The 228,139-nt window shown below is 63.2% G+C and carries 209 protein-coding genes, 2 rRNA genes and 2 riboswitches (2 of these 213 running past the window's edge); of the genes, 100 read left to right on the top strand and 111 right to left on the bottom strand.

Going from position 1 to position 228,139, the window contains the following annotated elements:
• On the top strand, positions 1-258 hold the 3' end of the coding sequence (locus ACO07D_RS09130) for an electron transfer flavoprotein subunit alpha/FixB family protein (RefSeq protein WP_421702635.1). Its footprint begins 669 nt before the window's first position; the window shows 258 of its 927 coding nt (coding positions 670-927); its start codon lies off the left edge, out of view; it ends in the stop codon at positions 256-258.
• A gap of 141 nt (positions 259-399) precedes the next feature.
• Here the strand turns inward: ACO07D_RS09130 and ACO07D_RS09125 are convergent, their stop codons facing one another.
• On the bottom strand, positions 400-1,227 hold the full coding sequence (locus ACO07D_RS09125) for a DUF6473 family protein (protein ID WP_421702634.1): 828 nt from the start codon (positions 1,225-1,227) through the stop codon (positions 400-402).
• A 161-nt stretch (positions 1,228-1,388) separates the two neighbouring features.
• Here ACO07D_RS09125 and ACO07D_RS09120 point away from each other — a divergent pair, with 161 nt between their 5' ends.
• On the top strand, positions 1,389-2,264 hold the full coding sequence (locus ACO07D_RS09120; RefSeq protein ID WP_421705017.1) for a 3-hydroxybutyryl-CoA dehydrogenase: 876 nt from the start codon (positions 1,389-1,391) through the stop codon (positions 2,262-2,264).
• Positions 2,265-2,279: 15 nt separating this feature from the next.
• On the opposite strand, the gene ACO07D_RS09115 is transcribed toward ACO07D_RS09120, so the two are convergent.
• The 8 genes from ACO07D_RS09115 to ACO07D_RS09080 all read right to left on the bottom strand — a co-directional run bounded on the left by ACO07D_RS09115 (position 2,280) and on the right by ACO07D_RS09080 (position 10,199).
• Positions 2,280-4,673 (bottom strand): methyl-accepting chemotaxis protein, encoded by a 2,394-nt coding sequence (locus tag ACO07D_RS09115; RefSeq protein WP_421702633.1) that lies wholly within the window; start codon positions 4,671-4,673, stop codon positions 2,280-2,282.
• Positions 4,674-4,764: 91 nt separating this feature from the next.
• The gene (locus ACO07D_RS09110) at positions 4,765-5,646 is read right to left on the bottom strand and encodes a lysophospholipid acyltransferase family protein (RefSeq protein WP_421705016.1); all 882 of its coding nucleotides are present in this window, start codon (positions 5,644-5,646) and stop codon (positions 4,765-4,767) included.
• A gap of 23 nt (positions 5,647-5,669) precedes the next feature.
• On the bottom strand, positions 5,670-5,936 hold the full coding sequence (locus tag ACO07D_RS09105) for an HPr family phosphocarrier protein (protein ID WP_421702632.1): 267 nt from the start codon (positions 5,934-5,936) through the stop codon (positions 5,670-5,672).
• Between the two features lie 15 nt (positions 5,937-5,951).
• Positions 5,952-6,344: a PTS sugar transporter subunit IIA gene (locus ACO07D_RS09100; protein ID WP_421702631.1), complete on the bottom strand. Its 393-nt coding sequence runs from the start codon at positions 6,342-6,344 to the stop codon at positions 5,952-5,954.
• 16 nt (positions 6,345-6,360) lie between these two features.
• Positions 6,361-7,275: an RNase adapter RapZ gene (gene rapZ, locus ACO07D_RS09095; protein ID WP_421702630.1), complete on the bottom strand. Its 915-nt coding sequence runs from the start codon at positions 7,273-7,275 to the stop codon at positions 6,361-6,363.
• A complete protein-coding gene (locus ACO07D_RS09090; protein ID WP_421702629.1) occupies positions 7,272-7,712 on the bottom strand; it encodes an HPr kinase/phosphorylase in 441 nt (146 codons plus the stop codon). Before ACO07D_RS09090 ends, rapZ begins: the two co-directional genes overlap by 4 nt.
• Positions 7,709-9,460 (bottom strand): sensor N-terminal transmembrane domain-containing protein, encoded by a 1,752-nt coding sequence (locus ACO07D_RS09085; protein ID WP_421702628.1) that lies wholly within the window; start codon positions 9,458-9,460, stop codon positions 7,709-7,711. Before ACO07D_RS09085 ends, ACO07D_RS09090 begins: the two co-directional genes overlap by 4 nt.
• A 34-nt stretch (positions 9,461-9,494) precedes the next feature.
• Positions 9,495-10,199, bottom strand: coding sequence for a response regulator transcription factor (locus tag ACO07D_RS09080; protein ID WP_421702627.1), 705 nt, complete (start codon positions 10,197-10,199; stop codon positions 9,495-9,497).
• Positions 10,200-10,554: 355 nt separating this feature from the next.
• Between ACO07D_RS09080 and ACO07D_RS09075 the strand changes: the two genes are divergently transcribed.
• Together ACO07D_RS09075 and ACO07D_RS09070 are read left to right on the top strand one after the other, a co-directional pair.
• Positions 10,555-12,153 (top strand): phosphoenolpyruvate carboxykinase, encoded by a 1,599-nt coding sequence (locus ACO07D_RS09075; RefSeq protein ID WP_421702626.1) that lies wholly within the window; start codon positions 10,555-10,557, stop codon positions 12,151-12,153.
• 372 nt (positions 12,154-12,525) lie between these two features.
• On the top strand, positions 12,526-13,044 hold the full coding sequence (locus ACO07D_RS09070; protein WP_421702625.1) for a DUF3859 domain-containing protein: 519 nt from the start codon (positions 12,526-12,528) through the stop codon (positions 13,042-13,044).
• A gap of 3 nt (positions 13,045-13,047) precedes the next feature.
• Here the strand turns inward: ACO07D_RS09070 and ACO07D_RS09065 are convergent, their stop codons facing one another.
• Entirely contained in the window at positions 13,048-13,398 is a 351-nt protein-coding gene (locus ACO07D_RS09065) for a hypothetical protein (RefSeq protein ID WP_421702624.1), read from the bottom strand.
• A 46-nt stretch (positions 13,399-13,444) separates the two neighbouring features.
• Positions 13,445-14,215, bottom strand: coding sequence for a sulfite exporter TauE/SafE family protein (locus tag ACO07D_RS09060; protein ID WP_421702623.1), 771 nt, complete (start codon positions 14,213-14,215; stop codon positions 13,445-13,447).
• Between the two features lie 173 nt (positions 14,216-14,388).
• Here ACO07D_RS09060 and ACO07D_RS09055 point away from each other — a divergent pair, with 173 nt between their 5' ends.
• The 6 genes from ACO07D_RS09055 (at position 14,389) to ACO07D_RS09030 (ending at position 18,471) form a co-directional block, all read left to right on the top strand.
• Positions 14,389-16,065 (top strand): acyl-CoA dehydrogenase family protein, encoded by a 1,677-nt coding sequence (locus ACO07D_RS09055; protein ID WP_421702622.1) that lies wholly within the window; start codon positions 14,389-14,391, stop codon positions 16,063-16,065.
• A 137-nt stretch (positions 16,066-16,202) separates the two neighbouring features.
• Positions 16,203-16,499: a hypothetical protein gene (locus ACO07D_RS09050; RefSeq protein ID WP_421702621.1), complete on the top strand. Its 297-nt coding sequence runs from the start codon at positions 16,203-16,205 to the stop codon at positions 16,497-16,499.
• A gap of 123 nt (positions 16,500-16,622) precedes the next feature.
• Positions 16,623-17,021: an META domain-containing protein gene (locus ACO07D_RS09045; protein WP_421702620.1), complete on the top strand. Its 399-nt coding sequence runs from the start codon at positions 16,623-16,625 to the stop codon at positions 17,019-17,021.
• Positions 17,022-17,156: 135 nt separating this feature from the next.
• Positions 17,157-17,696 carry a TetR/AcrR family transcriptional regulator gene (locus ACO07D_RS09040; RefSeq protein ID WP_421702619.1) on the top strand — a complete coding sequence of 180 codons (540 nt, stop codon included), beginning with the start codon at positions 17,157-17,159 and terminating at the stop codon, positions 17,694-17,696.
• A gap of 55 nt (positions 17,697-17,751) precedes the next feature.
• Positions 17,752-18,057: a hypothetical protein gene (locus ACO07D_RS09035; RefSeq protein ID WP_421702618.1), complete on the top strand. Its 306-nt coding sequence runs from the start codon at positions 17,752-17,754 to the stop codon at positions 18,055-18,057.
• A 9-nt stretch (positions 18,058-18,066) separates the two neighbouring features.
• Complete coding sequence (locus ACO07D_RS09030) at positions 18,067-18,471, top strand: META domain-containing protein (protein ID WP_421702617.1); 405 nt, start codon at positions 18,067-18,069, stop codon at positions 18,469-18,471.
• A 3-nt stretch (positions 18,472-18,474) separates the two neighbouring features.
• On the opposite strand, the gene ACO07D_RS09025 is transcribed toward ACO07D_RS09030, so the two are convergent.
• The 4 genes from ACO07D_RS09025 to iolD are packed head-to-tail and all read right to left on the bottom strand — an operon-like array spanning position 18,475 to position 22,998.
• Positions 18,475-19,305, bottom strand: coding sequence for a class II fructose-bisphosphate aldolase (locus ACO07D_RS09025; protein ID WP_421702616.1), 831 nt, complete (start codon positions 19,303-19,305; stop codon positions 18,475-18,477).
• Entirely contained in the window at positions 19,302-20,144 is an 843-nt protein-coding gene (locus tag ACO07D_RS09020) for a 5-deoxy-glucuronate isomerase (protein WP_421702615.1), read from the bottom strand. Before ACO07D_RS09020 ends, ACO07D_RS09025 begins: the two co-directional genes overlap by 4 nt.
• A gap of 11 nt (positions 20,145-20,155) precedes the next feature.
• A complete protein-coding gene (gene iolC / locus ACO07D_RS09015; RefSeq protein ID WP_421702614.1) occupies positions 20,156-21,130 on the bottom strand; it encodes a 5-dehydro-2-deoxygluconokinase in 975 nt (324 codons plus the stop codon).
• Positions 21,130-22,998, bottom strand: coding sequence for a 3D-(3,5/4)-trihydroxycyclohexane-1,2-dione acylhydrolase (decyclizing) (gene iolD / locus ACO07D_RS09010; RefSeq protein ID WP_421702613.1), 1,869 nt, complete (start codon positions 22,996-22,998; stop codon positions 21,130-21,132). The genes iolC and iolD overlap by 1 nt, the downstream gene beginning before the upstream one ends.
• A gap of 120 nt (positions 22,999-23,118) precedes the next feature.
• On the opposite strand from iolD, the gene ACO07D_RS09005 reads away from it, so the two are divergent.
• The 3 genes from ACO07D_RS09005 to ACO07D_RS08995 are packed head-to-tail and all read left to right on the top strand — an operon-like array spanning position 23,119 to position 26,280.
• The gene (locus ACO07D_RS09005; RefSeq protein ID WP_421702612.1) at positions 23,119-24,222 is read left to right on the top strand and encodes a Gfo/Idh/MocA family protein; all 1,104 of its coding nucleotides are present in this window, start codon (positions 23,119-23,121) and stop codon (positions 24,220-24,222) included.
• Positions 24,223-24,240: 18 nt separating this feature from the next.
• A complete protein-coding gene (locus ACO07D_RS09000) occupies positions 24,241-25,134 on the top strand; it encodes a TIM barrel protein (RefSeq protein WP_421702611.1) in 894 nt (297 codons plus the stop codon).
• Positions 25,135-25,146: 12 nt separating this feature from the next.
• A complete protein-coding gene (locus tag ACO07D_RS08995) occupies positions 25,147-26,280 on the top strand; it encodes a Gfo/Idh/MocA family protein (protein WP_421702610.1) in 1,134 nt (377 codons plus the stop codon).
• 92 nt (positions 26,281-26,372) lie between these two features.
• On the opposite strand, the gene ACO07D_RS08990 is transcribed toward ACO07D_RS08995, so the two are convergent.
• Positions 26,373-27,380: a LacI family DNA-binding transcriptional regulator gene (locus tag ACO07D_RS08990; RefSeq protein ID WP_421702609.1), complete on the bottom strand. Its 1,008-nt coding sequence runs from the start codon at positions 27,378-27,380 to the stop codon at positions 26,373-26,375.
• Positions 27,381-27,566: 186 nt separating this feature from the next.
• Here ACO07D_RS08990 and ACO07D_RS08985 point away from each other — a divergent pair, with 186 nt between their 5' ends.
• The 5 genes from ACO07D_RS08985 to ACO07D_RS08965 all read left to right on the top strand — a co-directional run bounded on the left by ACO07D_RS08985 (position 27,567) and on the right by ACO07D_RS08965 (position 35,300).
• On the top strand, positions 27,567-28,517 hold the full coding sequence (locus ACO07D_RS08985; RefSeq protein ID WP_421702608.1) for a sugar ABC transporter substrate-binding protein: 951 nt from the start codon (positions 27,567-27,569) through the stop codon (positions 28,515-28,517).
• Positions 28,518-28,601: 84 nt separating this feature from the next.
• Positions 28,602-29,723, top strand: coding sequence for an ABC transporter permease (locus tag ACO07D_RS08980; protein WP_421702607.1), 1,122 nt, complete (start codon positions 28,602-28,604; stop codon positions 29,721-29,723).
• A 1-nt stretch (position 29,724) separates the two neighbouring features.
• On the top strand, positions 29,725-30,513 hold the full coding sequence (locus ACO07D_RS08975) for an ATP-binding cassette domain-containing protein (protein WP_421702606.1): 789 nt from the start codon (positions 29,725-29,727) through the stop codon (positions 30,511-30,513).
• Between the two features lie 116 nt (positions 30,514-30,629).
• A complete protein-coding gene (locus tag ACO07D_RS08970; protein ID WP_421702605.1) occupies positions 30,630-31,862 on the top strand; it encodes a metallophosphoesterase in 1,233 nt (410 codons plus the stop codon).
• A gap of 3 nt (positions 31,863-31,865) precedes the next feature.
• Positions 31,866-35,300 (top strand): AAA family ATPase, encoded by a 3,435-nt coding sequence (locus ACO07D_RS08965; protein WP_421702604.1) that lies wholly within the window; start codon positions 31,866-31,868, stop codon positions 35,298-35,300.
• 18 nt (positions 35,301-35,318) lie between these two features.
• On the opposite strand, the gene ACO07D_RS08960 is transcribed toward ACO07D_RS08965, so the two are convergent.
• Together ACO07D_RS08960 and ACO07D_RS08955 are read right to left on the bottom strand one after the other, a co-directional pair.
• The gene (locus ACO07D_RS08960; protein WP_421702603.1) at positions 35,319-36,038 is read right to left on the bottom strand and encodes an NAD(P)-binding domain-containing protein; all 720 of its coding nucleotides are present in this window, start codon (positions 36,036-36,038) and stop codon (positions 35,319-35,321) included.
• Between the two features lies 1 nt (position 36,039).
• Complete coding sequence (locus tag ACO07D_RS08955) at positions 36,040-38,082, bottom strand: FAD-dependent oxidoreductase (protein ID WP_421702602.1); 2,043 nt, start codon at positions 38,080-38,082, stop codon at positions 36,040-36,042.
• 90 nt (positions 38,083-38,172) lie between these two features.
• On the opposite strand from ACO07D_RS08955, the gene ACO07D_RS08950 reads away from it, so the two are divergent.
• Entirely contained in the window at positions 38,173-38,790 is a 618-nt protein-coding gene (locus ACO07D_RS08950) for a TetR/AcrR family transcriptional regulator (RefSeq protein WP_421702601.1), read from the top strand.
• A 50-nt stretch (positions 38,791-38,840) separates the two neighbouring features.
• Here the strand turns inward: ACO07D_RS08950 and nhaA are convergent, their stop codons facing one another.
• The 8 genes from nhaA to ACO07D_RS08910 form a co-directional block, all read right to left on the bottom strand.
• A complete protein-coding gene (gene nhaA / locus ACO07D_RS08945; RefSeq protein ID WP_421702600.1) occupies positions 38,841-40,640 on the bottom strand; it encodes a Na+/H+ antiporter NhaA in 1,800 nt (599 codons plus the stop codon).
• A gap of 351 nt (positions 40,641-40,991) precedes the next feature.
• A complete protein-coding gene (locus ACO07D_RS08940; protein ID WP_421702599.1) occupies positions 40,992-41,837 on the bottom strand; it encodes a DUF4394 domain-containing protein in 846 nt (281 codons plus the stop codon).
• 96 nt (positions 41,838-41,933) lie between these two features.
• Complete coding sequence (locus ACO07D_RS08935; RefSeq protein ID WP_421702598.1) at positions 41,934-42,194, bottom strand: hypothetical protein; 261 nt, start codon at positions 42,192-42,194, stop codon at positions 41,934-41,936.
• A gap of 43 nt (positions 42,195-42,237) precedes the next feature.
• Positions 42,238-42,696 (bottom strand): peptide-methionine (R)-S-oxide reductase MsrB, encoded by a 459-nt coding sequence (gene msrB / locus ACO07D_RS08930; protein ID WP_421702597.1) that lies wholly within the window; start codon positions 42,694-42,696, stop codon positions 42,238-42,240.
• A gap of 70 nt (positions 42,697-42,766) precedes the next feature.
• Entirely contained in the window at positions 42,767-43,318 is a 552-nt protein-coding gene (locus ACO07D_RS08925) for a fasciclin domain-containing protein (RefSeq protein WP_421702596.1), read from the bottom strand.
• A gap of 122 nt (positions 43,319-43,440) precedes the next feature.
• Positions 43,441-44,127 carry an anti-sigma factor gene (locus tag ACO07D_RS08920; protein WP_421702595.1) on the bottom strand — a complete coding sequence of 229 codons (687 nt, stop codon included), beginning with the start codon at positions 44,125-44,127 and terminating at the stop codon, positions 43,441-43,443.
• Entirely contained in the window at positions 44,124-44,633 is a 510-nt protein-coding gene (locus tag ACO07D_RS08915; protein ID WP_421705015.1) for a sigma-70 family RNA polymerase sigma factor, read from the bottom strand. The genes ACO07D_RS08920 and ACO07D_RS08915 overlap by 4 nt, the downstream gene beginning before the upstream one ends.
• Positions 44,634-45,030: 397 nt before the next feature.
• On the bottom strand, positions 45,031-45,663 hold the full coding sequence (locus ACO07D_RS08910) for a tyrosine-type recombinase/integrase (protein WP_421702585.1): 633 nt from the start codon (positions 45,661-45,663) through the stop codon (positions 45,031-45,033).
• 349 nt (positions 45,664-46,012) lie between these two features.
• Here ACO07D_RS08910 and ACO07D_RS08905 point away from each other — a divergent pair, with 349 nt between their 5' ends.
• Both ACO07D_RS08905 and ACO07D_RS08900 read left to right on the top strand, forming a co-directional pair.
• Entirely contained in the window at positions 46,013-47,512 is a 1,500-nt protein-coding gene (locus ACO07D_RS08905; protein WP_421702594.1) for a phage minor head protein, read from the top strand.
• Positions 47,509-48,078 carry a contact-dependent growth inhibition system immunity protein gene (locus ACO07D_RS08900; protein ID WP_421702593.1) on the top strand — a complete coding sequence of 190 codons (570 nt, stop codon included), beginning with the start codon at positions 47,509-47,511 and terminating at the stop codon, positions 48,076-48,078. The genes ACO07D_RS08905 and ACO07D_RS08900 overlap by 4 nt, the downstream gene beginning before the upstream one ends.
• On the opposite strand, the gene ACO07D_RS08895 is transcribed toward ACO07D_RS08900, so the two are convergent.
• The 7 genes from ACO07D_RS08895 to ACO07D_RS08865 all read right to left on the bottom strand — a co-directional run bounded on the left by ACO07D_RS08895 (position 48,070) and on the right by ACO07D_RS08865 (position 54,856).
• Complete coding sequence (locus tag ACO07D_RS08895; protein ID WP_421702592.1) at positions 48,070-48,270, bottom strand: hypothetical protein; 201 nt, start codon at positions 48,268-48,270, stop codon at positions 48,070-48,072. The two genes, ACO07D_RS08900 and ACO07D_RS08895, sit on opposite strands and share 9 nt — an antisense overlap.
• Before the next feature lie 487 nt (positions 48,271-48,757).
• Positions 48,758-49,837, bottom strand: coding sequence for a 2Fe-2S iron-sulfur cluster-binding protein (locus tag ACO07D_RS08890; protein ID WP_421702591.1), 1,080 nt, complete (start codon positions 49,835-49,837; stop codon positions 48,758-48,760).
• 5 nt (positions 49,838-49,842) lie between these two features.
• Positions 49,843-51,096 (bottom strand): aromatic ring-hydroxylating oxygenase subunit alpha, encoded by a 1,254-nt coding sequence (locus ACO07D_RS08885; RefSeq protein WP_421702590.1) that lies wholly within the window; start codon positions 51,094-51,096, stop codon positions 49,843-49,845.
• Between the two features lie 82 nt (positions 51,097-51,178).
• Positions 51,179-51,382: riboswitch (cobalamin riboswitch) on the bottom strand.
• An 82-nt stretch (positions 51,383-51,464) separates the two neighbouring features.
• Positions 51,465-52,220, bottom strand: coding sequence for an ABC transporter ATP-binding protein (locus tag ACO07D_RS08880; RefSeq protein ID WP_421702589.1), 756 nt, complete (start codon positions 52,218-52,220; stop codon positions 51,465-51,467).
• Complete coding sequence (locus ACO07D_RS08875; protein ID WP_421702588.1) at positions 52,210-53,181, bottom strand: FecCD family ABC transporter permease; 972 nt, start codon at positions 53,179-53,181, stop codon at positions 52,210-52,212. The genes ACO07D_RS08880 and ACO07D_RS08875 overlap by 11 nt, the downstream gene beginning before the upstream one ends.
• A gap of 36 nt (positions 53,182-53,217) precedes the next feature.
• Complete coding sequence (locus ACO07D_RS08870; protein ID WP_421702587.1) at positions 53,218-54,150, bottom strand: ABC transporter substrate-binding protein; 933 nt, start codon at positions 54,148-54,150, stop codon at positions 53,218-53,220.
• Positions 54,137-54,856 carry a (2Fe-2S) ferredoxin domain-containing protein gene (locus tag ACO07D_RS08865; protein ID WP_421702586.1) on the bottom strand — a complete coding sequence of 240 codons (720 nt, stop codon included), beginning with the start codon at positions 54,854-54,856 and terminating at the stop codon, positions 54,137-54,139. The genes ACO07D_RS08870 and ACO07D_RS08865 overlap by 14 nt, the downstream gene beginning before the upstream one ends.
• A gap of 88 nt (positions 54,857-54,944) precedes the next feature.
• A riboswitch (cobalamin riboswitch) is annotated at positions 54,945-55,152 on the bottom strand.
• Positions 55,153-55,399: 247 nt separating this feature from the next.
• Here ACO07D_RS08865 and ACO07D_RS08860 point away from each other — a divergent pair.
• The gene (locus tag ACO07D_RS08860) at positions 55,400-56,032 is read left to right on the top strand and encodes a tyrosine-type recombinase/integrase (RefSeq protein ID WP_421702585.1); all 633 of its coding nucleotides are present in this window, start codon (positions 55,400-55,402) and stop codon (positions 56,030-56,032) included.
• A 596-nt stretch (positions 56,033-56,628) separates the two neighbouring features.
• Here the strand turns inward: ACO07D_RS08860 and ACO07D_RS08855 are convergent.
• Positions 56,629-57,930, bottom strand: a complete 1,302-nt coding sequence (locus ACO07D_RS08855) for an NAD(P)/FAD-dependent oxidoreductase (RefSeq protein ID WP_421702584.1) — start codon at positions 57,928-57,930, stop codon at positions 56,629-56,631.
• On the bottom strand, positions 57,927-59,063 hold the full coding sequence (locus ACO07D_RS08850; RefSeq protein WP_421702583.1) for an aromatic ring-hydroxylating oxygenase subunit alpha: 1,137 nt from the start codon (positions 59,061-59,063) through the stop codon (positions 57,927-57,929). Before ACO07D_RS08850 ends, ACO07D_RS08855 begins: the two co-directional genes overlap by 4 nt.
• Before the next feature lie 123 nt (positions 59,064-59,186).
• On the opposite strand from ACO07D_RS08850, the gene ACO07D_RS08845 reads away from it, so the two are divergent.
• From ACO07D_RS08845 to ACO07D_RS08835, 3 genes are all read left to right on the top strand, one after another.
• Positions 59,187-60,098, top strand: coding sequence for a LysR substrate-binding domain-containing protein (locus tag ACO07D_RS08845; protein ID WP_421702582.1), 912 nt, complete (start codon positions 59,187-59,189; stop codon positions 60,096-60,098).
• Between the two features lie 129 nt (positions 60,099-60,227).
• Complete coding sequence (locus tag ACO07D_RS08840) at positions 60,228-61,145, top strand: DMT family transporter (protein WP_421705014.1); 918 nt, start codon at positions 60,228-60,230, stop codon at positions 61,143-61,145.
• A 133-nt stretch (positions 61,146-61,278) separates the two neighbouring features.
• On the top strand, positions 61,279-61,899 hold the full coding sequence (locus ACO07D_RS08835) for a helix-turn-helix domain-containing protein (RefSeq protein WP_421705013.1): 621 nt from the start codon (positions 61,279-61,281) through the stop codon (positions 61,897-61,899).
• Here the strand turns inward: ACO07D_RS08835 and ACO07D_RS08830 are convergent.
• Complete coding sequence (locus ACO07D_RS08830; RefSeq protein WP_421702581.1) at positions 61,896-63,092, bottom strand: aromatic ring-hydroxylating oxygenase subunit alpha; 1,197 nt, start codon at positions 63,090-63,092, stop codon at positions 61,896-61,898. The two genes, ACO07D_RS08835 and ACO07D_RS08830, sit on opposite strands and share 4 nt — an antisense overlap.
• A gap of 108 nt (positions 63,093-63,200) precedes the next feature.
• Here ACO07D_RS08830 and ACO07D_RS08825 point away from each other — a divergent pair, with 108 nt between their 5' ends.
• Genes ACO07D_RS08825 through ACO07D_RS08810 form a run of 4 tightly spaced genes read left to right on the top strand, consistent with a single transcriptional unit; the run spans position 63,201 to position 69,384 of the window.
• Positions 63,201-65,612 (top strand): FAD-dependent oxidoreductase, encoded by a 2,412-nt coding sequence (locus ACO07D_RS08825; protein ID WP_421702580.1) that lies wholly within the window; start codon positions 63,201-63,203, stop codon positions 65,610-65,612.
• The gene (locus ACO07D_RS08820) at positions 65,609-66,688 is read left to right on the top strand and encodes a mandelate racemase/muconate lactonizing enzyme family protein (protein WP_421702579.1); all 1,080 of its coding nucleotides are present in this window, start codon (positions 65,609-65,611) and stop codon (positions 66,686-66,688) included. Before ACO07D_RS08825 ends, ACO07D_RS08820 begins: the two co-directional genes overlap by 4 nt.
• Positions 66,685-68,490 carry a class II aldolase/adducin family protein gene (locus tag ACO07D_RS08815; protein ID WP_421702578.1) on the top strand — a complete coding sequence of 602 codons (1,806 nt, stop codon included), beginning with the start codon at positions 66,685-66,687 and terminating at the stop codon, positions 68,488-68,490. Before ACO07D_RS08820 ends, ACO07D_RS08815 begins: the two co-directional genes overlap by 4 nt.
• Positions 68,491-68,514: 24 nt before the next feature.
• Positions 68,515-69,384 carry a TauD/TfdA dioxygenase family protein gene (locus ACO07D_RS08810; RefSeq protein WP_421702577.1) on the top strand — a complete coding sequence of 290 codons (870 nt, stop codon included), beginning with the start codon at positions 68,515-68,517 and terminating at the stop codon, positions 69,382-69,384.
• A gap of 986 nt (positions 69,385-70,370) precedes the next feature.
• Here the strand turns inward: ACO07D_RS08810 and ACO07D_RS08805 are convergent.
• The 8 genes from ACO07D_RS08805 to ACO07D_RS08770 form a co-directional block, all read right to left on the bottom strand.
• Complete coding sequence (locus tag ACO07D_RS08805; protein WP_421701032.1) at positions 70,371-71,363, bottom strand: IS30 family transposase; 993 nt, start codon at positions 71,361-71,363, stop codon at positions 70,371-70,373.
• Between the two features lie 74 nt (positions 71,364-71,437).
• Positions 71,438-72,178 carry an amino acid ABC transporter ATP-binding protein gene (locus tag ACO07D_RS08800; protein ID WP_421702576.1) on the bottom strand — a complete coding sequence of 247 codons (741 nt, stop codon included), beginning with the start codon at positions 72,176-72,178 and terminating at the stop codon, positions 71,438-71,440.
• An 8-nt stretch (positions 72,179-72,186) separates the two neighbouring features.
• Positions 72,187-72,876, bottom strand: a complete 690-nt coding sequence (locus ACO07D_RS08795) for an ABC transporter permease (protein WP_421702575.1) — start codon at positions 72,874-72,876, stop codon at positions 72,187-72,189.
• Entirely contained in the window at positions 72,873-73,568 is a 696-nt protein-coding gene (locus ACO07D_RS08790) for an ABC transporter permease (protein WP_421702574.1), read from the bottom strand. Before ACO07D_RS08790 ends, ACO07D_RS08795 begins: the two co-directional genes overlap by 4 nt.
• A 91-nt stretch (positions 73,569-73,659) precedes the next feature.
• Positions 73,660-74,460: a transporter substrate-binding domain-containing protein gene (locus tag ACO07D_RS08785; protein WP_421702573.1), complete on the bottom strand. Its 801-nt coding sequence runs from the start codon at positions 74,458-74,460 to the stop codon at positions 73,660-73,662.
• Between the two features lie 74 nt (positions 74,461-74,534).
• Complete coding sequence (thrC, locus tag ACO07D_RS08780; protein WP_421702572.1) at positions 74,535-76,013, bottom strand: threonine synthase; 1,479 nt, start codon at positions 76,011-76,013, stop codon at positions 74,535-74,537.
• A gap of 102 nt (positions 76,014-76,115) precedes the next feature.
• Positions 76,116-77,066, bottom strand: a complete 951-nt coding sequence (locus ACO07D_RS08775; protein ID WP_421702571.1) for an ornithine cyclodeaminase family protein — start codon at positions 77,064-77,066, stop codon at positions 76,116-76,118.
• On the bottom strand, positions 77,063-77,704 hold the full coding sequence (locus ACO07D_RS08770; RefSeq protein WP_421702570.1) for a helix-turn-helix transcriptional regulator: 642 nt from the start codon (positions 77,702-77,704) through the stop codon (positions 77,063-77,065). The genes ACO07D_RS08775 and ACO07D_RS08770 overlap by 4 nt, the downstream gene beginning before the upstream one ends.
• A 292-nt stretch (positions 77,705-77,996) precedes the next feature.
• Here ACO07D_RS08770 and ACO07D_RS08765 point away from each other — a divergent pair, with 292 nt between their 5' ends.
• Positions 77,997-78,533: a recombinase family protein gene (locus tag ACO07D_RS08765; protein WP_421702569.1), complete on the top strand. Its 537-nt coding sequence runs from the start codon at positions 77,997-77,999 to the stop codon at positions 78,531-78,533.
• A 242-nt stretch (positions 78,534-78,775) separates the two neighbouring features.
• Here ACO07D_RS08765 and ACO07D_RS08760 read toward each other — a convergent pair whose 3' ends face one another.
• On the bottom strand, positions 78,776-79,594 hold the full coding sequence (locus ACO07D_RS08760; protein WP_421702568.1) for a LysR substrate-binding domain-containing protein: 819 nt from the start codon (positions 79,592-79,594) through the stop codon (positions 78,776-78,778).
• Positions 79,545-79,730, bottom strand: coding sequence for a helix-turn-helix domain-containing protein (locus ACO07D_RS08755; RefSeq protein WP_421702567.1), 186 nt, complete (start codon positions 79,728-79,730; stop codon positions 79,545-79,547). Before ACO07D_RS08755 ends, ACO07D_RS08760 begins: the two co-directional genes overlap by 50 nt.
• 108 nt (positions 79,731-79,838) lie before the next feature.
• Between ACO07D_RS08755 and ACO07D_RS08750 the strand changes: the two genes are divergently transcribed.
• The 8 genes from ACO07D_RS08750 (at position 79,839) to rlmH (ending at position 86,837) form a co-directional block, all read left to right on the top strand.
• Positions 79,839-80,768 carry a DMT family transporter gene (locus ACO07D_RS08750; protein ID WP_421702566.1) on the top strand — a complete coding sequence of 310 codons (930 nt, stop codon included), beginning with the start codon at positions 79,839-79,841 and terminating at the stop codon, positions 80,766-80,768.
• A gap of 364 nt (positions 80,769-81,132) precedes the next feature.
• Positions 81,133-81,948 carry a phosphonate ABC transporter ATP-binding protein gene (gene phnC, locus ACO07D_RS08745; protein ID WP_421702565.1) on the top strand — a complete coding sequence of 272 codons (816 nt, stop codon included), beginning with the start codon at positions 81,133-81,135 and terminating at the stop codon, positions 81,946-81,948.
• A gap of 56 nt (positions 81,949-82,004) precedes the next feature.
• Complete coding sequence (gene phnD / locus ACO07D_RS08740; protein ID WP_421702564.1) at positions 82,005-82,910, top strand: phosphonate ABC transporter substrate-binding protein; 906 nt, start codon at positions 82,005-82,007, stop codon at positions 82,908-82,910.
• Between the two features lie 66 nt (positions 82,911-82,976).
• Positions 82,977-83,837 (top strand): phosphonate ABC transporter, permease protein PhnE, encoded by an 861-nt coding sequence (gene phnE / locus ACO07D_RS08735; protein ID WP_421702563.1) that lies wholly within the window; start codon positions 82,977-82,979, stop codon positions 83,835-83,837.
• Positions 83,834-85,156 carry a phosphonate ABC transporter, permease protein PhnE gene (gene phnE, locus ACO07D_RS08730; protein ID WP_421702562.1) on the top strand — a complete coding sequence of 441 codons (1,323 nt, stop codon included), beginning with the start codon at positions 83,834-83,836 and terminating at the stop codon, positions 85,154-85,156. The genes phnE (ACO07D_RS08735) and phnE (ACO07D_RS08730) overlap by 4 nt, the downstream gene beginning before the upstream one ends.
• Positions 85,156-85,773 (top strand): chloramphenicol acetyltransferase, encoded by a 618-nt coding sequence (locus ACO07D_RS08725; protein ID WP_421702561.1) that lies wholly within the window; start codon positions 85,156-85,158, stop codon positions 85,771-85,773. The genes phnE (ACO07D_RS08730) and ACO07D_RS08725 overlap by 1 nt, the downstream gene beginning before the upstream one ends.
• Before the next feature lie 115 nt (positions 85,774-85,888).
• A complete protein-coding gene (gene rsfS / locus ACO07D_RS08720; protein ID WP_421702560.1) occupies positions 85,889-86,353 on the top strand; it encodes a ribosome silencing factor in 465 nt (154 codons plus the stop codon).
• A gap of 13 nt (positions 86,354-86,366) precedes the next feature.
• Positions 86,367-86,837: a 23S rRNA (pseudouridine(1915)-N(3))-methyltransferase RlmH gene (gene rlmH / locus ACO07D_RS08715; protein ID WP_421702559.1), complete on the top strand. Its 471-nt coding sequence runs from the start codon at positions 86,367-86,369 to the stop codon at positions 86,835-86,837.
• Positions 86,838-86,968: 131 nt separating this feature from the next.
• Here the strand turns inward: rlmH and ACO07D_RS08710 are convergent, their stop codons facing one another.
• Genes ACO07D_RS08710 through ACO07D_RS08700 form a run of 3 tightly spaced genes read right to left on the bottom strand, consistent with a single transcriptional unit; the run spans position 86,969 to position 89,133 of the window.
• Positions 86,969-87,463: a HugZ family protein gene (locus ACO07D_RS08710; protein ID WP_421702558.1), complete on the bottom strand. Its 495-nt coding sequence runs from the start codon at positions 87,461-87,463 to the stop codon at positions 86,969-86,971.
• Between the two features lie 3 nt (positions 87,464-87,466).
• Positions 87,467-88,450: an NAD(P)H-quinone oxidoreductase gene (locus tag ACO07D_RS08705; protein WP_421705012.1), complete on the bottom strand. Its 984-nt coding sequence runs from the start codon at positions 88,448-88,450 to the stop codon at positions 87,467-87,469.
• Between the two features lie 2 nt (positions 88,451-88,452).
• Entirely contained in the window at positions 88,453-89,133 is a 681-nt protein-coding gene (locus tag ACO07D_RS08700; RefSeq protein ID WP_421702557.1) for a COQ9 family protein, read from the bottom strand.
• A gap of 110 nt (positions 89,134-89,243) precedes the next feature.
• On the opposite strand from ACO07D_RS08700, the gene rpsU reads away from it, so the two are divergent.
• The 3 genes from rpsU to ACO07D_RS08685 all read left to right on the top strand — a co-directional run bounded on the left by rpsU (position 89,244) and on the right by ACO07D_RS08685 (position 90,569).
• The gene (gene rpsU, locus ACO07D_RS08695; protein ID WP_007255353.1) at positions 89,244-89,450 is read left to right on the top strand and encodes a 30S ribosomal protein S21; all 207 of its coding nucleotides are present in this window, start codon (positions 89,244-89,246) and stop codon (positions 89,448-89,450) included.
• A gap of 260 nt (positions 89,451-89,710) precedes the next feature.
• Positions 89,711-90,181 (top strand): aminoacyl-tRNA deacylase, encoded by a 471-nt coding sequence (locus tag ACO07D_RS08690; RefSeq protein ID WP_421702556.1) that lies wholly within the window; start codon positions 89,711-89,713, stop codon positions 90,179-90,181.
• Between the two features lie 61 nt (positions 90,182-90,242).
• The gene (locus ACO07D_RS08685) at positions 90,243-90,569 is read left to right on the top strand and encodes a hypothetical protein (RefSeq protein ID WP_421702555.1); all 327 of its coding nucleotides are present in this window, start codon (positions 90,243-90,245) and stop codon (positions 90,567-90,569) included.
• A gap of 418 nt (positions 90,570-90,987) precedes the next feature.
• Here the strand turns inward: ACO07D_RS08685 and ACO07D_RS08680 are convergent, their stop codons facing one another.
• The 5 genes from ACO07D_RS08680 to ACO07D_RS08660 all read right to left on the bottom strand — a co-directional run bounded on the left by ACO07D_RS08680 (position 90,988) and on the right by ACO07D_RS08660 (position 94,710).
• Complete coding sequence (locus ACO07D_RS08680; RefSeq protein ID WP_421702554.1) at positions 90,988-91,920, bottom strand: alpha/beta fold hydrolase; 933 nt, start codon at positions 91,918-91,920, stop codon at positions 90,988-90,990.
• Positions 91,917-92,717: a phytanoyl-CoA dioxygenase family protein gene (locus tag ACO07D_RS08675; RefSeq protein WP_421702553.1), complete on the bottom strand. Its 801-nt coding sequence runs from the start codon at positions 92,715-92,717 to the stop codon at positions 91,917-91,919. The genes ACO07D_RS08680 and ACO07D_RS08675 overlap by 4 nt, the downstream gene beginning before the upstream one ends.
• Positions 92,714-93,628 (bottom strand): ornithine cyclodeaminase family protein, encoded by a 915-nt coding sequence (locus ACO07D_RS08670; protein WP_421702552.1) that lies wholly within the window; start codon positions 93,626-93,628, stop codon positions 92,714-92,716. Before ACO07D_RS08670 ends, ACO07D_RS08675 begins: the two co-directional genes overlap by 4 nt.
• Positions 93,625-94,257: an HAD family hydrolase gene (locus ACO07D_RS08665; protein ID WP_421702551.1), complete on the bottom strand. Its 633-nt coding sequence runs from the start codon at positions 94,255-94,257 to the stop codon at positions 93,625-93,627. The genes ACO07D_RS08670 and ACO07D_RS08665 overlap by 4 nt, the downstream gene beginning before the upstream one ends.
• A 75-nt stretch (positions 94,258-94,332) precedes the next feature.
• Positions 94,333-94,710, bottom strand: coding sequence for a response regulator (locus ACO07D_RS08660; protein ID WP_421702550.1), 378 nt, complete (start codon positions 94,708-94,710; stop codon positions 94,333-94,335).
• Positions 94,711-95,091: 381 nt separating this feature from the next.
• Here ACO07D_RS08660 and ACO07D_RS08655 point away from each other — a divergent pair, with 381 nt between their 5' ends.
• From ACO07D_RS08655 to ACO07D_RS08645, 3 genes are read left to right on the top strand one after another with little or no spacing between them, the layout of a single operon-like run.
• Entirely contained in the window at positions 95,092-96,018 is a 927-nt protein-coding gene (locus tag ACO07D_RS08655; protein ID WP_421702549.1) for a threonine-phosphate decarboxylase, read from the top strand.
• Positions 96,015-96,917 (top strand): adenosylcobinamide-phosphate synthase CbiB, encoded by a 903-nt coding sequence (gene cbiB, locus ACO07D_RS08650; protein WP_421702548.1) that lies wholly within the window; start codon positions 96,015-96,017, stop codon positions 96,915-96,917. Before ACO07D_RS08655 ends, cbiB begins: the two co-directional genes overlap by 4 nt.
• Before the next feature lie 48 nt (positions 96,918-96,965).
• Positions 96,966-98,147, top strand: coding sequence for a lytic murein transglycosylase (locus tag ACO07D_RS08645; RefSeq protein WP_421702547.1), 1,182 nt, complete (start codon positions 96,966-96,968; stop codon positions 98,145-98,147).
• Positions 98,148-98,232: 85 nt separating this feature from the next.
• Here ACO07D_RS08645 and ACO07D_RS08640 read toward each other — a convergent pair whose 3' ends face one another.
• Both ACO07D_RS08640 and smc read right to left on the bottom strand, forming a co-directional pair.
• Entirely contained in the window at positions 98,233-98,700 is a 468-nt protein-coding gene (locus ACO07D_RS08640; RefSeq protein WP_421702546.1) for a YbjN domain-containing protein, read from the bottom strand.
• 125 nt (positions 98,701-98,825) lie between these two features.
• Positions 98,826-102,281, bottom strand: a complete 3,456-nt coding sequence (smc, locus tag ACO07D_RS08635) for a chromosome segregation protein SMC (protein ID WP_421702545.1) — start codon at positions 102,279-102,281, stop codon at positions 98,826-98,828.
• 185 nt (positions 102,282-102,466) lie between these two features.
• On the opposite strand from smc, the gene ACO07D_RS08630 reads away from it, so the two are divergent.
• From ACO07D_RS08630 to ACO07D_RS08620, 3 genes are all read left to right on the top strand, one after another.
• Positions 102,467-102,919, top strand: coding sequence for a GNAT family N-acetyltransferase (locus tag ACO07D_RS08630; protein ID WP_421702544.1), 453 nt, complete (start codon positions 102,467-102,469; stop codon positions 102,917-102,919).
• On the top strand, positions 102,916-103,344 hold the full coding sequence (locus tag ACO07D_RS08625) for a barstar family protein (RefSeq protein WP_421702543.1): 429 nt from the start codon (positions 102,916-102,918) through the stop codon (positions 103,342-103,344). The genes ACO07D_RS08630 and ACO07D_RS08625 overlap by 4 nt, the downstream gene beginning before the upstream one ends.
• A 71-nt stretch (positions 103,345-103,415) precedes the next feature.
• Entirely contained in the window at positions 103,416-103,787 is a 372-nt protein-coding gene (locus ACO07D_RS08620) for a GNAT family N-acetyltransferase (RefSeq protein ID WP_421705011.1), read from the top strand.
• Here ACO07D_RS08620 and ACO07D_RS08615 read toward each other — a convergent pair.
• Entirely contained in the window at positions 103,784-104,200 is a 417-nt protein-coding gene (locus ACO07D_RS08615) for a hypothetical protein (protein ID WP_421702542.1), read from the bottom strand. The genes ACO07D_RS08620 and ACO07D_RS08615 overlap by 4 nt on opposite strands.
• 146 nt (positions 104,201-104,346) lie before the next feature.
• Between ACO07D_RS08615 and ACO07D_RS08610 the strand changes: the two genes are divergently transcribed.
• From ACO07D_RS08610 to ACO07D_RS08600, 3 genes are all read left to right on the top strand, one after another.
• Positions 104,347-105,552: a TsoY family (seleno)protein gene (locus ACO07D_RS08610; protein ID WP_421702541.1), complete on the top strand. Its 1,206-nt coding sequence runs from the start codon at positions 104,347-104,349 to the stop codon at positions 105,550-105,552.
• Between the two features lie 309 nt (positions 105,553-105,861).
• Complete coding sequence (locus ACO07D_RS08605) at positions 105,862-106,251, top strand: GFA family protein (protein ID WP_421702540.1); 390 nt, start codon at positions 105,862-105,864, stop codon at positions 106,249-106,251.
• Positions 106,252-106,258: 7 nt separating this feature from the next.
• Positions 106,259-106,792 carry an NADPH-dependent FMN reductase gene (locus ACO07D_RS08600; protein WP_421702539.1) on the top strand — a complete coding sequence of 178 codons (534 nt, stop codon included), beginning with the start codon at positions 106,259-106,261 and terminating at the stop codon, positions 106,790-106,792.
• Here the strand turns inward: ACO07D_RS08600 and ACO07D_RS08595 are convergent.
• Positions 106,776-107,171: a VOC family protein gene (locus ACO07D_RS08595; protein WP_421702538.1), complete on the bottom strand. Its 396-nt coding sequence runs from the start codon at positions 107,169-107,171 to the stop codon at positions 106,776-106,778. The genes ACO07D_RS08600 and ACO07D_RS08595 overlap by 17 nt on opposite strands.
• Positions 107,172-107,209: 38 nt before the next feature.
• On the opposite strand from ACO07D_RS08595, the gene ACO07D_RS08590 reads away from it, so the two are divergent.
• Positions 107,210-108,007, top strand: coding sequence for an FAS1-like dehydratase domain-containing protein (locus ACO07D_RS08590; RefSeq protein ID WP_421702537.1), 798 nt, complete (start codon positions 107,210-107,212; stop codon positions 108,005-108,007).
• Positions 108,008-108,040: 33 nt separating this feature from the next.
• On the opposite strand, the gene ACO07D_RS08585 is transcribed toward ACO07D_RS08590, so the two are convergent.
• From ACO07D_RS08585 to ACO07D_RS08575, 3 genes are read right to left on the bottom strand one after another with little or no spacing between them, the layout of a single operon-like run.
• Positions 108,041-108,352, bottom strand: a complete 312-nt coding sequence (locus ACO07D_RS08585; protein WP_421702536.1) for a YciI family protein — start codon at positions 108,350-108,352, stop codon at positions 108,041-108,043.
• A 22-nt stretch (positions 108,353-108,374) separates the two neighbouring features.
• Positions 108,375-108,806: an SRPBCC family protein gene (locus ACO07D_RS08580; RefSeq protein ID WP_421702535.1), complete on the bottom strand. Its 432-nt coding sequence runs from the start codon at positions 108,804-108,806 to the stop codon at positions 108,375-108,377.
• A complete protein-coding gene (locus tag ACO07D_RS08575) occupies positions 108,799-109,128 on the bottom strand; it encodes an ArsR/SmtB family transcription factor (protein ID WP_421702534.1) in 330 nt (109 codons plus the stop codon). The genes ACO07D_RS08580 and ACO07D_RS08575 overlap by 8 nt, the downstream gene beginning before the upstream one ends.
• 156 nt (positions 109,129-109,284) lie before the next feature.
• Here ACO07D_RS08575 and ACO07D_RS08570 point away from each other — a divergent pair, with 156 nt between their 5' ends.
• Positions 109,285-110,166: a homocysteine S-methyltransferase family protein gene (locus ACO07D_RS08570; RefSeq protein ID WP_421702533.1), complete on the top strand. Its 882-nt coding sequence runs from the start codon at positions 109,285-109,287 to the stop codon at positions 110,164-110,166.
• 213 nt (positions 110,167-110,379) lie between these two features.
• Here ACO07D_RS08570 and serB read toward each other — a convergent pair whose 3' ends face one another.
• On the bottom strand, positions 110,380-111,258 hold the full coding sequence (gene serB / locus ACO07D_RS08565; protein ID WP_421702532.1) for a phosphoserine phosphatase SerB: 879 nt from the start codon (positions 111,256-111,258) through the stop codon (positions 110,380-110,382).
• Positions 111,259-111,366: 108 nt separating this feature from the next.
• Between serB and ACO07D_RS08560 the strand changes: the two genes are divergently transcribed.
• The 3 genes from ACO07D_RS08560 (at position 111,367) to ACO07D_RS08550 (ending at position 113,622) form a co-directional block, all read left to right on the top strand.
• On the top strand, positions 111,367-112,299 hold the full coding sequence (locus ACO07D_RS08560) for an L-lactate dehydrogenase (RefSeq protein WP_421702531.1): 933 nt from the start codon (positions 111,367-111,369) through the stop codon (positions 112,297-112,299).
• A gap of 63 nt (positions 112,300-112,362) precedes the next feature.
• Positions 112,363-113,187: a hypothetical protein gene (locus tag ACO07D_RS08555; RefSeq protein ID WP_421702530.1), complete on the top strand. Its 825-nt coding sequence runs from the start codon at positions 112,363-112,365 to the stop codon at positions 113,185-113,187.
• A gap of 207 nt (positions 113,188-113,394) precedes the next feature.
• Entirely contained in the window at positions 113,395-113,622 is a 228-nt protein-coding gene (locus ACO07D_RS08550; protein ID WP_421702529.1) for a hexameric tyrosine-coordinated heme protein, read from the top strand.
• Between the two features lie 53 nt (positions 113,623-113,675).
• On the opposite strand, the gene ACO07D_RS08545 is transcribed toward ACO07D_RS08550, so the two are convergent.
• On the bottom strand, positions 113,676-114,746 hold the full coding sequence (locus ACO07D_RS08545; RefSeq protein WP_421702528.1) for a serine hydrolase domain-containing protein: 1,071 nt from the start codon (positions 114,744-114,746) through the stop codon (positions 113,676-113,678).
• 271 nt (positions 114,747-115,017) lie between these two features.
• Between ACO07D_RS08545 and ACO07D_RS08540 the strand changes: the two genes are divergently transcribed.
• From ACO07D_RS08540 to ACO07D_RS08530, 3 genes are all read left to right on the top strand, one after another.
• Positions 115,018-116,193 (top strand): phosphoserine transaminase, encoded by a 1,176-nt coding sequence (locus ACO07D_RS08540; protein ID WP_421702527.1) that lies wholly within the window; start codon positions 115,018-115,020, stop codon positions 116,191-116,193.
• Positions 116,194-116,292: 99 nt separating this feature from the next.
• Positions 116,293-117,885 (top strand): phosphoglycerate dehydrogenase, encoded by a 1,593-nt coding sequence (gene serA, locus ACO07D_RS08535; protein ID WP_421702526.1) that lies wholly within the window; start codon positions 116,293-116,295, stop codon positions 117,883-117,885.
• Between the two features lie 141 nt (positions 117,886-118,026).
• Positions 118,027-118,776: a metallophosphoesterase gene (locus ACO07D_RS08530; protein ID WP_421702525.1), complete on the top strand. Its 750-nt coding sequence runs from the start codon at positions 118,027-118,029 to the stop codon at positions 118,774-118,776.
• On the opposite strand, the gene ACO07D_RS08525 is transcribed toward ACO07D_RS08530, so the two are convergent.
• A complete protein-coding gene (locus ACO07D_RS08525; protein WP_421702524.1) occupies positions 118,761-119,129 on the bottom strand; it encodes a winged helix-turn-helix transcriptional regulator in 369 nt (122 codons plus the stop codon). The two genes, ACO07D_RS08530 and ACO07D_RS08525, sit on opposite strands and share 16 nt — an antisense overlap.
• 91 nt (positions 119,130-119,220) lie before the next feature.
• Here ACO07D_RS08525 and ACO07D_RS08520 point away from each other — a divergent pair, with 91 nt between their 5' ends.
• Positions 119,221-119,997, top strand: a complete 777-nt coding sequence (locus tag ACO07D_RS08520; protein WP_421702523.1) for a nuclear transport factor 2 family protein — start codon at positions 119,221-119,223, stop codon at positions 119,995-119,997.
• Positions 119,998-120,102: 105 nt separating this feature from the next.
• Here the strand turns inward: ACO07D_RS08520 and pnp are convergent, their stop codons facing one another.
• Positions 120,103-122,250, bottom strand: coding sequence for a polyribonucleotide nucleotidyltransferase (gene pnp / locus ACO07D_RS08515; protein ID WP_421702522.1), 2,148 nt, complete (start codon positions 122,248-122,250; stop codon positions 120,103-120,105).
• Positions 122,251-122,506: 256 nt separating this feature from the next.
• On the opposite strand from pnp, the gene ACO07D_RS08510 reads away from it, so the two are divergent.
• The gene (locus tag ACO07D_RS08510; protein ID WP_421702521.1) at positions 122,507-123,082 is read left to right on the top strand and encodes a YceI family protein; all 576 of its coding nucleotides are present in this window, start codon (positions 122,507-122,509) and stop codon (positions 123,080-123,082) included.
• Between the two features lie 80 nt (positions 123,083-123,162).
• Here ACO07D_RS08510 and rpsO read toward each other — a convergent pair whose 3' ends face one another.
• Positions 123,163-123,432, bottom strand: a complete 270-nt coding sequence (gene rpsO, locus ACO07D_RS08505) for a 30S ribosomal protein S15 (RefSeq protein ID WP_421702520.1) — start codon at positions 123,430-123,432, stop codon at positions 123,163-123,165.
• Between the two features lie 333 nt (positions 123,433-123,765).
• On the opposite strand from rpsO, the gene ACO07D_RS08500 reads away from it, so the two are divergent.
• Positions 123,766-124,770, top strand: coding sequence for a calcium-binding protein (locus ACO07D_RS08500; protein ID WP_421702519.1), 1,005 nt, complete (start codon positions 123,766-123,768; stop codon positions 124,768-124,770).
• Positions 124,771-124,788: 18 nt separating this feature from the next.
• On the opposite strand, the gene ACO07D_RS08495 is transcribed toward ACO07D_RS08500, so the two are convergent.
• The gene (locus tag ACO07D_RS08495) at positions 124,789-125,088 is read right to left on the bottom strand and encodes a DUF5665 domain-containing protein (RefSeq protein ID WP_421702518.1); all 300 of its coding nucleotides are present in this window, start codon (positions 125,086-125,088) and stop codon (positions 124,789-124,791) included.
• Between the two features lie 126 nt (positions 125,089-125,214).
• On the opposite strand from ACO07D_RS08495, the gene ACO07D_RS08490 reads away from it, so the two are divergent.
• A complete protein-coding gene (locus ACO07D_RS08490; protein WP_421702517.1) occupies positions 125,215-126,657 on the top strand; it encodes a calcium-binding protein in 1,443 nt (480 codons plus the stop codon).
• An 86-nt stretch (positions 126,658-126,743) separates the two neighbouring features.
• On the opposite strand, the gene ACO07D_RS08485 is transcribed toward ACO07D_RS08490, so the two are convergent.
• Positions 126,744-127,250, bottom strand: coding sequence for a DUF1643 domain-containing protein (locus ACO07D_RS08485; protein ID WP_421702516.1), 507 nt, complete (start codon positions 127,248-127,250; stop codon positions 126,744-126,746).
• A gap of 92 nt (positions 127,251-127,342) precedes the next feature.
• Here ACO07D_RS08485 and deoA point away from each other — a divergent pair, with 92 nt between their 5' ends.
• Complete coding sequence (deoA, locus tag ACO07D_RS08480; protein ID WP_421702515.1) at positions 127,343-128,650, top strand: thymidine phosphorylase; 1,308 nt, start codon at positions 127,343-127,345, stop codon at positions 128,648-128,650.
• 42 nt (positions 128,651-128,692) lie between these two features.
• Here the strand turns inward: deoA and ACO07D_RS08475 are convergent, their stop codons facing one another.
• From ACO07D_RS08475 to rbfA, 4 genes are all read right to left on the bottom strand, one after another.
• The gene (locus tag ACO07D_RS08475) at positions 128,693-129,682 is read right to left on the bottom strand and encodes a formylglycine-generating enzyme family protein (RefSeq protein ID WP_421702514.1); all 990 of its coding nucleotides are present in this window, start codon (positions 129,680-129,682) and stop codon (positions 128,693-128,695) included.
• A 200-nt stretch (positions 129,683-129,882) separates the two neighbouring features.
• A complete protein-coding gene (gene truB, locus ACO07D_RS08470; RefSeq protein ID WP_421702513.1) occupies positions 129,883-130,788 on the bottom strand; it encodes a tRNA pseudouridine(55) synthase TruB in 906 nt (301 codons plus the stop codon).
• 53 nt (positions 130,789-130,841) lie between these two features.
• Positions 130,842-131,555 (bottom strand): phosphodiester glycosidase family protein, encoded by a 714-nt coding sequence (locus tag ACO07D_RS08465; RefSeq protein ID WP_421702512.1) that lies wholly within the window; start codon positions 131,553-131,555, stop codon positions 130,842-130,844.
• Positions 131,552-131,965 carry a 30S ribosome-binding factor RbfA gene (gene rbfA, locus ACO07D_RS08460; protein ID WP_421702511.1) on the bottom strand — a complete coding sequence of 138 codons (414 nt, stop codon included), beginning with the start codon at positions 131,963-131,965 and terminating at the stop codon, positions 131,552-131,554. Before rbfA ends, ACO07D_RS08465 begins: the two co-directional genes overlap by 4 nt.
• Before the next feature lie 99 nt (positions 131,966-132,064).
• On the opposite strand from rbfA, the gene dapB reads away from it, so the two are divergent.
• The 4 genes from dapB to ACO07D_RS08440 all read left to right on the top strand — a co-directional run bounded on the left by dapB (position 132,065) and on the right by ACO07D_RS08440 (position 134,914).
• On the top strand, positions 132,065-132,874 hold the full coding sequence (gene dapB / locus ACO07D_RS08455) for a 4-hydroxy-tetrahydrodipicolinate reductase (RefSeq protein ID WP_421702510.1): 810 nt from the start codon (positions 132,065-132,067) through the stop codon (positions 132,872-132,874).
• 259 nt (positions 132,875-133,133) lie between these two features.
• Positions 133,134-133,886, top strand: a complete 753-nt coding sequence (locus ACO07D_RS08450) for a YHYH protein (RefSeq protein WP_421702509.1) — start codon at positions 133,134-133,136, stop codon at positions 133,884-133,886.
• A 54-nt stretch (positions 133,887-133,940) separates the two neighbouring features.
• Positions 133,941-134,285: a hypothetical protein gene (locus ACO07D_RS08445; RefSeq protein ID WP_421702508.1), complete on the top strand. Its 345-nt coding sequence runs from the start codon at positions 133,941-133,943 to the stop codon at positions 134,283-134,285.
• Positions 134,282-134,914, top strand: coding sequence for an HAD hydrolase-like protein (locus tag ACO07D_RS08440; protein ID WP_421702507.1), 633 nt, complete (start codon positions 134,282-134,284; stop codon positions 134,912-134,914). Before ACO07D_RS08445 ends, ACO07D_RS08440 begins: the two co-directional genes overlap by 4 nt.
• Before the next feature lie 3 nt (positions 134,915-134,917).
• Here ACO07D_RS08440 and ACO07D_RS08435 read toward each other — a convergent pair whose 3' ends face one another.
• The 4 genes from ACO07D_RS08435 to ACO07D_RS08420 all read right to left on the bottom strand — a co-directional run bounded on the left by ACO07D_RS08435 (position 134,918) and on the right by ACO07D_RS08420 (position 139,486).
• A complete protein-coding gene (locus ACO07D_RS08435; RefSeq protein WP_421702506.1) occupies positions 134,918-135,520 on the bottom strand; it encodes a hypothetical protein in 603 nt (200 codons plus the stop codon).
• Positions 135,521-135,609: 89 nt separating this feature from the next.
• Positions 135,610-136,701: a transporter substrate-binding domain-containing protein gene (locus tag ACO07D_RS08430; RefSeq protein ID WP_421702505.1), complete on the bottom strand. Its 1,092-nt coding sequence runs from the start codon at positions 136,699-136,701 to the stop codon at positions 135,610-135,612.
• Between the two features lie 94 nt (positions 136,702-136,795).
• The gene (locus tag ACO07D_RS08425; protein ID WP_421702504.1) at positions 136,796-137,893 is read right to left on the bottom strand and encodes a Hint domain-containing protein; all 1,098 of its coding nucleotides are present in this window, start codon (positions 137,891-137,893) and stop codon (positions 136,796-136,798) included.
• Positions 137,894-137,917: 24 nt separating this feature from the next.
• The gene (locus tag ACO07D_RS08420) at positions 137,918-139,486 is read right to left on the bottom strand and encodes a Hint domain-containing protein (protein ID WP_421702503.1); all 1,569 of its coding nucleotides are present in this window, start codon (positions 139,484-139,486) and stop codon (positions 137,918-137,920) included.
• A 285-nt stretch (positions 139,487-139,771) separates the two neighbouring features.
• Between ACO07D_RS08420 and dapE the strand changes: the two genes are divergently transcribed.
• The 4 genes from dapE to ACO07D_RS08400 are packed head-to-tail and all read left to right on the top strand — an operon-like array spanning position 139,772 to position 144,994.
• Positions 139,772-140,920 carry a succinyl-diaminopimelate desuccinylase gene (gene dapE, locus ACO07D_RS08415; RefSeq protein WP_421702502.1) on the top strand — a complete coding sequence of 383 codons (1,149 nt, stop codon included), beginning with the start codon at positions 139,772-139,774 and terminating at the stop codon, positions 140,918-140,920.
• Positions 140,913-141,494, top strand: coding sequence for a TIGR04282 family arsenosugar biosynthesis glycosyltransferase (locus tag ACO07D_RS08410; protein WP_421702501.1), 582 nt, complete (start codon positions 140,913-140,915; stop codon positions 141,492-141,494). Before dapE ends, ACO07D_RS08410 begins: the two co-directional genes overlap by 8 nt.
• A gap of 60 nt (positions 141,495-141,554) precedes the next feature.
• On the top strand, positions 141,555-143,810 hold the full coding sequence (gene rnr / locus ACO07D_RS08405; RefSeq protein WP_421702500.1) for a ribonuclease R: 2,256 nt from the start codon (positions 141,555-141,557) through the stop codon (positions 143,808-143,810).
• A gap of 44 nt (positions 143,811-143,854) precedes the next feature.
• Complete coding sequence (locus tag ACO07D_RS08400; protein WP_421702499.1) at positions 143,855-144,994, top strand: lytic murein transglycosylase; 1,140 nt, start codon at positions 143,855-143,857, stop codon at positions 144,992-144,994.
• A gap of 154 nt (positions 144,995-145,148) precedes the next feature.
• Here ACO07D_RS08400 and ACO07D_RS08395 read toward each other — a convergent pair whose 3' ends face one another.
• On the bottom strand, positions 145,149-145,556 hold the full coding sequence (locus ACO07D_RS08395) for a rhodanese-like domain-containing protein (protein ID WP_421702498.1): 408 nt from the start codon (positions 145,554-145,556) through the stop codon (positions 145,149-145,151).
• A 29-nt stretch (positions 145,557-145,585) separates the two neighbouring features.
• Positions 145,586-146,791, bottom strand: coding sequence for an MFS transporter (locus ACO07D_RS08390; RefSeq protein ID WP_421702497.1), 1,206 nt, complete (start codon positions 146,789-146,791; stop codon positions 145,586-145,588).
• Positions 146,792-146,806: 15 nt separating this feature from the next.
• On the opposite strand from ACO07D_RS08390, the gene ACO07D_RS08385 reads away from it, so the two are divergent.
• From ACO07D_RS08385 to gph, 9 genes are all read left to right on the top strand, one after another.
• Positions 146,807-147,340: an Lrp/AsnC family transcriptional regulator gene (locus tag ACO07D_RS08385; protein ID WP_421702496.1), complete on the top strand. Its 534-nt coding sequence runs from the start codon at positions 146,807-146,809 to the stop codon at positions 147,338-147,340.
• A gap of 24 nt (positions 147,341-147,364) precedes the next feature.
• On the top strand, positions 147,365-147,859 hold the full coding sequence (locus ACO07D_RS08380) for an RNA pyrophosphohydrolase (RefSeq protein ID WP_421702495.1): 495 nt from the start codon (positions 147,365-147,367) through the stop codon (positions 147,857-147,859).
• 78 nt (positions 147,860-147,937) lie between these two features.
• Positions 147,938-148,420, top strand: coding sequence for a hypothetical protein (locus ACO07D_RS08375; protein WP_421702494.1), 483 nt, complete (start codon positions 147,938-147,940; stop codon positions 148,418-148,420).
• Positions 148,421-148,527: 107 nt separating this feature from the next.
• Positions 148,528-151,443 (top strand): error-prone DNA polymerase, encoded by a 2,916-nt coding sequence (locus tag ACO07D_RS08370; protein ID WP_421702493.1) that lies wholly within the window; start codon positions 148,528-148,530, stop codon positions 151,441-151,443.
• An 8-nt stretch (positions 151,444-151,451) separates the two neighbouring features.
• Positions 151,452-151,952 carry a GNAT family N-acetyltransferase gene (locus ACO07D_RS08365; RefSeq protein WP_421702492.1) on the top strand — a complete coding sequence of 167 codons (501 nt, stop codon included), beginning with the start codon at positions 151,452-151,454 and terminating at the stop codon, positions 151,950-151,952.
• 155 nt (positions 151,953-152,107) lie between these two features.
• A complete protein-coding gene (rpe, locus tag ACO07D_RS08360) occupies positions 152,108-152,800 on the top strand; it encodes a ribulose-phosphate 3-epimerase (protein ID WP_421702491.1) in 693 nt (230 codons plus the stop codon).
• 277 nt (positions 152,801-153,077) lie between these two features.
• Entirely contained in the window at positions 153,078-154,037 is a 960-nt protein-coding gene (locus tag ACO07D_RS08355; RefSeq protein ID WP_421702490.1) for an MBL fold metallo-hydrolase, read from the top strand.
• Positions 154,037-154,591 (top strand): thioredoxin family protein, encoded by a 555-nt coding sequence (locus tag ACO07D_RS08350; protein ID WP_421702489.1) that lies wholly within the window; start codon positions 154,037-154,039, stop codon positions 154,589-154,591. Before ACO07D_RS08355 ends, ACO07D_RS08350 begins: the two co-directional genes overlap by 1 nt.
• Positions 154,591-155,226 carry a phosphoglycolate phosphatase gene (gph, locus tag ACO07D_RS08345; protein ID WP_421702488.1) on the top strand — a complete coding sequence of 212 codons (636 nt, stop codon included), beginning with the start codon at positions 154,591-154,593 and terminating at the stop codon, positions 155,224-155,226. Before ACO07D_RS08350 ends, gph begins: the two co-directional genes overlap by 1 nt.
• On the opposite strand, the gene ACO07D_RS08340 is transcribed toward gph, so the two are convergent.
• The 5 genes from ACO07D_RS08340 to ACO07D_RS08320 form a co-directional block, all read right to left on the bottom strand.
• Entirely contained in the window at positions 155,223-156,005 is a 783-nt protein-coding gene (locus tag ACO07D_RS08340; protein WP_421702487.1) for an AAA family ATPase, read from the bottom strand. The genes gph and ACO07D_RS08340 overlap by 4 nt on opposite strands.
• 152 nt (positions 156,006-156,157) lie before the next feature.
• Entirely contained in the window at positions 156,158-157,492 is a 1,335-nt protein-coding gene (locus tag ACO07D_RS08335) for a S41 family peptidase (RefSeq protein WP_421702486.1), read from the bottom strand.
• Positions 157,493-157,499: 7 nt separating this feature from the next.
• Entirely contained in the window at positions 157,500-158,642 is a 1,143-nt protein-coding gene (locus ACO07D_RS08330; protein WP_421702485.1) for a murein hydrolase activator EnvC family protein, read from the bottom strand.
• Positions 158,643-158,644: 2 nt separating this feature from the next.
• Positions 158,645-160,165 (bottom strand): 2,3-bisphosphoglycerate-independent phosphoglycerate mutase, encoded by a 1,521-nt coding sequence (gpmI, locus tag ACO07D_RS08325; RefSeq protein WP_421702484.1) that lies wholly within the window; start codon positions 160,163-160,165, stop codon positions 158,645-158,647.
• A gap of 74 nt (positions 160,166-160,239) precedes the next feature.
• Entirely contained in the window at positions 160,240-160,614 is a 375-nt protein-coding gene (locus ACO07D_RS08320; RefSeq protein WP_421702483.1) for a winged helix-turn-helix transcriptional regulator, read from the bottom strand.
• 85 nt (positions 160,615-160,699) lie between these two features.
• On the opposite strand from ACO07D_RS08320, the gene ACO07D_RS08315 reads away from it, so the two are divergent.
• Entirely contained in the window at positions 160,700-161,614 is a 915-nt protein-coding gene (locus tag ACO07D_RS08315) for a PLP-dependent cysteine synthase family protein (protein ID WP_421702482.1), read from the top strand.
• A gap of 9 nt (positions 161,615-161,623) precedes the next feature.
• On the opposite strand, the gene ACO07D_RS08310 is transcribed toward ACO07D_RS08315, so the two are convergent.
• Entirely contained in the window at positions 161,624-162,253 is a 630-nt protein-coding gene (locus tag ACO07D_RS08310) for a ribonuclease T2 family protein (RefSeq protein ID WP_421702481.1), read from the bottom strand.
• A 138-nt stretch (positions 162,254-162,391) separates the two neighbouring features.
• On the opposite strand from ACO07D_RS08310, the gene ACO07D_RS08305 reads away from it, so the two are divergent.
• Positions 162,392-163,144: a DUF1013 domain-containing protein gene (locus ACO07D_RS08305; RefSeq protein ID WP_421702480.1), complete on the top strand. Its 753-nt coding sequence runs from the start codon at positions 162,392-162,394 to the stop codon at positions 163,142-163,144.
• An 88-nt stretch (positions 163,145-163,232) separates the two neighbouring features.
• Here the strand turns inward: ACO07D_RS08305 and ACO07D_RS08300 are convergent, their stop codons facing one another.
• Genes ACO07D_RS08300 through ACO07D_RS08290 form a run of 3 tightly spaced genes read right to left on the bottom strand, consistent with a single transcriptional unit; the run spans position 163,233 to position 171,659 of the window.
• Complete coding sequence (locus ACO07D_RS08300) at positions 163,233-164,180, bottom strand: formylglycine-generating enzyme family protein (RefSeq protein ID WP_421702479.1); 948 nt, start codon at positions 164,178-164,180, stop codon at positions 163,233-163,235.
• A gap of 25 nt (positions 164,181-164,205) precedes the next feature.
• On the bottom strand, positions 164,206-166,248 hold the full coding sequence (pbpC, locus tag ACO07D_RS08295) for a penicillin-binding protein 1C (protein WP_421702478.1): 2,043 nt from the start codon (positions 166,246-166,248) through the stop codon (positions 164,206-164,208).
• On the bottom strand, positions 166,245-171,659 hold the full coding sequence (locus tag ACO07D_RS08290) for an alpha-2-macroglobulin family protein (RefSeq protein WP_421702477.1): 5,415 nt from the start codon (positions 171,657-171,659) through the stop codon (positions 166,245-166,247). The genes pbpC and ACO07D_RS08290 overlap by 4 nt, the downstream gene beginning before the upstream one ends.
• 171 nt (positions 171,660-171,830) lie before the next feature.
• Here ACO07D_RS08290 and ACO07D_RS08285 point away from each other — a divergent pair, with 171 nt between their 5' ends.
• Positions 171,831-174,032: an ATP-binding protein gene (locus ACO07D_RS08285; RefSeq protein ID WP_421702476.1), complete on the top strand. Its 2,202-nt coding sequence runs from the start codon at positions 171,831-171,833 to the stop codon at positions 174,030-174,032.
• Position 174,033: 1 nt separating this feature from the next.
• On the opposite strand, the gene yaaA is transcribed toward ACO07D_RS08285, so the two are convergent.
• The 3 genes from yaaA to ACO07D_RS08270 all read right to left on the bottom strand — a co-directional run bounded on the left by yaaA (position 174,034) and on the right by ACO07D_RS08270 (position 177,200).
• Positions 174,034-174,798 (bottom strand): peroxide stress protein YaaA, encoded by a 765-nt coding sequence (yaaA, locus tag ACO07D_RS08280; RefSeq protein ID WP_421702475.1) that lies wholly within the window; start codon positions 174,796-174,798, stop codon positions 174,034-174,036.
• Between the two features lie 2 nt (positions 174,799-174,800).
• A complete protein-coding gene (recQ, locus tag ACO07D_RS08275) occupies positions 174,801-176,846 on the bottom strand; it encodes a DNA helicase RecQ (protein ID WP_421702474.1) in 2,046 nt (681 codons plus the stop codon).
• Between the two features lie 66 nt (positions 176,847-176,912).
• The gene (locus tag ACO07D_RS08270) at positions 176,913-177,200 is read right to left on the bottom strand and encodes a YggT family protein (protein ID WP_421702473.1); all 288 of its coding nucleotides are present in this window, start codon (positions 177,198-177,200) and stop codon (positions 176,913-176,915) included.
• A 127-nt stretch (positions 177,201-177,327) separates the two neighbouring features.
• On the opposite strand from ACO07D_RS08270, the gene ACO07D_RS08265 reads away from it, so the two are divergent.
• From ACO07D_RS08265 to ACO07D_RS08230, 8 genes are all read left to right on the top strand, one after another.
• Positions 177,328-177,858, top strand: coding sequence for an acyl-CoA thioesterase (locus ACO07D_RS08265; RefSeq protein WP_421702472.1), 531 nt, complete (start codon positions 177,328-177,330; stop codon positions 177,856-177,858).
• Between the two features lie 57 nt (positions 177,859-177,915).
• Positions 177,916-179,253, top strand: coding sequence for an MFS transporter (locus tag ACO07D_RS08260; RefSeq protein ID WP_421702471.1), 1,338 nt, complete (start codon positions 177,916-177,918; stop codon positions 179,251-179,253).
• Entirely contained in the window at positions 179,250-180,122 is an 873-nt protein-coding gene (mepA, locus tag ACO07D_RS08255; protein WP_421702470.1) for a penicillin-insensitive murein endopeptidase, read from the top strand. Before ACO07D_RS08260 ends, mepA begins: the two co-directional genes overlap by 4 nt.
• Positions 180,095-180,988 (top strand): esterase-like activity of phytase family protein, encoded by an 894-nt coding sequence (locus ACO07D_RS08250; protein WP_421702469.1) that lies wholly within the window; start codon positions 180,095-180,097, stop codon positions 180,986-180,988. The genes mepA and ACO07D_RS08250 overlap by 28 nt, the downstream gene beginning before the upstream one ends.
• Before the next feature lie 94 nt (positions 180,989-181,082).
• The gene (locus ACO07D_RS08245) at positions 181,083-181,724 is read left to right on the top strand and encodes a queuosine precursor transporter (RefSeq protein ID WP_421702468.1); all 642 of its coding nucleotides are present in this window, start codon (positions 181,083-181,085) and stop codon (positions 181,722-181,724) included.
• Positions 181,725-182,026: 302 nt separating this feature from the next.
• Entirely contained in the window at positions 182,027-182,446 is a 420-nt protein-coding gene (gene arfB, locus ACO07D_RS08240; protein WP_421702467.1) for an alternative ribosome rescue aminoacyl-tRNA hydrolase ArfB, read from the top strand.
• Positions 182,447-183,724: an aspartate aminotransferase family protein gene (locus ACO07D_RS08235; protein ID WP_421702466.1), complete on the top strand. Its 1,278-nt coding sequence runs from the start codon at positions 182,447-182,449 to the stop codon at positions 183,722-183,724.
• Positions 183,721-184,662: a phosphotransferase enzyme family protein gene (locus ACO07D_RS08230; protein WP_421702465.1), complete on the top strand. Its 942-nt coding sequence runs from the start codon at positions 183,721-183,723 to the stop codon at positions 184,660-184,662. Before ACO07D_RS08235 ends, ACO07D_RS08230 begins: the two co-directional genes overlap by 4 nt.
• Positions 184,663-184,757: 95 nt before the next feature.
• On the opposite strand, the gene pncB is transcribed toward ACO07D_RS08230, so the two are convergent.
• Both pncB and pncA read right to left on the bottom strand, forming a co-directional pair.
• Entirely contained in the window at positions 184,758-186,050 is a 1,293-nt protein-coding gene (gene pncB, locus ACO07D_RS08225; RefSeq protein ID WP_421702464.1) for a nicotinate phosphoribosyltransferase, read from the bottom strand.
• A 74-nt stretch (positions 186,051-186,124) separates the two neighbouring features.
• Complete coding sequence (gene pncA, locus ACO07D_RS08220; RefSeq protein WP_421702463.1) at positions 186,125-186,730, bottom strand: bifunctional nicotinamidase/pyrazinamidase; 606 nt, start codon at positions 186,728-186,730, stop codon at positions 186,125-186,127.
• Between the two features lie 94 nt (positions 186,731-186,824).
• Here pncA and ACO07D_RS08215 point away from each other — a divergent pair, with 94 nt between their 5' ends.
• Complete coding sequence (locus tag ACO07D_RS08215) at positions 186,825-187,253, top strand: hypothetical protein (protein ID WP_421702462.1); 429 nt, start codon at positions 186,825-186,827, stop codon at positions 187,251-187,253.
• A gap of 9 nt (positions 187,254-187,262) precedes the next feature.
• On the top strand, positions 187,263-188,171 hold the full coding sequence (locus tag ACO07D_RS08210) for a rhodanese-related sulfurtransferase (RefSeq protein WP_421702461.1): 909 nt from the start codon (positions 187,263-187,265) through the stop codon (positions 188,169-188,171).
• A gap of 3 nt (positions 188,172-188,174) precedes the next feature.
• Here the strand turns inward: ACO07D_RS08210 and ACO07D_RS08205 are convergent, their stop codons facing one another.
• The 3 genes from ACO07D_RS08205 to ACO07D_RS08195 form a co-directional block, all read right to left on the bottom strand.
• On the bottom strand, positions 188,175-189,290 hold the full coding sequence (locus ACO07D_RS08205; RefSeq protein WP_421702460.1) for a polysaccharide biosynthesis/export family protein: 1,116 nt from the start codon (positions 189,288-189,290) through the stop codon (positions 188,175-188,177).
• 78 nt (positions 189,291-189,368) lie between these two features.
• Complete coding sequence (locus ACO07D_RS08200) at positions 189,369-190,022, bottom strand: ABC transporter ATP-binding protein (protein ID WP_421702459.1); 654 nt, start codon at positions 190,020-190,022, stop codon at positions 189,369-189,371.
• A 15-nt stretch (positions 190,023-190,037) separates the two neighbouring features.
• Positions 190,038-191,231, bottom strand: coding sequence for a sugar transporter (locus ACO07D_RS08195; protein WP_421702458.1), 1,194 nt, complete (start codon positions 191,229-191,231; stop codon positions 190,038-190,040).
• Positions 191,232-191,320: 89 nt separating this feature from the next.
• Between ACO07D_RS08195 and ACO07D_RS08190 the strand changes: the two genes are divergently transcribed.
• Together ACO07D_RS08190 and ACO07D_RS08185 are read left to right on the top strand one after the other, a co-directional pair.
• Entirely contained in the window at positions 191,321-192,115 is a 795-nt protein-coding gene (locus tag ACO07D_RS08190; RefSeq protein WP_421702457.1) for an ABC transporter permease, read from the top strand.
• A gap of 4 nt (positions 192,116-192,119) precedes the next feature.
• A complete protein-coding gene (locus tag ACO07D_RS08185) occupies positions 192,120-193,121 on the top strand; it encodes a glycosyltransferase family 2 protein (protein ID WP_421702456.1) in 1,002 nt (333 codons plus the stop codon).
• A 76-nt stretch (positions 193,122-193,197) separates the two neighbouring features.
• Here ACO07D_RS08185 and ACO07D_RS08180 read toward each other — a convergent pair whose 3' ends face one another.
• Positions 193,198-195,219: a M10 family metallopeptidase C-terminal domain-containing protein gene (locus ACO07D_RS08180; protein WP_421702455.1), complete on the bottom strand. Its 2,022-nt coding sequence runs from the start codon at positions 195,217-195,219 to the stop codon at positions 193,198-193,200.
• 426 nt (positions 195,220-195,645) lie between these two features.
• On the opposite strand from ACO07D_RS08180, the gene ACO07D_RS08175 reads away from it, so the two are divergent.
• Entirely contained in the window at positions 195,646-198,930 is a 3,285-nt protein-coding gene (locus tag ACO07D_RS08175) for a calcium-binding protein (protein ID WP_421702454.1), read from the top strand.
• Positions 198,931-198,954: 24 nt separating this feature from the next.
• Here the strand turns inward: ACO07D_RS08175 and ACO07D_RS08170 are convergent, their stop codons facing one another.
• From ACO07D_RS08170 to ACO07D_RS08145, 6 genes are all read right to left on the bottom strand, one after another.
• Positions 198,955-201,420 (bottom strand): glycosyltransferase family 2 protein, encoded by a 2,466-nt coding sequence (locus tag ACO07D_RS08170; protein ID WP_421702453.1) that lies wholly within the window; start codon positions 201,418-201,420, stop codon positions 198,955-198,957.
• A 7-nt stretch (positions 201,421-201,427) separates the two neighbouring features.
• Positions 201,428-202,312: an HAD family hydrolase gene (locus tag ACO07D_RS08165; protein ID WP_421702452.1), complete on the bottom strand. Its 885-nt coding sequence runs from the start codon at positions 202,310-202,312 to the stop codon at positions 201,428-201,430.
• Between the two features lie 129 nt (positions 202,313-202,441).
• The gene (locus ACO07D_RS08160; RefSeq protein WP_421702451.1) at positions 202,442-203,194 is read right to left on the bottom strand and encodes a sulfotransferase family protein; all 753 of its coding nucleotides are present in this window, start codon (positions 203,192-203,194) and stop codon (positions 202,442-202,444) included.
• A 5-nt stretch (positions 203,195-203,199) separates the two neighbouring features.
• Positions 203,200-204,078, bottom strand: a complete 879-nt coding sequence (locus ACO07D_RS08155) for a class I SAM-dependent methyltransferase (RefSeq protein ID WP_421702450.1) — start codon at positions 204,076-204,078, stop codon at positions 203,200-203,202.
• A 39-nt stretch (positions 204,079-204,117) separates the two neighbouring features.
• Positions 204,118-206,601: a glycosyltransferase gene (locus ACO07D_RS08150; RefSeq protein WP_421702449.1), complete on the bottom strand. Its 2,484-nt coding sequence runs from the start codon at positions 206,599-206,601 to the stop codon at positions 204,118-204,120.
• Between the two features lie 87 nt (positions 206,602-206,688).
• Positions 206,689-208,035, bottom strand: a complete 1,347-nt coding sequence (locus ACO07D_RS08145) for a UDP-glucose dehydrogenase family protein (protein WP_421702448.1) — start codon at positions 208,033-208,035, stop codon at positions 206,689-206,691.
• 189 nt (positions 208,036-208,224) lie between these two features.
• Between ACO07D_RS08145 and ACO07D_RS08140 the strand changes: the two genes are divergently transcribed.
• Positions 208,225-208,833, top strand: coding sequence for a CAP domain-containing protein (locus ACO07D_RS08140; RefSeq protein ID WP_421702447.1), 609 nt, complete (start codon positions 208,225-208,227; stop codon positions 208,831-208,833).
• 154 nt (positions 208,834-208,987) lie between these two features.
• Positions 208,988-209,212 (top strand): hypothetical protein, encoded by a 225-nt coding sequence (locus tag ACO07D_RS08135; protein ID WP_421702446.1) that lies wholly within the window; start codon positions 208,988-208,990, stop codon positions 209,210-209,212.
• Between the two features lie 120 nt (positions 209,213-209,332).
• Here the strand turns inward: ACO07D_RS08135 and ACO07D_RS08130 are convergent, their stop codons facing one another.
• Positions 209,333-210,049: a YjbF family lipoprotein gene (locus ACO07D_RS08130; protein WP_421702445.1), complete on the bottom strand. Its 717-nt coding sequence runs from the start codon at positions 210,047-210,049 to the stop codon at positions 209,333-209,335.
• Positions 210,046-212,151, bottom strand: a complete 2,106-nt coding sequence (locus ACO07D_RS08125) for a YjbH domain-containing protein (RefSeq protein ID WP_421702444.1) — start codon at positions 212,149-212,151, stop codon at positions 210,046-210,048. Before ACO07D_RS08125 ends, ACO07D_RS08130 begins: the two co-directional genes overlap by 4 nt.
• 248 nt (positions 212,152-212,399) lie before the next feature.
• On the opposite strand from ACO07D_RS08125, the gene ACO07D_RS08120 reads away from it, so the two are divergent.
• Together ACO07D_RS08120 and ACO07D_RS08115 are read left to right on the top strand one after the other, a co-directional pair.
• Positions 212,400-213,557, top strand: a complete 1,158-nt coding sequence (locus ACO07D_RS08120; RefSeq protein WP_421702443.1) for an acyl-CoA dehydrogenase family protein — start codon at positions 212,400-212,402, stop codon at positions 213,555-213,557.
• Positions 213,550-214,650 carry a CaiB/BaiF CoA transferase family protein gene (locus ACO07D_RS08115; protein ID WP_421702442.1) on the top strand — a complete coding sequence of 367 codons (1,101 nt, stop codon included), beginning with the start codon at positions 213,550-213,552 and terminating at the stop codon, positions 214,648-214,650. Before ACO07D_RS08120 ends, ACO07D_RS08115 begins: the two co-directional genes overlap by 8 nt.
• A 190-nt stretch (positions 214,651-214,840) precedes the next feature.
• On the opposite strand, the gene ACO07D_RS08110 is transcribed toward ACO07D_RS08115, so the two are convergent.
• From ACO07D_RS08110 to ACO07D_RS08080, 7 genes are all read right to left on the bottom strand, one after another.
• Positions 214,841-216,010 (bottom strand): HlyD family efflux transporter periplasmic adaptor subunit, encoded by a 1,170-nt coding sequence (locus ACO07D_RS08110; RefSeq protein WP_421702441.1) that lies wholly within the window; start codon positions 216,008-216,010, stop codon positions 214,841-214,843.
• Complete coding sequence (locus ACO07D_RS08105; RefSeq protein ID WP_421702440.1) at positions 216,010-218,250, bottom strand: ATP-binding cassette domain-containing protein; 2,241 nt, start codon at positions 218,248-218,250, stop codon at positions 216,010-216,012. The genes ACO07D_RS08110 and ACO07D_RS08105 overlap by 1 nt, the downstream gene beginning before the upstream one ends.
• Positions 218,247-219,524, bottom strand: a complete 1,278-nt coding sequence (locus ACO07D_RS08100; RefSeq protein WP_421702439.1) for a TolC family protein — start codon at positions 219,522-219,524, stop codon at positions 218,247-218,249. The genes ACO07D_RS08105 and ACO07D_RS08100 overlap by 4 nt, the downstream gene beginning before the upstream one ends.
• 99 nt (positions 219,525-219,623) lie before the next feature.
• Positions 219,624-224,210 carry a beta strand repeat-containing protein gene (locus ACO07D_RS08095; protein WP_421702438.1) on the bottom strand — a complete coding sequence of 1,529 codons (4,587 nt, stop codon included), beginning with the start codon at positions 224,208-224,210 and terminating at the stop codon, positions 219,624-219,626.
• A 254-nt stretch (positions 224,211-224,464) separates the two neighbouring features.
• Complete coding sequence (locus ACO07D_RS08090; RefSeq protein ID WP_421702437.1) at positions 224,465-225,895, bottom strand: PLP-dependent aminotransferase family protein; 1,431 nt, start codon at positions 225,893-225,895, stop codon at positions 224,465-224,467.
• 152 nt (positions 225,896-226,047) lie between these two features.
• A 5S ribosomal RNA gene (gene rrf / locus ACO07D_RS08085) occupies positions 226,048-226,162 on the bottom strand.
• Between the two features lie 80 nt (positions 226,163-226,242).
• Positions 226,243-228,139: ribosomal RNA gene (locus ACO07D_RS08080) — 23S ribosomal RNA — on the bottom strand (it continues 970 nt past the right edge of the window).

The raw sequence follows: 228,139 nt of genomic DNA, 5'->3' as shown, positions 1-228,139 counted from the left end.
GGTGCCTCGCGCGCTGCCGTCGACTCGGGCTATGCGCCCAACGACTGGCAGGTGGGTCAGACCGGCAAGGTCGTCGCCCCCGAGCTCTACATCGCCGTGGGCATCTCGGGTGCGATCCAGCACCTCGCCGGCATGAAGGACTCCAAGGTCATCGTCGCGATCAACAAGGACGAAGAAGCGCCGATCTTCCAGGTCGCCGACTTCGGCCTGGTCGCCGACCTGTTCGACGCCGTCCCGGCCATGACCGACGCGCTGTAATCACAGCCACACGGAACGCGAAAGGCCCGCCAACCGGCGGGCCTTTCCTTTTGCCGTGGAGGCAACCGCCCCCCTACTCTCTACACGGACACTCGCACTGGCACTCATACGCAGGCACTCGTTACCGGGTCACTCTTCCGATTACAGATGCGGGCGCAGGGCTGCTTCCAACGCCTCAGCCACTCGAGCATGAGCCACAGCGCCCAGCATGCCGCGCGCGGCGGGCTCCTCCAGGTCGGTGTACACCATGCCCTCACGCCCCGCCTCGATCTCGGCCTGGTTCACATCGACCTCAACCACGCCGGTGACGAAGGGCCTGAGTTCGTTGATCATCTCCTCCCCCACAAACAGGGGGTCCGAGCCATCAATCGAGCAGCTCGCGCAGCCTTCCGGCGCGTGATCGGCCATCCACAACAGCACGATCTTGCCCTCGATCTTCGAGATCAGCGTCTTCATGCGCGCCACCCACGCCTCCTTCAGCTCCTGCTCGACCATGGCGAACTTGTCGGGGCTGGCCTGATGCAGGCTGGTCAGCAGGTGGCGCGTGAAGTTGAACTCGGTAAAATCCACCTCGCGATAGATCGTCTTCAGCAGGTTCGAGGCACGCAGGAACCGGTCATTGCGCCGCGGATGCACCGCGTAGAAACGGTTCGACATGTTCTGCGCACCGGTCAGCTGCACCACCGTCACGGCCGCCTTGCTGGCCGCATCCAGGATCGTCTGGTCGTTGACGAAGACGTCGATCCCGGCATTCACGCAGCCGAAATTCACCACCGGATGGTCCAGCGCATCCTCGGCCAGCTGCGCAAAGGGTTTCTCGATGAATTTGCCATAGGTCTCGGTGCCACCCAGCATTGCGACATATGGTCCGTCGAGCTTGCGCTTCGGTCCGCGGAACAGCAGTTTGGATTTCCCGTATCTGCACGGATAATAATCAAGGGCCCCTTCGCCCAGGTTTTCATAGGCCATAACCACCCACTCCTTAAATTTCACCCAAGGAAGAGATTCGCAGGGAAAGCTTGAGAAAGCGCTAAATTTACAAATCGTTCTGCTTTCCTAACCCCCGCTTAACCCTTGCGCCCATGCCGCACTGCCGCATAGGGTGTGGGCAGATGACGAAAGGGAAATTCATGGCGATCGAAACGGTTGGTGTTGTCGGGGCAGGTCAGATGGGCAACGGCATTGCACATGTTCTGGCGCTTGCGGGGTATGAGGTTCTGCTGAACGACATCAGCCAGGACAGCCTGGACGGGGCCGTCGCGCGCATTGCCAAGAACCTGGATCGCCAGGTTTCGCGCGAAAAGATCAGCGCAGCCGAACGTGACGCAGCCCTGGGCCGCATCCGCACCACGTTGACCCTGACCGACCTCGGCCCGACCGATCTGGTAATCGAGGCCGCGACGGAACGCGAGACGGTGAAACAGGCCATCTTCGAGGACCTGATCCCGCATCTGAAACCCGAGACGATCCTGACCTCGAACACCTCGTCGATCTCGATCACCCGCCTGGCCTCGCGCACCGACCGGCCGGAGAAGTTCATGGGCTTCCACTTCATGAATCCGGTGCCCGTGATGCAGCTGGTCGAGTTGATCCGCGGCATTGCCACGGACGAGGCGACCTACAAGTCCTGCCTGGCCGTGGTCGAAAACCTGAACAAGACCGCTGCCTCGGCCGAGGATTTCCCCGCCTTCATCGTCAACCGTATCCTGATGCCGATGATCAACGAGGCGGTCTATACGCTCTATGAGGGCGTGGGCAACGTGAACTCGATCGACCAGTCGATGAAACTGGGGGCAAACCACCCGATGGGCCCGCTGGAGCTGGCCGATTTCATCGGGCTCGACACCTGTCTCGCGATCATGAACGTGCTGCATGACGGGCTGGCCGATACCAAATACCGGCCCTGCCCGCTGCTGACCAAATATGTCGAGGCCGGCTGGCTGGGGCGCAAGACCGGGCGCGGGTTCTACGACTATCGCGGCGACACGCCGGTGCCGACGCGATAACGGCCACGCCGCGAATCAGGCCACCTGGTTTTCGGCGGGCCAAGTGTCCGCCACCTCGCCAAGCTGGAAGCCTGCGATCACCTTGGCCAGGCTTTCGGTCTCGCTGCGCAGCGCCGCGCTGGAGGCGCTGGCCTCCTCGAACATGGCGGCGTTCTGTTGCGTAACCTGGTCCAATTCACTTGCCGCGATGCTCAACTCACGCACGCCGTTGGACTGCTCGGTTGCGGTCTGGGCGATCTCGCCGATCCGGGTGGCAATTCCGGAGACGGCGCCATTGATCGACTTCAGCGCGTCACCGGTCTGATCCGCCAATTCGACACCCCGTACCACCTGTTCCTCGCTGTTGCGCACCAGCTCGGTGATCTCGCGCGCTGCATCGGCGGAACGCGCCGCCAGATCACGAACTTCCGAAGCCACCACCGCAAACCCACGGCCAGCCTCACCGGCACGGGCGGCTTCAACCCCGGCGTTCAGCGCCAGAAGGTTGGTCTGGAAGGTGATATCGTCGATCAGCCGGATTGCCGCGCCGATCGCGGTCGAGCTCTGCTGGATCTCGCGAATGGCCGCAATGGTGGTGTCCACCAGCTCGTTGCTGGTTGACACTTCCTTGCAGACATCGGAGGCATCCCGGTTCGCCTGATCCGCCACTTCGGCGGTCGAACTGACGGTCTGCGACAGGCTCTTCAGCGCCGCTGTCGTTTCCTCGAGCGTCGCCGCAGAGCGTTCGGTGCGCACCGCCAGGTCCTGCGCGGCAGAGGCAATTTCCTGTGTCGTTCCGTTGATCATGTCACTGGACTGGCCGACCCGGGAGAAGCTGGAGGCCAGACTGTGCACCGAATGGTTGATCTGGTCCTGGATCCGCGCAAACGCGCCCTGGAACTCGGCATTCATGCGGTAGCCCAAATTGCCATGGGCAATGGTTTCCATCGCGATATGGATTTGGCCAAGGGCCTCATCTACGATCTCGCAGACCTGGTTGATGCCGACGCAGATATCGCCCAGCACCCCCTCCTTGCCCTCAAGCGACAGGCGCTGGTCGAATTCACCACGGGCACAGGCCGCCACCATGCTGGAAATCTCCTGCGCCACGGCCCGGTCTCGTGCCTGGGCCTCTTCAGCCCGCTGAGCGGCCGCGCGCTGCGCCTCGGCCTCGCGCTGCGCCTCTTCGGTCTGACGCAGTTGCTCCGCCTCTTCGGCCTGTTTGCGCGCCGCCGCCTCGGCCTGTTCGCGGGCCGCCATCTCGCGATTGTCCAGGCTGTTCTGCCGGAACACTTCCAGCGCCGCGGTCACCTCGCCGAACTCGTTCCTGCTGGGGGCTGGCAAGGTCACATCAAGATTGCCCTCGGACAGCTCCCGCGCCGCCGTGACGACTGCGCCGAAACCGGTGCGGATCGAACGGGCGATCACCGTCGACACACCCAGTGCCAGCAGGCCCGCAACGACAATCAGGCCGATTTCGATATTTTGCAGGCGCACCGCTTCGGCGCGGATGGCAACCAGCATGCCGCGCAGATCCTCGCCCAGGCGATCCTCTAGCCCCTTGAGAAGGTTGATCTTCTGGGTCTGGGTGGTGAAAAACTCTTCCCCGGTATAGCCGCCAAGATTGCCCGCGACACCGCGTGTCAGCGCTTGCGCACGCATGACGTCCACCTTCATCGACGGTTCGGATTGCAGAATCTCGGCAAACTGGGCCTTTTGCGCCTCCGTCGCCAGTCCGTTGAAACTGGAATAGTAGCTTTCCTGAGCGCTGATCAGCCCCTGGAAGCGCAGGATCTCACGCAGTTCGAAATAGCCGCGCGTGTACCCAAGGCTACCGAGCGCCCTTTCGATCCCGGCCCGTTCCTTGCCCTGAAGGAAATTGTACATCGCCAGGGTTGCGTTCGACACCTCGCGCTGGACGCTGAGTTCGGCGACCAACTGTACCAACTCAAGCATCTGCGCGTTCAACGCGGTATAGAAGCCGATTGCCTCAGGGACCTCGATCGACAGCGCGTCCACCTGTTTGCGGATATCCGGCAGCCTATCAAGCTTGGCGATCGCCGCCTCGATCCGCGCCGAGAGCCGCGGGTCGAGGTTCTGCGTGCCCACCTCGTCCAGATAGGCCCGAAAAAGGGCATGGCGCGCATCCGATTCCCGCCGCTGCGCCGCCAGTTCGGACGAAAATTTCTCGCCATCGCTGCCAAGGAAGACCGCAGTCGCGCCGCGTTCCTTCTGCTGTTCATGCACCGCATTGGAGACCAGGATGGCAGGTTGGACCATACGATCCAGCGCATCAAGCCCGGCAACTGTGCGGTTCTGTTCCAGAATCTGCAGCGTCGCCAATATCGCGGCAACCACGAACGGTATCAAGGGCACCAGAAGAATGGCCCGGGAAACCTTGATGTCCTTGACTGAGAATCTGAAGTTCATCGCACTACACTCACTTTGCCGCCGATTGACCATCGGTCTAACAAAGCGAGATTACCGGCCTGTTAACAGCGCCATGCAGGTGCAGAAAAACTCAGGAACGGCCCAGTTTCAGCGTGTGGTCACGCAGCCAGGCCATGAAGCCGCGCGGATCGCTGTGCAGGCGCTCCATCTGGGCCTCGGTCAGCTCTTCGCCCACCACCGGCGCCTGCGGCTTGTTGCAGGCATGCACGATCTCGTGCAGCAAGAGCGATTGGCGCAGGGTCGCCGAGATCCGGTTGGCGATCTGGTACCAGCGGCTGTTCGAGCCGGGGAAGAAGATCGGCACCACCCGCGCGCCGGAACGGCGAATGAGCTGGCCGGTAAAGACGTTCCATTCCCGTTCGATCGCCGGGCCGAAGAAACTGTCGGAACTGGCCACAACTCCCGAGGGGAACAGGGTCACCAGACCGCCCGCCTTCAGGTGCGCCATCGCCTGAGCACGCATCTCGACCATCTTCTTCTGCGCATCCTTGTCGTCCGGGAAGGGCACCGGGATCATGTAGCTCGACGCGACCTCGTCGATCCCGTCCAGCACCGCGCGGGTCAGGATGCGATAGTCGTCCCGCCGCCGCCCGATCAGGTCGGCCAGGATCATGCCGTCAACCATGCCATGCGGGTGGTTGGCCACCACCACGACGGGCCCTTCGGCAGGAATGTTGTCCAGCTGGTCTTCCGGAGTCAGCAGCGGAATGCCCATCACGTCCAGACAGGCGCGCCAGAAGGGCTGGCCCACTGGCGCGCCCTTGCGCTCCAGCTTGCGCACCATGCGGATGATGGTGATCTTGCCAGTCAGCCACTCGATCGCCCGCACCAGCGTCGCCTGGAACGGGTTGTCGAAACTGTCCGCATAGGTCAGCGAGCGGCGGTCATAGTGTTGCGCCTGACGGTCCTGAGTGTCTCCACTCGCTCCCGATGTTTGCGTGCTGTCGACCAATTCTGCGCCTTCCCGAGTGTCTGTCACATGCCTTCGCCGAACTTGTCGGCCACCAGGGCGTCCAGAGCCTCCATCAGCTGTTGGGCCTGGGGTCCGGACGTCTGCACGTCAATAGTCGTTCCCTTGGACGCTGCCAACATCAAAAGCCCCATGATGCTGTCGCCCTCGGCGTCCAACCCATCCTTTTCGACCCTTGCCGTCGCGTTATGTTGCTCGACCACGTCAACGAACTTGGCCGAGGCCCGCGCATGCAGGCCCTTTTCATTCACGATCTCAAATGTACGCGTCATCTGGTCCGACATGGGTCACTCCTGGGGGCCATCAATGCAATCAATATATTTACGTCCTGCCTTCAACGCAGCCTCGGTGGCGCGGGGCACGGACAGGTGGCGGGACTTTGCCAGTTTCAACAACATCGGCAGGTTCGCACCATAAAGGATCTTGCGGTCGCTTTTACAGCAGGCGGGCAACGAAAGGTTTGACGGGCTGCCGCCGAACATGTCCACCACCACGACCACGCCGTCGCCCATGTCCACAGCATCGGCCGCAGCCTGGATTTCCGACCGTTTGTCTGTCCGATCGCATTCGGCATCGGTCGAGATGGCCCGCATGCCGTCCTGCTTGCCGACCACATGCTCGACCGCAGCAAGATATTCGCCAGCCAAACCACCATGTGCGACGATGACGATCCCGATCACGCGTCCACTACCCCATTCATTGCTTGCCCCCGGCCTGTCCCTCGGCCCGGCGCTCCAGTTCCCGATGCCTAATTGACACCTGCCAGCCCGCCTGTGCAAGCGCATTTGCCAGCTTTTCCGCCAGCGCAACCGAGCGATGTTTGCCGCCGGTACAGCCGAAGCCGATCGACAGGTGGCTCTTGCCCTCTTCGCCATAGGCAGGCAGCAGAAATTCGACCATGCCATGCACACGGTCGAAGAATTCGTCGAACCGCGCGTCGTCGGCGACATAGGCGGCCACCTCGGGCGTGCGGCCATCCAGCGCACGCAGGGCGGGCTCCCAATGCGGGTTGCGCAGGAAGCGCGCGTCAAACACCAGGTCCAGCCCCCGCGCGATGCCGCGTTTGTAACTGAAACTCTGCACCGAAACGGCCAGCATCTCGGTCCCCGGCTGGCCGATCCAGCGCAGAACCTCATCCTTGAGGTCATGCACCGACAGGTCCGAGGTGTCGATCAGCACCGAGGCTCGTGCACGCACCGGGGCAAGCAGTTCCAGCTCGCGCAGGATGCCATCCTGGGGCGATTCCGACGGGGCCAGGGGGTGACGGCGGCGGGTCTCGGAATAACGGCGGATCAGCACATCGGAAGAACAATCCAGATACAGCAGTTCAACCGCGCAACGCGGATCCACCGAGAGGCTGTCGATCACCTGCAGCATGCCCTCGACCGAAAAATCACGGTTGCGCACGTCGATACCCAGGGCCAGCGGGTGGTCCAGCGGCGTGGTGTCCAGCAACCGTTCGATCATGCGCAGGGGCAGGTTGTCGATCGCCTCGTAACCCGCATCCTCCAACGCACGGATCGCGGTCGTGCGCCCGGCGCCAGAGGCCCCGGTCACCAATACGATGCGCTGCGCCGCAGCATCTGCGGTCTTGTCTTTCTTGTCCGTCACCGAACAGCTTCCCCATTCATCAATTGCCATATGGCACTTGGGAAATGTGGGGCGTCAACCCGCCAGAGCAAGTCCAGCGCCGTTCCCGATATCGTGAGGCTTTTGGGTTGCGGCAACCGCTCGGGCTCCACCTGTCCCATGTCCACCGCCAGACGCAGGGGCACGGTTTCGACATGGTGCACGCGGATCAGCCCGACATGGCGCGCCTCAATCACACCCTGCATACGCGGCGGCGCATGGGCGATCAGCTGGCCGTTTCGGGCGGTCACGCGACTGTGGTCATCAGCCACCAGAACCGCGCCAAGCGCCATCAGTTCCAGCGCCAGCGCGCTCTTGCCGCTGCCGGAGGGCCCCAGAATCAGGACCCCCTCGCCGTTGATGGCGACGGTGGTTGCGTGAAAGACCTCGCCCGGCCCAGAACCGGACTGCGTCGTCACAGCGGCAGGCCCACCACGAAGCGGGCACCCAGCGGTTCCGAGGTAATGTCGGCATCGGTCGGGCGGATGTTTTCCGCCCAGATCACGCCGCCATGGGCCTCGACGATCTGCTTGGAGATCGCCAACCCCAGGCCGGAGTTATTGCCGAACTGACCTTCTGGCCGTTCCGAATAGAAACGGTTGAAGATCTTCGCCAGCGCCTCTTCGGGAATACCTGGCCCGGTATCCTCGACCACCACCAGCACGCGGTTTTCGCGGTGGCGGGCCCAGACGCGGATCGCGTCGCCGTCGTCGCAGAAGCTCAGCGCATTGGTGATCAGGTTGACAAAGACCTGCGCCAGTCGCGCCTCAAGCCCTTGAATGACAATGGGATCGGGCGGCAGGTCGGTGATGAAATCCACACCCTTCTCACCTGCTTCATTGCCCAGGTATTCGGTCAGGTTGCGCAGCATCTTGAGAAGGTCGAAAGCCTCTTCCTCCTCCTTCACCAGCTCGCTGTCCAGCCGCGAGGCGTTGGAGATATCGCTGACCAGGCGGTCCAGGCGGCGCACATCGTGGTCGATCACATCCAGCAGCTTGTCGCGCTGGTCATCGCGCTTGGCAAAGCGCAGCGTGCCGATGGCCGAGCGCAAGGACGCCAGCGGGTTCTTGATCTCATGCGCCACGTCGGCGGCGAATTGTTCGTTGGCGTCGATCCGGTCGTAAAGTGCTGCGACCATGCCGCGCAGGGCGGTCGAGAGGCGGCCGATCTCGTCCGGACGGCCTGCCAGGTCGGGGATCCGCACGCGGCCCGGATTGACCTTCTTGGCGTTCTTGTCGCGGCCCAGTTCGGCGGCGGCGGCCAGATCCGACAGCGGGTTGGCAATGGTGGACGCCAGCACCAGGCTCAAGCCGATCGATACCAGGATGGCGATGACGAACATCTGCAAGACCTGTTCGCGTTCGCTGCGCACCAGCGCGTCCAGCTCGCCGGAGGCCGAGGTCAGCGCGACCGCGCCCACGGCGCGGCCATCGACCAGGATCGGCGTGGCGACGGAAAAGACCGTGCTGCCGGTCCCGTCCACACCGGTCGACACCTGCGTGGTGCCGGTTAGCGCGGCAGCGACCAGGGCGCGGGCCTGGCCTTCGGCATCCACCTGCGAGGGCACCGGATCGCCCGAGGCGATCAGCGAGGAAATCCCCTCCCACACCCGATTCAGAAGGTCGGTAATGATGGTCGAGCGCCCGTCATGCTCCAACCCTTCGACCGGGGCGGGCACGGCGCGGGTCTGCCCCACAGTGGTGCCCAGAAGCTGTTCGGAAGCGTCGAAGACAAAGGCCTCGACCCCGGCGGACAGGTCCAGGCTTGTCAGCAATGTCGCCGGGTCCAGCGGGGCCGGATCGGCGGGCAACAGCGAAGCATCAGAGGCAGGCGCCGGATCGACCGCCGCCCCATCCAGGGCGCGGGTGGCTTCGAACATGTCGGCGACCAGCTGCGCCTCGGCCACCAGGGCCGTTTCGCGCTGGAACACCAGACTGTCACGGAAGGGGTTCAGGTACAGAACCCCGGCGACCATGACGATCATGCCCAGCAGGTTGAAGGTGATGATCTTGCGCGCCAGCGGCGAGCGGTTGATCGAGATCACCCCGCGCCGTTCGCGCCGCGCGCGCAGCTCGCTGTCCACCGTGCCCTGCGGCGAGACCCAGTCTTCGCCCAGAACCACGCCCGAACCAGGGGAGGCTTTCGTGTCTCGCACCGTATCTCGCACTCTGTCGTCCAGATTTGCCCCCGTAGGTTAGGGGTTATTCCTCGTTATACCTGTAGCCGATCCCATAGAGCGTCTCAATCGCCGAGAACTCGGAGTCCGCACCGCGCATCTTCTTGCGCAGGCGTTTGATGTGGCTGTCAATGGTGCGGTCATCGACATAGATGTCGTCGTCATAGGCCACATCCATCAGCTGATCGCGGCTTTTCACGAACCCGGGCCGGGTCGCCAGCGCCTGCAGCAGCAGGAACTCGGTCACCGTCAGCGACACATCCTGGCCCTTCCAGGTCACCGCATGACGCAGCGGGTCCATCGACAGGTCCCCGCGCACCATGGTCTTGCTTTCCTCGACCTGGCCGATGTCGTCATTGGCGATCACCTCCTGGCGACGCAGCAACGCGCGGATGCGTTCGACCAGCAGGCGCTGGCTGAACGGCTTCTTGACGTAATCATCCGCGCCCATGCGCAGCCCCAGCACCTCGTCAATCTCGTCATCCTTCGAGGTGAGGAAGATCACCGGCAGGGTCGATGTCTTCTGCCGCAGACGCTGCAGCAGGTCCATCCCGTCCATGCGCGGCATCTTGATATCCAGGACGGCCATGTCCGGCAGGCGGTGGTTGAACGCGTCCAGCGCGCTCTGCCCGTCATTGTAGGTTTCAACTTCGAAGCCCTCGGCTTCCAGAGTCATCGAGACCGACGTCAGGATATTCCTGTCGTCGTCGACCAACGCAATCCTCGACATGTGAGGGTTCCTTGTACTGCTCGTTTTCATGTGTTTTTTCCCATTTTTCCGATTTCGGCCTTGGGAATCAACAAAATAGTGCGAATCAAGGCCCGACCCAGGCCATTGAACCCCCGAAATCGGAAAATAATGACTAATATGCCTCACTTTCCGTTCCGATTGGTTGCGCAAACAGGGTCTTGGTATCGCTAACTTTGCGTTTGCGACCTGTTCCACCGTCCGAGCGTCGTGTTATAGCCACGCCACCGGTCCTCGTTCACATGAGGCCCGGCGTGCGGATATGGCCCTTCGCACTCTCATGTGGAAACCATACGTCGGCAGACAGGACCAGAGCCGACGACAGGAGTTAAATCAGATGACCAATGGACGCGTGAACCCGGCTTGTCGCCTGGAAGATCAAGGCATCACGGGGCTCGGCAATGTCTATTACAACTACATGGAGCCCGCGCTTGTCGAAGAGGCTCTGAAGCGCGGCGAAGGTCACCTGGGCAACGGAGGCGCCTTCCTGGTCGAGACCGGCAAGCACACCGGTCGTTCGCCCAAGGACAAGTTCGTGGTCAAGACGCCCTGCGTCGAAGACACGATCTGGTGGGAAAACAACCCGCCGATGGATCCGGTCAAGTTCGACGTGCTGCATGCCGACATGCTGGAGCACATGAAGGGCAAGGACTATTTCGTGCAGGATCTGTATGGCGGCGCGGACCCGGCCCACCGCCTGGACGTGCGCATGGTCACCGAACTGGCCTGGCACAACCTGTTCATCCGCCACCTGCTGCGCCGCCCCGACCGCGACGAGCTGGACGAGTTCTCGCCCGAGTTCACCGTGATCAACTGCCCGTCCTTCAAGGCGGATGCCGACAAGCACGGTTGCCGGTCCGAAACCATCATCGCGCTGAACTTCGAAAAGAAGCTGATCCTGATCGGCGGCACCGAATATGCCGGCGAGAACAAGAAATCGGTCTTCTCGGTTCTGAACTACCTGCTGCCCGGCAAGGGCATCATGCCGATGCACTGCTCGGCCAACCACGCGCCGAACAACCCGGTCGATACCGCGATCTTCTTCGGCCTGTCGGGCACCGGCAAGACCACCCTGTCGGCCGACCCCTCGCGCGTGCTGATCGGTGACGACGAACACGGCTGGTCGGAACGCGGCACCTTCAACTTCGAAGGCGGCTGCTATGCCAAGACCATCGACCTGTCGGCCAAGGCCGAACCGGAAATCTTCGCGACCACGTCGAAATTCGCGACCGTGATCGAGAACATGGTCTGGGACAAGGAAACCAAGGAACTGGACTTCCACGACGATAGCCTGACCGCAAACATGCGCTGCGCCTATCCGCTGGAATACATCTCGAACGCCTCGTCCACGGCCCTGGGCGGCCACCCGAAGAACATCATCATGCTGACCTGTGATGCCTTCGGCGTTCTGCCCCCGATCGCGCGCCTGACGCCCGCGCAGGCGATGTATCACTTCCTGTCCGGCTTCACCTCGAAAGTGGCCGGGACCGAGAAGGGCATTACCGAGCCCGAGCCCACCTTCTCGACCTGTTTCGGCGCGCCCTTCATGCCGCGTCGTCCGGAAGCCTATGGCAACCTGCTGCGTGACAAGATGGCGTCGCATGGCGCGACCTGCTGGCTGGTCAACACCGGCTGGACCGGCGGCGCCTATGGCACCGGCTCGCGCATGCCGATCCGCGCCACCCGCGCGCTGCTGAAGGCCGCGCTGGACGGGTCCCTGGCCGAGGCCGAATTCCGCAAGGACAAGAACTTCGGCTTCGACGTGCCGGTCAAGGTGGAAGGCGTGGCCGACCTGCTGCTGGATCCGCGCCGCACCTGGGACGATCAGGCGGCCTATGACGCCCAGGCGCAGAAACTGGTCGACATGTTCGCCAAGAACTTCGCCCAGTACGACGCCTATATCGACGACGACGTGCGCGCGATCGCGATTGGCTGAACCAGAGGTTCAGTTATTGGCTGAACGCCGCACACACCGAACTTTGAAACGCCCCGGCACCGCGCCGGGGCGTTTTGCGTTTGGAGCTGCACGCAACGCCCATCGAGCGTCAGCGAAGATGACACTACGTGGGGCGCAGCCCCGCGGCGCCCGACCCTCCCCATGGGAGGGCGCTTTTCCAACGGTTCAACTCGCATCCGCGCTTCACTTGTGGCAACCCATTTGCCCCAACCACCGGGAGCGAAGCGCCCACCCAGGGTCGGGCGCCGCGGGGCTGCTTCCGTCCAGCTTCCTCCCTTCATGGTATCCAGCCCTTCCCCGCCTCGGCATTCCACGCTACCCTTCCCGCGATTGATCCACGGAATTGACCCCATGCTGCGCGCCCTGATTTTCCTTGCCTCGCTGATGCCCCTGGCGGCGCTTGCCGACCCGCAGGTGCTGTCGGTGCAATCGGGCTTCTTGTGCAACGTGATCGACAGCGGGACCGAACTGGCCGAAGACACACTGGAAGGCCATACCGACCTGATGGACGCCCATATGCTGCGCGTCATCCCGACCTCCATAGCGCCGGCGGCCAAAGGCATTCATATCGGCGTGGTGCTGCAACGTGACCCGGCCTACACCTCGCCTATCCGCGCCGTCACCACCCATCCGCCGATGGGCCCGGAGGGCGTGACCCAGCAGAGCTTCTTCACCAACCAGACCCCGGACGGGCTGATCGGTGTCGGTTGGGAGTTCGAGTTTGCCTATGAAATGCTGCCCGGCGACTGGTCGATCTCGCTCTATGACGGGGACGTCCTGCTGCACCGCGCACAGTTCACCGTGGTCCCGCCCGCGCTGTTCCCGCAGGATATCAGCATCTGCGACGGCGGACCGGAGCTGCTGTCCTGAGCATCACTCGCAGCGCGAGAGCGGCCCGTTGACCAGCGCCTCGTCCCAGAGGAGCGTCAGCGTCTCCCCCTCCAGCGCGAAGCCCAAGTTGTAACCCCGCACCGAGTCCTCCCCACATTGCGCCCGGGCGGCGCGGAACAAACCATCCGCGCGCGGCTGTGCCGCGAACCAGGTGAGGCGGCACCAGACCTCACCCTGTTTCAGCCACTCCGCGCCGACCTCGACAGGCGCGGCCAGTCGCGTGCCACCTGCCACAATGGGCAGGCCCGCGCATTGCGCCGCGGTACCCCAGCGCCCCTCCAGCGGATTGGCCAATGCCGGGGCGGCGAAGAACAGAAAGACAAGCCAGCGCATGGGTCCAGCCTAGGGCAATCCCGCCCCACGGGCAGTCACGATCCGGTCAACCCAGCAGCCCCTTGCGCAACAGGTTCAACCCGGCCAGCACCAGCACCACCAAGGTAATCCGCTTGAACGCGGCTTGATCCATACGGTCATGCGCCCAGGTGCCGACCACCATGCCCAGCACCGCGGGCACCAGCATCAGCGCCGACAAGGGCGCGGTATGGGCGCTGAACACGCCCGAGCGCAGATGCGCCACCACCAGCACCACGGCGCCCAGACCGTATATCACACCCTGCACCCGCATCTGGTCCGCCTTGGGCGTGTCGATGGCGGTCAGATAGGCCACCGTCGGCGGCCCCCAAACCCCGGACATGCCGCCGAAAAACCCGGCCACGCCAGCCACCGCGGCCTCATCCCGCAGCCGGTTTTCGGGTTTGAGGTTGGGCCGCCAGCCCACCAGCTGCATGACGCTGAACAGAACCACCGGCAGGCCGATCACCACGAACAGCGCGCGGGGGGACAGCACCGTGACCAGCTGCGCACTCAGGCTCAGCACGCAGAGCATGACCAACAAGTAGACCCGGAACCGCCAGGTCGCTTCCCAAGCCACGCGCCAACCCTGTCTCAGCGCCTGATAGGTGTTCGACACAACGGTGGGCAGGATCAATGCCGCAAGTGCAACCTCGCCCGGCAATACCGTCGCCAAGCCCGAGATCATCAGCATCGGCATGCCGAACCCCACCGCGCCCTTCACGAAGCCCGCAAGCAGGGTGAACCCCGCCGCCGCCAGCAGGATCAACAGGGGGATTTCGGCTACTATCCCGCTCATTTCACGTCCCTTTTTTCCCTCTGCCCCGCAGGTTAACCGATCCCGCCCCGTCCCGCACGCCAAAACGCCGCTGCGTCATTTTCGTTCGCATCCGACATTCGTGACGTATTTTTATTGCGCTGCACCTGCAAAATAGCTATCTCTTCCCGGACTTTGAGACAGGAGCCGAATCCATGCCGCATGATGGACAGGAGATGACCATGACCACCGCCCTTATGGACGATCTGATGACCCTGACCGGCGCCGCCGTGGCGCCTTGCGAGGCCGTGTTGGAGGCCGCGAAAACCTCGGTCCGCGACATGGTGACCGACGGCGACCGCGTCTCGGGTAGCCTGCTGGAGGCCAACCAGAGCGCCGCCCACGCCCTGTCCTGGCTCGCCACCTATGTGGAAAGCCTGCGCCAGATGCAGGCCTGGGCGACCCGCCTGACCGAGGCCGGACAGATGGGCGAAATGGAAAGCCTGATCCTGCAGATCGCCTTCGGCGAATACCTGGCCCAGATCCGCGGCGGCATGATGATGAGCCAGAACGAAATGGCCCGCCTGTCCGACATGGGCCTGGACGCGGCCCCACTTGCCACGCCGGAAATCGACGCGCTGGTCGCCGGTGGCAACACCCCCGCCGCACGCGCCCGCCTGGTCGAGCTGATGCGCGACAACGCGGGCCACGCCACCTTTGGCGCCACCGGCCTGGACGAAGAGCTGGAAATGATCCGCGAGACCTTCCGTCGATATGCCGACGACCGGGTCGTGCCGAATGCGCATGAGTGGCACCTGAAGGATGAGTTCATCCCGATGGAAATCCTCGAAGAGCTGGCCGAAATGGGCGTCTTCGGCCTGACCATTCCCGAGGAATACGGCGGCATGGGCCTGTCGAAGGCCTCGATGGTCGTCGTGTCCGAAGAGCTCTCGCGCGGTTATATCGGCGTGGGCTCTCTGGGCACCCGTTCGGAAATCGCGGCCGAGCTGATCCTCGCGGGTGGCACCGACGCGCAGAAGGAACAGTGGCTGCCGAAACTCTCCTCGGCCGAGATCCTGCCGACCGCCGTCTTTACCGAACCGAACACCGGGTCCGACCTGGGCTCGCTGCGCACCCGTGCGGTGAAAACCCAGGACGGCGACTACGAGGTCACCGGCAACAAGACCTGGATCACCCACGCCGCGCGCACCCATGTCATGACCCTGCTGGCGCGCACCGATCCCGACAGCACCGACCACCGTGGCCTGTCCATGTTCCTGGCCGAAAAGACCCCGGGCGACGACGAAAACCCCTTCCCCACCGAAGGCATGACCGGCGGCGAGATCGAGGTGCTGGGCTATCGCGGCATGAAGGAATACGAGCTGGGCTTCGACGGGTTCAAGGTCAAGGGCGAGAACCTCTTGGGTGGCGTCGAGGGCCAGGGCTTCAAACAGCTGATGAAGACGTTCGAGGCCGCCCGCATCCAGACCGCAGCCCGCGCCATCGGTGTGGCGCAAAACGCTCTGGAGGTCGGCATGCAATATGCCGAGGACCGCAAGCAGTTCGGCAAGTCGCTGATCAACTTCCCCCGCGTCGGTGGCAAGCTTGCCATGATGGCGGTGGAGATCATGGTCGCCCGCCAGCTGACCTATTTCTCGGCCTGGGAGAAGGACCACGACCAGCGTTGTGACCTTGAGGCCGGAATGGCCAAGCTGCTGGGTGCCCGCGTCGCCTGGGCCTGCGCTGACAATGCGCTGCAGATCCACGGCGGCAACGGCTTTGCGCTGGAATACCAGATCAGCCGCATCCTGTGTGACGCGCGGATCCTGAACATCTTCGAGGGTGCTGCCGAGATCCAGGCCCAGGTGATCGCCCGCCGCTTGCTGGGGTGACCTCATCCCCCATCGACAAACAGGCGGGCGCAGGTCATCCTGCGCCCGTTTCGTTTCTTGCACTGCCCGCCATGATGCCCCGCGCCCTTCGCCTTCCGACCCTCTGGTTCACCCGCCACGAAGCCTGGGCATTGCGCATGGCGATGAAGGCCCCCATTCTGGCACCCTTTTCGTTTGGAACACTGTGCATATGGCTCTTCCCTCCCGCGCTTCTGCTTGGGGCGCTGGCTATCTTCGCATTGGAAACCGGCACGGGGATCGGGACTGTCATCGGCGCAGCCCTGGGCGTGCCCGCCTTTGCCGCACTGGTGTTCATCGCCCCGTGGCTCTTTCACTGGTTTTTCACCTGTTTTACCCTGATGGCCGCACGCCCCCGCATGGCGCAGGCTAAGGCCAAGACACTCGCCATGCGGCTTGAAGCGCTGCAGGGGTGAGCGCTCGGCGCCCGCGCGCCCAACACCTCAGAGGCGAATTTCGGTCCGGCACACACCACCATCGACAGAGCGCCGAATAGGAGTCTATCCTGCGCCTGTCGTCATTTTAATCATAGGTCTGAAATGAAACATCTTACCCTTGCCTCTGCCCTTCTTGCCGCCACGACCCTGCTCAGTGGCTGCCTGAACGATACCGAGGCAAACCCGGACGAAATCTGGCAATTGCAATCCATCAACGGCGCGCCCTATTCAGCCAGTGTCACCTTGGGGCTGAGCAGTTCGAGCTACGGTGGCCAGGGGCCGTGCAACCGCTATGGCGGGCAGGTTCTGGACGACCCGAAGGCGGGCACCTACCGCCTGACCACCCCGACCAGCACGCGCATGGCCTGCCCCAACGCCTCTGCCGAGGCGCTGTATTTCTCGCTGCTGCCGACGGTGACTCGCGCGGCGATGACCGGCGGGTCCCTGACGCTTTACACATCCGGCGGCACGCAGCTGCGCTTCAACCGCATCCCCGGCTGAGGCGGATTGGCCACGGCAAGCCCCGATAAGCCCTCCGGAAATCCGGGGGGCTTGCTTTATTTTGCAGATGCAGCATAATCTTTCTGCACCTGCATCCGCCGGTGCTGCCCCTCGTTGCTGCCGATGGAGGCCGCCATGCTCAAGAAGAAGACCCGCCTGAACGCCGATGACTGGCTGCAAACCGGGTTCGACGCCCTTGTCGAGCTGGGACCGCAAGCGCTGAAAGCCGAACCGCTCGCGCGGCGCATCGGCGCCACCAAGGGCTCGTTCTACTGGCATTTCCGCGATCTGCCCGATTACCACACCCGCCTGCTGGCGAAGTGGGAGGAACGCACCCTGCTGGCCCTCGCTGCTGCCGGAGAACAGGAAGCGGATGCGGTGAAACGGTTGGACCGGCTGGGGTCACTGAACAGCGACGATCCCGCCGAACAGGCCATTCGCGCCTGGGGGGCCGAAAACACCGAGGTGGCCGAAACCATCGCGCGGGTGGATGGGCATCGCCGTACCATGCTGTCGGTCACTCTGGATGAACTCGGCCTGACCAACCCCGAGTTTGCCCGCATCGTGCAGGGCGCGCATATGGGGCTGGCCGAGCTTTCGGCCGCCGACGGGGTCGACAACTCCGGCGCCATGTCCACGCTGCTGGCTGCGCTCTTGTCCCTGCGCGACGCTTGACGCATCGCGTATCGCACCCCACATTTAACGAATACGTTAAATAGGAGGAGCTGCCATGCGCGCCATTACAATCACTTACGCCTACTCCGGCGACGAGGACGCCTGGAAACAGGCCATCGGCGATTTCATCTCGGCCATCGACAAGGATCCGCAGGCGGCGGGCAAGTTCACCTATCAGGTCGCGGTGGCGGATGATGGCGTGACCCGGTTTCACTGGGGCCGCTGGGATACGCCCGAGACGCTGGCCCACGTGCAATCGCAGGATTATTTCAAGACCTTCGCGGGCCATGTGAAGGGTTTCGCGGGCGGGGCACCGCAGAACACCGGCCATGATGTGGTGATGAAGACCGGCGGCTGGTAGGCTGGTGCCATGCGCATCCTGCTCGCCCTTCTGGTCATCGCCGCCGCGGTCTTCATCTTCGTGACAGCCGCCAGCAAGGACGAGACGATCTCGGGCTACGCCATGCCCGGTGTGACCTGGACGCTAACGGAGCTGGGCGGCGCGCCCTACCCGGCCCGCGCCACGCTTACCTTTCCGGAAGAAGGCCAGGTCGCGGGGGAGGCGCCCTGCAACGGCTATTCGGCCACCCAGACCGCGCCCTATCCCTGGTTCGAGGTCGGGCCGATTGCGGCCACCAAACGCGCCTGCCCGGACCTGCCCGCCGAAGCCGCCTTCTTCGACGCGCTCGCCCGCGTCACCCTGGCCGAGGTCGCGGGCGAGGTGCTGATTCTGTCAACCGAAGACGGGTTCGAGATGGTGTTTCACGCCCGCTGAGGCTCAGGCGGGTTTGAACGCCTTCAGCACCTGACGCGCGGCGGCCACCACCGGATCATGGGTTTCCTTCAGGATCTGCACCCGGTCGAACCGCGCCTCATCCGCATTCACTGCGTCCCGCAGCGCGTTGCCGAAGGCCATGCGCAGCTCGGTCCCGATGTTGAACTTGCAGATCTTCGACCCCCGCGCCAGCGCCGTGCGTTGCGCCACCGGCACGCCCGATCCGCCGTGGATCACCAGCGGCACCTTGGTCAGCGCCTCGATCGCACGGATGCGCGGCTCGTCCAGCCCGCCTTCCTTGTCCTGTTGCAGGTGAACGTTGCCAACCGAGATCGCCATCGCATCCACGCCACTTTCGCGGGCAAACTGCGCGGCCTCTTCCGGGTCCGTGCCCGCCGACCCTTCGCCGCCCGAATAGCCGACAAATCCGATCTCGCCTTCACAGGAGACACCCGCCGCACGGGCCATCTCGGCAATCGCGGCGGTCTCGTCGATGTTCTGGGACAGCGGCTTGCGCGAGCCGTCGAACATGACGGACGTGAACCCGCTATCCACGGCAATCCGGCAGTCTTCAGCGGTGTAGCCATGGTCCAGATGGGCCACGACCGGCACCGAGGCGCTCTCGGCCAGGTGGCGGAACATCTTGCCCAACACTGGCAGCGGCGTGTGGTCTCGGCAGGACGGACCTGCTTGCAGGATCACCGGGCAGTTTTCCGCCTCGGCCGCCGCCACATAGGCGCGCATATCCTCCCAGCCCAAAGTCACCAGACCGGCCACGGCATAACCATTCTGCAACGCCGGTTGCAGCACCTCTTTCAACGTCACAAGGCTCATTTGAACTTCGCCACCATGTCCATGATGCCGGGGATCGTGTGCAGCTGCGCGGCATGTGTCGGTTGGAAATACTGTTTCAGGCTGCGCTGCGTCAGCCCGCCCAGGATGGTGAAATAGTACATCTGATAGCCCGGCAGCACCGCACAGGGGTGGTAGCCCTTGTCGATGCAGATCGTCGAGCCATCCATGATGTGATAGGCGTCACCCGGTTTGTTGTCCTCGCGCTGGAGCATTTGCAGCCCCGAGCCATAGTTCGGCTTGAAGCGGAAGTTATAGGTCTCGTCATGCCGGCTCTCGTCCGGTAGGCGATCCGTATCATGCTTGTGCGACGGGAAGCCGGACCAGCCGCCTTCGCCCACCGTGAATAGCTCGGACACCAGCAGGCGACCGACCTTGTCATGCTGGTTCGCGCCCAGGATGTGCTTGATCTTGCGGTGGGTCTTGGTGTCGTCCGAGCCGTATTGCACCAGGTCGATCTGATCCGCGCGCACGTCGAAGGGCTCCAGCACCTTGTCGTATTTGGCACCCGCGATGAAACACTCGACCTCGTCGCTCACACAGGTGATGCGGGCATGCACGCCGACGGGCACATAGACGCCTTCCGGCTCGCCGTCCCACACGTCCTCGCCCCGGTTGCCCAGCGCCGGATACACCGCGCCATCCACGTCCACGTCCACGGTGCCGGTGGCGGGCACGATGCAGGTCTCATACCCGGGCACGGCATAGTCGAACACCTCGCCCTTCTTCAGCTTGACGATGTTGAAATAGTTCAGCGGCACCAGCGCGTCATCGACGTCGACGATGGGCTGGTTCTGGTTGTCATGGGGTGCGATATGCATGGACACGCCTTTCAGTCGGTAGGGCCGGAATGCGAGGCCAGGAAGGCCTCAAGCTCGGCGGTTGTGGGCATGGCGCCGGCGCAGCCGGGCTGGCTGACGACGATGGAGGCACAGGCGGAGCCGCGCAGCACCGCGTCGCGCAGGTCGTGGCCTTGCGCGATGGAGGCCAGAAGCCCCGCCATGAAACTGTCGCCCGCGCCATTGGGTTTCACGGCGGTGACCGGGTAGATACCGGTGCGGATTTCCTGCCCATCCACCAGGGTGATCGCACCCTCGTGGCCCATCTTGTAGACCACCATACGCCCCTGGGCGGCGAGTTCCCGCGCCTTGTCGAGCCCCTTGTCGAGCCCACCCGCCATGAAGCCGAATTCCTCGTCATTGCCGACGATCAGGTCGCTGGCTTCACCGGCGCGGGTCAGCACCTCGGCGGCGACCTGCGGTGACGGCCAGGAATAGGGGCGATAGTCGATATCGAAGATCACCGGCAGCCCCGCCGCACGGGCATTGTCGAAGGCACGGAAGGTGGCCGAGCGCGAAGGCTCCGCAGCAAAGACCGTGCCCGCGGTGATCAGCGCCGTGAAGGCGCCGTAGTCCACCGCGTCCATGTCCGCTTCGGTCACCTGGAAATCGGCAGCACCATTGCGATAGATGACGTTCTGGAAGTCCTCGATGCAGCTTTCATAGACGGCAAGCGAGGTGCGCGCCTCGCCCCCCACGGCACGGACATAGCGCGTCTCGACACCATAATCCTTCAGCCGGTTCACACAGAACCGCCCGATGGCATCGTCTGAGACCGAGGTGACCAGCGCCGCCTCTGACCCGAGTTTTACCAGCCCCGCACAGATGTTCGCCGACGAGCCGCCCAGATCGGCGCGAAAGTGGCTCGCATCCTCGCTTTTCACCCCGATCGGGTCGGCAAACATGTCCATACCCGCACGGCCAAAGACGACAAAGCGATTGCCCATGATCCCTTCAATCAGCGACATCAGATACCCCGACGCTGCTTTTCGCGGGTTGCTTCCCAATCCAGATGGGCGGCGCGCACGTTGTCATCTTCGGTGATATGCGGCGTGCCGACCTCCCACCAGGCGTGGCCTTGCGCGGTCCAGCCCTCATAGGGGTCCACATCCATCACGATCACATAGGTCTTGTCCGACGCCTTGGCGCGTTTGAACGCTTCGCCCAGTTCAGCCGGGTTAGACACTTTTTCCGACGCAGCCCCCATCGAGGCCGCATGGGCCACGAAATCCACGCCGAAGGGTTCGGCGATGGTCGGGCAATCCGCCAACAGGTTGTTGAAGCTTTCGTTCCCGGTGTTGTTCTGCAGCTTGTTGATCACCGCAAAGCCGCCGTTGTCCAGCACCAGAACGATCATCTTCTTGGCCGACAGAACGCTCGAATAGATGTCCGAGTTCAGCATCATATAGGACCCGTCGCCACAGAAGGTGATCACGTCCTGATCAGGCTCCATCTGCGCCTGGGCAATGCGCGCGCCCCAGGCGCCGGCAATCTCGTAGCCCATGCAGGAAAAGCCGAATTCCACATCCACCGTACCAATGTCCAGCGTGCGCCAGTTGGCGGTGACCTCGGCGGGCAGACCACCGGCGGCGGCCACCACGCGGTCGCGGGTGTCACACAGGTCGTTCACCACACCGATGGCCTGCGCATAGGAGTTCGGGCGGTTCCCGTAGGAGACATTGTCGGCCACGTAACCGTCCCAGCTCTTGCGCTCATCCTGGGCATAGGCGACCCAGTCGGAGGGCGCCTTGTAATCGCTGGCTGCTCCCAGGGCTGCCAGGCTCAACTTGGCATCGCCCACCACCGGCAGCGACATGTGTTTGCCCGCGTCATGGCGCGCAGCGTTGACCGAGATGAACTGCGCGTCCTTGGCAAAGGCCGTCCAGGACCCGGTGGTGAAATCCTGCAACCGCGTGCCAACGGCGACGATCACGTCGGCCTTTTCGGCAATCGCATTGGCCGAATCCGATCCGGTCACGCCGATGGGTCCGATGTTCAGCGGGTGGGTGGACAGCATGTTGGCCCGGCCCGCGATGGTTTCGACCACCGGGATCTGGTGCGCCTCGGCAAAGGCAGTCAATTCGTCGACCGCGCGGGAATACTGCACCCCGCCCCCGGCGATGATCATCGGGCGTTCGGCACCGGCGAGCGCGGCGACGGCATCCGCAATCTCAGCCTCATCCGGCGCCTGGCGGCGAATGCGATGCACCTTCTTTTCGAAGAACTTGACCGGATAATCATAGGTCCAGCCCTGCACATCCTGAGGCAAGCCGATGAAGGCCGGTCCGCAATCCGCCGGGTCCAGCATGGTGGCAATGGCGGCGGGCAGCGACTGGATCACCTGCGCCGGGTGACTGATGCGATCCCAATAGCGGCTGACCGGCTTGAACGCGTCATTCACGCCGAAGGTCGGGTCGTTGAAATTCTCCATCTGCTGCAACACCGGATCCGGCAGGCGGGTCAGGAAGGTGTCGCCGCAGAGCATCAGCATCGGCAGGCGGTTTGCGTGTGCCAGACCGGCGGCTGTGACCAGGTTCGCGGTGCCCGGCCCGGCGCTCGCCGTGCAGAACATGAAGCGCTGGCGCAGCCAGGCCTTGGCGTAACCGGCGGCGGCGAATCCCATGCTCTGTTCATTCTGCCCACGATAGAGCGGCAGCTCCTCATGCACCGTGTTCAGCGTCTCGCCCAGGCAGGTCACGTTGCCATGGCCGAAGATGCCGAAACCACCGCCGCACAGGCGCATTTCCTGCCCGTCGATTTCGATGAACTGGTTGGTAAGCCAACGAATAATCGCCTGCGCGGTGGTCAGGCGGATGGTTTCGGTCTGTACGGTCATGTCTGCGGGCTCTCCCGATTTTCCGGCGCCGTGCCGAATGCAGCTTGCGAGTTCTCGATTCACAGGATACAGTTTTTGCAACCGGTTGCAAACGGTTTTCAAAACGAGGGGGCATCTGACATGTCAGAAATCGGCATCGGCATTCTTGGCGGCGGCTACATGGGCAAGGCCCACGCGGTGGCCATGTCATCGGTCGGCGCAGTGTTCGACACCGCCCTGCGCCCCCGTTTGGAAATGGTCTGCGCCTCGTCACCCGACAGCGCCGAACGCTACCGCCACGCCTACGGGTTCGCCCGGGCGACCGACGAATGGCAAGCGCTAGTGAACGACCCGCGTGTCGAGGCCGTGGTCATCGCCACCCCGCAGGAATTCCACCGCCAGATCGCCGAAGCCGCCTTTGCCCTGGGCAAGTCGGTTTTCTGCGAAAAACCCTTGGGTGCCTCACTGGACGACAGCGCCGCCATGGTCGCGGCAGCCGAGGCGTCGGGCGTGGCCAACATGGTCGGCTTCAACTACATCCGCACCCCCGCCAGCCAATACGCCCGCGCCCTGATCGCAGCCGGAGAGATCGGCGAGATCACCTGGTTTCGCGGCGAACATACCGAAGATTTCTACGCCGACCCCCAGGCCCCCGCGACCTGGCGCACCACCGGCATGGCGAACGGTACGATGGGCGACCTGGCCCCGCATATGGTCAACGCCGCGCTCGCCCTGATGGGGCCGATTTCGCGCGTGATGGCCGAGGTTGAAACCGTTCACAAAACCCGCCCCGGCGGCGCGGTCACAAATGACGACCACGCCCAGATGATGGTGCGGTTCGAAAACGGTGCCATGGGATCGATGTATTTCAGCCGTATCGCGACGGGGCGTAAGATGGGCTATGCCTATGAAATCACAGGCACAAAGGGCGCGATCCGCTTTGATCAGGAGGATCAGAACGCGCTCTGGCTCTACCGGATGGACGGGCCCGAGGCGACGCGCGGCTTTACCAAGATCCTGACCGGCCCGGCGCATCCGGATTACGAACCCTTCTGTCAGGGCCCGGGCCACGGCACCGGCTATCAGGACCAGATCATCATCGAGGCACGCGACTTCCTGCGTGCCATCGAGACCGGCGAAGCGGTGTGGCCCACCTTTCGCGACGGGCATGAGGTGAACCGGGTCATCGCGGCGGGGCTGGCCTCCGCCAACGAGGAAACCTGGAAGAATATCAACGACTTCTGAGCATCGGAGACGACACGGATGAGCATCAGAATTGGCAACGCGCCCTGTTCCTGGGGCGTGGAATTTGCGCAGGATCCGCGCAACCCGACCTGGCAGGACGTACTGAAGGACTGCGCGGCGGCGGGCTACAAGGGGATCGAGCTGGGGCCGGTCGGCTTCATGCCCGAAGACCCGGTCGAGCTGGGCGAAGGGCTGGCGCAGCATGACCTCACGCTGATCGGCGGCGTGGTCTTTCGGCCCTATCACGACCCGGACGCCTGGGAGGACGTGCTGGACGCCACCCACCGAACAGCCCGTGCGCTGAAGGCGCATGGGGCACAACATCTTGTATTGATCGACTCGATTTCACCGCGCCGTGCGCCGACCGCCGGGCGCGCTGGCGAGGCGGAACAGATGGACAAGGCCGAATGGCAGGCCTACCGCGACCGGATCGCCGAAAGCGCCCGCATTGGCGCCGAGGAATACGGGTTGACCGTGGGCATCCACGCCCATGCGGCAGGCTTCATGGATTTCGAGCCTGAGCTGGAGCGGCTGCTCAGCGAAGTCGACGAAAGCCTGTTGAAAATCTGCTTCGACACCGGCCACCATTCCTATGCGGGGTTTGACCCGGTAACCTTTATGAAGAAACATGTGGGGCGGATTTCCTACATGCATTTCAAGGACATCGACCCGAAGGTCAAGGCGGATGTCATCGCCAAGCGCACCGGGTTCTACGATGCCTGCGGGCAAGGCATCTTCTGCAATCTGGGAGAGGGCGACGTGGACTTCCCCGCTGTGCGCCAGGTGCTGCTGGACGCGGGCTTTGAAGGGTGGTGCACGGTCGAACAGGATTGCGACCCGCTCTTGGACCCGGACCCGCTGGGAGATGCGCGCAAGAACCGCGAATACCTTGAATCCATTGGCTTTAACTGAGGAGCTTCACCAATGGCAAAACTGAAATGGGGCATGATCGGCGGCGGTGAAGGCAGCCAGATCGGACCGGCCCACCGCCTGGGCGCGCTGGCCGATGGGCATTTCACCTTCACCGCCGGCGCGCTGGACCACCGCCCGGACGTGGGGCGCGAATATGCGCAACGCCTTGGAATCGCTGAGGAACGTTCCTATGGCGACTGGACCGAGATGCTGGCCGGTGAAAAAGACCGCGACGATAGGATCGACCTGGTGACAGTGGCCACGCCGAACGCGACGCATTTCGAAATTACCAAGAGCTTCCTGGAAGCCGGGTTCAACGTGCTGTGCGAAAAGCCGATGACCATGACCGTGGAGGAAGGCGAGGAGATCGTCAAAGTCGCTGAAAAATCAGGGAAAATCTGCGCGGTCAACTATTGTTACTCGGCCTACCCGATGGTGCGCCAAGCGCGCGCGATGGTGCGGGCGGGCGAGATCGGCAAGGTGCGCCTGGTCGTGACGAACTTCTCGCACGGGCATCATGGGGACGCGGGCGACGCGGATAATCCGCGGGTGCGGTGGCGCTATGACCCTGAAATGGCTGGAGTTTCCGGGCAGTTTGCCGATTGCGGCATCCACGCGCTGCATATGGCGAGCTTCATTTGCGACGATGAGGTCGAACGGCTGTCGGCCGATTTCGCCTCCACCATCCCGTCACGGGTGCTGGAGGACGACGCGATGGTGAACTTCCGCATGGAAGGCGGCACGGTCGGGCGGCTCTGGACCTCGTCCGTGGCGATCGGGCGTCAGCACGGGTTCGACATCCAGGTGTTTGGCGAAACCGGCGGGCTTCGCTGGGCCTCGGAACAGCCTAACCAGTTGATTTATACTCCTGTTTCTGGCCGCACCCAGGTGATCGAAAAGGGCGAAGGCGGGCTGTATGACGACGCGCAGCGCCTGTCGCGCGTGGCGATTGCGCACCCTGAGGGCTTCCCGCTGGCAGTGGCGAACATCTATTGTGACCTGGCCGATGCGATCCGGGGCGAGGCGCGGGACGGGCTGCCGAATGCCGCTGACGGGGTGCGGTCGATGGCGGCTGTGCACAACGCGGTGGCATCGGCGAAGGCCGGGGGCGAATGGGTGGATGCGCGGCCGCCGATGTTTCGCTGAATATCCCAAGGAGGGCGCGTCGCGGGTCGCGCCCTTCGAAACTTTAAGGTCTTTAACGGCTGAAATTCACCAATGTTAAAGTTTCGACCCGTTCAGACCCCGCTCTTTAACATCTTTAACGTGCCCCGTTCGACCACCGAACAGGGGAAGATCCGCGCCTCGGGGTAGCGGTCGGGCTCGTCCAGCATCGCGACCATCAGCTCGATCGAGGAGGTCACGATCTGGCGGATCGGCTGGTGGATCGTGGTAAGGTCGATGTTCTCCCACCGGGCCATTTCCATGTCGTTGAGACCGATGATCCCGATATCCTCGGGCACGCGCAGACCACTGTCGTGGATTGCCGACAGGGCGCCGATGGACAGGACGTCATCGCCGCAGAAATAGGCCTGGGCAGGACCGTCCTTGACCAGCTCGAGCATCTTGGCGCGACCGGCCTCGAAGGAATAGGCGGCGGCGAAAGTATCGGTTGTCTCGACCTCGGGATGCTTGGCCATCTCGGACATGAAACCTTGGTGGCGGTCCTGGGTCGATGTCGCGCTGTCCGGCCCCCCCATGAAACCGACCCGGGTATAGCCGCGCGCCACCAGGGCGCGGGCGGCCATGCGACCACATTCGACGTTGTCGATCCCGACCACATGGACCTGCGGCGCGCTGGAATAACGACCGAAGCTGTGCACCACCGGCACACCCGCGTCGCGGAACGCCTTGGCGAAGAGCGGCGGCAAGGTTGACGAAGCGACAACCACCCCATCGACCGAGTATTGACGCAGCATTCGGACCGAATTTTCGGGATCGGTTTCATCGGAAAGATTGACCAGAAGGGGGCGCAAACCGCGATCCTGCAACCCGCGGGTAAAGAGGTCGAAGACCTCCAGAAAGATCGGGTTGTGGAAGTTGTTCGACACCAGGCCGATGAGCTTGGTGCGCCCGGTTGTCAGCGAGGAGGCAAGGGCGTTCGGACTATAGCCAAGCTCCTGCGCGGCCTTTTCCACCTTGCGCCGCATCTTGTCCGACACCGAGGCCCCATCGGTAAAGGTTCGCGACACGGCAGAGCGGGAAACCCCGGCGCGCTCTGCAACCTCTTTCAACGTGACGGCCATATGCGGTCACCCCCTTCGAATGCCTGTTTGCCAAGTTTTAAACGGTTTGCCGATCAATTGCAGCATGAAACAGGTCAGGCATTTTTGCAACCGGTTGCAAAGCGCGGCAAGATGTGCTTAAACTTGAGTCGAGAGGCGGGGAGGACCGCTCTTTCGCCAATTGATCGGTGAAACAGGGAGGACAACATGACTTCACTGACAAAGAAACTCGCGCTGGCGGCAGCCGTCGCAGCCGCGCCGCTGATGGCGGCCACGACCGCGTCCGCAGATGGGGAAAAATACATCCTGGTCAGCCACGCGCCTGACAGCGACAGCTGGTGGAACACCATCAAGAACGGCATCGCGCTGGCCGGCGAACAGATGGGCGTCGAGGTCGAATACCGCAACCCGCCGACCGGTGACCTGGCCGACATGGCCCGCATCATCGAACAGGCCGCAGCCAGTGGCCCGAACGGCATCATCACGACGCTTTCGGATTTCGACGTGCTGTCCGGCCCGATCAAGGCCGCCGTGGACAGCGGTGTGGACGTGATCATCATGAACTCGGGCACGCCGGAACAGGCGCGCGAAGTGGGCGCGCTGATGTATGTCGGCCAGCCGGAATATGACGCGGGTTATGCCGCCGGTCTGCGCGCCAAGGGCGACGGGGTCGGCTCGTTCCTCTGCGTGAACCACTATATCTCGTCGCCGTCCTCGACCGAGCGTTGCCAGGGCTTCGCGGATGGTCTGGGCGTCGAGCTGGGCAACCAGATGATCGACAGTGGCCAGGACCCGGCGGAAATCAAGAACCGCGTGCTGGCCTATCTGTCGGCCAACCCGGAGACCGACGCGATCCTGACCCTTGGTCCGACCTCGGCCGACCCGACCCTGCTGGCGCTGGAAGAGAACGGCATGGCCGGTGACATCTACTTCGGCACGTTCGACCTGGGCGAGGAAATCGTCAAAGGCATCAAGGCCGGTGTGATCAACTGGGGCATCGACCAGCAGCCCTTCCTGCAGGCCTATCTGCCGGTCGTGGTTCTGACGAACTTCCACCGCTACGGCGTCCTGCCGGGCAACAACATCAACTCGGGCCCCGGCTTCGTGACCGCCGATGGCCTGGAAAAGGTCGAGATGTTCGCAGGCGAATATCGCTGATCATCCTCCCGCAGGGCGGCCAGAGCGATTTGGCCGCCCTCATTTTATCCTGACGAAGCTCTGAAAGGACCCGTGAGGCACCCCATGTCAAATGCACCCACCGATACCGCGACCGACGAACGGATCAAATCCCGATCCCGGTTCCGCGAAGCGCTGATCCGCCCTGAACTGGGCGGCATGGTCGGCACCGTCGCCGTGTTCACCTTCTTTCTGCTGTTCGCCTTCGACAGCGGCATGTTCAACAGCCAGGGGATCATGAACTGGTCCGTCGTGTCGGCGCAGTTCATGATCATCGCCGTGGGCGCCTGCCTGTTGATGATCGCAGGGGAATTCGACCTGTCCGTCGGCTCGATGATCGGGTTCGCGGGCATGATGATCGCCATCTTCGGCGTGACCCTGGGTTGGCCGGTCTGGATGGCGATCCTGGTGACCTTTGCGCTGTGCATCTCGATCGGCGCGCTGAACGGGTTCATCGTGATCCGCACGGGCCTGCCGAGCTTCATCGTGACCCTGGCCTTCCTGTTCATCCTGCGCGGTTTCGCGATCTTCCTGCCGCAGGTGATCGAGCGCAAGACCATCATCGGCGGGCTGAATGACGCGGCCGAAGGCGACTGGCTGGCGCCGATCTTTGGCGGCAAGATCCTGGGCGGGCTGTTCCAATGGATGGGCGACGCCGGCATGATCGCCGTGTTCGAACGCGGCACCCGCGCGGGTCAGCCGGTGGTCGACGGCATTCCGATGCTGATCGTCTGGGCCATCGTGCTGGTGATCCTGGGCCACATCCTTCTGACCAAGACCCAGTTCGGCAACTGGATCTACGCCGCCGGGGGCGACACCGAAGCGGCGCGCAACTCGGGCGTGCCGGTGAACCGGGTCAAGATCTCGATGTTCATGCTGACCGCCTTCTGCGCCTGTGTCTTCGCCACCTGCCAGGTGATGGAATTCGGCTCGGCGGGCGCCGACCGGGGCCTGCTGAAGGAATTCGAGGCGATCATCGCCGTGGTCATCGGCGGCGCGCTTTTGACCGGCGGTTATGGTTCGGTCCTGGGCGCAGCGCTTGGCGCGCTGATCTTCGGCGTGGTCCAGCAGGGCCTGTTCTTTGCGGGCGTCGAAAGCAGCCTGTTCCGCGTCTTCCTGGGCGTGATCCTCTTGGGCGCGGTCATCCTGAACACCTACATTCGTCGCATCATCACGGGGGAGCGCTGAGATGTCATCCGAACACGCACCCATCATCCAGATGAAAAACATCGAGAAGCATTTCGGCAGCGTCATCGCGCTGGCGGGTGTCTCGCTGGAGGTCTTCCCGGGCGAATGCCACTGCCTGCTGGGCGACAATGGCGCGGGCAAGTCGACCTTCATCAAGACCATGTCCGGCGTGCATCAGCCGACCCATGGCGAGATCTTCTTCGAAGGCCAACCGATGAGCTTTGCCGATCCGCGCGATGCGATCTCGGCAGGCATTGCCACGGTGCACCAGCACCTGGCGATGATCCCCCTGATGTCGGTCAGCCGCAACTTCTTCATGGGCAATGAGCCGGTCAAGAAGATCGGCCCGTTCAACTTCTTCGATCATGAGCACGCCAACCAGGTGACCATGGACGAGATGCGCAAGATGGGCATCAACCTGCGCGGCCCCGACCAGGCGGTCGGCACCCTGTCGGGTGGGGAACGGCAAACCGTCGCCATTGCCCGCGCGGTGCATTTCGGCGCCAAGGTGCTGATCCTGGACGAACCGACCTCGGCCCTGGGCGTGCGCCAGACGGCAAACGTGCTGGCGACGATCGACAAGGTGCGCAAGCAGGGCATCGCGGTGGTCCTCATCACCCACAACGTGCGCCACGCGCTGGCCGTCGGCGACCGGTTCACGGTGCTCAACCGCGGCCAGACCCTGGGCACGGCGCAGCGCGGTCAGATCACGCCCGACGAGCTGCAGGACATGATGGCCGGCGGGCAGGAGCTGGTGGCCCTCGAGGACAGCCTGGGCGGCACCGTCTGAACCCGATCAAACCGAACCTCCCGACCCCGTCGCGCTCCGGTGCGGCGGGGTTTTTCATTGCCCTCCCCTGCAAGCCGACGCAAACTGCGCGCAGACAAGGGCAGTGAGGATTTCAGGTGGCATTCAGTTTCGTGCACACGGCGGATATTCACCTTGATAGCCCGCTGAAATCCCTGGCCCTGCGCGACCCCGACCTGGCCGAGATGGTCGCGGGTGCCTCCCGCCGCACCCTCACGCGTATCATCGACCTGTGCCTGGCCGAACAGGTGCAGGCGCTGCTGATCGCGGGCGACCTGTATGACGGCGCGCAGACCTCGATGAAAACGGCGGGGTTTCTGGCGCGGCAGTTGGAACGGCTGGACGCGGCCGGGATCGAGACATTCATCATTCGCGGCAATCACGACGCCGCCTCGCGCATTACCCGCGAGCTGCTGCTGCCGGGCAGCGTGCATGTTTTCACCGGCCGCGCGGGGGTGGAGGAACGCGAGTGGAATGGCCAGCCGGTGGCGATACACGGTATCTCCTTCGCGAGGCCCCATGCGCCCGACAGCCTGCTGGACAAGTTCGGCGCGGCGCGGGCGGATGCCTTCAACATCGGCATGTTGCACACCAGCCTGGGCGGCTCGCCCGGCCATGATCCTTACGCGCCCTGCACGCTGGCCGAGTTGCAGGCGACCGGGTTCGACTACTGGGCGCTGGGGCATATTCACAAGCGGGCGGTGCATGAGGGTCAGACCACCGTGGTCATGCCCGGCATCCCGCAGGGCCGCGACATGGGCGAGTCGGGCGAGAAATCCGTCACCCTGGTGCGGGTGGACGGCGATGAGGTCACGGTCGAGGCCCGCGCGCTGGCCGTGGCGCGGTTCGACCGGCTGGAGGTGGGATGTGACGGGCTGACCGACTGGGCGGACATGGTGCAAGCCCTGAAAGCCGCTCTACGCGCCATCGACCCCGGCGAGGTGCAGCGCATTGTCCGCCCGGTGCTGACCGGGGTCACGCCGCTCACCTGGCGGGCCGCGCGCGACCGCGACCTGCTGCTGGCGGAAGCGCAGAGCGAGGCGGAAGGGGGCGATGGGCTGTGGATCGACAAACTTTCGCTGGAGCTGAGGGCGGAGGGCGAGGCCGCCCCCGCCGGGCCGGTGGGCGAGCTGATGGAGATGATATCGGACAGCCCCCTGCCCCCGGAGGACGCCCGTGTGCGGGCGGAATATGAGGCTCTGCGCAAGCACCTGCCCGCCGAGCTGCGCGGCATCTTCGGCGCGGATGAGGCCGAGACCGCCGCAACCCTGACCCGCGAAATGGAGGCCGGCGCACGCGATCTGCTGGCCCGGCTGGACGGGGAGGGCTAAGCGATGCGCCTCGACCGGCTCGACCTCACACGCTACGGCAAATTCACCGATCAGGCGGTGGAATTCGGCCCCGCACAGACCCCCGACCTGCACGTGATCCACGGGCCGAACGAGGCGGGGAAATCCACGCTTCTCTCCGCATGGCTGGACTTTCTGTTTCGCATGCCCGACCGCAGCGCAATGAATTTCCTGCATGATTACAAGTCGATGCAGGTGGGTGCGGCGCTGAGCATCGGCGGCAAGCCCCATGCGCTGACCCGGGTCAAGAAGCGCGATGGCTCGCTGTTGGACAGCACCGGCGCGCCGGTGCCCGAGGCGCTTTTGTCCGGCGCGCTGTTTGGCATGGATCGGGCGGCTTACGGCGCCATGTTCTCGCTCAATCGGCAGACGCTGGAAGAGGGGGGCGAGAGCATCCTGGCCTCGGAAGGCGATCTGGGGGAGCTGCTGTTTCAGGCGAGTGCCGGGCTGAGCGACCTCTCGGCGCAGCTGGCGGGGTTTGATGCGGAATCACAGGCGTTTCTGAGCACGTCGGGCCGCAAGGGGCAGCTGCGTGATCTGGGCAAGGACCTGGCCGATCTGGATGCGCGGATCAAGGCGTTGGACACGCAGGCGGCGGGCTTTGCGAAACTGACCGCGGCGCGTGACGCGGCCGAAACCGACTGGCGCGCGGCGCAGGAAGCGTTGGAGGCCGCCACCCGGCAACGCATCGCGCTGGAGGCGCTGCGGGCCGGGCAGCGCACGGCAGCGCATCTCAACCGGTTGGACGCCGAAATCACCGGGTTCGGTGAGCTGAAGGACCCGCCTGCGGACTGGCTGCGCGACGCCGAGGCGCTGGACCGGGCCGAGACCGAGCTGCGCGCGCATCTGGCGGCGGCAGAGGGTGCGGTGGCCGGGTTGGAACAGGACCTGGCCAAGCAGCCCGAGGATGCCGAGATCCTGGCCCTGGCGCAGGCAATTGAGGCGGCGGAGGCGTTGAAACCCGCCCATGACACGGCGCTGACCGACCTGCCGAAACGCCAGCGCGAGCGCGACACGGATGGGGCGCGGATGGCGGATTGCCTCCGGCGGTTGGGACGACCGGGGGCTGCGCCGACGGCTTTGCTGCCGGAAACCGCAGTGCTGACCCGGCTGCGCGGGCTGGTGGAGGCACACGGCGCGGTGCATGGCGCCTATCGCACTGCCGTGACTGAGCGGACCCGCGCCGAGGCGCTGCGCGACCGGGCCGAGGCGCGGCTGGCCGAGGCCGGGGGTGCAGTCGCGGAAGCAGGGGAGTTGCGCGGGCTGGTCGCAACCCTGCGCGCGGATGATCCACGCGGGGCGGCGGACCGGGCACAGGCGGCGCTGGATGGGGCCGAAGGGGCGTTGCAGGCGGCTTTGGCGGCCCTGGCGCCCTGGACCGGAACAGCGGCAGAGATGACCGCGCTGACCTGCCCCACGCGCGAAGCGGTGGCGGATCTGGGCGCACGGCTGGAAGCGGCGCTACGGGCCCAGGAGCTTGCAGCGGCGGAGCTTGCGCGCTGCGAAGAGGCGGTGGCCGAGCGCAAATCGGCGCGGGCCGGGCTGGAGCTGGAGGGCAGCGCGAGCGCGGCAGACGCCGGGCAGGCCCGCACCCGGCGCGAGGCGGCCTGGGCCGAACATCGCGCGCGGCTGGATGCAGAAAGCGCCGATGCCTTCGAACAGGCGATGCGGCTGGATGACCGGGTCACGGCGACGCTTGCCGCGCGCACTGCGCAGGCCGACCGCGCGCGGGAGGCGGATGCGGCAGTCACCCGCGCCGAGGCGCAACTGGCGAGTGCGCAGACGGATTTGGCAGGCGCAGAGGCAGAGCTGGAGGCGCGGCGCGACGACTTGGCTGCGGCGGTCCGTGGCATCTCTGCCGCCCTGCCCGAGGAGATGGGGGCGCAGGCGCTGGAGGGCTGGCTGGACCGGCTGGCGGCGGCGCGCGCGGCGCTTCTGGCACGCGATGATGCCGCGCGCGACCGGGCGCGTTTGTTGGCCTTGGTGGAACGGGCACGCGGTGAAGTGCTGGCGGCGCTGGAGCGGGCCGGACGTGGCTTGCCCGCAGACACCGGACTGAGCCCGGCCCTGGCCGCAGCCCAGGCCCTGGTGGAGGATGCAGCGGAGCTGAAAGGGCTGGCAGAACAGGTTCGGCAGGCGCGCGATGCAGTTTCCGAACGGAAGCGTATGGAAGAGGAGGCCACAACGGCTCTGGACAGTTGGCAGGATGACTGGGCAGCGGCGCTGAAGGGCACCGCCTGGGCCGACCCCCTGCCCGACGTGGGCGAGATGCGCGGCGTGCTGGAGGAATTGTCCGAACTGCGCGAAGTGCTCGGCCGGATCCATGATCTGGACCATCGCATCGACACGATGGCGGAGAACCAGGCACAGTTCGTGACGGAAGCCACCGCGCTGGCCGAACGGGCCGGGATGGAAACGGATCTGCCGGTGAATACGCTCTGGGCACGTCTGGCAAGCCGGTTGCGCGATGCGCAGGAGGGGGCGGCACGGCGGGCCGATGTGCGGAACAGACTGGCGACGGCACGGGAGGCACTGGACGCTCTGACCCGCAAGAGCGCCGGGCATCAGGCGCGGGTGGCGCAGGTCTGCGACTTCTTCGGCCTGGACGACTGGGCCGCCGCACGGGATGCCCTGCGTGAGGCCGGGAGGCGGGCGGAACTGGTGCGCGACCGGGCAGAGCGCGCGGTGGATCTGTGCAACACGCTGGGCGAAGAGACGGTTGAGGCGGCTCTGGCAAGGCTCGACGGGGCGGATGCAACAGAGATTGCGGCCCGGATCGAACGGCTGTCGGAAGAGGTGAAACCTCTGCAAACGGCACAGGAGACGGCACATGCCGCCTTCCGCGACGCCGAGGCCGCGCTGGCGGCAGTGGGCGGTGACGGGGCGGTGGCGCGGCTGGAGGAGGCGCGCCAGACCTGCCTGGTCGAGATCGAGGAAGGCGCGCGGGCACATCTGCGCGCGCGGCTGGGGCTGCTGGCGGTGGAGGATGCGCTGCGGCGCTATCGCGACAACCATCGCAGCGGCATGATGACCCGCGCCTCGGAGGCCTTCGCGACCATGACCGGCGGGGCCTATTCGGGGCTGACCACCCAGGCGGAGGGCAACCGCGAGGTGCTGGTGGCCCTGCCCGCAGCGGGCGGGTCGAAACAGGCCACGCAGCTGTCCGAGGGCACGCGGGCGCAGCTCTACCTGGCTTTGCGCATCGCAGGGTATCACGAGTTTGCCGCGCAGAACGGGCCGGTGCCCTTCATCGCGGATGACATCATGGAGAGCTTTGATGATGACCGTGCGCGGGCGACCTTTGGCTTGCTGGCCGAGATGAGCGGGCTGGGGCAGGTGATCTATCTGACCCACCACAGCCATATGCGCGACTTGGCGCAAGAGGCCTGTGATGGGGTGCGGGTGCACGAGTTGCGCTGACCCTACGGGATCGTATGGTCAGGTTTCGAGCTTGTCCAACCCCTCGCGCAGCAGCTGATAGCCCGGCTCCATGTGATCACGCAGGCGCTGGTTGTAGCCGCCGGGCGTGTCCAGCGCGGCGAGGCTGTCAGCCAGCGGCGCCCCCTGCATGGAATTGGCGATAAGCGCGGTCAGAAAGGCCTCGGCCTGGGCGGGGTCGCCGCTGCGTGCCGCCAGCCAGTCGGCGGCGGTTGCCACCAGCTTCAGCGCGGGGGAAAGTGTCGCCTGGGCCGCCATGAAGGGGGCCATCTGGGCGGGGTCGTCAAAGGGAATGACCAGGTTGCGCGCGCCGACCAGGGCCTGCACGGTCGGGCTTGGCGGGCAGGTCAGGACCGGGGAGCCGCCGGTGGCGATCACCGGGAAGGGGATCAGCATCACGGGGTCCTCGGCCGGGGCGACCAGGCGGGCCACGTGATCCAGCGGCAGGTCGGCCATGAGCGAAATCACGATGTGATCGGGGCGGAAGGTGAGCGGACCGAGCGCCGCGTCGGCCTGGGCGCCGGTGGTGCCGATCAGCACCACGTCGCTTGCCTCCAGCACCGCCTGGTTTTCCGCGATGGTGACGTTGTCGAAAGCCTCCGACAGGGCCCGGGCATTCGCCGCCGAACGGGCGGAAACCGTGATCTGGTGCCCGTCGCCTGCGATGCCGCGCACCACGGCGGTGGCGATGGTGCCGGTGCCAATCACGCCAATACGCATGTCAGATATCCTTCATCAGGCGCAGCGCATCATAGATGGCTGCGTGAGTGTTGCGGGCCGAAACGGCGTCGCCGATCCGGAACAGTTGATAGCGGCCCTTCGGGTTGCGCTCCAGGGTCTGTGGGTGACCCTCGATCAGGGCGTCGTGGTCGACGGCGCCCAAGTTGCGCGACCCGTCCTTCAGCTCGAAATAGAGGTCATCCATCGGCATGGTGCCGTAGTTCACCACGATCTGATCATACGCCGCCGTATGGCTGTGGTCGGAGTAATCCGTGCCGATGGTGGCGGTGAGCTTGTTGCCGTCGCGCGCGACCTCCAGCAGGCGGCGCGCGAGGGTAAAGGTAACGTCCTTGTCCTGCAGCGCGCGCATGTAGGGCACCAGGGTCATGCCCATGACCTCCGGCGCGACGCTGCGGTCGGGGGTCATGAGTTCGACCTTGCTGCCCGCCTCGGCGGCAACCTCGGCGGCTTGCAGCCCGGGGTGGTCGCCGCTTTCGTCGTAGATCAGCACGTGGGAGGCGGGTTTCACGTCCCCCGAGATAATGTCCCACGTGCTGGTGACGTGGGGCGAGTCCTCAGCCTCGAACAGGGTGGTGTTGGGAAGACCGCCGGTGGCGACGATGACCACATCGGGGTTCAGCGCGGTGACATCTGCGGCTTCGGCCCAGGTGTTGAAATGGAACTCGACATCGCGGGCGGCGCATTGGGCCATGCGCCAGTCGATGATCGAGATCATCTCGCGGCGGCGCGGCGACTGCGCGGTCAGGCGGATCTGGCCGCCGGGGTCGGGTTGCGCCTCGAACACCGTCACGTCATGGCCGCGTTCGGCGGCGACGCGGGCGGCCTCGAGCCCGCCGGGGCCGGCGCCGATGATGACGACCCTCTTCTTGTCGGGCGCGGGGGTGATCTGGTGCGGCATGGTCAGCTCGCGCCCGGTCGCCGCGTTGTGGATGCAGAGCGCATCGCCGGATTGGTAGATGCGGTCGAGGCAATAGGTGGCGCCGACGCAGGGGCGGATGTCATCCTCACGCCCTAGGGTGATCTTGCGCACGATATGCGGGTCGGCCATGTGGGCGCGGGTCATGCCGACCATGTCCATGAGCCCCGAGGCCACCGCGTGGCGGGCGGTGGCGACGTCGGGGATCTTGGACGCGTGGAACACCGGCAGGGAGACGGTGGATTTGACCCGCCCGACGAAGTCGATATGCGGCGCGTTCTTCATGCCCTGCACCGGGATCACATCGGTCAGGCCCGGATCGGTCTGGGTGCGGCCCCGGTTGATGTTCAGGTAGTCGATATGACCCTGAGCCTCCAGCATCTGGGCGATCTCGATCCCCATGTCTTCGGTAATGCCGCCACCCTGCATTTCGTCCGGGGAGTAACGCACGCCGACGATGAAATCGTCACCCACCCGGGCGCGCACGGCGGCAAGGATGTCGGTGGTCAGGCGCATGCGGTTTTCCAGGCTACCCCGGCCATAGGGCCCGTCCAGGTCATTGGTCAGCGGCGAGATGAACTGGTCCAGCAGGTGGCTGTGGGTCATGATCTCGACCCCGTCCATGCCGCCTGCCTGCATGCGTTCGGCGGCATCGGCGAAGTCCGTGATGATGCGTTCGATGTCCCAATCCTCGGCCAGTTTCGGGAAGGCGCGGTGGGCCGGTTCGCGGTGCTTGGAGGACGACAGCGACGGCAGCCAGTCGCCCTTGTTCCAGCCGGTGCGCCGCCCCAGGTGGGTCAGCTGGATCATCACCGCGCAGCCGTGTTCATGCACCCGGTCGGTCAGCTGGCGGATCCAGGGCACGACCTCGTCGCGGTAAGCCAGCACGTTGTTGAAGGCGGGCGGGCTGTCGCGCGACACCGCCGCCGAGCCCGCCGTCATTGCCAGCGCCACACCCGCCCGCGCCCGTTCCGCGTGATAGGCCGCATAGCGTTCCTTGGGCATGCCATCCTCGGGATAGGCCGGTTCATGGCTGGTGGTCATGATCCGGTTTTTCAGCGTCAGATGCTTGAGCTGAAAGGGTTGCAACAGGGGATCTTTGGACATGGCTGGCTCTTTCCAATCCGGGCGTGCTTTCCGATTGACATAGCTGTCACCATTATTGACACACCTGTCAAGTTCCCTGAGAATAGCCCGATGGACACGACAAGCAGGACAAAGCCCCGCGCGAGCGAGGACATGTGGCTGGACGCGGCCCATGAGGTGCTGTGCGAAAGCGGGGTGGAGGCGGTGAAGGTCATGCCGTTGGCCAAGCGGCTGGGGCTGACACGCACCGGGTTCTATTGGCATTTCAAGGACCGCGATGCGTTGCTGGAGGCGATGATCACCCGGTGGGAAGACAAGAACACCGGCAACCTCGTCGCCCGCTGCGAGGCCTATGCAGAGACGATCTGCGAAGCGATCTACAACCTGTTCGACTGCTGGCAGGATCCCGATCTGTTCGACTCGCGCCTGGACCTGGCGGTGCGCAACTGGGCGCGCAACGATGCCGCCTTGCAGACGCGGGTCAGCCGCGCCGACGACCTGCGGCGCGAGGCGATTACCGATCTGTTCCGGCGCTTCGGCTTTGACGAGGCGCAAGCCACCACCCGGGCGATGACGGTGCTCTATACCCAGGTCGGCTATATCTCGATGCTGATCGAAGAGGATGCCGAAACACGGTTCAGCCGGACCCGCGACTATATCGAGATCTTTACCGGCACCCGCCCCAGCGAAGCCGAGGAACGCCGTTTTCGGGCGCGGCACACCGGCTGAGGTTTCCTGATTTTCACGCTTTTGCGTCCCGATTGCACCGGCGGCTGTGATCAGCCCCGCCGGGCGGCGGCCATCAGCACCAGCGAACCCGCAATGGCGGCCACGGTGGAGGCCAGGAGGATCGCCAGTTTGACACTGTCCAGCTGCGCGCCTTCGAAACTGGCCGAGCCGATGAAGATCGACATGGTAAAGCCGACCCCGGCCAGCAGCCCCGCGCCGATGATCTGGGCCCAGTTGATCTCGGGCGAGAGCCGGGCGAGGCCCAGTTGCACGGCGATGAAGACGAAGACGAAGATGCCCAGGGGTTTGCCGATCACCAGGCCCGCCATGACGCCCAGCGCCTCGGGGGCGAAGGGCGAGAAGCTGGAGCCAAGGATCACGATCCCGGTGTTGAAGAAGGCAAAGAGCGGCAGGATCAGGAAGTTCGACCAGTTCTCCAGCGCATGTTGCAGATGAAAGCCCGGGTCGCGCAGGCGGTAGATCGCGGTTTGCAGGCGGGCGAGCGTGCCATGGGCGATGGGTTTTTCGGGATCGCGGGCCTCGGCCTCCAGAAGGGCCGATGCCTGGGCGGCGATGCCTTCGATATTGGCGCGGCGACGGGACGGGATGGCGGCGGCGGTCAGCACCCCCGCGAGGGTCGCGTGCAGCCCGCTTTCGTGGATGAAGAACCACAGGAAGACCATCAAGACCAGGTAGGGGATGCGCGAATAGATGCGGCTGCGGTTCAGGGTCATCATCAGCACGAAGACGAAGACCGCCGCGCCGAACGCATCCATATGGAAACCGTGGCCATAGAAGGCGGCAATGACCAGGATCGCACCAAGGTCATCGGCGATGGCCAGGGCAGACACGAAGATCTTCAGCGAGGTCGGCACACGGTCGCCCAACAGCGCCATGATGCCCAGGGTAAAGGCAATGTCGGTGGCCATGGGAATGCCCCAGCCGTGCTGCGTGGGTGTGCCCCAGTTGATCGCCACATAGATCGCGGCGGGCACGATCATGCCGCCCAGTGCGCCGATGATGGGCAGCGCGGCGGAGGACATGTCGGACAGTTCACCATCCACCATCTCGCGTTTGATCTCGATCCCCACCAGCAGGAAGAACAGCGCCATCAGCGCGTCGTTGATCCAGGCCTCGAACGGCAGTTTGAAGGCCCAATCGGCGGCGACCAGCCCCATCTTGGTGTGACGCAAATGTTCGTACCAATCATGGCCGCCCGCATTGGCGACGAAGAGCGCGGCGAGGGTCGCCAGCACCAGTACCAGACCGGCGGCGGCGGCCCAGCGGAAGAACTCCTGCGTGGCCATGTGCAGGCGCACGGCGATCGGTTTCTCGATCGCATCGACCAGGCTCGCCTCGTCCCAGGCGCCCTCATATTCGCGCCCGTCGATGAACAGCGCCGGGGTCTGTTCGACACCCGCCGAGAGGGCGGAGGCGCGGTGTTGGTCGAGCTGCTGGGTGGTCGCCTCCGACCAGAGATCGGCGCGGAACCGGTCGGTGTCGAGCTCCAGCGCCTCGGCCAGGGCCACGACCAGCCCTTCGGTATAGCGCGGCGGGCGGGAGAACAGCGCCTGGAACATCGCCAGATGGGCGCCCTGTGCCTGAGCGGCGATGGCGGCGCGGGCGGCGACATCCGAGCTTTCACCAAAGCTGGGATCCGGCAGGTAGCGCACCGCGAGCGCCGCATTACGCGCCCCGAAGCCGCGCGCGGTCTGCTGCAACACATCGCGCATACGCCGGGTCAGCGGGTCGGTGAAATCGACAAACCACACCAGCTTGGCCCGCCCCTCGGCCGCGCCGATGGTCAGGTCCCTGTCCGGGTCGAAGGCGGGGGTCAGGGGTCCGGCCATGTCGCGTCTGCCTCATCACTCGTGTCGGCGCCAACCAACGCCTTTGGCGGGGGAATGGCAAGGGGGGAGGGGCTGGAAGCCTTGGTGAGATGCGTGAAGATAGCGGGGACAAATCGGTGCTGCCCACTGCACTAGTCTGGTCCAACGTCGGTAGTGCGGACGAAGCACCAATTCGCTGCAGCCGCGCTAATGGCGACTTTGGATGAATCTGCTGTGTCACAAACGGTCGTCTATGGTGATGTCAGAAGCGTGTGAGTTTTGGTCCAAGCCGCTCACCGATACTGTGAGCTTTGACAAAAAAAGGCAGCGCAAGACTGCGCCACCGGTCACTCTTTACATTCAACTTTCGGCTTACATGCCCATCGACACGGCGAAGCTGGAGATGTCCGATGCGCCCAAATCTGCGAGCATGGTTGCAGCTCCAGATGTGACGTCGATGGCGTAAAGCCCGGCTGTATCCTCTCCATCGATTTGAAGGACAGCGTAAGCTGCATCCACGCCTTCTTCCGGTGAGACGATGTCGAAGCCGCCAATGGGAAGAACATCTGCCGGTTCACCATCGATCGTGATCGGGCCGATGGTTTCAAGCGTTCCGGCGTTGTTGGCCAGGCTCACCAGAGCATTGGCGCGGGCGTCGAGGGCGTATTGGAACGTGCCGCTCGCCTTCGCTCCGCTGATGGCGTTGGTGTAGGCATTGGCGAAGATCAATGGCTCTGCGCCGTCAGACATATCGCCCTCGGCATAGAACAGATCCGTAAAGCGGCGCACGGAATTGGCGCGCTCGTCGCCGAAGTCCATCGGGAAATAGACGAGGTTTTCACCGGTCGAACCCACGGCGCGCACGGCGTCGATCTTGTTATTGAAATCGAACGCAACAACAGCGTCCTCTGCGATCATCGCGTCGCCCATGAAGGTGGCGCCGGTATCCATCGTCTCGCCGGTCATCGTATTGATCGTCACGATCCTGTCGTCGGCAAAGCCTACCAGTTCACCGGTGACAGGACGCCATGCGATTGAGCGGACAGGTGTGGCCAGCGTGACGCTGCGCGCCTCTTCGGGCATGGCGATGCTGTCCATCACCGTCAGGCTTGTACCATCGCCGGACAGGGCATAGCCCATGGTGCTGGCATGGCCGTCCGCCAGCGCGGGGGCTGCAAGAAGGGCAAGAGTGGAGGTCAGTGTTGTAAAACGAAACATGGGTTTCCTTTCTGTTAGGGGGAAGATTGGCGCGCTGGCCCTTGGTCGGATGTCATCCAACAGTCTGCGGGAGCCCGCGCGGGGGTGTCTTGGTTGTCACTCCGCGGCGAATGCGCGGGTTTTCGAGGTGACGGTGTTGCTGTTGGGCGCAAACGTCAGCAGCACTGCGCCGTCGTGGGTGTCACGGTATTCAAAGGGCGCTTTGAGATAGCGGCTCACCTCTCGGCCCGAGTGGACCTCGTAGATTTTTGCAATCTCACCGCCCGCGCCATGCACGATGCGCAATTGGCCCGGGCCATAGCCCATCGAAAGGTGAGCCTGAGCCGATTCAGCTTTGGTTTTCAGATGATCCATCATGGTGACCTCATGTGCTTGTTATTGTCTCAACCTCGACTGCCCGTCAGGCGGCCCGGAACGTCAGGCTGACGCCGTTCAGGCAATGGCGCTTGCCGGTAGGCTCGGGGCCATCATCAAAGATGTGCCCCAGATGCGATCCACAGCGGCGGCAATGCACCTCGGTTCGGGTCGCAAAGAGGCTGTTGTCGGGTCTGGTGCCCACAGCATCTGGCAGGCTTTGCCAAAAGCTGGGCCATCCGGTGCCGCTGTCGTATTTGTGCTCTGAACTATAAAGAGGCAGGTCGCAGCCCTTGCAGTTATAGGTCCCCGAGCGGGTCTCTGTATCCAAGGGACTGGAAAAGGCGGTTTCGGTCGCCTCTTCGCGCATCACGGCATATTCAACCGGCGTGAGCATCTCACGCCACTCGGCATCGGTCCGGGTGATTTCAAATGAACCTGTGGCAGCGCGCAGCGGCAGTGCTGCCGAGCAAAGCATTCCTGCGATCATCATACGTCGTTTCATGAAAGCCTCCTGATCTTTTGGATGGCTCCCCCCGCCAAAGGCGGAGGGAGAGCTGGGGTGGAGACAGGTCTTACTTCGGGACCAGAACCGCGTTCACCACGTGGATGACACCATTGGACTGGTCCACATCAGCAACGGTCACTTTGCCCGCATTGCCGCTTTCGTCGAAGATGAAGAGGTCACCGCCCACCACCTTCGCCGACAATGCGTCACCGGACACAGCGTTGAAGTGGTAAAAGCCATCGGGGCTTGCATTTGCCGCGGCGATGATATCGGCGGCGGACCAGTCACCAGCGACCACATGGGCCGTCAGCACCTTTTGCAGCATTGCTTTGTTTTCAGGCTTCAGAAGCGTTTCAACGGTGCCTGCAGGCAATTCGGCAAACGCGTCGTTGACCGGTGCAAAAACAGTGAACGGGCCTTCTCCCTGCAGCGTCTCCACCAGATCAGCAGCCTGGACAGCGGCAACGAGCGTGGTGTGGATCGGGGAATTGACGGCATTCTCGATGATGTTGCGTTCTTCCAGCATCGGCGCGCCGCCCACAGTGGGGTTCATCGCGAATGCTGCGGAGGCCAGTGCGATTGCGGTGGCGGTGGATGCAACTAGTGTCTTGAATGTCATGGTCTTTCTCCTTTTTTGAAGCGAGGCCGTTTGGCCTTGCGATGGAGAAGACACGGGGGATCGGCGAAAGAAGTTTCAGAAAAAATCAGATATTTTCGAAAAAAATGAATTCACCTTTGAAATCAGGTGTTTGTAACCTGACCCACTGCGAGAACCTCGCCCGTTGGCGCGCCTGTGGGCGAGCCTCCGGGAGGTTCATCGCTGATGGCCAGAAGACCATTTGCCAATTGCCGCGCGATTTCGGGCGATATGTCGATCTGTGTATCTGCCTCAGGCGGCAGGACGCCCAAGGACACGGGCGTGTCTGAGCCTTCGGCGATCAACCAAAGTTCCAAAACGCGGCCCGTGCGGGCCGACCCGGCTTCTCGGGTCAGCTCCAGTGCATTTGTCTCAGCGATGAAACGGGCGGCAACGACAAGCGTGCCGTCGCCCGCCGCAACGCTGGCGGTGAACGTTGGATCAAAGCTGGGATCTTGCATCAGCACGGGCGTCAGGACAATTGCGCCGACCACAATGGCGGCCACTGCGACGCCGCCTACCAGCCATGACCAGATTGATCGTTTCGGTTTGACCGTATCCGGGAAGAGCGCAGCCTGCAGTTTGTCTTTGACCATCTTGGGCGGGGTAACGGGCGGGACACCCTCTGCCATGCTGGCAAAGCTCTCATCCCAATCTCGCACCAGGTCGCGCAAGGCAGGCTCCAATGCCAGACGCGCTTCAAAGGCCGCCCGCTCATCATCTTCAAGAAGATGCAAGACGTACTCACCGGCCAAGACCGAGTCGTCGTTATGATCTTCTTGCTGGCTCATCGGCTCAAGCAATCCTTCAAGGTCAGTAGGCTGCGGCGCAGCCAGGTTCGCATTGTGTTGAGCGGCACATCGTATCGCGCCGCGAGGTCTTTGTAGCTGTCGCCGTCCAGATAGGCCCGGCGCACCGCTTCTGATCTGTCTGCCTCAAGTTCCTCGAAGCAGTCGTTCAGCCTTTGTCGTTCTGACGAGGCAATTGCCTCTGCCTCCGGCGTCGGCGCTCCATCGGACAGATCATGCACATCGTCGATGTCCACAGTCCCATTTTTCCGCATCCTCAGCCGGTCAATGGCCGTATTCCGCGCCAGGGTGATCAGCCACGTCATTGGACTGTATCCATTGGCTTTATACCGGTCAGCCTTGTGCCAAACCTTAACAAAAACGTCTTGGAGCGTATCCTCGGCTTCTGCCCTGTCCCCTAAAACACGAAGGCAGACGCCAAAAAGTTTCGCCGAGGTCGCATCATATAACGAAGAAAACGCGGCCCGGTCCCCAAGGCTCACGCGCATGATCGCGTTTTCGATGTCAGTCGTGTCTGTCAAAGGGATCTGCTTTCGGTCGCTTCACTAAACGACAATGCGCGATTGGTGCTGGAAAGACCAGTTGGAATACGAAGTGAAGGCTGGGCGGAATAGGTTGCCAAAAATCCGATTTCAAAACCATAGGCTCAAAAACGGTTTTTTTGTCACAGGCCGTGCTGAGACCGGAATCATTGAAAATTCTTCAATCACAAATCCCTGACTAAACTCGGCTTGAATTTGTCACGTCTTTGGCCGCAGGACGAGAAGCGGTCGTCCGTGCTTAGTGCAGCATCCGTAACTATGGGTTCAGTCCTGCCGCCTACTGCAGGATGTACGAAGGCCTGGTCTGGATTGGCGAACGGCAATAGCCGCCCGCCAACGTCGTTCAGATGTCTATTCGTTCAGCGATGCTTAGCGCATCTTCCAACTCAACGCCCAGATAACGCACTGTGCTATCGACCTTGGTGTGGCCCAACAAAAGTTGCACGGCGCGAAGGTTGCCCGTCTTGCGGTAATTCTCCGCAGCTTTGGTTCGACGCATCGAGTGTGTACCGTATCCACTGGGTTCCAGGCCAATCGCTGTCACCCAGTCTCGCACAAGCCGACCATATTGACGTGTTGAGATATGCGGGCGGTCATGGAAGCGGCTCGGGAACATAAAGCGGCATCCGATCATCTCAGGTGATCTTACCCACGCAATAACTGTATCCCTCGTGTTTTCAGTCAGGTCGAACTGAACGGGTTTCTTGGTCTTACTCTGGATTATTGAAACTCGTTCACGAACGCGGTCATCTTTGACCAAATCGGCCACGGCGAGTTTGACCAGATCACAGCCGCGCAGCTTGCTATCGATTGCAACGTTAAACAGCGCAAGGTCACGAAGATAACCAGCAAGTTCGAGCCGGGCACGTATGGCCCACACCTGTTTTGGCAGCAGTGGACGTTTCTGCCCAATAATCCGCCCCTTGTTCCAGGCTCTGCGTTTCGGGGTTGTTGCAGGAAGTTGGACTCTTGGCATGATTTGCCCTCCGATCCTCCCTCCAAGCCCAATCATCAGCACCGCACTGACCGGGCGAGTGTACAAGCAAGGCTGAACGCCCGTTTTGGGAAGCTGGCTAAATGGGCATCTTCTGCGCGCGCATTGGTCTGCAACGAGCCCACACCGGATGCTGCACAGTGAATGAATGTCCGTTCCGACCGACGAGAACTCATAGGCAACGTACGGTCTGATTTCATCCTGTTAACAGATTTCCTCGAAGTTGCCCCTCGTTCATTCGGATGCGGCGTGGTTCATGGAAACAAAGTTTACTCAATTTCTAAGGTCTGGCGGGAGCGGTGGTTTCGTGTTGTCGAGAGGCACGCGTGGCATGGTCGCGCGCCCGCTTTCGCGCAAGGCAGATATTCCCGGTCTCGCGGCCTTGCAGCAGCAATTTGCCACCAATCTGGACTTCGCCGATCAGATCAATGCTGATCTCCTGCTGCGGTTCACACGCGACGGGTTTGATGCCCCTCTTTCCGCTGCCGACTTGGCGGATGTTTCAGGCGACAAGGCAGCCGCGATTCAGGCGTGGTCGGAGCGGTTGGAAACGATTTGGGCCGATCATGGCGAGCGGCCAAGCCGCTTCAGCTCCGTCCGTCGTGCGATGGAAGAAAACCTGATCACGTCATTCTCCGGGCTGATTAATGAACGCAGGCAGCGCGCCCTTGGGATTGACCAGTACATCTGGCGATCCCGTGACGACGACAAAGTGCGCCATGTACATGCCGAGCATGACGATAAGGTCTTTGATTGGGACAATCCGCCGGAAACCGGTCATCCCGGACAAGCCTATAACTGCCGGTGTTTTGCCGAGCCATACCTACTTGATGAACCGAAATGTGAGCCTGATTTCGTGGCGGCTCAGGTTGCGCATGGTCGCGGTGTGGATGCGGGTGTTTGGGAAGCCATCAAGGACACCCTGGCGGACATTTGGCAAACGCTGAGTGAAATCCCTGAGAACCTCGCATGGGTCACCCGATTGGGCGTTCTGTCGGCGCGCGAACGGTTTGGAACGCTTTCGGACGAAGAACAGGCCGAACTGGACGAAATGCGCCAAGCGGTTGAAGAACGTATCGAGGAAATCAAGGCATTTTGGCGCGATTTCCCGGAAACGGCGAAAGCGTTCGCGGAATATGCCTACGCTGTTGAGACCCGCCCCGGCTTGGTCATGGGAGAGTTTGCCCAATGCCGGGCAACCCTGGCTCAGGTGGAGGACGCCGCGCGAGAACGGGCCTATCTGAATACGTTGATCGCTTTGAACGTGGCCCCTGCGGGGCTGGCCGCGAAGCTGTTGCGCCGACGAGGGCGGCGTGGTGATACGAATGACCCAGACCGATTGCGCGACGAGCTTTTGGCGGAGGCCGAAAACGCCCGTCGTCTGCCATCCGATCCCGACTGGGACACAATCGACAATCCCGGCATCCGTTGGGGCGGGCCGATCAAGGAGCAGGGCGGACCATGGGAAGATCACCTTGAGCGATTGGGAGGTCTGGGAGAACGTACACCTGACAACTTCAAGACCTTCGATTTCTGGGACCGCGATGCAGGTATTGCGACCAGCGCAAAGACGCTGGACACACGTGCGCCGGGATATGTGGACCGGCCTAGCCGTATCTACGGTGCATTGAAGCGATACATTGACCAGATCGACGGCTTTGATGGGTCCAATATCAATTCCTTCCCATTGGACCCGGGCGAAATCGACTTGAAACGCCTTGAACTCGCCATTCCAAATGACACGACACCTGAACAGTTTACCCAAATTCAACGGGCGATAGATTACGCTGAGAGTTTGGGGATCGACGTGGAAGTGAGCCGAATCCGATGAGAAAAGTGCTAACCTTCGAAGAGCAAAGAGCGAAAGCGCTCGCAAGGGCCGCGGAGTGGAAAAAACGCGCCAAGCCTCCTAAGGAGTCCAAGGGCGCAATCATTAATGCGCATCGCGCGTTCACGAAGATTATCTCATTTGCGGTCTACCGCTCGGGATGCCCTGACCCCAAGGGCTACCATGAATACCTCGCGCCAAACATGAATGCAGAAGACATTGGGCGTGAAGCGCGTGCGGCGCTCATGGCGAGCCGTTTCATAACGCCCGATGACCCGGAATGGGATGCCATCATGCGGTGGCCGACACCGGAGGAAATCAAGGCGCTGAACGAAGCCGAAAAGGCCCGCGCAGGTGTCAAGACCCTGAAAGCGCTGTACAACGGCGCAGGGAGCGTGACGCTGACCTTGCAGGACGCAAAGATCAGGCTCAAGCCATGGCGCTATCGCGGGCGTTCCAGTTGGGAGGGCATTCGCGGCCATGAAGATACGGTCTTGCCGGAAGACGTGTCGGACGAAGCGTTCGGCAAGGCCATTCTGGACGCACTGGACATCAGCCGTTCAGCGTAGGTTCTGAAGGCGAGACGCCAGCCAAAGCAGACCTTGGCGCAGCTGCGGCGAAAGCTCACTAAAGTCCGCACCTTTCCAATTCATGGTTTCAGATTTGCTGCGCAATTCATCAACGGCTGCTATCCCTTTTGCAAGGCAGCGTAAAATTTTAGGCCATTGCAGAAAAACCGGCGCTGCGAGCGCGCGCAGCAAGATTTTGACACTTCCGGTGTGGGCTCCCGGCTGCCGTTCGCGGCACCTGGTACGGATGACCGTAGGCAGCCCTAAGCGGACCTTGGCGTCAGCCCAACTCTACGACGACAAAGCGGGATTTGCCGCCTTTTGCGCACGCCGCTTTCGCTCACGCAGAAAACCTTCGCACCTGCGGCACCGGGAATTTGGCAGCGCGGCGATCTTCGCCAGAGCGGTCGTTGAAATTCGGTCTGAGGCTCGAAATTTAAACCCCGCTTTCGCCGCGATTAGGATCGACCATCGTGGAGCGGACAAACCGAACCTTCGTTGGCAATCGGCCAATGCTCGCTTTCCAGCGCTGAGCCGTCGTTCAGTCGCTGTCGGCTCTCTTCTCAAAATATGTCTGTAACTATCTCTAAAGCATAATCGTCGCGGCCATAGCCGAAGGCCGAAGCTCCCAACTATTTGTAACAAAATTGGTAAGGGCGTCCCGATGCTCACCATGCTTTCAAACTTCGACTGCGACCTTACCAATTGGATTGGAACAACAGGCCAGAATGTAGCCTGCCTCGATATCGTCTTCCGAGATGCCGCCATTGTGGACCATGTGAACTTCACCAGAAGTCTTCTTAACCTTGCAGGTACCGCAAACACCGAAGGTACAGCCCGACGGGATATTCAGACCAACCGACCGTGCGGCGGCCAGAACCGTGTCGGTCTCGGCCACTTTGGCCGTTACACCGGAGCTGGCGAACAGGATTTCCGCGTTGCTGTCATCATCCGGGACAACGTCGTCCAGATCCGGCTGATCTGCTTCGGTTTCCACAGGCGCGCCAAAGCTCTCCTGATAGTAACGACCCATATCAAACCCCAGGCCGGTCAGGGCATCGCGCACCGCCTGCATAAAGGGCTCGGGTCCACAGCAATAAACCTCGCGGTCCAGGTAATCGGGAGCCATCAGGCCCAGCATCAGCTGGTTGAACTGGCCCTGATAACCGGTCCAGGGGCGGTACGGGTCAGGTTCTTCGACAACAAACTTCAGGTCCAACCCGTGCGTCCGGCTGGCCATCTGCTCCAATCGCTGGCGGAAGATGATTTCCGAAGGCCGTTTGGCACAGTTGATGAAGACAATGTCCAGATCGCGGCCTTCGTCCCACATGCAGGTCGTCATCGACATCATTGGTGTGATGCCCGAACCAGCGGAAATGAACAGGTATTTACCTGCGTCGCTTTCGGCATTGGTGAACAGCCCTGCGGGCCCGATGACCTTGATCCGCATACCGGGCTGCAGATTGTCCAGCATCCAGCGCGTGCCGATACTGTCCGGCTGCGCCTTGGCCGTGATCGTGATCGATCTGGGCCGCGACGGCGAGGACGAGATCGTGTAGGTGCGATGCACCACCCCGCCCGGCTGGCCCGGAGCCGGGATTTCCAAGGTCAGAAACTGTCCGGGAAGGTACGCGAACAAGGCGCCCGAAGGAGCCCGAAACGTAAAGCTGGCGGTATTTGGCATCTCGGGGACAACCGAGACGCATTCCAGCATTTCATTGTCCTGCCAGATGGCGGCGGCTGAGCTGAGGTCTTTCATCGCCGTCACTCCGCAGCCATGATGCCAGGGGCCAAACGATCCGCCAGCGTGGTGCAATACCAATCAACGAATTGAAGCACACCGGATTCCTGGGTCGCTGAATATGGCCCGGGGGTATAAGCGGGGCTGTTGATGCCTTGCTGATTATCCTCAACGACCCGGCGGTCTTCGTCATTGGTGGCAACCCAGACCTCGGTCAGGCGTTTCAGATCATAATCGACACCTTCCACCGCGTCCTTGTGGACCAGCCATTTCGTGGTGACCTCGGTTTCCGTTGGGCTGATCGGGGTGACGCGGAAGACAATGGAGTGATCCGCAAGGAAATGGTTCCAGGTGGTCGGGTAGTGGAATTTCAACAAAGCCCCGGCATCGGCGAATGGCGACCGGCCCAGCCAGCGCCGCACGGCGGATTTGCCGTCCATGGTATAGCTTTCCGCGCCTTCCTTCAGGGGCATCCGCGCCAGACGATACTGTCCGTCGTTATTCAGGTAGAACTGCGATGGCAGTCCTGCAGCCTCGCACCGGTCGAAATGGGCCTGCATATGGGCCGGAGTTTCGCCGCCTTCGATGCCGGTGATCGCTGGGTCATCCGGGAAGGTGCGGCACAACGCCGGGTGATTGCCGCCGCAGTGATAACATTCCCGGTTGTTCTCCCAGACCAGTTTCCAGTTGCCCATTTCGATGATCGAGCTTTCGAACGCCACCTTGGCATTGCCCAGACCGTGCGGCTCCAGATAAGGGCGCGCTATTGTGGCGAAACTGTCGAAATCGGGCGCTTCATCTGCCAGACAGATATAGACCAGCCCGGCCAGTTCACGGCAATGCATGGTCTTAAGCCCGTGTTGGCTGGGGTCGAAATCCGGCCCCATGTCGCGGGCCCACAGCAGCGAGCCGTCCAGTTCATAGGTCCATTGATGATAAGGGCAGACCAGCTTCGGGGCATGGCCTTTCGCCGCCTTGCAGATGACCGACCCGCGATGACGGCAGGTGTTGTGAAACGCCCGGATCTGATTGTCTGCTCCCCGGACGATAATCACGCGATAAGCGCCGACGTTATAGGTGACATAGCTGCCGGGCTTCTCCAATTCACAGGCCGGGATAGCAAACAGCCAGTCGCGATAGTGGATGGTTTCAAGGTCGGTCTGAAAAATCCCGGGATCGGTATAAAACGCTTGTTCCAGGGCATGTGCCGGGTTTCGGCGCGCCAACAGGTTTTGAATGGTATTCACTTCCGGCTCTCCTGCCGCGCCCCGCGGCATTGTTTGGGCAGGTGACACCGGAGAACCGTCCGGAGACGCGCGAGGATCACGTCCGAACCGGTTGCCCCCACCGCCACCCGCGGTTTGACATATCTGCGAGGCTGGTTTCCGGACTTGGAAGGGGCTTGCGCCCGGTGTCGGCACCTTCCCGGGATCCTCTTCCCAGTGGCTGATTGCCGAACCTGACCTTCGTTACCGTTGCGGGGGCAGTGCCGGAATTACACCGGCTTCCCAATTCTCCGCTGTTTCAGAATCAAACAGCGGCACCTCACAGGCACAGAATAGTTCAGCCCCGCTTAGGCGATGAAATACATGCGACAATTCCGGTTCCAAAACAGACATGGGTCTGCGCGGAGGTCGGATTTCGATCACGTCGCAACCGGGCCGTTAATCACCAGGGACTGCGAGTCGAGGTAGGCGTCGACCAGAAAATGCGCCCTCAGGTTCCGGCGCGTCAGAACATTTGACGGCTTGCCCTGATCGACGATTTTCCCGCCATTCATCAAATGGATATGATCGCAGTACCGCGCGACCAGATTGAGGTCGTGGAGTGTCATCAATACCGTTCGGCCCCGCCGCCTGACTTCGTTCAGCAGTACGAGTTGATAGTGCAGATCAAGATGGTTGGTCGGCTCGTCAAGAATGTAAATCTCTGGATCGCAGGCCAGCAGCTGGGCAAAGTAACACCGTTGCAGTTCGCCCCCCGACAGATGATCGGCAGGCTGGTTTCGCTTTTGGCTCAACCCGACCAGGTCCAAAGCGTCATCCCTGCGTCCGGTCAGCTCGTGCCCGTTCAGGCCCAGAACGGACAGGCCGATTTCGACGATGTCTGCCGGGGTCAGCCCGGCCAGCAGCCCCGAACTTTGCACCAGCGCCCCTGCTTTGCGCGCCCATTCGTGATGGGCATAGTCATCTATGCTGCGGCCGTCTGCGATGATCTCGCCTGCGCTTGGGCGCTCGGCACGGTAGATCGTGCGCAAAACGGTTGTCTTGCCGGCACCGTTCGGCCCCAGCAAACAGTGGATTTCGCCCTGCGGGATGGTCAAAGAGACGCCGCGCACATAGGGCCGACCGCCCACTTCGACCGACAGATCGCGGATTTCCAGAGCGAGATCAGACGGCACGACGCAATCCCCGCAAAATGAAGATGAAAGGCGGCGCTGCAAACAACGCCAGCAAGACACCAAGCGGCAGTTCCTGCGGTGCCAGAAGGACCCGGCACAGCAGATCAACAGCAATCAGAACAAGGGCACCCAGAACCATCGACAAAGGCAACAATACCTTGTGCCGTGCACCGACCAGCAGCCGCGCCATGTGCGGGATGATCAGACCTATAAAGCCAACAATCCCGGCCACGGAAACAGCCAGTCCAGTCAGGACAACCGTGGCAACGAATATCATCACGCGTAGACGCCCGGTTCGAATACCCAGAGCCTGAGCGCGTTCTTCACCCAGCAGTGTTGCATCCAGCGCATCCGCCCGCATCAAAAACAGGCTCGCGATCACTGCAAGCGAGAAAACCAGCATCGGAAGCTCGGACCATTCGGTGCCTGCCGCCGTGCCCATGAGCCAGCCCAGAGCGTTGCGGGTGACATGCGGATCACCAACATAGAGGAAAAAGGCCGTCACTGACTGAAACATCAGGGAAACGGCCACGCCGGCCAGTATGACAACCAGGGGATCAAGCTGGTGCCCGCGTTGCTGGGACAGGCCCAGTGTCATCAGGAACGCCACGGCGGCACCGGCGAAGGCAATCACCGGAACGCCCAGCGTTTCGGTTACTGATGTCGGCAACCAGATGATCGCTGCCACCGCTGCCGCAGAGGCACCGGAGGACAGGCCCATAAGGTAAGGGTCCGCCATCGGGTTGCGCAGCGCCGTTTGCATCAACGCTCCGACAAGAGCAAGCCCGGCCCCGATCAGCCCAACCGCCAACACCCGGGGAATCCGCCATTGCCAGACGATCAATGACAGGCCACGCGGGGCACCTTCGCTGCGGATCAGGATGGCAAAGCGATCCGACCAACTGATATCTGCGGTGCCCCAAAGAATGCCCGCAACGGCGACAAGCACCATCGCGACCATTGCCGTGGGAAACAGGACCAGAAACCGGGCTTGCATCTACTCGAGCTCAGCCAGCTGTCCGTTCAGGTTTTCGACACCATCGGCAAAGCGCATCCCCAAAAGCGTTTCAGAGAACGGCACCGTCACGAAACGCCCTTCCTTCACGGCGGTCAGTTCGGACAGGACCGGATCACTTTCCATATAGGCGCGCTTTTCGGCCGCTGACGACCAGCCCGCTTCGATCAGCAGGATCACATCCGGGTCGGCTTCGACAACACGTTCCCAGGCCAGATCGACCCAGGTGCCCTCGACATCATCGCTGATGCTGTTCAGCCCTGCAGTTTTCGCAACCAGAGCCGGACCTCCGCAGCATCCGATCGAATAGGGCGTCTCATCGCCGCTATCGTAGATAAATGCCGAGCGGCCCGCGCCTGCCGGGTCGGCCTGAACTGCATCAATACGCGCTTTGGTTTCGGCGATCAGCGCCTCTGCGCGATCTTCGACCGAGAATATCTGCCCGATGGTCCCGATATCCTTGAGGATGGGCTCAATCGTCAGCGGGACATTTTTGGGATGCGCGTCGCCGCAGGAAGCGTCAACCAGATAGGTGCCAACACCCAGATCATGCCATTTCTGCGCCGCGCCCAGATTGTCTTCGGAAAAGGCCGAGCCAAAACCCGCAAACAGGAAATCAGGCTCATTGGCCAGAACAACCTCTGCCGCTGGGTACTTCTCGGCCAGAACTGGAACGGTGCCGAAGGCATCCTTCCACTGGGCCGGAATCTCATCGTCCAGATAGGCGGTACCGACCATTGATCCCTCCAGCCCCAGCGCTAGCATCACTTCGGTCGCCTGTTGGTTCAGGGTGATTGCACGTGCCGGAGCCTCTTGGAACGTGTATTCCACACCACAGCTTTGCACAGTCACCGGATCAGCCTGAGCGGTCGCGGCCACAAGCCCCAAGGGCACAAGGTATTTAAGCAGGTTCATGGATGTCTCCTGTTTGATGAATGAGTAGAGAACGGGGAATGGTTCCGGCGCGCAGCGCCCCGGACACAAAGGTCCGGATGTCGTCCATGGTCTCCACACGGTACCAATTGCCATGCGGATAGTGCACGATCACCGGACCCGCATTGCAGGGAAACAGGCAACCGGTTGTTGTGACCAGACAATCCGAGCTCTGCCCCGCGCGGCCAAGTTCCGCCCTGAGCGCGTCGACCAGATTTGGGGCGTCCTTCAGGTGACACCGTGGCCCGGCACAAACGAGCAGATGATGCCGAAACGCAGGTGGGGTGTCCCAGCCCTTTCCAAGCTCACCGGACGGCTTTGGCGCAATTGGCCTTAGCGCGACTTTTGCGTTCGCGGCGGCGTGAATGACATTCAGGTCGGTCTGCAGGGATGTCGCAAAATACAATTCAGGCGCGTTCTCTCCCTGCCGGGCAAGCCAACTGGCCGCGGCATTCGGCAGCCACTTTTCAAGGCTCTGAGAGAATGGCAGGCCAATCGGCCGCAATTCGATCCGGGTGGCAAGCCGCGCCGTCAGATCATCCAGCGCATGCCAGAGCCCGTCGCCGGACGTCTCCAGCCTGACGGCCCGCGCCTCGACGGGCGCGGCCTTTACCAGCGCATCAGCGACGTCACGGAACCGGGCCTGACTGACGTATTGCGCTGAAATCAGATAGATATATGCGTCCATCTCTGCCCCGATACAGGAGGCAGGTTGGCGCAGTGCACAAGCCCGAAGATATCCGTCATCTCATCCTCCTGGGGCCCTCCGCCCGGTTGGTTACGTTTCGATGATGGCAGGTCTCCTGACTTGCGGATCAAAGCGTGCCGTCCCTTCCCGGATCTCATGCGATCCAGTGGTGTCGACGGGTTGCTTACCGCTTACAGTTGCGGGGGCAGTTCCGGACTTGAGCAAGATGCCCGCACCGAATTCCCTTTTCATCCCCTTGGCGCAAGGCGCGGGGAACCATCTCAGACGTGTCTGGGGCAAAGACGATTGTCCGTCAAGGAATATCGGCAGATAGCATAAGTGGACAGCGGCGGCGATGCGCTTCTTACAGTCATTCCTGCAGAGCGCAGCATCGGTCAAAATGGGCTCGTTGCAGACCAATGCGCGCGCAGAAGATGCCCATTTAGCCAGCTTCCCAAAACGGGCGTTCAGCCTTGCTTGTACACTCGCCCGGTCAGCGCGGTGCTGATGATTGGGCTTGGAGGGAGGATCGGAGGGCAAATCATGCCAAGAGTCCAACTTCCTGCAACAACCCCGAAACGCAGAGCCTGGAACAAGGGGCGGATTATTGGGCAGAAACGTCCACTGCTGCCAAAACAGGTGTGGGCCATACGTGCCCGGCTCGAACTTGCTGGTTATCTTCGTGACCTTGCGCTGTTTAACGTTGCAATCGATAGCAAGCTGCGCGGCTGTGATCTGGTCAAACTCGCCGTGGCCGATTTGGTCAAAGATGACCGCGTTCGTGAACGAGTTTCAATAATCCAGAGTAAGACCAAGAAACCCGTTCAGTTCGACCTGACTGAAAACACGAGGGATACAGTTATTGCGTGGGTAAGATCACCTGAGATGATCGGATGCCGCTTTATGTTCCCGAGCCGCTTCCATGACCGCCCGCATATCTCAACACGTCAATATGGTCGGCTTGTGCGAGACTGGGTGACAGCGATTGGCCTGGAACCCAGTGGATACGGTACACACTCGATGCGTCGAACCAAAGCTGCGGAGAATTACCGCAAGACGGGCAACCTTCGCGCCGTGCAACTTTTGTTGGGCCACACCAAGGTCGATAGCACAGTGCGTTATCTGGGCGTTGAGTTGGAAGATGCGCTAAGCATCGCTGAACGAATAGACATCTGAACGACGTTGGCGGGCGGCTATTGCCGTTCGCCAATCCAGACCAGGCCTTCGTACATCCTGCAGTAGGCGGCAGGACTGAACCCATCCTGTACCTTGGACATTCTCGCTGCGTGCGCACGCGGCACGAAAAGTGCGGCATTAGCGAAAAATCCGGTGCCGCCGCGCAGCGGCAGAAACGGCCATTAGTGCTGGCCGCAGCATGGGGTAGGCGTCAAATTTACGAGTAGCGGGACAAACTTTGCTCGCACTGGTTTGGCAACTGTGTCGTCTATCCACCATTGTGCCCCTCATTTCGCCGGAAATCTCAAGGGCCTCCGGTTTCGCACCCAATCAGCCGAGCGTCAAAAGGATACGTCGTCAAATTCTTGTGTCCGGTTTCGGCAACCAGAATCTGGTCTTCCAGCTTGATCAAGAAATCCCCGTTTTCGGGCGGCACCAGAGATTCTGCGCAGAATATCATGCCGGGATCCAACTTCTGATCATAAGCACCTTCTGCAACTGAACGCGTCGACTGAATGAATACCTCTCTTTGCAAGAAATTCTCGCTGAACCAGTCGATCTAATGTGGTTTTTCTGGGAACATTGAACGGTAGAATTCACGGCTTCGCATGTCTGTCCCGGGTGTCCTGGCGGTTTTTCCACCACAGCGCTGCGCGCGCACCGATAAGGTGGAAGACGTGGAACGGTATCCGGCTGACAGCGGTGACGGGAACGGGAGAGTCGAGAGCAGGCATGCCTGAAAGCAGATCTGACATCAGCTTTCCGTAGGATGTCGCGAAACCGATACCCCGCCCGTTGCACCCCAACGCGGCCCACAGCCCCGGCGCGGGATTGTGAAGATGAGGAACGCCATCTGTCGTGATCGCAACCCGGCCCGACCAGCGATAGGCAATGGGCTGATCCTTCAGTTGGGGAAAGATTTCCGCCAGTTTGGCAGTGACACAACGGAAGCTTGACGGATCATCGGTTTCAGTCAGGTCGCCCCGCCCGCCGAACAGGAAACTGCCGTCTTCTTCCAGACGAAAATGGTTCGTCAGCTTTTTCAGATCGGCCGCGGTTTCGCCGCCCGGCAGAATGGATTTGCGCAGGTTGTCCGAAAGCGGGGCGGTCGCCACCATGTAGGAGGGAATGGGCACGATGCTTTGCGCCAGACCGGGCACCAGCGCCTGCCCGCTGTCGGTATAGGCGTTTGTGCAGATCAAAACCTGATCTGCCTGCACGTCGCCTGTCGCGGCCCTGACCGTCCATATGTCACCGGACCACTCGACCCGTTCAGCAAGGGTATCGCCAAAGATCCATGCGCCTGCCCCGGCGGCCGCCCTTGCAAGACCGCGCGTATAGGACAGTGGATGCAGCCGCCCGCCGCGCGGATCATAGTAAGCGCCCATATACCAGTCCGACCCAAGCGCCGCGCTGGCCTCGGACCGGTCCAACATATAGGCCTCGATCCCTTCGGCTTGCCATTCGGCAACCCGTTTTTCATAGGCGTTGAACGAATTGACGGAATGGGCCGGTTGCAACCAGCCCGCGCGCGATGCCTGACAGCGGATGCCATGCCGGCCGATCAGGTCCAGCGTGTCGTCCACAAAGCTGCCTGACCAGGCAAACAGCCTGCTGCCAGCCTCTTCGCCCATGCTCGCAATCAGGTCCGAGCGTTCCGATTTGAAACCGGGAATGATCTGGCCACCGTTGCTCCCGGACGCGCCCCATCCGGGCTGACCGGCCTCAAGCAGCACAACATCCACGCCCTTTTCCGCAAGATGCAGCGCGGTGGACAGGCCCAGATAACCGCCGCCGATCACGCAAACGCTCGTCTTTAGCTGACCGTCCAGCGCGAGATAATGATCCCCCGGTTCCGCCGTGGCCGCCCAGTAGGAATCTGGCATCTGCAGCGTCATGCCATCAACGCCCGATAGACGAATTGCTGGAAGAAATGCACATGATGTTCGGAAAACTCCGGATGGTCCCGGTCCACCACGAACTTGCCTTGCTTATACCCTCTTGAGTGCAGAGCCTTCTGCACCTTCTCGCATATCCCCATATCTTCCTGTGCCAGCGTGCCCGAAAACCAGTCCATCAGCGCGGCTTCCTGTGCGCCGGGCTGATCGCTCAGCAGGAACCAGTCATGCCGGATGAGTGACCGTTCGGGGCCAAGCGGCAGGACCTGGAACATCACCATGCTGGGGCTGCCGGGAAAGAACAACGGAATGTGAGACGGCCAGATATAGCTGAAGAGCGAATCCTGCGCGATTGCGTCGCGTTCCAGTGCATAGGCGCTGTTGTCGATCTCCTTGCGCTCGACCGTGTGGGAAAAGGTGATACCGTCATCGCTCCACACCGCCTTGGTATCATAGTCCACCAGTTCCATCAGCGAAGGATGGTTGGCGTGGCAGTGATAACATTCGTGATTGTTGTCGACGATGGTCTTCCAGTTGGCGGCCACTTCGAATTCGTTGCGGCTGATGCGGATCAGATCATCAAAACGCGGGCAGCAGGTGTAAATGTCCTTTAGCAGCTTCGGTGCCTGTTCGATCAGCGGAACAGCGTCGGGATCCAGATTGACGAACAGCAACCCGCCATAGCTTTCCAGCCGCACCGGTTTCAGGTTCGCGTTCTCGGGGATCCAGCTTTTCAGAGTGTCCCGTCCGCGGGCACCACGAAAACACCCGTCCGACTGGTAGCACCATTGATGATAGGGGCACACGATCAGGTTCGTGTTGCCGCTGCCTTCCAGTAGGGGATGTGCCCGGTGGCTGCACACATTGTAGAACGCCCGCAATTCGCCCGCCCTGTCGCGGATGATGAACACACCTTGCCCGGCGATCTCCGCGCAGAAGTAGTCCCCGGGATTGCGGACATCGGACACATGACAAACATAGGACCAAGTCCGAAAAAAGATCGCCTCACGCTCCATCTCATGAATGTCGGGCCGGTAATACCAATCCGCCGGAAGCGTCCAAGACGTTTCCGGGTTGTCGGGATCGAACAGCCCTGCATCGATTGGAACCTGCGGATTGACGTGTTCGTTCATGAGGTTTTTTCCTGAAAAGGATTGATCGGTTTCGGCACCTGACCTGCGATGTTTATTCTTTGCTTGATTGCCCTTCTCGAACAATGCAGAAATTTGGATCAAACCAATTAAGGAACTTGATGAATGCGCCGTGCGCTACCATCACTCTATGCGCTCAGGGTCTTTGAGGTCGCCGGTCGGCTGGAGCACCTGACTCGGGCTGCCGAAGAGTTCGGCATCACTCAGGGCGCGGTGAGTTATCAGATCAAAACACTGGAAGACGATCTGGGGTTCCGCCTGTTTGAACGGCGCGGTCGGAACGTGGCACTGACGGCGCAAGGGGCGCAGCTGCTTCCCGTCCTGCAGGCCAGCCTGCAGGACATCGCGGATTGCATCGCTCAGCTGAAACGCCAGACGCAAACCGATCCGCAGAGCATCACAATCGCCACGACCAGCTATTTCGCCACCAGATGGCTGTCACGCCGGTTGCCGCGGTTCATGTCGCAACACCCCGGGGTCGGCATCCGTCTCGTGCTTGCCTCAGCGTCCGGGGATCTGGTCCAGGGCTATGATATCGAGGTCCGCTGGGGCGACGGCACCTGGCGGGACGGCATTGTCGAAAAGCTATTCGATGCAGACCTGATGCCTGTTTGTGGCCCCGTGCTGATCGAAGGTCGACAAGACAGGTTTGGTGCAGGTGACCTCAGAGACTATCCGCTGTTGCATGATGATGAGACCAAGGAAGCATGGCGCGCCTGGCTGGCCCAGCTGGGCCTTACCGATCCCGTGTTTCTGGCCGGGCCGGAAATTGTGGATCCAAGCGTCCGCATGCAGGCGGTCATCGACGCTCAGGGGTTCGCTTTGGCCGATTGCCTGGTGAATGATGACCTGCAGGCAGGCCGAATGATCGCACCAATCAACACGAAACTCGGCGGATATGGCTATTACCTGATACAGGGGCCCGGCGAAGGCGCGGCACATGTGGTCCAATTTGCCGATTGGCTGCGCGAAGAGGCGAACCATTTCACCTGCGATACAGATCTGAAAATGGGCTAGGGCGACGCCGGGCACCCTGCGGTTGCCCGCTGTTCACATCGCTGAAAATCACCAATGTCGCAATCAGGCGGTTCTTTGGTCCTTATTTCAATACGATTGAGCAAAAAGGGCGTCGAGGGCGAGGGAGAGATGGCAACTGCATTGAACGGAATCTCACCCCGCAGTGAAAGCCACAGGCAAGGCGTGTTATTTGTTTTCGCGGCTGGCGTCCTGTGGTCAACAGTCGGGCTCGGCATCCGGTTGATCGAAGACGCTGTTGTCTGGCAGATCCTGCTCTATCGATCCATCAGCCTCAGCCTGTTTCTGTATGTCGTGATCCGATCGCGCACAGGCCAGACACCATTTGCCCAGATCCGCCGTCTTGGTTTTCCTGCCGTGATCGCCGGATTGTCACTGGTCGCGGCCTATTCAGGGGCGATCTATGCCATTCAGGCCACATCCGTTGCGAACGCGATGCTGCTGTTTGCGACTGCCCCTTTCCTTGCTGCCGTGTTGGGATGGGTCGTGCTGAGAGAACGCGTTCGCCCCGCAACCTGGGTCGCGATCGTCGTTGCGATCGGCGGCATTGCGATCATGGTGGCGGACAAATCCGAAGGCAGTGCTTTGAACGGCAGCCTTGCCGCATTGGGCTCGGCACTTGGGTTTGCAGTCTTCACCGTGGCCCTGCGCTGGGGGAAATCCGGCGATATGCTGCCGTCGGTGTTCCTGTCGGGCGTGTTCGCCATCTTCATCACCTTTGCTATTTGCCAGTACCTGCAACTGTCGGTGCTTCTGTCGCCAAGGGACGGAGGCATCGCCATGGCCATGGGTGTCTTCCAGGTCGGGACGGGCCTTATCCTGTACACGATCGGATCACGCGGACTTCCGGCCGCGGAACTTGTCCTTTTGTCCCTGGCGGAGGTTCTGCTTGGTCCGGTATGGGTCTGGGTGTTTCTGGGCGAGACGGCCACCTTCCACACATTGCTTGGCGGCAGCGTCCTGTTGATTGCGATTGTCGGAAATGCCGTTTCGGGAAAACGGCGACGCCCGCCGCCCGTATCGGGATAAAGAAGAACTTCGCCTTAAGAACCGTTATTCCGTGAGTAAACAAATCCGGCCATTTTTTCCCACATGCCCTGTAGCTTCGATCCGATTGCTTTATAACGGATAGGAGGCTTCAGGCTGGAAGAGGAAAAGGGCCCTGTCACACCAAGAGGATACGATTGAAAGCCAGGCCGGCCGGGCTGTCGGTGCAGAGATCCGGGCGATGCGGCGGGCACAGAACCTGACGCTGAATGATCTGGCCCAGGCTGCGTCCTTGTCCGTCGGGTTCCTCAGCCTCGTCGAGCGCGGGCAAAAGCAGCCGTCATTGGACGCGCTGCAGCGTATCAGCAAGGCCCTATCGGTCGAGATTGGCTGGCTGTTTCCCGCGTCCCCCAGCGACGATCCCGTTGAGGATGCCTATGTGGTGCGCAAAGGATTCCGCCGCCGAATTGACTACTCACGGCTCGCGGGCACCGAATACCTGGGTGAGACGGACCACCTGCTGACACCGTCTGTTGACGGACAACTGGTCATGACAATGATGCAGTTTTCACCCGGCGGTAATTCCGGCGATAACCCTCTGTCGCATGAGGGAGAAGAGGCGGGTTATGTGCTGACAGGGCAACTGACGCTGGAAGTGGACGGAAAGGTATTTGTGCTTGAGAAAGGGGACAGCTTTGGTTTTTCCGGCGATAAACCGCATCGGTATCTCAACAATGGCACCGATGATCTGCAGATCATCCTGTCCAACACTCCTGTCATCATGATGCAGCGTTAGTCGCTTTCCTGTTCCAGCATCATCTCGACGATTTTGCGCGCATAGCTGAGCGTCGGTCCCTCCCAGTGGGGCGAATAGCGCCCGCCATCATAGCCGGAGCATCGACGCCCCTGCTGCATCCCCTTGAGGATAGAGATATCCTCGCGGTTCAGATCATCCCACATCTGGATTACCTCGGCACGCTCCTTGGCGTATTTCTCACCCGTTGCGGCCTCATCCCCGATTAGAAAGACATGTAGCTCTTCACGGCAATGATCGGGTGCGTCGGGATAAGCCACCAGAACGGTGAACTGATCGGGAAAAATCTCGACTGCAAAATGCGGCATGGTCAGGAACCACTGCCCCTGCATCCGGTCCTCGTCCGAGAGGCCCGGGTAATGCGGCAGCCCCTCGCCCCGGCCCACTTGGATTTCGGGGAAGCGATAGCCGTTGACGAACGTATTGCCACGCCACTCGCCGGACCAGCGCAGATCCATCGGCGCAAATTCCAGCAGGCGGGGGTGCAGGGCAAAGACATGGTAGCCCTCCATGTAATTCTCATAGGCCAGTTTCCAGTTGGCCTCGATCTCGAAATCGAGCTTCCCGGCCCAGCGGATTGCCGAGAGGTCATAGCCCTTCAGCTGCTCCAGCACAGGCGCCATCCACACATCCAGCGGGTCGGCATCGCCCGAGATATTGACAAACAGGCAGCCAAAGAATTCTTCGACCCGCACCGGGACGAGGTCGAGCTTTTCCCCGCCGCCATCCTTGAAACTGTCGGCCTTGTTCGGCCCTTGGAAATGCGGGCGCGAGCGCAGCTTGCCATCCAGCCCATAGGCCCATTTGTGATAGGGGCAGGTGAGCGTCGCCTTCTTGCACGGTTCGGTGACCAGCTGCATGCCCCGATGGCGGCAGACATTCTGAAACCCGCGGATCTCGCCATCACGCCCATGCACCAGCACGATGGGCATGCCGCCCACCTCCAGCGGCTTCATGTCGCCGGGCTCGGGCAGTTCGGCCCGCGCGCCCGCAAACACCCAAGCCCGGCGAAAGATCAGCTCCTGTTCCAACTCGTGCCATTCGGGCGACCAATAGGCGGCATTGGGCAGGCCGCCGGCCTCTTCGATCGGGCGGAACACCTGCTCGAACCCTTCCGGGCCCAGAATGCGCTTGATCCGCTGCTCTGTGGTTTCCGCTACGACTGCACCGTCCATGACATCCTCCGAATCACGAATATCCCCAGTATTGTTCCTGCGGTAAAAAATACTATGCAAATTTTTTCTTTGCGGCGATAGTCACCGCAGGACAGCGGAGAACAGGGCATGGAATCAGCGCGCGTGGTGGTGATCGGCGGCGGCAATATGGGCGCAGCCGTTCTGTATCATCTGGCCAAGGAGGGCTGGACGGATACCGTTCTGGTCGAAAAGGCGGAACTAACATCGGGCGCAACATGGCACGCCGCAGGGCTGGTCAGCCGGATGACGCCGGGCCATGCGTTGGGCACCTGCCACGATTATGCTGTGGACCTGTACAAACGGATCGAAGAGGAAACCGAACAGGGCGTCAGTTGGCACAATTGCGGTTCGCTGCGCGTCGGCGCGACCGAGGATCACCGGGCCTGGCTGATGCACACCCGCGACGCGGTGCTGGCGCGCGGGCAAGAATGCCACTGGGTCACGCCCGCCGAGATCGCCGAGCTGAACCCGATCTATGACACTTCGCACATCATCGGCGGCATCTATACGCCTGACGATGGCCATGTGGACCCGTCCGGTACCTGCCAAGCCATGGCCAAGGGCGCGCGGATGCGGGGGGCCAAGGTCAAGCGGCGCAATCGGGTGACGGATGTGCAGCAACTGCCCTCGGGCGAATGGAAGGTGACCACCGAACTGGGCGACATCATCTGCGAACATGTGGTCAACGCAGGCGGCTATCACGCCCGCCAGATCGGTGCGTTTTCCGGCCTCGACCTGCCCATCGTACCGATGCAGCACCATTATGTGGTGACGGATACCGTGCCCGAGTTCGAAACCATGGGCCACGAAATCCCTGTCACCCGCGACGATTACTTCACCGGTTATCTGCGCCGCGAACAGGGCGGTGCGCTGATCGGGCTCTATGACACCCATGACGCGCTCGCCAAATGGCGCGAGGGCTGCCCCTGGGACAGCGAGAACGAGCTGTTCGAGCCGGATTACGACCGGATAACCCCCTGGTTAGAAAAGTGTTTTGAGCGTTACCCCGCCCTGATGGAGCGCGGCATCAAACGCATTGTGAACGGCGCCATCACCTATACGCCTGATGGCCATCCGCTGGTCGGGCCCGCGCCGGGGCTGAAGAATTACTGGCTGGCCTGCGGCGCCACGGTGGGCATCGCCTGGGGGCCGGGTCTGGGCCGGGCGCTGGCGCAATGGATGGTGCATGGCACAGCGGATATTTCCATGCGTGGCTTTGATCCGCGCCGCTTTGGCGCCTGGGTCGACGAAGAGCACGCCTATCAGCGCTGCCGCGAAAACTACATGACGCGCCTGTCTCTGCCTTATCCGCAGATCCAGTATGAGAGCTGCCGCGATGTTCGGGTCTCTGGCGCGCATGAGCGCACCAAGGCCCTTGGCGCGGTCTATGAGGATGCGAGCGGTTGGGAGCGCCCGCGGGTCTATGGCAAGGATTGGGGCGGGGTCGAACCCAAAGTGTGGCGGCGTGGCCCCTCGTGGGAGGCCGCCCTGGCCGAGGCGCGCGCCGTGCATGAAGGTGTGGGCCTGGGCGACTTCACCGCCTTTTCCAAGTTCGAGATCACGGGGCCCGAGGCCGAGGCTTACCTCAACCGCCTCTGCGCCAACCGGATGCCGCGCAAACCGGGCGGCACCTGCCTGACGCTGCTCCTGAACGAACAGGGCACGATCGAGGGCGAGGCCACTATCGCGCGCCTTGGCGAAGATCGCTTCTGGTTCGTCACCGGTGGCCCCTCCGAGCGCCGCGTCTGGGACTGGATCACGATCCACCAGCGCGGGAGCGAGGATGTGACCGTGAAAAACCTGTCGGATGATTGGGGCATCCTGACTATCGCCGGTCCAAAGGCCCGCGAAGTGTTGGCGACCCAGACCGACGCCTCGCTGGAAAACGCCGAGTTCGGCTGGCTGAAGGCGCGCGAAATCACCGTGGCGGGCGTGCCCGTAATTGCCATGCGCATGTCATTCTCGGGCGAGCTGGCCTGGGAGTTGCACGCCCCCAACGCCCATCTTGGGCAGTTGTGGGACGCGCTCTGGGACGCAGGCCAACCCCACGGCATCACCCCCTTCGGCTCCAAGGCGCTGGAGATGATGCGCATGGAAAAGGCCTATCGCGGCGGGCATGAACTGGCCAATGATGCGTCGCCTGTCCACACCGACCAGATGCGGTTCGTGAAGCTCGACAAGGATTTTGTCGGCCGCGATGCCGTGGCGCGGCGCGCGGAGGCCGGGGAAACGTCGCGCATCGCCTATCTGGAGGTCGAGGTCACCGACAGCGACGTTCTAGGCGGCGAAGCGGTGTTCCTGAACGGCAAAAAGGTCGGCTCCGTCTCCTCCGGCGGCTATGGCCCCAATACGGGCCGCAGCCTCGCCTTCGCTTTCCTCAGGCCCGACGCGACCAAACCCGGCACCGCATTGGAAGTCACCCTGTTTGGAGACATGAAGAAAGCCAGGGTTCTGGCCGAACCCGTGCTCGACCCCGAAAACGAGAGGTTGAAAGCATGAAGATCGACCGCGTCGAAACCCTCCCGCTGGAACCGCGCTTCAAAGGCGACGGCTATGCCATGTCGATGGGCCGTCAGACTGTGCTTTATCACCGTTTGCTGCGCCTGACGGCGGATGACGGCACTGTGGGGGTCGGCGAATTCGTCCGCCCGCCCACCTGGAGCGTGGCGGAGATCGAAGCGCTGGAGGATGACTGTCTCCCAGCTCTCCAAGGTATCGACTTGGCCGACCTCCCAGCCCTGCTGGCAATATGGCGCGACGGTGAAAAGCGACTGCAATACGTGGTGGCCGGAATAGATCTGGCGATGCTCGACATGATGGGCCGCGCGCTTGGCCTGCCGGTGTCGAGTTTGCTGGGCGGTGCGAGGGCGGCGGATTGCCCCGAATACCTCTCGCTTTCTTGCGAAGCGCCCGAGGTCATGGCTGAGATCGTGCGCGCCCAGAGCCAAAGTTTCGATGTGGTTCAAGCCAAGCTTGGGTCAGACACGCTCGACAATGATCTGACCCGCGTGCGCGCTGTACTGGGGGCGATGCGCCCCGATCAGAGGCTGCTGGCCGATTTTAACGGCGCGCTGAAGCCCGACGACGCTATCCGCGCACTGCCAGAAATCAATGACCCCCGCGTGATGTGGGAGGAACCCTGTGACGAATACGACGACGGGCTGGCTGTGGCGCGCGGCATTGACGCATCGGTGATGCTGGACCAGTGCCTGAAGGACCTGCCCACCTATATGCGTGCCATTCAGGATCGCGCAGCGGCGGCGCTGGTGATCAAATCTGACTCTATCGGAGGGCTCAGCGTTGGGCGCACGGTGCGCGATGCCTGTGCGGCGGCGGCGATCAAGGTGCGCATCGATGGCTGGTGGGCCGGTCAGGTGGCCGGTGCCGGGGCGCTGCATCTGGCGGTTGGAACGCCGCCCGCCATGCTGATCTCTTCCATCGACCTCACCGACCCGATCGACACAGATCGGTCCATGATCGCGCGCCCAGCCCCGGGTCGCGTTTGCGCAGGCCCCGGCCCCGGGCTGGGGACAATACCCGAAACCCTGTTTCCAGCCGAGGAGGATGGCCAATGACAGACGTAACATGGCATCAGTTTCAACCCGACACGTCCCATCTGCCACGGGTGCCGATCCGGGGCATCCGGGGGTTGCCCGGCTCGGACCACCCGGCCTTTCCCGAAAGCATCCCGCATATTGGCAACGCGTTGTTTCGGGTGCGCCCCGACAGCGCAGGCCACAGCTTGGAGGCGCTGGCCGCCAGTGCGGGCAACCTGATGCGGCGTGAGATCGACGCGCATCCGGCGATCCTGTTCAAGGACGTGCCGATCACATCTCAGGACGAATTCGGCGCGTTTTGCGCGCGAATGGGGCTGAAGCCGCATGATTACACCGGCGGTAACGCGGTGCGGGACAAGCAGGAAAACAACGTCAACGTCACCAGCTTCGAGCCGCCCGGCGTGACGCTCTCGCCCCATAATGAAATGGCTTATATGCCCGGCGGCCCGACCTATATCATGTTTTACTGCCAAAAAGCCGCCGAAGAGGGGGGCGAGGTGCCGGTCAACGACAACCGCCTGACCCCCGGTGAACTGGCCCCCGCGATCGTCGAGGAAGCCCGCCGCCGCGACATCCGGTACTATCGCTGGTATCCGCAAGAAAACACCGCGCAGGTCGTCGGCTGGAAGCAATCTCTGGGTGTCGCGAACAAGGACGAGGCTGAGGCCTATCTGGCCAGGCATGGCATCAATTACGACTGGGGGCCGAACGGGTCGATGACAACCTGGCACCGGGCTAAGGTGTTTCAGGAGTATAAGGGCAAAGAGGTCTGGCTGAACCAGATGTCGGAAATGCACTCCTCGTTCTGGACGCAAAACGATGTCTATTGGGAGCACGGCCTGAAAGAGGATGAAATTCAGGGCAACTCCACCTTTGGGGATGGCGAACCGATCCCGATGGAAACGGTCCTGCAAATCCGCGGTGCGATCTGGCGCACCACGCAAGTGCTGAAGATGGAACCCGGTGATCTGGTTCTGCTGGACAACAACCTCTTTCAACACGGTCGATGCATTATTCCGGCACCCGCAAACATTACGTCTGTCTGGGCGTCTAGGCCGCACCGGAAAGGAAACCCAATGCCCCACTCCAACATGAGCGATGGCGAACGGCAGGCGCGGCTGGATCTGGCCCGGCTTTATCGCTGTTTCGTCCATTATGGCTGGACCGATTTCATCTACACCCATATCTCGGCCCGCGTGCCGGGAGAGCCAAACAATTACCTGATCAACCCCTATGGGCTGCTGTTTCACGAGGTGACGGCAGGCAACCTGATCAAGGTCACGATGGAGGGTGAGGTTGTTGCGGGCGACTATCCGGTGAATGACGCAGGCCATGAAATCCACACGGCCGTTCTGAAACACCGGCCCGAAATCAACTTCGCCGCCCATAGCCACACCCGCGCAGGTATTGCCGTTTCAGCCATGGACTGCGGGCTGCTACCGCTCAGTCAGCAGGCGAATGAGATCGGAGGGCAGGTCTGTTATCATGAATATGACGACGCCACCGCATCCGAGAGCGAGTGCGAAAAGCTGGGTGCCGATCTGGGTGACAAATACGCGATGATCATGCTCAACCACGGTCTGCTGACTGTGGGGCGCGACGCAGGCGAGTGTTTCTATTACCTCTATACGCTTGAGAACGCCTGCAAGGCGCAGGTGGATGTGCTGTCTGCGGGGGTGAAAACCGTGCAGCCCAGCGATGCGGTGATCCAACATACGCATCACTGGGGCAATCCCGGTCCTCAGCCCAACCGGGGCATGGAATGGGCCGCGATCACCCGGCTGATCGACGAGAAATATGCCGATTACAAGTCGTTCTGATTCCGCATCGAACAGGAGGTCACGATGGTCACATTCACCAAACTAACAGGCCATATCGGTGCCGAAGTCAACGATGTCGACCTGAACGCGCCGTTAACCGATGCCACCGCACAGGCGATCTATGACGGGTTAATGGAACATCAGATGCTGGTGTTTCGCGACGCACATATCACGCCCGAAGCGCAAACTGCGCTGGCCGCCAGCCTCGGCCCGATCATGCCGGTGCATCCGTTCTACCGGTCTGTCGATGGCCATCCGCCCATCGCCATCATCGAGGACACTGCCGAAAGCAAACCGGAAAACGCCGAATGGCACAGCGACATGAGCGCGATGAAAGAGCCGCCCTTTGGCTGTATCCTGCACGGGCGTGTGATCCCGCCTGTGGGGGGCGATACGCTGTGGTGTTCGATGTATGCGGTGCATGACGCGCTGCCCGAAGACCTGCGCGCAAAGTTGAAAGACGCCTATGCGGTGCATGACATCCGCGCAGGCTATGACACTCGGCTGGACAACGGCAAGGACGGCGACCGGGCTGAGACGCTGGAAAACTGGGGCGCGGAACAGGGCAACGAGGTGTTGCACAAACTGATCATGCCGCACCCGGCCACCGGGCGGCCGCTGATCTATGCCAATGTATCTTATACCTTGCGGATTACCGGATTGGAGCCGGATGAAAGCCGCGCTGTGCTTAAGCAGATCTATGAGTTGATCGACAAGCCCGACTTTCAGGTGCGGGTCAAATGGCGCCCCGGTACCGTGGTCATGCGGGACAATTTTGCGACCCAGCATTATGCGGTCGGGGATCACTTTCCCGCGCATCGGCAGATGAATCGCATTACCGTCGCACGGGACCGGCGCGCGCCATATGTTGCCCCGGAAGTCGTTCAACAGTGACAGCCGTAGATACCGGTTCGTTTGAGACAGGGTTTGGCGGGCTGAACGCATGCCATTCGGGGTCAAACACCGGCTTGTGATTGAGTGTTGGTTTTTCATCCTCGCGGTAAATTCGATAGCTTTTTGCGCAAGCACTGGCTGAATGGGTATGAAGATGGTTTGAGATCCGGGCACTATCATGGCTATGAATGACCGGTACCGCGACTTCGGCTGCGATGGCAAGTTGGGTGTACCGCAGCTGCAACAACATGCTGCGTCAGCACTAGTCGCGGATGCAAAAGGCCGCTTAGTCCGCGCAGCTGACTATTAGAAATGTTTCGTCGAACGGCGGCTCGCCGGATCATTGATAAGGCGTTCTACTCAGATTGTCGGTTCGGTCTCTAGAGCAACTGAGTGGGGATTTGCATTTTGTGGGGTACGACGAGGCAATCGGTCGCTCCATAAAAAGAAGGTAGTTCATTACGAAATTTTTGGTCAGTATACCGTGTCGCCGTGATATGAGTGACTGAATTAAAAGGGTTTTTCATGTGTGGATAGGTAATGTCAGATGGAGCGCCACAGTTGTTTGTGGTGCGTCGCCCGACATAACCTAAAAGTTTCAAAAGGTCATCTTGTCCTACAAATGTAGAAAACGGCCTCGGATCCAATCCGAGGCCGTTTGATTTCAGGCTGGGGCTGGCAAACTTAAATGGTGCTGGACTGAAGGCCATACGAACTCAATCGGGGGGAAGCTGTTATTCACTATTCCTTGATCAAATGGCAGCTACTTGCAGATGTTGTTGAGAAACTTAAAATTTCCGTGCTCCCGAATTTCCGCCAATTGGAGCGCATCAGAAAGACTGGTTATGGTTGCCTCAGGCAGCGAGCTTGAAGGTGAAAATCTCCGGTGTGCGGGCAATTTCACTTTTGTTACGACGCTACCTCAGTCCGCTATTCACCGAACTCCTCTTTTTGTGTGAACTCAAGTTAGGTTGCGACATTTCTTGTTATCCAAGTTTTCTCAGTTCTTCGGTGAATGCTTCTGTTGGCGTTCGCCACCCAAGACATTTCCTTGGTGTTCCGTTCAGGCGGTCACAAATCGCCTTCATGTCGCGATTTGAGAGCGCCGCGATCGGGGTATCGCGCGGCAAATACCTTCGAGCCCGTTTGTTCAGGTTCTCAACCGAGCCTTTTTGCCATGGGGCCTGCGGATCACAGAACCAGGCGCTCGTTCCAATTCCTGATTCCAGCTTTCGCCATCCCGAGAACTCAATTCCGCGATCAAAAGTAATAGACTGGCGCGCGATCTGGGGCAGGGGTTCCATTACGTTCATGAGTTTCGCCATGAAGTGTTTCGAACTGCGATCATTGTTGCGGAACAAGACTGCAAAGCGGGTCTTCCGTTCGACCAACGATGCGACGTTTGCTTTCCCGTGCTCTTGCCGGAAAATCATAAGATCACCTTCCCATTCCCCAAAAGTTGAACGTTCTTTTATGTACTCAGGCCTGTTGTGGATCGATCTTTCAAGCGGGAACATCATGCCGCGAGGTGTGCGAGAATAGCGCGGTTTTCGCTTCTTCCGCCGTTCTGGAAGGTAACGTGCCAACGCCTGTGATTGACCGTCTGGGCTGTAGACATAGGCGTAAATCGTCTCATGACTGACGGTCGTTGCATGACCTTCAAGCTTTAGACGACCTGCAATCTGTTCCGGTGACCAACCTTCTTGGAGCCGTCCTATCACAGCTTCCCGGAGTTCAGGAATACGCACCAGTTTGCGACGTCTTGCACGGCGATCAGCCGCCGATTTCTGGGCAAGCATCCCGTAGTAGCCATTGAGCTGAGGCAACTCTTCATCCTTGAAGAAATTGCGTTTGATCTCACGATAGACAGTCGCACGGTGGCGATTGATCTGGCGCGCAATCTCGGCGACTTTTACCTTCCTATGCAAAAGGTCCTCGATTTTGCGCCGTTCGGCTAGATTTAGCTCGGTTCGTTTCATAAACTGTTCTCCTGACTTTCCAGTAGGATAGAGGAAAAGTCGCTTCCCAGTTTAGAATGTGCCTTGAAACAGGTTCAATGGCCGATAATCTGACTGAGGAAAGCTTTTGTCCTATCGCTTTTGGGCATTTCGAAGAATTCAGCAGGCTCGGCCATCTCAACAATTTCTCCACTGTCCATGAACACAACCCTGTCTGCAACGGCGCGTGCAAACCCCATTTCATGCGTGACGCAGATCATCGTCATGCCCTCTTTTGCGAGATCAACCATCACTTCCAGAACCTCATTGATCATTTCAGGATCCAAGGCCGATGTCGGTTCATCAAACAGGATAACTTCTGGTTTCATGCAAAGCGCACGCGCAATCGCCACCCGTTGCTGCTGTCCTCCGGACAGCTGAATCGGGTATTTTTCAGCTTGCTCGGCGATCTTCACTTTTTCGAGGAAGTGCATCGCAACATCTTTTGCTTCAGACTTGGACATCTTACGCACCAATGTTTGCGCCAGGGTCAGGTTTTTCAGGATGGTCATGTGAGGGAATAAATTGAAGCTCTGGAATACCATGCCGACTTCGCGACGCACTGCATTCAGGTTTTTCAACTCATCGGTCAGTTCGATGCCGTCAATCACGATCTGACCTGAATCGTGTTTTTCCAGCCGGTTTATACACCGGATCAGCGTGGATTTCCCCGACCCGGACGGACCACAAACAACAATGCGCTCACCTTTCTCAACCGTTAGGTTGATGTCTTTCAGAGCATGAAACGAGCCGTAGTATTTTTCTACGTTGTTGAGTTGGATAAGTGTGGAAGACATGTTCGGCCTCACTTTCGAGTATATCCGCTGATCCGGTATTCAATCGCGCCGATCGACTTTTGAATGATGAATGTCAGGATCATGTAAACGATGGCCAACGAGATGAAGACCTCATATGGGGCATATGTCTGAGCAACGATGGTGCGGGCGATTCCGGTCATATCCATCAATGTCACGGTACTTGCCAGGGCGGTCGATTTCAGCAAACTGATGAACTCGTTGCCATATGCTGGCAGAGACAGGCGAATGGCGATGGGTGACACTAGATAGACAAAGCGTTGCCGTGCAGACAGCCCCAAGGCTTCGCCCGCTTCTTTGATGCCCTGATCTACACCCAGAACGCCTCCGCGCAGAACTTCGGATGCATAGGCGCCCGAGTTTAGGGTCAAAGCGACGACAACACATCCAAACGGGTCCCGGAAAATAGGCCACAGAAAGCTGTCGCGGATAAAGTCAAGCTGAGGGAAGCCGTAGTAGATGATGAACATCTGCACCAGGATCGGGGTGCCGCGAAAGATATAGATATAGGCCTGGGCAGGGTAGTTCAGATACCACTTACCGCTTATGCGCATCAGCATCAGACCTGTTGCAACAATCAACCCAAGGATCGCAGAAAGAAACAGCAGCTGGAATGTAATGCCGATGCCGCCAAGCATCCGCGGCAAGGCGTTCACGATTATCGAAAGGTCAAAACTCATTTTGCCCTCTTCATGTGGCGAAACCCATAGTGTTCAAGCGCCATAACGCTTAGGGTGATGACGGTTGAAAACCCCAGGTAAATTGCGCCAACGACGATATACATCGTGAAAGGTTGACCTGTTGTGCCAATGGCTTGTTTGGCGACGAACAGAGTTTCGTTCAGCCCGATGATCGAGATCAAGGCCGTGTCTTTGACCAACGACAGCATGTGGTTCCCGAAAGCAGGTAATGCCAGACGCCACATCTCGGGGACGCGGACATAGAAAAACACCTGGAAGGTCGATAATCCCAATGCATATGCGGCTTCGATGCTGCCTTGTTTGACACCGAGGAAAGCGCCGCGAAACGTTTCGGTCGCATAAGCTCCGACAACCAGCGCAATGGCAAGCGTTCCCGCCCAGAACGGTGGAATATCAACAAACTTAACTTCCGGGTCGAAGACTTGCGCAATCGCAGTCAGCGTGATTGCCGAACCGAAATACAACAACAAGATAACCAGGATTTCAGGCGTCCCGCGAAAGATGACGGTATATGCGCCCGCGAGTTTTGTCAGAACCGGTTTGTTTGAAAGCTTGGCCGCGGCCCCAAGCAAACCAAACACAACCATCAGAACCAGAGATGCCAGAAACACCTCCAAAACCACGACGGATCCCCAAAAGAAATCATCCCACCAACCGGACAGGCTACTCATCGTATGTGCTCCGAAATTCTGCAAGCGCCAAGCGGCACTTGGCGCAACCATGGTGTTTGGTTGCGCCTGTTTTCAGGGAACTGAACTCAGATCAGTTTTCGTTGTATATCGCGAAGGGGAAGTATTTCAGTGCATACTCTGTAAGCTTGTCTTCCGCGATCAGCTGATCCAAGGCACTATCTAGACGTGCTTTCAGTTCGGGCTGGCCCTGGCGCAGACCAATGCCAACACCGATTCCAAAGAACTCTTCCTCATTCAGAGACGGGCTGATGAACTCATAGTCTTTGCCACGTTCCTGGCTGAGAAACTTGAGATGGATCTTCATCGGGTTTGACATGATCGCGTCAACGCGGCCATTGATAAGATCAAGGTACATCGGTTCTGTACCGTCGTAGTAGACGACGTCAGCATCAGGCACCTTGGCATTGAACCAGGCTTCGTAGGTGGATGCGCGTTCAAGGCCAACGCGCAGACCATCAAAATTGGCTGCGATCGGATTGCCATCCGCATCAAAGAGTTCTTTGTTCAACCCCTTGCGACCAATCATGCGACCAATCGAGTCGCGGTATGGGCGCGAGAAATCCATTTTCTCCAGACGTGTCTCGGTGATCGACATGGAAGCGATAATAAGATCAAATTTATTGGCCAGCAGCGCCGGGATCATACCACCCCATTCCTGACAGACATACTCCAGTTCGACGCCCATGATTTCGGCAACGCCTTTTGCAACATCGACGTCATAGCCGGCCAGATCACCGTCTTCGGAGCGGTAGTTGAACGGAGGATACGTGCATTCCATACCCACACGAAGCGTTTCCGCCTGTGCAGCGCCAGATGCCCCAAATGTCATCGTCGCCGCGATCGCCGCAAAAGCCAGTTTCATTTTCTTCATCACAGTTCTCCCTTGCTTCGTTTTAGAACACCCGTTGTCGAACTTGGGGTTCATCTTCAGTTTGCATTTTCACCTCAGGCCTGTTCACCACCATGGGTCGCACGCGAGGTTGAGCTTGCGTCCAGCCCATGAACCAGCGCAGCCTTGAGCTTCGGACAATCTATCAGACACACCGCCTGAAACTGGTTTCTCACGGCTTCAATCGACGGATGTAGGGCCGAGGCCGGAAGGTCGCGTTCCGAACCCAGTGCTTTTTGGATCACATCAGGAAATTTTGAAGGGTGCGCTGTCAGCAAACTAACGATCTTGGTCCCCTTGGGCGCTCGCCTTGCATAGTCCAGTGACGCCGTAACGGCCACTGCGCCATGCGGATCCAAAAGATAACCATCGCAGGTTTCAAAAACATGCTTGATGGTGTCCAGCGTATTCTGGTCAGAGATCGACGCCGTCTCGTATCCGCGCCGAATGCCATTCAACATGTTCTGATCAAATGTGATACGCCCAGTCTTCTGCATCTCCCGCATCCACCCGTCCAAAGCGGCGTGATCTTGGCCGGAGATAAAGTAGAGGAAGCGCCAATAGTTGTAAGGCAACGAGATATCGATTGCGTTTGACGGCGTCACCTCAAGCGGCAGGCGTTCGTAGGTGCCTGTCTGGTGCAAGCGATGCAGCGGGCTGTTGCGGTTTTGAGCGCAAATAAAGGTTTCAACTGGCAACCCCATTTCGCGCGCCAGAAACCCCGCAAAAAGATTTCCGAAGGCCCCTGCAGGGACTGAAAACGTTATCGGGTCTCCCACGTTTTCGACGGTCCTGAAATAGGCGTAGAAATAGTGGATCGACTGGAACATCACCCGGCACCAGTTCACGGAATTCACGCTGGACAGATTGTATGCTTTGACCAAGTCACGGTCGTCAAACATATCAAACAGAACGTCATCCAGATCATCCGCACCGTTGGGGCAGTTTTCAACGGCGACGGCATGGACATTGGGCTGCCCCAATGTGGTGATCTGCCGTTCCTGTTCTTCCGAAATAAAGCCGCGGGGGTATAGCACCCAGCAGTCGATCGTTTCTTGCTTGCCGCACGACGCAAAGGCCGCAGCAGGCCCTGTGTCACCGGTTGTGGCCATAATGATCGAGACTTTTTCGTTCCGGCGCTTCAGAAGATAGTCCATGCAGTTCAGCAAGAATCCCATGGCCACGTCTTTGAACGACAGGGTAGGGCCGTGGAACAGCTCTAACAGGTACTGATTTTCGTGATTTGGCAGGGGCACAACCGGCACAATATCCTGATGGGTAAAAGTGCCGGTGCTCTTAGCGATCAGTTCTTTCAGATCGCCAGCGGGAATCACGCCGTCATCGATGAACTGCGACAGGATTTCATACGCCAGATCGTTAAACGGCAGGTTTGCCCAGCTTGCCAGCGTCGATGCACTTACCGTTGGAATATGAGCAGGCACATATAGACCACCGTCTTCGGGCATGCCGTTTAACAGCGCATCTTCAAAGCCAACTGCCTTGGCTTTACCGCGAGTGCTCACAAATTCCATCATCGTGATCCGTTATCTTCCTCAACTGCGTGATACACAGTTTATCTAAGTTACACATTTAGTCCAGTTTCATGTCACGTTTATGAAGGTGACACTGTAAATTCGCTATGTGTTTAGAGCCGCGCGTACGGCCTTTGCGATCTGAATATCCTGTACCGCCACGCCGGTGAGATCGGCGATTGTGACCTGTGAATCGGACGTTCTTCCAACCGCATGCCCAGAAATGACATGCCCCAGCTCTTGCAGGTGTTCGGCCCGGAATGCCCCAGCGTTTATGGCCTTAAAAGACTCTCCTCGCTGCAGGCATTGCGGAATGGAATCGGCAACAACCAGATCGGCCTTGCCCACCACATCGGCATCCAGTTCCTGTTTCTCGGGCGTATCGGATCCCATCGCAGTGATATGTGTCCCCGGCCGGATCATCTCGGCCGTGATCAGGGGCTGTTGAGACGGGGTCGTCGTCACAATGAGATTGCAGGCACTACACACCTCAGCAGCGTTTCTGGTCCCTTCGACCTCGAAACCAAGCTCTGCCATGTCGGCTGCATATTGGTCCAGCTTCGCGTCAGATCGGCCCCAAGCCATCACCTTTCGGCAGGACGTCACGGATTTCAGATACTCCACCTGCATTTTGCCCTGAATGCCCAACCCGAACACCCCAATCGCGTCGACTTGACTGGGCGCGAGCTGCTTGGCTGCAATTTGCCCCGCAACAGCCGTGCGAATATCCGTAAGGTATCCTTCGTCCAACAGCACGGCCTCAAGAACGCCGGTTTTCTGCGCAAACACAAGCATCAGCCCCGAGTTCGACGGCAAGCCGATTGATGGGTTATCGTAGAACCCAGAAGCAATCTTGATGACGTAGACGTCGTCGTTTTTGATATAGCCATATTTGATATGTGTATCACCTGGCGGCTGCTCAAAGGTCAGTTCTCCAACCGGCGGCACCACAACTTCGCCCTGAGAATACGCTACAAATCCCTGCTCAAGCGTGTTCGAGAAATCCATCTTCTCAGTCACGGTCTTAATCTGTTCCAGCGTATAGATTTGTGTCATGACAGAACCTTTCGAACGATGTCGTTTTCCCGCACACGCACGAGATCTTTATATAGTGTTGAGCGAGACACATCTAAAATCGCAGCCAGTTGGTCCACAGAGCGACGCGCATACAAAAGCCCTTTGCCATCAATCTGCTTGAGAAGAAGACGACGCTGCTCTGGCTTCATCTCACTTTGGGCAAGATTATGCTTTTCGAGGAAGTGGTTTATCTCATTGATTATGAGCCCCTGCCAGTCGTTCCTGAACAGAACTTCGGGTCGTTTTTCCATACGAGGGGGCGTGATAAGTTCACTCAGAATTTGGTGTGCACCAAGGAATTTCGAATAGTCAGCATTTACACAAAGCAGACCAACGGCCCTCTCTTCGTCATCTCTTATCACAGCAGAAATGGAGTTGACGGCCTGACCATTCACCCCGCTCTTTTCGTAGGGTCCAAACACATCTTTGGTAAGGACTTCACCGCTGTCACCCAGTCCCAGGTTCGAAGGCATGCCGACCTCTTGCCCCGAGCAGTTATTGTAGATTGCAAAAATTTCGTCATTTTCGAGGTCATGCAAAATCACTTCGACATGAGGACCAAAGAGATCAGCAACGGCTTGAGCGATGGGTTGAATTTTATGTAGGGGATGCGGCATTTTATTGAAGCTTCACAGTTCATGAATACAAACAAGTTGCACACTATTCCACATTTTGTCTCATCTGCAAGGGCGGTTGAATGCTGTGCCTGTTAAATTTTCCACCTTGGGGTTCCGCTCTGCTTGGTGCCAGTCCCATCAACGTCATCCGGTCGCGCACGCGGTCACCGTTGTGACTTGTGCGACTGACTAGCGGCTTTGGAGGCAACTTATGAACATAAGCCAAACGCGATGACATTGAGCGTTTTGATCCGTTAAGAGAAGATCCGCATTTGCCTTCTACCTGTTTGAATTGACAAAGTTACCTGAATTTGCCCGGATCCTATTACCGCGTTCTGGCAGACGTGGTGACGACAACGGTGTCGCAATAGTAAAGGAATGCTGCATCAGTGAAGAGCAGATTTTTGATATCGGCAGCGCTCGCATCTTTATAATCGATCTCGGCCGCAGCAAAATTGCGGTTCAGGAGTTCAGCATCAGCGCAGTTTTGAATGATCGATCTGGCGACAGCGGCTGCAACGCATCAATTAGCGTGCCGCGACCGCGAACGGACGCTGCGTCAGCAAACACAAAGAAAGGCAACGGCGGCAAAGTCATCACAGTTCTTGGGATGGTGGCTGACATGGAACTCAAGTTCATTCGTGACCGGCAGCGTGCAGGAATCGAAGCGGCCAAGGGCAAGGGCCTTTACAAGGGGAGGCGGAAATCCGTTGATGACAATGAAATCCGACGATTGGCGCGCGAGGGTACTCCCAAAGCCCAGATCGCCCGTGATCTAGGGGTTTCAAGGATGACGGTCTATCGGGCGCTCGCTGATGCCGAAACCTGAAGCCGCCGTTCGTTCTGGGCGCGGCGGATTCAACAAACGAACCCATTTCGACTGATGCTGCGGCAAAGATGAATGTCGGCTTCCATTGCGTCAACTAGCGCGGTTCAGGTTTCGATCCGGAGCGCGGCCGCCAACATTTCAACCGCACATAGGCGTTCTGAAACTTCTTGTGGCCACCTGCCAACCGCTGCGGGTTTGCAGACCGGCACCCGGCATGAGCCCTTTGTCATTCTTGGAGCAGGTTAAGGGCGTAATCCAGTGAGTTCGCTATTATACTGGCGGCTGTAGCTGCCGTGGTCCCGCTTCAGGTGTGACACCAGATAGTCAATAAATGCACGCAGGCATTCCACGCGCCGGTTTTGTTCAGGGTAATACAGATAAAACGGAGGAAGGTTCTTCACATAGTTTTCCAGAACCGTTTCAAGCGCACCTGATTTCAGATGGTCATTGATGGTTGCGCGTAGGGACCAGCCGATTCCGTGGCCGTCACGAGCTGCCTGTACGACGCCCCCGATATTGTCGAAAGTAAGCCGGGACGGGGGATTAATGATCTTTTCCTGCTCGTTTTCGACAAACTTCCAGGCGGCGAGCTTCTTGGCCGACGGAAGCTTGTAGCGTATGCACTGATGGTTCAGCAGATCCCTGGGATGCGACGGGCGTCCATGCTGATCCAGATAAGACGGCGCTGCTGAGAATGCAGGCGTCAAGGGCGGAGTCAGCCGCACGGCGACCATTTCAGGCGCGAGAATATCCCCGAGCCGAACCCCGGCGTGAAAGCCCTCTCGGACAATATCCGTCAGGCTTTCGTTCAGCGAAATGTCGATATTAAGCCCCGGATGGTCTGCCAGGAACGATGACAAAACCGGCGCGATGGCAGTGACATAGGCGCCCCGTGTTGCCGCAAGGCGCAGGGTTCCCGTTAGCGTGGTTGCCGTATCCCGGGTTTTCTTCACTGCATCCACCATATCTCTGTAGGCGGGCGCGGCGGCTTCAAACAGAACGCGGCCGGCTTCAGTGAGTTCGATACTGCGCGTCGTGCGGTGAATGAGCCCGACGCCCATTTTTTTCCTCAAGAGACTTCAACTGAAGACTGACCGCAGGGGCGCCGACACCCAGCGCATCGGCAGCAGCCCGCAAGGAGCCCTCCCGGACGATCGTGAGAAACACTTCTATCCCATAAACAGGCGCACGTTCCATTGTTTAAGAATACTAACTGCTGACTTCAGTTTGCAAGGGATAATCAAACGCTGACGGGTGCCATACGGTGCGGTTTCAGGTGATGTATTGGCAAGATCGGGCAACACAATGAGTATGGTTCAGGCACAGGCACGCCCCAACAATGTCGTGCGCGGCGTGATATTGGTCGTGGTGGCCCTTTTCATAACGTCAGTGCAGGATGTGATTTTCAAGTTCTTCAGCAGCGAGATGCCTCTGGGACAGATTTTTTCGCTGAGGGCCATGCTCGCGCTGCCGTTGCTTTACGCCGTTTCCGTCTTGCAGAGAACTGACCGGCGCCTTTTGCAGGATGCACTCGGACCGTGGGTGTTGCTGCGATCCCTGTTCATGACACTGATGTTTCTGTCGTTTTACGGCGCCATCCCCTTTGTCAGCCTGTCCGTTCTCGGGGCGGGGACCTATACCGCCCCAATCTTTGTCACGATCATATCGGCCTGTGTCATCGGCGAGCCCGTCGGTTGGCGCGGCTGGCTCGCGGTGCTGCTCGGCTTTGCCGGTGTCCTTGTGCTGTTGCAGCCTGGCACAGACGCCTTCTCGCTCTGGGCGCTTGCGCCTGTCGGTGGTGCTGTATTCTATGCTCTGGCGCACATCCTGACACGAACGAAATGCCAGGTTGTGACGGTTGCAGCACTGGCGCTGTCTCTTAAACTGGTCATGTTGATTGCAGGCATGGCCGTGAGCAGTGTTCTGCTGCTCTGGACCCCAGACGAAGCAATGGTGCGCGCCTATCCCAATCTGCTTGGCAAGTGGTCAGCGGTTGACCAAACTGAATGGATGATTTTGGGGCTGCTGGCGATCCTGACTGTGCTGATCGGCCTCGGGATCGCCGGTGCTTACAAGGCCGCACCGCCATCAACTGTCGCAACCTTTGAATACAGCTATCTTGTGTTTGCCGCGACCTGGGATCTTGTGTTCTTCAACACGGCTCCCACCGCAACAACCCTGCTGGGGATGCTTATGATCATCTGTGCGGGGATTATGGTTCTGAAGCGCGAATGACGAAGACTAAAGACATGCAGCACTTCCACCAAGCGACGTGAAGCAGTCACTAGTGAATTGGCAGCGAAAGCTCACTTTGTCCCGCACCTTTCCAATTCATGGTTTCAGATTTGCTGCGCAATTCATCAACGGCTGCTATCCCTTTTGCAAGGCAGCGTAAAATTTTATGCCATTGCAGAAAAACCGGCGCTGCGAGCGCGCGCAGCAAGATTTTGACACTTCCGGTGTGGGCTCGTTACGGACGCAGATCCGGCTGCCCCTGACGACACACGCCCAGCCCCCGCCCCGTTACAAAAACATCATCAAACCGACATGTGGCGGAATCATCCGCCCTTTACCCCCGCCGCAACTGAACGGGGGGCACATGCTCGAGATCACGAACCTGACCAAGCGTTTCGGCGAGGCCACCGCGGTGGACGGCGCGAACATCACCGTGGACCGTCCGATGATGATCGGCATCATCGGGGCCTCGGGCGCTGGCAAATCCACACTGCTGCGTATGTTGAACCGTCTGGGCGATGCCTCGGACGGGTCGATCAGCTTCGAGGGGCGCGAGATCACCACGCTGAAGGGTGCTGCCAAACGCGCCTGGCAGCGCGACTGCGCGATGATCTTTCAGCAGTTCAACCTGGTGCCGCGCATGGATGTGGTGTCGAACGTGCTGCATGGCACGCTCAATCGCCGGTCCACCCTGGCGACCATGTTCAACCTCTACCCGACCGAGGATGTGCATCGCGCCATCGACATCCTGGAGCGTCTGGGCCTGGCCGCCCATGCGTCGAAACGCGCCGAGGCCCTGTCGGGCGGGCAGCAGCAGCGCGTCGCAATCGCGCGCGCCCTGATGCAGGACCCGAAGTTGATCCTGGCGGATGAGCCCATCGCCTCGCTCGACCCGATGAACGCGCAGGTGGTGATGGATGCGCTGCGCCGTATCCACGAGGAAGACGGCCGCATGGTCATCGCCAACCTGCACACGCTGGACACCGCGCGCCGCTATTGCGACCGGGTGATCGGCATGCGCATGGGCCGTGTGGTCTTTGACGGCACGCCCGAACAGCTGACCACCGGCGTGGCGCGCGACATCTATGGCGCGGGAGACAGTTTCTCGGAAGCCGCCACCTCGACCGCCATCGAGACCATCCAAGACACCGAAATCCGCGCGGCGGAAGTCGCCATCTGAATTTCATCATCGCGCCCGGCCACTGGGGGCGGGCGTCTTAACCGGAGATCTGAACGATGAAAAAACTGCTTGCTGCCATCGTGGCAACCACGGCCCTGACCACCCCGGTCCTGGCCGCCGACACCATCACCGAGTTCCGCATCGGCATCCTGGGCGGCGAGAACGCCCAGGACCGCCTGGCCTCGCATGAGTGCCTGCAGACCTACGCCCAGGAAGCCCTGGGTGTGCCGGTGAAACTGTTCGCCCCGGCCGATTACAATGGCGTGATCCAGGGCCTGCTGGGCGGCTCCATCGACATGGCCTGGCTGGGCGCGAGCGGTTACGCCAAGACCTACCTGGAAGACCCGAACGCGGTCGAGCCGGTGCTGGTCAAGATCAACCTGGACGGCTCCTACGGCTACCACTCGATCGGTTTTGCCCGCAAGGACAGCGGCATCGCCTCGCTGGAGGACATGAAGGGCCAGGTGTTTGGCTTCGGTGACCCGAACTCGACCAGCGGTTACCTGATCCCCTCGATCGAGATCCCGACCGAGATCAACGCCACCATGGACAACGGCGACTACTTCGGTGAGGTCAAGTTCACCGGCGGCCACGAGCAGACCATCGTCGCGGTCAACAACGGCGACGTGAACGCCGGTGTGACCTGGGCCGACGGCCAGGGCAACTGGGAAGACGGCTATAACTCGGGCGCGCTGCGCAAGGCCGTGGACGCGGGCCTGATCGACATGAACGACCTGGTCGAGATCTGGCGCTCGAAGCCGATCCCGGAAGGCCCGATCGTGCTGCGCACCGCCCTGCCCGCCGACGTCAAGGCCACCATGACCGCCCTGATCGACGGCATGTATGACGCCGACAAGGACTGCACCTACAACATCTCGGCTGGCGAAAGCCTGGGCTTCGACCCGATCACCCACGACGCCTACCTGTCGATCATCGAAGCGCGCCGCGCGAAATCCAACTGATTTCAGCAGCCTCTCCGGGTCCTGTCGTCCTGTGACAGGGCCCGGTTTTTCATTTGAAGGCCCCTCATGAGCGATCAGACCCTCCATACCCCCGATTACCGGCGCGATTACCTGGAAGCGATGAGCCGAAAGCGGCTCTATTCCGGCCTGATCGGGATCGTTTTTGTGGCGCTTTTGCTGTCCGGCTTCCGCCTGGCCGACAGCCGCAATGCCGGCAGTTTCATCGACGGCTGGCGGCAGATCCTGGATTTCCCGGCAAGCGTGCTGGGCGAGGCCGCCGAGAAGGCCCATGAGCTGCCCGGCCACCTGGTGCGGTTTCTGCCCGCGCTGATCGAGACGATCAATATTGCCGCCGTCTCCACCCTCTTGGGCGCGATGGCGGCGATGGTGCTGTCGCTGCTGGCGACGCGCGGGTTGGCGCGCTGGCCGCGGCTGATCGGGCTTTTTCGCCGCGTGATGGACGTGATGCGCGCGGTGCCCGAGATCGTGATCGCGTTGGTCTTGATCTTTGTGCTCGGCGGTGGGCCGGTGCCCGCGATGATCGCGATTGCCTTTCATACGGCGGGGGCGCTGGGGAAACTTTTCTCGGAAGTGAATGAAAACGCCGATCTGAAACCGATTGAAGGCCTCGCCTCGACCGGCGCCAGCTGGGGTCAGCGCATGTGGCTGGGCGTGGTGCCGCAGGTGGCGCCGAACTACCTGTCCTATGCGCTTCTGCGGTTTGAGATCAACATCCGCGCCTCGGCCATCCTGGGTTTCGTCGGCGCGGGCGGCATTGGCTATGAGCTGAAGAACGCCATGTCCTGGGGCCAGGGCAAATATGACGAGGCCGCCGCGATTTTCCTGCTGCTGTTCGGCGCCATCGTCTTCTTCGACCAACTGTCCAGCCACGTGCGCGAACGCCTGGTGAAAGGGGCCAAAGCATGACCATGAGCGCCACCGATATCACCACGCTGCGCGGTGAGGCCGACCGGCTGTTTGCCAGGAAACGCCTGACCGCATTCGCGATCCCTGCTGTGATCCTGGCCTATTTGACCTATGCCTTCTTTGCCTTCGACGTACCGGGCCTGTCCGAACGCGCCAGCGTCGACAATGCCCGTGCGCTGGTGGCCGACACCTATTCCTACAAGACCCATGTGACGCGGCAGAACCGGTCGGGCGAGATTTCCATCGCCATCGAGGGCGAGCGCAAGGGCACCTATGCCACCGGCACTGCGCCCGATTGGGTCACTCTGGGCGAAGACACCGTGATCGACCTGGACGGCGGCCATGTGGTGCGTTTTGCAGACGAGGCCGTGACCTATGAGGTGCCCGGCTATGGCCTGATCACCGCCGTGCCCTCGCGCCAGGGCGTCGCCCTGACCCTGCCCACCGATGAGGTGCCGGGGTGGATCAACGCGTCGAAGAACCGGGTGGCGATCACCACGGATGCGGGACGCCTGACCGTGACCAAGGCCCGCGCCGAGGTGTTTCGGTACTTTACTGGCTGGGAGCTGTTCTTCTTTACCCTCGACAGCGAGTTCCACGGCAAGAGCTTTGGCGAACTGGTCGGGCTGGTGATCGAGGATCCCGCCAATCTGACCCGTATCGTCAGCGATTTCTGGCACAACAAGATGTGGCAGCACAGCCAGGTTGTCTGGGCCCTGTTCGAAACCATCCTGATGGCCTTCCTGGGCACCTTCGGCGCGGCCATGGTGGCGCTGCCGCTGGCCTTCATGGCGGCAAAGAACTTCTCGCCGCTGCGCTCCGTGCGCTTCGGTTTCCGGCGGGTGTTCGACTTCGTGCGCGGCGTTGACGGGCTGATCTGGACCATCGTGCTGGCCCGCGCCTTCGGTCCCGGCCCCTTGACCGGCGCGCTGGCGATCCTGATCACGGACACCGGCAGCTTCGGCAAGATGTTTTCCGAAGCACTGGAGAACGTGGACAACAAGCAGATCGAGGGCATTGCCTCGACTGGCGCGAAACCCTTGCAACGCTATCGCTTTGGGGTGATCCCGCAGGTCACGCCGATTTTCCTGAGCCAGATCCTGTATTACCTGGAATCCAACACCCGGTCAGCGACGATCATCGGGGCGATTACCGGGGGCGGCATCGGGCTGTTGCTGACCCAGGCGATGATCACCCAGAAGGACTGGGAAGAGGTCTCCTACTACATCGTGCTGATCGTGCTGATGGTGATGGCGATGGACTGGTTCTCGGGCTGGCTGCGACGCAAGCTGATCCAGGGCGGCGAGGGCGGTCACTGATGCCGAAGCTCTGCCCGGACAGCCCGTTCCTGCACCCAGACGCCGAAATCACCGAGAGTAGCTTCGGCCGCTATGTCGAGATCGGCCGCGGCACCCGCGTGGCCCATTCGACCGTCGGCGATTATTCCTACACCGACCGCTATGCCGATGTGGCAAATGCGGAGGTGGGCAAGTTCGTGAACATCGCCAGTTTCGTGCGCATCGGCGCGACGGATCACCCGATGCACACGGCGAGCATGCATCACATGCTCTACCGTTCGTCGGATTACTGGGATGACGCACCCCATGACGAGCGCTTCTTTGCCCAGCGCAAGGCACGGCGGGCGCGGATCGGCCATGACACCTGGATCGGCCATAATGCGCAGATCAAGCCCGAGATCACCGTGGGCCATGGCGCCGTGGTGGCCTCGGGCGCGGTGGTGACGCGGGATGTGCCGCCCTACATGATCGTGGCCGGCGTGCCGGCGATCCCGATCCGGCGGCGGTTCCCGGATGACGTGGCCAACCGGCTGATGGCCCTGGCCTGGTGGGACTGGGACCATGCACGACTGCGCGCCGCTCTGGAAGATTTCCGCGCCCTGCCCGCCGAGGCCTTCCTGGAGAAATACGGCGGCTGAACCGCGCCGTCATCGGGCCGGTTAGCCGGGGGGCGTGGCCGATTTGCCACCCCCTCGCGCGCTGGTGAACGCGGCTGATATTGAGATCGGCAAAACCCGGTGTTACTTTCAAGGTATGCCCGGCGCCGGGGCTGGACGGCGCGCAGTGAAGGAGGACTATGTCCTGTCTCATGAAACACAGGCCGCCGGTGACGCGGCTGACGCGGAGCCTTCCATGGTGACGGCATCCGATCTTTCGGTCAGCAATGCTCTGCTGGACCGCATCCTGAAATCGCTTGACGAAGACAAGGCCGAAGATGTCGTGACCATCGACCTTTCGGGCAAGTCGGAAATGGCCGATCACATGGTGGTCTGCTCGGGTCGCAGCTCGCGCCAGGTGGCGGCGATCTCGGAGAAGCTGACGGATCGCATCAAGCAGGAGTTCGGCATCTTTTCGAAGATCGAGGGCAAGGACCAGGGCGACTGGGTGCTGATCGACACGGGCGACGTGATCGTCCACGTCTTCCGTCCGGAAGTGCGCGAGTTCTACCAGCTCGAAAAGATGTGGCTGGATCCGGGCGCGGCGCGTACCGGCAACTGAGCCGCGTCACGCGATGCGGGTGCATATCTGCGCGGTGGGCCGCCTTCGGGCGGGCCCCGAGCGCGAGTTGATTGACGACTATCTGACACGGTTTGATCGCACCGGGCGGGCCTTGGGCCTGGGCCCGGCCAACATCGTTGAGGTCGAGGACAAGAAGGGCGGCGGCATGGCGGCCGAAGCGGCCCTGCTGGAGCGTGCCATCCCGAAAGGCGCGGTGATCTGCGCGCTGGATGAACGGGGCAAGCTGATGAGCTCGCCCGATTTCGCCAATCAACTGGGCCGCTGGCGCGATGATGGGCGGGGTGACCTGGCCTTTGTCATCGGTGGGGCGGACGGAATCGACCCAAGCTTGCGCGGGCGGGCGGATGCGAAGCTGTCCTTCGGCAAGATGGTCTGGCCACATATGCTGGCGCGGGTGATGCTGTGCGAACAGCTCTACCGCGCGGCGTCGATCCTGGCGGGCAGCCCGTACCACCGGGTGTGAGGCTGTGGGGACACGCCCGGCTTGCCGTGCTGGCAAGCCGAAGCCGAGCGGAGCGAGGCCCCCCTGCATCAAAATTATTCAAATAATTTTCGCCAACGCTCCAGGCCGGGGCTGCGCCCCGGACCCCGGCGCTAGGCCAGCCCCAGATCGCCAGGTGTCAGCGTGAAGGCCTGGCCGAAGCCACCGTTCAGGAACCCCGCCGCGACCGCGAAGCGCACGAAGCGAAAATCATCGAAATCGACATAGAGTTTCGCCTTGGGGTGCTGGGTCAGGTAATGGTCGCGCAGGGCAGCGTGGGCGGCGTCGCGCCCCAGGAATGCGGCGCGGCAGGTCAGGGTCAGGCGGGGATGTATCAGCGGGTTGCCCTTGGCCTCGGGTTCGCCCACCAGCAGCGAACAGGTCAGGTTGGCCTTCAGGGCCTTGCTGTGAAAGGCAATGTCCGAGATCAGGCTGATCGGGTGACCGTCCAGGTCGGTCGCAAGCGCAATACGGGTGACGAAGGGCGCGCCGGTGTCGGGGTCCAGCACGCCCAGGGCGGCGAAGCCCGCCCCGTCGATCAGGCCGCGGGCGAGCGCGCGCGCCTCGTCATCGGTGGGGCGGATCGGGCCTGTGTCCTTGTCGGACACGCCTTAGCCCACCTGCAGAACGATCTTGCCGATATGCTGGCTGGTCTCCATCCGCGCATGGGCCTTGGCGGCGTCTTCGAGTGCGAAGACCTGGTCCATCACCGGGGCGACGCGGCCAGCATCCAGCAGAGGCCAGACCTTTTGTGCCAGCTCTTCAGCGATGCGCGCCTTGGCCAGGTCCGACTGCGGGCGCAGGGTGGATCCGGTCACGGTCAGGCGTTTCGCCATGATCAGGGCGAAGTTGATCTCGGCCTTCGGACCCGACAGGAAGGCGATATGCACCATCCGGCCGTCCGGCGCCAAGCTCTTGATATTGCGCGCGATATAGTCGCCGCCGACCATGTCGAGCACCAGGTTCGGCCCGCCTTCAGGCTTCATTACCGCGACGAAATCCTCGTCACGGTAGTTGATCGCCCGCTCGGCGCCCAGGTCACGGCAGACCTGGCATTTCTCATCCGAGCCTGCGGTGGTGAAGACCCGCGCGCCGAAGGCATTGGCCAGCTGGATCGCGGTCGTGCCGATGCCGGAGCTGCCCCCATGCACCAGGAAACGCTCGCCCGCCTGCAAGCCACCGCGCATGAAAACGTTGGACCAGACGGTGAAGAAGGTCTCGGGCAGGCAGGCGGCTTCTTTCATCCCCATACCCTCGGGCACGCGCAGGGCGTGGGCGGCGGGCGTGGTGACATATTCCGCGTAGCCACCGCCCGGCAGCAGCGCACAGACCTTGTCGCCGAGCTTCCACTGGGTCACGCCCTCACCCAGCGCGACCACCTCACCGGAGGCTTCCAGCCCCGGCAGCGGGCTGGCGGTCGGGGGCGGCGCGTAGCTGCCTGCCCGTTGCAGCGCGTCGGGACGGTTCACACCGGCAAATGCCACCTTGATCAGGATGTCACCGGGGCCGGGGGTCGGCACGGGCGCCTCGATGGGGCGCAGGACCTCGGGGCCGCCGGGTTCGGAAATCTCGACGGCACGCATGGTTGTGGGCAATGTCATTGGTTGTCCTTCTGTTCCCAATGTCCGGGGTAGTTCGGGCGCGGCTGGCCCGGGGCCTTGATGGTGTCCAGGATCTTGCCCGGCCCCGCCATGAAAGCCTGCGCGAGCTTGTTGTCGCGCGCCTTGGCCTTGAATTTCTCGATCCGCATCACGTCGTCGATGCGCCGGTCCAGGAAGGCCCAGGTGGCGGCGTGACCTTCGCTGTCATCGCCCAGCCAGTAAAGCACCGTGGCGCTGTAGACGGCCGAAAGCGTCGCGCGTTTCGTATACCAGTTCACGTCGCGCGCGCTGTCGCCCAGCGTGTTCCAGATCAGGTCGCAGGTGCCCCAGAGCGCCGCCGCCCCGTCACCCGCATGCTGCGGCAGAGCAAAGAGCGTCATGCCCCGGCGCACCACCTCGCGGTCGGCCAGTTCCAGCCGGAACCGCACCCCGGCGGCAATGCGGTCACGAAAGCGCATGGCGTCCAGATCGGCAGCCTCAAGCCGGGCCACCATTTCCGCGTCGCCCTGCCGGTGATAGGCCAGAGCCATGTCCACGGCGCCGCGTGGGAAAAACCCACGCGCCTGTTCATCGGTCAGCCCGCAATCGGCCGCGGCCGCGTCGAACGCCGCCTGGGTCCAGCCATCGAAAGGCACGTGATCAAGGGCGGCGGTCAGGAACTCTTGTGCAGTCGTCATGGCGGCGACTGTCGCACAGGGCGCAAAGCTGGACAAGCGGGCAAAGCCCTGCTATATGGCGCCTTCCTGCAATTCTGCAAACTCCAACTTAGAAAGGTGGTGAAAACCACATGCAGGTTTCGGTTCGCGATAACAACGTTGACCAGGCGCTTCGTGCGCTGAAGAAGAAACTTCAGCGTGAAGGTGTCTTCCGTGAGATGAAGCTCAAGCAGCATTTCGAGAAGCCCTCCGAGAAGAAAGCGCGCGAGAAGGCTGAAGCGATTCGCCGTCAGCGCAAGCTGGCTCGGAAAAAAGCGCAGCGCGAGGGTCTTTTGTAAGATCTGAACGCATCCGGCGGGCGGGCCAGCCCATCCGCCACGACGACCCCCGCGGCCCGGCCTCGGGGGTTTGTTGTTTCTGGGGGGGCCTGGCGCCCGCCTGATTTGCCCGACTCACCCCTTCTGGGGCACACTGGGGGCACAGCACACACACGACACACGCGGCGCGCCCCGGGCGCCCGGTGACGCGGATCGACGCAGCAGACCAGAGGCCAGACACGGACCGACCCCAGGGCGCCTTCGCAACCCCGGAGGACACCATGGCCTTATCCGCACGTCTTGAACATCACCTGAGCGCCCGCAAGATCCCCTATGCGACGCTGAAACACCCGTTCACCGTCACCACCGCCGAATGCGCCGAGGCCGCCCATGTGCCCGGCGATCACCTGGCGAAATCGGTTCTGATCCACATGGAGGAAGGCCCGATGCTGGCGGTCGTGCCCAGCAACCACCAGGTCGACCTGCATGCGCTGCAGGGCATGATGGACCGCCGCCTGGGCCTGGCGGGAGAGGAAGAGCTGCGCGAGCTCTTCGACGATTGCGACCTCGGCGCGGCCCCGCCGGTGGGCGAGGCCTACAACCTGCCGACCGTGGTCGATGACAGCCTGACCGGGCTCGACAAGGTCTGGTTCGAGGGCGGCGATCACCGCACCTTGGTCGAGATGCGCGGCCGCGATTTCGACCGGCTGATGAAGGGCGCCAAACACGGCTCCTTCTGCTGCATGCACTGAAACCGTCCCCCGCCCAGCACGCCAGTGAACCGGCGGGGCAACCAGAAAAGGAGAAAAACACATGAAACCGGTTGTTCTGTTGGTCGGGCGCCTGCCGGATGTGATCAGCAACGTGGCGCGCCAGCTCGAGGATCTGCCGATCCAATGGCTCGGCGCCCATGACCGCGAGGAGGTCATTCACCAGCTCGAGGCCGAGCCGGGCATTCGCGCGGTGGTGATGGGCGCGGGGCTGGACGATGCAATCCGCGGCGAGCTGATCGGCGTCATCGCCGCCCGCCGCCCCGACATCTGCATCCACCTCAAGGACCGCGCCTCGGGCGTGCCCGGCATGGCCCCCTTCGTGCGCCGCGTGGTGGAAATGGAGGTGCTGGAGAAGGCGCGGGTGTGAGGCAAGCGTGCCCATCGGGCGCGCGTAGACCGACAGCGGTTCAATTGAACCGCGAGAGGTGGCTCACCGCCACCCCTCTCTTTTCCTTGCTTCAAATATCTCGGGGTGAGGCCGCCAGGCCGAGGCAAGCGGGCACCCTACGGTGCCCGCGTCGGCTGGCAGCGGTTTCAAAGAAACCGCGTGAGGCGGCAGCGCCCCTCCAAGGCTCACGAAGTGAGCCGCGAAGCTCTCGCGGTGCAAGCACAGCTGCCGCCCTCCGCGCGTTTTGCGATGCAAAACGCGCTACGCCTTCTCGCGGTGCAAGCACCGCTGTCAGGGTCCGCCAGTTTCGCAACGCGAAACTGGCTACCCCCAACCCGGCACAAGCATCTTCGATGCGCAGGGCCGGGGCGGGAGCGCCCCGGCTGCGCAAAAACCCTCACACCTCACGCAGGTTTTCCTGCACGGCGGCGATAATTTCCTGCGGGTGGGTGTAGCCGATGCCGTGGCCGGCACCGTCGACTTCCAGCTTCCAGGCGTCGCGGTTCCACATGGTCAGCTTGCCGATGGCGCTGGCGGGGATCACATCATCCTCGGCGCCCCAGATCGACACCACGGCGACATACATCTTGGCGAGTTCCCGGTGTTCCTCTTCCAGCTCCTCCACCAGCATGTGACGTTCGCTGGACAGGACGGATCGCAAGTAACCCTTGGTGCGTACATCGGCGGCAATCCGGTCGGGCAAGTCAGGGATCACCGTCGGCCCCTCGGCATCCGCATGGGCCCCCCATTTCAGCAAAAGCCCGCCGAACGCCATCCACAACCAGGTGCCGAACCGCCCGGAAATGCGCGCCTGTTTCAAGAGCGGATGCGGCGTGTAATCCATGCCCGCCGAGGCCAGCATGAACAGCCGGTCCACCCGCTCGGGGTGTTTCGCGGCATAACAGGTCGAAATCGCCCCGCCCATGGAATAGCCGAACAGGCAGATTTCCTGCTCCTCGGGGATGCCCAGCGCGGTGAGCAGTTCTTCGAGCTGACCGACAAAGAACTCCTTGTCCTGCTCGCCCGCAGGCCGATCCGAATACCCGCGCCCGTAGAGGTCATAGGTCAGGATGCGGAACCCCATCAGGCTCAGCCCATGGAAGAGCCCCGAAAACACCCAGCTGGCCGAGCTCAACCCATGCACCATGACGATCACCGGCCCGTCCACATGGCCGTGCCACTGGTAATGGGTTACCCCGCGTGACAGGGTCACGAATTCGCCAGGCGCGTCCCGGCGCGCGGCGGCATCCATCGGGCGGCGGGTGCGTTCGATCAGCCAGGGCGCGGCGATCACCAGCGCCAGGAGGGCAAGGAAGAGGTAACCGATCAAGCCGCCCTCCACAGCACCGGGAACCAGTCCTCGCGCAGGCGCTGGCCGCTTTCCATCCCGTGCCCCGGGAAGGGTGGCGAGGTGCGTCCGGGACGCTCGATATAGCGCGCGTCATCGCCCATCCAGCGCAGGCTCAGCGCCCGGCGGCGGGTGTCGGCAAAGTTGCCGCGCGCCCCGTGTACGGTGCGATAATCGAAAACGACGATATCGCCGGGCTGCATCGGCCATTCCAGCACCTTCATGTCGCCCGGGTTGGCATCCGGGTCCGGCACCGGGATCCAATCCTGTTTACCTTCGTAAAAATCGCTGTCATCGGCCCAGCTGACGGGGCGCACCATACGGTCCCATTTGTGGCTGCCCGCGATGAAACGCAGGGAGTTCTCGCCCACCGGATCCAGCGGCATCCAGAAGCTGGCGGTCTGCTCACCCTCGACGAAATAATAGGGCCCGTCCTGGTGCCAGGGCGTGGGTTTCGGCGTGCCCGGTTCCTTGACCAGCACGTGGTCATGGAAGAACTGCGCGCTCTGGCTGCGCATGAGCCGCGCGGCGATCTCACCGGCCGGGCTTTCACGCACCAGGCGTTCATATTCCGGGATGCGGGTCCAGTTGACATAGTCGTCGAAAAAGCGCCCTTCGGTCACCGCGTTCTCGGACGCATATTCGCCCGGCTCGGCCATGTTGCGTTCGACCCCCGCGCGCATCACATCGACCCAATCGGTCAGCGCACCGGGCACCATCACCACGCCATCACGCTGGAAGTCCTCGATCATTTGCTCGGTAATCTGGGGCGCGCTCATCTTTCTCTCCACGCTTCTAGAATGTAGGTGCTGGTCATCAGGTCCAGGTGGGCCCCGCCGCCGTTCTTGAACAGCGTAATGTCTTCTGGCGCACGGGAAAAGGCGCCGCTGGCCACATCGTAGTAATCCCCCACAACGTCGTCGCGGCTGATCACGCCGCGCGCCAGAGGATCCTTGAACTCACCGATATGGTCCAGCACCGTCTCACGGCTGTCCATGAACAGGCGGGCGCGTTTGAGGGCCGCGTCATCGGCCTCGCGCATGTCCGGGCGATAGGCGCCGATCAAGTCAATGTGCTGACCGGGTTTAAGCCAGTCACCCTTGAGGATCGGTTCGGTCGTCATGGTGGCGGAGGTGACGATATCGGCGGCACGCACGGCGGCTTCCAGATCGGGGGCGACGTCGGTGTCAGGGAAGTCCGTGGCGATCGCCTCGGCCCCCGCCGGGCTGCGGTTCCAGATCAGGAAACGGGCCGCCGGGAAAGTTGCGCCATAGGCTTCACGCAGGGACCGCGCGACAGTGCCCGCACCGACGATCAGGATCACCTCGCTGTCGGGCCGGGCGAGCAGGCGGGCGCCCAGCACGCTGTCCCCCGCAGTCTTCCATTTCGTCACCAGCAGGAAGTCGACCAGCGCCTCCAACGCGCCGGTCTGATCGTTATAAAGATTAACCGCGCCCTGGATCGAGCCCAGGCCGCGCGCCGTGTTACCGGGCACGATATTGGCGGTTTTCACCGCGCTGCCCAGCCCGTCGATCCAGGCAGCGCGGGACAGCATCGTATCCGCGCCGCGATAAAGAAAACTGTCGGCAACCTCGGCCTTGGGCATCCTATGCCCGGCCAGGAAGGCATCGCCCAGCGCGGTCCAGTCGAGCAGCGCTTCGGCCTCGGGGGGAACGATCTCGATGCTCACAGCGCGCCCTCGTCCAGCAGCCCGGCGGCGGTCAGGCGGGCGACCCAGGCCTCGGGTGTCTTGAAGACATGGCCCTGCCAACCGCGCGCCTCGGCGGCGGCGATGTTTTCCGCCCGATCATCAACGAAGAGCAGCTTTTCGGGCGCGATGCCGCAGTCTTCTTCGACCATCTCATAGATGCGCGGCGACGGCTTGGTCACCGCCATGTGGCCCGAGATATAGCGGCGGTCGAACTCGGACAGAAAGGTCTCGCGCCCCTCGGAGAGGGCGAAGGAGCCGATGCCGAAATTCGACAGGGCAAAGACCGGGATACCGCGCGCCTTGAGCGCACGCAGGCTGCGCACCGAGAGGTCGATCACCGGGGTGGCCAGGTCCAGCCAGCGGTCATGCCACCAACGGATTTCCTGTTCGAATTCCGGATATTGCGCGGCGGTGCCATAAATCACCTCGCGAAAATCACCGCCACGATCGACCAGTTCGTTCATGTGATGCAGGTCCACCGCGTCGAACATGGCGCGGCGCCGATCCTCACCGATCCAGCGATCATAATGCTGTTCAGGCTGCCAAGTGATCAACACGTTGCCAATGTCGAAGATCACCGCCTCGGGTCTGGGAAGGGTCTGTGTCATGGCGCGACCCTAACGCGGGTCCGGGCCAAGGGAAATGCAGAAAAACGCCGGTGAAACCGGGGCGGGCGGACCGGGTTATTCGGCCGCTGCAGCGCCGTTCTGGCCATGGTAGGTAACCAAGGTTGCCAAATCTTCAGGCGCGGTCTGCGCGGGAAGACAGGCGCAGGCATTTGCAGAATGGGCAAAGATCGACCCGTCGGAGAAGAAGCTGGAGGCGGTGACGACGATCACCTTGGCCTCGGGTCGACGATAGGCCGCATAGTCGGCGACGGCCAGCGCCGAGACGCTGTCCAGGTCCAGGTTCAGCACGATCACATCCACGGCGTTGCGTGTCAGAAATCGCACCGCACCTTCCTCGTCGGTCTCCAGATGCACCTCGGCGTCCTGACGCTCGAGATGGTGCTTCCAGATCCCTCCAAGGTCTTGATTGTTTTCGACAATCAGAACACGCATTGTGCCTACTCCATTTCATTAAAGTATCGCATAAATGGGCCGGAACTTCCATTTGAATCCTATTGATTGGTTAAGCATCGGCGGCCTCGCGCATAGCGTGTCGCACGCGGCGAAAGGAATGGACAAAACGTTGCAATTCGGGTTGAAACCGGGGGCGAAAACCGCGGGCGGCGGCGGATGGCCTGTCGATAGCGTCAAGTAAAATCGTCGCAATTTGCAAATCGCGCCCCATCCGCGACCCGCACCTGTCCAAAGGTCGATTTACCCGCATAGCGAGGGAGATCGCTGTTAACACAGGTTAATTGCAACCGGGAGATGTTCGAGCCGGGCATCTCATACAGAGGCGGGCAAAGGAATCACCTGCCACCAGGGAGGACACGCATGGCAGAACGCGATCACGGCGGCGGGCTGGACGCCGCGCGGACCAGATTCGGCGGCACCCCGGGCGATTGGCTGGATCTGTCGACAGGGATCAACCCGGTGCCCTATCCGGTGGGAGACACCGCGCCCGAAGCCTGGATGCGCCTGCCCGACCGGGGCGCCTTCGACCGGTTGGAACAAGCGGCACGCAAGTTCTGGAACGTGCCCGAGGGGGCGGCGGTTCTGGCCGCGCCCGGCGCCTCGGCGATCATCGCACGGGTGCCGCTGCTGGGCGTGCCCGGCGTGGTCGACATCCCGGCACCGACCTACAATGAACACGCCGCCGCCTTCGCCGCATCCGGCTGGCAGGCGGGCACAGACGGCCAGGCCCGCGTGGTGGTGCATCCGAACAACCCGGACGGGCGGCTGTGGGAGACGGGGTTGGACGCGCCCCTGATGGTGATTGACGAGAGCTTCTGCGATGTCACACCGGAGGCCACGCATATTGCCCGCGCCACCACGCCCGGCACGCTGATCCTGAAAAGCTTTGGCAAGTTCTGGGGCCTGGCCGGGCTGCGGCTGGGGTTTGCCATTGGCGATCCGGCTCTGATCGACCGGCTGCGGGACGCGCTGGGGCCTTGGCAGGTGTCCGGCCCCGCGCTGGAGATCGGCACGCGCGCGCTGGAGGATCTGGCCTGGGCCGAGGCGACCCGCGCGCGGCTGGCGGCGGACACGGCGCGGATGGACGCGATGATCACGGCGAAGGGGGCCAAGCTGGTGGGGGGCACGACGCTGTTTCGCCTCTATGAGGTGGACGATGCCGAGGGCTGGTTTAACCGGCTCGGCGCGGCTCATGTCTTGACCCGCATCTTTCCCTACTCGAAGGTTTGGATAAGGCTGGGCCTGCCCGGCCCGGATGGTTGGGAACAGTTGGAGCGTGCCCTGTGACGGTTGTGATTGCGATGCTGCTGGATGCCCTGCTGGGCGAACCGGACTGGATCTGGCGGCGCGTGCCGCATCCGGCGGTGCTGATGGGGCGCGCGATCGGCTGGCTGGACGAACGGTTCAATCGCGGCAGCATGATCGTGGGCGGCGCTGTCTTTGCGGCTCTGGTCGCGGCGGCGGGCGCCCTGGGATTGCTGCTGAGCGCCCTCGGACCGGTGGTCGAGATCCTGATCGGCGCGGTGCTGATCGCACAGAAGAGCCTGGTGCAACATGTGCGCGCCGTGGCCTCGGGCCTGCGATTTTCCCTGGCCGAGGGGCGGCGCAATGTCGGCATGATCGTCGGGCGTGACACCGGCGGCATGGACCGCGCGGCGGTGGCGCGCGGTGCGATCGAAAGCGCGGCCGAGAACCTGTCTGACGGGGTGATTGCGCCGGTCTTCTGGTTCCTGGTGGGCGGGCTGCCGGGGCTCTTGATCTACAAGGTGACGAACACGGCGGACAGCATGATCGGCTATCGCACGGCGCGGTATGAACGTTTCGGCAAGGCGGCGGCGCGGTTCGACGACCTGTTGAACGTGGTGCCCGCGCGGCTGAGCGCCGTGCTGATCCTGGCCGCGCATTTCCGCCCCGACGCCTGGGGCGCCGTGCGCGCGGATGCACCCAAGCATCGCAGCCCGAACGCCGGTTGGCCGGAGGCCGCGATGGCGCAGGTGTTGGGCGTGGCCTTGTCGGGCCCGCGGACCTATGACGGGCAGATGCGGGATTATCCCTGGGTCAATATCGGCGGGCGGCGCATGCTGACCCATGAGGACATCGACCGCGCGGCGGGTGCGCTGTGGCGCACCTGGGCGCTGTTGTTCGGGCTGATCGCCGCCGGTGTGATGATCATCGCGGTTGTCTGAGGGGCGAAACCCTCTATCCTGCGGGCAATATCTTGCAGAGAGGGTTCCATGCGTATCATTCTTTCCGCCGCCGCGCTGATCATCGCGGCCGGCACCGCCAGCGCCAATGTAAGCGTGCAATGTGGCGGCAGTTTCTCGAATTTCACCGCCAAGATGATTGATGCCGCCGTCGCAAAGGGGCATGACCGGGAGGACGCCCAGCGCTTTTTCGCCTCTGTCCGACACGATCCGGCAACGATCAAGGCCGACCGCGCGCAGGGGATTTTCCAGAAGACATTCACCGAGTTCTCGCGCCAGCTGATCAGCCAGAACCGCATGGATCACGGCCGTCGCAACCTGCAGCGCCACAAGGCGATCTTTGACCGGATGGAGCGCCAATACGGTGTCTCGCGCGGGGTGCTGACCGCGTTCTGGGCGTTCGAGACGGATTACGGCGGCTATCAGGGCAATTTCAACACGCTCAATTCGCTGATGACGCTGTCGCACGACTGCCGCCGGCCGGAGCTGTTCCAGCCGCAGGTCTTTGCCGCGCTTGAGCTGTTCGAACGTGGCGATTTCGACCCGGCGACCTCGACCGGCGCCTGGGCGGGTGAGATCGGCATGGTGCAGATGCTGCCCGGCGACATTATCGAAGCTGGCGTGGACGGCGATGGTGACGGGGTGGTGGACCTGCGCCGCTCGCCCGCCGATGCGCTTCTGTCCGGCGCCAATATGCTGAAACGCCTGGGCTGGCGCGCAGGCGAGCCGTGGTTGCAGGAGGTCGTGGTGCCCGACAACCTGGACTGGTCGAAAACCGGGCTGGATACGACGATGAAGGTCAGCCAATGGGCCAAGCTGGGCGTCAAGGCACGCTCGGGCAACCTGGGGGCGGGGAACCTGAACGCGTCAATCCTGCTGCCGCAGGGTCGCAAGGGTCCGGCCTTCATCGCCTACCCGAACTACCGCGTCTATTTCGAGTGGAACCAGAGCTTTGTCTATGTGACCACGGCGGCCTATTTCGCCACCCGGCTGGAAGGCGCGCCGGTGTTTGACGCGGGCAACCCGGAGGCCGGGCTGTCCGGCGCACAGATGAAGCAGTTGCAACAGAAGCTGCAGGCGCGTGGCCACAACGTGGGCAAGATCGACGGCATCCTGGGCGCGCGCACCCGCGCCGCCGTGCAGAAGGAACAGGCGCGGTTGGGCCTGCCCGCCGATGCCTGGCCGACGGCGGCGCTGTTGAACGCGCTGTAATCGCCGGGCTTCGAACCATCACGCCCTAAACAGAAAACGCCGCGGAGATCCCGCGGCGTTTTGCGTTTCCCAACTCGGGTAGGGCTTACCAGCCGATGGTCGCCTCGAAGCCCTCGAACTCTTCAACCCAGAGCGCCACGACCGAGGCGAAATCGACATCCGACATGCCCTGACCGCCCATGTAGACGTCATATTCCAGCTTGGTGGTGCCGCCGTCGTTCACATAGGCGCGCGAATAGCGGTGGTCGGTGTTCCACTGGTTCACCATGTCGATCGAGACCGAGCTGCCGGTGTCATAGCCCGAATAGAACTGGATCGACCCGCAATCGGCCCCGCCGGTGCAGTCGTAGAAGAAGATGATGTATTCGCTGCCGGAATGGCGCACGGTGATCATCGGATCATCGACGCTGTCGCGACCCAGGCGCGCGGGCACGCCTTCGTTGAAGTAATAATCCATGATCGACTGCGGATTGCTTGCCGTCACGTTCTGTGCGCTTGCCGTGGTGGCCAGCATCGCCAGTGCGCCCGCCGTCAGAACCGTTTTGAAACCCATAAATCCTCTCCTGGAATTGGTGTTGTTTGCGGCAAGCTTACGCAGCGAGGGCCGGGCGGGCAACGGGGGAAATCCGGAAATTGACCTTGGCGCCGCCCGCACGGTTCCGGCGGCGGCAGGCCGGATCAGGCGACCATCGCCTCGGCCTTCTTCAGATCGACGCTGACCAGCTGGCTCACGCCCTGTTCGGCCATGGTTACGCCGAACAGACGGTCCATGCGGGCCATGGTCACCGCGTGGTGGGTGATGATCAGGAACCGCGTGTCGGTGCGGCGCGTCATCTCGTCCAGCATGTCGCAGAAACGGGTGACGTTGGCGTCGTCCAGCGGCGCGTCGACCTCGTCCAGCACACAGATCGGCGCGGGGTTCGCAAGGAAGACACCGAAGATCAGCGCGAGCGCCGTCAGGGTCTGTTCGCCCCCCGACAATAGGCTGAGGGTCGACAGCTTCTTGCCCGGCGGCTGGCACATGATCTCCAGCCCCGCCTCCAGCGGATCGTCGCTTTCGACCAGTACCAGCTTGGCCTCGCCACCGCCGAAGAGGTGGGTGAAGAGCATGCTGAAGTTGTTGTTGACCTGCTCAAACGCCGTCAGCAGGCGTTCGCGGCCTTCCTTGTTCAGGCTGGCAATGCCGGTGCGGAGCGCGCGGATCGCCTCTTCGAGGTCGGTCTTTTCCTTGACCAGGGCGTCGTGTTCTTCCTGGACTTCCTTGGCGTCTTCCTCGGCGCGCAGGTTCACCGCGCCCAGCGCGTCGCGCTGGCGTTTCAGGCGGTTCACATCGTGTTCGATCTGGTCGGAGGCGGGCATCTGATCCGGGTTCACCTCGAGGCTGTCCAAAAGCTCCTGCGGAGAGACCTCCTGTTCCTCCTCGATGCGCTCGGCGGCATAGGTCACGGTCTCGCGGGCAGCATCGGTGCGGGCTTCGGCACGGGCGCGGGCCTCGCGGGCTTCACCGGCCATGCGGGCGGCGTCGCGTTCGGCACCCGACGCCTCGCGCTCCTGGTTCTCGCCCTCGGCGAGTGCGTCGGCGGCCACCTTGCGACGCTCTTCGGCCTCATCGATGGCCGCGGACAGCTCCTCGCGCTTGGCGGCCAGCTCGTCGGGGGCGGCGGTGGCCTCGAACAATTCCTCGGTCGAGGCTTCGCGGCGGTCCTCAAGCTCGGCAATGCGCCGTTCGGCGGTGTCCAGGCGGTGGCGCCAGCCGCTGATTTCCTTGTGGATTTCCTGGCTGCGCTTGACCCGCGCCTCGCCCTCGCGGCGCAACTCGTCATGCGACGAGCGGCGCGTCATCATGGTCATGCGCGCGGCTTCGACGGTCATCTTGATGTCTTCGACCTGGGCGCGGGCGGCGTCCAGGTCGCCCAGATCGGCCACGGCGCGTTCGGCCTCGGCCAGACGCTGACGGGCGCCCATCGCCTCTTCCTCGTGGCGGGTCACAGCAAGGCCAAGGTTTTCCAGCTTGCCGCCAGCGATATTGCGGTCGGCCTCGGCGCGCGACAGGGCGCGGTTGGCCTCGTTCACCGCACGGTCGGCGTCGCGGCGGCGTTCGCGGGCCAGCTTGTCGGCCTCGGTGGTCAGGACCAGCTGCTCCTTGAGCATATCATGCGCCGCGCGGGCACCATCGGCGCGGGCGCTGGCCTCTTCGAGGTCCTGTTTCAGCTCCTGCAAGCGGTTCAGCTGTTCCAACCGCAGCGCGGCGGTGGAGGGCGCATCCTCGGCCCCCGCGCGGAACCCATCCCAGCGCCACAGGTCACCTTCCAGAGACACCAGCCGTTGGCCCGGTTTCAGATCCGGTTGCAGGCGGCGCGCGTCTTCGGGGTCGATCAGCCCGACCTGGGACATGCGGCGCACCAGAACCTCGGGCACGGTGACATAGTTGGTCAGCGCCATGACCCCGTCGGGCAGCGGCTGCGCCTGCGGGTAGCCGGGCAGCGTGGCCCAGCCGGAGGGCGCATCGCCGTCAATCGCGGGGGCGCGCAGATCATCCGCCAGCGCCGCGCCCAGCGCCTTTTCGTATCCGGATTTGACCCGCACCAGATCCAGCACCTGGCCCTGTTCGGACGAGTCGCGTTCGACCAGCCGCGACAGAGCCTGCACCTCGGCATGGAGCGCATTCACCTCGCCCTCGGCGGACGAGCGTGCGGCGCGGGCGTCGGCCTCGCGCGCCTGGGCGTCGGCGCGGGCATCATCGGCGGCGGCCAGCGCATCTTCGGCCATCTCGGCGGCTTCGGCGGCCTGTTCATGGGCCTCGGTCGCGCCTTCAAAATCCTCCTCGGACCGGGTCAGGGCCGCGCGAGCCTCCTCCACGGCGGCGCGCGCTTTGCCCGCTTCGCCTTCGGATTTCGCCAGCGTTTTCTGGCTGTCTTCCAACAGGCGGTGGGCAGATTGGTGACGGGCGGCCAGGCGCGCGACATCCTCGGTCAGCTGGGCCAGATCGCTTTCGCGCTCCTCCAGCACGCTGGCGGCCTCGCGCGCGGTGTCCTTGGCCTCTTCGAGCCTGTCGTCATGACCCTCGGAGGCCTTGCGCAGCTGGTCCTGTTCCCATTCCAGCCGCTCGATGGTCTCGCCCGCGTCCTTGTTCAGCCCGCTTTCGCGTTCGATATCCAGGCCCAGTTGGTCGATGCGGCGCTTTAGCGTCTCGATCAGTTCAAGCGCCTGTGCCTCCTGATCGCTGAGCGTGTCGCGCTGGACCTGCAGGCGTTGCAGCACGGCGGCGGCGATGGCCTCTTCCTCGCGGAGCGCAGGCAGCTTGTCCTCGGCCGCTTCGCGCAGCTTGGTGGCGTTGCGGGCGTTGGCCTCGGCCCGGGCGGCCAGCGTGGTGCGTTCGGTCAGCTCAGCCTCGGCCGCCGCGCGGGCCTCATCGGCCTCTTTCCAACGGCGGTACAAAAGCAGCCCTTCGGACTTGCGCAGTTCCTCGCCGATGGTGCGATAGCGCTGCGCCTGGCGGGCCTGACGGGCCAGTTGCGAAAGTTGCCCCGCCAGCTGTTCGATCACATCATCGACGCGGGTCAGGTTGCTTTCGGTGCCCTTGAGCTTCAACTCCGCCTCGTGACGGCGCCGGTAAAGGCCCGAGATCCCGGCGGCTTCCTCCAGCACCCGGCGGCGCGCCTTGGGCTTGGCGTTGATCAGCTCGGAAATCTGGCCCTGACGCACCAGCGAGGGGGAATGCGCGCCGGTGGAGGCATCGGCGAACAGCATCTGCACGTCACGTGCGCGCACGTCCTTGGTGTTGACCTTGTAGGCCGAGCCCGCATCGCGGGTAATGCGCCGCACGATGTCCAGATTGTCGGACTCGTTGAACCCCGAGGGCGCAAGCCGTTCGGAGTTGTCCATCTGCAAGGACACTTCGGCAAAATTGCGCGCGGGCCGCGACGAGGCGCCGGCGAAGATCACATCTTCCATGCCCGCGCCGCGCATCGCCTTGGCGCGGTTTTCGCCCATCACCCAGCGCAGTGCTTCCAGCAGATTCGACTTGCCACAGCCGTTCGGCCCGACAACGCCGGTCAGCCCGTCCGCGATCACCAGATCGGTCGGGTCGACGAAGCTTTTGAAGCCATTCAGTCTGAGTTTGGTAAACCGCACGCGGGGCAAGGCCTGTTACTGATTCCTGTAAAGGATGATTGTTCGGACGCTTCGGGGATGAGTCAACGGCGATCCCCACAATCTGGGGAAAACCGCCGACTTATCCACAAGATATCGTGGTTGTACCCGGGAAAAATCCGGCGCAACCTGCGCGAAATGGTGTTGGGCGGCTTATGGGGGTGAAAATGAGCGTCATCATCGAAACGGGCGATCCGCGTGATCCGCAGGCCACCGCCCTTTTGAAACAGTCCCATGCGCTGATGGAGAGCCTGTTTCCCCCCGAAGACAACCATTTCCTGGATATATCCGAGCTCTGCGTGCCGGAGATTTCCTTCTTCGTGGCGCGTGAGGGCGACCGCGTGCTGGGCACGGCGGCCTTGGCGGACAAGGGCACCTATGGCGAGGTGAAGTCCATGTTCGTCTCGCCGGATGCGCGGGGGCTGGGGCTGGGGATCAGGTTGCTCGACCACCTGGAGGCGCACGCGCGGGCCAAGGGGTTCGGCGCGATGAAGCTGGAGACCGGATCGCTGTTGAAGGCGGCGCATCGGCTTTATGCGCGCGGCGGGTTCACCGAATGCGGGCCGTTTGGCGATTACGAGGCAAACTCCTCGTCACTGTTCATGGAGAAGGCGCTGTGACCACCTATGAGATCGACGGGGCGCGGTTTACCGGGTTCGACGGTTTCTGTGACGAGATTTCCCGCCAGCTGATCCCCGGCATCTATTGGGGGCGCAGCCTGAACGCGTTCAACGACATCCTGCGCGGTGGCTTCGGCACGCCGGAGGGCGGGTTTCACCTGGTCTGGCGCAATGCGGACCTGTCGCAGGACAGCCTGGGCCGGGCCGAGACCCTGCGCGTCTTGCGCGCGCAGCTGAAGGCGGCGACGCCGGTGCAAAGGCCGCTGGTTCTGGAGGATATCGAGGACGTGCTGCGCGGCAGTGGCGATACGCTGTTTGACTGGCTGGTGATGATCCTGCAGGAACACGGGCCCGGCGGCAGCGAGAGCGAGGACAACGTGACCCTGACGCTGCTGGGATCGGACGGGGCGGAGATGGAGCCGTGAGCGCGCCGACCCCGCGCCGTTCGACGGATCCGCGCGCGGTTCTGGAGCTCTTGCACCTCTGTTTTGCCGGGATGGAGGGGCGGATCGACCCGCCCTCGTCGCTGCGTCGCCTGACGGTGGGGGACGTGGCCGCGGCGGAGGTCTGGGTGCTGGGCAATCCGGTGGTGGCCTGTGTGTTCCTGACCGCGAAACCGCACGCCCTTTATGTCGGCAAGCTGGCCGTTCACCCGAACCATCAGGGACTGGGACTTGCGCGTGTCATGCTGGACCACGCCGCGGATCGGGCCCGCGCACTGGACCTGCCCGCGCTGGAATTGCAGACCCGGGTCGAGCTGGTGGAAAACCACGCAGCCTTTCGCGCCCTGGGGTTCGAGAAGGTCGGAGAGACGGCGCACCCCGGGTTTGACCGCCCGACGTCGGTCACCTTTCGAAAGCCGGTCTAGATCGGTTCGCAATAGATCTCGGTCGTGCGGGCGTTGCGCCCTTCGCTTTCCCAATCGGCCACGACATGGCAGTCATAGGCCTGCGGCCCGACCCGTTCGAGCGGCGGCAAGTCGCCCGAGCAGTTCAGCCGCGCCTTGGCCATGGCCTGGTCGCCATCAAAGGAGTTGCCCCGCACCTTGCATCCGGTCGCCTGACGGATCGCCATTTGCGCCTTGGCGCGGTATTCGGTGCGGTCCGGCAGCCATTCACGCGAGGTGCGGATGACCTCGACCCGGTCATCGCGGCGGTAGACGGAAAAGCGACTGCCGTCGATCGTCACCTCTGTCTTCTCCCCCCGCGCCATGCCCGGGGTGGGGCTGTCACAGGCAGTCAGGGCCAGAAGGATGGGCAGGAAAACAAGGGCTTGGCGCATGGGAACCTCCTGCGCCGAGCCTCGCGCAACTTGGTTAACGAATGGTTACCGACCCCGCCCCTGCCCTGCATCAACTTGCCGCATCGGTTTACATATTCTGATATTTTAATATATCACAAAATATGAATGTACGGATGGAGCACATCATGCAACCCAAACGCGCCGCGGACAGCTATAGCCCGCTCTACTTCCTGGCCTCGGTCGGGGCCGGGGGTCTGAACGTGACCTTCTTCATGTACCTGATGTTCTGGGTGAAACACCCGGGCAAACCGGTGCCCACTTTCGAAGACCTCGTTGCCGCCTGGGGAACCGGGTCCACCGCCCTGCAGGCGGGCATTGCCGTGGCGGTGATCGGCATTGCCGCGATGGCCTTCCTGAACCTCAAGTACCTGGTCTGGAACCTCAAGGCTTTCTCGACCTTCCGCAAGACTGACGCCTTCGCCAAGCTCAAGGCGTCGAACGCGGAAACCACCATCCTGGCCATGCCGCTGGCGCTCGCCATGGCGGTGAACGGGCTGTTCATTGTCGGCCTCGTCTTCGTGCCTGGCCTGTGGTCGATCGTCGAATACCTGTTCCCGGCGGCGATGATCGCCTTTTTCCTGATCGGCGTGCAGGCGCTGATGTATATTGGCGACTTTCTGGGCCGCGTGCTGACCAAGGGCGGCGTCTTTGACGTCACCGCGCATAACAGCTTTGCCCAGCTGCTGCCCGCATTCGCCCTGTCGATGGTCGCCGTGGGCTTCTCCGCCCCCGCCGCGATGAGCGGCAATGGCGTGGTCGTCGCCACCTCGCTGGTGCTGTCGACCTTCTTTGGCACCGCCTCGATCATCTACGGCGCCGTGGCCCTGGTCACCGCATTCAACTCGATGCTGCACTATGGCACCGCGAAGGAGAGCGCGCCGACGCTTCTGATCATCATTCCGCTGGTCACCGTGCTGGGCATCATGTTCCTGCGCCAGTTCCACGGGCTGCACACCACCTTCGACGCCCATATGGCCGCCGGCGAGACGCTGGTCTTCCTGGCCCGACTGCTGACGATCCAGGTGGTGTTCCTGGGCCTGGGCCTGACCGTGCTGGCGCGCCAGGGCTATTGGAAGGATTTCGTCTTCGGCAATGGCACCTCGCCCGGTTCCTACGCGCTGGTCTGCCCCGGCGTGGCCCTGTCGGTGATGCTGCATTTCTTCATCAACAAGGGGCTGGTGGCCTCGGGCGTGATGGACAAGTTCTCGCTGGGCTTCTGGGCGCTGAGTACCGTGGCGCTGGTGCTGCAGTTTGCCATGATCGCCCTGGTCCTGCGCCTGAACCGGCAGCATTTCGGTCTGACGGTGGCCACGGCGGTCCCGGCGGAGTAAGCCCCGCCAGCCTCACCCACAGCCTCACCCAAGCGAGCGGGCGGTCTTCGGGCCGCCCGTTTATTGTTCCAACACAAGCAGACACGCGGCGCCCGACCCTGGGTGGGCGCTTGGAAACAGGAATGAGGGGCAAAGCGGCTGCCACACTCGGCACGGCAGTTCAGGTTGAAACGTTGCAGAAGCGCCCTCCCGTGGGAATGTCGGGCGCCGTGGGGCTGCGCCCCACGAATGTGTCATCTTCGCTGACACTCGATCAGCGCCACCCGCGTCACCCTTGCCAACTGCCCGCCCCCGCGCCAAGCTCCGCCCATGACCCAGGACCATGTGACCGGCCACTGCCTCTGTGGCGAGACCTCGTTTACCTACCGCCCGCCCGAGCGGTTCATGGTGCATTGCCACTGCGAAAGCTGCCGCCGCGCCACCGCATCGGGCTTTACCAGCTTCATCGGCGTGCGCGACGGGCAATGGCGCTGGACCGGCCGCCCGGTGGCGCAATATCAAAGCTCCCCCGGCGTGCACCGCAGCTTCTGTTCGCGCTGCGGCACGCAGATGGCCTTCCAGAGCGCGAAATACCCCGGCGAGATCCATTTCTACGCCGCCACCCTGAGCGATCCGACCCATTTCAAACCCACCACCCACGTGCACACCGACGAGATGTTGTCCTGGATTCACCTGGACGACGGATTGCCGCAAAAATGAGGACTTCATGAGTGACCTGACCCTTCTGGGCCTGCCCGGCGCCCTGCGCGCGGGCTCGACCAACCGCCAGCTTCTGCGCAACGCCGCGCGGCTGATGGGGGATGTGGATTACATCGAGGCCGACCTGGCGCTTCCGCTCTATGACGGCGATGTCGAAGCGCGGGGCATCCCCGCCGAGGTCACCAGGCTGGCCGAACAGATCGCGGCGGCGGATGCGGTGGTGATCTCGACCCCCGAGTACAACAAATCGCTGTCGGGCGTGCTGAAGAATGCGCTCGACTGGGTCAGCCGCACGCCGGACAAGCCCTGGGCGGGCAAGCCTGTGGCGCTGATGTCCGCCGCCGCCGGGCGCTCCGGCGGGGAACGTGGGCAGAGCGCGCTGCTGCTCGCCATGATGCCCTTTCGCGCGCGCATCGTGGCGGGGCCGGAGATCTGCCTGGCCGATGCGCGCAACCAGTTCGACGCGGATGGGCGGCTGGTGAATGAGCGCACGGAAAAGAACCTGGGGCTCTTGATGGAAGCCCTCATGGCTGCGGTGTAGAGACCTCGATCAGGTTGCCATCCGGATCACGCAGGTAAAGCGACAGGATCGGGCCGGTTGCGCCGGTGCGCGTGACCGGGCCTTCTTCGACCACGATCCCATGGGCGGCGAAATGCGCCTGCCAGTCCGTAAGCGGTACGTCGGTCAGAAAACACAGGTCGGCGGAGCCGGGCGTTGGCGTGGCGGCCTTAGGCTCGAACTCCGCCCCGGCCCGGTGCAGGTTGATCTTCTGCGTGCCAAAGCTCAACGCCGTGCGGGTGGTGCCATCGGAGGGCTGGAACCGTTCCGCCCGCATGCCCAGTACCGTGGTGTAGAAGGCGACCGTCGCACCGATATCGGCCACGGTCAGCACCAGGTGATCAAGCGATGTGACACGCATGGGTTTTCCTTTCGGGGGCCTGGGTCTACGGTGCCACCATGACCCAGGATATGACCCGAACGCAAAGCGTTTCAGACGCGATGGACCCGGCCCGGGCCGCGGCGCTGTGGACTGCGCTGGACCTGCCGGGTGCGCTGCCCGATGCGCTGCCGCCCTTCTTTCACCAGCTCTATTTCTGGGACGCGCAACCGCCCGGCGCGCTGGGGCGCGATGGCCACCCGAAAGTGGGCGGGCTGATCCCCGACATGGGCCTGCCGCGCCGCATGTGGGCGGGCGGGCGGTTGGAGTTCCTGGCGCCCTTGCAGGTGGGCACCCGGGCCGAAAAACACAGCCGTGTCGAAAAGGCCACCCACAAGTCCGGGCGCACCGGCCCGCTGGGCTTCGTCACACTCTGCCATGAGGTGGTGCAGGACGATGAGGTACGGGTGCGCGAGTATCAGGACCTGGTGTATCGCGAGGATCCGAACCCCAGGGCGCCCAAACCCGTGCCGCCGGTGGCCCGCACCGACGAAGACAGCTGCGAGCACCACAGTTTCACCTCAACTCTGCTGTTTCGCTACTCGGCGCTGACCTTCAACGGCCACCGCATCCACTATGACCTGGACTATTGCCGGGACGTGGAAGGTTACGCGGGGCTGGTTGTGCACGGGCCCCTGCTGGCGCAGCTCCTGATGCTGAAAGCGGCCCGCGAACTGGGCCCGCTCACGGGGTTTGCCTTCCGCGCCACCGCGCCGCTGGTCCATACGGAGAGCGCAGAGTTCTGCCGCAAGGGCACGGAACTCTGGGTACGCGGCCCGGATGGGCGCGGGTGCATGGAAGCCACCGCGCAGGTCTGAGCCCGCGCGGCGCATGACGCGGAGACGCCCGCGCTACATCTCCATCGCTTCGGCGACCTCGACGCTGCCGCCGTCTTCGAGGATCGGGCAGCCCTGCGCGATCTTCACCGCCGCCGACTTGTCGGCCGCATCGACCAGCGTGTAGCCGGACACGGGGTTCGACCCGCCGTTTTCCTCCACACGGTCGGCAAACACGGTCGAGGACATGCCCGCCGGGTTGCCCCCGTCGACCAGCCCCTCACCGATCCCGCCCAGCCAGCTCTGCCAGGCCGCCATGACCTTCTCGACCGCCTCGGGGCTCTCGGGCGCCTTGCCGCCGTGGTAAATGAACATGAATTTCGGCATTTCAAATCCTCCCTTGGTTGGCTTAATCCGCTGCCAGGCTTTCCAGCTTGTTCAGCGAGCTGCTCCACCCCTGTTCGTGATTCTGCGCGATCTCGTCATCGCCCAACTCACGGTGATCCAGAACCAGCCGCGTGTGATCTCCATCGGGCAAGACGGTCAGCGTGACATGGCTTTCGGCCCCCCGCGCATCCTTGTCATCATGCCAGCCCCAGGTGAACCCGACGGAGTTCGGCGGATCCACATGGGTAACCTGGCCCGAGACCTTGTCGCGCCCACCCTCGGCGTTCTGCATGACCGACATCCAGGGGCCGGTGCGGGTGAAATCCAGGTCATCCTCGGGCACATGCATGCCCTCAGGCCCCCACCAGGTCAACAGGTTCGCCCGCTGGCTGATCAGGGCGAACAGCCGCTCGGGCGTGGTGCGGAACCGGCGTTCCAGGCGCAGGTCAGTCATCGGGATGTCCCTCCAGAAAAATGGTTTCTTCCAGGCGGTCCAGGGCAGCGCTCCAGAAGGCGCGATGGCTCTGGGTCCAGTCGCTGATACCGCGCAGGGCCTCCGGGCGGACCGAATAGATCCGCTGCGTGCCGCGCACCTCCTGATCCACCAGCCCGGCCGCGCGCAGCACCTTCAGATGGCGCGAAATGGCCGGGGCCGAGATGTCGTAGCCCGCGCTCAACTCGCCCGCAGGCAGCGCCCCATCGCGCATCAGGCGCTCCACCATCGACAGGCGGGTCGGATCGGCCAGGGCCGAGAATGTCTCTACTAGGTTGCTCATGACTCATTGTTTAACAGATTAGTTAAATAGTCAAGCCGGGCCCGACAAACGGACAACTTCGGACTTGGGCCGACAGCTGCTATGATCGGACCTGCGAACAGAACGGGGGTGTTCATCATGCCAAGGCTCCTTCCACATCAAGGCGACAAGAGGTTCTTGGTCTATGCCGGCACCGGCACGGACCTCATCTTCAACCAAGGGATCGACCTGCCGGGTTTTGCCTCCTTTCCGCTGCTGGAACAGGCCGACACCCGCGCTGTGCTGGCCGGGCAGATGCAGGCGCTCGTTCAGCTTGCGGGCGGGATGGGGCTGGGCTGCATCCTGGACGCACCCACCTGGATGGCCAACCCGGACCGTGCAGCACCGCTGGGCTATGACGTGGAGCGCCTGAAACATGTGAACCGGGATGCCGTGACCCTGATGGAGGAGCTGCGCCAGGCCGCAGGGCGTGATGACGTTCTTGTCTCCGCCTGTATCGGCCCACAACACGACCCCTATGCGGATGTTGCGCCCATGTCGGTCGAGGCCGCGCGGCGGTATCATGCCATGCAACTGTCCGCGCTCAAGGACACCAGCGTCGATCTGGTTACCGCCTACACGTTCAACCGGGTCAGCGAGGCGGCCGGCTGTGTCCTTGCCGCGCGGGACGTCGGCCTGCCGGTGGTGATGTCGCTGGTTGTGGAAACCGATGGGCGGCTGGCGGACGGGACGGGGCTGATTGATGCCATCGACCGGATTGATGCTGCAACCGGTGCAAGCGCGGCATTCTTCATGGTCAACTGCGCCCACCCCACGCATTTTGCTGGTGCTCTGGAGGGCCACCCGAGGCTGCAAGGCATCGTCGCGAATGCCTCAAGCTGTTCCCACGCCGAACTGGACGAGGCCGAAACGCTGGACGAGGGCAACCCGCAACAGCTTGGCCGTGAGATTGCCCAGATCATCCGGCAGAACCCGGACATACGGGTGTTCGGCGGGTGCTGCGGCACCGACATGCGCCATCTTGGCGCGATGGCGCAGGAGGTTGCAGACAGCCGCTGACGCCCTCCGCACGCCACGCAGCTCTCGCGGGCAAAGCCCGCTGTCGCCCTCCGCAAGCTACGCAGCTCTCGCGGGCAAAGCCCGCTGTCGCCCTCCGCAAGCTACGCAGCTCTCGCGGGCAAAGCCCGCTGTCGCCCTCCGCGCGTTTTGCCCCGCAAAACGCGCTACGCCCAACGCCGGACAAGCCGAAGGCGCGGACCGGGGGCGGGAGCGCTACGCCTGCTTGAACTCCGACCGCGCATAGCCCTGGATGAACAACAGGGCCGACAGATCCCCATGATTGATGCGGATCTCGCATTCCGCCGCCACCGAGGGTTTCGCATGCAGCGCCACACCGGCGCCCGCCAGGCCCAGCATGCCCAGATCATTGGCGCCGTCGCCCACGGCCATCACGTCGGCATGCTCCAGACCCAGCCGCGCGCTGATCTCTTCCAGCGCGGCCACTTTCGCTTCGCGGCCGAGGATCGGCTCACCCACGGTGCCATCCAGCTGCCCCTCCGCGATGTTCAGCGTATTGGCACGGTTCTCGTCGAACCCCAACTCGGCAGCGACCTTTGCCGTGAACGCCGTGAACCCGCCCGAGACCAGCGCCGCATAGGCCCCCGCCCCGCGCATGGTGGCCAGCAGCTCGCGCCCGCCCGGCATCAGGGTAATGCGCGTGGCTAGCACCTTTTCGATCACACCCGCATCCAGACCCTTCATCAACCCGACCCGCTCACGCAGCGCGCCCTCGAAGTCCAGCTCGCCATTCATCGCCCGCGCGGTAATGTCCTTGACCCGCTCACCCACGCCCGCCTCATCGGCCAGCTCGTCGATGCATTCCTGCTGGATCATGGTCGAATCCATATCCGCCAGCAGCATCTGTTTCACCCGGCCTGCGGTCTTCTGCACCACCAGGTCCACGCCCAGCCCCTGCAAATCTGCCCAGACGTCCCAGCGGTTGTCCGGCATCGCGCCCAGTGAGAACTCCGCCGCCTCATCCGGGCTCAGCCAGACCGCTTCACCGCCACCCCAGGCATTACGCAGGTTCTCGACCAGGGCGGCCTCCAGATTGCGGGCCTCGGGCGAGGTCAGAAGCGTGGCGGTATACATGGGCGGCTCTCCGGACTGCGTGACAATTTGCGCCCGCATAGAGCACGCCAGCCCCCTTAACGCCACCCCCTTGATGTGTTACCGCTAACGCATTCTTTGGAGGCGCATATGAAAGTCGGAATTGTTGGCGCGGGCCAGGTCGGGGCCTCGGCCGGATATGCCATCGCCCTCCTGGGCAAGGCGCGCGAGGTGGTGCTGGTGGATCTGGACCCCGCATTGGCGGTGGCTCAGGCCGAGGATATCTCCCACGCCCTGCCCTTCGCCGCGACCACCACGGTGACGGCCGGCGGCTATGACGCGCTGACGGGGTCCGAGGTGGTGATCATCGCCGCCGGTGTCAGTCAGAGGCCGGGCGAGACCCGGCTGGACCTGCTGACACGAAACGCCGAGGTCTTCCGCGACGTGACCGGCAAGGTTCTGACCCACGCGCCCGACGCCGTGCTGCTGATCGCTTCCAACCCGGTCGATATCATGACCGGCATCACCACGCGGCTGACCGGCCTGCCGCCGGGGCGGGTGATCGGCTCGGGCACGATCCTCGACACCGCTCGGTTCCGAGTCCTTCTGGGCCAGCACCTGAACATTGACGCGCGCTCGATCCACGCCTTCGTGCTGGGCGAACATGGCGACAGCGAGGTGCTCGCCTGGTCCTCCGCCCAGGTCGGCGCCGTGCCGCTGGAGGAAGCCGCCGTGCACCGCCGCGCGCCCCTGACCGACGCGGTCCAGGCCCGCATCGACGAAGGCGTGCGCCGCGCCGCCTACCGCATTATCGAGGGCAAGGGCGCGACCTATTATGGCATTGGCGCCGGTCTGGCCCGGCTGGTCGCCGCCATCGGAGGCGACGAACGCTCCGTGCACTCGGTGTCAATCATGACACCCGAGGTCGAGGGGGTCATGGACGTGCCCCTGTCGCTGCCCCGCATCCTGGGCAAGGGCGGGGTGCAGGGCGACCTGGTGCCCCATCTGAACCCGCAGGAACACGCGGCCCTGCGCGCCTCGGCCCAGCTTCTCAAGGACACGCTGGAGTCGGTTCCGCTTTAAGCCGGTATCAACCAATTTCGGTCATTCTACCTACGTGCCCCACATCGGGGAGACGAGGATAGAATGTCCCTGATCCGCTGGATTGCCCTTGGTATCCTGACTCTGTTGCCCCTCCCGGTGGCGTCCCAAGGCGTGTCGATCCTGCAAGCGTCGCTCTTTGGTGGCGGCCAACCCCTCCTGACCAGCGCCCAACCGATGCTGCCGACCGCCCAGCCGATGATCATCTCCGGCCAACCCTTGATCGAGGCGCGCGCCTCCGCGCCCGAAGACAGCGCGGGGAGGAGCGTGGCGAGCCTGTTCATCGGGCGCGCGGGATCGAGCCTGCTGGCCCCCTACCCCGCCCGCACCCGGCGCCCGCCCGAGGCCCCGCCGGTGGCGCGCACCGACATCATCGGCCCGCGCCGCGCGGCCACCCAGGCGGGCATGGTGCTGGACCTGATTGCCCAGGCCGAAGCAGGCCGCGCCGGTTACGACGCAGTGCAACACGGCGCCCGGCTGCGGCCCGCGAAACTTCCGACGCAGATGACCTTGCAGGAGGTCTATGACTGGATCGCCGCAACCCCCGGCCAGCCCCACGCCATCGGCCGGTATCAATTCATCCCCTCGACCCTGAAACGCCTGGTTGCCATCGTGGGCGCCCAGCCCACCGACCGCTTCAGCCCTGCGCTGCAGGACCGGCTGGCAGACCAGCTTCTGGCCGAAGCCGGGCTGCATCAGTTCCAGGCAGGCGAACTGCCCCGCCACGCCTTCATGAACAACCTCGCCAAGATCTGGGCCGGGCTGCCGAACTCCACCGGAAAATCGCATTACCACGGCTACGCGGGCAACCGCGCCACCATGACCTGGGCCCATTTCGACACGCAAATGGCGCGTATCTTTGCGGGCTAGGCCCCGGTCCATTCGTCACATCCCCGCCACGACGGGTTCCCGCATCCGGTCAAACATGCAACGCTCCCCCCTAACCATTCTGACAAAGGAGAGCCCCATGTCCTTAAGCGTCCCGCCTTATACCTGAGGCAGGGATAAGGTGGGGCGCCGCGCAACAGTTCAGCGTTGCGAGCGCCTCGCCAAAACCCTGTGCCTCAGTTTTTTGGCGTGACGCTTTGGTTGCCCAGCCTCATCACCCCCACCCCCGAAGAGGGCTATGCCCTGGCCATCAAACTGTCACGCATGGCGGTGAAGATGACCCAGCCTGATGACGACGTGCGCGCGGAGCTGCGTGCCGATTACGCGGGTGACGCCGACAGCCTGACCGCCGTCAGCCAAGTGGTGGCGACCAATTTCCAGACCGTCGCCCAGGCCAACAATTTCTGGCGGGGCTGACCGGCGCCCGTGCCTGACCGCGGCCTTGCGATGCTCTGATCGGAGGGCGGCCTCTACTGCGCCAAACGCGCCTTGGCGGCGGGGATGGCGAACTCGCTGACGACCTTCTGGGACGTCCGCCAGCCCTCCGGATCGTTGTAGTTGCCCGAGAAGACCGCAGCGACGAAATCCACGCCGGGCTCCACCGCAAGGCGCTGACCGCCATTGCCCAGCCCCAGGACGAACAGCCGATCCGGCGGCCCGGCCAGATACCACAGGTAGCCGTACCCGAAGCCCGGCTCCAGCCCGGCCCGGACGACAAAGGACTGTGCCAGCCATTCCGCAGGCACCACCTGTTGCCCGTCGAACTGCCCGTCCTGCGCCACCATGCGCCCGATCCGCGCGAGGTCCGGTGCGGTCAGGCGCAGGCCCGAGGCGGCAGAGGGCACGCCATCCGTGCCGCGCACCCATTCGAAATTTTCAATGCCCAGCGGGGCAAACAGATGGGCGCGGGCGAAGTCATCCAGCGCCATGCCGGACCCGTCTTCGATCAGCTTGCCCAACAGGGCCACCGCGCCGCCGCTATAGGTCCATTCCCGCCCCGGAGCCTGGACCACCGGGCGTGACAGGATGAAACGATACCGGTCCTCGGCCAGTTCCATCGCGATCTCGCTGTTGCGCGGGTCCGAATAGGGCAAGCTTTCATCCCATTCCATGCCCATGGTCATGGACAGGGCGTGTTCGATCAGGATCTCTTCACGCGCGGACCCGTCCATCAGATCCGCATAGTCCAGAAACTGCGCCAACAGCGGTTGATCAACCCCCGGAACCATCCCCTTGTCCAGCGCGATTCCGTAAAGCAGCCCAACCACGGATTTGGTCACCGAGCGCAGGTCGTGAAGTGTGTCCGGCCCGTGATCTCGTGGCCCAACCGGCATGCCCCAGCGTTCATCCTCCCCGGGAAAGTAGACCTCGGCCAGCTGCTCCCCCTGCAACGCGACCACAGTCGCGTGCAGCCCGGGCAACTCTCCGGCCTCGAAAGCGCGCGTCAGGCGGTCTTCAAGCGACGCGTCTTGCGCGTGGCCCACGCCCCCCAAACCCAGCGCCAAGAGCCCGGCGCAGAACGTGTTTTTCAAACAGGACATGGGCGAAACCTCATTCTTGAAAAAGAGGCCGGGTGGTCCGGCCTATGACATGCATGTGGGATACACCGGGGGCATTTCAACGAGGCGAAGGTGTTTGAGTTCGCTTTCAACCACGGCCCTTGGGGTTTCCGATCGGACACAAAAGCGACGCTTTCGCACCATGAAGGGGCGTTTTTCTGTCATTTTCCGACTTGTGCCCCCGCTTGCACCCCCGTATCTGCGTCTGTGGGACACCCCTCCCCAACGAGGGGCACATATCTGGAAGGGTATCATGACTGATATTCAAAAACCGGCAACGCGGCCGGCCAATCCGCGTTTTTCCTCTGGCCCCTGCGCCAAACCCCCCACCTGGACCCTGGATGCCCTGTCGGACGCCGCGCTTGGCCGTTCGCACCGTGCCGCTGTCGGCAAGGACAAGCTGAAGGCCGCCATTGAAGGCACCCGCGAGGTGCTGGGCATCCCCGCTGATTACAAGATTGGTATCGTGCCCGCCTCGGACACCGGGGCTGTCGAGATGGCGCTGTGGTCGCTGCTGGGTGCGCGTGGCGTGGAGATGCTGGCCTGGGAAAGCTTCGGCGCCGGTTGGGTCACCGATGTGACCAAGCAGTTGAAACTCGATGCCGTCACCAAGGTGGCTGACTATGGCGAGATCGTTGATCTGGCCTCGGTCGATTTCACCAATGACGTGGTCTTTACCTGGAACGGCACCACCTCGGGCGTGCGCGTGCCGAACGGCGACTGGATCCCGGCGGATCGTGAAGGCCTGACCATCTGCGACGCCACCTCCGCTGCGTTTGCCATGGACCTGCCCTGGGACAAGCTGGATGTGACCACCTTCTCCTGGCAGAAGGTGCTGGGCGGCGAAGCGGCCCACGGCATCCTGATCCTGAGCCCCCGCGCGGTGGAGCGTCTGGAAAGCTACACCCCCGCCTGGCCGCTGCCGAAGATCTTCCGCTTGACTAAGGGTGGTTCACCACCCGAAGGCGGCAAGCTGATCGAGGGTATCTTTACCGGTGCCACGATCAACACCCCGTCGATGCTGGCGGTCGAGGATTACCTGTTCGCGCTCGACTGGGCCCGTTCGGTCGGTGGGCTGGAGGGTCTGAAGGCCCGCGCCGATGCCAACACCGCCGCGGTCAGCGACTTCGTTGAGACCCATGACTGGATCGAGTTCCTGGCCGCCGACCCGGCGATCCGCTCGAACACGTCCGTGTGCGTCAAGTTCACCGACGCGCGCATCACCGATGGCGCGACCTTCGCCAAGGCCGTCGCCAAGCGGCTGGAAGCCGAGGGCGTGGCCCTGGACGTCGGCGCCTATCGCGACGCCCCCGCTGGTCTGCGCATCTGGTGTGGCGGCACGGTGGAAGCCGCCGACGTGGCCGCGCTGATGCCCTGGCTGAACTGGGCCTTCGAGGCCGAGATCGCCGCGCTGACGGAAGCCGCCTGAGCGCCTTCCAAAACGTTAAAACAGCCCCTCCGGACCCTTTAAAGACCTTAAAGAACGGGTCCGGACAGCCTTAACATCCTTAAAGACAGGAGCCGCACCATGGCCCCCAAAGTACTCGTCTCCGACAAGCTGTCGGAAACCGCCGTCCAGATCTTCCGCGACCGTGGCATCGAGGTCGACTTCGACCCGACCGTCGGCAAGGACAAGGACCGCCTGATGGAGATCATCGGCAACTATGACGGCCTTGCCATCCGCTCCGCCACCAAGGCGACCGAGACGCTGATCAACGCCGCCACCAACCTCAAGGTCATCGGCCGCGCGGGCATCGGCACCGACAACGTGGACAAGGTTGCCGCCTCGAAAAAGGGTGTGATCGTCATGAACACCCCCTTCGGCAACATGATCACCACCGCCGAACACGCCATCGCGATGATGTTCGCCGTGGCGCGCCAGATCCCCGAGGCCTCGACCTCGACCCATGCGGGCAAGTGGGAAAAGTCCAAGTTCATGGGCACCGAGCTGACCGGCAAGGTTCTGGGCGTCATCGGTGCGGGCAACATCGGCGGCATCGTCTGTGACCGCGCCGTTGGCCTGAAAATGAAGGTCGTCGCCTTCGACCCGTTCCTGTCGGACGAGAAAGCCGCCAAGATGGGCGTCGAGAAGGTCGAGCTGGACGAGCTGCTGACCCGCGCCGATTTCATCACCCTGCACGTGCCGCTGATCGATTCGACTCGCAACATCCTGTCGCGCGAGAACCTGGCCAAGACCAAGAAGGGCGTGCGCATCATCAACTGTGCCCGCGGTGGCCTGGTCGATGAGGAAGCCCTGGCCGAGATGCTGCAATCGGGCCATGTGGCCGGCGCGGCTTTCGACGTCTTCTCGGTCGAACCGGCCAAGGAAAACCCGCTCTTCGATCTGCCCAACGTGGTCTGCACCCCGCACCTGGGCGCCGCCACCACCGAGGCGCAGGAAAACGTCGCGCTGCAGGTGGCCGAGCAGATGTCGGACTACCTGCTGACCGGCGCCGTGACCAACGCGCTGAACATGCCCTCGGTCACCGCCGAGGAAGCCAAGGTCATGGGCCCCTGGATCAAGCTGGCCGAGCATCTGGGCGCCTTCGTCGGCCAACTGACCGACGAGCCGATCAAGGCGGTAAACATCACCTATGACGGTGTCGTGGCCGAGATGAACCTGAAAGCGCTGGACTGTGCCGCCACTGCCGGTCTGATCAAGCCGCAGATCCCGGACGTCAACATGGTCTCGGCCCCCGTCGTGGCCGCCGACCGTGGCATCAAGATCTCGACCACCACGCAGCCGAAGTCGGGCTCCTTCGACGGCTATATCAAGCTGACCGTGGTGACCGACAAGCGGGAGCGCTCGATCGCCGGGACCGTCTTCTCGGACGGCAAGCCGCGCTTCATCCAGATCAAGGGCATCAATATCGACGCCGAGATCGGCAACCACATGCTCTACACCACCAATGACGACATCCCGGGCATCATCGGGGCCCTGGGCGCGACCATGGGCAGCCACGGCGTGAACATTGCGAACTTTACCCTGGGTCGGAACGAGGTCGGCGGCGACGCGATTGCTCTGCTCTACGTGGACAACCCGATCCCGGCAGACGTGCTGCAGGCGCTGTGCGACACCGGCCTGTTCCACTCGGTCAGCCCGATGGCGTTTGACATCTAACCGCACGGTTCGGGCCTGCCCGAACCGGCACCCGGCCGAGGCTGGACGCTTGTTTTCAGAGTTGAGACGCCCCGGTGGAAACGCCGGGGCTTTTCTTTTTCTGCCCGCGGGTTAGGGTGCCCGCAACACAGGAGAGACCCCATGCGCGCCTATGCGATCGGAGATATTCACGGCCACCTTGGCAAGCTGGAGCTGGCCCATGCGTTGATTGCCGAGGACCGCGCGCGTTGTGGCGACACGGAGGCGCCGATCGTGCATGTGGGCGACCTGGTGGACCGCGGGCCGGACAGCCGCGGGGTGATCCAGTATTTGTTGGACGGCCAGGTGCGGGGCGAGAACTGGGTGGTGCTGAAGGGCAACCACGACCGCATGGCGGCGCTGTTCCTGCGCGACTATCCAATGGCGGATGACCAGCTTCTGCTCGACAGCAGCTGGTTTCACCCCGCAGTGGGCGGGATCGAGACGTTGGAAAGCTACGGCATCGACTTTCCCGAATTTGCGCGCACCTATCAGATCCACGCCAAGGCGATGGAGGCGGTCCCGCCGGTCCACCGCCGTTACCTCGACGACCTGCCGGCAATGTATCGCATGGGCGATCTGTGTTTCGTCCACGCCGGTATCCGCCCCGGTGTGCCCCTGGAAGAGCAGACCGAAGATGACCTCCTGTGGATCCGCAAGGAATTCCACATCGACCCGACCGACCACGGCCCGCTGATCGTGCATGGCCACACGCCGGTGGATGAGGTCACGCATTACGGCAACCGCCTGAACCTCGACACCGGGGCGGCCTATGGCGATGCGCTGTCCGCCGTGGTGATCGAAGGGCGCGAGGCGTGGCTCTTAACGCATGAAGGGCGCAAGCTGGTCAAACGGGATTATTCTGCCGCGTAGGCTTCGCGCGCCGCGCTGACTTCGCCATGACGCTCCGCCGCCCAGGTGAACAGCGGCACGAGGTGGCCGAACAGCTCCGACCCCATGTCGGTCAGCTGATAGGTCACCGACACCGGCGGTCCCGGATCGACGGTGCGGATCAAATAGCCGTCCCGTTCCATCTTGCGCAGGTTCTCGGTCAGCACCCGCTGGGTGATGTCCCCGACAGAGCGTTTCAGCGCGCCGAACCGCAGCGGGCCCTCGTCCAGTGCGCAGAGGATCAGCATCTGCCATTTGCCCGTGACCTGCGACAAAACCTGCCGGACCGGGCAGTTCGCGGCCTCTTCCTTCGTCAGTGCAGTTACCTTGACCATACCTGGTTCCCAAATAGTGCGTAATTGATACCTGGTTCCTTTTTAATACTTAATGCAGCACGGAACAATACTTGATTCGAAAGGACATCCCATGAGCCCCACTGAAACCGTTCTTGCCGCTGTCACCGCCCTGTTCGTCGACTTCGACCCCGAGGCCGCCGGCAAGCTGATGAAAGAGGACTATATCCAGCACAACCCCGCCGTTCCCACCGGCGCCGCGCCGATCCTGGGCTTCCTCCCGGCGCTGAAGGAAAGCGGCCTCAGCCCCACCGTGCATCGTGTCATTTCCGAGGGCGACCTGGTGGTGCTGCATGTCACTTACGAAAACGCCCAGGCCTTCGGCGCCGAGACGCAGGTCGCCTTCGACATCTTCCGCGTGGAAGATGGTAAGGTGGCCGAACATTGGGACAACCTGCAACCGGCGGTCCCGGCGGATCAAACCCCATCCGGCAATTCCATGACCGACGGGGCGACCGAGATCACCGACCGCGACAAGACCGCCGAGAACAAGGCACTGGTCGAAGCGTTTGTGGCGGATGTGCTGCATGGCAAGGCGCCGGAGAAGATCACCGACTATGTCTCGACCGAGACCTATATCCAGCACAACCCGATGGTCGGGAACGGGCTGGATGGGCTGGGCGCCGCGATGGCCGCGATGGCGGAGGCCGGGCAGGCGATGGCTTATACCGATACGCATATGGTGGTGGCCGAGGGCAATTTCGTCTTTACCGCCTCCGAAGGCACGCTGGGAACGCAGCACACCGCCTTCTTCGACTTGTTCCGGGTGGAGGACGGCAAGATCGTTGAACACTGGGACACGATTTCCGAGATCCCGGCCGAAATGGCCCATGGGAACGGCAAGTTCTGAGCAACTGTCAGCCAACAAAAAGCCCCGGTGTTTCCACCGGGGCTTTCGATTGTCGGAACACACACACCCAGACTTGGCCGGGTGCAGGTTCGGCAGGGCCGAACCTTAGGCGTCTTCGTCTTTTTTCTTCTTCTCGGCGACGATCTCTTCACCGGTCTCCTGGTCGACGACTTTCATCGACAGGCGCACCTTGCCGCGATCGTCGAAGCCCAGCAGCTTGACTTTCACTTCCTGGCCTTCCTTCAGAACGTCCGAGGGGTGGTTCAGGCGGCGGTTTTCGATCTGGCTGACGTGCACCAGGCCGTCGCGCTTGCCGAAGAAGTTCACGAAGGCGCCGAAGTCGACGATCTTCACGACCTTGCCGTTGTAGATCGCGCCTTCTTCCGGCTCGGCCACGATCGCGTGGATCATGTCATAGGCCTTCTGGATCGAGTCATTGTTCGGCGAGGCGATCTTGATCACGCCATCGTCGTTGATGTCGACCTTGGCGCCCGACACTTCGACGATCTCGCGGATGACCTTGCCGCCCGAACCGATCACTTCACGGATCTTGTCGGTCGGGATGTTCATGGTCTCGATACGCGGGGCGTGGGCCGAAAACTCCGAGCGGCCTTCGGTCAGCGCCTTGGACATTTCGCCCAGGATGTGCATCCGGCCGTCCTTGGCCTGGGCCAGGGCTTTTTCCATGATCTCAGGGGTGATGCCCGCGACCTTGATGTCCATTTGCAGCGAAGTGATGCCGTTTTCGGTACCCGCCACCTTGAAGTCCATGTCGCCCAGGTGGTCTTCGTCACCCAGGATGTCCGACAGAACCGCGTAGGAGCCGTCGTCTTCCAGGATCAGACCCATGGCCACACCGGCCACCGGGGCCTTCAGCGGCACGGCGGCGTCCATCATCGACAGCGAGCTGCCGCAGACGGTGGCCATCGAGGAGGAACCGTTCGACTCGGTGATCTCCGACACCAGGCGAATGGTGTAGGGGAAGTCGGTCGCGGCGGGCAGGACGGCCTGCAGCGCACGCCAGGCCAGCTTGCCGTGGCCGATCTCACGACGACCCGGAGGGCCGAAACGGCCAACCTCACCGACCGAGTACGGCGGGAAGTTGTAGTGCAGCAGGAAGTTCGACTTGTAGGTGCCGGTCAGCGCGTCAATCATCTGTTCGTCGTCGCCAGTGCCCAGGGTGGTCACGACCAGGCCCTGGGTTTCGCCACGGGTGAACAGGGCCGAACCGTGGGTGCGGGGCAGCATGCCGACGGTGCTGTCGATGCCACGGATCTGGTCCAGCGCGCGGCCGTCGATACGCTTGCCCGACTTGACCACGTCGCCGCGCAGAACGGTGCTTTCCAGTTTTTTCAGGGCCGAACCCAGGTTCTCGTCTGCCAGCTGCTCTTCCGACAGGGCGTCCTTGATGGCGTCCTTGGCGGCGGCGACGGCGGCAACGCGTTCCTGCTTGTCGGTGATGGCATAGGCGGCACGCACCTTGTCTTCACCGGCGGCTTTCACGGCGGCGAACAGCTCGCTGTAATCGGCGGGCTGGAAGTCGAACGGATCCTTGGCGGCCTCTTCGGCCAGCTCGATGATCAGGTCGATGACCGGCTGAATCTGCTCATGCGCGAAGTTTACGGCGCCCAGCATCTCGGCTTCCGACAGCTCGTAGGCTTCGGATTCCACCATCATCACGGCATCCTTGGTCCCGGCAACCACCAGGTCCAGACGCTGATCGGGGTTGTTGCGCAGGTCGTGCATCTCGTCGCAGGTCGGGTTCAGGATGTATTCGCCATCCTCGTAACCGACGCGGGCACCGGCGATCGGGCCCATGAAGGGTGCGCCCGACAGGGTCAGCGCGGCCGAGGCGGCGATCATCGCGACGATGTCCGGGTCATTGACCAGGTCGTGCGACAGCACGGTGCAGATCACCAGCACTTCGTTCTTGAAGCCGGGGACGAACAGCGGGCGGATCGGACGGTCGATCAGGCGCGAGGTCAGCGTCTCTTTCTCGGTCGGACGCGCTTCGCGCTTGAAGAAGCCACCGGGGATCTTGCCGGCAGCATAGTATTTCTCGTTGTAGTGAACCGTCAGCGGGAAGAAGTCCTGACCGGGCTTCTGTTCCTTGGCGAAGGTCACGTTGGCCATGACGGAAGTCTCGCCCAGGGTGGCGATGACCGAGCCGTCGGCCTGACGGGCAACCTTGCCCGTTTCCAGCGTGAGCGTCTCTTCGCCCCACTGCATGGATTTTTTCGTCTCGTTGAACATATGTCGTATCCTAGATGGGAGCACTCGCGGGCCCTCCCGCGTCTCCCGTTTGCATGACGGCCCCATTGCCGCCGACCCCTCTTATATCCTTTTCACGGTGCCGGGGTCCGGGCACCACGTCTCAGATGGGCGGGCCATACAGGATTTTCACGCCCTTATAAAGCGAAAAGGTTCGCCCGGGTCGGCGGGTGGGCGTCGCGACCCTGTGACAAGCCGTGTTTTGCCCGCAGGGGGCGGTCGCCCCTATGGTGGCGTCATGAAACACCTGTTTGCCCCGCTGCTGTTGCTTGCGCTGTTGCTGACCACCCCGGTCCGGGCGGAACCGGTGCGCTATGAGCTGGATCGCGCGCGGTCGATGGCCGGGTTCGTGGTCGAAACCTCGCAGCAGGAAATCACCGGCAGCTTCCCGATCCTGGAGGCCGAGGTGCTGCTGGACTTCGAGCGCAACCGCGACAGCCGGATCCGGGTCAGCGTGGATGCCGCCCGCGCGCGGACCAACCTGCCCTTTGCCAGCCAGGCCATTCGCAGCCGGGACATGCTGAACACGGAGCGGTTTCCGGTGATGACCTTCGAAAGCCGCGCGCTGCGCATTGCACGAACCTCGGCGGTGCTGAGCGGCGACATGAAGATCCGCGGCGTGACCCATCCGGTGAACCTGGATGCCCAGGTATTTCGCCAGCGCGGCACGGATCCGGGTGATCTGTCACGCCTGGCGGTGCATGTGACCGGGACCGTCCGACGCAGCGATTTCGGGGTCACCGGCCTGCCGAACATGGTTGACGAGGAAATCCGGCTGAACATCATCGTGCGATTGGATCGCGACGACGGCTAAACCACCTTTACCGCAAAGAAAAAGGCCACTGCGCGGTGCAGCGGCCTTTCCAGTAGATGGGATGCGTCGGCCCCAGGGGCTTAGCGACGCAGGCCCAGGCGCTTGATCAGGTCCTGGTAACGGGCCTCGTCCTTGCGCTTCACGTAGTCCAGCAGCTTGCGGCGCTGGGCAACCATCTTCAGAAGGCCACGGCGGCCGTGGTTGTCCTTCTTGTGGGTCTTGAAGTGCTCGGTCAGGGTCGCGATGCGCGACGACAGGATGGCAACCTGGACTTCGGGCGAACCGGTGTCGCCTTCCGTGGTGCCGAATTCCTTGATCAGGCGGGTCTTTTCTTCAACAGTGATCGACATCGGGGTCTCCTTACGGTTTGAGTTTCGGGCGCAGGCCGGGATGTCGTCCAGCCAGGTCCATGGAGGCCGCCGGAGCCCAGGGGAATCCGGCGGATGGGCGCATATAGGGCAGATTGCGGCAGAAAGCAAAGGGATTCGGCATGGCCGGGCGATTCCCCCGCGCGCGCCGCACACAGGGCGGAACTGCCGCAAAGACTGTTCTCGAAGCCAGAACAGTACACCGTCAATTTGACGCACTGTTGTCTAAAATTTCGGATATTTACCAGAAGCTTGCCCCTCCCGGTCTACGCTGCTAGTTCTCGCAACGGTTGATTAAGACTTTCGGAGGGGATCATGGGTGGTCTGTTTCTTTTGTTCGGCATGCTGGCAGCCGGGCTAGCGCTGGATGCGTCCAGCGGTTCGGACAGTGTGGACACCGATCCCGCGCCAGAGCCGGAACCCCAGCCCGACCCGCAACCGGATCCGGGGCCGGATCCGGGGCCGGGCAACGGCATTCAAGAGTTCGGCACCGCTGGCTCGGACACCCTGAATGGCTCCATCCGAGACGACAGCATCGAAGCGGACAGCGGGGACGATCTGCTGTTCGGCTTTGACGGAGATGACTACTTGCATGGCGGTCCGGGCGCTGACCGAATTGACGGAGGCGAAGGGGACGATCGCCTGCATGGCGGCTCCGGGGATGACTATATCGAGGCCGGAAACGGCAGCGACCGGGCCTATGGCGGCACCGGCGCGGATGAGATCATCGGTGTGGGCGGCGACGACCGGCTGTTCGGCGGTTCGGGGAATGACCAGCTCTGGGGTGACAGTGGCAACGATGAACTGCACGGTGAGGCGGGCGAGGACCAGCTTGTGGGCGGCCTGGGCCATGACACGCTTGTCGGGGGCACTGGCAATGACATCCTGGCCGGAAACGCGGATGCCGACGTCCTGCTGGGCGGCGAAGGGAACGACCTGATCTATGGATCTTCCGGTCTTACCAATGCCTTGTCGCGCACCGACCTTGATGTCGGCGATCAGGTTGATGGTGGCGAAGGGAACGACACCCTTGTCCTTGGCAATGACGATATTGCGCGGGGCGGCAGCGGTGCCGATGACTTCATCCTTGGGCGCTGGGTTGCGGACGGGCACGCCAGCACGATCCTCGATTTCGACGAAACTGAGGACGAGATCGTGGTCATCTATGACACGGTGCTGGACGCCAATCCGCAGCTGACAACCACCATCGGCCCCGATGGCACGCAGATCTTCCTGAACGGCGAGATGATCGCCGAAGTGGAAAACGCCGCGCTGGACCCGGTGGAGATCACACTGCGCGGGTTGCAGCTGCCGAATTGACCTGGGTCGCCTTGACGCTCAAATATCCTGCCCGGTGTTCAGCTGATCAATGATCTGCTGTGCCCAGTCGCCCAGCACCGGGATGAAGTCGATCGAGCCGAGCATGCGGATCACAAAAGCCACCAGGATCGTCGCGCCCAGGACCGAGCCGAGACCGAAGGCCAGACCGCGGTAGAGCTGGAACAGGCCGAGCTTCCACAGGCTGTCGTGCAGGCGGATGAAACGATGTGCGTTCATCTGCGCCACCTCGTCGCGCAGCGCGCGGACCTCGGCGGTCAGATCGGGGCTACTGCGTTCGCCTTCGCTCTCCTGAACCATCTTGCCCCCGTTAAGGATTTAACAACCCTCTGTTTACATTGAATTGTTCCCAGAATACGTTCGGGGAAGTGTGCGATCTCGCCTATTATCCTAAGAGGTGAGATTGGGTGTTACAAGGTGGGTGCCATGCTGTATGGCTTGCTTCTTCTGGGGCTGCTGCCCCTGCTATTCATGACAGATTTGTTCGGCGGTGACGACGACACGGATACCGGGGGTTCCGAGGCCGGGGATGACACCGGTGTTGATGACACGGGTGATCCGCTTCCGACCGAAGATACGGGCGATATGCTTGACCTGTTGGATGCGGTGGGAACGGTTGACGGAACCACAGATGGGCCGGTGGCGCCCGTTTCGGAACATCCGGGCGAAGCGGAGCAATCCGACGATCCGGACGATCCGGACAATACGGTCCTGACACCGATCGACGAGGATGACGAGGAACCGCCGGAGCCCGGCGATCCGATTGATCCCGAGGACGTGCTGACCCCGACCGATCCGGATGACGAAGAGCCCGGCCCGACCGATCCGGTCGATCCCGAAGATGTGCTCGACCCGATTGACGAGCCCGACGAGGGGCTGCCGGTCGATGGCACTCTGGTCGAGCAGGCCGTGCAGCGTGACGGTGATGCAGTGGCAGGCTTGGATGATTTCGAGCGGCTACTGGACGACACGGTGGATGTCGAAGGCACCGAGGGCGACGACGTGATCGTGGCCGAGGATGACGGCGACCCGGACACCGGCGAGGGCGAGCTGGACCTGTGGGACGGCACGCCGCTGATCGAGACACCGGGCGAGTTGAACGTGGTCGATGGCGGCACGGGCGACGACCAGATCACCACCGGCGACGAGGCGGGCTATGCCTTCGGCGGCGAGGGGGATGACCAGATCACCGTGGGTGACGGCGCCACAGCGGCCTTCGGCGGCGACGGGGACGATGTGCTGACCGGCGGGGGGAGCGATTCCTATCTGGACGGCGGCGCGGGCGATGACGTGATCCAGGGCGGCGACGGGGATGAAATCCTCAAGGGCGGCGTGCATGTCGCCGACTCCGATGAAAGCGACGATGACGTAATCGACGGCGGGGCCGGCGACGATGATATCAGCGGCGGCGACGGGGCCGACACCCTGTCGGGCGGCGAGGGCGACGACGTGATCGACCACAACGGCCTGGCCAGCGAAGAGGATGGATCAGAGCGCTTTGCCTTCACCGATCACCTCGACGGTGACGCGGATGTGCTGGATGGCGGCACGGGCAATGACACGATCATCATGGACCTTCATGACGAGGCCACCGGTGGCGAGGGCAATGACACATTCTGGCTCTATGCCGATGACGAGGTGGCGGAATATGCCGAGGTGACGGATTTCGTGCCGGGCGAGGATTTCCTGCGCATCGAGCTCAATCCGAACACGACCTATGGCGATATCATCCTCGAAGTACAGCCCTCGGCGGATGGCGAGGACGGCGAGGTCATCGTGAACGGTCAGCTGGTTGCGCTGCTTCAGGGCATGCCGGAGGCCAGCAGTTCGGACGTCTATGTCTCGGTGCGCGAGGACGTGTTCCGCTAAGCCCCGGACCCGCGCCGCAGGCGCGGGCCACGCCCAACGGGATGAGGCCCGTCAGGGCCGAAGACGGGCGGGAGCCTCCCCGGCGTTCATGTCCAGGGTTCGGGCCGGGTGGCATATCCGATGTAGAGCGGATGGCGCGGGTGGCCCGCCTTGGTCAGCCCGAGCTGCACCAACGGTTGGCCCGTACCGCGCAAAAGCGCCTCGACCGCGCGGCCGCGTTCCAGGTGATCGCCATGCGCCCCCCAGGCGCAGAGCACCTCATCGGCCCAGGTCGCGCCCTCCAGGATCATCGCATCGTTTTCAGGGCCAACGGGCTCGGCAGCCTGTTTCAGAAGGCTTGGATCGGTCTCGCGCCAGGCAAAGATATTGGTCGCACGAAACCCGCCGAAGCCCAGCGCCCGCGCGCGCCGTTCGCAGCGTTCGATGGTAGGGTCATTCGCCACCTCGGTCGCCTTCGACGGGTTCAACATCACGTAGAGCAGCCGCCGCCCCGCCGGGTCCCAGACCCGGGTCAGGTCATATCGATACCTCTCGCAGTCGGAATACCGGGCCTCCGACGCCGCATCATCCTTTTGAAACCGTCGCGTAATCATGTCAGGCTTGTCGCCGCGCAGCCCCGGATTGGCAAGGGGTTGCAGTTCTTGTCCAAACGGTCAAAAGTGATCCCTTCACGAAAGGACACGCCATGCTCTACGCCGAGATCATTCGCAAGAAACGGGACGGGGAAACCCTGTCGCACGAGGAGATTGCCGAGATGGTGGCGGGGATTTCCTCGAATGAGGCAAGCGAGGGCCAGGTTGCCGCTTTCGCCATGGCGGTGCTCTGGCGCGGCATGGCGCGGGATGAGGCCGCGGCACTGACCCTGGCGATGCGCGACAGCGGTGATGTGTTCGACTGGTCCGACCTGCCCGGCCCGGCGGTGGACAAGCATTCAACCGGCGGGGTTGGCGACAATGTCAGCCTGATGCTGGCGCCCATCGTGGCGGCCTGTGGCGGCTATGTGCCGATGATCTCGGGCCGGGGTCTGGGGCACACCGGCGGCACGCTGGACAAGATGGACAGTATCCCGGGCTATACCAGCCAGCCCGACAATGCGCTTTTCCGCAAGGTGGTGGCCGAGGTCGGCTGCGCCGTGATCGGACAGACCGGCAATCTGGCCCCCGCCGACAAGCGTTTTTATGGCATCCGCGACGTGACCGCGACGGTGGAAAGCGTGCCGCTGATCACCGCCTCGATCCTGTCCAAGAAACTGGCGGCGGGCTTGGGCAGCCTGGTGATGGACGTGAAATGCGGCAATGGCGCCTTCATGGACAACCCCGACCGCGCGGCGGAATTGGCGGCCTCCAGCACCGGCGTCGCCCGCGCCGCCGGCCTGCCCTGCCACGCGCTGATCACCGATATGAACCAGCCTCTGGCCTCGGCAGCGGGCAATGCGGTCGAGGTGGTGAACGCGGTCGAGTTCCTGACCGGCGCCCACCAAGACGTGCGCCTGCGTGAAGTTACGCTCGCGCTCTGCGCCGAGATGCTGGTGACAGCGGGGCTTGCCCCTGATCGCAAAACCGGGCTGGCCGCCGTAACACAGGCGCTGGAAACCGGCGCTGCCGCCGAGGTCTTCGGCCGGATGGTCGCAGGTCTGGGCGGCCCCACGGATTTCGTCGAGAACTTCGCAGGCTACCTCGCCAAGCCCCAACTGACCCGCGCCGTCGCAGCCCCCACCTCCGGCCACGTGACCCGCATCGCCACCCGCGAGATCGGGTTGGCCGTGGTCGAACTCGGCGGCGGCCGCCGCCGCGCCGATGACGTTGTGAACCCGGCGGTTGGTTTGACCGAGCTGGTGGACCTGGGTGTGAAGGTGGAAGCAGGCGACCCGCTGGCGGTGATCCATGCCGATGATACGGCCCAGGCGGATGCGGCCGAGGCACAGGTGCTGGCGGCCTATCAGATTGGCGAGGCGCCGGAGGTTAGTACTCCGGTGATGCAGATCATTGATTGAAGGCGACGGACAGGTGCAGGCAAAGACGCATCTGGCAACAATTCACTGGATTTCGGGGACAGCGCCCTCAAGCTCTCGAACCAAGCGGAAACCAAGCCAGGCCGACCAGTGATCTTCGCGCAGGGGCGTTCGACGCTCCGGACGCGCAAGTTCGGCGCCGGCAGCATAAAATCCCCCTTTCGCCACCCGTTTGCACCCTAGCGGCCGAAAGGAGGCAGCGAGGTATCTGCCAGAACTTTCAAATCCCAGGTGCCGATTGCTCCAGCAGGACCGGGTTGCCTCGAGGGCATTGCCCGACATGTGCCGAATCCCCCAGGCATTTGCCGCGTCCAACTGATCCACCGGAAGTGTTCGCCGGGCGTTTTCGGGGTCATAGTGCCACACAAGCTTCCCACCCTCGAACACGCGCCGATGGATGGAAAAATTTGCGCGATCCCTGGTCAGCACATCTCCTTCGGCAAAGACCGTTTCGGCTCCGGCACGCGCGGAATATTCCCACTCCACCTCGGTCGGCAGGCGATATACGTCCTTCCCGAGCTTGCCGTTCAGCCAATCAACATATGCCTGCATTTCAAGAAAGGTAATTGCGAGGATCGGTCCGCGCGGGTGGTCCTGATACGGGCCATTCGGCTTGCGGAATCGTATCCGCGCGTAATGCTCATCGGTACAATACCCCTCGTCAGCACAAGCCGCCCACTCTTCGCGCGTTACCTCGTTGCGTCCCATGGCAATCGGGGTGTCCATAACCACCACATGTTCAGGTGTCTCATTCAGGAACGAGTTCCCGCTGCTCGGGGTGTTGTGGGTGGCATGGAAGCGGCGATGGGCTTCGACCGCCTGTTCGACAGACGAGCCGAACTGAAAGCGCCCAACCGGCAGAACGACCATTTCAGGGCAGGCGTCACATTCCCGAAACACCTCCAGTGTCTCAACCTGCCTATCGTCGGATATCCGATAAATCTCAGCGGCTGAAGGCAATGCCCCAAGCAGAAAGGCCGCACAAGCCTTCCAAAGAAACTGAACCAAACTCATCCCTTACCCGCAATCTCCAGCATCCAGTACCGAGGCTATGAAACGCTGAGATTCGGGCGGATTTATGTCCTGTGCGACAGTTCGCAAGACCTTGGTACAGGTACCATTTTTCCACACCAGATCATGCGCCCCCGAAGCACGGTCAGACCCGCCCGTCGAGGGTTTGTGGCAGTGGAACGTTCAGGAACCCTTCCGTCAGATCACTGATTAAACACCCGGCTCGGGTGCAATTCCCCCGACCGGTAGATCCCAACCGCGACCGCCTTGCCCTCGAAGCTCGCCCAGGCCTCGTCGCCATATTCCACGTCGCCACCCAGCACCATGCCGGGGTTTCCGTGGCGCAGGCGGGTGGCGCCCTCAGTGGTGGCTTTCAGCTCGGGCAGGTCTTCCAGGCCTTCTTCAAGCGGGCGCAGGTATTGGTCGAGCTCTCCGGTCTTGGCGAGCTCTTCGATGGTCTCCATCGACACGCCATCTTCGGCGTCAAAGGGCCCGGACCAGATGCGGCGCAGCTCGCGCACGTGGCCGTGGCAGCCAAGGGCTGCGCCCAGGTCGCGGGCGATGGCGCGTACGTAGCCGCCCTTGCCGCAGGTCAATTCCAACGTGACGTGGTCGGCGTCGGGGCGGTCGGTCATGACCAGCCCTTCGACCCAGAGGGGGCGTGCGGCGATCTCGAAATCCTCGTCGTCGCGGGCCAGCTTGTAGGCGCGTTCGCCGTCGATCTTGACCGCCGAGAACTTGGGCGGCACCTGCATGATGTCGCCGATGAATGCGCCCAGTGCGGCTTCGATATCAGCATCGGTAGGGCGCGCATCGCTTTCCGCGATCACTTCGCCTTCCGCATCGTCGGTGTTGGTCGCCTGGCCCAGACGCACGGTGAACTCATAGGCTTTCAGCGCATCGGTGATGTAGGGCACAGTCTTGGTCGCCTCGCCCAGGGCCACGGCCAGCACGCCGGTCGCTTCGGGGTCGAGCGTGCCCGCATGGCCCGCCTTCTTGGCGTCCATCGCCCAGCGCACCTTGTTCACCACCGCGTTCGAGCTGATGCCCGCCGGTTTGTCCACAACCAGCCAGCCGTGAATATCGCGCCCTTTGCGTTTGCGTGCCATGTCGAAAACCCGTGTCCCAAGTTGAAGGCGCGGACCTAGCGGGGCTTGGGCCCTCAGTCAACCACTCCAAAGATCGGACCCATCGGAAATCCGCCATCAGACCGCTCCAGAGAAGGCGCATGCAGGCGTGAGACGGAGCCATCGAGGAACAGCGCGTTCGGCAGACCCAGATGGTCGCGGAACAGGCGGGCGAAGTGGTGGAAGCTGACGTAGCTGTTCGAGATCGCGAAGACCGCGCGCGAGCCGTCTGCGCTGGTCCCCACCCCGTTGCGCAGCTTGAACGAGGTGCTGTCGGGCATGAACTTCGGATGCAAGGCACCGTCGATCACCAGCATCGGGCCGGATTGCGTGGCATGCGTACAGGCGGGGGCGGCGGTGGCATAGGCGTCGCTTTCCCACACACGCAGGGTGTCACTGATGCAGAAGATACCGTTGGGCAGCAGGCCGAAATTGCCGTAGCCGCCACCGTCGCTGGCTGCGGTCAGCTGCTTGCCATCCTGGATGTAGAGGCCCACGGGACGCTGGTCGTCGTGGAACATGCCCGCGTTCATCGCAAAGGCCAGGGTGCCATCCACATGGGTCGCCACCGAGGCGAAGTTGCCCAGGGGGGCGCCTTCGGGATCGTTCAGGAACAGGCGCAGATCCTCGTCCGCGCCGACCTCGCAGGTGGTGAAACTGGCGCCGTCGAAGGTGACGTCTTCGCAAGTCACCGCCCAGGCCGGGGCGCTTGTCAGGAGCGTCAGGACAAGCGCCGCGAGGGTCCTCATTCGGCGCCCTCCTCCGGCTCGCTCAGGTCGCGTTTGACCTCGTCGCGGGACAGCAGCGCGCGGGTCTCGTCCATGCGGTCGAAGGTTTCGTCCGCCATGAAACGCAGCTCGGGCGTGTGTTTCAGCTTGGCGACCTTGCCGAGCGTGCGGCGGATCTCATGCGCGTTGCGGGCCAGCGCCTTGACGGCAGCCTCCTTGCCCTTGCCACCCAGGGGCAGGACATAGATCGTGGCGATGCGCATGTCCGAGGTGATGCGCGCCTCGGACACGGTGATGTTCAGACGGTTGACCTCGTCATCATGGATCTCGCCCCGCATCAGCAGGTCGGAGAGCGTGCGACGGATCAGTTCCCCCACGCGCAGCTGGCGCTGGCTGGGGCCGGTATCGGTGTTGAAACGGTTCTTGGCCATGGTCGCCATGTATGCCTGATTGCGGGTCCGCGCAACAGGGGGTTTCGCGCGGGGGCCTGTCGCGCTAGGACTCGCCCACGTAATATCAGGAGAAGCGACATGGACAACCTGCCAGGCATCGTGGTGATGGGCGCATCGGGCCGCATGGGTCAGATGCTGATCAAGACCGTCTCGGACAGCCCCGCCTGCAAACTGGTGGGGGCGCTGGAACGGCCGGGCCATGACTGGGTTGGTCGTGACGTGGGCGAATGCATGGGCGGCCAGGCGATTGGGGTCGCGGTGTCCGACGATGCGCTGGAGGTGATGGCCAAGGCGCAGGCGGTGATCGACTTCACCGCGCCGGCGGCCACCCTGGCGATGGCCGAGATTGCCGCGCAGGCCCGCGCCGTGCACGTGATCGGCACCACCGGCATGACGGACGAGGATCTGGCGAAACTGTCGATCTCTGCCCGCCATGCGACCATCGTACGGGCGGGCAACATGTCCTTGGGCGTGAACCTTCTGGTGCAACTGACCAAGAAGGTCGCTGCCGCGCTGGACGAGGATTACGATATCGAAGTCATCGAAGCGCACCACCGTCACAAGGTCGACGCGCCGTCGGGCACCGCCCTGATGTTGGGCGAGGCTGCCGCCGAAGGGCGCGGCGTGAAATTGGACCGGGTGGCCGACCGGGGCCGCGACGGCATTACCGGCGCGCGCAAGCGGGGCGACATCGGCTTTACCGCCGTGCGCGGGGGCGACATCGTGGGCGAGCATGACGTGATGTTTGCCGCCGATGGCGAGCGCATTGTTCTGCGCCACCTGGCCTCGGACCGGGCGGTCTTTGCCCGCGGCGCGCTGAAGGCGGCGCTGTGGGGTCAGGGCAAGAAGCCGGGCGAATACGACATGGTGGATGTGCTGGGGCTCTGATCCGGGGCACCGCACCGGCCTCGCGCGCTGATCCGAGCGAAGCGAGGTCAGCGCCTGCAGGCAGGGCGCGAACCCGGCAGTGGCCCCTTGGCCCTCTCGCGGGCAAAGCCCGCTGCCGGGTGACGCGCCCCGCAAGGCGGGACGCTGACCGCACTTCGTTCGGCTTTCGGGCCGCCAGCACGGCGGTCCGGGCAAGTCCCCGCGACGGAATATCGCAGCCCGTGCGTAGAACCTCTCACAACATGAGGAGGTTTCACCCATGCGCATTATCATTCTGGGCACCCTGATCCTGGCGGGCTTCGCCGCCCAGGCCGCCAACAACCAAAGCAGCATGACCGTGCAGGGCGACAGGCGCTGCATTCAGTCGAATGCCACGCCGGATCATGCCATCGGTCAGTTCCCCACCCGAGGCAATCCGAACCGGTTCCAGGCGCAGAGCCTGACTGTCTGCGTCGATGCCACACCGGAACTCACCGGCCGCACCACCACGCGTGTGCATACCTCCGGCGTCACGCTCACCGGTATCTTGCTGCGCCCGGGCACGGCGGAGTATTATGATCCGAACGGGCGGCACGGGTTCTCGCGCAACCGCGCCTCGGGCTGGCGGGTCGAGGGGATGGGCGCAGATCTGGGCATGGATCATGCCAACGCCCATGTGGATCACCGGGGGCTTTACCACTACCACGCGCCAGCCAAAATCTGGACCGAGGCGATGCCAGGCAGCCTGATCGGCTACGGCGCCGACGGGTTCGAGATCCATGCAAGCGCCAGCGCGCAGAGTTCCTGGCGGCTGAAATCCGGCCACCGCCCCTCTGGCGGGCTGAACCCCGGCGGGCATTACGACGGCACCTATGTCGAGGATTACGAATTTGTCGCGGGAAGCGGCAATCTGGACGAATGCAACGGCGCCGTGGTTAACGGCAGCTATACCTATTTCGCGACCGAGAGCTTTCCCTTCTTCCCGCGCTGCTTCAAGGGCACGGTCAGCCGCGATTTCACCGGGCGGCCATAAGCGCACATCCCTTGCCCCCTTGATCCTCACGCCCCGCAAGCGTATGGGCGGGGCATGAGCGAGAAAACCAAGAAGAAACGCGAACAGCAGGTCTATACGCTGCTGGTTCAGGTCGGCCGCAAGGACGGGGACGGGCTACCGCCCGACGCCACGGGTGCGGCCATGCTGTGCTATGCCAGCGGCGTGGACGAGGCCGAAGCGGTGCGCGAGACCGTGGCGATCCTGAAACAGGCAGAGCTGGCGCCGCTGGACGTGACCGGCTACGGCACCCTGTCGGACCGCGAGGAAATGGGCCACGAGATCCCGCAGGAAGAGCGCGAGCTGATGACCCGCGCCTTGATCGAGAACTCGGTCGTGGTGGCGCAGATGGACCCGCTTTACGACGGCGAGGACGCGTGACGGTCTTTCTGGACCTTGACGGAACCCTGACCGATCCCAAGCCGGGGATCACCGGCTCGATCGTGCATGCAATGACCTCGCTGGGGCTGGATTGCCCGCCCGCCGAGACGCTCACCTGGGCCATCGGCCCGGCCCTGATCGACACGTTTGCCAAGCTGGGTGCCCCGGATCCGGAGGCCGCGCTGGACGCCTATCGTGCGGTATATGCCACCGGCGGGCTGTTCAACAACCGGGTCTATGACGGCATTCCCGAGGCGCTGGCCGCTTTGCGAGACGCAGGGCAGACCCTGCACCTGGCCACCGCCAAGCCCCATGTCTATGCCCGGCGCATCACCGCGCATTTCGACCTGGCGCGTTTCCTGACCCACGAGTTCGGGCCCGAGATGGACGGCACACGCAATGACAAGGGCGAGCTGCTGGCCTACGCGCTGGAGCTGACCGGGGACGATCCGGCCTCCTGCGTCATGGTCGGTGACCGGCATCACGATTTCACCGCGGCGGCCAAGGTCGGCATGCGGTCCATCGCCGTGACATGGGGCTATGGCACGCCCGAGGAACACGTACAGGCCACCGTGAAATGCGAAACGCCCGGCGATTTGCCGGGCGTTGTGCGTGACTTGATCGGCTGACGCTTACTGCGTCTTGACGGTGACGTCGAAGCTGGGCGGCAGGCCCGGATCCTCATCCAGCATCTTTTCCAGCGGGATCACGAAGGTTGCGGTCTTGCCGTCCTCCGACAGGGTGCCGTTGGTCTCGACAATCTCGGCGCCCGAAACGTTCATGGTGATCGCATGGCCCATGAAGGCAGCGCGCAGCATCTCCTCCATGTCTCCCAGGTCCTCGTCGGGCTTGCTGTCATTCATCATCTCGGACAGGTCGAAGGACACGCGCACAGTCTCGGCATCGAGACGCTCGATCGAATAGCCCTCGGCCATGCCGGTGGTGGGCGACTCGGCATCTGCCGGGTCAGACGGCGCATTCACCTGGGCAATCAGGTTGTCGATCGTATCCTGTTCCGAGATCGTGCAGATGAAGGAGCCATCGGCCTGCGCCTCTCCCACACCTTCCTCGCACGGGTCTTCGCCCGACTGGGCCATCATCCCGTAAAACTCCGGCCCCATGGTCATCACCGCATTCATCTCGGCGTTTTCATTGTCCAGGAAGCTGATGGAAATGGAGGCATCGAAACAGGCGGCCAGGGGCAGCATGAAAAGGGCGGCTAGAAATTTGCGCATGGGCATATCCTCAAGGTTTGTTTGCCTCGAAGGTACGCCCACGCGCGCGGCGCGTCCAGCCCGGCTAACCTGACCTGTTTACCAAAACCCTACCGCGCGCCGGTGCCAAACCACTTCACCCGCAGAGCCTCAATCGTGCCGTCTTCGCGCAGGGCCAGCAGGGCGCGGTTCAAGGGTTCGGCCAGGTCCGAGCCGGACTGCAGGGCAATGCCGTAGTTTTCACGCAGGAAGACCGGGCCGACCAGTTGGCCAAGCCCCGCACCGGAGGTGTTGACGTAATGGGCCAGGATCGGTGCATCGAACACGACCCCGTCCAGCTCGCCCGCCTCGAAAGCGTCGATCAGCGCGTCGAGGTCGGCGAATTCCTGATGCGGCAGGTCGCGGCGGTTCAGGAAGGCCGAGGCGGTGGAGCCGCGCGTGGTGCCGACCCGCTTGCCATAGAGGTCGTTGATCGAATTTACCGACCCCTGGATCGCATCAATGGTCATTGCGGCTGTGATATGGGCGACGAAGACCGAGACGATGAACAGGGATGAGACCACCAGGGTCACGCCGAACAGGCGCCCCATCGGCGTGCGCGGCACGCGTTCCTCGAACCCGCCGTTCACCACCAGGTTCAGTGCCCACCAGAAGGCCGGGAACATCGCCCCCTTGGCGTCGTGGTCGAAATAGGGCTGCGCGCGGCGCTCGAATCGCCACATCAACATGCCGACGCCCAGAAGCGCGGCAAAGGCCAGGGCGATGGCAATCATCAGGTCGCGGTTGAACAGCGCCCGCATCAGCGGGCTGCCGGAGCTACCATCCGCCGGGACCATGATCTGCAAACCGCCTTCGAAGATCGGTTGCGAGAAATCCAGCACCGCCTCACGCCCGGCGGTGATCGAGATATTGGCCACCGCCGCATCGGCATTGCCCGCCTGCACCTCGGTCAGCATCTGCGCAAAGGCGTCGACACGCATGATTTCATAGTCGCGCCCGATGGCCTCCATCAGCGCAGCCCAGAGGTCGAGGCTGTAGCCGGTCTGCGCCCCGTCCTGCTCCAGCGAAAACGGTGGGCGGGTCACCGTGGTTACCCGCAGCGTCTCGGCGGTCTGGGTGTCCTGGGCCAGCACCGGGCCGGCCACGAACAGGCTCGTTCCCGCCGCAACAAGCAGGCAAAGCGTCAGAATCAGTCGGTTCATTGTCCCTATCCCCTTGCCGCCCCTTTGCCACAAGGGCGCTGCGGGCGCAAACCTCAGGTTGCATCGGGGGCGGGTTCCGCAGGGGAAGAGGCGTTCAGGCCACCAGAGAGGCGGCCAGGGTCCGTGCCTCGTAGCTGGACAGTGGCAGGCGGGCGAAGCTGCGGTGGCGCGGGATTGCATTCAGCGGCATCGCGGCCAGGGCAGTGGTGGCGATCAGATCGGCATCGCGCCCCATCGCGCCGACGAACAGGCTTTCGCCCTGCAGCCCGGCGAAACTCAGGCAGGTGTGCTCATCCAGCAGGATGTGGTGATAGCGCATCAGCCCGCCACCATGGGCGCGGTGCGTGGTGCGCCCGTCCACCAGGTGGCACGCCTCGACCAGCACGGCGTCTTCGCCGAACAGGTATTCGGTCTCGCCGCCCGAGACCAGCAGCCGGTGATCCGGCGCGACCAGGATGTCGCTGGTGAGCCCATGGTAGGGCGCACGCAGATGGATCGGGCGGAACGCGCCCAGCGCAGGCACCTCGCGACGGGTCAACCAGCGGATCGGGCGCGGCCCGTCCGATGTGGACACAAGGTCGCCCACGCGCAGGTGATCAACAGGGCACAGCCCGCCTGGTGTCTCAACCGGCGTACCCGCGGCGACGCCCAACGGCAGGCCGACCGGCTCGACCCGATCCGACAGCGCAATCCAGCGCAGACCCGGGTCGCGCTGCACACCACGTCCGCCGCGAATGAGCGCGTCGAGATCGTCCAGCGGCAGGGGCAAGGGGTTGGGAAGTTCGACCTGGTGCAGCGTCTCCTGATCCAGATCCTCGACCGAAATCACCGCGTGGCGCGCCGGTGCATCCCAGGCATAGGTTACGCGCAGGCGGGCCTCGCGCGCAGGGACCGGCAGGGTCAGCTGGGCGGCGCGGCGCGAGGCGCCCTGCTGCAAATCAACGCTCAACCGGCCATCTTCGGCCAGAAGCACTGCCAGATGGCGGGTCCATCCGCGTGAGCGGTGCAGATGGATCAAGCGCTGCGTGCCGGAGTATTGCGCCGCGACCTGCGCTTCGAACATCAAAGAGCCGGTGGGCAGGATCTCGTCAGAGCCGGGTTCGGTCACAAGGCCGGTCAACAGGCCGGACTGACCCAGCCCCCGCGCATCAAACCCCGCGCGATCCTGCGTGCCCATGCCGATCCAAGCCATGCGCTGCCCTCGCCCCCTGCCCGCTCAGGCCGCCTGGCCCGCGGACATCAGCACTTTCGCCTCATGCGCGCGCAGGGTGCGTCGCGCTGAGGGGGAATATCCCAGGCCGGTATCGGGGTCGATTTCGGGAAACAGGGTGCAGATCTCGCGCACCAGATCGGCTTCGAAACTGCGGGTTGTCTGGGGACCGGGCAGGAAGCTTTCGGTCGCCAGCCCTTCGGAGAAGATCACCTCGTGCTGGTCGAACAGCAGGTGCACATATTCCACCTCGCCCCCCTCGATGCGCCGCACCGACCGGTCATTGACCAGATCTTTTGCAGCGACCAGCACCTCGGTCTCGCCGAACAGAAGCTCGGCCAAAGCGTCACGGATCAACACCCGGTGCTGCGGCGACAAAAGCAGCTCTCCATGTCGGCCGAACGTGTCCGCCGCGATGCGAATGGGGGCAAAACTGCCCTCGGCCGGCACCGTGCGTCGCCCGATCCAGCGCAGGGGCTGCGGGCCGTTGTCATGGGTCAGCACCATGTCGCCCGGCTCCAGGCTTTCGACCCGCTTGTCGCCATGGGGCGTGGCAATCAGCGTGCCCGCCACGAAACAGGGGATCGAGTCCACCAGAACAAAGCCGGTGTCGACATTGTTTCCGTCGTCGATCGTGTAGGTGAAGTTGAAGTATTCGCCATCGGCCTCGGCCACCATGGTCAGGGTGCCATCGGCGTTCAACGTCACCGTCTGGCCGGTGGCCAGCGTCACCGTATCCCCCACCGACACGGGCACGCCGTTGATATGCGTGATCGTCAGCGTACCGCCATCGGCGTCATAGTCGTTGGCCAGCACATCAATCGTCTTGGTCGCGCCGCCCGGCAGATGCACAACATCATCATTTGCGATCAGAACCGTCTGGACGGAATCCCCGGCGATAAGAAGGTTCGAGTCATATCTGCTGTCACCGACATCCGCGATGCCGATCCGGATCGAGTTCACCACGTTCGGGACCACCGGGAAGGTCAGGGTCATGGTCACCGTGAACCCGTCCATTTCGGTGTTGTACTGGTCCGACGTATTATCGACATAGAGGTTCTGGTTGATGCCGCCGACAAGGTTGCCCGGGTTGGCATCCCCGATCGCCATGGTGGCCTGTGCCCCGTTCACCCAGACCCCGACGAAATCCTGATAGGACGAGTTGGCATATTCGGGAAACTCATCGGACGAGAAAACGAACTGCATCGTCATCGTGTCGCCGGTCGGGATGAAGTCCACATCCATATAGGACGCGTCATAGGTGCGCGCGCCCGCAGCCGCGTTGAAATCCGGGTTGTTGTTCTGCCCCCCGGTGTTGGTCGACGTATTGGTGTCCTGGTTCGCCTGCCCGGACGAGTTGGTAAAGTCGCGCGCGCGACCGGTTGACAGGATGACACCGGTATCGCTGGGAGTCACACCCGGCGAGGTCGTATCCCCGCCACTGTAGGTGCCAGAGGAATAGCCTGACCCCGAATAGGTTGCCGATACCACCGTGACACCGTCCCCGAAAATGGTCTGTGCCATCTCGGTCGCCGATGCACCCGTGTCGATGTTCAGCTCGCTCGCCTGAACCATGTCGCTCTGCCTCCTGCCCCTTGCTTGAGGCACGCGCAGAACGGCAGACAGCGGCGCGTTGGCCGCATGTGTTCGTCAAACCGCTCGTGTCCGGACCGCGCTTTTCGCGTCTATGGTGGTCCGTTGCCCTGCCTCGGGTCATTCATTGGCACCGACTATGCCGCAGAAGCGCCCTATTGTTAACCCATTGATAACACATTTGTCAGCGTCGCCCGCCCCTGTGCCATCGGCGACACATTTGCGGGTCGGGCCGGGCTGCGCTAACAGGGGCGAAAGGAGTGCCCCATGACCACCACGCCCACCGACCCTATCGAGTTGACCCGCCGCCTGATCCAGTGCCCTTCTGTCACCCCGGTCGAGGGCGGCGCGCTGGTGTTGCTGGAGGATATCCTGACCAAGGCGGGCTTTACCTGCACCCGGGTCGACCGCGGCGAGGTGTCGAACCTGTTTGCCCGCTGGGGGTCAAAGAACGCGCGCACGCTGGGCTTCAACGGCCACACGGATGTGGTGCCCCTGGGCGACGAGGCCGCCTGGACCATGCCGCCCTTTGGTGCGGAGATCAAAGACGGGTTCATGTACGGGCGCGGGGCCACGGACATGAAATCCGGCGTCGCCGCCTGGGTCGCGGCCGCTGTGGATTTCGTGCAGGAGGCGCCGGAAGATGCGTCGCTGGTCATCACCATTACCGGCGATGAAGAAGGCGACGCGGTGGACGGCACCACGGCGATCCTGGACTGGATGGCCGAAAACGGCGAGGCGATGACGGCCTGCGTGGTGGGTGAACCCACCTGCCCCAACACGATGGGCGAGATGATGAAGATCGGCAGGCGCGGCTCGATGACCGCCTGGTTCACCGCACGGGGCGTACAGGGCCATTCCGCCTACCCGCACCGCGCCAAGAACCCGGTGCCCGCGATGGCCCGGCTGATGGCCGACCTGGACGCCCATGTGTTGGACGAAGGGACCGATCACTTCGACGCTTCCACCCTGGCGGTCACCACGATCGACACCGGCAATGCGGCTACCAACGTGATCCCCGCCGAGTGCCGCGCCACGGTGAACATTCGCTTCAATGACGACCACACGTCGGCCGAGTTGACCACCTGGCTGAAGGCGGAAATGGCGCGGGTGGCGGCAGACACGGGGATCGAATTCGAGGTAACGGTCAAGGTCTCGGGCGAGAGCTTCATCACCCCGCCGGGCGAGCTGTCGGCGCTGGTGGCGAAATCGGTCGAGGCGGAAACCGGGGTCAGCCCGGAGCTGTCCACCACCGGCGGCACCTCGGACGCGCGGTTCGTGAAACACCACTGCCCGGTGGTCGAGTTTGGCCTGGTCGGCAAGACCATGCATTCGGTCGACGAGCGGGTGGAGGTGGCGCAGATCCCGCAACTCAAGGCGATCTATACCCGGATCATGCGAGATTTCTTTGCGTAAACAGCTGGTTGTCATGGTGAAGGAGCCCCACCCGGGCCGCGTGAAAACGCGCTTGGGAAAGGGCATCGGCATGGTGCGCGCTGCCTGGTGGTTTCGTCACCAAACCTGCGCCCTGCTGCGCCGCCTCCGTGATCCGCGCTGGCAAGTGACCCTGGCCGTCGCGCCGGATGTGGAAGGGCTGACCAGCCGCATCTGGCCCGAAGACCTGCCCCGTGTGGCGCAGGGGTCGGGCGATCTGGGCGACCGGATGGGGCGACTCTTTCGCACCCTGCCGCCCGGCCCGGTGGTGATCATCGGCGCGGACATTCCCGGCGTGACCCGCGCCCATATTGCCCGCGCCTTTGCCGCTTTGGGCGATCATGACGCGGTCTTCGGGCCGGCGCCGGACGGTGGATATTGGCTCATTGGCTTGAAACGCGTGCGCGCCGTGCCCAAGTCCCTGTTCAACCAGGTGCGCTGGTCCTCTGAGTTTGCGCTGGCCGATACCACCGCCAGCATCCCGGACCTGACGCACGCCATTATCGACACGCTGGACGATGTGGACACGGTGGAAGACCTGCGCCGCTTGCAGTGACGCAGGACGCCCCGGCGAACTTCCCGTGACCCCTCCGGCCCCTCATGTTAGGACCATTTCATGACACGCATTCCTTCCAAGGACGAAATCCTTCAGTGGATCTCCGACAACCCGACCCAGACCTCGAAACGCGACATCTCGCGCGCCTTTGGCATCAAGGGCGCCGACCGGATCGACCTCAAACGCATCCTGCGCGAGCTGGAGGCGGACGGGCATTTGCAGAAACGCAAGAAGACCTATCGCGACCCGGACAAGCTGCCCCCCGTCGCCGTGGCGCAGGTGCTGAGACCGGACGCGGATGGCGACCTGTTCGCCCGCCCGCTGGAGTGGCAGGGCGAGGGCGAGGAACCCCGTATCCTGCTGATCCAGAAGGCGGGCGACCCGGCGCTGAAGCAGGATGACCGCATCCTCGCGCGCCTGACCGAGGTCACGGGCGAGGACCACCAGTACGAAGGCCGCCTGATCCGCCGCATCGGCACCAACCCGCAGCGCGTGCTGGGCGTCTTCCGCAAGGGTGCCGAGGGCGGGCGCATCGTGCCCGTCGACAAGGGCGCGGACAAGGAATGGATCGTCGGCACTGCGGATGTAAACGGCGCCAAGGATGGCGAGCTGGTCGAAGCCCAGCGCGCCGGGCCCAAGGGCCGCATGGGCCTACCCCGTGCCCGCATCGTCGCCCGCCTGGGTGACCCGGCCGCGCCCAAGGCCGTGAGCCTGATCGCGATCCATCAGCACGGCATCCCCGACGCTTTCCCGGACGAGGTGATTGCCGAGGCGGATGCGGCCAAGCCCGCCCCTCTGGGCGAGCGCGAAGACCTGCGTCACCTGCCCCTGGTCACCATCGACCCGGCGGATGCGCGCGACCATGACGACGCGGTCTATGCCAAGCCCGACGACAACCCGAAGAACCCCGGCGGCTTCGTCGTCTGGGTCGCCATCGCCGACGTGGCCCATTACGTGACGCCCGGCTCCGCTCTGGACCGTGAAGCGCGACACCGGGGCAATTCCAGCTACTTCCCTGACCGGGTGGTGCCGATGCTGCCCGACCGGCTGTCGGGCGACCTGTGCAGCCTGCACGAAGGCGTGCCGCGTGCTTGTATGGCGGTGCGGCTGGTGCTGAACGCACGCGGCGAGAAGATCGGGCATCGGTTCACCCGTGGCCTGATGAAGTCCCATGCGTCGCTGAACTACACCGAGGTGCAAGAGGCGCAGGATGGCAAGCCGAACGAGAAATGCGCGCCACTGCTGGATGAAGTGATCAAACCGCTCTACGCCGCATGGGCTGCCACGCAGCTGGCCCGCAAGGACCGTGCGCCGCTGGAGCTGGACCTGCCCGAACGCAAGATCGTGCTGGGGGATGATGGCAAGGTCGCGTCGGTCAATTTCTATGAACGCTTCGACGCCCATAAGGTGATCGAGGAGTTCATGATCATCGCCAATGTCGCTGCCGCCGAGGAGCTGAACCGCCTGGGCCGACCGCTGCTTTACCGCGTGCACGAGGAACCCAGCCCCGAGAAGCTGGAGGCGCTCCGCGAAGTGGCCCAGGCGTCTGGCTTTACGCTGGCCAAGGGGCAGGTCTTGCAGACCCGGCACCTGAACAGCCTGTTGGGTCAGGCCGAGGGGACGGAGTTCGACGAGCTGATGAACATCACCACGCTGCGCTCGATGACCCAGGCCTATTACACGCCGAAGAACTTCGGCCATTTCGGGTTGGCGCTGAAGAACTACGCCCATTTCACCAGCCCGATCCGGCGCTATAGCGACCTGATCGTGCACCGCGCGCTGATCTCGGGACATGGCTGGGGCGACGACGGGCTCAACCCCGCCGACATCGACCGGCTGGAGGCGACGGCGCAACATATCTCGGACACCGAGCGGCGCTCGATGATGGCCGAACGGGATACCACCGATCGCTACCTGGCCGCCTACCTGTCGGAGCGGGTCGGCAACGAGTTCACCGGGCGCATCAACGGCATCCAGCGCTTCGGTGCTTTCGTCAAGCTGGACGATACGGGTGCGGATGGTCTGATTCCCGTCGGATCCATCGGCGCGGAGTATTTCCTCTACGATCGCGACGCACAAACGCTGACCGGGGAACGGTCTGGCCTGGTGCTGGGCATTGGCCAGCGCGTGACCATTCGCCTGTCCGAGGCGATCCCCGTCACGGGCGGATTGATGCTTGAATTGCTGGAGGTTGAGGGGCGTTCCCTCCCCCGTCCCAGCCGTGGGAAATCGGGGCGTTCGGCCCCGCGAAAGACCCAGCGTGCGCGACGCAAGGCCGCGAAGGTGAAGAAAAAGGTGTCCAGAACGCGACGTTAGGTTAAGTTTGCGCAAACAACGCAAATCGACCAACGGGGACAACGGTGAGTGACGATTTCGAAACCTGGGTAACGGGGTTGCGGGAACGGGCATTGGAACGCCAGATCAGGGGCGGCGTGTTCGACCAGGTGATGGGCACGGTGCAACCCTTGCCGGAGGTGTTGGAGAAACAGGCACACCAGCCAGAGTTCCGCCTGTCCGTGCGTGATTACCTGGACGTGACCGTGTCCGAGGAACGCATTCGCAACGGTCGGCAGAAGATGCGCCAGAACCGTACGCTCCTGAATGGTATCGAAGCCGAGTTCGGCGTCGAGGCCGAGATGATCATGGCGTTCTGGGGCCTGGAAACCGGCTTCGGCGTGAACCGTGGTGCCTTTCCGACAATCCCGGCCCTGGCCACGCTGGCCCATGGCGGGCGGCGGTGCGGCTTCTTCGAGGAGGAGCTGATCGCGGCACTGCGCATCGTGCAGATGGGCGACGCCCGGGCCGATCAGCTGGTCGGCTCATGGGCCGGGGCGATGGGGCATGGGCAGTTCATGCCGACAAGTTTTCAGGATTTCGCGATAGATTTCGACGGTGACGGGCGGCGCGACATCTGGGGGGAAGATCCCTGCGATGCGCTGGCCTCGATCGGGAATTATGTCTCGAAACACGGCTGGCGCCTGGGCCAGCCATGGGGGATCGAGGTCACCCTGCCCGAGGGGTTCGATCATGCGTTGACCGGGCTCGGGCGCAACAAGAGCGTGGCCGAATGGACCGCACTGGGCGTGCGGCCCGCGCGCCAGATGCCGATCGCGGAATACGGCGCAGCTTCGATCCTGTTGCCCGCAGGGGCGCGGGGTGCGGCACTGATGGTGTTTCGCAATTTCCACGTCATTTTGCGATACAACCGCGCCGAGACCTATGCGGTCGCCATCGGTCACCTGGCAGACCGCTTTGCGGGTGGGAAATCCTTCGCGCAGGGCTTTCCGGAAGGCCAGCGTGTGCTGAGCCGTGAGGAACTGCGCGAGGTTCAGATGCGCCTGACCAACATGGGGCTGGACACGCAGGGGATCGACGGGCTGATGGGGCCCAACACCGCCGAGGCCATTCGCGCCTTTCAGAAGACCCAAGGGGCATTTGCCGACGGCTTCCCGGGCATCTGCGTGCTGGACCGACTGCGGGAGATCGACCAGGAGGGGTAAAGCGACCCGCGATGAATGTGCCCGGTTTTGCGTGCTGCAAAACCGAAAGCCGAGCGAAGCGAGGCCCCCCTCAAGCAAAATTATTCAAATAATTTTCGCCAACGCCGTTAGCCGGTTTTCTTCGAAAACCGGCAGTTTCCCGTCGCCTAGCGGGCTACTCCCAGTCCAGCTCCGAACGTTCCACCGGGCCACCCTGCGCTTCCCAGGTCGAAAACCCCTCACGCAGGTGGGCGCAGGGAAAGCCCATGTCATTGAGCTGCGCCACGGTGATCGCAGAGCGCCAGCCGGAGGCGCAGTGGAAGACATACCTTTTGCCCTCTTGGCCGAAGACCTCCTTGAAATAGGGACTTTCGGGGTCGACCCAGAACTCGGCCATACCACGCGGGCAGTGGAAGGACCCCGGGATGAAACCGGACCGCTGGCGCTCGCGAATGTCGCGCAGATCGACGATGACCACGTCGGGGTCATGCATCATGTCGATCAGATCCTGCGTCTCAACCTCATCAATGCGCGCCCGCGAGGCGGCGACCAGATCGGCGGCGGATGTTTTGAGTTTGCGCATTTTGCTCCTCCCTGAACCGTCAGGGTGGGTCATTCAGCGGGAACCTGCAAGCCCCGACGGGCCGCAAGGGCCAATGCCAGCGCCGGGAGCAGGCAGAGCGCGGCGGCCACTGCGCTGCCCGCATGGCCCCAGGTCAGGAAGATCGGCTTGAACCCCGCCGTGCCCGCGAACATCGCCACATAGGTGACCGAGCTGTTCAGCCCCATGATCGCCGCGCGGCGGGTCGGGTCGATCGCAGCCAGACGCCCGACCAGCAGGTTCAGCCCCAGATGCTGGAACACGCCCCAGATGGCGGCCACCGCCAGGATGCCCAAGGCGCTTGCATGAACCCCGCCCAGCAGCAGATAGAGCCCGACCAACACTGCCAGCACCGTCGGCGTCGCCCGCGCGGGCCCGTAGCGGTCTGCCAGAGCATCCAGCGGCGCGGCCAGGCCGAAACCGATGCCGTAGCTCAGCGTCACCAACCCGGTCAACGCGGTCGAGACGCCCAACACCTGGGTCATATGCGTGCCCAGATAGGCGTAGACGCCGTAGAAGGCGATCATGAACAACGCGACCGAGGTCAGGCCGGAGGTCACACCGGGAATGCGCAGCACCGTCCAGGGGGCGGGCGGGCGACCAACGGCGCGGGGGCGTGTCTCGGTGGTCAGGATCGTCAGGGCCAGGCTGATGGCCACGCCGAACCCGCCCAACACGGCGAAGACCACCCGCCAGTGGGTCGCATCCGCCAGGATCGCCGACAGGGTCACGCCCGCGACCATCGAGATGGTCCAGCCCAGGATCACGCGACCCAAGGTCGCAGCCTCGCGCCCCTTGGGGGCCAGTTCGGCGGCCAGGCCATAGCAGGCGGGCAGCACCACGCCTGCGGCAACTCCGGCCAGGGCCTGGGCCCCCGCCAACATCCAAAGATTTGGTGCAACGGCCGACAGGCCCAGCGCCGCTGTCAGCGCCCAAAGCGCCCAGATCAGCGCATTGCGCAGCCCCACCCGGTCGCCATGCGGCGCCACGATCAACGCGGAGACCGCCACCGCTCCACCATAGATGGCGGAGGCGATCATCACCTCCTCGGGGCTGCGCGGCGCAAAGCTGCCCGCCACCTCGGCGGCCAGCGGCGACAGCACCAGGGAATTGGAGCCCACCAGCCCCACGGCCAGCATCAAGAGCCAGATCGGATTCATGACCACACCATTGTTCTGTTCGTCATAGTGGCTAGAATGCCGAATGATCTTCGGCAATATCCCGGTATCCCCATGGTGAAAGAAACGAATGACATTCGGCGGGGCGGGGCGGCGCAACGTCCCCTCGACCCGATGGACCGAAAAATCTTAAGCGCGCTTGCACGGGACGCGGACCGGTCCTTCCAGGCCCTGGGCGAGGAGGTCGGCCTGTCGGCCCCCGCCGTGCACGAGCGGGTCAAACGCCTGAAAGCCTCGGGCCGGATCAAGGGCACGGTGGCGCGGGTCGACCCGCAGGCCTTGGGCAAGAACTTCCTCGCCTTCGTGCATGTGGACGTGAAGGGCTATGGCAAGACCGAACCCGTGATGGCGCTGAAACGCTTTCCCGAGATCGAGGAGATCCACGGCGTGGCCGGCGACACCTGCCTGCTGCTCAAGGTGCGCGTGGGTGATGGAAACGAGATGGAGCGGCTGCTGGAACGCATCTACCAGGTGCCCACGGTGATCACCACGCGCAGTTATGTGGTGCTGTCGACTTATCTGGAGCGGCCGGTGCAGGGCGACACATCACCCGAGATCGCCTCTGGCACTGCCCCGCAGAATCCGTAAATTGACCTCAAAACGGAGGCCCAGATGACACCGGACGAGATCGCCAAACTGCCCTACCGCCCCTGCGTGGGCATCATGCTGGCCCATGCGGACGGGCGCGTCTTCGTCGGCCAGCGCATCGACGCGCCGAAACTGGGCACGGCGGCGGCCTGGCAGATGCCCCAGGGCGGGGTGGACGAGGGCGAGGATCCGCGTACAGCTGCCCTGCGCGAGCTGTGGGAGGAAACCGGCGTGCCCGCCGAGTTGGTCGAGGTCGAGGCCCAGACCGAGGACTGGCTGCCCTATGACCTGCCCCATGACATCGTGCCGAAGATCTGGAAGGGGCGTTATCGCGGTCAGAAACAGCTGTGGTTCCTTCTGCGCTTCAAGGGCACGGACAAGGACGTGAACATCGCCACGGACCATCCGGAGTTTTCTGAATGGCGCTGGCTCGAGGCCGACCAGCTGGTCGCCAATATCGTGCCCTTCAAACGCGAGATCTACGCCCAGGTGGTCGAGGCCTTCCGCGACCGGCTGTGATCGCCCCCGTCGGCAAGGCGTCGCTTGCGGTGGGGTTTTCCCCTTGTTGCTTCCCTCCACTAGGCGCAGGCTGCTTGCATGTTCTTGCGTAGCCTGATCGCCGCCCTTCTGCTCTCCACCCCCGCCCTTGCCCTGTCCTGCCTGCCCTATGGACCGGTCGAAGTCTACAAGGATGCCGAGGCTTCCGAAGACGCCTATATCGTTGTGTTGGGCACGTTGCAGTTCGACGAAAGCAAGCTGCCCAAGGTGGATTGGGAACACCAGGATCAGACGCCCGAATATACGTTCTTTACCGGCCATTTCACGGGGCATTCCCTGGGCGGGGACGGGTTCGTGCATCCGTTCGATCAGCAGATCGAGGTGAATGTGCAATGTTTCGGCCCCTGGTGCGGCGGGCTGACCAGCGGCTATGAATATCTCGCCTATCTGAGGCAGACGGACGACGGCTATCTTCTGACCACCGATCCTTGCGGCGGCATGGCCTTCGGGCATCCCGACGAATCGGTTGTGCGCCAGGTGGTGCGCTGCGGACGGGGCGGGCGCTGCGTTCCGCGCCGCTAAAAATTCTTTCAGAAAGAATTTTCCAAGACTTTTCAGAAAAGTCTTGGTTCCGTCCGGGATCACCCGGGCGACTCCACAACAAGAACAAAACGTGAATATAATGAGGCATGTTTGCCGAGCTGTCGATCACCTCGAACTTTACCTTCCTCACCGGGGGCTCCCACCCCGAGGAGTATGTCAGGCGTGCCGCCGCCATGGGCATGGGAGCGCTGGCGATTGCCGATGTGAACTCGGTCGCGGGGATCGTGCGCGCCCATGTGGAATGTCGCGAGGTGGCGCGACTGGTGGCGCTGCGCCAGGCATTTGATGCCGAACACGGGCTGATCGGCCCGCCCCGGCCCGCACATATCCCCGCCCCGCCTTCCGCCGATATCTTTACCGTGCCGCGCCTGCTCCCCGCCGCGCGCATCGTGTTGGCGGACGGATTCTCTGCAACGCTGCTGCCCCGCGACCGCGCTGCCTGGGGGCGGCTCTGCCGCCTGCTGACGCTGGGGCGACGGCGCGCGCCCAAGGGCGACTGCCTCTTGCGCATGGAGGATCTACTGGAGTGGGGCAAGGGTTGCGAGATGCTCCTGCACCCGCCGCAACAGGCGCCCGGGCCCGACGGCGGCGCGGACGGGTGGGGGAAACAGGCGCAACGGCTGACGCGCCGCTTCCCCGCGCAAGTCCACCTGGTGCTGGCCCCACGCTACGACGGTCAGGATGGTGCGCGTTTCACCGCCCTCTCCGCCCTGGCCAAACAGCTGGACATCCCCACCGTCGCCAGCGCCGCACCGCTCATGCACCATTCCAGACGCCGCCGTATGCTGGATGTACTGACCGCCATCCGCGAGGGCCTGCGCGTCGACGCCCTGGGCCGCCGCGCCCAGCCCAATGCCGAACAGCGTCTACGGTCGGAGGCCGAAATGCACCGCCTCTTCGCCGGACACGAAGACGCCATCGCACGCACCGCAGAGATCGCCGCGCGCTGCACATTTTCCCTCGACGAGCTGCGCTATGAATACCCGTCCGAGATCGCCGAGGGCGAAAGCCCCACCGACCGCCTGTCACGCCTCGCCCACGAGGGTCTGGCGGACCGCTACCCAGAGGGCATTCCCCCCCGCGTTTCCCGCCTGATGGCCCATGAGCTCACCCTGATCGCCAAGCTGAAATACGAGCCCTATTTCCTGACCGTGCGCGACGTGGTGGCCTTCGCGCGGTCCCGCGGCATCCTCTGCCAGGGGCGCGGCTCGGCGGCCAATTCGGTGACCTGCTACGCGCTTGGCGTCACTTCCGTCAGCCCGGAAATCGGCACGATGGTCTTCGAACGTTTCGTGTCCGAGGCGCGCAACGAGCCCCCCGACATTGACGTTGATTTCGAACATGAACGGCGCGAGGAGGTGATCCAGCACATCTATAACCGCTACGGCCGCCACCGCGCCGGGCTCTGCGCGACCGTGATCCACTACCGCGGCAAACGCGCCATCCGCGAGGTGGGCCACGCCATGGGCCTGTCCGAGGATACGATATCCGCCATGTCCAGCCAGGTCTGGGGCTGGGGCGGCGGGGGCTTGCGCGACGAGCGGCTGCGCGAGATCGGGTTGGACCCGCGCGACCGCCGCCTGGCCCAGGTGCTGGAGCTCTGCGACGAGATCCAGGGCTTTCCCCGCCACCTGTCCCAGCACGTTGGCGGCTTCATCATGACCGAAGGGCGACTGGACGAGCTGGTTCCGGTCGAAAACGCCACGATGGAGGACCGCACGGTCATCTGCTGGGACAAGGATGATATCGACGCGCTGGGCATCCTCAAGGTCGACGTACTGGCCCTGGGCATGCTGACCTGCATCCGCAAGGCGCTGGGGCTGTTGGATCAGCATCTGCAGATCGACCACAACCTGGCGTCCATCCCCGCCGAAGATTCGCGCGTCTACGACATGCTCTGCCGCGCCGACAGCCTGGGAGTCTTCCAGGTCGAAAGCCGCGCGCAGATGAATTTCCTGCCACGCATGAAACCGCGCAGTTTCTATGATCTTGTGATCCAGGTCGCGATCATTCGTCCCGGGCCCATTCAGGGCGACATGGTGCATCCCTTCATCCGGCGGCGAAACGGCGAGGAGGCCGTGACCTTCCCCTCCGACGAGCTGGGCGAGGTCTTGGGCAAGACCCTGGGCGTGCCGCTGTTTCAGGAACAGGCGATGCAGATCGCCATCATCGGCGCGGGGTTTACGCCTGACGAGGCGGACAGGCTCAGACGCTCGCTCGCCACCTTCAAGAAACATGGCAATGTCAGCGACTTTCACGGGCGGTTCGTGAAGGGCATGCTGGACAAGGGCTATGACCGCGACTTCGCCGAGCGCTGTTTCTCGCAGATCGAGGGGTTCGGCAGCTACGGTTTTCCGGAAAGCCACGCCGCCAGTTTTGCCCTGCTGGTCTATGCGTCCTCCTGGCTGAAATGCCACCACCCGGGCATCTTCGCCTGCGCGCTTCTGAACGCGCAGCCGATGGGCTTCTACGCCCCCGCCCAGATCGTGCGCGATGCGCGTGAACATGGAGTCGAGGTGCGCCCGGTCTGCGTGAACGCCAGTTTCTGGGACAATACGATGGAGCCCGACGGCCGGGGCGGCCTGGCCCTGCGCCTGGGCTTTCGCCAGATCAAGGGGTTCGGCGAGGAGGAAGCGGGCTGGCTCACCGCCGCGCGCGGCAATGGCTACCGCGCGGTCGAGGATATCTGGCGCCGCGCCGGCACGCCGCCGAAGCTGATCGTGAAACTGGCCGAGGCCGATGCCTTTGCCAGCATCGGCCTGCCGCGTCGCCAGGCGCTCTGGGCAGCCAAGGCGATCACCGCGGACAAGCCCCTACCGCTCTTTGCGAATGACATGGATGGCGAGGCCATTTACGAAGCCCCGGTCACCCTGCCCGAGATGAGCCTGGGCGAAGAGGTGGTCGAGGACTACGTCGCCCTGCGCCTTTCCTTACGCGCCCACCCGATGGCACTCTTGCGTCACAAGCTCACCCCGCTTGCCCCGTCCGAACAGACGGGCTAGGGCGAGGCATGGAAATCCGCGCCGCCACCCCTGCCGATTACCCGGCCATCGCCCGCCTGCACGCCGCCAGCTGGGCCACGACCTATCGCGGCATGTTGCCGGATGCCTACCTGGATGGGCCGATGGCCGAGGATTTGGCCCGGCAATGGGCCGAACCGATGCCGGAGGGCGCCTTTCGCCTGGTTGCCCTGACCAATGGCACCCTCACCGGTTTCGCCGCCACCCTACCCCAGGGCAACACCGCCTATCTCGACAATCTTCACGTCGATCCCACACAGAAAGGCCAGGGCACCGGCACCCGGCTTCTGCGCACCATGGCCGAGGAAGCACAAAAGCGCGGTTTCACCACGCTCGACCTGACCGTACTGATGGAGAACCACGCCGCCCGCCGCTTCTACACCCGCCTGGGCGGCGTGGAAGGCCCACCCTATGACGACGAGATCTTCGGCCAGAAAACCCGCTCCTGCCACATCACCTGGACCGACCTGATCGGACTCGCGCGGGACTGACCTCTTTTCTTGCTAGAAATACCTTGGGGAGTTTGAGGGGCCAGCCCCTCAAACTCCCCACCGGACACAACCACCAAGGCATCAGACAGAGCCCCTTCGCATCCCCGCCGCCCCATGCTAAGAGGCGCGCGAACAGCCATTCCCGGAGCCCTGCCATGACCTTCGACCGTTCCATCAAGATCGCCCCGTCGATCCTTTCCGCCGACTTCGCCAACTTCGGCCAGGAAATCCGCGCCATCGAGGATCAGGGCGCAGATTGGGTGCATGTGGACGTGATGGACGGACATTTCGTGCCGAACCTGACCTTCGGCCCGCCCGCCGTGAAAGCCTTCCGCCCGCATGTGAAAACCTTCATGGACGTGCACCTGATGATCGCCCCGGTGGACCCCTATATCCAGGCCTATGCGGACGCGGGCGCCGACATGATCGTCGCCCATTACGAGGCCGGCCCGCACCCGCACCGCACCCTGCAGGCGATCAAGGCGACCGGCGCCAAGGCCGGGATCAGCCTGAACCCGGGCACGCCCGCGGGCGTGATCGAACACCTGCTGCCGCTCTGCGACATGGTGCTCGTGATGAGCGTGAACCCCGGCTTCGGCGGGCAGAAATTCATCCCCTCCTCGGTCGAAAAGGTGCGCCAGGTGCGCGAGATGATCGGGGATCGTGACATTCACATCCAGGTCGATGGCGGCGTGGATCCGACCACCATCGGCCCGCTGGTTGCCGCAGGCGCCGACTGTTTCGTCGCAGGCTCCGCCGTGTTCAAGGGCGGTTCGGTCGACACGCCCGAGGTTTACGGCGAAAACATCCGTGCCCTGCGCGAGGCGGCTGCCAAGGCGCAGGGGTAAGACCCCAAGCGCAACGCCCTTCGAGCGTCAGCGAAGAAGTCGTCATCGGAGCCGCGCAGCGGTGACGCGCCTGACCCTCCCCACGGGAGGGCGCATTGCGACGTTGCAGCATGCACGTGCGTTTCGGGTGTTTCGAAGCATTCGCCCAGTAAAACTGTTGCGCAAGCGCCCACCCAGGGTCAGGCGCGTCACCGCCGTCTACGTCGCGAACCATCTCCCGCTGGCAATACATATGCGAATGCGTTTATGTATTGCCAAATGACCTGAGGAGGACCCCATGATCCGCACCGCCCTGCTGGCCGCAGCCCTGCTGGCCGCCCCTGCCGCCAACCCCGCTTTCGCCTTCGAAGACGTGGCCGACATGTACCCGCAGTCGGTGCTCTATTCAAAACCCTATGAGGTGATCCCGAACGTCTGGTCGGCGATCGGCGCCACCGCGCCGCCCACCTACGAAAACGCGGGTCATAACAACAACCTGTCCTTCCTGATCACCGGCGACGGCGTGGTCGTTATCAACGGCGGCGCCAACTACAAGCTGGCCGAGGCGCTGCATGCCGAGATCAAGGCGATCACCGACCAACCGGTCAAGCTGGTGATCAACGAGAACGGCCAGGGCCATGCCATGCTGGGCAACTCCTATTGGGCTGAACAGGGCGTCGAGATCCTGGCCCATGAGGACGCCGCCCATGAGTTCGAAGAATACGGTCCGCAGATCCTTGAAGGCATGAAACGCTATGCCCAGGAAAACAGCGACGGCACCACCCTGGTCCAGCCCACCCGCACCTTCTCCGACAAGGAGGTGATCGAGATGGGCGACATGCGCATCGAAGTGCTGCATTCCGGCCCCGCCCATGGGCCCGGTGACACCCAGGTCTGGCTGCCGGAGCTGGGCATGATGATCGCTGGCGATATCGCTTTCAACAACCGCATGACACCGATCTTTGTCGAGACCTGCACCTCGTGCTGGATCGAGACTTGGGAGACGGCGTTTGCGCCCCTGAACGCCACCTATGTCATTCCCGGCCACGGCAACCCGACCAACATGGCGCAGGTGGAAAAGGACACGATCGGATACCTCAAACATCTGCGCGGCGTCGTCGGGGAACATCTGGACAATGGCGGCTCTCTGGACGACGCTTACTACGTCGATCAGGAGCCCTATCGCTACCTGGATACCTTTGACGAGCTGGCCACCAAGAACGCGGGCCAGGTCTTTGCGGAGATGGAGTTCGAATAATGCCCGCCCTGGTGCCCCCTGTCTGTGAGTTTGACACTCCCGTGGTGGATTTTGATCTGCCGGGCACGGACGGGCGGCGCCACACGCTGGCAGATGTGCGCGGAGAACGCGGCACCCTGGTCATGTTCATCTGCAACCACTGCCCCTATGTTCTGGCGGTGCTGGACCGGATCATCCGCGACGCGCGCGACTTGCAGGCGCTTGGCGTGGGCGTGGTGGCGATCAGCGCAAACGATGCCGTGGCCTATCCGCAGGACGGGCCCGGCAAGATGGCGGAGATGGCCCGGGAGCACGGCTTTCCCTTCCCCTATCTCTACGACGAAAGCCAGGAGGTGGCGCGCGCCTATGGCGCTGTCTGCACGCCGGATTTCTTCGGCTACAACGCCGAGGGCGGGTTGCAATATCGCGGGCGGCTGGATGCCTCGCGCAATGCGGCGGGGCCTTCGGACCTGCGCCGCGACCTCTATGAGGCAATGAAACAGGTGGCCGAGACCGGCCTGGGGCCGCGCGACCAGGTGGCCTCCATCGGTTGCTCGATCAAGTGGACAGCCTGATGCGCATTGTTTTCGACCTGGATGGCACGTTGGTGGACAGCGTGCCGGACCTTTCAGCTGCGGTGAACGTGATGCTGGCGGGCGAGGGCATGGGGCCGCTGGACCAGGCCACGGTGACCGGCTTTGTGGGCAACGGGCTGCCCAAGCTGGTGGAACGCGCCATGGCGCATGTCGGGTTGCATCCGAACGATCACGCGAGGCTGACCCAGGTCACGCTGGAGGCCTACAAGGCCGAACCCGCCGCGCGCACGCGGGTCTATCCGGGGGTCGAGGAAGCGTTGGCGCGGCTCAAGGCGGCGGGGCATCGGCTGGGGCTTTGCACCAACAAGCCGCATGACCCGGCGGTGGATGTGATGGATCACTTTGGTCTGACCCAGTATTTCGAGGTGGTAATCGGTGGCGACAGCCTGGCCGTGAAGAAACCGGACCCGGAACCCCTGCTGCACGCGCTGGTGGCTTTGGGAGATGGGCCATCTCTTTTCGTGGGTGACAGCGAGGTGGACGCGGAAACCGCCCTGCGCGCAGGTGTGGATTTCGCTTTGTTTACTGAAGGTTACCGCAAGGGTCCCGTGGAGAGCCTACCGCACAAATACGCCTTCACCCACTTCCGCGAGCTGCGCGGGTTGGTGGGTTAGGGCAGCTCTTCTCCATCCCGCAAGGCCGATTGGATGAACCCCTCCGGGTCTGCCGCAAAGGCGCGGTAGAGCTTGAAATGCGCGGTCTCGGTATAGCTGCGTTCGAGGAAGCCGAAACGCGTCGCCTCGAGCAGCCGCGCACCGGGCACGGCCATCAAGAGTGGCGAATGGGTGGCCAGGACCACCTGGGCGCGGGCCGAGGTCTGGATGTTCGACAGCAGGCGCAGCAGGTCCAGCTGTCGTTTCGGCGACAGGGCGCTTTCCGGTTCGTCCATCAGATAGAAACCCTGCTGGGACATGCGTTCGTGAAACACGCGGACAAAGCCTTCCCCATGGGACCAGGACAGGAAATCCGGCGCAATCCCATCATACGTCAACGCCATCTCGTCCAGGTAGCGCGCGACCGAAAAGAAGCTTTCCGCCTTGAAGAACCATCCTCTTGTCAGTTTCGGCAGCCAGGCGGCACGGAAACCGTCCGCCAGGGCGACACCGCTACGATCCAGCGCCATGCTGTGATCGACCGGCATGTAACCCTTGCCGCCGCCCGCCTCGTCATATCCCGCCAGCCCGGCCAGCGCCTCAATCAAGGTGGATTTGCCCGAGCCGTTCTCACCGACGATGATGGTCACCGGAGTGGTAAATTCCAGCGTGAAATCCCTGTCCCGCAGCCAGGGCAGGTCGAACGGATACCCGGCGCTGGCATCAGGTGCGTCAGGTTTCAGGCTGATCCGGGTCAGGAAGGGGGCGGGCAATTTCGTACCCTGTTTGCGCCGGGCCATCCGGGGTCTCCAATTTGCCGTGCTGGCAAATTGAAGCCGAGCGAAGCGAGGCCACCAGCATCAAAATTATTCAATAATTTTACCGCTTGCAGGCAAAAACCGCAGTCGGTTGTGACCTGCGGGGTGCGAACCCACCCCGCAGGCCGATTGTCTCATTCCACCAGCGCGATGGTCGACAGGCCCTTCAACAGGTCGACCGCGTAGGAGAGCTGGAAGTCGTCCTCGCGCAGCTTGGCGGCCTCTTCGGCGGCCTCGCGCTCTTCCTCGATCTGGCGGATCTCGTCCTCGGTCAGGCTGTCATTGTTCAGGCTGCCGCGCAGGTCGGCCTCGGTGCGCTGACGGCGGGCTTCCTCTTCGCCCTCTTCACCGGCCGGGGTGCGTGGGGGCTGTTCGACCACAATGTCCGGGCTGACGCCCAGCGCCTGGATCGACCGGCCCGACGGGGTGTAATAGCGCGCGGTGGTCAGGCGCATGGCGCCGTCGCCACGCAGAGGCATCACGGTCTGGACCGAGCCCTTGCCGAAACTCTTGGTGCCCACGACGATGGCGCGGCGGTGATCCTGCAGGGCGCCTGCGACGATTTCGGAGGCCGAAGCCGAGCCGCCATTGATCAGCACCACCAGCGGTTTGCCCATTGCCAGATCGCCCGGACGGGCATTGGCGCGGTCGCTTTCCATCGGATCACGGCCACGGGTTGAGACGATCTCGCCCTCTTCCAGGAAGGCATCGGACACGGCGATGGCCTGGTTCAGGAGCCCGCCGGGGTTGTTGCGCAGGTCAAGCACGAAGCCTTCGACATTCTCCATGCCGCCCAGTTCACCGACCACACGTTCCAAGCCTTCGGACATGTTCGAATAGGTCTGGTCATTGAAGGTGGTCACCCGCAGCACCACGGTGTTGCCAACGGCGCGGGCGGTGGCGGCGGTCAGCTTGATCGTGTCACGGATGATCGAGATATCGAACGGCTCTTCCTGGCCTTCACGTACCACGGTGATGATGATTTCCGATCCGACCGGTCCGCGCATCAGATCCACCGCTTCGTCCAGGGTCATGCCCAAGAGGCTTTCGCCATCCACATGGGTGACGAAATCGCCCGCCTCGACACCGGCCTCGTCAGCGGGCGTGCCATCCATCGGCGAGACGACCTTGACGAAACCTTCTTCCTGCGTGACCTCGATCCCCAGACCGCCGAAGCTGCCCCGGGTCTGCACGCGCATGTCGGCGGCATCATCCGGCGCCAGGTAGCTGGAATGCGGGTCGAGCGACGACAGCATGCCGTTGATCGCGGCTTCGATCAGGTCGGCCTCGTCCACCTCCGACACATATTGCGCACGGATGCGTTCGAACACGTCACCGAACAGGTCCAGCTGTTCATAGACCGAGGTGTTGCGCTCGGCGCTTTGGGCCACGAGCGGTCCTGCCACCTGCGTGGTCAGAACGGCCCCTGCCAGGGTGCCACCGATGGCGGCCATCACGAATTTCTTCATCTCGATCTCAATCCTTGCCTGCCGCGAACCAGCCCTTCGGGTCCACGGGCTCCGAGTTCCATCTCAGTTCCATATAAAGCGTTTCCGAGCGTTCTGCGCCAGATGCTTGCGCAGATGACATCAAAATCGCTTGAGAATCCAGTTCCGCCCCGCCCATCAGACCCACTGCGCCCCCTTTCGGCAGGACTTCGCCCAGCTGGCCGTAAAGCTGGTCCAGACCGGCCAGCACCAGCAGATACCCCTCACCGGGCTCCAGGACCATGACATTGCCATAATCCAGCAGCGGGCCGAGGTAGCGGATCGTGGCAGGCCAGGGCGTGGTGACTATCGCCTTGGGACGGGTGGCGATCACCCAGCCGGGGCGGCGAATGCCTGCCGCATCTGCCTGATCGAACCGGCGCAGCACCGTGCCCAGGACCGGCATGTCCAGATCGCCGCGTGCCGCGGTGAAATCGGGGGCCGAAATGACCTCCTCGACCCCGTCCAGCTCGACCGTCATGAGGCCGCTGGCAAACGCTTCCAGCGTTTCGGACGAGGTGATCAGGGTCTGCATCGCCTCCGGGTTGGCGGTAAAGCGACGCGGCAGGTCGGTGCGGTCCGAGATCGCCTGGCTGAGCCTCGTGCGTGCCTCCTGTGCGCCGGTCAGCCCCTCTTCCAGCACGCCCACTGCGCTTTCCTGCAGGGCGCGCAGCACGGCGACCTCCTGCAGGGCGGATTTCAAGGCCATCGCCTCCTTTTGGAGGGCGGGCGCCACATCCGACAGGATCATGCCCGACCGCGCGGTGCCGGTCGGGCCGTCGGGGTGCAGTAGCAGCGAGGGTTCCGGCGCGGCCTCGATACGTTGCAACACGGCCAAGAGCTGCGCCAGACGTCCGCTTTCGGCCTCGAAGACGCCGCGAATGCTGGCCTCGCGAATGGTGGCGCGCCTGAGCCCCTCGCGCATGGCGGCAAGGCCGGTTTCGTAGGCCTGCACCGTCTCGGTCAAGGCGGCGACCCTATCGCGGGATTTCTCGGCCTCGCGCAGTTTCAGCGCGGCGGTGTCCAGCGCCTCCATCGCCGCGCGGGCGTTTTCGGCCGGATCGCTTTGCGCGGCTGCCGGGGCAACCGCCTGTGTGGCCCAGAGAACCCCGGCCAGGAGGAGCGCGCGCACCCTCACCGGCGGATCAGGCTCTCGCCGGTCATCTCACCCGGTTTGGGCAGGTCCATCAGCTCCAACAGCGTGGGGGCCAGGTCCGCCAGCCGCCCGTCGCTCAGGCGGGCGCCTTCGGGGCCGCCAAACAGGATCACCGGCACCAGGTTGGTGGTGTGGGCGGTGTGCGGGCCGTTGGTGGTCTCGTCCCACATGGTCTCGCAATTGCCGTGGTCGGCGGTGACGATCATCGCGCCGCCGACCTCTTCCAACGCGGCAAGCACCTTGCCCAGGCCTTCGTCCACCGCAGCGCAGGCAGCCTTGGCGGCCTCCAGGTCGCCGGTGTGGCCGACCATGTCCGGGTTGGCATAGTTGGTGACGATCAGGTCGAACCCATCCTTGATGGCGCCGACGAAATGCTCGGTCACATCCGGCGCGGACATTTCCGGTTGCAGGTCGTAGGTCGCGACCTTGGGCGAGGCGGCCATGTAGCGTTCCTCGCCCTTGACCGGGTCCTCCTTGCCGCCGTTCAGGAAGAAGGTGACATGGGGGTATTTCTCGGTCTCGGCGGTGTGGAACTGGGTCTTGCCCTGTTTCGACACCCATTCGGCGAGCGTATTGACGATGTCCTGTTTCGGGAAACAGGTGGTCATGTAGGTGTTGTGGGCGTCGGAGTATTCGACCATGCCCAGCAGCGCGGCCAATGCGGGGCGGGTACCGGTTTCGAATTCGGCAAAGCCCGGCTCCGCAATCGCGCGCAGGATCTCACGCGCGCGGTCGGCGCGGAAGTTGATGAAGAACAGCCCGTCGCCATCCTGCATCCCTGCATAATCGCCAACGGTGGCCGGGCGAATGAACTCATCAGTGGTTTCGTTGTTGTAGCCCGCTGACAACACCGCATCCGCGGTGCTAAACGCCGTGCCCTTGCCATGCACGATGGCCTCATAGGCAAGCGAAACACGCTCCCACCGGTTGTCGCGGTCCATGGCAAAGTAGCGGCCCGAGACCGACACGATCTCGGCCCCGTCCGGCAGCGCGGCGATAAAGTCGGCCAGCTGCGCGCGGGCTGATTGAGGCGGCACGTCGCGCCCGTCGGTAATGGCGTGGATCGCGACTGGAATGCCTGCACCGGCAATGGTCTTGGCGGCGGCAATGATGTGGTTCTGGTGGCTGTGCACCCCGCCCGGGCTGGTCAGTCCGGCCAGATGCGCAGTGCCACCCGAGGCTTGCATCTTGGCGATGAATTCGCCCAGCGCTGCGTTGGTGGCAAAGGAGCCATCCTCGATCGCCAGGTCGATCTGCCCCAGGTCCATCGCCACCACCCGGCCTGCACCGATATTGGTGTGCCCGACCTCGGAATTGCCCATCTGCCCGGTCGGCAGGCCCACATCCGGCCCGTGGGTGATCAGGGTCGCGTTCGGGCAGGTCGCCATCAGGCGGTCGAAGTTCGGTGTATCGGCCAGGGCGGGGGCGTTGAAGGCGGTCTCTTCACGCAGGCCCCAACCGTCGAGGATACACAGAACAACGGGTTTGGGAGTGGTCATCGGGGGATCCTTGCAATGCTTGCCTCCCTATCTATTGAGGCCGGAGGAGGGGCGCAACCTTGGCGGTTGTCGGATCAGGCGCGCGGCGGTGTGCTTTCGCCGCTGACCGGGTCGAAGTGCCCGCCTCCCAGGTGGCCGTGTCCCCAGTCCATCAACCCCAACAGCACCGGTTCCAGGCTGTGCCCTACCTCCGTCAGGTCATAGCGATGGCGCAGGGGGCGGCGCTGATAGGGCGTCTTTGCAATCAGCCCCAACGCCTCCAACCGCTTCAGTCTGGCGGCCAGGATATTCGTGGGCATTTGTTCTTCACTACGCGCCAGCGCCTGAAAGGTATGTTTGCCGTGCCACATCAGGTCACGCACGACCAAAAGGGTCCATTTGTCCCCCAGGATCTCAAGCGTGCGCGCGATGGAACAGCGGGAACGGAAGTCTGGTTCGGATTGGGCCATGGGGGCAGTTTAGCCAGTCACTTGCAATATGCAAGCGACTCACGTCATAGTCACTTTTGATTTGAAACTTACTGTGGAGAGCGCCATGCACGCCATCGGCAACACACCCCTGATTCAGCTCACCACCCTGCCCGGGCCAAACAGCGCGGAGGTCTTCGTGAAATGGGAAGGGGCCAACCCCACCGGGTCGATGAAGGACCGCATGGCGCTGGCGATGATCGAAGGCGCGGAACGGCGCTGCGCGCTGCGCCCTGGCGGACGTGTGGTGGAGTATACTGGCGGCAGCACCGGCAGCAGCCTCGCCATGGTCTGTGCGCAGCGGGGATACAGGGCGCATTTCGTCTCCTCCGACGGGTTCTCCGAAGAAAAGCTCGCCACCATGCGCGCCTTCGGCGCGGAGGTCGAGGTCATCCCGGCCGAGGGCGGCCGCCTGACCGCCGGTGTGATCGACCGCATGATCGCACGGACCCGGCAGCTGGCCGACCAGCCCGGCACCTTCTGGCCCGATCAGGTCAACAACCCGAACAACAAGGCGGGCTATCATCCAATGGGGCACGAGATCCTGACACAACTGGATGGCCCGGTGGATGCCTTCATCTGCGCTGCGGGCGGGGGCGGCTGTATCTCAGGCAATGCCGAGATTTTGACCGCTGCCAACCCGGACACGAGCATCATCGTGGTGGAGCCCGACCGGGTGCGCAATATCTCGGGCGGGGACATCTCGGGCACGCATATGTTGGAGGGGATCGGCTTGTCCTTCGTGCCGACCATCCTGCGCCGCGACCTGCTGGATGAGGTCATTCCGGTGACGGACGAAAACGCCATTACGACAATGCGCGCACTGGCCCGGCAGGAGGGCATTTTCGGCGGCATAACCTCCGGCGCCAATGTCTGGGCCGCGCTGGAACGCGCCCGCGCGCTTGGTCCCGGCAAGCGGGTGGTCACGGTGATCATCGACAGCGGGCTGCGCTACCTGAACGCGGGTGTGTTCAAGGGCTGACGCCCCCGGTTAGCGCACCGGGTCCAGCAGCGCGCGGTCCATGGTACAGTCGCGGATCACATCCGCCCCACAGCGGCGCAGCTCCAGGTCGCGGGTCAGGCAGATCCGTGCCTCCTGGATGCGGCCGTCGCGGCAGGTGATGGTGATCATGTCGCGCTCCAGCCCCGGGTTGGCTTGCAGGAAGGCCTCCTCGATCACCGAGGCGGGCAGGCGCACCGGATCGGTCAGCTTGCGAAGCACCGGCGGGCGGGTCACGCGCTCATAGGCCAGCCGGGACAGGGTATAGAAATCCTCGGGTGAGAGGCCGGAACAAACCCCGTGTTTCTTCCACTGGTGCCAGGCCGAGCCGCCCGAGCCCATGATATCCGCCATCGCCCCGGTCTGCGCGCGCGAGGGCGCGCGAAAATCCGACCGACAATAGCTGGGCCAGCCGCGTTCATACTGCGGCCAGAGCCCGTGTAGCACCCAGCCGAAATCCTTGTCACCATCACATTGCTCCGCCCCCCGGGCATCGCCTTCAATGGCGCACCAGGTGGGTGACCAGCTGAGCGCGAGCACGTAATAGTCGAAGTCGCCGGGGCGCTCACCCTCGGCCCGCGCCATGGTCGCACTCATTACCAGTACCAACAGCCAACGCATTTCCTCTTCCCCTTTTGACTGTCCGGCACTATATAGGCCTCAAGTTCCCCGACAACGGAAACCCGCCCGACAGGCCAGATGGCCGGGGCCGCCCCAGCCGGGGCGTGGGGAAGATGTATGCATTAAGGAGTTGGGCCGATGGCTGACAACAAACCGATCATGGCGAAGGCCACCGCCGTCTGGCTGGTGGACAACACGACCATTACCTTCAAGCAGGTTGCCGATTTCTGCGGGCTGCACGAGCTGGAAGTTCAGGGCATTGCCGATGGCGACGTGGCCACCGGCGTGAAGGGCTTCGACCCGATTGCCAACAACCAGCTGACCCAGGAAGAGATCGACAAGGCCGAGGCGAACCCGCTGCACAAGCTGAAGCTGAAGTTCTACGCCGCCGCCGTGGGTGAAGAGAAACGCCGCGGCCCGCGCTACACCCCGCTGTCGAAACGTCAGGACCGCCCGAACTCGATCCTGTGGCTGGTCAAGTTCCACCCGGAACTGTCGGACGGTCAGATCGCCAAGCTGGTCGGTACCACCAAGCCGACGATCCAGTCGATCCGCGAGCGCACGCACTGGAACATCTCGAACATGGAGCCGATCGACCCGGTTGCCCTGGGCCTGTGTAAACAGACCGAGCTGGACCTGGCCGTGCAGAAGGCGAACGAGAAGGCGGCGCGCGAAGGCAGCGCCATGTCGGACGACGAGCGCCGCAAGCTGGTGTCGACCGAAACCTCGCTGGGCATGGCCGCCGAGCCGAAGATGCCGACCGCAATCGAGGGGCTGGAAACCTTCAGCCTGACCGACGATCCGCGCCCCGAGGAAGACGAGAAGGAAGAGATCATCGACGCCGACAGCTTCTTCAACCTGCCGGACAATGGGGATGACGACGAGGATTGATCCTTGCCAAACCCCGATGAGACAGACGAACCCCGGCCACCGCGCCGGGGTTTCTTTTTTGGGTGCCTATGACTAGCCGAGGCACCTCCTACATTTCTCTCAAAACTCTGAAACCAGCTCTACCGGAACGACTATCCTCTGGTCTGCGACCACGGTTGGCGGGGCGGGCATAATCTGCACCACTTCCGTACCTCCCACCTTTCCCCACCCGCCGACAGGTTGCGTGCCGTTGGGCTTCTGCCAGGTAGGCGCTGGAGCTTGGCAGACCCAGTAACCGCTCGCTCCAACAACTCATTGTGCGTTCCAGAAGATTGCCCGCCATATGGCGCAACCCCCAGGCATTGGCGGCGTCCAGCTCATCAACAGTAACCGGCATCGTGCGGTTGTCAGGATCGGCCACATAGCGCTCCCCTTCCCAATAAAACAAACCGATGTTGGCTTGATCCGTGGTCAGGCTGTCGCCCTGCGCAAAGCGCGTGTCTGTGCCCGCCCGCGCGGCATAGGCCCATTCCGCCTCGGTTGGCAGGCGATAGACTTCGACCCCGACCTTGCGGTTCAGCCAGGCAACATACTCCAGCATGTCGAGATACCTCACGTCAAAGACCGGGTGGCGCGGATCATCGGCGACGTAGTAGCCGCTGGGGAATTTCACGATGCGCGGGTCCGGGGTGTGGGAACAGCCGCCGTCAGCCACGCAGGCCATCCATTCTTCGCGCGTGACCTCGTTGCGGCCCATGGCGATGGGGATGTCGATCTCGACCTCATGCATGGGGCCTTCGTGAGGCCAGCCGGGGGTGATGCCTTCCCGCGGTTTGTTCCAGAGTGACCAGAGATGCGCGGATTGTTCCAAGGGGGCCCCCATGGTGAAGCGGCCCAGGGGCAGGACGATCATCTCGGGGCAGGCGTCGCATTCTTGAAAGATGTCGAGAGGGGTGACCTCGGTGCCGTCGGTAATCGTATAGCGTTCTTGAGCAAGCCCTGTGGTGGGCAGGCAAACGAGCGCGCAGGCGACAAGCGCCGACAGATGGCGAAACACAAAGCATACGAACACAGAAAACACCTTACTCCAACTCAACCTGTACCCGCGCGGCACGGCCTTCTGCGTCGATCACCGACAGCTGCACATGGCCCGGACCGGGCAGGTCCAGCTCGGCCTGCCGACTGCCTGCCCCGACCAGAACAGGCGTGCCATTGGCCAGCCAGGTAAAGGGCGGAACGCCATTAGCCACGCGGGCAAACAGCGGGGCGCCACCAGTGTTCACCACCGCCCCGTCGGGTGGAAAGACCAGTTCAGGCGCGTCGACGGGGGCGGCGAAGATGGCGCCGCGCGGGCGGAACTCGCGCAGAGGTGTCGGCAGGGCGGCGTTGGACAGCAGCAGCACAGAGGCGGGGGGCGTGGGCAGCGGGCTCAGCTCGGGTTTCACGCGGGAGAAGACCTCGAACAGGACCGGGGCGGCGACATCCGCGCCAAACGCCCCCGGCACGGGTGTGCCATCCGGACGGCCCATCCAAACCGTGACAACGTGGCGCCCGTCGAACCCCACGGCCCAGGCATCGCGGTGGCCGTAACTGGTGCCGGTCTTGTAGGCCAGCCGGTTGCGCGGCGCGTTCGGCGGCGGCGGCATGCCCGACAGGATATGGCCAACCTGCCAGGCGGCCTCGGGACTGAGTACCATGGTCGCAGCCAATGGCGCGACACCCATCCGGTGGCGCAGAGGCACCGCCGAACCATTGTTCCCGAAAGCGGCATAGAGCGCGGTCAGTTCCTCGACCGTGACCCCGACGCCCCCCAGAGCCACGGCCAGGCCCGGCGCCGCTTGACCCGGCAGGCGGGGGCGCATCCCGGCGCGTTCCATAGCCGCCATCAGGCGGGGGGCACCCAGCCCGTCCAGGACAGCAACCACTGGCAGATTCAGGGACAGACGCAGGGCTTCGGCTACGGTGACAGTGCCACGATAGGCGCCGTCGAAGTTCTCGGGCGCATAAGCCCCGAACCGCATCGGACGGTCCTCGATCAGGGTTTGCGGATGCACCAGCCCCTCGTCGAAACCCAGCCCATAGACCAACGGTTTCAGCGTGGATCCCGGCGAGCGCGGGGCGCGGGTCATGTCAACGAAGCCCTGCCGCCCATCCGCGCGGTATCCGGCCGAGCCGACCGAGGCCAGCACCTCCCCGGTTCCATGATCCGCCACCAGCACGGCGATTGACAGGGCCTCGGCGCCGTGGTCCGCGACGGCGCGGGAGGCGAGCGCCTCCAGCCGTGTCTGCAGGTCGGCATTGACGGTCAGCCGATGCGTGGCCAGGCCGGGTTCTTCACGCAGGGCGCGGTCAGCCAGGTGGGCGGCGCGGGCGGGCATTGCGGCCCGCCGGGTGGGCACCGGATCACGCAGGGCGGCTGCGGCGGTCTCGGCGGTGATCACCCCGGCCTCCACAGCGCGGTCCAGCACACGGGCGCGGGCCTTGCGGGCGGCGTTCGGAAAGCGATCCGGTCGTCGGGTTTCAGGCGACTGCGGCAAGGCAACCAGCAGCGCGGCCTCGGCGGGCGTCAACCGCGCGGGCGGCTTGCCGAACCAGATCCGCGCCGCGGCCCGCACCCCTTCGACATTGCCGCCATAGGGCGCGCGGTTCAGGTAGAGCTCCAGGATGCGCGCCTTCGACACCCGACGCTCCAGCGCCAGGGCCACGCGCAGCTGACGCAGTTTGCCGTCCCAGCGCCCGGTCGGTCCGTCCTCCAAAAGGCGCGCCACCTGCATGGTCAATGTGGACCCGCCGGAGACCACCTGACCATTCCAGACCGCCTGGGCCAGCGCTCGCCCCATGGCAATTCCGTCCACGCCCGGGTGGTCGTGAAAGCGCTTGTCCTCATAGGCCAGGAGCATCTCGACCAGCAGGGGATCAACGCCCGCGCGCTCCACGGCCAGACGCCAACGCCCGTCCTCGACCGTGTAGGCGCGCAGCAGCTCGCCGTTGCGATCCAGAACCTCGGTTGACCGCGCGACCTCCAAAGCGGGCAATTCTGTCGCCTCGATCCAATGGTCCAAGCCAGCGGCCCCGGCGATACACATCGCCAGGGCCAGGGTCATGGCGCCAATGCGCCGCCTCATTCGACCACCCGGACCTGCCCGGCATCGCCATGGGCGCGGTAGGTCGGGCGGTACATGTCCTCGACCGAGGCGGCGGCGTGGTGGAACACGCCAGGCGTGACCGCGCGCACCACATAGGCCAGGCGGAAGGGCGTGCGGCTGGACCAATCCACGGCAGCCAAGAAGCGGTCCTGCCGGAACTGGGCGATCTGCACCTCATCCTCGATCACCTCCAGCCAATCCAGCGCGCGAATGTCACCGCCGCGCAGCAGGTGCGGGTTGTCGATCTCGAACCCGGCGGGCAGAGGGTCGGCGACCATCAGGCGCCCGCCGCCATTGGCCCAGGGGGTCACGGTCAGCACCGCGACCAGGCGGGTGCCTTGGATGACCTCGTCGGGGTCAACAGGTGCCCCTTCCATGGTGAAATAGCGCCGTTCGATCGTGTAGCCCTTGCCGCCCGCGGGTTCCGGGACCTCGGAGACGCCGGTGGTGGTCAGGGTCAGGGTCACGGGGGCCTCGCCCGTGTTCACGATGCGGGTGGCCCCGGCCAGGTTGCCCTCGAGCACCGTCGCGAGCGGCCCGGTCAGCGGCGCGCCGTTCAGGGTCAGGCCCTGGGCGGCGGCATCGCCGATCAGCGCATTGGTTGCCATCAAGGACCAGGTCGCCTCCTGAGTGGACAGGTGCCCGTCGCCTTCGGCCACCCGGGCCACCAGGACCTCGCGATCCACCGCTTGGCTGCCAGCCTCGGTCGCAAGCGCCAGTACGGCGGCGGCATCGCGCAGCGAGGTGCCGTAGTCCACCCGCCAAAGCTGACCTGCGTCCCGCGCGCCGCTCACCTGGTTCATCGCCTGAGCAAACATGCGATCCGCACGGGTCTGGTCGCCATAGGCCGCCAGGGCCGCACCCATCTGGGCGGACGCCAGCGGGGTCGAAAACGCGCCGCCCTTCACATCCGCATAGTAGCGCAGGTCACCCATCGCCGCCGCACCCTCGCGCGCAAGCACGTAGAGCGCATAGGCAATCGCCTCGCCGCCCTCGTCAAAGTCCGACGCGTAGTTCACCCGGTTGCGCAGGTTGTCCATGGCGCGGCGGAAGGCGCCATCCGGCATCGTATGGCCGGTCGCCCGCGCCCGTGACAGGAAGTCCGAGACATAAGCGTCGAGCCACAGGTCGCCGCTGTCAGGTCGCCAGAGGCCGAAGCTGCCTGAGCTGGCCTGGTTCGCCAAGACGCGGGCAATGGCATCGGTGATGCGATCCGGCACGTCCTCGCGATCCGCCAGACCCATCGCCTCGGCCACCGGACCGAAATACAGAAGCGGCAGCGCGCGCGAGGTGGTCTGTTCCGTGCAGCCATAGGGATACCGATCCAGCCGCGTCAGCAGCGCTGGCACGTTGATGCGCCCCAATGGGCCGGAGGCCAGCGTCGCCCGCCCGCTGCCCGGGATCAGCCCGGCAAAGGCGTTATGATCCAGGGTAAAGGTCGCGCCCGCCGCCAGCTCGAAGCGCGAGGTGCGGCTGGTTTCAGGGTCCAGCGCCTCGACCGGCAACATGAGCGTCTTGGTCAAGCGGCTGCCATCGGGCGCATGCAGGACCAGGTTGATCTGGTGCAGCCCCGCAGCAGTGGCCGTGACAGGTAGCGAGAGCGCCAGTTTGCCGCCCTCCCCGAGGCTCAACCGGTCAGGCACGGCAGAGGCATCCACGGTGACCCCGTGCCCATCCACGGACAGTTGCACGTCACCCGCAGGGCCATCGGCGTGAACCAGCTCCAACAGCAGCCGCGCGCTATCACCCGGTTGCAGGAACCGCGGCAGGGAGGCCGTCATGACCACCGGATCGCGCACTTGCATCTCACCGGAGGCATTGCCCACGCCCTCGGCGGACCAGGCCACGGCCATCAGCCGCACGGAGCCGTTGAACTCCGGCAGGTCCAGCGTGACGGTGGCCTTGCCATCCTCGACCGGGATCGGGCCAAAGAATTGCGCCATCAGCTCTTCCGTGGGGGGCGGAGCCTGCATGCGCAGGGTCGCCATGGCATCCCCACCGGAGCGGACGCGGCCCATCACCCCGGCCTGCCCGTCGATCAGACGGCCATAGAGGTCTCGCAGGCCCAGCCCCAGGCGGCGCTGGCCGAAGTAGTGGTCCGCCGGGTCGGGATCGACGAAGGATGTCAGGTTCAGGATGCCCTGATCCACGGCGGCGAGGGTGACGAAGGCCGGGCCCTCGCTGTCCACGTTCACGGTCACATCCAACGGGCCGCGCGGGCGGGCCTCGGTCGGCGCGTCCAGCGTCACGGCAAGGTGCCGCGCGCCGGGATCAACAGTCGCATGGGCCAGGCCCAACGCGCGGGTCGGCGTGCGGGGTTTGGCCCCGTCCAACGGCTGAATCAGCGTGGCGGTGACATAGGCACCCGCGCCCCAATCGTCGGTCACGGGCAGGGTCACGGTGTTCTCACCTTCCACGAAATCGACCGGCTGCATGTGGATCAGCCGGTTCGACATGACGGTCACCACACCCTTGCCTGCCGAGCGGGGCACGACGCGCAGGGTGGCGGTGTCGCCGGGCGCATAGGCTTCACGGTCCAACGCGACCTGCAACATGTCGGGGGTTGAGCTGGCATCGGCCACGCCGTACCAACCGGCGTAGAAGCCAGTGGTGGTACGCACGGGGGCGCCATCGGCGGTTTCGACCACCAGCTCATAGCGGCCCCAATCGACCCGGGCCTCCAGCGTGACCGGGTCTGTGGCAGAGGTCAGATCACCACTCGCGACCGCGGTGCGGCTGTGCACCGCGTCCCAGCGCCAATAGCCATCCAGGCGATACCATTGATAGCGCGTCTCAACCCGGTTCAGGGTCCAGGAGAGCGGGGCCTCGGACGGGGATTGCGTGGCGTCCAGGGCGATCACGTTGAAGGCGGCGGTACTGCCTTCCGGAAGGTCACCGTCGAACAGTGGGCGCAGCCCGATCACCGGTCCCGCCGCCTGCACCGACTGGCTCACACGCCGTTCAACCGGGCGGCCAGAACCCTCGCTCACGCGGGTCACCACGGTCAGCTCAAGCGGGCTGCCGGGCGCGGTCATCTCGGGCAGGTCAATCGGGAGCATGGCCAAGCCATTTGCATCCGTCACCCCATCGCCAAGACTGCGGCGGGCGGGGGTCGGGCGGTCCTCTTCCGGGCCGAAGACATAGCCGGGGAAAGCGTCCAAGCTGCGCGCGGCGCGCAGGATCACGTCGCCCTCGATGGGCAGATCGCCGCCCGGTGCGCCAAACAGGTAGCGCGCGGCGATGTCCAACCGCGGGCGGTCACCCGTGCGGATCACCTCCGGCAGGGTCAGGTCAAAATCGATGCGCTCGGGCAGGAAATCCTCGACCAGCAGCGTGGTTGCGGCCAGGGCGGGCGCCTCGGGATCGGCGAACATCTCCAACCGCCAGGTGCCGCGCGGGGCGGTGGCACCGACGGGCATGGCAAAGACATGGCCACCCGCGCCTGCGCCCTGGCTGAGCTGGCGGGAGTATTCCACCCCGTCGGGGCGAGTCAGCACGGCGGTGATGGGCAACCCGTCAAAGGCGCGGGCTTCACCGGTGCGGGCAAGGGCGGTGGCGTTGATCACCTCACCCGCGCGGTAGGCACCACGATCGGTGGTCAGGAACAGGTCGATGGCGCCGGGGGCGGCGTGGCCTTCGACGCCCCGGTCCGACAGGTCGAAGGCGGGATCGGTCAGCGACAGGAAGGCGATGTCATCGCCATGGGCACGCGCGACGATCAAAGCCGGCGCTGCCCCACCCCTTCCGGCAACCTGAGCCCTCGAAAAACTCGCATATCCATTCGCATCCGTATGGGCCGTGCCCAGAACCTCGTTGGCGCGTGAGATCACATCAATGCGCGCGCCTTCAAGCGCCTCCGCTGTGCCCAGTGCGCGGGCAAAAACATGCAGCCCGTCCGCGCCCATCATTGTGGCGAGCCCGGTGTCCGAGATCACAAACCACTGTGTGGCGGGCGGATAGTCATAAGGGTCCTGCCCCGGCACCTTGGCCACCAGCACGAAGACGCCCGGGGGCTGGTCGGCAATGGCCTCGCCCATCGGCAGGCGGGTGGTGACCTCGCGGTTTTGTTCGACCTGCAACTCACCCGTGCCGGTCCAGATCTCCTGCGCGGTGTTCTCGGCAAAACCCTCCTCTTCCCAGGGCGACAGCGATCGGCCAATCAACCGCTCCTGCATCGAGCGCACCAGGTTGCGGTCGGAGACACGGTAGAGCGTCAGCTCGACCTCCGGCGCGTTCACGCCGACCAGGGGCAGACCCGCGTCGGGGCTGGGCGGCAGAACATAGGCGCGCCCCGGGAAATGTACCGACGGCGCGCGGTCAGCGACGTAGGAGGTCAGGGTGACCGGTTTCACCGTGACCTCGCCACTGGCCGCAGGCAGACCCGCGCGGAAGGTCAGGCGGGCACGGGTGCCGTGGGGAATGCCCTCGACACAGAGCTGCCGACCGGAGGCGACCACGGCCAACCCGGGCTGATCCATCTGCACGTAGGGGGCATAATCGACATTGCTGGCCAGATCCTCGGAGAAGGTGGCGCAGATGCGGGGGCTGGTCAGATCGCTCTGCACCTCGTCATCGGTGATGCGAAAGCCATATTTGCCCACTGCCGTGTCCAGCGCACGGGCAATGTCGTCGCGCGGCGCAAGGCTTTGCGCCAGACGCAGGGCGCTGATCATGTCGCGGCCGCGGTCATTGGCCTCCAGTCCCTCAGCCAGCACGGCGAGGACCGAGGCCCGCTCGGCAGCGCTCCCCGCCCGAAGATAGGCGTTGATCGCCGCTGATAGCCCCTGCTCACGATACCGGCGCCGGTCAGAATAATTGTTCGTGCGGATGGCCAGAGACAGGCGGGCGTAGTCCATCCACGCTCCCGCGGTGTCCCCCAAGGCGACAGCGGCCGCCATGTTGCGCATCGCGCCCAGCAGGTTGGCATTCGCCTCCGCCTCGGCGGCGCGGGTGAGGAGATCGTCGAGCAACCACTCCCCCACCGCATATTGGTGCGGTAGATCCAGCGCCTGTTGCCGGGCACGCTCCAGGTCCTGAGCGGAGGTGAAACCCAGCTCGGCTGCACGTTCTTCAGCCTGCGCCACCGCCCGCGCGCTCAGGGTCACCACACGGGCGGAAAAGGCCCCGCCATAGGTCTCGGACGCGGACATCTGCGACTTCAGAAAACAGGCACCGGAACGGGAGTTGAAGGTAAAGGCATGGCAGTCGCGACTCGCCAGACAGGCGGTTTCACAGGCCGCCTGGGTGGTGTCAAAGATCGACCGCAGGTCGGCGCCCGGGAAGTCCACATCGTTGTGATAAATCACCCGACGTTCGGGAATCGGTGCCTCTGCCCAGGCCGGAAAGGCAAAACTCAAGACAAAAGTGATAAAAATCAGAATGTTCCGCATGGTGTCCTCCTGCGTTGAAATCATGCTGGCACGGGCGGGGTGAGTCGGGCAACGGCGGGTTTTCCGGACATTCACTTCGTTTTCGCACCCGTTAACCGCGTATTCACCTTGCCTGTTCATTCTCTCAACCAACGGTGGCGCAGAACGCCCACCTACGGACGGAGACACGGGATGAGCCTGGACGACACACTGGCCAAGGAACGACGCGCTCGAATGGCGGCGGAACGGCTTCTGGAACAGAAGCAGGCCGAATTGCATGAGGCCAATCGCAAACTGTCCCGTCACGCCCGCGCCCTGTCCGACGAAATCGTCGAGAAACGCGAAGAGGTCGAAGAGGTCAAGGGCGAGAACCAGCAGGTGCGCGCGGACCTCGAACGGGTCAGCCACGAGGTGGTAATCGCCAAGCGGCGGCTGTGGGATTCGGTCGAAACGATTCAGGACGGCTTTGCGGTTTTTGACACCGACGGGCGGATGATCGCGGCAAACTCGGCCTATCTGGCTCCCTTCGACGGGCTCGAATGTATCGGGCCCGGCGTACATTACGAGGAAATGGTCCAGATGCTGCTGGAGGAAGGCATTGCCGATATCGGTGAGATGACTCCCGGCAGCTGGAAGGACGAAATGCTGACCCGCTGGGCAGAGCCGGAGATTCCGGACAAGGTGGTCAAGCTCTTCGATGGCACCTTTGTGCGGCTGGTGGATCAGCGCGGCGCCACCGGGGACGTCGTCAGCCTGGGGCTGAACATCACCGAAACGATCAAGCGCGAGGAAGACCTGGAAGATGCCCGCAACCGGGCCGAGGCCGCCAACCGCGCCAAATCCGCCTTCCTTGCCAACATGTCACACGAGATCCGCACACCGATGAACGGCGTGGTGGCCATGGCCGATCTGATGGCCGATGGCGACCTGGACGAGGAACAGCAGCTTTACGTCGAAACCATCCGCAACTCGGGCAACGCGCTTCTGACCATCATCAACGATGTGCTGGATTACTCGAAGATCGAGGCGGCCAAGATGGTCCTGCACACCGAACCCTTCGATCTGGAACGCACCATCGTCGATATCGTGACCCTTCTGGGGCCGAGCATCCAGGAGAAGGGGCTGCAGGTCTCGATCGACTACGACCTGTTCCAGCCGACGCAATACGAAGGCGACCCGATCCGCATTCGCCAGGTTCTGACCAACCTGATCGGCAATGCGGTGAAATTTACTGCCGAGGGCCAGGTGCTGATCCGCGTGGTCGGCCTGCCGGTCGAACCGGGCCCACGTCAGCGTATCCATGTCACGGTCGAAGACAGCGGCATCGGTATTCCCGAGGAGATGCAGGCGCATATCTTCGGCGAGTTCAACCAGGTCGAGGATGAACGCAACCGCAAGTTCGAAGGCACCGGGCTGGGCCTGGCCATCACCAAGCAGCTGGTTGAGCTGATGGGCGGCGAGATCTGGGTCGAAAGCGAGGAAGGCCAGGGATCCTGTTTCGGTATCCATGTGACGCTACCGGTGCTCGAAGACGGGCCGGAACCGGTGCTGCCCGTCGGTCTGAAACATGCAGTGGTGGCGATGGACGACAACCTGCACCGCTCGATCCTGGAAAAGCGTCTGATTGCGCTTGGACTCTCCGTCTCCATGGTCGCCACTCGCGAAGCTCTGGACGCGGAGGTTGTGCGGGCCGATGTACTGTTCATCGACCAGGATCTGACCGAAATGGACGGCAAGTCCCTGCCATCCGAGTTGGTGCAGGGCGGGTTGCGCGCACCAATCCTTATGCTTGCGCCCTTTACCGGGGGGGTCGCGAAGGCGGCCAGGGATCTGGTCGCCGGCATCCTCGCCAAACCGCTGACCCGCCCCGATCTTACCTCGGCCCTGTCCGGGCTGATTCTGCCAGAACCTGAAACCGAACCAGCGCCCGAACCGGAGCCGGAGCAGGAACCGATTGCCGAAGAGCCAGCCCTGCCCCGCACCATGCGCATCCTGGCGGCAGAGGACAACAAGACCAACCAGCTGGTCTTCTCGAAACTGGTCAAGGCGCTGGATATCGACCTGAGGTTCGCCAATAACGGACATGAGGCCGTTGCCGCTTGGGAGGAATTCCAGCCCGACCTTGTGTTCATGGACATCTCGATGCCGATGATGGATGGCAAAGAGGCGACCCGGACAATTCGCGCCGCCGAACAGGCCAAGGGCCTGCCGCCCACCCGCATTGTCGCGCTGACCGCCCACGCGATGACCGGTGATGGCGAGGAAATCATGTCGCACGGGCTGGACGCCCACCTGACCAAGCCCCTGCGCAAACCCGCCATCCTGGGCGAGATTGCTGGCGCCTGCCCCGAAGGGGTGCGCCCGCCTTTGCCGGACGAGGCTGCCGCCGGTTAGCTCACGCCGCTTCGTCGCGCAGGAAGACCAGGCTGTCCCCCAGGGATCGGTCCGGCTGGAACCGGTACCCGCCCAGGTCAAAATCTTTCAAGGCCTCGGGGTCACGCAACCGGTTCTGGATCATGAACCGCGCCATCGACCCGCGTGCTTTCTTGGCAAAGAAACTGACCACCTTGGGCTGACCCGCCCGCATCTCCAGGAATGTCGGGGTGATCACGCGCAGCCCCAGGGCCGCCGGGTCAACGGCCGAGAAATACTCGACCGAGGCGCAGTTCACCAAGACATCCGTGCCCGAAGCCTCCGCCCGCGCGTTCAGTTCCTGCGCAATGCGATCCCCCCAGAAGGCATAGAGGTTCTTGCCCCGTTCATTCGCCAGTCGCGAGCCCATCTCAAGCCTGTGCGGCGCGATCCGGTCCTGCGGACGCAACAGCCCGTAAAGCCCCGACAGGATACACAGGTGCGACTGGGCGTAGGTCAGTTCCTCGTCGTCAAGCGACGCAGCTTCCAGCCCGGCATATGTGTCGCCCGCGAACATCTCGATCGCCTGTTTCTCGCCCTTGCCCGAGCCGAATTCGGCAAAGCGATCTGCATTCAGCGCGCCCAGTTTGGGCGAGATATGCATGAGCTTCTCCAGCTCTGCGCCGGTCAGCTGCCCGGCAGTTTCGGCCAGGATCCCAGCCTGGTCCAGAAAGGCGGGCAAGGTGCCGCCATCAGCACGGGCAGGCTTTTCGTCCAGCCGCTTGGCCGGGGAGACGGTGACGAGCATGCTCAGTCCTCTTCTTGGATGATGGCCAGGAACGCCGCGCCGAAGCGGTCGGCCTTGGCCTCGTTCATGCCCTGGATGCGGGCCAGATCCTTCAGCGAACCGGGGCGGCGTTCGGCGATGTGGCGCAGGGTGGTGTTGGTGCAGGACATGTATTTTCCGGTGCCTTCAGGACCGCGGATCAGGTCGGCCTGGGCCTCCTCCAGACGGTCATAGAGCCCGCCCGCAGACCGCCCCGCCAGGCGGCGGCGGGTCGGGTGCATCTCGGGCACATCACCGGCAATGACCTCAAGGAAGGTCTGACCGAAGCTCTCCAGCTTTTTCGCGCCGACACCGGACACCTGCGCCATGTCGTCCAGGGTCTGCGGCCGGGTTTCGGCCATTTCGATCAGAGTGCGGTCGGTAAAGATGACATAGGCCGGCACGCGGGCAGCCTCGGCCAACGCGCGGCGCTTGGCCTTGAGGGCGGAAAGCAGCGGTTCATCCTCGTCCGAGACCAGGCGTTTCACCTCGGGTCGGCGCGGGCCCTTCTTCAACGTGTCGCGGCGCAGCTGCACGGGTTCCTCACCACGCAGAACCGGATGGGCCTTTTCAGTGATGCGCAAGGCGCCGTGACGTTCCGGATCCGGGCGCACCAGATCCAGCCCCATCATCTGGCGAAAGATCGCCTGCCAGAGCCGTTTGTCATGGTCGCGCCCGACGCCGAAGGTCGGCAGGTCATCATGGCCGCGTTCGCGAATACGGTCGGTCACGGTGCCGCGCAGGATGTCGATCAAATGACCCGATCCGAAACTTTCCCCGGTGCGCAGCGCCGCCGAGAGCGCCTTCATCACATCCACGGTGCCATCGAAAAGGTCGGGCGGGGTGTCGCAGAGGTCGCAGTTGCCGCAAGGTTCGGCCACCTCGCCGAAGTAACCCAACAGCTGCACACGGCGGCAGCCATGCGCCTCGGCCAGACCCAAGAGAGCGTTCAGCCGCCCGTGATCCGCCGCCCGGCGTTCAGGCGGCGCGAGGCCCTCGTCGATCTGCGAGCGGCGCAGGCGAATGTCCTCGGCACCGAACAGGGTCAGGGTCTCGGCTGGCGCGCCATCACGCCCGGCGCGGCCGATCTCCTGGTAGTATGCCTCGATCGACTTGGGCAGGTCGGCATGGGCGACCCAGCGGATGTCCGGTTTGTCGATCCCCATGCCGAAGGCCACTGTGGCGACGACGATCAGCCCATCCTGCTGCTGAAACTGGCGTTCGACGTTGCGCCGGTCATCAGGCTCCATGCCCGCGTGATAGTTCACCGCCTGATGCCCGGCCTCGCGCAGGGCCTGGGCGAGGTTTTCGGTCTTCGAGCGGGTGGCGCAATAGACGATGCCAGACTGGCCCTTGCGCGCGGCGGCAAAGCGCAGGATCTGCTGGCGCGGGCCATCCTTGGCGGCGAAGGCCAGGTGGATGTTGGGTCGGTCGAAACCGCGCAGGAAGGCGCGCGGGGCCTCGCCGTCAAAGAGTTTCTGCACGATCTCGGCGCGGGTTTCTTCATCCGCCGTGGCGGTAAAGGCGGCCAGCGGCACATCCAAGGCGCGGCGCAACTCGCCGATGCGCAGGTAATCCGGGCGGAAATCATGACCCCATTGGGACACGCAATGCGCTTCATCGACGGCGATCAGACCGACGCCGATCCGACGCAGCATGTTCATCGCCCCACCGGAGGCCAGCCGTTCCGGCGCGATATACAAAAGCTTCAGGCGGCCTTCGTTCAGGGCGGCAAAGACCTCGTCGGTTTCTTCCTCGGTGTTGCCGGAGGTTAGCGCACCCGCCTCGACCCCCGCCGCCTTCAACGCGCGCACCTGGTCGCGCATCAGCGCAATCAGCGGCGAGATGACCACCGTTACCCCGTCACGCAGCAGGGCCGGCAGTTGGAAACACAGGGATTTCCCGCCACCCGTCGGCATGATTGCCAGGGTGTTTTCGCCCGCGGTCACGGCCTCGACGATCTCCTCCTGGCCGGGCCGGAAGGCATCGAAGCCGAAAACAGATTTCAACAGGTCAAGGTCGCGGGGCATAGGTGTCAGGATTGTCTGCTCGTTCTCGGGTCAGACAATCCCACGCGCGCGCGCCGGGGGCAAGCCTCAGGCGAAGCCGAAAATGACCGGCAGGATGTATGTACGCAGCGAGATCACGATCAGGATCGCCACCAGCGGGGCCAGGTCGATACCGCCCAGGTCCGGCAGGAAACGACGGATCGGGCCGTAGATCGGCTCCATCAACCGGTTGAGGCTGTACCAGATTTGCGAAACCACGGGCTGCCGCAGGTTCAACACTTGAAAGGTAATCAGCCAGGACATGATGAAATGCACGATGATGAAGAAATACACCACGCCGAGGATCAGTTGCAGGGGGCCGTAAATCGCAAGCATTGATGCTCTCCTATCCGTCGTTCTGCGCTGAGGTAATCACCATGAGCGAAAAGCACAAGCCTGACGCGATGTCGTGGTTGACGCGCACGTCAAGTTAAACCATGGCCGGAGTAGAGGAGCGCGCGCCATGTACCCCATCTTTCGTCTTGCCAAGGATCTGTTCAAACATCGTAAACCCGATGGAATGAGCATCTTCGATACCCATGTCAGCCACCACATCTGCTGGCCCTGGGATCTGGACCTGTGGATGGAGCTGAACAACGGGCGCACTCTGACGCTCTATGACCTGGGACGGGTGCCAATGGGCGGGCGCGTGGGCTTTTCGAAGGCCGTGTTGGACAACAAATGGGGCATCGCCGTCGCGGGCGGTTCGATCCGGTACCGCAAACGGGTGACGGCATTTCAGCGGATCGAGATGAAGACGCGGTTACTGGGCTGGGACGAACGGTTCTTCTACATCGAACAGAGCATGTGGGTGAAAGGTGCCTGCACCAGCCATGTGCTCTTGCGCACTGCGGTGACGTCCAAAGGCGGCGCAGTGCCGACGGCCGAGGTCGCGGGCGCCATGAACCTGGACCCGACCAGCCCCACTCTGCCCGACTGGGCAGAAGCCTGGATCGCGGCCGACTCCCAGCGCCCTTGGCCACCCGAGATGTAAATCCTTGCCCCGGCGCCCATTCCCCTGTCATATCGGGCAAAACAGGGGGCAGCAGGCATGGCCGAGATTTCCGCAAAGAAACGTATTTGGGGCTGGTTCTTCTTCGACTGGGCCAGCCAGCCTTATAATACGCTGGTGCTGACCTTCGTCTTCGGCCCCTATATCAAATCGCTGATCGGCGACGGGGCCGAGGCGCAGGCGACCTGGGGGTTTACCGTGGGGTTTGCCGGGCTCTGCATTGCCGTGCTGGCCCCGATTCTGGGCGCCATCGCGGACAATTCGGGCAATCGCCTGCGCTGGATCTGGCTGTTTTCGCTGATGTATGTGGTCGGCGGCTTCGGTATCTGGTTCGCCGCGCCCGATCTGCCCAGCCTGACCTGGATTTTCGTGCTTTTCGCCATAGGCCTCATCGGTATGGAGTTCGCGACGATCTTTACCAACTCGATGCTGCCCGACCTTGGCACGAAGGAAGAGATTGGTCGGCTGTCCGGAAATGGCTGGGCCTTCGGCTATGTCGGCGGGCTGATTGCTCTTGTGATCATGCTGACGCTGTTTGCCGAAAGCCCTGAGGGCAAGACGCTGATCGGGATAAAGCCTCTGCTGGGCCTGGACCCGGAGGCACGGGAGGGCACGCGGTTCGTCGGGCCGCTGACGGCAATCTGGTTCATCGTCTTCATGGTGCCCTTCTTCCTCTGGGTGCGGGATCCGAAACACACCAACCCCGACCCGCTCCTGATCCGTCATGCAATGAGCGAGCTGGGCCGCACCATCAAGCGCCTACCGCAGACGCCCAGCCTCTTTGCCTATCTGAGCAGTTCGATGTTCTACCGCGACGCGCTGAACGGCATTTACACCTTCGGCGGCATCTACGCGGCCGGGGTGCTGAACTGGAGCGTTGTCAACGTCGGCATCTTCGGCATCGTCGCGATCATCACCGGCGCGATCTTTGCCTGGCTCGGCGGCAAGGCGGACCATGCCTTCGGACCGAAACCGGTCATTACCTTCTGCATTGCGGTTCTGACGGCGGTGGCGATCTGCTTCGTCTTCATCTCACGCGAGAGCGTCTTCGGCATGGCCGTGGGTGCGGACAGCAGCCTACCCGACATTGCGTTCTACGTGCTGGGGGCCGTGATCGGCGCGGGCGGCGGGGCGCTGCAATCGGCCAGCCGCACGATGATGGTGCGCCAGGCCAACCCCGAACGCATGACCGAGGCCTTCGGGCTCTATGCCCTGGCAGGCAAGGCGACCAGCTTCATCGCACCCTTTGCGATCGGCGTGGTGACCGCGCTGACCGGCAGCCAGCAGCTGGGCGTCATTCCGCTGATCGTGCTTTTCGTGATCGGACTTGTTCTGCTACGCTGGGTGCAACCCAACGGGCAGGCCAGTTCTTCATGATCAAACGCATTCTTTTTGCCGTCCTTATTGCCGTCTTTCCTGCCTCTGCCATTGCGGAAGAGGCGGTGAAATACCGGTTCGGCGCGGCGAGGGCTGGGTCGGATCAACGCGCGCGCGCCTTTGGGTTCTACAGCAAGGGCTGCCTGGCGGGCGGCGTGCAGCTGCCGGAAACCGGGCCGACCTGGCAGGCGATGCGGCTGAGCCGCAACCGCAATTGGGGTCACCCGGTGACGATTGATTACATCAAGGACCTGTCGCGCAAGGCCGCCCAGCAGCCTGGCTGGAACGGGTTGTACATCGGCGATATCTCGCAGCCGCGCGGCGGGCCGATGGTCTCGGGCCATCGCAGCCACCAGCTCGGGTTGGATGTCGACATCTGGCTGCGCCCGCCGCGCAACCTGACCCTCAGCCCGTCGGAGCGAGAGCATATCAGCGCGATTTCGATGCGGCGGGCGAACGGCGCCTATGTGAACGACAAATGGACCCGCGCCCATCACGAGATCCTGAAAGCCGCCGCGCAAGACCCGCGCGTGGCGCGTATTTTCATCTTTGGCGGCGCGAAGGTGCAGATGTGTGCGGATGAAAAAGGCGACCGCGCTTGGCTACGCAAAATCCGGCCCTGGTGGGGGCATCATTACCATTTCCACGTGCGGCTGAACTGCCCGCGCGGATCGGGAAAATGCGAGGACCAGGCCCCGCCCCCGCCCGGCGACGGCTGCGACGAAGCCCGGACCTGGGTGGGCATGCATATCCTCAGGACCATCCCCCTGCCCCCGCCCGACCCGAACGCGCCACCGCCGAAACCACGCCGTGAACTCACCCTGTCGGACCTGCCCCGCCAATGCGCCGCCGTCTTGTCCTCGCGATAGGGGCCGTGGCGGCCCTGGCCGTTGGCCTGACCCTGCGCGCCGCCCCCTCCGGGCGGGCGCAGCTGCTGTCTGACGTGACCTGGCGCCACGACCATAAGTTCTTCGGCGGCTTGTCCGGGCTGGAGCTGACCGCGGACGGCACGCGCTTCGTGGCCATTTCAGACCGTGGGTTCATCCTGGAAGGGCGTCTGGAGCGCGCGGATGAACAGATCAGCCAGATCACCGTCAGCCGCTACAAACCGCTGCGCCACACGAATGGCAAACGTCTGCCGCAGTATCACGGCGACAGCGAGGGGCTGGCGATGGCGCCGGACGGCACGCTGTTCATCTCCTACGAGGGCATTGCCCGGGTAAATCGCCAGACTGACGCCCGTGCCATCCCGACCGAGTTGCCGCGCCACCCGGATTTCGAGGGCATGCAGCTCAACTCCTCCTTCGAGGCGCTGGCAATTGGCCCCGACGGGGCGCTCTATACCCTGCCGGAACGGTCTGGCACGACCACCCGCCCCTTCCCCGTCTACCGGTTCAAGAACGGACGCTGGTCGCAGCCCTTTACAATCCCACGCCGCGCACCCTTCCTGCCGGTCGGAGCGGACATCGGGCCGGATGGCAAATTCTATCTGCTCGAGAGAAACCTGGCGGGCATCTTTGGCTTTACCAGCCGCGTGCGTCGCTTCGACATCACCCCCCAGGGCCTGGTCAATGAAGAGCAACTGTTGCAGAGCCCAGTTGGCAAGCATGACAACCTTGAGGGCCTGTCCGTCTGGCGCGATCGCAAGGGGCGGATCCGGCTGACCATGGTCTCGGACGACAATTTCAAGTCGTTCCAGCGCACCGAGCTGGTGGAATACGTCATTCCGGAATGACTTGACGCGGCAGGGGCGCCGGGTATAGACCCCGTCCGTTCCCGCGTGAGGCGGGCACCAAGTCGCCGCTACCTTGTCAAAACGGATCAAAGCTATGACACGACTTCTTCCTGGCGTTCTCGCCATGGCCGCCATCGTGGTGGCCTCCAACATCCTGGTGCAGTTCCTGCTGCTGGACGGTCTTTTGACCTGGGGTGCCTTTACCTATCCTTTCGCTTTCCTCGTCACCGACGTGATGAACCGCATCTATGGCGCAGGCCCCGCCCGCAAGGTGGTGCTGGCCGGTTTCGTGACCGGGGTGGTCTGCTCGCTGATCGGCAGCCAGATCATGCTGCAGGGCGACGGGTTCACCTATGCCGCCGTTCCGCTGCGGGTCGCCGTTGCCTCGGGCATCGCTTTCCTCTGCGCGCAGATGCTGGACGTGGCGGTGTTCAACCGCCTGCGCGAAGGCAGCTGGTGGCGCGCACCGCTGGCCTCGACCCTTGTTGGTTCGGTGGTCGACACCGCGCTGTTCTTCACGATTGCGTTTTCGGCTTCCATCACCTTCTTCGGCGAAAATGCCGATGCGGCGATCAACTGGGCCTGGGGCGCTGCGCCCTTCCTGACAACGGGTCCCGAGGCCCCGCTGTGGGTGTCTCTGGCGGTTGCCGACTGGCTGGTGAAACTGTCGATCGCACTGATCGCACTGGTGCCGTTCCGCCTGTTGGTCACAAAACTTTCACCAAGTGTTGCGTGAAAAGTTTTGACAAACGCAAAATATGTGGCACGCTCCTAGTATCGAAACAGCGAGAAAGGAGGTGTCCATGTCAAGAGATGCAACGGAGCGAGGTGCCGGGACAGTCTAGGACGCTGTTTGTCGGGGCAGCCCCCGACAAGATAAGCGGGCCGGACTGGCGAGCAGTCTAACCGGCCCACACCTCCAAATTCTCGGAAGGGTCGTCCCAACGTGGGCGGCCCTTTTGGTTTGTAAAGAAACCTGTTGATTTGCTTCACGTGTTAAATATAGTCATTTCAAGCTTGGAGCGTTAAACCTGCCCCATGATCCGAATAACCGACGATATCATCCTGCAGGACTGGGAACTGACGGAGCAGTTCAGCCGCTCGTCGGGCCCGGGCGGGCAGAACGTCAACAAGGTCTCGACCGCCGTCGAGCTACGGTTTGAGGCCGCGCGCAGCCCCGCGCTGACGGAAGCGGTCAAGCGGCGGCTGAAACGCATCGCCGGGCGTAAATGGACCCAGGAGGGCGCCATCATCCTCAGGGTCGAGGACACGCGCAGCCAGGCTCGAAACCGCGAGATTGCCGCCGAACGGCTGGCCGAGATGATCCGCAAGGCGCTGGTCGCGCCGAAACGGCGCATCCCTACCAAACCGACCCTCGGGTCGAAACGCCGCCGCATGGACGCCAAGACCAAACGCGGCCAGGTCAAGGCCCTGAGGGGCCGCGTGCAGGAGGACTGAATGACCGATACCAAGGCGATGCTGGAGCGGCGCGAGCGCTTGCTCGGCCCGAACATGACCACCTTCTACCGCGATCCGGTGCACCTGGTGCGCGGCGAAGGTGCCTGGGTCTGGGATGCGGGTGGAAACCGGTTCCTGGATTGCTACAACAATGTGCCCCATGTCGGACATTGCCACCCGAAGGTGGTCGAGGCGATTACCAAACAGGCCTCGACCCTGAACACCCACACGCGGTATTTGCACGAGGGTATCCTGGACTATGCCGAACGCCTGACCGCCACCCTGCGCCATGATCTGGACGCGATGATCATGGTCTGCACCGGGTCCGAGGCGAATGACATCGCCCTGCGCATGGCCCGGGCGGTGACGGGCAAGATGGGCATCATCGGCACCGACAACACCTATCACGGCAACACCGACCTGGTCAGTCACCTGTCGTCGAAACGTACGCCGATTGGCGGTCCGGTGGGCTATGTGAAGAAGGTGCCATCGCCGGACAAGCTGCGCCCTCTGGGTGGCTCGCTGGAGGCACAGGCGGAGGCCTTTGCCGCCGAGGTCGCGAAGGCGATTGCCGAATTGGACGCCGAAGGCCACGGTTTTGCCGGGCTGATCCTGGACCCGTTCTTTGCCAACGAAGGCGTGCCGATGCTGGAGCGCGGCTTTCTGGATCCGGTATCCAAGGTCGTGCGCGCGGCCGGCGGGCTGATCATCGCCGACGAGGTGCAGCCGGGCTTTGGCCGCACGGGGTCAGATTTCTGGGGACATGAACGTATCGGGCTGGTGCCGGACGTCGTGACAATGGGCAAACCGATGGGCAATGGCCACCCGGTGGCCGCGGTGGTGGCACGGCCTGAGGTGCTGGCAGAGTTCCGCAATACCTTCAGCTATTTCAACACGTTCGGCGGAAACCCGGTTTCAGCGGCGGCGGCCTCAGCTGTGCTGGACGTGTTGGAGGAAGAAGGTCTGCAGCAGCAGGCCCATGAGGTGGGCACCCACGCGTTGAAGCAGCTAGACCAACTGGATCATCCGCTCATCGCCGATGTGCGTGGGGCAGGCATGTTCCTGGCGGTCGAATTCGCCGAAGGGCCGGAGCTGACGCCCGCGACCGGCTTCGTAAAGGATCTGGTGGAAGACCTGCGCACGCGCGGGATCCTGACCAGCTCGATGGGCCGCGACCGGCATATCCTGAAGATCCGCCCACCGATGTGTTTCTCGCATGACCAGGCCGACCTGTTGGTCGGGACCCTGGACACCGCCCTGAAGGCCCTGCCCGCATGAGCGAGCTTAAAGAAGCCCTGCGCGCCTGGGGTGCGCGCCATGTCCGCCTGATCAAGGATCGCGAAAACGTCGTCCATGAGGTGCGCATCGGCAGCGACCGCGCCGCCCTGCGCCTGCACCGCCCGGGTTATCAGTCCGAGCCCGCCATCCGGTCCGAGATCACCTGGATGGGCGAACTGGCCCGCGCTGGCATGTCCGTGCCCGCCCCGGTATCGACCCCGGACGGTCGGCAGGTCATGACCCTGTCGACCGGGCGGCTCGCCACGGTGGTCACCTGGGTCGAAGGTGAACCCATTGGCGAAGGCGGCGTGCCGCTGGACGGGACCGAAGCCGAACAGGCCGCGCTGTTTCACGCTCTTGGACGGGAAGTGGCGCGCATGCACAACCTGACCGACGCGATGGAGCTGCCCGACGGGTTTCACCGCCATGCCTGGGATCTGGACGGGCTGTTGGGCGAGGCCCCGTTCTGGGGCCGGTTCTGGGAATGCCCCGCGCTGACGGCCGAGGAGCGTCCCCTGATCAACCGCGCCCGCGCCGTGGCCCGCGACCGCGCCCAGGCCTTTGCCGAAAACGGCGCCGATTTCGGTCTGATCCACGCCGATGTGCTGCGCGAGAATGCTTTCGTGAAGGATGGCGCGATCACCCTGATCGACTTCGACGACGCGGGCTTCGGCTTCCGGCTCTATGATCTTGCGGTGATGATGAGCCAGAACGTGGATGAACCCGCCTACCCCGCCATCCGGGCGGCGGCACTTGCCGGGTATCGGGAGCTGCGCGATCTGTCCGACGAGGCGGAGGAGCTGCTCGACATGTTCCTCATGCTGCGCCGTTTTGCCTCTATGGGATGGGCGGTGCCGCGCTACGCTCAGACCCCTGAAACCCTGCAGCTCTACACGGATCGCGCGGTGAAAGCAGCGCGGGCCTTCCTGGCCGACTAAGATAAGCCTGCCCCGGCGGGGCGGGGTGGGTTGGCAACACGTAGCCAAGCGCGCGCGGCCAGCCAGGGCGGGAGCCGCGCCGGGGTGGGCGGGGGTCAGACGAACACATCCATCTCGGTCTGCGCGCCCACGCCGAAGACGCGTTTGTAGCGGTCGATTTCTTCCGCCGGGCCCATCGCCTTGTTCGGATTGTCCGACAGTTTCACCGTGGGCCGCCCATTGGCGGACACCGCCTTGCAGACCAGTGAAAACGGTGCCAGCCGATCCTCGGGCACCAGCCCCCGGAAGTCATTGGTCAAAAGCGTGCCCCAGCCGAAGCTCGGCTTGACGCGGCCTGCGAATTGCCGCTGCAACTCGACAATCTTTTCCACGTCCAGACCGTCCGAGAAGATCACCATCTTCTTGCGCGGGTTCTCGCCACGCTCTTCCCACCAGCGGATCGCGGTTTCCGCGCCTTCAGCCGGATCGCCGCTGTCGACGCGAATGCCCGTCCAGCCCGCCAGCCAGTCCGGCGCGCCGTCCAGGAACCCCTTGGTGCCATAGGTGTCGGGCAGGATGATACGCAGGTTGCCCTCGTGTTCCTCGTGCCAATCGGCCAGCACCTCATAGGGCGCTTGGCGCAGCGCGTCATCTCCCTCGGCCAGGGCCGCGTAGACCATCGGCAGTTCATGCGCATTGGTGCCGATCGCCTCGATATCGCGCTTCATCGCGATCCGGCAGTTCGATGTGCCGACGAATTTCTCACCCAACCCCTCGATCATCGCCTGCACACACCAGTCCTGCCACAGGAAACTGTGACGTCTGCGCGTGCCGAAATCGGCGATACGCACGCGGTCCACGCTGCGCAGCACTTCGATCTTTTCCCACAGTTTGGTCATCGCCCGGGCATAGAGCACCTGCAGCTCGAACTTGCCCATATCGCGGAGCACCGCGCGGCTCCGCAGCTCCATCAGCACCGACAGGGCCGGGATTTCCCACAGCATGACCTCGGGCCAGGAGCCTTCGAAGGTCAGTTCATACTGATCGCCCACGCGCTCCAGGTGATAGGCGGGCAGGCGCAGCGCTTCGAACCATTCCATGAAATCCGGGCGGAACATCTGACGTTTTCCATAGAAGGTGTTGCCGCGCAGCCAGGTGCTTTCCCCGCGCGACAGGCTGAGCGAACGGATGTGATCCAACTGCTCACGCAATTCGCCTTCGTCAATCAGCTTGGCCAGCGGCACCGAAGACGTGCGGTTGATCAGACTGAAGGTCACCTGCGTGTCCGCACGGTTGCGGAACACAGATTGGCACATCAGAAGCTTGTAGAAATCCGTGTCGATGAGCGACCGTACGATCGGGTCGATCTTCCAATGGTGGTTATAGACGCGGGTGGCGATATCGACCATGGGCGTGTTCCTTTGTTCCGGCCATGGGTAGCGCAAGTTTCAGGGCTTGTGTAGGGGCCGGGTGGAATGCTCCCTCAAAGGAGGGTGACGCCGGCCTCTTCCATCTGCTGCGTGGCAGCCGCCAGAGACCCGTCCAGATCAATCGCGCGGCACAAGTCCCGGCGCACTGTGACGTCAAAGCCCAGGTTGGCACCGTCAATGGCGGAATAGGCCACGCAGAAATCGGTGGCGAGGCCGACCATGGTCAGGCGCGTAATGCCCCGCGTGCGGAGGTAGCCTTCCAGCCCGGTGGGCGTGGTCTTGTCGTTCTCGAAGAAGGCGGAATAGCTGTCGACACCGGGGCGAAACCCCTTGCGGATCACCAGATCGGCAGGGTCCGTGACAAGCCCATCATGAAACGCCGCGCCGTGGCTGCCCTGCACGCAGTGATCGGGCCAGAGCACCTGGGTGCCGTAGGGCATCTCGATCATGCCGAACGGATCTTGCCCCGGGTGCGATGAGGCAAATGAGCTGTGCCCTGCCGGGTGCCAATCCTGGGTCAGAACCACCGCGTCGAACTCTGCCATCAAGCCATTCACACCGGGCACGATTGCGTCCCCATCCACAACGGCCAGCGCACCACCGGGGCAGAAATCATTCTGGATGTCGATGACGATCAGGGCTTCGGTCGCGTCGCGCATGGGGGCCTCCGGTTTTGGTTGCAAACAGGGGTATGTGGCACAGGCGCATCGGTCAAGCGCTTGACCTGTGCGTTGTACCCGCCAAACTGTCCCCATGGAGATCCTACGTTATCCCTACCGCGCCGATCCGGGGCTGATGCTGCTGATCCTGGGCTTTTTTGGCGCGCTGACGGCGGTGCTTGGCTGGGTGCTGTTGACCGGCGGCGGCGCGTGGTATGCGCAAGCGCTGTTCCTGGCCAGCCTGGTGTTCACGACCATGGGCTATCTGGGTCTGACCCGGCGCGGCGAGGTGGTTTTGCACACTGATGCAATCTCGGCGCCGAAGAGCCTGTTTCGGCGGGAGGTGGTGCGCCTTGCACGGGCCGATCTGACCTCGGTCGAGCTGCGCGGGCGGCGCAAGGACCGTTACCTGTGGCTGCGCGCGGGCGAGGCGAAACTGGTGATCTCGGAACGCGGGCTGCCGGGGGCGGAGGCCTTTGACGCATTGGTCGCGGCCCTTGATCCGGGGCTTGGCTCGGCGTAGACGGGCGCCATGTACACGATCGCCGCGCTCTATCACTTCACCCGTTTCGACGACCCCGACGCCATCCGCGGGCCGCTTTATGACCTTGCCGTTGCGCAGGGTGTGACCGGCTCGCTGCTGCTGGCGCATGAAGGGATCAACGGCACCATTGCGGGCCCGCGCGCGGGCATCGACGCGGTGCTGGCCCATGTGCGCGCCCTGCCCGGCTGCGCCGATCTGCATTGGAAGGAAGCCAGCGCCGCCGACCAGCCCTTCGGCCGCATGAAGGTTCGCCTGAAAAAGGAGATCGTGACCATGGGCGTGCCGGATGTCGACCCGCGCGCCAGCGTCGGGCATTACGTCTTGCCGCAGGACTGGAACGAGCTGATCCGTCAGGACGACGTGGTGGTGATCGACACGCGCAATGATTACGAGGTCGCCATTGGAACATTCGAGGGCGCGATTGATCCCGAAACGGCCACCTTCCGCGAGTTTCCCGCCTGGTGGGAGGCCAATAGGGAGCGCTTTCACAACAAACGTGTGGCGATGTTCTGCACCGGCGGCATTCGCTGCGAGAAATCGACCAACTACCTGATCAGCCAGGGGGTCGAGGATGTCTATCACCTGAAGGGTGGCATCCTGGAGTACCTGGAACAGGTCCCGGCCGAGGACAGCAGCTGGGAAGGCGAATGTTTCGTCTTTGATGGGCGGGTCTCGGTGGGCCACGGGCTGGTCGAGGGGCCGCATGTCATGTGCCACGCCTGCCGCCGTCCGATCCGCCCCGAGGACAAGGTGCGACCCGAGTATGAGGACGGGGTCAGCTGCCACCTCTGCATCGACGAGTTCGACGAGGCGCGGCGCGAGCGCTTCCGCGAACGTCAGCGGCAGGTCGCCCTGGCCGCAGCGCGGGGCGCGCGACACATGGGGCCGCGCGGCTGATCGTCAGAAGTCGAGGCCGTCGGCGTCGTTTGCGATATCGAGCACCTTGGCCACAAGACCCAGGATCGTGGTCGCACCGGAGATCGGGCTCTCGCTGACCATGACCGTATCCTTCGGTTCGATCCGAAACTGCCCGGCCGAGAACAGGCCATCCGCCGAGGTCAGGTCGATCACGAAGACGCTGCGCTCATGCTCCGGGCCGGAAATGCCGTCCTTGACCGCACTTTCCGGATATTCGCGCAGGATCAGGATGCCCTTGGGGTCGGCGCGGGTGTCGGCCAGACCACCGATCAGGGACATGGCGTCCAGCGCCGTTACTTCGTCCTGCGGGAAGGGCACGATGGTTTCCTTCTGCGCTGCACCAAGCGAGCGGAAGTAGCGCGGGTCGGCCTCAACCACCAGCTTGTCGCCGCCACGCAGGATCGTATCCAGCGACGGATCGCGATAGAGCCGTTCAAGCGAGGTCGCGTAGCTGTTTCCAGCGCGGATCAGGCGCACCTGCGGGTTCTCGATCGACGCCGAAGCGCCGCCAGCCGCAGCAACCGCGTTCAGAACCGTATAATGCGTGTCCGACAGCGGATAGGCGCCGGGCTTGGACACTCCCGCAACAACGCTGACCGACCCACGTGCGCCGGGCTTCACGTTCAGCTGCACCTGGGCGGAGGGGACGATTTCCTCCATCTTGCGCTGGATGCGTGCGCGGGCCTGGGTGCGGCTGAGACCGGCCACCTGCACGGTCGAGACGAAGGGCAGGAAGATCGTACCACCAGCCGAAACCTGCATGTCCTCCATATCAACCATCTTCTGGGTCTCGGTGGTGATCAACGAGGTTTCCTCGCTGTCCCAGACGACGATGTCCAGAATGTCATAGGGTTGTATCGCGCGATCCGCGGGCGCCGCGCTATGCGCAATCCAGCCATCGCTGTCCTGTCCCGCGCGCGAGGCAGGCCAGGCGGCCGCGATGGGCAGGAAGTCACGCGTCACCATATGCACGGCAAACTGCGGCGCTTCATCACCAGAGGGGGCGGACAGGATTTCCGATTGCACCCCGGCGCCACGGGGCAGGCTGCATGCGGTCAATGCCAGAACGGCCAGCATCGTCAGAAACGAACGGATCACATGTCCCCCCATGGATTCGAAAAACGGCGGTGGCAGCCGCCCGGCCACCATAGGGTGAGCACCGGCCCGCGGCAAGCCTCAGGACAGGTTGTTCTGATGGTGATCGATACCTTCCTGCACATCGTCGAAGAAGGTCAGATGCCCATCTTCCAACACCGCCACCCGATCGCAGATACGTTCCACCAGGGGCAGGGAATGGGTGACAACGATGGCGCTGGAGCTTTCCATACGCTCGCTGAACAGGGCTTCGCTCTTGCGCCGGAAACTCGCATCGCCCACGGCAGTGACCTCGTCGACAAGATAGGTGTCAAAGCGGATACCCATCGACACGCCGAACGCCAGACGACTCTTCATGCCCGAGGAATAGCTGCGCACCGGCTGGTGGAAATGCTGGCCCAGCTCGGCAAACTCCTCGACGAAATCACGTAGCTCGGCGGTGTCGACACCATAGACCCGGGCGATAAAGGTGGTGTTCTGCGCGCCGGTCAGATCCGGGTGGAAACTGCCGGAAAACCCTACGGGCCAGGAGATCGTGCCGGTCGACAGGATGTCGCCTTGATCCGGGTCCATCGTTCCCGCGATCATACGCAGAAGGCTCGACTTGCCCGCGCCATTGCGCCCCAGCAAGGCAACCGCGCTGCCGGTCTCGAACGTCGCATTCATGCCGCGCGCCACATGGGTCTCGCGGCCACGCAGGCGATAGGTCTTCCACAAGTCCACCAGCTGGATCATGGCATGTTCCCCGGCTTACCTGCGGTCCCGTACGGAGTAATAGATCATCGTCAGCGTGGCCCAGATGCCAAACAGGAAACCGCCCAGGATCAAGAGGGTCAGCAGGCGCTGCGGGTATTCGGCGGTTTCGGCCAGGGTCGGTTCGACATAGGCCGCCAGGTAACGCGACTTGCGCAGCGCCTCGGCGCGGGCGGCTTCGAATGCGGTCAGCGCCGAAAGATAGGAGGTCTGGGCAAACTGAAGGTCAACCGCCAGGCCTTCATATTCGCCGACCAGATTGGCATAGGCGCCATGTTCGTTGCCTTCGTCGGTCGAGAAACGCGCACGTTCCTGGGTGATGCGTTCCTCGATCACCATCACGCGCCGTTCCGCCCGTTCGACCCGCGGATCGCTTTCCGAGGTGGTCTGGTTCACGATGTCCAGCTCGATTTGCGCCGAGGCAAGCTGTTCCTGCAGGCTATTGAGCAGCCCCATACGGCCCAGGATATCGGCCTCGGGATCCAGGATCTGGGTGCGCAGGCGGAACTCGGCCACCGCTTGGCGTGCCACGCGCAGACGTTCCACCGCAAGCTCCAGCTCATCCGCCGCATAGCGGGTCGCATCCTCTCGCGCGATGGCAGAGAGATCGTTGATCAGCAGGGAGCTTTCCTCGAAGATCACCCGGCCCAACGCCTGGGCCTGTTCCGGTTCGAACGCATGGATACGCAGCTCGATCAGCCCGGAACTGCTATCGTAGAAGACCTTGACCATGCGCTGCCAGTAGGAAAGCAAATCCTCAACCGACGCATCCTCGGCCACGCCGAAGACCGGATCGCCAGGTGCCGACCAGATGGTGCGCAGCCCCATGCGCTGATCCACCGCACGAACCATACGCTGACTGCGAATGAACTCGAACAACACATCCGTATCCGACCCCGAGGAGTTGCCGGACAACGAGACGATGCCGCCCAGAAGATCGGCTGGCGCGGCGGCCTCTTCGCTGCGCACTGCGAAACCCATGGTCGAGGCGAACTGCGGCTGCGCAACGAAATAGAGATATCCCGCCGCCACGATCAGTGGCAGGCAGACGACCAGGTAGAAGCTGCGCAACAGGCCGACGTGCCGCCGCCGCATCCGCGACGGACCGGCAGGCTGGGCACGCATGACCGGCGTGGCTTTGCCACCACCCTCCGGTGTGGCTTTCATTGCGTCCGGGTTTGCTTTATCCATGTGATCAGCCTAGGGTTGCCCGCAATATCTTGTGGGCTCAGACCTAACAGAGGCCCGTCAGGAATTCCAGTTCGCAGGGACACGAACGGATGGAGCAGACACAGAGTGCAACACGCGCCGTGCCGATCCGCACGGGTCGGACCATCATGGCCTTGATGCTGCGCGAAATGTCCTCAACCTATGGAAGAAACGCCGCTGGTTATTTCTGGGCCATTGCCGAACCGATCGGCGGAGTCGTTCTGCTGACCGTCGTCTTTTCCATAGCCCTGCGCTCCCCCTCATTGGGCGACAATTTCGCCCTTTTCTACGCCTCGGGAATGCTGCCGTTCTCGATGTACAATGAATTGTCCAGCAAGGTTGGCCGGTCGATTGGCTTCTCCAAGCAACTGCTGTTCTATCCAGGGGTGACCTTCGTGGACGCAATCCTGGCGCGGGTACTGCTGAACACGCTGACCCAGGCGATGGTCTTCACGATCATCCTGAGCGGGATCATCGGGTTCTATGATGTCAATGTCATTCTGGACTTCCCGGCCATCCTGCTGGCCCTGGGCATGGCCATTCTTCTGGCCACCGGCGTCGGCACGTTGAACTGCTATCTTTACTGGCGCCTGCCCGCCTGGAGCCGCATCTGGGTGATCCTGAACCGGCCGATGTTCATCATGTCCTGCATTTTCTTCCGCTTCGAGGACGTGCCCCAACCGTTCCAGGATTATCTTTGGTTTAACCCTATTGTGCATATCGTGGGGCAGATGAGACGCGGGATTTACGCGACCTATGAACCGGACTATGTTTCTTTCAGCTACTGTTATGGGTTCGGCCTTGCGTGCCTGTTCCTGGGCCTCATGTTCCTGGGCCGACACCATCGGGATATCGTGAACGAGTAACCCCATGAACATGCACCCGCTCCATCCCAAGCAGACCCTGGATGTCGCCCTGCGCGGCCCCACGCTGCGTGCGCGGACCCATGTGCGCATCTTGCTGTGCACCTTCAACGGCGCGGCGCATCTGCGGGAACAGCTCGACAGTTTTCTGGCGCAGGATCACGATGACTGGTCGCTCTGGGTCAGCGATGATCATTCCACCGATGCAACCCGCCGCATCCTGCAGGAGTTCATCCTGGCCAATCCGGAACGCGAAGTGCGCCTGTTCGACGGTGTCGGGCGCGGGCATGCTGCAAACTATCTGTCACTGCTGTGCCGCCCGGAACTGCCAGCCGATTGTTTCGTGGCCCTGTCCGACCAGGATGACGTCTGGCTGGCAGATCGGCTGAGCCGCGGCCTGGCCCGCGTCGCGACGTGCGAAGCTGCGCATGGCGAGGTGCCGGTGCTGTATGGCAGCCGCACACGCCTGGTCGACGATGGGTTGGCCCCCATGGGCCTGTCGCGCGGGCTGCGACGCCCGCCCTCCTTCGGCAATGCGCTGGTGCAGAACGTGATGGCGGGCAACACCTTGCTGTTGAACCCGGAGGCCTTGGAGCTGGTGCGCCATGCCGGGCCTGGACCGGATGTGCCCTTTCACGACTGGTGGCTCTACCTTCTGCTCAGCGGGGCTGGCGCCCAGGTTGAGTTCGACGAACAGCCGACGGTTCTCTATCGCCAGCACGGGCGCAACGCGCTTGGCACGCCGAACACGCTGCGTGGCTCGATCAAGCGGCTCGACATGGTGCGCAAATCGGTGTTTCAGCAGTCGATCAACCGCAATCTGGCAGCGCTGGAGCAAAACGGCAGGTTGCTGACACCGCAGCATCGCGAGAACGTTGCGATCATGGCCCGGCGCAGCCAGGGCAATCGCCTGCGCGCCCTGCATGATGTCTGGCGTGCCGGGGTGCGCCGCCAGGGGCGGTTCCAGTCCCTGTTTGTCTTCTGGGCGATGATGCGCCGCAAGATCTGACCGCCATCACAGCGCCAAACAGAAAACGCCGCCCCGGACCGGAGCGGCGTTCTGAATCTGTCCCGGTTCAGATCGATCAAACGATCGCCATCTGCCCCTCCAACTCGCTCTCATCGGTCACCCCGGTCAGGGTCAGCGTGTGGCCATTGCCGAAGTCGAACACCAGGTTGCCATCCACCACCGTGGCATAGGCCAGCAGCTCCGCATCGGTCTTGTGGCCACCGCCCCAGCGGTAATCGTCGAAGGCGACCATATCCCCTTCGGAGGCATCGAAATCGGTGATCGTATCGGCGTGCTGGTGGAACACGAACGTGTCCGCCCCGGCCCCGCCGGTATAGGTGTCGTTGTAATGGCCGCCGTTCAGATAGTCATTGCCGTTGCCACCATCCAGCACATCGTGACCCCAGCCGCCATAGATCACGTCATTGCCACCCCGGCCCTCGACATTGTCATGGCCGCCGCCGCCGATCAGGAAGTTGCGGTCATCGGTGCCGACGATCTTGTCACTGTAGAGTGAGCCCCAGACGTTCTCGATCGAGGTAAACGTGTCGCCCGCGGATTTCCCCCAGGACGAGCCCGCGATCATGTTGATCCCGATCCCGCCGCCGTCGATGTCGCGATAGTCGATGTAATCCGACCCGGCGCCACCGTCGTGATGGTCCGCGCCCGTGCCGCCGGAGAGGATGTCGTTGCCGTCGCCGCCTTCCAGCGTGTCGTTACCTTCGCCGCCGACAAGGGTATCGTTGCCCGCCCCCCAGCCACCGCGCAACGTGTCATTGCCCTCGCCGCCTTCCAGCGTGTCATCCCCCTGGCGCCCGTCGAGCACATCATTGCCGTCGCCGCCCTGGATCGTGTTGGCGCCGGTGTCACCGATCAGCGTGTCGCCGAAATCAGTGCCGGTGAGGTTCTCGATCGAAGTAAACGTGTCACCCGAAGCCGCGCCCCAGGCCGTGTTTGCGCCCAGATTCACGCCGATGCCGCCCGAGGTGATGTCATCATAGCTTGCGGTATCCGTCCCGGTGCCGCCGTCCATGTCATCCGCCCCGGCCCCGCCGCGCAGCGTGTCGTCGCCTGCGCCACCGTTCAGATCGTCCGACCCGTTGCCGCCCGACAGCTCGTTGTTCAGCGCGTTGCCGGTCAAGGTGTCATTGCCTGAGCCGCCGATCGCATTTTCGATCTCGACCCCGCGGGCGATGAACAGGTTGCCAATGCCACCGGCCACATCCGAGGCGGTCTCGTCCTCCAGCGTGATATTCTGGTTCGCGCCGGAAAAGCTCATATCAATCGTATCGGTGCCACCATTGTCGTAGACCGTCATGGCAATCGAGTTGGTCGAGCTGCTCAGGTCGTCCAGGTACCCCCCCGCCGTCGAATTGGCACCGTAGACCGTATCGCCCGTATTCACCGTGGAGGGCGCGCCATACAGGTCATGCACCGCCAGGATATCGGCAATCATGGGCGTAACGACATAGGAGTAACTTCCTGTAACAGAAGTATTTTCCGTCTGACTGAAATAGGACATGACAGTCGCCTGCCAGCTATCGTTCAGGTAGACATTGTCGCCGGAACCGCTCTGGGAATAGCTCGCACTGCCATTGTAGGGGCCCGCATGGCCCAGGCCCAGCGCATGGCCGACTTCGTGGATGTAGGTCTGGAACGAATAGCTGTCGAGCTCATACTCGTCGCCAGAAATCCACCAGGTCGGAATATTCACCGTCGAGCTGGTGATAAAGCCGCCGATTGACGACCAGTTGGCATAGGCGCCGCCAGTATCATCATTCACAAAGGTAATATCGGCGCTGGCCGACGAGGTTTCGACCATATTGATGCCAGTGACATTGGCCCAGGATTCCATTGCCGCGCGGGCAAAATACTTCTCGGCCGCTGGCAGGTCGGTCACGTTGAAATACAGCGTACCGCCCGGGGATACATTGAAACGCGCGCCGGAATACCCCTGCGAGGCCCAGTAGCCCGTGTGCAGGTAATCCGCGATCTGGTCATAGCTATAGGTGGGCAGGGAGGCCGAGCCATCAAACGTCTCGCTCCCTGCAATATCATCCGAATTGAAAGTCTTGTCTGCAACACAAAGCTGGCACATGTCTGTTTGTCCTACTCGGTCCTGTTTAGCGGCAGTGTAGCCGCGTTTCGGGCAATTCTATGGCGACCTTGTGCAATCTCCGGACAGTTTGAGGCACCCTTGCCGAACTGCCACAGCAGATCGGGTTCCCGATGTGAGATCGTCTTTCGGAATGAGTACCGCTCGAAGGTATGAACATCCGCCAAGTTTCAGGTTCAATCTATCGCGGCAAGGGAGTCGGGCAAGCCGAAAGGTCAATGCCGCAAGGGGATCGGCGCGCATTCGCCGTACCCGGCACCAACCTATCCAATCGCATTGTAACGAACCGCCCAATTCCCACCACATTCCGCAAAGCGCGCGTTAACGAATTGGCAGCATTCTCGATCTCGCAGACATGGCACGGGTGAGCCGGATCTGCCGGACGCGGCACGGGTGAGCCAGGTCCGCATGAGTGAATTGTTCGAGGGAAAGGGTTTCGGGGTGGCCAAGATTACGCATGTGACGACCCATGACGGGGCCGAGTTGAACCACGCTATCGGCGTGACGGACATGACCGTGCGCCACGAGGGCGGAAAAACCTACCTTTATACGACCACGGGCGCGGAAGGCGGCGCCATGGTGATGGAGATCGGCACCGGTGGCCAGACCACCATGGTCGATCAGATCGCCTATACCAACAGCCAACTGCAATCCGGTGACGCTCGGGTCGAGCTGGTCACCGATGGCAGTGCGACCTATCTCGTCTCCTATGGGCAAATGGACGAAGAACTTACCGGTCACCGTCTTCTGGGTGGCGACAACCTGGGGAATGCCCAGGCCCTGAGCTGGAGCGGCACGGGCGCGGGCGGGCAGGTCAACTCGTTGCATACGGTGAGAGTGGACGGCACCGACTATGTCTATACCGCCAATGTCGGCACGACGGGGCTTGCGCAATATCAATTGACGAACCAGCAGCAAATGCAGCTGCGCAGCGATCAGACCACTCAGGCGGAGTTGCCCGAGGGGATCGATATCGTCGATTTCGCCTCGGTCGAGGCGCATGGCAACAGCTACCTCGTGGCCGCCACCAACCTGCACCAGGGCGTCGCGATCTATCAGCTGGATGCCAATGGCACGCCGACGCTGATCGACATCGCGGGGGCGGCGGACGGGATCGGCATTTCGAACCCGACTGCCATCGAATGTCTCTGCATCGCCGACCAATCCTATGTGATCGTCGCCTCGGCGGGCAGCTCGTCACTGACCGTGATGAAGATCCAGCCCGACGGCAGCCTGACCGCGGTCGACCATGTGATCGACAATCTCAACACCCGTTTCGACGCGGTGACCGAGCTGGAGGTGGTCGACGTCAATGGCCACACATTCGTCCTGGTGGGCGGCGGTGATGACGGGATTTCGATCTTTACCGTTCTGCCCGACGGGCAGCTGGTGTTGCTGGACAGCATCGAAGACACCATGGCCACGGCGCTGCAGAACGTCGCTGCGCTGACGGTGCAGGACGTGAACGGCCAGCTGCAGATCTACGCTTCCTCGGAAAGCGAGTCGGGGGTTACGCAGCTGTCCTTTGACACCGGCAATCTGGGCGATGTGACCTACGGAGACGCGGGCGACAATACGCTGACCGGCACCGCAGCCGACGACATGGTTGCAGGCGGTGGTGGCGATGACGTGCTGTACGGTGGCGCGGGCGATGACATCCTGAATGACGGCGCGGGCGAGGATGACATGAACGGCGGGGCAGGCAATGACCTGTTTGTGCTGACCGCGGATGGCGAACGCGACATCATTCGCGACTTTGACCCAGCCCGCGACAGCCTGGACCTGACCGGGTTCAACTTCCTCTATGACACGTCGCAACTGAACATTACCCCGACCGGCTATGGCTGTATCATCAGCTTCCGAGGTGAAGAGATCGAGATTCACTCGACCAACGGCCAGCCGCTGACGGCGACTGATTTCCCCACCAGCCAGATCCTGGTGCTGGATCGCCCGCCGGTGGTCTACGACTACATGCCGACGACGCTGGTCGGCACCGGCTCCTCGGACGAGCTTGTCGGCAAGCTGGGCGATGACACGCTGATCGGCAATGGCGGCAGCGACACTCTGATCGGCGGTGAGGGTGGCGACGACATGGACGGCGGGGCGGGCAATGACACGGCCAGTTACGAAGGGGCCTGGGCCGGTGTCGGTGTCTCCCTGGCCACCGGCCAGGGATGGGATGGCGCGCAAGGCGACACCCTGACCAATATCGAGAACCTGACTGGCTCGCAGTTCGGCGACACGCTTCTTGGCGATGACAGTTCCAACCGGTTGGACGGCGCCGAGGGCAACGACCAGCTCAGCGGAAACGGTGGGAACGACACGCTGATCGGCGGCGAAGGCGATGATACGCTCAACGGCGGCGAAGGTTCGGACATATTGGATGGCGGCGAAGGTGTGGACACGGCCTCCTACGACGGCATGACCTCCGGGATCGGCCTGGTCCTGGACAGCGGCGTTGTCTGGGGCAGCGCCACCGGGGACGTCCTGAGTTCGATCGAGAACGTGATCGGCACCGATTTTTCGGACGCGATCAGCGGCAGTCTGGGCGACAATACGCTGACCGGCGATGGCGGCGATGACACGCTGGACGGACGCCAGGGCGATGACATCCTTTATGGCGGCAGCGGCAATGATGTTCTGATTGGCGGCTGGGGCTCCTATGACGACGCGCTATATGGTGGGGAAGGCAACGACACGCTGAATGGCGGCGCCGGGCTGGATCACATGGACGGCGGCGACGGGATCGACACCGTGACATACGAAGACGACCCACTGGGCGCGGTCGGTATCAACCTGACCTCGGGCACGACCTGGGGCGGCGCCTGGGGCGACGTGATCGTCAATGTCGAAAACATCATCGGCTCAACCGGCAATGACACGCTGATTGGCGACAGCGGCGCAAACGACCTGCGTGGCGGGGCCGGTAATGACGTGATCGATGGGCGTGAAGGTGACGACCACCTGGAAGGTGGCGATGGCAATGACACGCTGACCGGTGGCTGGGGCGACGGCAAGGATTTCCTGTCCGGCGGGGCCGGAAATGACACGTTGGACGGCGGTGGCGGCAATGACTGGATGCTGGGCGGCGCGGGCGACAACGTCTATATCGGCGGCGCAGGAAATGACACAGCCTGTTATACGGACAACCTCGAAGGCGGGGTCGTGGTCAACCTGGAAACTGGCCATGCATCTGGCGGCGCGACGGGTGACACCTATGACTCGATTGAGAACCTCTGGGGGTCCTGGTGGGCCGACACCTTGACCGGGGACGCGGGCAAGAACGTGCTCAGCGGCGGCTGGGGGGACGATACGCTGAACGGCCGGGCGGGTCATGACATTTTGTACGGCGGCGGTGGCGACGATGTCATGATCGGCGGCGACGGCGATTACAACGACTTCCTGCATGGCGGCGAAGGTAGCGATACGATGGTCGGCGGCGGCGGGGCGGACAAGTTCGTCTTCAACCCCAACGGCCACGATGTGGTCAGCGACTTCGACGCTTCGGAATGGGACAAGCTGATGTTCGACGACGCAATCTGGGGCGGCGGTTCACGCACCGAAGCCCAGATCCTGGCCTATGCCCAGGTCGTGGGCAGCGATATCGTGTTCGACTTTGGCCCTGATTGCACCGTGACGATCAAGGGCGTGACGGACCTGTCCGATCTCGAAGGCGCGATCTACCTGGTCTGAGGCGGGATAGGTCGGCCGAGCGCGTCAGCGCTCGCGCCCCTCGGCACGACCCCAGCGTACGTAGTGTTCGTAGCCCGAGCTGATCTTGCCGTCGCGCAGCACGCTCGCCACATCCGGGTTGCGCGCCAGATATCCGGCATCATCCCAGCTGGCGGGCACAGGCACCTTCATGCGCAGGCACCGGATCGCCTTGGCGATCTGATCCCAATCCGCCTGCGGATCCAGCGGGGTCTGGCGGCACCAGAACATCCACCAGCGCCGCGCGGCGACCCCATTGACCTGAGCCACCAGGGTCAGGCGCTCCAGCGTTTCGACCGAGGCGCTTTCGACCGGTCCCGCAGGGCGGCCATGAGCAAGGTTGTTCAACCGCCCGCGCGTGTCGATGTTCATGTAGCCCATCGCCAGCGCCAGCGCGGCAACATTGGAATTCGAATGGCGCCGCAGGAACTCGTTGCGGACCACGGCGGCGAATTCCACGTGTTTCGAATGGCCGCCAATGACCGAGTTGGAGTAAAGCCCGGTGCGCCCGAACACCCGGTCACGGTGGTGATAAAGCGCCAGAGGCTCGTGGAGCATGCCGATATCGGCTTCCAGCAGGAACTCGAGGTTGAAGAACCAATCCCCCAACACCGGCAGGCTTTCATTGTAGCCGCCAACCGTATCATAGACGCTGCGACGGAACAGGAAGGCGATGGGCGGGAAGAAGTTGCCGCAGGCCATCTCGGCGAACTCGACGTTGCGCACCCAATCCTGATAGGGGCGGCGTTCGTGAATCACCACCTCGTCATCCAGGATCTCTTCCGAGACGTAGACGCTCTTGGTGATCACCCCGCCATAGCGTGCGCCCATCGGGCCTTCGAGATAGGCAACGGTTTTTTCCAGGAACTCCGGTGTCCAGCTGTCGTCGTCATCGTGGATCACCACATAGTCGCTGTCGACGCTGCGGATGCCAGCGTTCGAGGCCGCCTCCATCCCCAGGCTATCGGAGTTTGACACCAGGCGCACCTTGCGCGGGTCGACGCCGCTGTTTTCGATGACCTTCTCGACCGGGGCACGGTCGCCGCCGTCATTGACCACCACCCAGAGATAGTTGGTCCAGCTCTGCGCCGCGACGCTTTCGGCGGCGCGTTCCAGCAGGATCGGGCGGTCCTTGGTGCGGGTAATGATCGCAACCAGGGGCGGTTCGGACTCGGCCGGTTGCGCCTCGGGATCGGCATCCGCTGCCGGAACCTGACCACTCCCCGTCGCGCGGGTGTGCGGGTTGGGCGGCTCCTGCCCGACCGAGCGCAGCTGCGCATCACGGGCCTGGTTGCCGGAAAGCTCCAGCGCGATCTGGCCGGGTTTCCACAGCGCGTCGGCCTGGCGATGGGCGAAATCGACATGATCGGGGCTGTCAGGATCCACCAGCACCGGGACTTCCAGCGCCTTGCCAAAGTCGGCAGACCGGTCCTTGCAAACCAGCGCCAGAGCCTCATCGCGGCTGGGGGTGATCAGCAGGCGAGCAAGCTCACCTTCCGCCTCGGTGGCGCGGGCCATGACCTGGGCCACGGGGTCACTTGCGCGGGCAGCAATCCAGGCCTCGACTTCCAGCCAGAGCGCATCGGACACCGGGTCGACCGGCGCGGCGCGGTTGGCGTCGATCAGGCCTTGCGCCACGTCGGCAAAGGGACCGTGCGGCAGTTCCTCGACCGAAGGGCCATTAGGCTCCAGCAGGGTTTCGATCACGTGGTGGTGCGCGGTCACGGCGCTGGTCGGTTGGTCGGGGTCGAAACCATTGCGTTCGAACATCAGCCCGACCACATCCTGGGCAATCAGCGGATCATGATGGGGCCCCAACATGCGGCCAAAATACAGCCCCATCCATTCGCGATCTGGGTAGGCCTGATTCAGCAGAGATTGCGCGGTTCCCTGCCAGCCGCTGTCGATCAGCACGACGCGTTTCGCACCCCCTGCGACCTCGGCCAGGGTGCCGTCCAGCGCCGGGCCGCAATCGCGCAGATAGTCGCGTAGCACGTCCTGCGCCGGTCCTTTCTCACGGATCCAATCGACAAAACCTCCCGCGCCGGGCAGCCCATCCAGCTGCAATCCCTTCAGACGATCCGGGTTGTGGCGCAGCAAGCCGCGCACCAGCGCGCCCATGTCGGTGTCGTGATATTCGCGGGCGAAGACAGCACCTGCGCGCTCCGGCTCACGCGCCCAGATGCCCTTGCAGATCGACACGCGCGAGATCCAGAACATGCGGGTGCGCGCCCAATGTGCCTGCTCCTGCCCTTCGAGCCAGAGCTCGTAGAGCCGTTGAATACGCAGGCCCGCACGGGCGCAGAACAGAAAGGCCGTGTCGCCATCGTCGAGCTGGCAAATCTGGTCATGCAGGGCCAGCATCCAGCGGTGCATCACCGGGCCCAGCACCTCGCGCCCGAGGCGTCGCGTCAGGGCCGAGGGGGCCGGCCGGGAGGTCTGGTCGGGGCGAATATCTACGTGGTTCATCATTGCTCCGTCACCCTTTTGGCATGGCGATTTTGGGGGCGAAACCCAGGCGGCTGCTCAAATCCGCCATCGTGGTTTTATGGTCAGCCTGACGCGCGACGACGTCTGTGCGTGACAGGGGCAGGAACTGGGCGGCCCAGCCGCGCAGGCGGGGCTGGCGCACGTCGCCGCGGAAACTGTCGCCCAAGTGTACGAATTGATCGGGCGTGGCGCCCAGCGCCTCTTCGACCAGCGGGAAGATCCCGCCCGATCCCTTGGTCACCTTGGTATCAGCGGAGGAGATCAGCAGGTCCACCTGATCCATGTCCACTCCGGCCCCGGTCAGCAGGGTCAGGATCTGCGCGCGATGCATGTACATGTCGGACACCAACGCCACGCGCCCACCACGCGCCTTGAATTCGGCGACATAGGCGGCCAGTGCAGGGTTCACGGTCAGGCGGCGCTGTTCCGCCGCCAGTTCGGCAGCGATGAAATCAGCGGTCAGACGGTCGTCACCGACCAAAAGGCGCGAGGCGACGCGATGGATCTCACTCAGAGACCCTTCACGGCACCCGTTGACCGCGCGGGTCGTGCGATAGCTCGCGCGCGTGCCACGGTGGCGTGCAAGGAAAGCGGTGTCGGCATCCACATCGACCCCGGCACCCTGCGCAACATCGGCCATCGCCGCGCCGAACTCAACAAACCGCGTCACCTCCGCGCTGTTGTCACGCAACAGCAGGGTGTCGAACACGTCGAGCGAGAGGATCATGTCGGGGCGTTTCAGCAGGTGGTCAAGCCGGTCGGTCAGCATCGCGGCAAAACCGGCATCGGCGTAGAGCGCCACACGATCGGGCGCTTCGGTCAGGCGGTCTTCCAACGCATCGAAGCGGTGGAAGGTTGTGACGGGCGCGTTCATGCCATCGTCGTCCTCTGTGACGCCCCGCCATTCTGGCCGGGCTGTTGTGTCGCTACCTGACCCGACGCTCCGGGCCATTCTGGCCGGGCTGCCGAGCTGGGTGGTTACGCTGAAACTGACTTAAATTTGCTAATAATTGTTAAATTGCGACGGGTCATCTGGGACGAGGAATAGATTTTTCCCCGCAATCTCGGCGGCAACCTGCCCACGCAGCGGGGCGAAGTGCTGTTCCAGCCGCGAACGGATCACGCTTTCATCATAATGGACGTCGGTCTTGGCGCCGCGAAACTCTTCACGGATGACCTTGACGTCCAGCCCCAGCCACCGGAACAGGCGGTTCATCACCAGCTGCGGCTCGCGGGTAAAGGCCTCGAAATTGACCAGGGCAATTTGCTCATGCGGGAAGGTGGCGAACCAGCGTTTGAGACGCGGCAGGTAGGTGCTGTCGATCACCGCATCCAGATTGGCCAGCTCATCGGTGTCATATTGCGCCGTGAAACCGTCCTCTGCCCCGCGAAAATCATGGGCGTGATACTGGCGCAGTTGTGACACGGCGCGCGAGACGGGCTCGCGCAGGGCGATGATGATCTTGCAGTTCGGGTTGAAGGCGTGAATGCGCTCGGGCACGGCAATGTAGCTGGGCGAGGCCTCACCAGTCAGATACCCCTCCTGTGGCACACATCCCGCCAGGCCCAACTGTTCCCCATATTCCAACCCCCAAGCCGCTTGCGGCACCCGCGCGCCAAAGTCACGGGTGAAGAAGTGCAACTCCTTCTCGATCGGCTCAATCACCCGGGGGTGCTCCGCCAGGTGGCGGTGGATCGAGGTGGTGCCAGCCTTCATCATGCCGACGACCAGGAAGTCAGGATAGGCGTGCGCCATGCTGCTTACCTGCCCTTGGCCCGCATCACGATGAACGTGTCCTGATAGACCCGCGCGCCGGGTTTAGAGGCCCAGGAGCCCAGCTCGTGGCTGATGGTGCGCAAACCGGCCTTGGCCAGCATGTCTTCCCACAACTTTCGCGTGTATCCGCCAAAGAAGTCCTGCCCCGCATAGGCTTGGTAGAACCCGCTGTCGCCCTGCTGCTTCACCGCCCGATGCATGCCGGTGCGATCAACGTGACGGAAGAAGAAATCGTCGATAATGAAACAGGTCAGGAAGGCCGCGCCTTCGTCATCCAGGGTGCGCCCGAGCTCGGTCAGGTAATCCTGGCTGTCCTTCGGCGTCAGGTGGGTAAAGACCGAGATCGCGAAGGCGAAGTCCAGTCCCTTGTCCGGGATGAACCCCAGCGTGTACTCGTTTTCGACCGAGGGATCGAATTCATCCGCGTAGTAGTTGTTTGCCGCTTCCATGTGGTGGAATTCGGCATTCGGGTTGGAGGCAGCAATGTGCTCGTTGCACCAGTCCACGCCCTCTTTCCACACATCCACGCCGTAGTACTTGCCGCCCTTGATATACTTCGAAAACGGCATGCCCAGACGTCCGCAGCCCGACCCGATATCCAGAATGCGCGAGTCCGGGGTCAGTTTGAACCGGGTGGCGAACTCGTGGAAGAAGCTCGTCATCGTGCCCTTGAAATGCGACGGTTTGTCCGACCCGATATTGTTGATGTACTCGATCGGCGGCAACTCGTCGTCGGTCAGCGCCCAGCAGGCGTCGGTCACCTCTTTCAGCACTTCCTGCTGCGACTGCGTCTTCTGACGCGTTTCTTCGATCTGGTTCACGAAGCCGGAACGTTGCCGGGTATCGGACGAGGTATCGGACAAGGGGGCCTCCTTCGGCGGACAGCGTGTATGTTGGAAGTCCTAGTGTACACGCGGGGGATGAGCAAGCGTGTCAAGAACGTCGAGCACGGCCTGGGCAGGCGTGCCCGAGGGGTCGAGCGGTACGGGATGGCCGTTTCCTGCCGAACGCAAGGCCTCGCCCTGCCCGCCCAGATCGAAGCCCAGAACCGGCAGACCGGTGGCGAGCGCTTCGTGGGTGGTGAAGGAAAAGGTCTCGGGCCAGATCGACGGGATCAGCCAATGGGTAATGCCGTAGCGCCGGACCAGGTTCGGCAGTTGCGCCGGATCATAGGCGCCGTGCACGGTCAGCCCGGTCGGCATCGGCAGGGACGGGTCCACCCGGCCCAGAACCACCACGCGCACGCCCCGCTTCTTGGCCAGCCGCTGCAGTTTCGCCACCACATCGGCGCCCTTGTGGATGTTCAGGTTGCCCAGGGTCGCAATCGTAACAGGGACATCTTGCGGCGGATCCAACGGGGCAAATGCCACCGGCACATGGTGCGGGAACACGACGGGCTCGACGCCCGGATAGGCGGCGCGCAACAGCTCTGCCGAGGCCTGGCTGAAAACGCGCACCTCATCGGCCCGCGCCACAAGCCGCCCCCAGCTGGCCTGCCATTCCTCAAGGCTGACGGGGGTGCCGTCCAGCCGGTGGGTGCGATGGGCCAGATCATCCCGCCCGGCAGTCACCGGGCCGCGAAAGACGTCATCATGATCAAGCAGCGTGTAGGAGGGGCTGATCGGAAAGAAGTCATGCACCAGCAGCTCGACCCGATCTCCCTTGCCCGCCAAGTCCAACAGGATGTCGGGCAAGGACACCGGATCCGGATCCCCGACACCGCAGGAGTAGACCACCCGACGGCGGCCGATCGGCTCCAGCAACCGCCCGACCAGCGCCGGATCCTCGCAGAGCGCCTCTGTCCGGCCCTCGGCTGTAATCAGCTCCAACCGCCAGCGCAGTGCACCGCCGACCCGCAGGATCACCGCGCCCGGCCCCTCTGCCAAATCTCGGCACAGCTGGCGTTCCAGCCAGTGATCCGCCCCGCCCGCCAGCGAGTGGGCCAGATAGATCGGCACCGGCCAGTCGCCCGCCACCGCACCCAGCCAGGCCAGGCCCAGCGCCATGCGGGTCGAGATCAGCGGATCGCCTTGAATGAACCCCTGCACCTCGCGGTCATAGCCGGGATAGCGGCGGGCAATGATGGTGTTGTTCTCGCGCACCAGGCGCAGCTTCTCGGCGCTGCCGAAGCTGGAGCCGCCGCGATGTTCGACAAACAGGCGTGGTTGGGCCACGTGACGCCCGCCCAGGGTACGGGCCTTCTGGCACCAGTCGACCTCTTCGCCGTAGCCACGTCCGAAGGCACTGTCGAGCGTCGGCAGTTGCGCAACGAAAACCTCGTTCATCGCCATGCAGAACCCTACGCCGGTCGGTGCCGTGCCCTGCGCCGCGCCGCCCAGACCGCGCGCCACCTCGTCGATGGTATCCGCCGCCCCGGCAGGCAGGTCGCGACGCTGACAGATCACAGGGGCGGTAAAGATCTCGGCATCATTGGACATGGGCGTGACCGTTGCCACCCCGGCATCCGCATGGATCGGCGCCAGCAGGCGGCTGGCCCAGCCCACCGGCACGAAAGCGTCCGAGTTCAGCAGGACCGCATGGCCACCCAGCTCCACCGCGCGCGCAAGCCCCCGGTTCACCGAACCGATGAAGCCGAGGTTCTGCTCATTCTCCAGCAGCTCGAACCGGGAATCCTGCAAGGCGGCGGCCCGCAGGAAGGGGCGCACGCGCTCGTCCGGACTGGCGTCCTCGATGATCACCAGGCGGAACGGCAGATCGGTGTGGGTCTGCACCCGCTCCAGCACCTCGGGCAGCAGGTCGAAGGCGTTGTAGACCGGCAAAATGATGGTGATCGGCTCCGGCGCCTGCGGGGCCGGTGGGGGCGGTCCGAACAGGTCCGCATCCAGAATATGCGCCGCATCCAGCCCGTCCAGCCGCAAGGCACGCTTCAGCTCGACCCGCAGCCGCTCATCCCCGCCGATCGCATAGCGCAGGGCCAGGGGCAGCGCCGCCGAGATCGTGACCACCATGTCCTGCAGCAGACGTGCCCGGGCGACAGCACGCCGCCACAGGGCCTGGCGGGGTAAGGACAGCTTGATGCTCTCGCCACCGTCAAGATCAAGGGTCAGAACCAAGCCCGGACCGCGCCCAGAATGACGCAAGGCAAAACCGGTCGCGGCCGCCCCGTCAATCGGCTCTCCCAGTGCTTCGGCGACATCCGGGCGCGGCTTGTCCGGGCTAGCAGAGGAGGAGGCATCGCGACAGACCACCGAAATCCGCTGCGCCTTGGTCCAACCTTCCAGCCAAAGCCCGCCGCGCATCCAGAGCAGCTGCTCGACACGCCCCAGGCGCCGCCCGTCCGGCGCCTTGAGGTCGAACCCCACCCCCTGCAGGCGATAGTGCAGGTCGGAAAACCGGGCGATGATGTTGACGATACGGTTGGGCACACGGTCCTCGGTCTTGGTTCCTCAGCCCTAGCAGCCCCGCAGATATTTTGCCACGGGGGAAAAATGCGCAAAGCGCATCATCGCGTATCAGTCCTCATCGCCGCCCTTCTCGCTGGTTTTTTCAAAGCCGCCCCTTCCGACGGCTGTGTATGCGTGGAAGCCTGCGCGTTTTGCGTCTTTGGGGGAGTAGATGTTGCGCAGGTCGGCCATGCGCGGGGTGGTCATGCGTTTGGCCAGGCGTTTCAGGTCCAGCGCGCGGAACTCGTTCCATTCGGTCAAAAGCACCACCGCATCCGCGTTCTGCACCGCCTTGTAGGCGTCGTCGACCCAATGCACGCCGGGCAGCAGCGCCTCGCCCTCGGAGAGCCCCTGCGGGTCGACCACGCGCACCTTCGCCCCGCCGCCCACCAGCGCCGGGATGATCGTCAGCGAGGGCGCGTCGCGCATGTCATCCGTGTTCGGCTTGAAGGTCGCGCCCAGGACCGCGATCACCTTGCCGTTCACCGAGCCGTCGCAGAGGTCCATGACCTTGTCGATCATGCGCCGCTTCATCTCGTCGTTAACCTTGATGACCGTCTCGGTAATCTGCATCGGCAAGCCCAGCTCCTGGCCGATCCGGGCCAGCGCGCGGGTGTCCTTGGGGAAACAGCTGCCACCATAGCCAGGCCCTGCGTGCAGGAACTTGTTGCCGATCCGCCCGTCCAGCCCGATCCCCTTCGAGACCTGTTTCACATCCGCGCCGGCCCGTTCGCACAGCGCGGCGATCTCGTTAATGAAGGTGATCTTCGTGGCAAGGAAGGCATTGGCCGCGTATTTGATCATCTCGGCCGATTCCAGATCGGTCGTCACGACGGGAAAATCGCGCAGGAACAGCGGGCGGTAGATCTCGTCCATCACCTCACCGGCGCGCGGCGTCTGCACGCCGACGACCACCCGGTCGGGGCGCATGAAATCATCGATCGCCGCGCCCTCGCGCAGGAATTCGGGGTTCGAGGCGACGTCGAAATCAAGCTCCGGTCGGGCCTTGTGAATGATCTGCTTCACGCGCCGGTTGGTGCCGACGGGCACGGTGGATTTGGTCACGACGACGGTGTAATCGGTGATCGCCGCGGCGATTTCTTCAGCGGCGGCAAAGACATAGGTCAGGTCCGCATGACCATCGCCGCGCCGGGTGGGCGTGCCGACGGCAATGAACACCGCCTCGGCGCCATCGACCGCGGCCTTGAGATCACCGGTGAAACTGAGCCGCCCGGCGGCGACATTCTTGGCCATCAGCTCATCCAGCCCGGGCTCATAGATCGGCACCTCGCCCCGCTCCAACATCGCCACCTTCGCCGGATCCTTGTCAACGCAGACAACCTCATGCCCGAAATCCGAAAAACAAACCCCAGAGACAAGCCCAACATAACCCGTCCCGATCATCGCTATCTTCATGATGCTGCCCTCTTGCCTGCTCTTCCGACCGGTTCACTCTCGGCCCGGTTGTCCCGGGCATGCGGCATCCCGCCGACCCTGTCAACGGACTGTTTCCGCATGATCGACAATCTGCCAAAACCCTGCCCAATTCATGTGTAACACAGGCCAATGAGCAGACAAACGGGACAGATTGCCATGAAACGCCAAATGACCAAACTTGGCGCGCTGCTGTTGGGCGCGCTGTTGATGACTGCCGCCTCCGGTGCCGAGGCCCGCTGCAACCGTGCCAACGTGCCCGGCGCAGAGGCGCAGGTGCCCGCAGGCCGGATCAACCAGGCCCTGCTGGACGCCGCAATCCTGTCGGAGGTGAACTACGAGCGCTGCCGCAAGGGCCTGCGCGCCCTGAAACCGGAACCGCGCCTGACCAGAACCGCCGCCGGGCACAGCAAGTGGATGGCCCGCGCCGCCAGGCTGTCGCACAAGGGATCGAACACGCTGACCCAGCGGTTGAAACGGTCGGGTGTCAAGTTCCGCACCGGGGCCGAGAACATCGGCATGGTGCATTATTACCAGATCGACCGGGTGGTGTTTCTGACCAGGGGCAGCTGCCAATTCACCAATCAGGCCGGTCAGCCTTTGCCGCCGCACAGCTATGCCTCGCTGGCCCGCGCGGCGGTCGGCAACTGGATGAACTCCCCCAAGCACCGCGCCAATATCCTGAACCGTCAGGTGAAGTTCATGGGGGCTGGCGCGGGTTACAATGGGCGCGCAGAATACTGTGGCACCGTGTATCTGACCCAGAATTTCGTGGGCTGAACCCTGTGGCCCCTGCACAACAAGGCTCGATTTCAAGTGGCAAACCCTTGCCACTCGGGAACAAACCCTTTGCAGATTTGACAATCTGTGTAATGAAGAAGCTGATGGGACCGCCTGTTGGCATCCTGATAGACCCTGTTATGGAGTATGAACCATGAAAAAAGCGACGACCGTTATCGCCGCCGTCACGCTGGCCCTGTCGGCCTCGACGGCCTTTGCCGGCAGCTACACCGTGCCCGCTGAAGAAGACGAAGTGATCGTCATTTCCGATCCGGGTTCGTCGGTTGGCTCGCTGCCGCTGCTGCTCCTGCTGGGTGGCGCTGCCGTTGCCGTGGCCGCGGCCAGCAGCAGCTCGTCGAGCGGTGGCACCGCCGAATAATCGGCCTCGGCCATGCGATCGCCGTCTGGCGGGCGCAAACAAGAATTCAGAGACGGCAGGCGATTTGCCTGCCGTTTTCTTTTTCGGATCCATCAATGATCAAGAGCGCTCTGCGGCGTTTCAGGGGCGCAATTGCTGGGTCACGATATATCCCAACCCCTGGCTTACCCATTGACGCGAGCGCAGTATCTTGCCGCGCGCATCGACCCAATACTGGTTCTCGACCACAAGCCCGTCGCGCTGACAGGTCTCGGTCAAATGGGTCGTGACCGTGTTGATCTGTCCGACAATCATGCGTTCGCTGGCCCCGCCAGAAATGACGCAGTCCAGCGATAGGGTAGAGCTGTAGCCCAGCCCGCTGAGGTAGTGATTCACCCGCGGAACACGCCCAGTGCGGCGCGTGGTGATCAGTGAAATCGACGGGTCGGCATGTATCGACATCAGGTCTTCGCCGAAGCCACGCGTTCCGGCCAGCACGCCACGCTTGAAGGCAAAGCTGCGCCGATCCGGGGTCTTCCAGGTCACCACCGCGCCATTCGTCGTCACCGGCGCAATGGCAAGCGTGACATTGGAGGATTCGATGCCCAGGATCATGACCTGACCATCCGTTGCGGCCAGAGCCTGGGCAATCAGCGCGTCCAGCCCCGCCTGCGTCGTGCCCTGTGACGCCGTTTGACCCTTACCCCCCGTGACCGACCCGATTGCCCCTTTCATTGCGCCCAGGAAAGCCTGGGTGGGCGCGGTGTTGGACGTGTCGCTCCCACAGGCCGCAAGGGACGCAAAAATCGGCGCGGCGATTAGCGTGGTCAGCCGTGGTGTCATTCGCAAGTTCTTCACCGCCAGAACCTCCCCCAACGATCGGACAGGACATCACCATGCCCTTCGTTCACCCAGTCGAACAGGCGACCGTCAACAGACAGCCGCGCCCCGCCATCGCGTGACAGCGAACGGATCTCGGTATCAACGCTGGCCCGGCTTGGCGTGCCCAGCGCCCATTCCAGCGGAATCGACAGGCGAATACCCTTGTCGAAAGAACCTTCACCGAAGTCTTCCGCGGACACATCCGTCAGGGTCGCATAGGCGCCAACCTTCCAGCCATTGGCAAAGACACGGTCCACCGCCAGAGTCGCGCCCACATCGCCAGCCAGGTAGCGGCCCACATCCAGTTGCGCCTGGAATCCGTTGCCAATGTCGTAGTAGGCGGACACATGCCCGGTCACGACCGAATAGTCCTGCACCCCGAACAGCTGGTCGAAATCGCGCTGATAGACGTAGTTCAGTTCACCGCCTACCGCGAGGCGGCTGTCGACCGGCTTCCACAGGAGCTCACCCGAGACGCCCGCGAACATCGTCTCAAGATACCCTACCGTCACGCGGCTGTAGAGGTCGCGGCCGGGGCGACCATACCAGGACAGGGTCAGATGCTCGATCGAAGGATCGCCATGTCGGTGATATTCACCGACGTCGGAGCGAACATGCGGCAGGACCGAGCTACTGACCCATGGATCGTCATGCAGATTGCCCGCAAAGCGCTTGGTGACCGCGCCTGAAAGGACCAGGCCAGGGGTGAACTCATAGCTCGCCCCAAGGCGCGCGCCAATCTCGCCTGCGAAAGAGGTGTCGGCGCCGAACAGGCCCAACACAGTGTAGGGTGTCAGGGACCAAGAAAATCGTGGGAAGAGCCCTGGGGTTGTCACCGGATCGGGGCCGCCATCGCGCAGCGCGACGGCATCGGCAATCGTCGCGCGGCCATAGATGTCGGACGAGGGTGCGTGCTCCAGCGCTTCAAGGTCAGACCGTTGCAACACCACGGCGGACAATGGCACGCCGTTTTCAACCGGGACGATGACGAAGGTTTCGACCGAGGCGGGCAGACCGCGCGTCAGGATGCGCGCCGTACGGCCGATGGCCTGAGCAGGCGAATTGAACCGTGTGTTCTGCACATGCAGTTCGGCCCGGGTGGCGGTCAGCGACATTGCCTCCAGCACCTGACCTTCGCGGGCCAGCGCCTCGGCCAAGGCCTCCTGTATGCCGGGACGGGCTTCGGGGTCGGCGATCCAATCGGTGCCCCAGGCCTCTGGGTTTGAGGCACGCGACGGGCGTGGTCTGACCGATTGTGGCGCTTCCTCCCAGCCGCTGCGCGCAGCGGGTCTGCGCGGGTTCATCATCAGCGTGACCGAGGCCCCGATCGTGGTGCCGTAGAGGTAGTAGGCCGCAACGTTCAGCCCCTCGGTCACCTGGTAATCCAGCCCGAAGTTGAACGGGCTCTCGCGGGTATAGACGCCTTCGGTTTCTTCCAGCGCATAGGCATCGGAACTGTATTCCGCCTTGAAGGTCAGCTTGTCGTTGATCGCATAGGACACGCCGCCGAATAGCGCAAAATCACCACGGAACCACTGGTCCCAGTTGGGTTTTCCACCCTCACCATAGTCATTGTCGGGCCGCGTCCCGGTCGCGCCGATTGGATCCAGGCTGCCCAAGCGCCCCCAGCCGAGCCCACCGGTCACCCGCAGGCGTGGGCCGATGGATTTGGTGGCCACAATATACTCGCTGGAATAGATCCCGGTGCCCAGGAAATCGTTCAGACCGATGGACACAGCCGGGGTGTATTTCCCCTCGTCAATCAAGCGGAACCGCAGGTCGAAATTGCGGTCACGATAAACGCCATTCACATCCGGTGCGCCCGCGAACAGGTCATCAACCCCCGAATAGCGGAAGCTGCCACTGAGGCGTGGGGTGATCTGAAAGCTCAACGTGGCATGCGACATCGGACCAAAGGTGCCATAGGTCACCGAAAAGGTGCTGTCCGGGGCGACTTCAGCCGTGGGGAGGTCGATCAGGCCCGGCGCGCCATTCAGCGAGAAGGCGGTAGACACCGTGGAGCGTTCCGCCGACACGTGCGCCGGCACCACCAGAGCCATGACAGCAGCCCCGCCCATCAGAATTCGCCTGGAGTGTCTCATGACCATACGCTCTGCCCTCAATTCTCACCGCAATATACCAAGCGGCAGGCTTTGGGCAGTCGTTTTGGCAGGAATGTTGCGAGATTTTGCCGAAAGGTCACGCAGCGCCCGCTGACAGAGCGCAGATGACCTAGCGTCGCGACCCGCGCCCGTAACGTCACGTTACACCGGCGCGGACCCATCGGCGGCCTATAGTCGGGCAAAAGATCTTCCTGGAGGGCGCCATGTCTCTTTTCACCCAATCCGCCGCCTGGGTCAGCGATGAACACCGCATGTTCGCCGACATGGCCAACCGTTTCTATGCCGACGAGCTGACCCCCAATATCGAGCGCTGGGTCGACCAGGGCATTGTTGACCGGTCGTTTTGGCACACCGCCGGACAGGCCGGGATCATGGGCGGCGCCACGCCCGAGGAGTTCGGCGGCGCGGGCGGCGACATGGGGTTCGAGTCGATCACCATCTATGAACAGACCCGTACCGGCGACTGCGGCTGGGGCTATGGCATCCAGTCCATCGTGACCCATTACATCACCGCCTATGGCACCGACGAGCAGAAGGCGCGTTGGCTGCCCGGTCTGGCCTCCGGCGAGATCGTTGGTGCGATTGCCATGACTGAACCGTCGACCGGATCGGATCTGCAAGCGGTGCGCACGCGCGCCGAGAAGGATGGCAATCAGTACAAGATCAACGGATCGAAGATATTCATCACCAACGGCCAGGCCGCCGACCTGATCATTACCGTCGCCAAGACCGGGGATGAGGGTGGCTCGAAGGGCATCTCGCTGATCGTGGTCGAGCCTGACAAATGCGAAGGGTTCAGCCGTGGCAAGAACCTGAAGAAGCTGGGCATGAAGGCCAATGACACCTCAGAGCTGTTCTATGAAGATGTGAAAGTGCCGCTGACCAACCTGTTGGGCGATGAGGAAGGACAGGGCTTCTATCAACTGATGAAACAACTGCCCTGGGAGAGGCTATTGATTGCGATCCAAGCGCTTGGCGCCATCGACTTCGCGCTGGAACAGACCGTGGCCTATACGCAGGACCGCAAGGCCTTCGGCCAGCGGGTGATGGATTTCCAGAACACGAGGTTCAAGCTGGCGGAGTGCAAGACCAAGGCCGAGGTTCTGCGCAGCTTCGTCAACGACTGCATCGCCCGACTGATCGACGGCACGCTGGACGCGCCCACCGCCTCGATGGCGAAATACTATGGCTCCGAGGTCCAGAATGAGATCATGCATGAATGCCTGCAGCTGTTCGGTGGCTATGGCTACATGATGGAATACCCGATTGCCCGGCTCTATGCCGATGCGCGGGTGCAGATGATCTATGGCGGCACGAACGAGATCATGAAGGAGCTGATTGCAAGGTCCATTGATGTCTGAACGGCACGGCCCCCTCTCCGATCTGCGTGTGGTCGAGATCGCCGGCCTCGGCCCCACGCCTTTCGCCGCGATGTGGCTGGCGGATATGGGCGCCGAGGTGGTGCGCATCGAACGGCCCGGGCTGAAACCGCTGATCCCCCAGAAGGTGGACGTGCTGAACCGCGGACGGGGTTTCGTGGCGTTGGACCTGAAGGCGCCCGAGGATCAAGCGAAGGCCCGCGCGCTTATTGACCGAGCCGACATGCTGATCGAAGGCATGCGCCCCGGCGTGATGGAACGCCTGGGCCTGGGGCCGGAGGCGTTCGAGGCCTCTAACCCGCGTCTGGTCTATGGCCGCATGACCGGCTGGGGCCAGACCGGCCCACTGGCGCATTCCGCCGGGCATGACATCAACTACATCGCCCTGTCAGGCGCGCTGCACGCCATCGGCGGCGAGGCGCCCGTGCCACCCCTGAACCTGGTCGGCGACTTCGGCGGTGGGGCAATGTACCTGGTCGCGGGGTTGCTGGCCGCTGTGCACGCGGCGGGGCGCTCGAGCAAGGGTCAGGTGGTCGACTGCGCAATTACCGACGGCGCCGCGCATCTGATGGCGATGATGTACTCAATGTATGGCTCAGGCCTGTGGGTCGATGCGCGCGAGGCAAACCTGCTGGACGGCGGCGCCCCCTTCTACCGCTGCTATGAATGCGCCTGCGGCGGGCATATGGCCGTGGGCGCATTGGAGGCAAAGTTCTATGCGGAACTGGTGCGCCTGCTGGGGCTGGATGGGGCGGACCTGCCCGCGCAGATGGATGTCACCGGCTGGCCACAGCTGCGCGAGGCTTTCGCGGCGCGCTTCTTGGAGAAGAGCCGCGATGATTGGGCCAAGACCTTCGAGGGCACGGATGCCTGCACGATGCCAGTCCTGACCCTAGCCGAGGCCCCGGCCCATCCGCACAACGCGGCGCGCGGGACCTTTGTCACACTCGCCGAGGTGCCCCAACCCGCGCCCGCGCCGGTGTTGAGCGACACGCCGGGCAAGGCCGTGGTCGGGGAGGAAAGACAGCCCGCCGACTACGGCGCGCTGCTGGACAGGTGGTCGCAAATCGCCTGAGGTTGCGCCGTCTCCTCAAGTGCCTTTGGCACTCTCCTCGACGTCGCGGTGCTGGGGGGCCAGACCCCCAGACCCCCGGGATATTTGCGGAAAGATGAAAGCGTGAGGCGCCCCGGCGCGGCGGGGTGGGATACCACCCGGGTACGGTTGGATGTGACGATGCAAAGGGTGGGAGCCGCGCTGGGGCGCCTTATGGCTCGCGAAATGCCTCGCGGCTCTTGTAGAGCGGTTTCAGAAGGTATTGCAGGATGGTCTTTTCACCAGTGTGCAACTCGACCTCGGCCAACATGCCGGGGCGGATGGCGATCTGGCGTTGCCGATCAGTCAAGCTGGACATGTCCAGGCGCACCGAGACGCGGTAATGCGGTTCGGCATTGCGGTCGCGCTCATCCTCGAACGTATCGGCCGAGATGAAGTCCACAGCCCCCTTCAACGAACCATAGATCGTGTAGTCATAGGCGGAGAGTTTCACCGTCGCGTCTTGACCGCGTTGCAGGCTGGCGATGTCTTCGGGTTTCACCCGTGCTTCGATGAACACGTCCTCGCCCAGCGGAATGATCTGGAAAATCTCTTCACCCGGTCGAACGACCCCACCGATGGTCGTCACGGCAAGGTTGTTGACGATGCCGCGCATCGGGCTGGTGATGACGGTACGGTTCAGCTGATCGAGGCTCAGCTTCAGGTTCTGACGCAGGGTGGCTAGCTCCTTCAGCGTGTCCGAATATTCCTGCGCGCGATCAAGCTCGGTCTGCGTGACGATCTCGTTATAGCGGATCTCGGCGTCACCATGGGCCTTGCGGGCGCGGGTCACCTCGATCAGCGCGACGATCTTCTGGTCGAGCATGCGCTCCATCAGTTCCAGTTCCTTGGCGGCCTGGTCCAACACGCCCTTGGCGCCTTCGCGGCGGCTGACATAGTCGGATTGCCGCGCGGCCAGAAGGGCGCGTTCGCTTTGCACGATCTCGGGCACGCGGGCGGCGAGGTCTGGTGGCACCTGGAAGTCGAATGCTCCGGCCAGTTCGGCCTCCAACCGCAACCGGCGAATGTCCAATGCGGCGATCTGGTCGCGCAGGTCGTCGACCGAGGTCTGGAACTCGGTCCCGTGCAGCCGCGCCAGCACGTCGCCGGGGTTCACGATATCGCCTTCGCGCACGGTCAGCTCGGCCAGGATGCCGCCTTCGAGGTTCTGGATAATCTGCGGGCGGGATGCGGAAATCACCGAGCCCGGCGCGCGCACGATCTCGTCGACCCAGGCGAAGGCGGCCCAGAAGACGAACAGGAACACGCTGGCCGCTGCCAGCCAGATCACCATCGAGGGGCCCTTGAGTTCGTCCTCGAACTGCGCGTCCAATGTGGCCATCAGGCGCCCCCTTGGTTCTGTTTCAGATGGGCCAGCACCTGGTCGCGCGGGCCGTCCACCGCGAGGCGGCCCGATTGCAGGATCAGGGTGCGGTCGGTCAGCGACAGGATCGGCAGGCGATGGGTGGCAATGATGGCCGTGCGCCCATCGAGCCATTTTTCCAGGCGACTGACCAGCGTTGTCTCCAACGTCTGGTCCAGCGCGGCGGTGGGTTCGTCGAGCAGAACCACTTTCGGGTCCTGCAACCAGATGCGCGCCCAGCCGATGGACTGGCGCTGGCCAATGGACAGGCCTTCGCCCGCATCGCGGATCTCAAGATCCAGACCTTTCGCATGGCCGCGCACGAAGGGGCCGAGGCCAGCGAAATCCAATGCCTTCAGCAGGCGATCGTCATCGCGTTCCAGCATGTTGAGGTTCAGGTTGTCGCGCAGGCTGCCTGCAAACAGGCGCACGTCCTGGCTGAGGTACCCGATATTGCGGCGCAGGTCGCGCGGGGCGACTTGCCCCATGTCGACCCCATCGATCAGCACGCGACCGGACTTGGGCGCATAAAGGCCGGACAGCACCTTCAGCAGCGTCGATTTGCCCGAGCCGTTCGCACCCAAGACCGCGATCCGCTGGCCCGGCATGACCTTCAGCCCGGGTACGTCCAGGGTCGGGCTGTCCTCGTCATACGCAAAACTGACCTCGCGCAGCTCATAGCCGCCTTCGAAGCTTTCGCGGCGCAGATAGGTGCGGCCCTCGGCCTCGTCCTGTTCCGACCCGGCGATGGCATCCAGCCCGTCCAGGGCGGATTTCACGTTGGACCAGCGGGCCAGCGTGCCGGTCAGTTGGGTCAGAGGCGCGAGGGTGCGGCCGGTCAGGATGCCCACTGCAATGATCGAGCCCACGGTAAATTCGCCCGCGAAGACCATGTAGGTGCCCAGGATCACGGCGGTGACATAGGTGGCCTGTTGCACCCCCGCCGACCAGAAGGTCAGGGCGGCCGACAGCTTACGTTGTTTGGAATTCTGCACCGCCGAGAGCATGGTTAGCTCGGTCCAGAGGCGCCGCACGCGGTCCTCGCCGCGCTGCGCCTTCACCGTGTCCAGCTCAAAGATCACCTCGTGCAGCAGACGGGAGGCCTTGGCCGATGCGCCCTGCGTTTCGGCGGTCAGTTCGATCATACGTTTCTGGAACAGGTAGCCGGGCAGGACCATCAGGATGCCGCCCGCGATCAGCACCCAGACCACGTTGCCCGCGATAGAGGCGACCAGGGCGAGAAAGACGAAGAGGAAGGGAATATCGGTCAGCGCGCCAATCGACGACGCGGTAAAGAACTCCCGCACCGAGCCGAACTCGCGCATGGCCGAAAACAGCCCCGAGGGCGTGGTCGGCCGCTTGTCTGAGCGCATGCCTAAGATACGGTCCATCAGGAGCTTCTGCACGTTCAGCTCAATCGCCCGCCCGGCCCCGTCCATCAGCCGCGCACGGGCGAGTTTGATCAGGCCTTCCATCACCACAGCCAGGAAGGCCCCCGCCGCCAGAACCCAGAGCGTGGCGGTGGACTGGTGTGGGATCACGCGGTCGTAGACCTGCAGGGAAAACAACGCGACGGCGACGGCCAGAAGGTTGGCGACGAAACTGCCCAAGGCGACGTCACCAAAATGGCGGCGAAAGCGCGGCATCTCGCCCCAGAACCAGTGGGGCGGCTTCTTGTCCGGGGCGTGGCGTTTGTTCAGATCGGCCAGGTCGGTTTCAGCGTGCAGGATGGTGCCGGTGAAGACCCCAGTGAACTCGGCGCGCGAGACGTCGCAGCCACCGTTCGCGCCAGCCTCGTAGACCACCAGCGTGTCGCCCGATTGCGACAGGACCAGCACCGCCTGGCCGTTGTTCATCATCGCGATGGCGGGCCAGAGTGTGGGATCGAGCTTATTGACCTGGCGAATGTCGCAGCTGAGGCCCGTCGAGCTCAGCCCCTGCGCAATCACCTCGGCGGGCACGTCGCGGCTGTCGGTGGGGGCGGCGGACTGCATGGCTTCTAGGATGTCGGAAGCGACGGCCTCAACACCCAGCAAACCGGCGTGCACCGCAACCAGATCAGCACGGTTCTTCAGCCGTTCGGGGAACTTGTTGGTGACCGGGATCTGCACCGGCTGGGGCGTCGGCGGTGTGGGGTTCGAGTTCGCCACCGGCGGCACCGTGCGCAGGACCGAGGCGCCGGTGATCGTCGTGGCAACCTTGCGCGGCGTCTCCGTCATATGTCGGCCCCGCTGGCCAGCACCCCGCGTTCGCGAGCAATCTCCACCTGGGTGCGGGCGATTTCGTAACGCAGGGCGACGTGGTCGCGATCCAGGCGGGCCTGGTTTTCCACCACGCCGACCACATCCATGACGGTGCGTGTGCCTGCGTCGAACTGGCGTTGGAAGAGATCGGTATTGGCGCGGGCCTGAGCGGCCACATCGGCGCTGGCCCCGGCACGAGCAGTCAGCGCAGCCAGTTTCTGCTCCAACGCCGCCATGCGGCGGTCGGCGTCTTCCTGCGCCTGGGCGATGCGGCGGGTGGCGGCCTCACGCGCCGCTTCAATGGCGCGCAGGCTATCGCCCGTGCCAAAGCCGAACCCGGCGTCCGAACCGACGATCAACCCCGCGCTGCCGCTTTCCCCGGCGGACGCCCGAGCAGTAACGCCTGGCAGAAGCCCCGCGCGGTCGATGGTCGCCTGGGCCACATCACGATCCTTTTCCGCCGAAGCACGCAGCACGGTCAGGGGTAGGTTGCCGCTGGGCGGTTCGTGTATCTGACTGATCCCGCGGATCGCATCCAACGGCGTGTCAGACATGGCGTTCAGCTCGGCAAGGGCGGTGCGGGCGTCCAGCACCTCCTTGTCGTGGTTCGATTGCAGCTCGGCCAGTTTGGCGCGGATCACATTCTGGTCCGACATATCCGAAATCCCACCACGCACACGGGCCGTCATGATGCGGTCGAACTCGCGCATTTCGGCCAAGGCAGCGGAGGAAACAGCGGCCTTTTCACGCGCTTCCTGCGCGCGCAGATAGAGGTCCAACCCGGTGTAGATACGGTCGTTGGTGTCGATCGACAGGGTCACGGCGGCAGCCTCAACATCCGCCCGCGCGAACTCGCGTTCGGCACGTTTGCGGCCATTGTCATAGATCACCTGGTCGATGACGATGCTCGCCACCAGTTCGCCCATGTCGGACAGGCTGACCGACGGGCCCAGGGTGGGCAGCCAGTTCTTGTCCGCCGCAGCGGCACGTAGGCGAGCGGCTTGCAATTCGGCCTCGGCGGGGCGAGCGGCGCCCGCAAGCACCGCCTGCGCCACCTGGTCATAGGTCGATCCCGGCTCCAACACCGTACGTCGATCCTGAAGGCCCTGGATGATCACCGAAGGCTGCTTGCCGGTCTGGGCGAAGTTGCCGGTCTGAGTGGTCGAGGCGCGGCTTACCTCCGCACCGGACAGATGCGGCACGCCGGACATGCAGCCCGACAGGGCCAGCGCCGCGCATGCGCCGATCATCAAGCCTCTGCGAATGTCCTGCCCCAAAGCCATTCCTTCCCTCTGGCGAAAGTCTGGCGGGCCGCGGTCGTTCGGTGCCGCGGCCTCGTCTTATTCTGGTCAGATGAGAACGTTGATGTCCTCGTGGATGTAGAGCGTGCCGCCCTCATCCCCCAGCGTGTAGATGTCATAGGTCTTGCCAGCAATGTCGACCGTATCGCCGGTGCCATTGGCGCCCGAGATGGTCACCGTATCGTCCGCACCGCCATGGATGGTCAGCTCGTTCGAGTTGCCCGACAGGCCCTCAAGTTGCTCGGCAGTCAGGGTCAACTGGCTGTCCTCGGCAAAGTTCAGGTCGATCGCCTCGATCTCGAAACCGCCCAGACCCGGGTTGGTCACATCGACCACATCGGTGCCGCTTTCTTCCAGCACGAAGAGCGTCGAGGCCTGGTTGCCTGCGTCATCCTCGGCGGTGACCACAAGGTGACTGCCATCGGGGATCGGTGCGCCGAAGGTAAAGTCGACCTCACCGAAGGCGGCGTTCTCGGCCACGGTGTAGTTCAGATCCTGCACCGTGCCGCCCGAGGTGATCTCGGCAATCTCGGGCGTGTTCTCATCGATTACGGTCGAGATGCCGCGCACGCCGGACAGGCCCTTGGTGAAGGCCGAAACCAGAGGCGTTTCCGGCGCCTGGGTGTCGACCTGAACCGTGGTGGTTTCCGTTGCCGTATTGCCCGCCGCATCGGTGGCGGTCACGGTGACGATACCCTGGTATTCGCCCTGCGGCACCTGGTTCGGCGGGAAGTCCACGGCCCAGTTGCCATCGGCATCCACCGCTGCGGTGTGCGTGATACCACGGAAGGTGACAAGAACGGTCGAGCCCGCTTCGACGGAGCCGGTAAAGGTCAGCCCCTGGGCCGCCTCGTCCGCGTTGACGAAGCCGTCCCCGGCAATCGGCGTGTCCGAGAAGGCCAGTTCATTGACCAGCGTGTCCAGTTCGACCGTATCGGTGATCAGCGCGGTATTGCCCGCCACATCGGTGGCGGTCACGGTGATCGGCAGGGTCTGCTCGCCAGCGGGGATGTCGCCCGCAGCGAAGTCGGCGCTCCAATTGCCCTGCGCATCCACGGTGGCGGTCACGGTAGTGCCGCCCAGCTTGACCTGCACGGAGGATCCCGGTTCGACGGTGCCGGTCAGGGTCACGCCCGCCTGCGCCTCGGCGCCGGAGATCAGGTCGTCGCCCGCCACCGGCTGGGTCAGGGCCAGATCTTCGACCAGGGTATCGACCTGCACCGTATCGCTGACGGTCTTGGAGTTGCCGTATTCGTCGCTGATCGAGGCGGTGATCGCCGCCTCGTAGCTGCCGGGCGCGATGCTGCCCTGTGGGTAGAGCGCGTTCCAGTTGCCTGCACCATCCACCACGACCTGCGTCGCGACTCCGTTCAGCGTCACAGTCACGGTCATGCCCGGCGTCGCGGTGCCCGAGATGATCACGCCATCCACGGTTTCGACCGCGTTGATGACATCGTCGACCTCGATCGGCAGGGACGACAGGGCCAGATCACCGGCCACGGTATCCACCTGCACGAGCTGCGAGATCGTCTCGACATTGCCCGCCGCATCCGTCGTGGTCGCGCTGAGCATGGTGGCGTATTCGCCGTCCGCCAGGGCATCCGAGGGGAAGGTCGCGGTCCAGCTGCCATCTGCGCCGACTACGGCCTGCACCGTAGTGCCGCCCAGCGACAAGGAGACAGTCGAGCCCGGTTCAGTGGTGCCGCCCACGGTCAGACCCGCGTCCAGCTCCGGCCCGGTAATCACACCGTCGCCCGCAATCTGCCCGGCATCGAAGCCGAAGTCGCGCACCAGGGTGTCCACGTCCAGTTCGCCCGTGGTGGTGGTCACGTTACCCGCCGCGTCCGTTGCAACGGCAGTGACGGTGGCGTCATATTCACCACTCGGGATTGCGTTGGCGGGGAAATCCACGCTCCAGCTGCCGTCAGCAGCCACGGACGCGGTCAGCGTCGTGCCCGCAAAACTCACCTCAACCGAGGAGCCCGGCTGGGTGGTGCCGGTCAGCTGGATGCCATCGGCAGCCTCGGGGCCGTTCACCACGCCGTCGCCTTCGACCGAGGCGGTGTCGACCGACACCGCGCCGACCGTATCGACATGAACGGTTTCGGAAAGCGTGCTGCTGTTGCCCGCCGCATCCGTCGCGGTCACAGTGACCGGGGCGTCATACTCGCCGGGGGTGATGTCACCCGCGGGGATGTCGAGGCTCCAGGAGCCATCTGTCGCAACAGTGGCGTTGTAGAGGGTGCCATTGAAATTCACCGTCACGGTCGAGCCGACCTCGGCCACCCCGGTCAGGGTCACGCCATCGGCGGCTTCGCCCGCGTTGATCATGCCGTCGCCTTCGACCGGTGTGGTCATGTCGACGGTCGAGACAGTATCGACGTCAAAGTTCATCGTGCTGGACGAGCTGTTGCCCGCCGGGCTGGTCGCCGTGGCGGTCGCGGTCACTTGCACCTCGCCGCTGGGCAGGTGGCCCGCGGGAATGTCCACGCTCCAACTGCCATCGGGGGCAACGGTTGCCACATGGTCATAGCCGTTTACATTGACCACGACGGTCGAACCCGCCTGGGTCGTGCCGGTCAGGATCACGCCGTCAGAAGCCTCGGCGGCATTCACGACATTATCGCCTTCGACCGGCGTGGCCGAGAAATCGACGAAGGACAGCGTATCGACCTCGACCGTGGTCGTGGTGCTGACGCTGTTGCCCGCCGGGTCGGTCGCGGTGACGATGATTTCGGCATCGTACTGGCCTTCAGGCATATCGCCCGGGGCCAGGGTCAGCGACCAGCTGCCGTCTGCGGCCACGGTGGCCGGGTAGGCGGTGCCGTTGAAGCTGACAGAAACCGTCGCGCCAGGTTCTGCCGTGCCGGTCAGAGTCACGCCCTGGCCGTGTTCGATCGCGTTGATCAGATTGTCACCGGCAATGCCGCCGTCCAAGCTGACGACGGTTTCCGTATCAACGGTCACGGTGCGCGTGGTGGTTGCCACGTTGCCCGCCGCGTCCGTGGAGGTCACGGTGATCGTGCTGTCATAGCTACCCGCCGGAATGGCGCCTGCGGGCAGGTCAAGGGTCCAGCTGCCGTCCCCGGCCACGGTGGCGGGGTAATCCACGCCTTCGAAGGTCACGACCACTGTCGATCCCACCTGCGTGGTGCCGGTCAAGGTCATGCCATCGCTGGCCTCGGCCTCGTTCACCACATCGTCGCCTTCGATCAGGTCGCCGGAGATGGTCACCTCACCCACCGTATCCACGCGCAGGGTCGTGGTCTGGGTGGTGATATTGCCCGCAGCATCCTTGGCGACGGCGGTAATGGTCGCGTCATATTCGCCACCCGCCAGCGTGCCCGGAGCCACGCTGATCGCCCAGGCCCCATCGGCGCCCGCCGTGGTTTCCCAAGTCTGACCGTCAATGGTCACGACGATGGTCGCGCCAGGCTCGGCGGAGCCGGTCAGATCGAACCCGGCGCCCGCCTCAGTCCCGTTCACCACATTGTCGCCCACCTGCGTGGCATCAAAACCCAAGTCCGGCGCGATGGTGTCGATAACCAAGGTTTCGGTCACCACAGTGGAATTGCCGAAATCATCGGTCGAGGTCACGGTAACGGAGGTCGAAAGCTCACCCGTCGCGATTTGCGTGCTGTCGAAGGTCACCGACCAGGTGCCATCTTCGCCGACGGTCGTGCTATGGGTCACCCCGTCGATCTCGACCTCAATCGAGGCCCCCGCTTCACCGGTGCCGGTAATGGTCACACCGTCCTCATGGGCCACTGCATTCACGACATTGTCCGTGCCGCCGGTGACCTCAAGTTCCGGCGCGATGGTGTCGATCAACACCATCGGCCCGGTCAAATCGATCACCGTGTCACCGGGTGTGGTCACCTGAACCGCAACCGCGTAATCGCCGTCGGCGGGGAAATCCGAACCGTCGAAAGTACAGGTCCAGCGCCCGTTTTCATCGGCGATAACGGTCACTTCCTCATCGCCGATCATCACAACGACTTCCGATCCCTCGGGTGCCGTACCGGTAATGGTAACGGTCTTGTCGTCGCCGCCGCCGATTTTCAATACCGCATCGGCATCATCCACCGTCGCGCTAACACCGCCGCCGCTGCCGCCGGTCAGCCCACCGATGACGCCTGCCCCGCCAACCAGTGGGCCCAGACCCAGCCCGGCACCGCCCAGACCGCCAAGGCCGAAACCGATCCCTTGCGACGCCACTTCGTTGGTCACGCCCGCATCTGCCACGGCCTCCGCCACGACGGTTGCGTCATCGGGAAAGATCAGCGCATCCAGGTGGCTCCACTTGCCCCATTCGCCCGCTTCGGCAAAAGTCACATGCCCGTTCGCGTCCAACGACGCCTCGATCAGCTTGCCATCCTCGTTCAGGTAAAGCCGGTTCTCCTGCACGCCGTTTTCGGCATAGAAGCCTTCCAGCACGATCTTGCGACCGTCAGCCAGGTACATTTCAAGGTTTTCCCCCGCGCGCAGATATTCGCGAATGCTCGCGCGGCGCAGGTTCAAGGAGACGGCACCATCCGTTCCCAAGGTCAGATTGTCGGAAATTCCGGATTCAATGAGTGTCCCACGCTGCAATACGCCAGCGCCATCACGGACGACATACTCGATCGCCTTCATAGCTTACCGCCTACCTCAATTGTCGCAGCTTGTTTTTTGTTGCTGCGTTGTTTGCTCTGTTAACGGGATAGCTCGTTTAAACCTCCATTTCTAGACAGAAATTTGGGCGTACACACAAAATGGGCATTTGTAGGGCATATGTGGTAATTTCGCCGATACGTTGAATATGCGTCGAAACGTCCAAGAAAACCACGTAGATCAGAGTGTTTTTTGACCCGCGTCAGGTCGATTTCGGACACTGGAAACGAACCGATTCAGGCCAGATCATTTCCCGGATTGGTCTCCAAAACCTCAGCCAGAACCTCCAGCGCCGGGGCCATTTCCTCTTCGTCATGGGCGCAGAAGCCCAGGACCAGCCCGTTCAAATCGCTCTCGGCTCCGGCCCGCGCATAGGCCGACAGGGGCTGCACCGCGACACCGCGGGCGGCGCAGCGCGCCTCTACTTCGCGATCTGACAACCCGCAGGACAGGTGGAACACCACCTGCATCCCGGCGTGGTGATCCTCGAACCAGCCGAAAGGCGCGAGGCGGCCGCTCAGATGTGACAGGAGGAACCGGCGGCGGTCTGCATAGATGCGCCGCACCCGGCGCAGATGGCGGAAGAAATCGCCACCCTGCATGAACTCCGCCAGAGCCTGCTGCGGCATCAGGCTTGCCTTGATCCCACTCATTCCCATGACCTCGCGGAACGGTTCCACCAAGGGGCGAGGCACGATCAGGTAACCAAGGCGCAGGGCATTCGAGAAGATCTTCGAGAAAGAACCGACATAGATCGTGCGGTCCAGACGGTCCACTCCGGCCATGGCCGGGATCGGCCGCCCGGCGTAGCGGAACTCACTGTCATAATCGTCTTCGATGACCCAGCCGTCCTGGGCATGCGCCCAACGGATGAACTCCATGCGCCGGTTGGCGGACATGGCACCGCCAAGCGGGAATTGATGTGAGGGGGTCAGGATGGCCAGACGACACTCCTTGTCCGAGGCAGGCACGCCGGCGCCCTCCTCATCCACCGGCATTTCGGTCATCCGCGCGCCATGCACCTGCAGAAGGTGTTCCAGCGGCGGGTAACCCGGGCTTTCCAAGCCGACACTGTCCCCCGGGCGGGTGAGTGTGCGCAGGCAGAGCTCCAACCCATCACTGGCCCCGGCGGTGATCAGGACTTGGGCGGGCTCTGCCTCGATCCCGCGCCATTCGGCTACGTGATCGGCGATGGCTCGGCACAGGTCCGGATTACCCGCCACCGTTGCGCCGGTCAGCATGCGCTCCGGCGCGGTGCGGCAGATACGAGCAACGGTCTTGGCCCATTGGCGGTGGGGAAACAGCCGCATATCCGGCCGTCCGGCCTGGAAGGCCCGCACAGGCAGCGACCTGGGGGGACGTCCGGGCTTCGCAGCGGGCGTGGGGCGAGACGTGGGCAGCTCCACTCCGCCCAGGTCGCAGACCGTATAGCCCGACCCCTGGCGGCTGGTCAGATACCCTTCGGCCACCAGCTGTTCATAGGCGGTCACGATGGTCGAACGCGAAACACCAACTTCGGTCGCGAAACCGCGTGTGGGCGGAAGTCGCGTCCCGGCAGACAGGCGCCCCGAAACGATCCGCTCGCGAATACCTGAGCAGACCTGCTCGAACACCGGCATCGACTGATCCCGGTCGATTTCAAAGCCAAGCCCTGCGAGAACATCCATATTGGTCTGCCTTTTTCCTCTTTTCGCGAGGATAAACGCCCCACCGATCAGGCACAAGTAGCGGGTGGCAAACGAAAAACGCCCTGACCGATCAGGTCAGGGCGTTCTATCTAAAGTCATCGTTTTGAGAGATGTTGTTGGATTTTTACTAGGTTTGGCGGTGACCTACTCTCCCACGTCTTGAGACGCAGTACCATCGGCGCAACCGTGCTTAACGGCCGAGTTCGGGATGGGATCGGGTGTTTCACTGGCGCTGTGACCACCAAACCGAGTAAAAATCCAATTTCCAAGTCAAGCATATTGGGGTTGTATGCTTTTGAGATCAGTAGGTTTGTCTTCTACTGGATCAAATCAAGCCTATCGGGCAATTAGTACCGGTCAGCTGAACGCATTGCTGCGCTTACACCTCCGGCCTATCGACGAGGTCGTCTACCTCGGCCCTCAGGGATACCTTGTTTTGAGGGGGGCTTCCCGCTTAGATGCCTTCAGCGGTTATCCTGTCCGATCATAGCTACCCTGCACTGCTGCTGGCGCAACAACAGGTCCACCAGTGGATCGTTCACCCCGGTCCTCTCGTACTAGGGGCAACTCCTCTCAAGTATCCTACACCCACGGCAGATAGGGACCGAACTGTCTCACGACGTTCTAAACCCAGCTCACGTACCTCTTTAAACGGCGAACAGCCGTACCCTTGGGACCTGCTCCAGCCCCAGGATGAGATGAGCCGACATCGAGGTGCCAAACACTGCCGTCGATATGGACTCTTGGGCAGTATCAGCCTGTTATCCCCGGCGTACCTTTTATCCGTTGAGCGATGGCCCTTCCACGCGGGACCACCGGATCACTATGGCCGTCTTTCGACTCTGCTCGACTTGTCAGTCTCGCAGTCAGGCTGGCTTCTGCCATTGCACTCAACGAGCGATTTCCGACCGCTCTGAGCCAACCTTCGCGCGCCTCCGTTACTCTTTAGGAGGCGACCGCCCCAGTCAAACTACCCGCCACGCAGGGTCCCGGATCCGGATAACGGACCGCGGTTAGACATCAAGCAGAACAAGGGTGGTATCTCAAAGGAGGCTCCACAGGAACTGGCGTCCCTGCTTCAAAGCCTACCACCTATTCTGCACATGTTGTGCCTGATGCCAGTGCGAAGCTGTAGTAAAGGTGCACGGGGTCTTTCCGTCTAACCGCGGGAAGCCTGCATCTTGACAGGCAATTCAATTTCGCTGAGTCGATGTTGGAGACAGCGGGGAAGTCGTTACGCCATTCGTGCAGGTCGGAACTTACCCGACAAGGAATTTCGCTACCTTAGGACCGTTATAGTTACGGCCGCCGTTTACCGGGGCTTCAATTCGGTGCTTGCACACCTCCTTTTAACCTTCCGGCACCGGGCAGGCGTCAGACCCTATACGTCGTCTTGCGACTTCGCAGAGCCCTGTGTTTTTAGTAAACAGTCGCCACCCCCTGGTTTGTGCCCCCAGCTCCAAGTTGCCTTGGAACCGGGCCTCCTTCTCGCGAACTTACGGAGGTATTTTGCCGAGTTCCTTCAACATCGTTCTCTCAAGCGCCTTGGTATACTCTACCTATCCACCTGTGTCGGTTTAGGGTACGGTCTGATGGAGGGCTATTTCCAGGAACCGATCAGCAGCCCAATCAATCCGATAAGATTGAACTACAGTCTCGATCCGTCACATCCTCCTGGCCCAGGAATATTAACCTGGTTCCCATCGCCTACGCCTTTCGGCCTCGGCTTAGGGGCCGGCTTACCCTGCTCAGATTAGCTTTAAGCAGGAACCCTTGGATTTTCGGCGAGGGGGTCTCTCACCCCCTTTGTCGCTACTCATGTCATCATTCTCGCTAGTGATCTCTCCACCGGATCCCTCACAGGCCGGCTTCACAGAAAGCACTCTACCCTGCGCTACCGCTTCGCTACTTGAGCGCGGTTGCCCGCAACTTTCATATCGAGGCGATAGAAGAGGATGAGTACTATGTCACACTACGCTCTGCTACCGCGTGCTTACGCACACCCAAAGCTTCGGCTCATGGCTTGAGCCCCGGTACATCTTCGCCGCAGGACAACTTAAATTAGACCAGTGAGCTGTTACGCTATCTTTAAAGGATGGCTGCTTCTAAGCCAACCTCCTGGTTGTTTTGGTCGTCCCACCTGCTTTCCCACTTAGCCATGAATTAGGGGCCTTAGCTGTTGGTCAGGGTTGTTTCCCTCTCCACCGCGGACGTTAGCATCCG

Origin of the sequence: Aliiroseovarius sp., from assembly GCF_965228805.1 — a bacterium.
In the GTDB taxonomy this organism is placed as follows: Bacteria; Pseudomonadota; Alphaproteobacteria; order Rhodobacterales; family Rhodobacteraceae; genus JASBTN01.
This window is presented reverse-complemented; position numbering and strand designations above follow the sequence as displayed.

Bases quoted from the DNA above. Each gene is read 5' to 3' on its own strand.
- rbfA (WP_421702511.1), bottom strand. From the start codon at position 131,965: ATGGCCAAGAACCGTTTCAACACCGATACCGGCCCCAGCCAGCGCCAG.
- ACO07D_RS08900 (WP_421702593.1), top strand. From the start codon at position 47,509: ATGAGAAAAGTGCTAACCTTCGAAGAGCAAAGAGCGAAAGCGCTCGCA.
- pnp (WP_421702522.1), bottom strand. From the start codon at position 122,250: ATGTTCAACGAGACGAAAAAATCCATGCAGTGGGGCGAAGAGACGCTC.
- ACO07D_RS08755 (WP_421702567.1), bottom strand. From the start codon at position 79,730: ATGGAACGTGCGCCTGTTTATGGGATAGAAGTGTTTCTCACGATCGTC.
- ACO07D_RS08620 (WP_421705011.1), top strand. From the start codon at position 103,416: ATGGAGGGGCGGATCGACCCGCCCTCGTCGCTGCGTCGCCTGACGGTG.
- ACO07D_RS08580 (WP_421702535.1), bottom strand. From the start codon at position 108,806: ATGACTGACCTGCGCCTGGAACGCCGGTTCCGCACCACGCCCGAGCGG.
- ACO07D_RS08180 (WP_421702455.1), bottom strand. From the start codon at position 195,219: ATGTGCCAGCTTTGTGTTGCAGACAAGACTTTCAATTCGGATGATATT.
- ACO07D_RS08340 (WP_421702487.1), bottom strand. From the start codon at position 156,005: ATGGCCCGGCGCAAACAGGGTACGAAATTGCCCGCCCCCTTCCTGACC.
- ACO07D_RS08490 (WP_421702517.1), top strand. From the start codon at position 125,215: ATGCTGTATGGCTTGCTTCTTCTGGGGCTGCTGCCCCTGCTATTCATG.
- ACO07D_RS08445 (WP_421702508.1), top strand. From the start codon at position 133,941: ATGAGCGAGAAAACCAAGAAGAAACGCGAACAGCAGGTCTATACGCTG.
- ACO07D_RS08145 (WP_421702448.1), bottom strand. From the start codon at position 208,035: ATGAAGATAGCGATGATCGGGACGGGTTATGTTGGGCTTGTCTCTGGG.
- ACO07D_RS08725 (WP_421702561.1), top strand. From the start codon at position 85,156: ATGCCGAAGCTCTGCCCGGACAGCCCGTTCCTGCACCCAGACGCCGAA.
- ACO07D_RS08315 (WP_421702482.1), top strand. From the start codon at position 160,700: ATGCACGCCATCGGCAACACACCCCTGATTCAGCTCACCACCCTGCCC.
- ACO07D_RS08450 (WP_421702509.1), top strand. From the start codon at position 133,134: ATGCGCATTATCATTCTGGGCACCCTGATCCTGGCGGGCTTCGCCGCC.
- ACO07D_RS08655 (WP_421702549.1), top strand. From the start codon at position 95,092: ATGGCAGAACGCGATCACGGCGGCGGGCTGGACGCCGCGCGGACCAGA.
- gpmI (WP_421702484.1), bottom strand. From the start codon at position 160,165: ATGACCACTCCCAAACCCGTTGTTCTGTGTATCCTCGACGGTTGGGGC.
- ACO07D_RS08585 (WP_421702536.1), bottom strand. From the start codon at position 108,352: ATGCCGAAATTCATGTTCATTTACCACGGCGGCAAGGCGCCCGAGAGC.
- ACO07D_RS08795 (WP_421702575.1), bottom strand. From the start codon at position 72,876: ATGAGTTTTGACCTTTCGATAATCGTGAACGCCTTGCCGCGGATGCTT.
- ACO07D_RS08380 (WP_421702495.1), top strand. From the start codon at position 147,365: ATGACACCGGACGAGATCGCCAAACTGCCCTACCGCCCCTGCGTGGGC.
- ACO07D_RS08950 (WP_421702601.1), top strand. From the start codon at position 38,173: ATGGACACGACAAGCAGGACAAAGCCCCGCGCGAGCGAGGACATGTGG.
- ACO07D_RS08955 (WP_421702602.1), bottom strand. From the start codon at position 38,082: ATGTCCAAAGATCCCCTGTTGCAACCCTTTCAGCTCAAGCATCTGACG.
- ACO07D_RS08810 (WP_421702577.1), top strand. From the start codon at position 68,515: ATGGTCACATTCACCAAACTAACAGGCCATATCGGTGCCGAAGTCAAC.
- serA (WP_421702526.1), top strand. From the start codon at position 116,293: ATGGCCCCCAAAGTACTCGTCTCCGACAAGCTGTCGGAAACCGCCGTC.
- ACO07D_RS08860 (WP_421702585.1), top strand. From the start codon at position 55,400: ATGCCAAGAGTCCAACTTCCTGCAACAACCCCGAAACGCAGAGCCTGG.
- ACO07D_RS08750 (WP_421702566.1), top strand. From the start codon at position 79,839: ATGAGTATGGTTCAGGCACAGGCACGCCCCAACAATGTCGTGCGCGGC.
- ACO07D_RS08175 (WP_421702454.1), top strand. From the start codon at position 195,646: ATGAGTGAATTGTTCGAGGGAAAGGGTTTCGGGGTGGCCAAGATTACG.
- ACO07D_RS08800 (WP_421702576.1), bottom strand. From the start codon at position 72,178: ATGTCTTCCACACTTATCCAACTCAACAACGTAGAAAAATACTACGGC.
- ACO07D_RS08665 (WP_421702551.1), bottom strand. From the start codon at position 94,257: ATGACACAGACCCTTCCCAGACCCGAGGCGGTGATCTTCGACATTGGC.
- rlmH (WP_421702559.1), top strand. From the start codon at position 86,367: ATGCGGGTGCATATCTGCGCGGTGGGCCGCCTTCGGGCGGGCCCCGAG.
- iolC (WP_421702614.1), bottom strand. From the start codon at position 21,130: ATGTCGCTGATTGAAGGGATCATGGGCAATCGCTTTGTCGTCTTTGGC.
- ACO07D_RS08210 (WP_421702461.1), top strand. From the start codon at position 187,263: ATGTACACGATCGCCGCGCTCTATCACTTCACCCGTTTCGACGACCCC.
- ACO07D_RS09040 (WP_421702619.1), top strand. From the start codon at position 17,157: ATGCTCAAGAAGAAGACCCGCCTGAACGCCGATGACTGGCTGCAAACC.
- ACO07D_RS08600 (WP_421702539.1), top strand. From the start codon at position 106,259: ATGAGTGACCTGACCCTTCTGGGCCTGCCCGGCGCCCTGCGCGCGGGC.
- ACO07D_RS09120 (WP_421705017.1), top strand. From the start codon at position 1,389: ATGGCGATCGAAACGGTTGGTGTTGTCGGGGCAGGTCAGATGGGCAAC.
- ACO07D_RS08770 (WP_421702570.1), bottom strand. From the start codon at position 77,704: ATGCCGCATCCCCTACATAAAATTCAACCCATCGCTCAAGCCGTTGCT.
- rpsO (WP_421702520.1), bottom strand. From the start codon at position 123,432: ATGTCGATCACTGTTGAAGAAAAGACCCGCCTGATCAAGGAATTCGGC.
- pncA (WP_421702463.1), bottom strand. From the start codon at position 186,730: ATGCGCGACGCGACCGAAGCCCTGATCGTCATCGACATCCAGAATGAT.
- ACO07D_RS08195 (WP_421702458.1), bottom strand. From the start codon at position 191,231: ATGGATAAAGCAAACCCGGACGCAATGAAAGCCACACCGGAGGGTGGT.
- ACO07D_RS08365 (WP_421702492.1), top strand. From the start codon at position 151,452: ATGGAAATCCGCGCCGCCACCCCTGCCGATTACCCGGCCATCGCCCGC.
- ACO07D_RS08610 (WP_421702541.1), top strand. From the start codon at position 104,347: ATGCAACCCAAACGCGCCGCGGACAGCTATAGCCCGCTCTACTTCCTG.
- ACO07D_RS09055 (WP_421702622.1), top strand. From the start codon at position 14,389: ATGCCGCATGATGGACAGGAGATGACCATGACCACCGCCCTTATGGAC.
- dapE (WP_421702502.1), top strand. From the start codon at position 139,772: ATGACCACCACGCCCACCGACCCTATCGAGTTGACCCGCCGCCTGATC.
- ACO07D_RS08350 (WP_421702489.1), top strand. From the start codon at position 154,037: ATGCCCGCCCTGGTGCCCCCTGTCTGTGAGTTTGACACTCCCGTGGTG.
- ACO07D_RS08960 (WP_421702603.1), bottom strand. From the start codon at position 36,038: ATGCGTATTGGCGTGATTGGCACCGGCACCATCGCCACCGCCGTGGTG.
- ACO07D_RS08830 (WP_421702581.1), bottom strand. From the start codon at position 63,092: ATGGACGGTGCAGTCGTAGCGGAAACCACAGAGCAGCGGATCAAGCGC.
- ACO07D_RS09045 (WP_421702620.1), top strand. From the start codon at position 16,623: ATGAAACATCTTACCCTTGCCTCTGCCCTTCTTGCCGCCACGACCCTG.
- ACO07D_RS08940 (WP_421702599.1), bottom strand. From the start codon at position 41,837: ATGTTTCGTTTTACAACACTGACCTCCACTCTTGCCCTTCTTGCAGCC.
- yaaA (WP_421702475.1), bottom strand. From the start codon at position 174,798: ATGCTCGTCACCGTCTCCCCGGCCAAGCGGCTGGACGAAAAGCCTGCC.
- ACO07D_RS08355 (WP_421702490.1), top strand. From the start codon at position 153,078: ATGATCCGCACCGCCCTGCTGGCCGCAGCCCTGCTGGCCGCCCCTGCC.
- ACO07D_RS08915 (WP_421705015.1), bottom strand. From the start codon at position 44,633: ATGCGCGTGAGCCTTGGGGACCGGGCCGCGTTTTCTTCGTTATATGAT.
- phnD (WP_421702564.1), top strand. From the start codon at position 82,005: ATGAAAAAACTGCTTGCTGCCATCGTGGCAACCACGGCCCTGACCACC.
- ACO07D_RS08845 (WP_421702582.1), top strand. From the start codon at position 59,187: ATGCGCCGTGCGCTACCATCACTCTATGCGCTCAGGGTCTTTGAGGTC.
- ACO07D_RS08235 (WP_421702466.1), top strand. From the start codon at position 182,447: ATGACCGATACCAAGGCGATGCTGGAGCGGCGCGAGCGCTTGCTCGGC.
- recQ (WP_421702474.1), bottom strand. From the start codon at position 176,846: ATGCCCCGCGACCTTGACCTGTTGAAATCTGTTTTCGGCTTCGATGCC.
- ACO07D_RS08965 (WP_421702604.1), top strand. From the start codon at position 31,866: ATGCGCCTCGACCGGCTCGACCTCACACGCTACGGCAAATTCACCGAT.
- ACO07D_RS08775 (WP_421702571.1), bottom strand. From the start codon at position 77,066: ATGACACAAATCTATACGCTGGAACAGATTAAGACCGTGACTGAGAAG.
- ACO07D_RS08090 (WP_421702437.1), bottom strand. From the start codon at position 225,895: ATGGATGTTCTCGCAGGGCTTGGCTTTGAAATCGACCGGGATCAGTCG.
- ACO07D_RS08520 (WP_421702523.1), top strand. From the start codon at position 119,221: ATGAGCCCCACTGAAACCGTTCTTGCCGCTGTCACCGCCCTGTTCGTC.
- ACO07D_RS08560 (WP_421702531.1), top strand. From the start codon at position 111,367: ATGAAAGTCGGAATTGTTGGCGCGGGCCAGGTCGGGGCCTCGGCCGGA.
- phnE (WP_421702563.1), top strand. From the start codon at position 82,977: ATGAGCGATCAGACCCTCCATACCCCCGATTACCGGCGCGATTACCTG.
- ACO07D_RS08165 (WP_421702452.1), bottom strand. From the start codon at position 202,312: ATGAACGCGCCCGTCACAACCTTCCACCGCTTCGATGCGTTGGAAGAC.
- ACO07D_RS09115 (WP_421702633.1), bottom strand. From the start codon at position 4,673: ATGAACTTCAGATTCTCAGTCAAGGACATCAAGGTTTCCCGGGCCATT.
- ACO07D_RS08485 (WP_421702516.1), bottom strand. From the start codon at position 127,250: ATGATTACGCGACGGTTTCAAAAGGATGATGCGGCGTCGGAGGCCCGG.
- ACO07D_RS09005 (WP_421702612.1), top strand. From the start codon at position 23,119: ATGTCAGAAATCGGCATCGGCATTCTTGGCGGCGGCTACATGGGCAAG.
- ACO07D_RS09050 (WP_421702621.1), top strand. From the start codon at position 16,203: ATGGCGATGAAGGCCCCCATTCTGGCACCCTTTTCGTTTGGAACACTG.
- truB (WP_421702513.1), bottom strand. From the start codon at position 130,788: ATGGCACGCAAACGCAAAGGGCGCGATATTCACGGCTGGCTGGTTGTG.
- nhaA (WP_421702600.1), bottom strand. From the start codon at position 40,640: ATGGCCGGACCCCTGACCCCCGCCTTCGACCCGGACAGGGACCTGACC.
- ACO07D_RS09060 (WP_421702623.1), bottom strand. From the start codon at position 14,215: ATGAGCGGGATAGTAGCCGAAATCCCCCTGTTGATCCTGCTGGCGGCG.
- ACO07D_RS08805 (WP_421701032.1), bottom strand. From the start codon at position 71,363: ATGAAACGAACCGAGCTAAATCTAGCCGAACGGCGCAAAATCGAGGAC.
- ACO07D_RS08370 (WP_421702493.1), top strand. From the start codon at position 148,528: ATGTTTGCCGAGCTGTCGATCACCTCGAACTTTACCTTCCTCACCGGG.
- ACO07D_RS08115 (WP_421702442.1), top strand. From the start codon at position 213,550: ATGTCTGAACGGCACGGCCCCCTCTCCGATCTGCGTGTGGTCGAGATC.
- ACO07D_RS08105 (WP_421702440.1), bottom strand. From the start codon at position 218,250: ATGACGGAGACGCCGCGCAAGGTTGCCACGACGATCACCGGCGCCTCG.
- ACO07D_RS08395 (WP_421702498.1), bottom strand. From the start codon at position 145,556: ATGCGCAAACTCAAAACATCCGCCGCCGATCTGGTCGCCGCCTCGCGG.
- ACO07D_RS08690 (WP_421702556.1), top strand. From the start codon at position 89,711: ATGGCCTTATCCGCACGTCTTGAACATCACCTGAGCGCCCGCAAGATC.
- ACO07D_RS08290 (WP_421702477.1), bottom strand. From the start codon at position 171,659: ATGCGGAACATTCTGATTTTTATCACTTTTGTCTTGAGTTTTGCCTTT.
- rpe (WP_421702491.1), top strand. From the start codon at position 152,108: ATGACCTTCGACCGTTCCATCAAGATCGCCCCGTCGATCCTTTCCGCC.
- thrC (WP_421702572.1), bottom strand. From the start codon at position 76,013: ATGATGGAATTTGTGAGCACTCGCGGTAAAGCCAAGGCAGTTGGCTTT.
- ACO07D_RS08500 (WP_421702519.1), top strand. From the start codon at position 123,766: ATGGGTGGTCTGTTTCTTTTGTTCGGCATGCTGGCAGCCGGGCTAGCG.
- ACO07D_RS08430 (WP_421702505.1), bottom strand. From the start codon at position 136,701: ATGAACCGACTGATTCTGACGCTTTGCCTGCTTGTTGCGGCGGGAACG.
- ACO07D_RS08215 (WP_421702462.1), top strand. From the start codon at position 186,825: ATGGAGATCCTACGTTATCCCTACCGCGCCGATCCGGGGCTGATGCTG.
- rsfS (WP_421702560.1), top strand. From the start codon at position 85,889: ATGCCCGGCGCCGGGGCTGGACGGCGCGCAGTGAAGGAGGACTATGTC.
- ACO07D_RS08100 (WP_421702439.1), bottom strand. From the start codon at position 219,524: ATGATCGGCGCATGCGCGGCGCTGGCCCTGTCGGGCTGCATGTCCGGC.
- ACO07D_RS08120 (WP_421702443.1), top strand. From the start codon at position 212,400: ATGTCTCTTTTCACCCAATCCGCCGCCTGGGTCAGCGATGAACACCGC.
- ACO07D_RS08260 (WP_421702471.1), top strand. From the start codon at position 177,916: ATGGCCGAGATTTCCGCAAAGAAACGTATTTGGGGCTGGTTCTTCTTC.
- ACO07D_RS08230 (WP_421702465.1), top strand. From the start codon at position 183,721: ATGAGCGAGCTTAAAGAAGCCCTGCGCGCCTGGGGTGCGCGCCATGTC.
- ACO07D_RS09065 (WP_421702624.1), bottom strand. From the start codon at position 13,398: ATGCGCTGGCTTGTCTTTCTGTTCTTCGCCGCCCCGGCATTGGCCAAT.
- ACO07D_RS08375 (WP_421702494.1), top strand. From the start codon at position 147,938: ATGTTCTTGCGTAGCCTGATCGCCGCCCTTCTGCTCTCCACCCCCGCC.
- msrB (WP_421702597.1), bottom strand. From the start codon at position 42,696: ATGAAACGACGTATGATGATCGCAGGAATGCTTTGCTCGGCAGCACTG.
- ACO07D_RS08990 (WP_421702609.1), bottom strand. From the start codon at position 27,380: ATGGCCGTCACGTTGAAAGAGGTTGCAGAGCGCGCCGGGGTTTCCCGC.
- ACO07D_RS08110 (WP_421702441.1), bottom strand. From the start codon at position 216,010: ATGGCCACATTGGACGCGCAGTTCGAGGACGAACTCAAGGGCCCCTCG.
- ACO07D_RS08425 (WP_421702504.1), bottom strand. From the start codon at position 137,893: ATGGCTTGGATCGGCATGGGCACGCAGGATCGCGCGGGGTTTGATGCG.
- ACO07D_RS08095 (WP_421702438.1), bottom strand. From the start codon at position 224,210: ATGAAGGCGATCGAGTATGTCGTCCGTGATGGCGCTGGCGTATTGCAG.
- ACO07D_RS08540 (WP_421702527.1), top strand. From the start codon at position 115,018: ATGACTGATATTCAAAAACCGGCAACGCGGCCGGCCAATCCGCGTTTT.
- ACO07D_RS08840 (WP_421705014.1), top strand. From the start codon at position 60,228: ATGGCAACTGCATTGAACGGAATCTCACCCCGCAGTGAAAGCCACAGG.
- rnr (WP_421702500.1), top strand. From the start codon at position 141,555: ATGACACGCATTCCTTCCAAGGACGAAATCCTTCAGTGGATCTCCGAC.
- ACO07D_RS08420 (WP_421702503.1), bottom strand. From the start codon at position 139,486: ATGGTTCAGGCGAGCGAGCTGAACATCGACACGGGTGCATCGGCGACC.
- ACO07D_RS09035 (WP_421702618.1), top strand. From the start codon at position 17,752: ATGCGCGCCATTACAATCACTTACGCCTACTCCGGCGACGAGGACGCC.
- ACO07D_RS09020 (WP_421702615.1), bottom strand. From the start codon at position 20,144: ATGCATATCGCACCCCATGACAACCAGAACCAGCCCATCGTCGACGTC.
- ACO07D_RS08825 (WP_421702580.1), top strand. From the start codon at position 63,201: ATGGAATCAGCGCGCGTGGTGGTGATCGGCGGCGGCAATATGGGCGCA.
- ACO07D_RS08320 (WP_421702483.1), bottom strand. From the start codon at position 160,614: ATGGCCCAATCCGAACCAGACTTCCGTTCCCGCTGTTCCATCGCGCGC.
- ACO07D_RS08530 (WP_421702525.1), top strand. From the start codon at position 118,027: ATGCGCGCCTATGCGATCGGAGATATTCACGGCCACCTTGGCAAGCTG.
- ACO07D_RS08640 (WP_421702546.1), bottom strand. From the start codon at position 98,700: ATGGGTTTCAAAACGGTTCTGACGGCGGGCGCACTGGCGATGCTGGCC.
- ACO07D_RS08555 (WP_421702530.1), top strand. From the start codon at position 112,363: ATGTCCCTGATCCGCTGGATTGCCCTTGGTATCCTGACTCTGTTGCCC.
- ACO07D_RS09070 (WP_421702625.1), top strand. From the start codon at position 12,526: ATGCTGCGCGCCCTGATTTTCCTTGCCTCGCTGATGCCCCTGGCGGCG.
- ACO07D_RS08435 (WP_421702506.1), bottom strand. From the start codon at position 135,520: ATGCGCAAATTTCTAGCCGCCCTTTTCATGCTGCCCCTGGCCGCCTGT.
- ACO07D_RS08890 (WP_421702591.1), bottom strand. From the start codon at position 49,837: ATGAAAGACCTCAGCTCAGCCGCCGCCATCTGGCAGGACAATGAAATG.
- ACO07D_RS08590 (WP_421702537.1), top strand. From the start codon at position 107,210: ATGACCCAGGATATGACCCGAACGCAAAGCGTTTCAGACGCGATGGAC.
- ACO07D_RS08385 (WP_421702496.1), top strand. From the start codon at position 146,807: ATGGTGAAAGAAACGAATGACATTCGGCGGGGCGGGGCGGCGCAACGT.
- ACO07D_RS08605 (WP_421702540.1), top strand. From the start codon at position 105,862: ATGACCCAGGACCATGTGACCGGCCACTGCCTCTGTGGCGAGACCTCG.
- ACO07D_RS08525 (WP_421702524.1), bottom strand. From the start codon at position 119,129: ATGGTCAAGGTAACTGCACTGACGAAGGAAGAGGCCGCGAACTGCCCG.
- dapB (WP_421702510.1), top strand. From the start codon at position 132,065: ATGGACAACCTGCCAGGCATCGTGGTGATGGGCGCATCGGGCCGCATG.
- ACO07D_RS08190 (WP_421702457.1), top strand. From the start codon at position 191,321: ATGGAGCAGACACAGAGTGCAACACGCGCCGTGCCGATCCGCACGGGT.
- deoA (WP_421702515.1), top strand. From the start codon at position 127,343: ATGCTCTACGCCGAGATCATTCGCAAGAAACGGGACGGGGAAACCCTG.
- ACO07D_RS08935 (WP_421702598.1), bottom strand. From the start codon at position 42,194: ATGATGGATCATCTGAAAACCAAAGCTGAATCGGCTCAGGCTCACCTT.
- ACO07D_RS08645 (WP_421702547.1), top strand. From the start codon at position 96,966: ATGCGTATCATTCTTTCCGCCGCCGCGCTGATCATCGCGGCCGGCACC.
- phnC (WP_421702565.1), top strand. From the start codon at position 81,133: ATGCTCGAGATCACGAACCTGACCAAGCGTTTCGGCGAGGCCACCGCG.
- mepA (WP_421702470.1), top strand. From the start codon at position 179,250: ATGATCAAACGCATTCTTTTTGCCGTCCTTATTGCCGTCTTTCCTGCC.
- ACO07D_RS08660 (WP_421702550.1), bottom strand. From the start codon at position 94,710: ATGCGTGTTCTGATTGTCGAAAACAATCAAGACCTTGGAGGGATCTGG.
- ACO07D_RS08760 (WP_421702568.1), bottom strand. From the start codon at position 79,594: ATGGGCGTCGGGCTCATTCACCGCACGACGCGCAGTATCGAACTCACT.
- ACO07D_RS08850 (WP_421702583.1), bottom strand. From the start codon at position 59,063: ATGAACGAACACGTCAATCCGCAGGTTCCAATCGATGCAGGGCTGTTC.
- ACO07D_RS08475 (WP_421702514.1), bottom strand. From the start codon at position 129,682: ATGAGTTTGGTTCAGTTTCTTTGGAAGGCTTGTGCGGCCTTTCTGCTT.
- ACO07D_RS08285 (WP_421702476.1), top strand. From the start codon at position 171,831: ATGAGCCTGGACGACACACTGGCCAAGGAACGACGCGCTCGAATGGCG.
- ACO07D_RS08975 (WP_421702606.1), top strand. From the start codon at position 29,725: ATGTCATCCGAACACGCACCCATCATCCAGATGAAAAACATCGAGAAG.
- ACO07D_RS08135 (WP_421702446.1), top strand. From the start codon at position 208,988: ATGAAAAAAGCGACGACCGTTATCGCCGCCGTCACGCTGGCCCTGTCG.
- ACO07D_RS08925 (WP_421702596.1), bottom strand. From the start codon at position 43,318: ATGACATTCAAGACACTAGTTGCATCCACCGCCACCGCAATCGCACTG.
- ACO07D_RS08885 (WP_421702590.1), bottom strand. From the start codon at position 51,096: ATGCCGCGGGGCGCGGCAGGAGAGCCGGAAGTGAATACCATTCAAAAC.
- ACO07D_RS08185 (WP_421702456.1), top strand. From the start codon at position 192,120: ATGAACATGCACCCGCTCCATCCCAAGCAGACCCTGGATGTCGCCCTG.
- ACO07D_RS08510 (WP_421702521.1), top strand. From the start codon at position 122,507: ATGAAACACCTGTTTGCCCCGCTGCTGTTGCTTGCGCTGTTGCTGACC.
- ACO07D_RS08685 (WP_421702555.1), top strand. From the start codon at position 90,243: ATGAAACCGGTTGTTCTGTTGGTCGGGCGCCTGCCGGATGTGATCAGC.
- ACO07D_RS08820 (WP_421702579.1), top strand. From the start codon at position 65,609: ATGAAGATCGACCGCGTCGAAACCCTCCCGCTGGAACCGCGCTTCAAA.
- serB (WP_421702532.1), bottom strand. From the start codon at position 111,258: ATGTATACCGCCACGCTTCTGACCTCGCCCGAGGCCCGCAATCTGGAG.
- ACO07D_RS08265 (WP_421702472.1), top strand. From the start codon at position 177,328: ATGTACCCCATCTTTCGTCTTGCCAAGGATCTGTTCAAACATCGTAAA.
- ACO07D_RS08125 (WP_421702444.1), bottom strand. From the start codon at position 212,151: ATGGGCGGGGCTGCTGTCATGGCTCTGGTGGTGCCGGCGCACGTGTCG.
- ACO07D_RS08985 (WP_421702608.1), top strand. From the start codon at position 27,567: ATGACTTCACTGACAAAGAAACTCGCGCTGGCGGCAGCCGTCGCAGCC.
- ACO07D_RS08910 (WP_421702585.1), bottom strand. From the start codon at position 45,663: ATGCCAAGAGTCCAACTTCCTGCAACAACCCCGAAACGCAGAGCCTGG.
- ACO07D_RS08310 (WP_421702481.1), bottom strand. From the start codon at position 162,253: ATGCGTTGGCTGTTGGTACTGGTAATGAGTGCGACCATGGCGCGGGCC.
- ACO07D_RS08335 (WP_421702486.1), bottom strand. From the start codon at position 157,492: ATGAAGAAATTCGTGATGGCCGCCATCGGTGGCACCCTGGCAGGGGCC.
- ACO07D_RS08245 (WP_421702468.1), top strand. From the start codon at position 181,083: ATGACACGACTTCTTCCTGGCGTTCTCGCCATGGCCGCCATCGTGGTG.
- ACO07D_RS08920 (WP_421702595.1), bottom strand. From the start codon at position 44,127: ATGAGCCAGCAAGAAGATCATAACGACGACTCGGTCTTGGCCGGTGAG.
- ACO07D_RS08905 (WP_421702594.1), top strand. From the start codon at position 46,013: ATGGTCGCGCGCCCGCTTTCGCGCAAGGCAGATATTCCCGGTCTCGCG.
- ACO07D_RS09030 (WP_421702617.1), top strand. From the start codon at position 18,067: ATGCGCATCCTGCTCGCCCTTCTGGTCATCGCCGCCGCGGTCTTCATC.
- ACO07D_RS09125 (WP_421702634.1), bottom strand. From the start codon at position 1,227: ATGGCCTATGAAAACCTGGGCGAAGGGGCCCTTGATTATTATCCGTGC.
- ACO07D_RS08675 (WP_421702553.1), bottom strand. From the start codon at position 92,717: ATGAGCGCGCCCCAGATTACCGAGCAAATGATCGAGGACTTCCAGCGT.
- ACO07D_RS08575 (WP_421702534.1), bottom strand. From the start codon at position 109,128: ATGAGCAACCTAGTAGAGACATTCTCGGCCCTGGCCGATCCGACCCGC.
- phnE (WP_421702562.1), top strand. From the start codon at position 83,834: ATGACCATGAGCGCCACCGATATCACCACGCTGCGCGGTGAGGCCGAC.
- iolD (WP_421702613.1), bottom strand. From the start codon at position 22,998: ATGACCGTACAGACCGAAACCATCCGCCTGACCACCGCGCAGGCGATT.
- ACO07D_RS08270 (WP_421702473.1), bottom strand. From the start codon at position 177,200: ATGCTTGCGATTTACGGCCCCCTGCAACTGATCCTCGGCGTGGTGTAT.
- ACO07D_RS08865 (WP_421702586.1), bottom strand. From the start codon at position 54,856: ATGGACGCATATATCTATCTGATTTCAGCGCAATACGTCAGTCAGGCC.
- arfB (WP_421702467.1), top strand. From the start codon at position 182,027: ATGATCCGAATAACCGACGATATCATCCTGCAGGACTGGGAACTGACG.
- ACO07D_RS08305 (WP_421702480.1), top strand. From the start codon at position 162,392: ATGGCTGACAACAAACCGATCATGGCGAAGGCCACCGCCGTCTGGCTG.
- ACO07D_RS08140 (WP_421702447.1), top strand. From the start codon at position 208,225: ATGACCAAACTTGGCGCGCTGCTGTTGGGCGCGCTGTTGATGACTGCC.
- pbpC (WP_421702478.1), bottom strand. From the start codon at position 166,248: ATGAGGCGGCGCATTGGCGCCATGACCCTGGCCCTGGCGATGTGTATC.
- ACO07D_RS08250 (WP_421702469.1), top strand. From the start codon at position 180,095: ATGCGCCGCCGTCTTGTCCTCGCGATAGGGGCCGTGGCGGCCCTGGCC.
- ACO07D_RS08815 (WP_421702578.1), top strand. From the start codon at position 66,685: ATGACAGACGTAACATGGCATCAGTTTCAACCCGACACGTCCCATCTG.
- ACO07D_RS08995 (WP_421702610.1), top strand. From the start codon at position 25,147: ATGGCAAAACTGAAATGGGGCATGATCGGCGGCGGTGAAGGCAGCCAG.
- ACO07D_RS08200 (WP_421702459.1), bottom strand. From the start codon at position 190,022: ATGATCCAGCTGGTGGACTTGTGGAAGACCTATCGCCTGCGTGGCCGC.
- ACO07D_RS09080 (WP_421702627.1), bottom strand. From the start codon at position 10,199: ATGTCGAGGATTGCGTTGGTCGACGACGACAGGAATATCCTGACGTCG.
- ACO07D_RS08700 (WP_421702557.1), bottom strand. From the start codon at position 89,133: ATGACGACTGCACAAGAGTTCCTGACCGCCGCCCTTGATCACGTGCCT.
- ACO07D_RS08615 (WP_421702542.1), bottom strand. From the start codon at position 104,200: ATGCGCCAAGCCCTTGTTTTCCTGCCCATCCTTCTGGCCCTGACTGCC.
- ACO07D_RS08495 (WP_421702518.1), bottom strand. From the start codon at position 125,088: ATGGTTCAGGAGAGCGAAGGCGAACGCAGTAGCCCCGATCTGACCGCC.
- pncB (WP_421702464.1), bottom strand. From the start codon at position 186,050: ATGGTCGATATCGCCACCCGCGTCTATAACCACCATTGGAAGATCGAC.
- ACO07D_RS08870 (WP_421702587.1), bottom strand. From the start codon at position 54,150: ATGAACCTGCTTAAATACCTTGTGCCCTTGGGGCTTGTGGCCGCGACC.
- ACO07D_RS08875 (WP_421702588.1), bottom strand. From the start codon at position 53,181: ATGGTCGCGATGGTGCTTGTCGCCGTTGCGGGCATTCTTTGGGGCACC.
- ACO07D_RS08160 (WP_421702451.1), bottom strand. From the start codon at position 203,194: ATGGCGCACGCCTATCCTGACTTCCTGGTCGTCGGCATGATGAAGGCT.
- ACO07D_RS08545 (WP_421702528.1), bottom strand. From the start codon at position 114,746: ATGTCCTGTTTGAAAAACACGTTCTGCGCCGGGCTCTTGGCGCTGGGT.
- ACO07D_RS09105 (WP_421702632.1), bottom strand. From the start codon at position 5,936: ATGACGCGTACATTTGAGATCGTGAATGAAAAGGGCCTGCATGCGCGG.
- ACO07D_RS09025 (WP_421702616.1), bottom strand. From the start codon at position 19,305: ATGAGCCTTGTGACGTTGAAAGAGGTGCTGCAACCGGCGTTGCAGAAT.
- ACO07D_RS08630 (WP_421702544.1), top strand. From the start codon at position 102,467: ATGAGCGTCATCATCGAAACGGGCGATCCGCGTGATCCGCAGGCCACC.
- ACO07D_RS09075 (WP_421702626.1), top strand. From the start codon at position 10,555: ATGACCAATGGACGCGTGAACCCGGCTTGTCGCCTGGAAGATCAAGGC.
- ACO07D_RS09000 (WP_421702611.1), top strand. From the start codon at position 24,241: ATGAGCATCAGAATTGGCAACGCGCCCTGTTCCTGGGGCGTGGAATTT.
- ACO07D_RS08595 (WP_421702538.1), bottom strand. From the start codon at position 107,171: ATGCGTGTCACATCGCTTGATCACCTGGTGCTGACCGTGGCCGATATC.
- ACO07D_RS08465 (WP_421702512.1), bottom strand. From the start codon at position 131,555: ATGAGGACCCTCGCGGCGCTTGTCCTGACGCTCCTGACAAGCGCCCCG.
- rpsU (WP_007255353.1), top strand. From the start codon at position 89,244: ATGCAGGTTTCGGTTCGCGATAACAACGTTGACCAGGCGCTTCGTGCG.
- ACO07D_RS08855 (WP_421702584.1), bottom strand. From the start codon at position 57,930: ATGACGCTGCAGATGCCAGATTCCTACTGGGCGGCCACGGCGGAACCG.
- ACO07D_RS08980 (WP_421702607.1), top strand. From the start codon at position 28,602: ATGTCAAATGCACCCACCGATACCGCGACCGACGAACGGATCAAATCC.
- gph (WP_421702488.1), top strand. From the start codon at position 154,591: ATGCGCATTGTTTTCGACCTGGATGGCACGTTGGTGGACAGCGTGCCG.
- ACO07D_RS08170 (WP_421702453.1), bottom strand. From the start codon at position 201,420: ATGATGAACCACGTAGATATTCGCCCCGACCAGACCTCCCGGCCGGCC.
- ACO07D_RS08785 (WP_421702573.1), bottom strand. From the start codon at position 74,460: ATGAAGAAAATGAAACTGGCTTTTGCGGCGATCGCGGCGACGATGACA.
- ACO07D_RS08790 (WP_421702574.1), bottom strand. From the start codon at position 73,568: ATGAGTAGCCTGTCCGGTTGGTGGGATGATTTCTTTTGGGGATCCGTC.